Origin of the sequence: Rathayibacter sp. VKM Ac-2803, assembly GCF_009807175.1 — a bacterium.
In the GTDB taxonomy this organism is placed as follows: domain Bacteria; phylum Actinomycetota; class Actinomycetes; order Actinomycetales; family Microbacteriaceae; genus Rathayibacter.
The window spans coordinates 1,925,820-2,147,570 of sequence record NZ_WUCD01000001.1 but is presented as its reverse complement, the minus strand read 5'-3'; the positions used below and the strand labels follow the sequence as shown (position 1 = coordinate 2,147,570).

Below are 221,751 nucleotides of genomic sequence, written 5' to 3'. Positions count from 1 at the left end.
GCCCAGACGAGGTGGTAGGCCAGGCCCTCGGAGCCGGTCGCGAAGCCCTTGCGCCCGTCCAGCACCCACTCGTCGCCGTCGCGGCGGATCGTGGTGGCGGGCAGGCCCCCGCGCGCGGGGGCGCCCCACTCCGGCTCGGCCCGCACGGCGTTCAGCAGCACCGGGCGCTCGGCGGAGTCGGCGAGGACGGAGCGGTAGAGCTCCTCCGGCCAGGTCGCCCCGCGGTCCTGCGCGGCGTGCTGCAGCACGGTCATCGCCGAGATCAGCGCGACCGCCGGGTCGCCCTGGCCGAGCGCCCCGAAGATCCGCACGAGATCGACCGTCGAGGGCGGAGTGCCGCCGTAGCGGGAGCCGACCGCGACGGTGAGCAGCCCCGCCTCGTGCACGGCGCGGATCCCCTCCCACGGGAACTCGGCGGTGCGGTCGTAGTGCTCGGCGGTCTCGGCGAGACGGGCGGTCACCCGGGCCAGTGCCCGGTCGGACAGATCGGGGACGAGGCGGGCGGGGGCGTCGAGGAGCGTCACGCGATCGCTCCGACCAGCTCGGTGCTCTCGAGCGGAGGCTGCGCGACGATCTCGCCGCGGCGCCCGGTGGCCTCGCGGTGCGCGAGCTCCTCCCGGACGAGCGGGATCACGTAGCGCCCGTAGTCGACCGCGTCGTCGAGGTTGTCGTAGCCGCGGATCGAGATCAGGTCGGCGCCGAGGTCGACGTAGTCGAGGATCGCGGCGGCCACGGTCTCGGGCGTGCCGACGAGAGCGGTGGAGGCGCCCTGCGCGCCGGTCGCGGTCGCGGTCGGCGTCCAGAGGGCTCGGTCGTGCAGATCCTTGCGGCTCGCGATGTCGAGCAGACGCTGCGAACCGACGTTCGCGGGTCCCTTCGCGTCTGGGGTCTGCACCCACAGGCCCTTCTCGCCCTTGCGCGGGTTCGCGGCCGCGGCGGAGCGTCCCTGCAGGATGCCGAGGATCCGGTGCGCCTTCTCCCACGCCAGCTCCTCGGTCGGCGCGATGATCGGGCGGAAGGTCACCCACGTGCGCGGGGTGTCGGCGCGGCCGGCCGCGAGGGCGGCGTCGGCGATCCGGTCGATCTGCTGCTGCGTGTCGGCGAGCGGCTCTCCCCACAGCCCGAAGATGTCGGCGAGCGCGCCGCCCTGGCGGTAGGCCTCGTCGCTCGAGCCGCCGACCGAGACGGGGATGCTCCCGCGCACCGGCCGGACTCGCGAGACGAAGTCCTCGAAGCGGTAGTAGGTGCCCTCGTGATCGAAGGGCTCCGTGGCCGACCACACCCGGCGCAGGATCCGGATGTACTCCTCCTGGCGGGCGTAGCGCTCGAGCTTGCCGAGGCGGTCGCCCTCCCGCGCCTGCTCGTGGTCGTTCCCTCCGGCGATGAAGTGGACGACGGCGCGGCCGTTCGAGAGCTGGTCGAGCGTGGCGAGAGCCTTCGCGGCGACGGTCGGGTAGACCGTGTTCGGCCGCAGCGCCACGATCGGCTTCAGGTGCTCGGTGTACTGGGTGACCGCGGCGGCGATCGTGAAGGGGTCGTGCCCGGCCGAGCCGTAGGGCACGAGCGTGTAGTCGAAGCCGCCGTCCTCGAGGATGCGCGAGTACCGGCGCAGGTGGGCGACGTCGATGCTCGAGTCGGCGAGGCCGTTGACCTCGTTGGAGCGGTTGACGTTGATGGCGGAGATGAACTCGACGGCCATGAGGGTGGTCCTTTCGAAGGAGGCGCGCGGAGGCGCGGAGAAGTGCTCGCGGGCACGGCGGAGCGGCCCGGAGTGGGAGAGGGTCGACGGCGCTCATCGAGGAGCGCGGGTCGCGTGCGGCGGAGTCCGCCGCGTCAGCGCGGGCGACGCGGAGGCGTCAGCGCCGGGCCGTCAGCGAGAGGCCGGACAGGAACATCCGCGCACCGACGCGAAGGGGTTCCCGCCCACGAGCATTCGGCGCATCCGCACGGCGGCCGCTGCTCCGACGCGCACCACTCGGACCGCGCCGGAGGGCACGATCGAGGCGAGGGCACGCGGGGAGGTCATGTCATCGACGCTACGCGCGGTGCGCTCCCGGCGTCCAACGATGATTCCGGATGCGTTCCGATCGGCGAACCCGATCGTTGGTAAGAAATCGTCATGTTCACGCGGGCACCTCGCGGAGCGGCGTGCGGAAGCGCGCCGGGCCGAACAGCTCGGCCAGGCCGGCGAGCGCCGTGTCCTCGATATCGGGCGCGAGTCCGCGGCGCGAGACCAGGCGGAGGTTGACCGAGCCCAGGGCGGGCAGGTCGCGCCGCGCCTCGAGGCCGTCGGCGACACGGCCCTGGTGCGAGGTCGGCAGCGCCGCGACTCCGATCCCCGCTCTCGCCGCGGCGATCACCCCCTCGAGACTCGCGGACTCGGCGACGACCCGCACCTCGTGCCCGAACGCGCCGAGCTGCTGCAGCGCGCGCTGGCGCATGCCGCACGGCTCGGAGTAGGCGACGAGCGGGATCGGCGCACCCTCCGGCGCCTGCCAGCCGGGCGCCGCGTACCAGTCGAGCGGCAGCGTGGCCACCTGGCGGCCGGGCAGATCGCCGCCGACACCGAGGATGACCGCGAGGTCGACGACTCCGCGGGCCACCGCCTCCGCGAGCTGGGTGGAGCGATCGAGGGTGAAGGTGAGCGGCCGGTCGTCGAAGGCGCGGCGGAGCGTCTCGAGCAGCCGGGGCAGCAGCTGCTCGGCGGCCGGCTCGGTCAGTCCGAGGGCGAGCGGGTTCTCACTGGCGGCGTCGAGGGTCTCGAGGGCGTCGTCGTGCACCGCGAGGATGCGGCGCGCCTGCACGAGGAGGCGCTCGCCGGCCGGGGTGAAGCGGGCCCGGCGCCCCACCTTCTCGATGAAGGTGCGCTCGAGCCGGCGCTCCAGGGTGCGGACGTGCTGCGAGACCGTCGGCTGGCTGATGTGCAGCGCCACTGCCGCCCGCCCGAAGCCGCCGCAGTCGGCGATCGCCACGAGCGTGCGCAGGTGGACGATGTCGAGGGTCTCTGGCATCCCCCGACGGTACGCAGGTGCCCGGAGCGTCTCGACCGCCGCCGCAACACGCCGACATGTCGCGGGAGACGACGGAGCGGACGGAACCCCGGAAGGTCCCGTCCGCTCCCGAGGCCTCAGTGCGCGATCACCGGCTCCGCTCCGTTCGTGGGAGCGACCGCGTCCGACTTCCGGCGGAACAGCAGCACCGACAGCACCGCGCCGAGGGCGAAGAAGCCCGCGCCCCAGCCGTAGGCCACCGCGTAGCTCTGCACGGCCGCCTCCGCCGCCGTGGCCGCCGTGGCAGGTGTGTGCGAGGCGAGGTAGTCGGTCACCGCGGTCGCCGCGAGAGTGTTCAGCAGCGCGGTGCCGATCGATCCGCCGACCTGCTGGCTGGTGTTCACCATCGCCGAGGCGACTCCGGCGAAGCGCATGTCGACTCCGCGGGTCGCCGTCTGCATCGACCCGGGCATGATCGAGCCCATCGCGAAGCCGAGCACCATCAGCGCGGGCAGCACATCCGCCGCGTAGGCGCTGTCGAGGTCGAGGCGGGTGAGCAGCAGCATGCCGATCGCGCCGAGCACCATGCCGAACGGCACCATGATCTTCGGACCGAAGCGCGGCAGCAGGAGGTTCGTCGACAGCTGAGCGGCCAGCACCAGCATGCCGATCATCGGGAGGAAGGAGAGACCGGTCTGGATCGGCGAGTAGCCCAGCGACACCTGCAGGAAGTAGGTGACGAACAGGAAGATGCCGAACATCCCCGCTCCCGCGATCAGCACCGACAGGTAGGCGGCGCCCCGGTCGCGGTCGAGCACGATCTGAAGCGGCAGCAGCGGGTGCTCGGTCGTGCGCTGGCGGAGGACGAAGCCGACCAGCAGGACCACGGCCGCGGCGAGCGGCACCCAGGTCATCGGCGAGTCCCAGCCGTCGGTCTCGGCGTTGGCGAAGCCGAACACCAGGCCGAACAGCGCGGCCGAGACGAGGATCGTGCCGGGCACGTCGAGCTGGGGCCGGGGACCGGTGCGATCGATGGTCGGCACGAAGACGATCGCGCCGATCACGGCGACGACCGCGATGATCACGTTGATGTAGAGGTTCCAGCGCCAGTCGAAGCTCTCGGTGAGCACGCCGCCGAGGAGGAGGCCCACGGCGCCGCCGGCCCCGGCGATCGCGCCGAAGACGCCGAACGCGCGCGCCCGCTCCTTCGGGACGGTGAAGGTCGTGGTGAGGACCGCGAGCGCGGTGGGGGCGAGCAGGGCACCGAAGACGCCCTGCAGCGCGCGGGCCGCGATGAGCAACTCGAAGTTGGGCGCGGCGCCGCCCAGGGCGGAGGCGATGGCGAAGCCGATCAGCCCGATGATGAAGGTGCGCTTGCGGCCGAGGAGGTCGGAGAGGCGGCCGCCGAGCAGCAGGAGGCTGCCGAAGGCGAGGGAGTAGGCGGTGACCACCCACTGGCGGTCGCCGTCCGAGAAGCCGAGATCGGCCTGGGCGGCGGGGAGGGCGATGTTCACGACGGTCGAGTCGAGCACGACCATGAGCTGGGCGAGTCCGACGGCGACGAGCGTCCACCAGCGGCGGTTCGAGGGGGCCGGGGCCGCGGGGGCGGCGCTCACCGGCAGTGAGGAGGTCTGCGACATGGAGGCGACCATATACGAGACTCGAGAGTTTCGGAACTACTCGGTTCAGTAATCATCGTAGAATTCACGTGGCCGTCACACGGGCGGCCTCCGACCGACAGGAGACGCCGCGATGATGCCGCCCCCTCCCCCGACCATCGACTCCGGCGCCCCGGCCCGACCCGGCCGCCGCCGCGATCCGAGCCGCGACCTCGAGATCCTCACCGCGGCGCTCGACGTCCTGGCGGAGACGGGCTACGACGGCATGACGATCGACATGGTCGCCGCCCGGGCCCGCGCCGGCAAGGCCACGCTCTACCGCCGCTGGGACTCGAAGGCCGAGCTCGTGGTCGAGGCGCTCGCCTGCATGAAGGGCGCCGATCTGACCGAGGCGGCGCTCCCCGACACGGGGACGCTCCGCGGCGACCTCGTCGCGATGATCAAGCCCCGGACGATGGAGGACGCCGAGCGGAAGCTCCAGATCATGGCCGGAGTCGTCGCCATGATCTCGAAGGCGCCCGACCTCTCCGACGCGGTCCGGGCCGCGATCGTCGAGCCGCGCGCCCGGGCGAACAGCTTCCTCCTGCGCCGAGCGATCGCCCGCGGCGAGATCGCTCCGGACATCGACGTCGAGCTGATCGCACTCATCTCGCCGTCGATGGTCGCCTACCGGGTGCTCCTGCTGCGCGAGCCGATCGACCGCGACTACCTGGTGTCGCTGATCGACGAGATCGTGATGCCCGCGGTGGGGCTGCGCGGCGGGTCCTGAGAGCCGGTTCGCCGCCCCGGGAGACCGCTGCGTCGAGGCACGCCCGCAGAGTCTCCTAAAATCGGAGCCATGTCGAAAGTGTTGAGCAGTCTGCCCGTGGGCGAGCGTGTCGGAATCGCATTCTCGGGAGGCCTCGACACATCCGTCGCTGTCGCCTGGATGCGCGAGAAGGGTGCCGTCCCGTGCACCTACACGGCCGACATCGGCCAAGCCGATGAGCCCGACATCGAGAGCGTCCCCTCGCGCGCCGCACAGTACGGCGCCGAGATCTCACGCCTCGTCGACGCGAAGAGCGCGCTGGTCGAGGAGGGCCTCGTCGCCCTGCAGTGCGGCGCCTTCCACATCCGCTCGGGCGGCAAGACCTACTTCAACACCACCCCGCTCGGCCGCGCGGTCACCGGCACACTGCTGGTGCGCGCGATGCGCGAGGACGGCGTCGACATCTGGGGCGACGGCTCCACCTACAAGGGCAACGACATCGAGCGGTTCTACCGCTACGGCCTGCTCGCGAACCCGCGCCTGCGCATCTACAAGCCCTGGCTCGACGTGCAGTTCGTCAACGAGCTCGGCGGCCGCACCGAGATGTCCGAGTGGCTCGTCGCCCGAGGCTTCCCCTACCGCGACGCGACCGAGAAGGCCTACTCGACCGACGCCAACATCTGGGGCGCGACCCACGAGGCCAAGCGCCTCGAGGAGCTCTCGAGCGGCATGGAGCTCGTCGAGCCGATCATGGGAGTCGCCGCCTGGCGCGAGGACGTCGAGATCGCCGCCGAGACGGTGTCGGTCCGCTTCGAGGCCGGCCGCCCCGTCGCGATCAACGGCGTCGAGTACTCCGACCCGGTCGCCCTCGTCCTCGAGGCGAACACGATCGGCGGACGCCACGGCCTGGGCAACTCCGACCAGATCGAGAACCGCATCATCGAGGCCAAGAGCCGCGGCATCTACGAGGCGCCGGGCATGGCCCTTCTGCACCTGACCTACGAGCGCCTCCTCAACGCGATCCACAACGAGGACACGATCGCGCAGTACCACTCCGAGGGCCGCCGCCTCGGCCGCCTGATGTACGAGGGCCGCTGGCTCGACCCTCAGTCGCTGATGCTGCGCGAGTCGATCCAGCGCTGGGTCGGCTCGGCCGTCTCGGGCGAGGTCACCGTGCGCCTGCGCCGCGGAGACGACTACACGATCCTCGACACGTCGGGGCCGGCACTGAGCTACCACCCCGACAAGCTCTCGATGGAGCGCGTCGGCGACGCCGCCTTCGGCCCCGAGGACCGCATCGGGCAGCTCACCATGCGCAACCTCGACATCGCCGACTCGCGCTCGCGCCTCGAGCAGTACGCGGCCGCCGGACTCGTCGGCGGCCCGACCGCCGAGCTGGTCGGTCACCTCGAGATCGGCGAGGGCGAGGCGATCACCGAGGGCGGAGGCACCGCCGCGGCCGACGCGCTGGGCCGCGCGACCGACCTCGCGTCGGAGGGCGCGGCGTTCGACGCCGGCACCGACTGACACCCTGCACCACTGGAGCCCCCGTGCACGCCCTTCCTCTGGTCGGGTGTGCACGGGGGCTTCTGTCGTGCGCGCGGGCGTGCTGACGCACCTCCGGCTCGTGAGAACCGGTTCGGCTCGTCGAATCCGCTGATCGCCGCGAGCCGAACCCGTTCTCACGAGCCGAACCTCCGCGCCCGCAGACGTCCGGCTCGCAGAAACCGGTTCGGCTCGCCGAATTCGCCGCCTTGAGCGAGCCCAACGAGGTTTGACGAGCCGAACCTCCGCGCCAGCAGACCTCCGGCTCGCAGAAAGCCGTTCGGCTCGCAGGAATCGCCGAATTACGCGAGCCGAACGCGGTTTCACGAGCCGAAGGTGCGTCAGGAGGCGAGCGGCGCCCGAACCAGAGTCAGCGCCGCGTCCACCGTCGCCACCGACTGCACGGAGTCGACGCGAGCCAGCACCAGCGCCGCGACCAGCAGCGACACCAGCACGTCGGCCTGCTGCGCCAGTCGGTCGGCGGAGGCGCGGGGCCAGCGCGCCTCCGCCCCCGCCCGCATCGCGGCCAGCAGCTCGGCGCGGTAGTCGGCGATCACCTCGCGCACGGCCTCGTCGCGCGCGATCGGCGCCCCGGCGGCGTTCAGGAGGAGGCACCCGCTCCGCGCTGAGATCGACGCCGCGTCGGCGAGGGCGCCGCGCAGCCCCGCGAAGTAGGTCTCGAGCGCACCGGAGGCGACGACTCCCGTCACGAGCGGCGCCAGCCGAGGCCGCACCACCTCGTCGAGGTAGCTCTGCACCGCGACGTCGAACAGCCCGCGCTTGCTGCCGAACGCGTGGTACAGGCTCGAGCGGCCGACTCCCGTCGCCGACTCGAGCTCGGGGAGCGACGCCTCCTCGAAGCCGCGCTCCCAGAACACGGCGCGCGCGGCGCGGACGACCGCATCGGTCTCGAAGCTCTGCAGCCGGCCCATCGCGCCTCCCCGGTTGTGTAACGCTCGATCCAGTATATTGTGGAACAGCCGGTACACAAACAGCAGCCGGTCCACCACCAGGAGGCCCCGTGATCGTCATCGGACTCGTGCTCGCGGCGATCGCCGCCCTGCTGCACGTCTACATCTTCGTGCTCGAGTCGTTGCTCTGGACGACTCCGCGTGCCCGCTCGACCTTCGGCACGACTCCGGGCGAGGCCGAGGCCACTAAGGAGCTCGCGTTCAACCAGGGCTTCTACAACCTGTTCCTCGCGATCGTGACGATCATCGGAGTCGCAGCCCTCGCATCCGGGGCGACCGCCGTCGGTGCCGCACTGGTCTTCACCGGCACCGGCTCGATGGTCGGGGCCGCGCTGGTCCTCCTGCTCTCCTCCCCTGCGAAGCGCCGGGCCGCGCTGACCCAGATGACCCCGGGTCTGCTCGCGGCGATCGCCCTCGCGATCGGCCTCCTCGCCTCCTGACCCGCCACCCACCCCGAAAGGCCCCATGATCACCAGCACTCAGATCCAGCTCGTCCGCCGTCCCGACGGCTGGCCCGTCGCCGACGACTTCCGCACCGCCGAGGTCCACTACGACGAGCCCGCCGACGGCGAGATCCGCGTCGCGAACGAGTTCGTCTCGGTCGACCCCTACATGCGCGGCCGCATGAACGACGTGAAGAGCTACAGCCCGCCCTACGCTCTCGGCGAGACGATGACCGGCGGCGCGATCGGCCGGGTGACCGCCTCGGCCGTCCCCTCGATCCCGGTCGGCAGCGTCGTGCTGCACCAGCTCGGCTGGCGCGACATCGCGCAGGCGCCCGCGTCGCAGTTCCGGGTCGTCGACGAGATCCCGGGCGCTCCGCTGTCGCTCCGGCTCGGCGTCCTCGGCATGACCGGGCTCACCGCCTATGTCGGCCTCACCGCGATCGCGGGGATGAAGGAGGGCGACACCGTCTTCGTCTCGGGCGCCGCGGGAGCGGTCGGCTCGGCCGCCGGGCAGATCGCGCGCCTCCTGGGGGCCTCCCGCGTGATCGGATCCGCGGGCTCCGCGGAGAAGGTCGCGCTGCTCACCGAGAAGTACGGCTACGACTCCGCGTTCGACTACCACGCGGCTCCGGTGCGCGAGCAGCTCGCCGCGGCGGCACCCGACGGCATCGACGTCTACTTCGACAACGTCGGAGGCGACCACCTCGAGGCCGCGCTCGACGCGTTCCGCGACGGTGGGCGCGCGGCGCTCTGCGGCGCCATCGCCGGCTACAACAGCACCGACAGGCCGGCCGGCCCCGACAACATGTCGAACGTCATCACCCGCGGCCTCACCCTCCGCGGCTTCACGCTGGGCGGCTACCTCGACCACGCGCCCGAGTTCGACCGGCTGATGGCCGGCTGGTTCGCCGAGGGCCGGATCGCCTACGACGAGACGATCGTGGACGGCATCGAGAACGCGGTCGATGCGTTCCTCTCGATGATGCGCGGCGGCAACACCGGCAAGATGCTCGTCCGCCTCTAGCCGCGATGCGGGGAGCGCCCCGACATGCTGCTCGAGCCCGCAGCCCCGAAGGGGCGGATCGAGACCCACCAGCGTCGGAGAGCGGGTCTGCGGACCCTCTTCCGAAGCCTGTGGATCTCGATACGCCCGCTCCGCGGGCTGCGGGCTCGATCAGCAGGGCCAGCTCGCGCGTCTCCACACGAGCCGTCCCGGGATCAGCGCTTGACGGCGTCGATCTTCAGCATCTTGGCAATGACCGAGTCGAGCTCGGAGTCGTCGAAGATCTTCTTCCAGTCGTCCTTGATCAGCGCCTCGCGGCCGTAGCCCATCGCGATGTGGCACGCCTCCGAGAAGGGGTTCGAGCCGCGCAGGCCGTTGGTCAGCGCGATCCAGGTGTGGCCGTAGAGCATCGCGCGAGCGGCCTGGTAGGGCACACCGACGCCGTTCACGGTCTCGTCCAGCGCCTCCTTGAGGAACTCGCCGACCATGCAGGCGATGGTCTCGACCAGCGTCGGCTCGAGCACGGCGAGCTGCTTCACGGTGACCCAGTGCACCGCGATGACGGGCGCGTAGATCGTCGAGATGACGCCCTCGGCGATCGCGCGCACGTCGTCGTCCGCCTCCTCGAGGGCCGCGACGACCTCCTGCGGCGCCGCGATGCCGCCGAACGTGTCGGCCCACTCCTCCGGAGTGGTGCGCTCGAGGAACACCGACGGGTGGCACGGGTGCGCCACCGCGTAGTGGATGTCCTCGCGCTTCGCCAGCAGCCCCGCGTAGGCCGCGGCGGGGTCGAGCGTCAGGATGATCGCACCCGACTTCATCTGCGGGATGACGTCCTCCGAGACCGCGCCGAGCACGACATCGGGGACGGCGAGGATGACGACGTCGGCGTTCGCGACGGCGTCGGGCGTCGAGGTGATCTCGCGGCCGGCCTCGCGAGTGCGCTCCTGGCCGGCGGGCGAGGCCTCGGAGTAGAGGGCGGTGTAGGCGGACTTCTGCAGGTTGTTCGAGACCCGCATGCCCATCTTGCCGCCGGCGCCGATCACGGCGACGGTCAGGGCGGGGGCGGCGGTGCCCGAAAGGGTGGTGTCGGTCATGGGTTCCTTCTCCTCAGGTGGTCGAGAGTGCGAGTGGTCCACTCGGCTTCGAGCCGGGTGGTGACGAGTGCCTGCTCCGCGGCGAGAACGGTGTCCTGCCAGGGGAGCCAGAACTCGATGATCTGGTGGATGCCGCGGGCGTCGGGGTCGAGCAGCGCGAGCATGCCGTCGTAGTCGAGGCGGCCGTCGCCGAGCGCCGTGCCGGTGTACACGAATCCCACCCAGCCGGGGTTGCGGCTGAAGTCGAAGTCCTTGACGTGCCAGTTGGCGACGTAGGGGGCGCAGAGCTCGGTCACGTCGGCCGGCAGCTCGAGGTTCGCGACGGTGTTCGCGGGGTCGAGGCAGATGCGGATCCGCGGGTCATCGAGCGTCGCGATGACGTCGACCAGGGCGGCCGTGCTCACCTGCTCGTAGGTCTCGAGGGCCAGGGTCACCCCGGCCGCCTCGAGCTCCGGGGCGATCTCGCGGAGGCGGCGCAGCGTCTCCTCGCGGTCCGGCCGGTCCTCCCCCGACGTCCACATGCTGCGCAGCAGCGTCACGTCGAGAGCCGTCGCCAGGCGGAGGTAGCGCCGCAGGTGCTCGGGATCCGTGCCGCGGGTGCCGAGCTCGAGGGCGACGCCCTCGGCGGCGGCGAGCCCGCGCAGCGCTTCGAGGCGCTCGGCGTCGAAGTCCTCGATCACCGGGACGTCGCAGAGCTGCAGCAGCTCGACGCCGAGCGCGGCGGTCTCGCGCACCATGTCCTCGATGCCCAGCGGCTCGGGCACGCGGTCGGAGGAGCGCCAGAAGAACGCGTAGCTGCTCAGCCCGATCATGGCCTGGCCTCCGCGAGCGCGTGCGCCTCGTCGAGGATGCTGCGCACCGCCTCCGGGTCGTGCGCGAAGCGGCCGAGGAAGAGGCCGGGCACGCGCCCCTCGAGCGCGGTCAGCAGGCCGGGCCCGGCGCTGCCGCCGTAGATCACACGGCTGCCGGCGCGGCCCGGGAGCGCGGTGAGCGCCTCCTCGAGAGCCGTGACCACTCCCGCGATGAACGCCGGCTCGGCGGGCTCGGGAGCGCCGATCGCCCAGACCGGCTCGTAGGCCGCGAGCACCGGGCCGAGGGCTCCCGCCCCGTCGGCCGTCTCGAGCGCGGAGGTGATCTGCGCGAGCACGAGCGCGACCGCGTCCTCGACGCTCCCGCGCTCGGTCTCGCCGACGCAGAGCAGCGGCACGAGGTCGTTGCGGAACGCCGCGGCGACCTTGAGGCGGATCCGCTCCTCGTCGTCGCCGAAGAGAGCGCGGCGCTCCGCGTGGCCGATCTCGACCAGCCGGCAGCCGACCTCGCGCAGCTCGGCTCCGCTGACCTCGCCGGTGAACGCTCCCGCGTCCTCCCAGAACAGGTCCTGGGCGCCGAGGGCGATGCCCGCCTCGGCCGCGAGGGCGCTGACCGGCACGAGCGAGGGGAACGTCGGCACGACGAACAGCTCGACCGCGCCGGAGGTGATCGCCGGATGCGTCCGCGCCAGCTCGGCGACGGTGCGCGCCCAGTCGAGGGTGCGCGCGTGCCCGAAGTACATCTTCAGGCTCACGCCGATCGTGAAGGCGGGCGCCGGTCCCGCCGCCGTGGTCAGCACGACGAGGGCGATGCGGCGGCGGCGTCGACCGGATGGCCGGCCTCGTACGCCTCGATGACGCGGACCTTCTCGGCGGAGGCGCTCGAGGTGTCGAACTCGTAGCCCAGCCACTCCTTCGCGAGGCGGCGGGCGAGCTCGATGCCGACGACGCGCTGGCCCATGCAGAGCACCTGTGCGTCGTTCGAGAGGATCGAGCGCTCGACCGAGAACGAGTCGTGCGCCGTGACGGCGCGGATGCCCGCCACCTTGTTCGCGGCGATCGCGACTCCGAGCCCGGTGCCGCAGATCAGGATCGCGCGGTCGGCCTCGCCCCGCGCGACCATCTCGGCCGCCGCGATGGCGACGCTCGGGTAGGGCGTGTGCGACTCCGCATCGACCCCGACATCGACGACGCTCGCGACGCGGGAGTCCTTCTCGAGGTCGGCCTTGATGATCTGCTTGTAGTCGAAGCCGGCGTCGTCGGAGCCGACGACCAGGCGGAACGGTGCGCTCATGGGTGTTCTCCTCGTGCTGTCAGAAAGGGTTCGGTGTCGACGCTACGCGCCGGTTCGGGAGTCGTTCTCGGCCAGGACCGCGCCGACAGCGGTGACGATCAGCGCGAGCGAGTGGGCTCCGGCGTCCGGTGTCCCGAGGCTCTTCTCGGCGTGGGGGCGCGCGCGGCCCATCTTCGGCAGAAGCTGCGCGGTGGCGGCGGCGGCTCCGGTGCAGGCGAGGGCGGCGTCACGCCAGGCCTCCGCGAGCGGTGCACCGGCAGCGACCTGGGCACCGAGCACGTCGGCGAACGGCACGAGCGAGTCGACCATCGTCTTGTCCCCCGGAGTCGCGCCGAAGGCGAGGATCGCCGTGCGCGCCCCCTCGACCCCCGCGAGCACCGACTCCGCGGTGGGCCGCTCGGTGTCGCCGAGAGCCGCGCCGACGGCGTCGAGGGCCGCGCCCCAGAGGGCTCCGGAGGTGCCGCCGGCGCGGTCGGACCAGGCGTCGCCCGCGTGGGCGAGCACCGTGCCCGACCCCGCGCCCGCCTCGAGGGCCGAGCGGGCGGCGGCGACGGCCGCACGCACACCGCGCTGCATGCCGATGCCGTGATCGCCGTCTCCGGCGACCGCGTCGATCCGGCCGAGCTCGTCGGCGTTCTCGTCGATCACGCGCTCCGTCGCCTCGAGCGCGGCGAGCACGGTGGCAGCGGCCTCGCGGGAGTCAGCGGACGCCGCGCCGATCGCGACCGGGCCGGCCGACACCTCCGCCGACTCGTCGACCGACGCCGCGGCGCGCACGGCGCCCTTGCGGTAGGCGGGCGTCTCCGCCGGAGCCGCCCAGAGCCGCTCGAGCTCGTCGTCGACCCAGAAGAAGGTGAGCGAGACGCCCGCCATGTCGAAGCTCGTGACGAGCTCGCCGACCTCGGGCTCGAGCACCTCGATGCCGAGGGCGCGCAGGCGGCGCTCGACTCCGGAGTAGACGACGAACAGCTCCTCGTACTTGACCGAGCCGAGCCCGTTGAGGATCACCACGAGCCGGGCGCCCTCGAGCACCTCGATCCCCTCGGGCCGCTCGGCGAGCAGCGACTCGACCAGCAGCTCGGCGAGACCGTCGGCCGAGGGCACGTCGTCCTCGCGGATGCCGGGCTCGCCGTGGATGCCCATGCCGACCGCCATGCGGCCCTCCGGCACCTCGAAGAGCGGCTCGGCGGCGCCGGGCAGCGAGCAGCCCGAGAACGCGACGCCGAACGAGCGGGTGCGCTCGTTGGCGAGGGCGGCGATCCGCTCGACCTCGTCGAGCGACGCGCCCTCCTCGGCCGCGGCGCCGGCGACCTTGAAGACGGTGAGATCGCCCGCGATGCCACGGCGCTTGTGCTTCTCGTGCGGCGCGGCGCTCGAGATGTCGTCGGTCACCGTCACGGTGCGCACGTCGATCCCCTCGTCGCGGAGGCGCCGCTCGGCCGCGTCGAAGTGGAGCACGTCGCCCGCGTAGTTGCCGTAGCTCAGCAGCACACCGCCGCCGTGCTCGGCCGCCTTCGCGACCGAGTGCACCTGCTGGGCCGACGGCGAGGCGAACAGGTTCCCCATCGCCGCACCGTGGGCGAGTCCCTGCCCCACCAGCCCGCCGAAGGCCGGGTAGTGGCCGGAGCCGCCGCCGACCACCAGCGCGACCGAGCCGGGTGCGCTCACGGTCGAGCGTACCACGCCTCCCTGCACGCGCCGCACGAAGCGGCGGTTCGCGGCGACGAAGCCGTCGATCATCTCGTCGGCGAAGTCGGACGGGTCGTTGTAGAGCCGGGTCATGGGTTCAGTCCTGTTCGGTGCGGTGCAGTGTCGGCGGAGGGGACGGCGCTAGTGCGCGATGACCTCGACGGTGGGCGCGTCGAGCGGCGCGTCCTTGTACCGGCGGGCCAGCAGCGCCATCAGCACCGCCGAGAGCAGCAGGAAGAAGCCGACGATGAACATCGGCACCTCGTAGCCGCCGGTCGCGTCCCTCAGGGCACCGGTGATGTACGGGGCCGAGAAGCCGGCGAGGTTGCCGACGGTGTTGATGAGGGCGATGCCCGCGGCTGCCGCGGCGCCGGTGAGGAAGCGCGTCGGGAAGGTCCAGAAGTTGGGCAGCGCCGAGAAGACCGCCATCGCCGTGACGGTGATGACCGCGATGGTCGCGGCGGGCGAGCCGGCGAACAGGGCGAGCGGGATGCTCAGGCCGCCGGCGATCGCCGGGATGACGATGTGCCAGGTGCGGACCCCGCGGCGGGTGGCGTCGCGCGACCAGAGGTAGAGCGCGATGGCGGCGGGCACGTACGGGATCGCCGTGATCAGGCCCTTCTCCAAGATGCCGAAGGTCGTGCCGTACTGCTCCTGGAAGCCCTCGATGATCGTGGGGAGGAAGAAGGCCAGCGCGTAGAGGCCGTAGATGAAGCCGAAGTAGACGAAGCTCAGCATCCAGACGCGGCCGCTCTTGAACGCCGACGACATCTTGGGGTGCGTTGCGACGCCCTTGGTCTTGACGTCCTCCTCGCGCTGGAGCGCGGCGGTGAGCCAGACCTGCTCCTCGCGGGTCAGCCACTTGGCGTCGGAGGGCTTGTCCTTGAGGTAGAACCAGGCGATGAGGCCGACGATGATCGCCGGGATCGAGACGCCGAGGAACATGAACCGCCAGCCCTCGAGGCCGAAGATCCCGTCCTGCTCGATCAGGATGCCCGCGAGCGGGGCGCCGATGACCGTGGTGAGCGGCTGCGCCAGGTAGAAGAGCGCGAGGATCTTCGAGCGGTGCTTCGCCGGCACCCAGAGGCTGAGGAAGAGGATGGCGCCCGGGAAGAAGCCGGCCTCGGCGACTCCGAGCAGGAAGCGCAGGACGACGAGCTGCTCGAAGTTCTGCACCCAGGTGAACAGGAGCGCGACGATGCCCCAGCTGACCATGATGCGGGCGAGCCAGCGGCGGGCGCCGAAGCGGTGCAGCGCGAGGTTGCTCGGCACCTCCAGCAGGATGTAGCCGATGAAGAAGACGCCCGAGGCGAAGCCGAACTGAGCGGCCGAGAGGGCCAGGTCGGCCTCCATGCCGTTCGGCGCGGCGAAGCCGATGGCCGTGCGGTCGAGGTAGTTGATGAAGAACATCAGGGCGACGAACGGCACGAGGCGCACCGAGATCTTCCTGATCGTGCTCTTCTCGACGGCGGCGTCGGCGGTCGGCCGTCCGGTCTGAGGGGGAAGGTCCACGTCGATCTCCTGATCCGTGTCAACGACTGTGTTGGAGTCCCGGCGCGAATTCGGTGAAATTGGCTGACCGGTTGACCAATTACATGATGCTCCCTGCGCCGATCTCCTGTCAACCGGTTCGCGGCTCGCGTCGCTGCCGCCCGCCCGTGCCTGCGATTGCTAGCGTCGGAGCATGCCGGCGTACCCCGAAGACGATCCGTCCCTCGTGCGCCTCGAGCTGCAGACCCTGCCCCGCGGGACGGCGGTCGCCGAGGTCGCCAAGCAGCTCACCTCACTCCTCACCCGCGGCGATCTCGTGCCCGGGTCGCGACTGCCTCCCGAGCGCCAGCTCGCCGAGAGCCTCGGAGTCGGCCGGTCGGCCGTGCGGGAGGCGCTCGCCGCGCTCGAGATCCTCGGCATCGTCTCGGTGCGCCCCGGCTCGGGCACCTACCTCCGCGACAGCACCTCCGAGCTCCTGCCGACGACGCTGAGCTGGGGCCTCATGCTCTCGGCCGGCCGGACCGCCGAGCTCATCGAGGTGCGGAGCGGCCTCGAGATCCAGGCCGCCATGCTCGCCGCGATCCGGATCGACGACGAGGGTCTCGAGAAGCTGCGCGCGCACCTCGCCGCGATGGAGTCGCACCTCGACGACATCAGCGCGTTCGTCGACGCCGATGTGCGCTTCCACCTCCAGATCGCGCTCAGCGCCGGGAACGTCGTGCTGCGCGATCTGCTGCAGACGATCCGCTCGCTGCTGAGGCTGTGGGTCGAGCGTGCGCTGAGCAGCCCGGAGCAGGCCGTCGACGCGTTCACCGAGCACCGCGCGGTGCTCGAGGCGCTGGAGGCGGGCGACCCCGCCGCTGCCGCCCGCGCGATGGAGGCGCACATGAGCACCGCGTCCCGACGCCTGGCCGACACCGGGAGCTGACGCGCGGTGGCAGGATCGGGGCATGAGCACGATCCTGCGCCGCGTCACCGCCGCCGTCGCCGTCGCCGCCGTGACCGCCCTCCTCGTCACGGGCTGCGCGGGGCGGACGGACGTGGCGTCGTCGCGGACGCCGCTGCCGACTCCGACCGTCTCGGCGACGCCCTCCGCGACTCCGCAGTCGACCGTGACTCCGGGGCCGACCGCCGCACCGGAGCCCCCTGTCGCGCCGGAGCCGACGATCGCCCCCGAGCCCACCGTTGCACCGGAGCCGCCCGTCGCACCGGAGCCGCCCGCAGCGCCGGAGGTCGCGCGCTGCGTCGGCAGTGACCTGGTGCTCGAGTACCGCCCCGATCCCGAGGCCTCCGGTGCCGGCAGCAGCGCCTTCGACCTGGTCTTCACGAACGCCACCGCCGCGACCTGCACCCTCGCGGGGATCCCGGGCGTCTACGCGACCGACGCCGACGGCGTCCGCCTCGGAGCGGTCGCGGCCGCCACGGGACCGAACCCGTACGGACTCGTCCCCCTGGTCCCCGGCGGGCAGGCCGACGTCCGCGTGGCGTGGCACTCCCCCGGCGCTCACGGCTGCCCCACCGCGACCTCCGCGTACCTCGTGGCCGAGGTCGTCGACGCGGTGGACGCCGCCGTCCGCGCTCCCGCCTCGATCGAGGTCTGCACCGACGGCACCGTCTTCATGGAGGCGTCGACCTACACTCTGCTGGGCTGAGAGGCCGCGAGCACGATCCTGACCGCGTCTCCCGGCGCCAGGCGGATCGGGCCGGTGTCGTCGCCGGCGCCGCCCGCTCGTCGCCACCGGACGACTCCTGGCGCGGCGACCTCGACCGCCTCGCCCCCGAGGTTGCCGAGCAGGATGACGATCTCGTCCCCGCGGGCCGCGCCCAGTGCGGCGAGGCCCGATGCCTCGACGGCGAGGCGCGCGGCTCCTGTCAGCTCGGCGGCCCACTCGAGGACGCGGCCCGCGGGCGTCGGCCCGTCGTCGCCGGCGATCCCCCGCGGCCCCCACTGCTCGAAGAAGGCGAGGGAGTCGACGCCCTCCTGGGCGAGAGCGTCGAGACTCCCGACCACCCAGGCCGCGAGCGCCGGCGACAGCTGCCGCTCCTCGGTCGCGCCGGGGAGGCGGTGCGGGCCGTAGCCGGCCAGATCGATGTCGGAGTCGCCGGGGTCGAACGGCGAGGTCGAGACGGCGTTCATCCGCGAGCCCAGCGTGACCGGCCCGATGTGCAGGCGACGTCCGCCGGCGATCCGCGTCGCGTCGCGGACCACGGTGCGCTGCTGCTCGAGCGACTCGACGAGCTGGTGACCCGAGCGGTCGTGCATGAACGGGGTGAGGCTGAAGGCGAGCGGAGCGTCGACTCCGGCCAGCGCCTCCGCGCCCCGGTTCAGCTCGGTGAAGTGCGAGCGGACACCGCCGATCACCTCGGCACCGCGCTCGTCGGCGGCTCGCCGCGCCCGGTCGAGGAGCTCCGGCTCACTCCGGTGACCGACGGCCGCGAAGACCCCCAGGCGCGAGAACGCCGTGGCACCGAGCTCGTCGAGAACGGTGTCGACGTCGTCGACCGTCGCGGCCACGATCCGCAGATCGATCGGGCCGGGAGCGTCCTCGATCGCGCGGTGCAGTGCTCGCCGCCAGCCCGCCCACCGCGGGTCGATCTCGACCAGCAGGCCGAGGGCGGCGCGGTACGGCGAGCGCTCCGAGACGGGAGCGCTGGACGCGGCAGTGCGGATCTCGGGGAGCGGGTACGACTCCCCGCCGGTGCGCAGCGTCACGACCTCGGCGCTCTCGGGGGCCGGCTCCCGCCGGGGGGCGGTCGGCGGGGTGGCGGCGCAGGCGATCCGGACGCTCTGGCGCACGGTGTCGCCCGCGCCGACCGGCACGGGGAAGGGCAGATCGAGCGGAGTGGAGTAGGTCTTGAACGAGGAGTCGGTCCAGTTGCGCTGGTCCTCCATCTCGAACACGTCGCCCTCGAACGAGAGGTCGACCGGCAGGTCGCCCACGCGGAACGCGAGCCCCGCCAGGTCTCGCGCCGGCTGGTGCGGGGCGATCCGCTCGGGGAAGACCAGCGACTCGCGGGCGCCGTCGGGACGGCGGGCCTCGAACGGCGCGCCCGCTTCCCGGGGGGAGTGCAGGACGACCAGCCCGAGCCGGTTGCGGAGGAACGAGGAGGCCGCGACCGCCTCGAGGGAGATCGTCAGCGCCGCGTCCTCGACGCCGACCCGCAGAGTCCAGTGCACCCGCGCCGCCGCGTCCGAGCTCTCGCCCTCGATCAGCAGACCGCCGTCCGCCGCAACGGCGGAGGCCCGCGTCGTCGGCAGCGTGCCCCAGTCGCGGTCGCGGACCACGAAGCGGACGCCGCGGAGGATCAGCGCCGTGCCGTAGCGGAGGTCGTCGAGTCGACCGTCCGAAAGGCGGAAGGACCACTCGCCCGCGCGGATCAGCTGCTCGTCGCGCTCGGCGGGGAGCAGGAGGTCGACGGGGAGCGCGGGCTCCGTCGGCAGGATCCGGATCGCGACCATCCTCAGAGCGTCGTCATGCCGCCGTCGACGCGGAACAGGGCTCCGGTCGCGTAGCTCGACTCGTCGCTGGCGAGGTAGACCATGATCCCCTCGACGTCCTCCGCCGAGCCCGGGCGGCCGAGCGGGATGCGGGAGGTGATGGCGGCGCGGGCGGCGGCGTCTCCGGAGATCGCGGTGACGAGCGGAGTCTCGGTGTACCCGGGCACGACCGTGTTGACGCGGATCCCCTCGCCGGCGTACGCGGCGGCGACCGTGCGGGCGAGACCGTGGATGCCGGCCTTCGAGCTGCTGTAGGCGGTGAAGTCCTGGCCCTCGCCGTTGAGCCCGGTCGGGCTGCCGGTGAGGATGATCGAGCCGCCGCGTCCCCGGAGGGCGCGCACCGCGTGCTTCACCGTGAGGAAGGTGCCGGTGAGGTTGATGTCGAGGGTGCGGCGCCAGACGTCCAGCTCGAGGTCGGCGATCTTCGCGTCCTGCCCGAACAGCTGGACACCGGCGTTCGCGACGATCACGTCGGGGCTGCGGCCCTCGTCGCCGAGGCGGGCGAAGGCCTGCTCGACGCTCGACTCGTCCGAGATGTCGAGAGCGACGGCGATCGCCTCGGGGAACGCGGAGGCGGCGCTCTCGGCCGCGGCCAGGTCGCGATCGGAGAAGGCGACGCGGGCCCCCTCCCGAGCGAAGCGCTCGGCGACGGCTCTGCCGATGCCGGAGCCGGCTCCCGTGACGAGGGCGTTCTTGCCGATGAGGCGACCGGTCATGCGTTCTCTCCTTCGAGGTGCGTTCTGCTCCGATCATAGGAGTCCAACCGGTTGACCGCATCACTCGCATCCCCTCTGCGAGCGAGCACCACGCGGATCCCGGGCGCGCGACCCCTTGACCGGGGTCGGGCAGGGAGTCACGCTCGACTCGTCCCGCTCCCCCCAGTCTCCGGAGGTCACCATGAAGGTCGGCTCGCTCATTCTCCGTCTCGCCGTCGGCGGTCTCTTCGTCGGCCACGGCCTGCAGAAGCTCCGCGGCTCGTTCGGCGGCCCCGGTCTCGAGGGCACCCAGCAGATGATGGAGAGCCTCGAGATGCACCCGCCCCGGCGCAACGCGCTCGCCGCGGCCGTGACCGAGACGGCCGGCGGTGCGGCCCTCGCTCTCGGAGCAGCCACGCCGCTCGCCGCGGCGGGTCTGATCGCGACCATGGTCACCGCGGTCCGCAAGGTGCACTGGAGCAACGGCCTGTGGAACGCGGGCGGAGGCTGGGAGTTCAACGGCCTGCTGGTTGCCGCGTCGGCCGCGATCGTCGCCGACGGTCCGGGACCTCTCTCGTTCGACGGTCTCCTCGGGAAGAAGAAGTGGGGCGCGGGCTGGGCGCTCGTCGCCGTGGTCGCCGGAGCGGTCGCCTCGACGGCCGCGATCGAGGCCGGCCGCCGCGCCGCCGGCTCCTCCTCGCCCGACTCCGCCGCCTCGGTCGACTCTCCCGCGTCGACGGACTCCCCCACGTCGCCCGACTCGCCGACCTCGGCCGCCGACGGCACCGCCTGATCCCGCGCCGAGCGGCGCGGCCGCTACCGTCGGAGCATGAGTTCCGACCCCACCGCTGCCTGGCAGGACTCCGTCGACCGGCTGTGGCAGCACGATGATCCCGAGCACGTCCTCGCCCGGATGCGCGGCCTCGCTGCGGAGTTCCCGGGCTCCGACGGCTCCGCACACTTCGAGCTCGGCGGCGCCCTCGACAGCGCCGGGCACGAGGCGGAGGCGGCCGTGGAGTACGAGCGCGCCCTCGCGGCCGGGCTCGATGACGAGCGACGCGCGCGGCTGAGCATCCAGTACGCCTCCACCCTGCGGAATCTCGGTCGCGCCGAGGAGGCGGTGGAGCTCCTCAGCGCCTCGCCCTCGCATCCCGCGATCGGCGCGGCCCGGGAGGTGTTCCTCGCCCTCGCCCTGCACAGCGCGGGGCGCCCCGACGAGGCGCTGCGGATCGCGCTCGAAGCGCTCGTTCCCGCTCTTCCCCGCTATCAGCGCTCCGTCACCGCCTACGCCGCCGACCTCGCGCCGGAGGCGCCCCGACGCACTCGATGAACTGATCACGGGTGCTCGGAGGCGGCGACGAGCGACTCCGAGGCCGCGCCGACGACCCAGTCCGGCAGCGAACGGGACGCGAAGACCGTGCGGTAGAGCTGGGCCATCGAGTAGCCCGGATCGATCCGGAGCGCCGACTCCAGATGGACAGCCGCCAGTGACGCCACTCCGAGCGCCCACCAGCACCAGGCGAGGACCGTCAGCACCGGGGGTCGCGCCTCCCTCGGCGCGAGTGCGGCGAGGCGGGCGAGCGAGGCGGTCGCCCGCTCCACCCGGCGCCGATCCGGACCGGCGCCGGTCCCCATCATCAGGGCCGCCGACGCGAGGTCGTGCTCGTCGACGTCGCTCGCGGCGGTCTCGCGCTCGACGATCTCGTCCATCGACTCGCCGGTCGTCGCCTGCACGGCCTCGAGACGGTGCTGCAGGCGGCGCGACTGCTCTGCCGCCCCGCGCCCGAGCGCGATCTGGATGGTGATCCGGTCGCGCAGCGCCGGCGACTGCATCACGCGGATGATCCGCGCATCCTGCCCGGCCGTCGGCGGCGAGGCGAGCCAGCGCTCGACCATCGAGATCGCGTCGAGCGCCACTCCCGGCCCCCGGTCGAGGACCGCCGCGACGATCGCGCGGTCGGCCGCGGACACGTCGGGCAGCCCGGCGAGCGCCCGGACGTCGAGCGGATCCGGTGTCGCCGCCCTCGCGAGTATCCCTGCCTCGCTCCCCTCGAGCTCGGACAGCGGCCGCGGGCTCCGGCTCTCGGCCGGAATGGTGTACCGGCCCCAGCCGTCCGCCGCGACGCAGGCCACTCCGACGATCCCGAGATCGGTCCGCTCCAGCCGGCGGAGCACCGCCCGACCGAGATCGAGCAGAGGGATGCCGCGCGACTGCTCGAAGGTGCCGCTCGTGTAGACGACGGCCAGCGCGGCGTCGGCGTCCCGCACCGCCGCCATCAGTCCGGTGCAGCCCCGAGCCAGAGCCTGGATCTCGGATCGGCGCAGTCTGTCGGGCAGCGGGAGCCGGAACCCGCCGCCCGCCCGCCTTCCCAGGAACGGCACGACGACGAGGGAGTCCTCGGCTCTCATCCCGATCATCGAGGGGACGATGGCGAGCAGATCGGCGAACTCACGGGCGCGGAGCAGCTCCGGTTCGCGAGCGGGGGCGGTCGAGGGCGAGCGATCGGTTGCGGTCATGCGGCCACAGTCGTCGTTCCGCGCCGACCGCGGAGGCCGCACAGCCCGATCGGTGGAGAGGGGCCGTCAGGAGCGGCCTGGGGAGGACGGTCGCTGACCGTCGCCGGCGGACGCGACCGCCTCCCGCAGCCTCTCGAGCGCCGTCGCGACGACCGAGATCGTCTCGGGACTCCCCTCCAACCGGAACCCGACGTGCGCCGGGATCCAGACGAGTGCCGAGAGCAGGCCCTCGGACGTCTCGGCATCGATCGGCCATCTCGTCAGCCTCTCGCCCTCGGCGACCGCACCGGCCGACCACCTGCCGAGCAGGGCCGTCGCCTCACCGAGGGGCAGCGGCAGCAGGACGTCCAGGCGGAACTCGCCCCGCCCCGCCGTGTCCGCCACGGCGTCCGGGCCGATCCTCGCCTCGAAGCGGACGCGCGTCCCGGTCAGCCGGCGCGTCCTGTCCAGCCGGAAGGTCCGCCATCCCTCCCGGCGCAGGTCCCAGCCGATGAGCACCCAGGTGCGCCGGGTGGAGACCACGGCGTGCGGGTCCACGAGCCGATCCGACTCCGCGCCGTCCGCCGCGGTGTAGTGGAAGCGGATGCGCTCCTGGTCGCGACAGGCGAGCGCCAGCCGACCGAGCAGCTCCTGCGGAACCGCCGCCTCGCGCGGCAGCCGCCACCGCTGCAGGCGACTCACGGCGTTCACCCGCTCGCGCAGCGCCGACGGCAGCACCTGCTCGAACTTCGCCAGCGCGCTCAGCGTGGTCCGGGCGCCGTCCTCGAGCCCCTCGTCCGCCGCCAGGCGCAGCCCGACCGCGACGGTCACCGCCTCGTCGTCGGTGAGGAGGAGGGGCGGCACGCGCGTGCCGGCCTCGAGACGATAGCCGCCGGTGGCACCGCGGGCCGCCACGACCGCGTAGCCGAGCTCGCGGAGGCGCTCGACATCGCGCCGCAGGGTCCGTTCGGTGACCCAGGCGCGCCGCGAGCACCGGCCCGCTCCACTGCTGATGGGTCTGCAGCAGGTCGAGCAGCGCGAGAACGCGGGAGGTCGTCTGGGACATGCGGCGATTCTGCTACCGAATCAGGACAGGAAACGACCTGATCGGGCTCTAGCGTCGATCTCGCGACGGCCCGACCGGCCGCCGCCCCGCGAAGGAGCAGAGGAGAACCCCATGGACATGAAGCTCGAACTGATCCCCGTCCCGGTCACGGACGTCGACCGGGCGAAGGACTTCTACGTGAACACCATCGGCTTCATCGCCGACCACGACCACGTGGTGCACGAGGGCCTGCGCTTCGTGCAGCTCACCCCTCCCGGCTCGGCGTGCTCCATCGTCCTCGGCATCGGCATCACCGAGATGGAGCCGGGCTCGCAGAAGGGGCTGCAGATGGTCGTCGCGAGTGCAAAGGAGGCGCACGCAGAGCTCCGGGCGCGGGGCGCCGAGGTCTCCGAGATCGACTCGCAGCCCTGGGGCGAGTTCGTCTACTTCGCCGATCCCGACGGCAACACCTGGGCGCTCCAGCAGATCGTCCACCCGAGCTGACGATCCGGACGACCTCATCCTGAGACGATCGCCCCCTTCCTGACACTGTCAGAGTGAGGGCGAGAAGAGGTGGGGTCGTGACGACGGTGCAGGAGACGGATGCGGAGCTCGTGCGTCGTGCCGCCGCCGGCAGCGAGCTCGCCTTCCGGAGCCTCTACCGGGCCTACATCCGGCCGGTCTACTGGCTCGCGCACGGCGTTCTGCGCGATGCGGGCGAGGCCGAGGACATCGCGCAGGAGACCTTCGTCATCGCATGGAGCAAGCTCGGCGGGCTCGAGCTCGCGAGCGACTCCCTCCTCCCCTGGCTTGCGACGATCTGCCGATTCCAGGCGGCGAACCGGGTCCGCTCCCGTCGGCGTGATCGCGAGCAGACCGTCGAGGCCGACGACGACCTCGCGTCGCCGCACGACCTCGAGCAGCAGATGGTGACGACGGCGCTCACCGAGGCGATCCTGCGCGAGACCCAGGGGCTCGGCGAGCTCGACCGGGCGATCTTCCGGCTCTGCGCCACCGAGGGCCGCGGGTACGACGAGGCCGCCGCGACCCTCGGCGTCTCGCACGCCACCGTCCGCAACCGCCTGTCCCGGGTGCGCCGCCGCCTGCGCCTCGTGGTCGACGACTTCCGAGGAGCGGAGCAGCCGTGACCGACCCCATCACCCTCGCCCCCCTTGCCGACGAGAGGGTCTCCGCCCTCGAGGCCCGGGTCTTCCGCTCCATCGGCGCCTCCCGAACGGCTCGGGCGTCACGCCGTCGCCGAACGGCGACCCTCGGAGGCGCCGCCGCAGGCCTGCTCGTCCTCGCGGTGGTCATCGGTCCCCTGGTCGGCACCATCGGCACGGGCTCTTCCTCGAGCGCCGGATCCTCGGCCGCCGACGAGGCGCCGGCGTTCGCGGGTTCCGGCAACGAGTCGAACCCGCAGACGGCCCCCGACTCCCCGGAGTCGGCCGCAGGCGATGCATCGACGCGCGAGATCGTGTCGAGCGCCTCCGCCACCCTCGAGGTCGACTCCGTCAGCGACGCCCTCGACGCGCTCGGCAGCACCGCGACGGCCCTCGGCGGCTACGTCGAGAGCTCGACCACGTCCGCCCTCGAGGCGACGACCGACGCGATGGCCGTCGATCCGTACGTCTCCGCACCCGTGCCCGAGGGCTCGGGCGTGATCACGATCCGAGTCCCGGCCGACCGACTTGCCGAGGCGCGCGACTCCCTCACCGCCCTCGGCACCGTGACCGAGAGCTCGATCAGCCGCGCCGACGTCACGACGCAGGCCATCGATCTGCGCGCCCGCGTCGACTCGGCGCAGGCCTCCGTCGACCGGCTCACCGAGCTCATCGCCCAGGCCGGCAGCCTCCCCGATCTGCTCGCGGCCGAGTCCGCTCTCGCCGATCGCCAGGCCTCGCTCGAGTCCGCCCAGCAGCAGCTCACGGCCCTCGAGGGCCAGGTGTCCCTCGCCTCCCTCACGGTCACCGCTGTTCCGGAGTCGTCTCCCACCTCGGCGCAGCCGACGGGCTTCCTCGATGGTCTCCTCGCCGGCTGGAACGGCCTGATCGTCGCGGCGAACGGCGCTCTGGTCGGCATCGGCTTCCTCCTCCCCTGGCTCGCCGTCGGAGGAGTCGTCGCCCTGATCGTCGTCGCCGTCCGTCGGCGCCGAGGTCCGCCCGCGACGCACCGACCCGACAGCGCCGGAAGCGGGGACGGCGATGGGTGAGGACTCCGCCGCTGCGGCGATCGAGATCGAGGCGAGCCCGCAGGTCGTCTGGCAGGCGCTCGTCGACCGGGCCGCGTGGTGGCCCGAGCTCCGGTTCGAGCCCGTCGCAGGGTCACCCTTGCGCGAGACCTGGTCCGACGGTGGGGAGTCGTTCGAAGCGAACGGCCACGTCGTCGAGGCGGCGGCTCCTGAACGGCTCGAGTACGAGTGGAGGGAACCCGGCTGGAAGGGGCCGCTCACCGTCCGGATCCTGCTGTCGCGCAGCGTCCGCGGTACCCGAGTCGAGATCACCGAGGAGGGCTTCACCCGGATCGGCGTCTCCGGCGAGCTGCGGCACGCTCATGAGCGCGGCTGGCGGTACCACCTGGGCCGTCTTCGCGAGGCCTGCACTCCGCCACCGGTCGAGGCGCGGATGATCGTCGGTCCCTGACCCGCTGACGGGTCGTCACGAGGTCCGATCGCCGATCAGCTTCGCAGCACCTTCGCCATCGGCCTGCTCGTACGCAGTTCATCGATGAGCTTGTCGAGCCGGCGGATCTTCTGCATCAGCGGATCCTCCACCTCCTCCACGCGCACACCGCAGACCACGCCGGTCACCAGGTCGGTGTTCGGGTTCATGGTCGCCCGGGCGAAGAACTCCTCGAAGGTCGTGCCGTTCTCGAGGTGCCCCAGCAGCTCGGCGTCGGAGTAGCCGGTCAGCCACTCGATGACCGCGTCGACGTCGGCCTTCGTCCGCCCTCTGCGCTCGGCCTTCGCGACGTAGTGCGGATACACCGAGGCCACGCTGGTCGTGAAGATCCTGTGCATGCCCGCCAGGGTACGCGCGGGTCCGACGGGAGCACCACAGCCGGCCTGCCCGCGGGGGCACGGACCCGAGCCGTCGCGACGTCTGGCCGGAAAACGCGCCTCCGGGCGGCACCCTCGTACTCTCTCAGCGAAGGGGCGCCCGAGCCGACGTCGCACGCGACTCCGAGTCCGGAGTTCCGTCCCGGACATGACGAAGCCCCGATGAGAACGACGTCTCATCAGGGCTTTCTGTCGGGCTGACAGGATTTGAACCTGCGACCCCTTGACCCCCAGTCAAGTGCGCTACCAAGCTGCGCCACAGCCCGTGGCAGTCCGGGACGAGGCCCGGGCAACTCGACTACCCTAGCGGATCGCACCGCGGGAAGTGAAAACGAGAGCGGCACTCGGCGTTGCGTAGACTCGCCGGGGCGCCGAGTTCGACGCCGCGAGACCCCGGGAGGCAGCAGCAGTGGACGCACGGCAGAAGCGGTCGCAGGTGGCCCTGCACAGGGCCATCATCGACCTGGCTACTGCCACGGAGGTCTCGAGTCTGACGGTGTCGGACATCACCGATCGCGCCGGCGTGAACCGCTCGACGTTCTACGCGCACTCCGCCTCCGCCGCCGATCTCCTCTGCGCCGCCCTCCGCGGTGAGCTCGACGTCGTCCGGGACGAGTACCTCGCCACTCTCCGCGAGGGAGTCGCGACCGACGCGGCCATCCGGCGGGGGACGGCGGGGATCCTGGCGCACCTGGAGGCGCACCGCGATCTCTACCTGCGCGCCTTCGACTCCGCAGGGGGTGACTCGGGACTCCGGGCGATGCTCGCCCGTCACTTCCGCTCGTCGGTCATCGAAACACTCGCGACGGGCACACTCGAGCTGCCCGACGCCGATGGGCTCGGGGGGTTCCTGGCCGAGGGCACGGCGTCGTTCCTGGCCGCGGGATCGACCGGCCTGATGGAGGAGTGGCTCCGCCTTCCGGCGCCGCGCACGCCCGACAGCTACCTCGCCGCGTACCGCCGCCTGCTCCCGTCGTGGTGGCCCTTCGCCACCAGCGACTGAGACGCCTCCCCGGCGCTTCGACGCGCAACGAGCTCCGGCTCGCGGAGACACGTCCGGCTCGCAGAATCCGAGGATTCCTGCGAGCCGAACGCGGAACGACGAGCCGAAGCAGCCTGAGGCAGGACCTCAGCGCACCCGCTTCTCGCGGACGCGCATGTTGACGTTCACCGGCGACCCCTCGAACCCGTAGATCTCGCGGAGTCGGCGCTGGATGTAGCGGCGGTAGCCCGGGTCGAGGAACCCGGTCGTGAAGAGCACGAATGTCGGCGGACGCGACGACGCCTGCGTGCCGAACAGCACACGCGGCTGCTTGCCGCCGCGCAGCGGGTGCGGGTGCGCCGCCGTGAGCTCGGCGAGGAACGCGTTGAACTTGCCGGTCGGGATGCGGGTGTCCCACGACTCGAGGGCGAGCTCGAGGGCGGGAACCAGCTTCTCGAGGTGGCGGCCGGTCTTGGCCGAGATGTTGACGCGCGGCGCCCACGCCACGTGGTGGAGGTCCTTCTCGATCTCGCGCTCGAGGTAGCGGCGGCGCTCGTCGTCGAGGAGGTCCCACTTGTTGAAGGCGAGGACCAGGGCGCGGCCCGACTCGAGGACGAGGTCGATGATCCTGACGTCCTGCTCCGAGATCGGCTCCGATACGTCGATCACGACGACCGCGACCTCGGCCTTCTCGAGAGCGGTCGAGGTCCGCAGCGACGCGTAGAAGTCGGCGCCCTGCTGCAGGTGCACGCGGCGGCGGATGCCGGCGGTGTCGACGAAGCGCCACACCTTGCCGGCGATCTCGACCTGCTCGTCGACCGGGTCGCGGGTGGTGCCGGCGAGCTCGTTGACGACGACCCGCTCCTCACCCGCGGCCTTGTTCAGGAGGCTCGACTTGCCGACGTTCGGTCGGCCGAGGATCGCGACCCGGCGGGGCCCGCCGATCTCGCGCTTGGCGACGGCCGACTCGAGGGGCAGCTTCTTCAGCACCGTGTCGAGCAGATCCGCGACGCCGCGACCGTGCACGGCCGAGACGGGGTACGGCTCGCCGAGGCCGAGCGACCACAGTGAGGCGGCGTTCGGCTCCTGGCGCACGTCGTCGACCTTGTTGGCCGCGAGGAACACGGGCTTCTTCGTCTTGCGCAGCAGGCGAACGACGTGCTCGTCGGTCGCGGTCGCACCGACGTTGGCGTCGACCACGAAGATCACGGCGTCGGCCAGGTCGATCGCGATCTCGGCCTGCACCGCGACGGACGCGTCGATGCCGCGGGCGTCGGGCTCCCATCCGCCGGTGTCGACGATGGTGAAGGCGCGGTCGAGCCACTCGGCCTTGTACGAGACGCGGTCGCGCGTGACACCGGGGGTGTCCTCGACGACGGCCTCGCGGCGGCCGAGGATGCGGTTCACGAGCGCGGACTTGCCCACGTTCGGACGGCCGACGATCGCCACGACCGGCAGTGCCGGGAGGTAGATCACCTCGTCGGAGTCGCCGCTCGCGTACTCGAGGAGTGTCAGGTCCTCCTCGTCGAGGTCGTAGTCCTCGAGTCCGCTGCGCAGCGCCTGGGCGCGGGAGGCGGCGAGCTGCTCGTCGAGGTCGCCGAGGCGATCGACGAGATCGTCGTCCGGGAAGTTCAGCTCGTCGTCACCGACGTGAGTGTCCTGTGCCATGATCGGCCCTTGCTCTCGAAGTTCGGACCTCGGCGACGACCGCGTCGACGGTCTGCTCGAAGTCGAGATGAGTGGAGTCGAGAAGAGTGACTCCTTCTGCGGCGTTCATGAAGTCGACCACCTGGGAGTCGGCGCGGTCCCTCGACCGCAGTGCCAGACCCGTCGCCTCAGCGGATTCCGTGGTGACTTCGCGCGAACGCCTCGCCATCCTAGCCTCTTCGCTCGCGGTGAGGAGGATCCGCACGGGAGCGGTCGGCGCCACCACCGTGGTGATGTCGCGTCCCTCGACGATGATGCCCGCCTTGCGGGTCTCGCCGATGATGCGGCGGAAGAGCAGCGTGATCCTCCGTCGCACCTCCGGCACCTTCGCCACGGCCGACACCTGCGCGGTGACGCGCGGCTCGCGGATCGCCGCCGTCACCTCCGTCCGCCCCACCCAGACCGAGTAGGTCTCGGGATCGGTGCCGATCGAGTAGTCGAAGCCGTCGAGCGCGTCGACGATGGCGATCTCGTCCGAGAAGTCCAGCCCGATGTCGAGTCCGTGCCAGGCGAGCGCGCGATAGGCGGCGCCCGTGTCGAGGAACTCGAAGTCGAGCCGGCGCGCGGCCTCGCGCGAGACGCTCGACTTGCCGCTGCCGGCCGGTCCGTCGACGGCGACGACGGTCGCCTCGCCGAAGTCGGCCGACTCGTCGACCGCCGCGCGACGCGACTGCTCGACCGCGTCGCCGCCGTCCTCGGGAATGCTCTGCTGGGCGCGGCGGGCCGGGGTCATCCGGTTCAGTCCGCCGTCCTGCCTGTTCTGCTCGGTGCTCATACGCTCTCGGTGCTCATCTGCTCGGTGCTCATCAACTCGGCGCTCATCTGCTCGGCGCTCATCCACTGGGCGCGCCCGCTCAGCGCCCGCTCCGTCCTCGTCGGCCCGCCGCGCGCCCGCTCGGCGCTCATCCGGCGATCCGCCAGCCGCGCGCCGTCAGCTCGTCGGTCAGCGGGCCGACCGCCTCGGGCACCACCGAGATCTCGGCGAGTCCGACCCGGCGCCCCTCCGCGTGCTCGAGGCGCACGTCCTCGAGGTTCACGCCCGCCTCGCCGATCTCGACCAGGAGGCGCGCGAGGGTGCCGGGCAGATCGTCGATCAGCACGATCAGGGTCGCGAAGCGCTGGGCCTGCCCGTGCTTGCCCGGCAGCCGGGCGACTCCGGCGTTGCCCGCGGCGAGGTGCTCTGCGAGGAGGCGGCGAGTGCCGGGGGCGTCGAGCTCGCGCAGCGCGTCGGCCACCTCGGCCACGTCGTCGCGGAAGCTGTCGAGGACCGCCACGATGTGGTCGCGATTCGCTCCGAGGATCTGCACCCAGAGCTCGGGGGCGGACGCCGCGAGGCGGGTGACGTCGCGGACCCCCTGGCCGGCGAGCCGCAGGGCGTCGTCGGGTGCGTCGAGGAGGCGCTGCCCCAGCAGCGACGAGACGATCTGCGGCACGTGCGAGACGAGGCCGACCGAGAGGTCGTGCTGCTCCGGCTCCATCTCGACGATCGTCGCGCCCAGGTCGAGAGCCAGCGCCTCGACCCGCGCGAGGGCGTCCGGAGTCGTCTCGCCGTCGCGGCAGACCACCCACGGCCGCCCGACGAACAGGTCCCCGCGCGCGGCGACGGGGCCTCCGCGCTCGCGGCCGGCCATCGGGTGCGAGCCGATGTAGCGGACCAGGTCGACCCCGCGGGCCCGCAGCTCGCGCAGGGGCTGCATCTTCACGCTGGCGACGTCGGTGACGACAGCGGAGGGATGCGCGGCGAGCTCGCGCTCGACGACGCTCGCGACGACGTCGGGCGGCACGCAGACCACGACCAGCACGGGGTCGTCATCGTCGGAGGCGGCGCGGCCGGCGCCGTAGTCGATGGCGAGCGCGAGGCTCGCGGGCGAGGCGTCGTCGAGCACCACATCGACCCCGCGCGAGGCGAGGCCGAGGCCGATGGACGCGCCGAGGAGTCCCGAGCCGACCACGCGCACCGTCCCCGTCGTCCGCATCGCGGGCGGGGCGGGGTGCAGCAGCTCGTTCACCCCGACAGCCTACCGATCAGCCCGTCGCTGCTTGTCGCGACCGGTGCGGCGGGGGGACGCGTCCGGAGTCCGAGCTCCTGGGGAGGAGCGTCGACCGCGCTCGGCCGGCTCCGGAATCTCCGCCCCTAGCGTCGAGCGACGAGCGGGCTCGGGCGTCTCACCGCCCTGCCGCGAGATGGTAAGCAGCGCGCCCAGCTCGTCGCGGGTGAGGTCGCGCAGGTCTCCCGAGCGCAGCGTGCCGAGGTGCAACGGTCCGAACTGGCGTCGCACCAGCTCGATGACCGGGTGCCCCACCTCGGCCATCATGCGCCGGACGACGCGGTTGCGCCCCGAGTGCAGGGTGATCTCGACGAGCGAGGCGTTCGAGCGCCCCTCCGGCCGGCCGAGCAGTCGCGCCTTGTCGGCGACGACCGGCCCGTCGTCCAGCTCGATCCCCGCCGTCAGCGCGACGATCGTCTGCGGCAGCACCTGGCCGTGCACCTTCGCGATGTAGGTCTTGGTCACTCCGAACGACGGATGCGCGAGCACGTGCGCCAGCTCGCCGTCGTTGGTGAGCACCAGGAGCCCGGAGGTCTCGGCGTCGAGGCGGCCGACGTTGAACAGCCGCTCCTCGAAGTTCTGCGTGTAGGTCCGCAGGTCGGGGCGGCCGTTCTCGTCCGCCAGCGAGCTGACGACTCCGACCGGCTTGTTCAGCATCACGTAGCGGCGCGACGTGTCGAGCTGCACCGCGACTCCGTCGACCTCGATGAGATCGGTCGCGGGGTCGATGCGGCGGCCGAGCTCGTCCGCCACCTCGCCGTTCACGCGGATCCGCCGGGCGACGATCATGTCCTCGACGACGCGGCGGGAGGCGACCCCCGCCGCGGCGAGGACCTTCTGCAGTCGTTCGCCCTCAGTGCTAGGCGTGCTGCCCATCGAATCCGTCCCGTCCGTCGCTCAGAAGTGGTGAGATCTTCGGCAGCTCATCGAGCGACGTGAGGCCGAGGTGCACGAGCAGCTGCTCGGTGGTTCCGTAGAGGATCGCGCCCGTCTCCGGGTCGTTGCCGACCTCGGCGATGAGTCCGCGACCGAGGAGGGTGCGGGCCACGGAGTCGACGTTGACCGCGCGGATCTGTGCGACCTGCCCGCGCGAGATGGGCTGCTTGTAGGCGATCACCGCGAGGGTCTCGAGCGCCGCCTGCGACAGCTTCGTCGGGTTCTGGGTGAGCACGAAGTCCGAGACGACCGAGTCGTACTCGCGGCGGACGTAGACGCGCCAGCCGCCGCCGACCTCGCGCAGCTCGAAGCCGCGCCGGACGCCGCCGCCCTCGCCGTCGAAGTCGGCGGCGAGCCGCTCGATCGACTGGCGCACCACGGCGATCGGCCGCGACAGCGCGGTCGCGAGCGCGACGAGCGACTGCGGTTCGTCGGCGACCATGAGGATCGCCTCGATCGCCCGGTCGATCTCGAACGCCACGGTCCCGACGGAGGCGTCGGTCGGTCCAGCCGCAGAAGTCTCCACGGAGGCGGCGGTCTCAGCCGTCATAGTCGGCCCCCAGGTGGGCGAGGTTGGCATCCGACCACGACTCGGCGACCCACTGCAGCGTGAGCTCGCCGAGCGGCTCGGGCTGCTCGAAGGCGATGGCCGCATGCCGGTAGAGCTCGAGCACGGCGATGAAGCGCGCCACGATCACGCCCTTCTCCCCCGCGTCCGCGATGAGCTCGCGGAACGTCGCGGTCGTGCGCTCGCGGAGCATCCGGACGAGGTGGGCGGCCTGCTCGCGGATGCTGATCAGCGGCGCGTGCAGGTGGTCGAGCCCGACCGTCGGGATCTCCCGCGGGGCGAGCGCGAAGGCGGCGAGGGCCGCGAAGTCCTCGGCCGAGAGCGTCCAGACCAGCTCCGGCTTCTTCGCGCGGAACTCCTCCTCGAGCGGCACCTGGCGCACGTGCCGGGTCGTCTCGATCTCGATCCGACCGGCGAACCACGCCGAGACCTGCTTGAACGCGCGGTACTGCAGCAGGCGGGCGAAGAGCAGGTCGCGCGCCTCGAGCAGGGCCGCGTCCTCCGCGTCGACGAGCTCGCCCTGCGGCAGCAGTCCGGCGATCTTGAGGTCGAGGAGGGTCGCGGCGACCACCAGGAACTCCGACGCGCGATCGAGGCCCTCGAGCGTGTCGATGCCGTGCAGGTACGACAGGAACTCGTCGGTCACCGCGCTCAGCGCGATCTCGGTGATGTCGACCTGCTGCTTCGCGATCAGGCTCAGGAGCAGGTCGAAGGGGCCCTCGAAGTTGGTCAGCGCGACCCGGAACCCGCTGGGCGTCTCCGGCGCCTCGAGGACGACCTCAGGCGACCGCGCCACGCGAGATCAGCTCCCTGGCGAGCTTGCGGTACGCCTTGGCGGCGTTGTGCTCCGGCGCGAACTGCGTGATCGGAACACCCGAGACGCTCGCGTCCGGGAACTTGACCGTGCGTCCGATGACGGTCTCGAGGACGCTGTCGCCGAACGCGTGCACGACCCGGTCGAGGACCTCGCGCGAGTGCAGGGTCCGCGAGTCGTACATCGTCGGCAGGATGCCGTCCAGCTCGATCACCGGATTGAGGCGGTCGCGCACCTTGTCGATCGTCTCGACCAGCAGCGCCACCCCGCGCAGGGCGAAGAACTCGCACTCGAGCGGGATGAGCACGCCGTGGCTCGCGGTGAGCGCGTTCACGGTGAGCAGGCCGAGCGACGGCTGGCAGTCGATCAGGATGACGTCGTAGTCGGCGCTGACCTTGCGCAGCACGCGGGCGAGGATCTGCTCGCGCGCGACCTCGTTGACGAGGTGCACCTCGGCCGCCGACAGGTCGATGTTGGCCGGGATGATGTCGAGCCCGGGCACGTTCGTCGACTGGATCGCCTCGGCCGGGTCCTTCACCGTGCCGAGGAGGAGGTCGTAGATCGTGATCGCGTCGTAGGTCGCCACTCCGAGGCCGGCGGACAGCGCGCCCTGGGGGTCGAAGTCGATCGCCAGCACACGGCGGCCGTACTCCGCCAGCGTCGCGCCCAGGTTGATGGTCGTCGTGGTCTTGCCGACGCCGCCCTTCTGGTTGCAGAGCGAGATGATGCGCGCGGGCCCGTGACCGGTGAGCTCGACCGGCAGCGGGAAGTCGCGCAGGGGGCGGCCGGTCGGGCCGAGCGTCGGAGCTTCGAGACCGGTGAGCTCGGTCCTGTCGTCCGTGTTGCGTGTCACCTGCGTCGCCTCGCTTCCGTGTCGGCGTGCGCTCCCGCGCGGCCTGGATCGAGTGTACCGGCGCCCCTGCCGCTCCCCTGCCCGCCCCGCCGAGCCCCGCCCGCGCTGTCCTGCCACTGCCCGCGCCGGCGGCCGCCGCTCTGCATGCTGGTCGAGCAGCCCTCAGCGCCGCGCCCGCGGGTGCGCCGTCGTGTACACGTCGCGCAGGGAGTCCGCCGTCACCAGCGTGTAGATCTGCGTCGTCGCGACGGAGGCGTGCCCCAGCAGCTCCTGCACCACGCGCACATCGGCGCCGCCCGCGAGCAGGTGCGTGGCGAACGAGTGCCGGAAGGTGTGCGGCGAGATCTCGCGGTCGAGCCCGGCCTTCTCGGCGACCGCGCGGATCACGAGCCACGCGCTCTGGCGCGAGAGCCGGCTCCCCCGCACCCCGAGGAAGAGCGCCGGAGTCGCGTGGCCGCGCCGCGACAGCTCGGGTCGCGCGCGCACGAGGTAGTCGTCGACGGCCTCCCGCGCGTACCGGCCGAGCGGCACCATGCGCTGCTTCGAGCCCTTGCCGGTCAGTCGCACCACCTCGGCGTCGAACACATCGTCGACGTTCAGATCGACGGCCTCCGAGATGCGGGCGCCCGTGGCGTAGAGGAGCTCCAGCAGCGCCCGGTCGCGCAGGTCGGCGAGCTCCTCGCCGCGCGCCGCTTCGAGCAGCGTCGCCATCTGCTCGACCGTGATCGCCTTCGGAAGCGTCATCGGGAGCTTGGGCGGCACGACGTCGTGGGCCACGTCGTCGGCGACGAGCCCCTCCTCGAGCGCGAACCGGTGCAGCCCGCGCACGCTCGAGAGGATCCGTGCCCGCGACGATGCCGCGAGCGGCCTGTCGGTCCGCGCGGCGAGCCAGGAGGCGAAGGCGCCGACATCCGCGCGGCGCAGCGTCGCCAGATCCTCGACCCCCTGCTCCCCGAGCCAGCCCAGGTAGAGCTCGAGGTCGCGGCGGTAGGCGGCGATCGTGTGGGCCGACAGCCCGCGCTCGACGCTCGACTGCCGGAGGTAGGCGTCGGCCGTGGCCCGGGGGGTCACCCCCGGCGGGCGCGCGGGTGCCGCGTCCACGGCGAGGAGGCGTCGCCGAGTCCGGCCCAGCCGCGGGCGCGGAAGGCGTGGGCGGCGAGGACGGCGATCGTCAGCGACGGGTTCTGCACCCGGCGCGCCAGCACGGCGTCGACCGCCTCGTCCAGGTCGACCCAGCGCAGCTCCATGTCGGCCTCCTCCGCCTCGCGCTCGAAGACGGAGTCGGTGGCCGAGAGGTCGCGCGCCAGGTAGATGCGGATCGCCTCGTCGCTCCCGCCGGGCGAGGTCGCGAACTCCGCCAGCAGGTCCCAGCGCGAGGCCTGCAGATCCGTCTCCTCGGCCAGCTCGCGCTGCGCGGCGAGGAGGGCGTCCTCGCCCTCGATGTCGAGGAGCCCCGCGGGGATCTCCCACTCGCGCGCCCTGACCGGGTGGCGGTACTGCTTGATCAGCGCGACGCGGTCCTCGTCGTCCAACGCGAGGACGGCCACCGCGCCGGTGTGATCGAGGAACTCGCGGCGCAGCTCGCCGTCACCGTAGCGGAACGTCTCGGCGCGGACTCCCCAGACCATCCCGTCGAAGACGCGCTCGCTGGTGAGGATCTCGGGCTCGACGAGCTCGTCGACCAGCGGTTCACTCATCGGCGCCGGCCTCCGACGCCGGGAACAGGCGCGACGACTCCTGGCGCTCGAGCGCCGCCGTGACGAGACCGGTGAAGAGCGGGTGCGCGTTGTTGGGGCGCGAGCGCAGCTCCGGGTGCGCCTGCGTGCCGACGTAGTAGGGGTGCTTGTCGCGCGGCAGCTCGACGTACTCGACGAGGCTCCCGTCGGGCGACGTGCCCGAGAACCAGAGCCCGGCCTCGGCGATGCGGTCGCGGTAGCGGTTGTTGACCTCGTAGCGGTGGCGGTGGCGCTCGGCCGCCTCCGGGGCGCCGTAGACCTCGGCGACGATCGAGCCCTCGGCGAGAGCGGCCGTGTACAGGCCGAGCCGCATCGTGCCGCCCATGTCGCCGGCGGCGAGGATCTCGACCTGCTCCGCCATCGTCGCGATGACGGGGAACTCGGTGCCCGGGTCGAACTCCGACGAGGAGGCGCCCTCGAGGCCCGCCTCGTGGCGCGCGTACTCGATCACCATGCACTGCAGCCCGAGGCACAGACCCAGGGTGGGGACGCCGTTCTCGCGGGCGAACCGCAGCGCGCCGAGCTTGCCCTCGATGCCGCGGATGCCGAATCCGCCGGGGACGCAGATGCCGTCGACCTCCGACAGTGCCTTCGCCGCCGTCTCCGGGTCCTCGAGTCCGTCCGAGGCGATCCAGCGGATGGCGACCTTCGTCTGCTGGGCGAAGCCTCCGGCCCGCAGCGCCTCGGTCACCGAGAGGTAGGCGTCGGGCAGGTCGATGTACTTGCCGACCAGGCCGATGGTCACCTCGTGCTTGGGTTCGTGCACGGCCTCGAGCAGCTTCTTCCAGCCGTCCCAGACGACCTCGCCGGCCGGCAGTCCGAGCTGGTCGATGATGTAGGAGTCGAGGCCCTGCTCGTTGAGCATCTCGGGGATCTCGTAGATGGAGGCGACGTCCTTCGCGTTCACGACGGCCTGCTCGTCGACATCGCACATCAGCGCGATCTTGCGCTTGTTCGACTCCGAGACGGGGCGGTCGCTGCGCAGCACGAGGGCGTCGGGCTGGATGCCGATCGAGCGCAGGGCGGCGACCGAGTGCTGCGTCGGCTTGGTCTTCTGCTCGCCGGACGCGCCCATGAACGGCACGAGCGAGACGTGCACGAAGAACACGTTGCGGCGACCGAGCTCGTGGCGCACCTGGCGTGCCGACTCGATGAACGGCTGGCTCTCGATGTCGCCGACGGTGCCGCCGATCTCGGTGATGATCACGTCGGGCTGGGGGTCGTCCTCAGCCTGGAGGCGCATGCGGCGCTTGATCTCGTCGGTGATGTGCGGGATGACCTGCACGGTGTCGCCGAGGTACTCGCCGGCCCGCTCGCGCGCGATGACACGGGAGTAGATCTGCCCGGTCGTGACGTTCGCCGCCTGGTTGAGGTTGATGTCCAGGAACCGCTCGTAGTGGCCGATGTCGAGGTCGGTCTCGGCGCCGTCGTCGGTCACGAAGACCTCGCCGTGCTGGAACGGGTTCATCGTCCCGGGATCCACATTGAGGTACGGGTCGAGCTTCTGCATGACCACGCGGAGTCCGCGAGCGGTGAGCAGGTTGCCGAGGCTGGCGGCCGTGAGCCCCTTGCCGAGCGACGAGACGACGCCGCCGGTGACGAAGATGTGCTTCGTGACCTTCGCGCCGGGCCCGGAGGAACCGGCTCGAGAGGTCTCGGAGACGTCACGAGAAGAAGAGGAAGGGCCCGAGTTCGAAATGTACACCACGGGCTTCCACCCTAACAGCGAATCGCGAGCCGGTCGCCGGCCGCCTCCGAATCAGCGCCGCCGGCTCGTCTCGAGCAGCTCCCTGGCGTGGGCGAGGGCGTTCTCGGAGTCGGTCAGCCCGGAGAGCAGCCGGGCCATCTCGGACACCCGCTCCTCGGCCGCCAGCTGCGTCACCGCGCTCGAGGTGACGGAGCCGTCCGAGCCCTTCTCGACCCGGAGGTGATTGGTCGCGAACGCCGCGACCTGGGCGAGGTGGGTGACCACGATGACCTGCGACGTCTCGGCGAGGCGCGCGAGCCGCCGCCCGATCTCGATCGCCGCGGCACCGCCCACTCCGGCGTCGACCTCGTCGAAGACGAACGTCGGCACCCGATCGTTCGCCGCGACGACGACCTCGATGGCGAGCATCACGCGCGAGAGCTCGCCGCCCGAGGCGCCGCGCGCGAGCGGTCGGGGGGTCGCTCCGCTGTGCGGCTGCAGCAGCATCTCGACCACGTCGCGGCCGTGCACGGTGGGCTCGTTCGCGCTGGTCACCTGCACGCGGAGGTGCGCGTCGGCCATCGCGAGCGCGGTCAGCTCGTCGCTCACCCGCTCCCCCAGCTCGAGCGCCGCGGCCGTGCGCAGCTCGGTCACCCGATCGGCGAGGCGCTCCACGAGATCCGCGTCGGCGGCGGTGTCCGACTCGAGTGCGGCGATCCGCTCGTCGTCGCCGTCGAGCTCGAGCAGGCGCAGACCGGAGGAGTCGACCAGGGCGAGCACGTCGTCGAGCGTCGGGCCGTACGTGCGCGCCAGCGCCGAGAGCTCGGCCCGCCGGTTCTCGATCAGCTCGAGGTCGTGCGCCCCGTCGAGGTCGAGCTCGGCCAGGTAGGACGAGAGGCTGCCCGCGGCGTCGACGAGAAGGACGGAGGCCTCGTCGAGCGTCTGGACCACGGGGAGCAGGGCGGCATCGTGTTCGGCGGCGCGCTCGAGCACCCGGCGGGCGGCGTCGAGCAGTCCGACCGCGTCGCGGCCGTCGAGCTCCTCCGACGAGATCGCCTCGCGGGCCTCGCCGGCCGAGAGTCTCAGCTGCTCGATGCTGCCGAGGCGCTCCGATTGGGCCGCGAGCTCCGCGTCCTCGCCGCGCTGCGGGGCGACGACCTCGATCTCGGCCAGGGCGTTCCGGAGGCGCTCCGCCTCCCGGGCGCGCGCCTCGCGCGCCGTCGTCAGCTCGTCCAGTTCCTCGCGGTTGGCGCGCCAGCGCTCGAAGGCGCTCGCGTAGTCGCGGAGCGCCCCCGCCAGCTCCGGGCCGCCGAAGCGGTCGAGAGCGTCGCGCTGAGCAGCCGCCGAGCGGAGCCTGATCTGGTCGGACTGCCCGTGCACCACGACGAGCTGGTCCGCGAGCTCGCTCAGCACACTGACGGGAGCGCTCCGGCCGCCGACCACGGCCCGGCCGCGGCCCTCCGCCGATACGGATCGCGCCAGCAGCAGCTCCGGTCCGTCGAGGTCGCCTCCGGCGTCGCGCACGCGGTCGGCGACGGCACCGTCCTCGGGTACGAGCCAGCGGCCGGAGACCCAGGCCTGAGCGCTTCCCGCCCGGACGGCCGAGGCGTCCGAGCGTGCGCCGAGCACGAGGCCGAGCGCCGTCACGACCATCGTCTTGCCCGCACCGGTCTCGCCGGTCACGGCCGTGAAGCCGGGACCGAGCGGGAGGGTGGCCTCGGCGATGACGCCGAGATCGCGGATCTGCAGCTCTTCGAGCATGGGCTACTCCGTCTCGGCCGACCCCCGCCATCCGCGGATGGGGAGACCGAACTTGTGGACGAGGCGATCCGTGAACGGCGCGTCGTGCAGGCGGGCGAAGCGCACGGGCTCGGGCGACCGTCGGAAGACGACGCGAGCGCCCGGCGGGAGCTCGTACGTCCGCCGGCCGTCGGCCCAGAGCACGCCGACGCCATCGGTGCGCTCCTTCACCTCGACCGCGAGGCTGGAGTCCGGTCCGACGACGAGCGGACGAGCGAAGAGGGCGTGCGCGCTGAGCGGCACGAGGAGCATCGCCTCGAGCGTGGGCCACACCACGGGGCCGCCGCCGGAGAACGCGTAGGCGGTCGAGCCCGTCGGAGTCGACACGACGATCCCGTCGCAGCCGAAGCTCGAGAGCGGCCGGCCGTCGACGCCGACCATCACCTCGAGCATCCGCTCGCGGCTGCCCTTCTCGACGGTCGCCTCGTTGAGCGCCCAGGTCTCGTAGACGACGACGTCGTCGATCTTCACCCTGACCTGCAGGGCGAGCCGCTCCTCGACCCGGTAGTCGCCGTCGAGCGCCCGGGCGACGGCGTCGTCGAGATCGTCGCGCTCGCTCTCGGCGAGGAATCCGACGTGGCCGAGGTTCACCCCCAGCAGTGGAGCGGTACCGGAGCGGGCGATCTCCGCGGCACGCAGGATCGTCCCGTCACCGCCGAGGACGAAGACGAGCTCGACCGACGCGAGCTGGACGTCGACTCCCAGCACGGCGACGTCCGACAGGTCGGGAGACGCGGCGACGATGTCGTCCTTGTCACCTCCGCAGAGGACCGGATGCGCTCCGGAGTCCCGGAGTCGTCGCACGACGAGCACCGCCGCTTCGAGGGAGTCCGCCCGACCGGTGTGGGCGACGACGAGGATGTGGCGCTCGTCAGGAGGGGACTGCATCGAGAGGGTGTCCTTCGGTACTGGTCGACCGGGAGAGGTCGACGGCGGCGGACACGGTCGCGTCATCCGGTGGTGAGCGCGGTGACCGCGTCCCTCCATTCTGTCGGAATCGTTCCGCGGTCGCGGTGGAGGTGCGCGAGATACTCGTGATTCCCAGCGCTTCCCAGCAGCGGCGACGCGGCCAGCCCGACGACGCCCAGTCCCGTGTCCCAGGCCGACCAGAGCACATCCGACAGCGCTTCGCGTCGCAGCTCGGGATCGCGGACGATGCCCTCCTTGATCCCGGTCCGCCCCACTTCGAACTGCGGCTTGATCAGCACGACGAAGTCGGCGTCCGGGGCGACGGAGGAGACGATCGCCGGCAGGACCATCGTCAGGGAGATGAACGAGACGTCCGAGACCACCAGATCCGGCGGCACGGCCGTTCCGGAGGCGGCGGCGAGGGAGTCGGCCGTCAGATCGCGAGCGTTGAAGCCCTCGACCACATGCACGCGGTCGTCCGAGCGGATCCGCGGAGCGAGCTGCGCGTGACCGACGTCGAGCGCGATGACGGAGGCGGCGCCCCGCTCCAGGAGAACCTGCGAGAACCCACCGGTCGAGGCCCCGACGTCGAGCGCGTTCGCGCCGGCCACCCGGACGGTGGGGAAGCTCTCGAGCGCGCCGAGCAGCTTGTGAGCCGCTCGACTGACGTAGTGGTCGAGCCCGGCGACAGCGACCTCCTGCTCAGCGCGCACCCGGAGGGACGCCTTGAGGGCAGGGGAACCGTCGACCGTGACGAGGCCGTCCGCGATCAGTCGGGCCGCATGCGTCCTCGACCTCGCTATCCCGCGCTCAGCGAGAGCGGTGTCGAGACGCGCGTCATCGAGATCGGTCATCGCCTCGGGTCACTGCCCTCGAGGCGGGCGCGGAGCTGCTCGTGCAGTTCTCCATAGGCAGCAGCGCGTGTGACCAATGGCTGATCCTCGATGAGCTCGAGACGATCGACCATGCCGTCGATCGCCGGTTCCGTGGTCTCGCGCTCGTCGCTCATCGATCCTCATTCCCGAACGCCGCGGTTGCGACGTCTCCAGCCTCTCGCACTCGTCATCGAGCGCGTCGGCCGTCCGTCGATCTGACTGGTTAAACAGCGATGGCCACCCATTTCTGGGTGGCCATCGTGAATGGTGTCCGGCGGTGTCCTACTCTCCCACAGGGTCCCCCCTGCAGTACCATCGGCGCTGAGAGTCTTAGCTTCCGGGTTCGGAATGTGACCGGGCGTTTCCCTCTCGCTATGGCCGCCGTAACCCTGGCGACCGACCCGCTCAGTGAGCGGATGGTCAAATCTTTGGGTTACACGTCATGCGTGTATTCAGTTGTGTTCCGCACCTTGCAGTGCAGGGGTGCCCGTATTCTGGGAACCACAAAGTGGACGCAAGCAATCTCTGACCACTCCTACCAGCCTTTACAACGGTATGAGTGTAGTGATTATCAAGTTATCGGCTTATTAGTACCGGTCAGCTCCGACAGTCTTTAGTCCTGTCTTCCACATCCGGCCTATCAACCCAGTCGTCTGGCTGGGAGCCTCTCCCCCGAAGGGATGGAAATCTCATCTCGAAGCCGGCTTCCCGCTTAGATGCTTTCAGCGGTTATCCGTTCCGAACGTAGCTAATCAGCGGTGCTCCTGGCGGAACAACTGACACACCAGAGGTTCGTCCATCCCGGTCCTCTCGTACTAGGGATAGATCTTCTCAAATTTCCTGCGCGCGCAGCGGATAGGGACCGAACTGTCTCACGACGTTCTAAACCCAGCTCGCGTACCGCTTTAATGGGCGAACAGCCCAACCCTTGGGACCTACTCCAGCCCCAGGATGCGACGAGCCGACATCGAGGTGCCAAACCATGCCGTCGATATGGACTCTTGGGCAAGATCAGCCTGTTATCCCCGAGGTACCTTTTATCCGTTGAGCGACAGCGCTTCCACAAGCCACTGCCGGATCACTAGTCCCGACTTTCGTCCCTGCTCGACTTGTCAGTCTCACAGTCAAGCTCCCTTGTGCACTTACACTCGCCACCTGATTGCCAACCAGGTTGAGGGAACCTTTGGGCGCCTCCGTTACTCTTTAGGAGGCAACCGCCCCAGTTAAACTACCCATCAGGCACTGTCCCTGAACCCGATCAGGGCTCGAAGTTAGATATCCAGAGTGACCAGAGTGGTATTTCAACAATGACTCCACGAACACTGGCGTGCCCGCTTCAACGTCTCCCACCTATCCTACACAAGCCACACCGAACACCAATACCAAACTATAGTAAAGGTCACGGGGTCTTTCCGTCCTGCTGCGCGTAACGAGCATCTTTACTCGTAATGCAATTTCGCCGAGTTCGCGGTTGAGACAGCTGGGAAGTCGTTACGCCATTCGTGCAGGTCGGAACTTACCCGACAAGGAATTTCGCTACCTTAGGATGGTTATAGTTACCACCGCCGTTTACTGGGGCTTAAATTCTCAGCTTCGCCTTGCGGCTAACCGTTCCTCTTAACCTTCCAGCACCGGGCAGGCGTCAGTCCGTATACATCGTCTTGCGACTTAGCACGGACCTGTGTTTTTAGTAAACAGTCGCTTCCCACTGGTCTCTGCGGCCATCGAACGCTCCCGGAGCAAGTCCGTTCACGCCTCAGGCCCCCCTTCTCCCGAAGTTACGGGGGCATTTTGCCGAGTTCCTTAACCACGATTCTCTCGATCTCCTTAGTATTCTCTACCTGACCACCTGAGTCGGTTTGGGGTACGGGCGGCTAGAACCTCGCGTCGATGCTTTTCTTGGCAGCATAGGATCACCGATTTCGACTTGCGTCCACCCATCAGATCTCAGGCTATGTGAACGACGGATTTGCCTATCGTTCGCCCTACATCCTTAGACCGGGACAACCATCGCCCGGCTCGGCTACCTTCCTGCGTCACACCTGTTAATACGCTAAACGCACCAGCATGGGGTCGTACGCTAGGCCCAACGCTTCACCCCGAAGGGATCCATCAAAGGGATTCAGATACTTAGCACTACTGGATTGTCTTGGGCGGTTCTTCGCCGGTACGGGAATATCAACCCGTTGTCCATCGACTACGCCTGTCGGCCTCGCCTTAGGTCCCGACTTACCCAGGGAAGATTAGCTTGACCCTGGAACCCTTGGTCTTCCGGAGGACGGGTTTCTCACCCGTCTTTCGCTACTCATGCCTGCATTCTCACTCGTGTGGCGTCCACGGCTGGTTCACACCGCCGCTTCACTCGCCACACGACGCTCTCCTACCCATCAACACGGCTGGACCACGAAGGCCTACCATTAATGTCAATGCCACAACTTCGGTGGCGTGCTTGAGCCCCGTTACATTGTCGGCGCGGAATCACTTGACCAGTGAGCTATTACGCACTCTTTCAAGGGTGGCTGCTTCTAAGCCAACCTCCTGGTTGTCTGTGCAACTCCACATCCTTTCCCACTTAGCACGCGCTTAGGGACCTTAGTTGGTGGTCTGGGTTGTTTCCCTCTCGACTATGAAGCTTATCCCCCACAGTCTCACTGCTGCGCTCTCACTTACCGGCATTCGGAGTTTGGCTGACGTCAGTAAGCTTTTGGGCCCCATCGGCCATCCAGTAGCTCTACCTCCAGCAAGAAACACGCAACGCTGCACCTAAATGCATTTCGGAGAGAACCAGCTATCACGAAGTTTGATTGGCCTTTCACCCCTATCCACAGCTCATCCCCTCCATTTTCAACTGAAGTGGGTTCGGTCCTCCACGACGTCTTACCGTCGCTTCAACCTGGCCATGGATAGATCACTTCGCTTCGGGTCTAGACCCTGCGACTGAATCGCCCTATTCGGACTCGCTTTCGCTACGGCTGCCCCACTCGGGTTAACCTCGCCACAGAGCACTAACTCGCAGGCTCATTCTTCAAAAGGCACGCCGTCACCCCAACAAGGAGGCTCCGACGGTTTGTAAGCAAACGGTTTCAGGTACTATTTCACTCCCCTCCCGGGGTACTTTTCACCTTTCCCTCACGGTACTTGTCCGCTATCGGTCATCTGGGAGTATTTAGGCTTATCAGGTGGTCCTGACGGATTCACACGGGATTTCTCGGGCCCCGTGCTACTTGGGATACTCTTCACGCCATAACACCATTTCGACTACGGGGCTCGCACCCGCTCTGGCCAGGCATTCAAACCTGTTCGTCTATGATGCGCTGTAACGTTCCGTGCTCGGCAGAACACGACGAAAAGTCCCACAACCCCGACCATGCAACCCCTGCCGGGTATCACACATGGCTCGGTTTAGCCTCTTCCGCGTTCGCTCGCCACTACTAACGGAATCACTGTTGTTTTCTCTTCCTGTGGGTACTGAGATGTTTCACTTCCCCACGTTCCCTCTACCCGCCCTATATATTCAGGCGGGAGTCACCAGGTCACCACAAGGGGCCTGGCGGGGTTTCCCCATTCGGAAATCCTCGGATCACAGCTCGTTTATCAGCTCCCCGAGGCTTATCGCAGATTACGACGTCCTTCTTCGGCTCCAGATGCCAAGGCATTCACCGTTTGCTCTTATGAACTTGCTAATCACATGAGTTAAGAAACTACAACTCGAAAAGTTGCAGATCCAATGATTTGCATGACCGCAGCCCGAAAGCCGCGCCATACGAATCTTGTCGACCCGACACCTGCAAGGGTGACGGATCTAAGATGCTCGCGTCCACTGTGTAGTTCTCAAAATACGGGCGGTATCCCTCCCCCATGCACCCAGGCATGAGAAAAGGATCCAGAGGTTCGAGATCCGGCCCGCTCCCGAAGAAGCCAGCCGGCCCGGTCCCTCAGGACCCAACAGCGTGCATGTGCTCAACTCCACCCGACCATGCGTTCCCAACCCGAAGGCCGTACTGACACGAGACGAATCTCATCGAGCACCCAGTTCAATGTTCCACCCATGAGCTACCAGCGAAGACATTCGCTTCGATCTGGCGCCTGGAACCGACACGCCCCGGAGGGCGCCGTGTCCAGATGCTCCTTAGAAAGGAGGTGATCCAGCCGCACCTTCCGGTACGGCTACCTTGTTACGACTTAGTCCTAATCACCGATCCCACCTTCGACAGCTCCCTCCTTGCGGTTAGGCCACTGGCTTCGGGTGTTACCGACTTTCATGACTTGACGGGCGGTGTGTACAAGGCCCGGGAACGTATTCACCGCAGCGTTGCTGATCTGCGATTACTAGCGACTCCGACTTCATGAGGTCGAGTTGCAGACCTCAATCCGAACTGAGACCGGCTTTTTGGGATTCGCTCCACCTTACGGTATCGCAGCCCTTTGTACCGGCCATTGTAGCATGCGTGAAGCCCAAGACATAAGGGGCATGATGATTTGACGTCATCCCCACCTTCCTCCGAGTTGACCCCGGCAGTCTCCTATGAGTTCCCACCATGACGTGCTGGCAACATAGAACGAGGGTTGCGCTCGTTGCGGGACTTAACCCAACATCTCACGACACGAGCTGACGACAACCATGCACCACCTGTATACCGACCTTGCGGGGCAACCATTTCTGGAAGTTTCCGGTATATGTCAAGCCTTGGTAAGGTTCTTCGCGTTGCATCGAATTAATCCGCATGCTCCGCCGCTTGTGCGGGCCCCCGTCAATTCCTTTGAGTTTTAGCCTTGCGGCCGTACTCCCCAGGCGGGGAACTTAATGCGTTAGCTGCGACACGGAGACCGTGGAAAGGTCCCCACATCTAGTTCCCAACGTTTACGGCATGGACTACCAGGGTATCTAATCCTGTTCGCTCCCCATGCTTTCGCTCCTCAGCGTCAGTAACGGCCCAGAGAACTGCCTTCGCCATCGGTGTTCCTCCTGATATCTGCGCATTCCACCGCTACACCAGGAATTCCATTCTCCCCTACCGCACTCTAGTCTGCCCGTACCCACTGCAGGCCCGAGGTTGAGCCTCGGGTTTTCACAGCAGACGCGACAAACCGCCTACGAGCTCTTTACGCCCAATAATTCCGGACAACGCTTGCACCCTACGTATTACCGCGGCTGCTGGCACGTAGTTAGCCGGTGCTTTTTCTGCAGGTACCGTCAAACCGAAGTCCTTCTTCCCTACTAAAAGAGGTTTACAACCCGAAGGCCGTCATCCCCCACGCGGCGTTGCTGCATCAGGCTTTCGCCCATTGTGCAATATTCCCCACTGCTGCCTCCCGTAGGAGTCTGGGCCGTGTCTCAGTCCCAGTGTGGCCGGTCACCCTCTCAGGCCGGCTACCCGTCGTCGCCTTGGTGAGCCATTACCTCACCAACAAGCTGATAGGCCGCGAGTCCATCCTTGACCGAAAAACTTTCCACCCGCACCCGATGCCGGGGCAGGTCGTATCCGGTATTAGACGCCGTTTCCAGCGCTTATCCCAGAGTCAAGGGCAGGTTACTCACGTGTTACTCACCCGTTCGCCACTAATCCACCCAGCAAGCTGGGCATCATCGTTCGACTTGCATGTGTTAAGCACGCCGCCAGCGTTCGTCCTGAGCCAGGATCAAACTCTCCGTAAAAAAATTACGACCACCCACCCCGAAGAGCAGGCAATCAAGTTTGACCAAGGCAAATACGACATCATTGCTGACATCAATTTCCAAAGGAACCCAACCAATCAACCGAAACCACCCGAAGGCAGAAACAGAATCAATGGCCGAGGTTATATATTATTTGGCATTGAACATAGTGCACGCTGTTGAGTTCTCAAGAATCGGACACACCCCGCCTCCACGCCCAAAGAAAGCGCTTCACAACGAGAGTGATCGAATTGTGTTCCATCGGAGCCGAAGCTCTCGATTTGATTGTGGCTGCCATTCGGGTTACGCTTGTCAGAACCGAAGCTCTGCGCGCCGCCGTGGCAACTTGTATAACTTAGCACATCCGCTCGCCGTGTCAAATCGGCGACTCCGTGATGCTCAGCGTCACGACCCGGAGGTCGAAGCGCCGCATCGTGCGCCATGCAGTGCCTTGAAGGACCGTCTGCCGCACCGAAGCCCGGACCAGTGGTCCAGCGGAGGCTTTACATCGTACGCTCACGATCCGTTCCCATCAAGAGGCGAACCTCTAACAAGGTGTGGAGTGAGGGGATGGTCCCCGCTTGAGGTGGGCCAGCGGGTCTCGACGCTCTGCGTCCGACTCTCGCTCGCCGCTCCTTTGGGGTGACGAGGAGTTACATTACGTCGATGTTTCGCGGGCCTGCAAATCGCTCGCGGCCCGGGCGTGTCGCCCGGGGGCGCCTAGCGGACGAAGGCTCCCGCGAAGCTCTTCTTGCCCCGGCGAAGCACGGCGATGCCGTCGATCAGCGGGAGATCGCCGAGGACGAGCGAGTCCTCCGAGACCACGACGTTGTTCACCGAGAGCCCTCCCTGCGCGAGGGCGCGGCGGGCCTCCCCCAGGCTCGCGACGAGTCGCGTCTCGAGGAAGGCCTGCAGCACGGGTGCCGCGGGGTCGACCTCGACGGTCGCAACCGCCTCGAGCGCACCGCGGAGGATGACCGGATCGATGCCGACCAGCGAGCCGCGTCCGAAGAGCGCGGCCGACGCGTCGACCACCGCCTGCGTCACCTCGTCCCCGTGCACGAGAGACGTCACCTCCCAGGCGAGGGCACGCTGGGCCTCCCGCTTGAAGGGCGCATCGAGGCCGGCCTGCTCGAGCCGCTCGATCTCGACGCGGGGCAGGAAGGTGAAGACCTTGAGGCGGTCGATCGCATCGCGGTCGTCGGTGTTGAGCCAGAACTGGTAGAACGCGTACGGGCTCGTCAGCTCGGGATCGAGCCAGACGGCGTTGCCCTCGCTCTTGCCGAACTTGGTCCCGTCGCTGTTCATCACCAGGGGCGTGCCGATGGCGTGCACCGACACCCCCTCGGTGCGGTGGATCAGATCCGTCCCGCTGGTGAGGTTGCCCCACTGGTCGCTGCCACCCGTCTGCAGGACGCAGCCGTACTGGCGGTAGAGCTCGAGGTAGTCGAGCCCCTGCAGGATCTGGTAGCTGAACTCCGTGTAGCTGATGCCGGCGTCCGAATTCAGGCGCGCGCTGACCGCGTCCTTCTTGAGCATCGTGCCGACCCGGAAGTGCTTGCCGACCTCGCGCAGGAAGTCGATCGCCGAGAGCGGCGCCGTCCAGTCGAGGTTGTTCACCAGGCGCATCGGATTGTCGCCGTCGACCGCCAGGAACCGCGAGACCTGCGCCTGCAGCCGGGCCACCCAGTCGAGCACCGTCTCGCGCGGGGTCAGAGTGCGCTCCGCGGTGGGCCGGGGATCGCCGATCAGTCCGGTCGATCCGCCGACGAGGCCCAGCGGTCGGTGGCCGGCGAGCTGCAGCCGGCGCATCAGGATCAGCTGGACGAGATTGCCGAGGTGGAGGCTGGGCGCCGTCGGGTCGAATCCGCAGTAGTAGGTGATCGGCTCGCCCGCGAGCAGGTCGCGGAGTGCCGCGCGATCGGTGGAGACGTGGACGGAACCGCGCCACAGCAGCTCGTCCCAGACGGTCTCGAAGGACGCGTCCAGCGCGGGGGGCGTCGAGGATCCTCGGGGCGTCTCGTCGGTCACTCTCCGAGGGTACCGCGGAGTGCGCCGACTCCCCCACGAGAGTGAAGTCCACAGGCTTGATTGCGGCAGATCAAGTCTCGATACTTGATGCGGAGGTGCTCCATGTTCGTCATCACTGCCGACCAGCGCGACAGCCGCCACGACGACGACCGGGTCGATCGCGTGATCACCGGTCTGCTCGAGACGCAGCGCGACGCCTTCGTCCTGCCCCCCGAGCGGACGGCGGGCGACGAGTTCCAGTTCGTCCTCGATCGGGCCGACGCCGCCGTCGAGGTGGTGCTGGCCCTGCACCGGGAGGCGCACTGGAGCATCGGCCTGGGCGTCGGGCGGATCGAGCGCCCCCTCCCCGCGACGACCCGCGCCGCCCGCGGCGAGGCGTACTTCGCGGCGCGCCGGGCCGTCGAGGCCGCGAAGAACCGGCAGAGCAGGTTCTCGCTCGACCCCGACGCCCCGGCCGCCCCCTTCCCCTCGATCGCCGACGCCCAGGCGCTGCTGGACCCGCTGCTCCACCTGCGCGACTCGCGCACAGCCGCCGGCTGGCAGATCGTCGACCTCCTCGACTCCGGCCGCACGCAGAAGGAGGCCGCCGAGCACCTCGCCATCAGCCCCCAGGCCGTGAGCCTGCGGGTGCGCGCGGCCGACGCCCGGCTCGACGGACCCACCGCGGAGGCACTCGCCCGCCTGCTGACGGTGGTCGACCGTACGCTCGACCCCATCGACGAGAGGAACGAGCGATGACGGTGCTCCCCGCTTCCCTGACCAGCACAGTGGCGGCCACGGTGCAGTCCGTCTCCTGGACGGGCGTGGTGCTCGCCCTCGTCGCCGGGCTCGTCGGCGCGGTGCTCGCCGTCCGACTGCGCCGCCCCCCTCTCGCATGGATCAGCGTCGGAGCGACAACGGCGGCCTTCCTCCTCACCGGCCTCGCCGGCTCCTCGGCTCCGGTGCCGCTGGTGCTCGCCGTCGCCGCGCTCGCCTTCGCGATCGCCGTGATCGGGGGCGGCCCGGTCGTGCTGATGACGCTCGACCTCGCCACGACGGACTCCCGGAGCGGCACCCACGGCGGGATCATGATCGCGGGACCGCCCTCGCGCGCCTCCTCCGCCGCGGGGTCGCCGAGCGCGATCGGCCAGCCCATCGAGGTGCTGCGGGGCGGGACAACCATCGGCCTGCTCGAGCGGATCGCGACGGCCGGTGCTCTCATGAGCGGACTGCCCGAGGGCGTGGCGGTCGTCGTGGCGGTGAAGGGCGTCGGCCGCTTCAGCGAGCTCGCGTCACCCGAGGCGCGCGAGCGGTTCATCATCGGGACGCTGGCGAGCCTCGCCTGGTCGGCGGCGCTCGGGACGCTCGCCCGGATCTATCTCGCCGGCTGATCTCCGGCGGCGCGGCGGGGCACCGCGCGCCGGTACGGCGACACCGTCGGCTCCCCCTCCAGGTGGAACCGCCACGGGTACTCGGCACCGCCGCCCGCGCCGGACACCCCTGTCCGGACCGTGGAGACCACGGTGCCGAGGCGATCGGGAGGCAGCAGCTCGAAGGACCGCTCCATCGGATCCCCCGACTCGGCGAGCAGGACGCCGAGCGCCTTCGCGAATCGCGCGGGGCCCCGGGCCAGATCCCGCGCGGGAACGGCTCCACGGCGCTCGCGAGCGAGCTCCTCGCCCACGACGATCTCGCCCGCGCGCAGCAGCACCGCCGAGGCGGCACCCTCCGGAGCGCAGACGAGGTTGAGGCAGGTGTGCATCCCGTAGGTGAAGTAGGCGTACACCGTGCCGGGCGGCCCGAACATCGGCAGGGTGCGCTTCGTCGGTCCGCGGAAGCTGTGCGACCCCGGGTCGACGCCTGGGCCGAGGTAGGCCTCGACCTCGGTGAGGCGCACGCCGACCACTCCGTCCGCCGTCCGATGGAGCAGCGTGCAGCCCAGCAGATCGGGCGCGACCTCCAGCGCCGACAGCGACAGATCCGGCAGCGCTGCCTTCGACGAGGTCACGACGACGCGGACCGCACGCTAGAAGAAGCTCTGCCCGGAGACGACCGTGACGATGATCACGGCGAGGATGACGACCGCGGCCACGAGGACCAGCGTGCGCTGCTGCCAGGGCCGGAGCGGCGGACGGCCGTCGTCCTGGTCGTCGTCCCTGCGGAGCGTCATGCGCCGTCCCCCCGGAGTGCGGACCGGACCAGGCGGACGCGCTCGGTGAGCTGCGCGAGCTGCTCCGCCACGCGCGCCGGTGCGGTCCCGCCGACCCCGTCGCGACTGGCCACGGAGCCCTCGATGCTCAGCACGGAGCGGACGTCGGGGGTCAGCAGCGGCGATACGGCGGCGAGCGCCTCGTCGTCGAGCTCGTCGAGCCCCAGATCGCGCGACTCGGCCGCCTTGACCAGCTCGCCCGTGATCTCGTGGGCGTCGCGGAAGGGCACGTGCTTCTTCACGAGCCACTCCGCCACGTCGGTGGCGAGCGAGAAGCCCTCGGGCGCGAGCTCCGCCATCCGCTCGGTGTGGAAGGTCAGGGTCGCGATCATGCCGCTGAACGCGGGCAGCAGTACCTCGAGTGTCGTGACGGAGTCGAAGACGGGCTCCTTGTCCTCCTGCAGATCGCGGTTGTACGCGAGCGGGAGCGCCTTCAGCGTCGCGAGCAGACCGGTCAGGTTGCCGACGAGCCGCCCGGCCTTGCCGCGCGCGAGCTCGGCGATGTCGGGGTTCTTCTTCTGCGGCATGATCGAGGAACCGGTCGAGTAGCCGTCGTCCAGCGTGACGAAGCCGAACTCGCGCGTGTTCCACAGGATGATCTCCTCGGCGATGCGGGAGACGTCGATGCCGATCATCGCGGTGACGAAGGCGAACTCCGCGACCAGATCGCGGCTCGCGGTCCCGTCGATCGAGTTGGGCACGCTGGAGGCGAAGCCGAGCTCGCGCGCGACCGCCTCGGCGTCGAGACCCAGCGTCGAGCCCGCGAGCGCGCCCGACCCGTAGGGCGACACGTCGGCCCGCACCGCCCAGTCGCGGAGGCGCTCGAGGTCGCGCAGCAGCGCCCATGCGTGGGCGAGGAGGTGGTGCGCGAGCAGCACGGGCTGCGCGTGCTGGAGGTGCGTGCGGCCCGGCATGATCGCCGCCGGGTGCGCCGACGCCTGAGCGGCGACGGCGTCGATCAGCTGCACCACCAGCTCCGAGATCACCGCGGCGTGGTCGCGGAGGTACATCCGCACGAACGTGGCGATCTGGTCGTTGCGCGAGCGACCGGCGCGCAGCTTGCCGCCGAGCTCGGGGCCGGCCTCGAGCATCAGCCCGCGCTCGAGCGCGCCGTGCACGTCCTCGTCCGACTCCTCGGCGCGGAAGCTCCCGTCGACGACCGCGGTTCGGAGGCGCTCGAGCGCGTCGAGCATGCCGGTCAGCTCGGCCGAGTCGAGGTAGCCCGCGGCCGAGAGCGCACGGGCGTGAGCCCTCGATCCCGCGATGTCGTACTCGGCGAGCTGCCAGTCGAAGTGGGTCGACTTCGAGAGTGCCGCGAGCTCGGGCGACGGGCCGCCGGCGAACCGGCCGCCCCAGAGCGCGCCGGCCTCGCCCGAGCGGGCGGAGGGTCGTTCCGTCATGGTTCTCCTCGGTGTCTGCGGCCTCGGTGCGCGAGGACGCGGGTCTGCAGCCTCGAGTCCCGCCCGGTGAGAGGGCGCGGTGCCTCGTGATCGGCTGTCGAGTCTAGTGAGCGGCCTCGGTGCTGCCGGCCCGCTCCAGGAGCCAGACCAGCAGGGCCTTCTGCGCGTGCAGGCGGTTCTCGGCCTCGTCCCAGATCACGCTCTGCGGGCCGTCGATCACGTCGGCGGTCACCTCGTAGCCGCGATCGGCCGGCAGGCAGTGCAGGAAGAGCGCGTCCGGCTCGGCCGCCGCCATCGTGGCCGCATCGACCCGGTAGTCGCCGAAGGTCGCGACGCGCGCGGCCTTCTCCTCCTCCTTGCCCATCGACACCCAGGTGTCCGTGATCACGATGTCGGAGCCGGCGGCGCCCGCGGCGGGGTCGGTCGTCGTCGTCGCAGAGCCGCCGGTGGTCGCGGCGATGCGCTGGGCGTCGGCCAGCACGGCCGGATCGGGGGCGTAGGAGTCGGGCGAGACGATGCGGACGTGCATGCCCGCCGTCGCTCCCGCCAGCAGGTAGGAGTGCGCCATGTTGCTCGCGCCGTCGCCGAAGAAGGTCAGCGTCAGACCGGCCAGCCGACCGCGGTGCTCGCGGATGGTCAGGAGGTCGGCGAGCAGCTGGCAGGGGTGGAACTCGTCCGAGAGCGCGTTGACGACCGGGACGCGGGTCCCCTCCGCCATCTGCTCGAGACCCGACTGCGCGTAGGTGCGCCAGACGATCGCCGCGACCTGGCGCTCGAGGACGCGTGCCGTGTCGGAGGCGGTCTCCTTGCCCCCGAGCTGGCTGCTCGCCGTCGAGATGATCAAGGGGCTGCCGCCGAGGTCGGCGATGCCGACCGCGAAGGACACGCGGGTGCGGGTGGAGGACTTGTCGAAGATCACCGCGACGGTCTGGGGACCGGCGAGCGGCGTGCGCGCGAAGCGGTCGCGCTTGAGCTCGAGTGCGAGATCGAGGATCTCGGCCTGCTCGGCGGGGCTGATGTCGTCGTCGCGGAGGAAGTGGCGGGTCACGGGTGCTGGTCGCTTTCGATTCGGGGTGGTCGGTCGGGTCAGAGGCTCAGCGTGCGGAGCGCGCGGGCGAGGCGGGCGGCGAACTCGTCGACCTCGGCTTCCGAGACGATCAGCGGCGGCGCGAGGCGGATGCTCGAGTCGTTCGCCGCGTTCACGATGAGGCCCTCCTCGAGCGCGGCCGCGGCGAGGGCGCCGGCGACGGGCTCGGCGAGGGCGATGCCGAGCAGGAGCCCGGCGCCGCGGACGGAGTCGACGAGCGGCGAGCCGATCTCGAGGACGGCGCGCACGATCTGCTCACCGCGCTCACGGGCGTTCCGCACCAGGTCCGCCCGCTCGATCTCGCCGAGCACCGCTCCGGCGACCGCGGTCGCCAGCGGATTCCCGCCGAAGGTGCTGCCGTGCTGGCCCTTCTGGAACAGCGCGGACGCGGCGCCGAAGGTCACCAGCGCGCCGATCGGGAATCCTCCGCCGAGCCCCTTGGCCAGGGTCACGGCGTCGGGGACGATGCCGGAGCGCTGATAGGCGAACCAGCTGCCGGTGCGGCCGACGCCGGTCTGGATCTCGTCGACGATCAGGAGCACGCCGTGCTCGCGGGTGAGCTCGCGGGCCCGCTCGAGGAATCCGTCGGGCAGCGGGACGACCCCCGCCTCCCCCTGGATCGGCTCGACCACCAGCGCGGCGACCGAGTCGTCCACCGCCGCCTCGAGCGCCTCGAGCGTCGCGTCGATGTGCTCGACCCCGCCGGGCATCGGCTCGAAGGGCGCCCGCATCGCAGCCTTGCCCGTGAGTGCGAGCGCGCCCATCGTCCGCCCGTGGAAGGCGTTGTGCAGCGCGAGCACGCGGTGCCGTCCGCCGCCGGAGTTCAGGCGGGCGAGCTTGAACGCGGCCTCGTTGGCCTCGGTGCCCGAGTTGGCGAAGTAGACGCGACCGGTCTCGCCGGCGCCGGTCAGCCTCCGCAGGGTCTCGGCGAGCTCGATCTGCGGCGCGGTCGCGAAGTAGTTCGAGACATGCGCGAGGGCTCCGGCCTGGCGGCTGACCGCCTCGACGAAGACCGGGTGCGCGTGACCGAGGGAGTTGACGGCGATCCCGCCGAGGAAGTCGAGGTACTCACGCCCGTCGACGTCCCAGACGCGGCAGCCCACGCCGTGGTCGAGGACGGCGAGCGGGGGCGCGAAGGTCTGCATCATCGCGGAGGCGTAGCGCCCGCGCGCGGCGTCGGTCCGATTCGCGTCGGTGGTGGCGGGGTCGGTGTCGGTGGTCATCTGTCGAGCCTTTCGATCGGAGCGGTCCGGCCTCGTGGGCCGTCGGTGCGCCGCCCGGTGTCGGGTGGGCGCTCGGAGCCGGGGCCGCTGCGGATCAGCGGCCCGACATTCGCTCCCGGTTCGGGCTCGCGACGACCTCGGTGCCGATCCCCTCGGAGGTGAAGACCTCGAGGAGGATCGAGTGCGGCACGCGGCCGTCGATGATGGCGGCCTTGGGCACTCCGCCGAGCACCGCGTCGAGGCACGCGGTCATCTTGGGGATCATCCCCGACTCGAGCGAGGGCAGCAGGGCCGTCAGCTCGTCCGACGACAGGTGCGAGACGAGGGAGTCGCGGTTCGGCCAGTCGGAGTAGAGACCGGCGACATCGGTGAGGATGACGAGCTTCTCGGCGCCGAGGGCGACGGCGAGTGCCGCGGCGGCGGCATCCGCGTTGACGTTCAGCGACTGCGTCGGGTCGTCGGCGTCGGGCGCGATCGACGAGACCACCGGGATCCGGCCCGCCTCGAGCTGTGCGAGGACCGCGGCCGGATCGACCGCGACGACATCGCCCACCAGCCCCAGGTCGTGCTCGACCCCGTCGAGGACGACACCGCGCCGGCGGCCGACGAAGAGACCCGCGTCCTCTCCCGAGATCCCGGCGGAGAGCGGGCCGTGCTCGTTGATCCTGCGGACGATGTCGCGGCTGATGCTGCCCGTCAGCACCATCCGCACGACCTCCATGGCCTCGGGGCTCGTCACGCGGTAGCCGCCGCGGAACTCGCTGGCGATCCCGAGCCGGTCGAGCATCGTCGAGATCTGCGGACCACCGCCGTGCACGACGACGGGTCGGATCCCGGCGTAGCGCAGATAGACGATGTCCTGCGCGAAGGCGCGCTGGAGCTCCTCGGAGACCATCGCGTTGCCGCCGAACTTGATGACCATGGTGCGGCCGTGGAATCGCTGCAGCCACGGCAGGGCCTCGATCAGCGTCCCGGCCTTGACGGCGGCGGCCTCGCGGAGCGCCAGGCCCTCGGCCTCTGTGAGATTCTCGTCGGTCATCGGATCCTCAGCTCGAGTAGGCCGAGTTCTCGTGCACGTAGTCGTGCGTGAGGTCGTTGGTCCAGATCGTCGCGGTGGCGTCGCCGGCGTGCAGGTCGATGTCGACCGCCACCTTCCGCGGAGACAGGTCGACGAGGTCGCGGCTCTCGAAGGGCTCGCCGGCCCGGCAGACCTGGACGCCGTTCATCGCGACGTCGATCCCGTACGGGTCGAACTCGGCGTCGGTGGTGCCGACCGCCGCCAGCACCCGACCCCAGTTGGGGTCGTTGCCGAAGATGGCGGCCTTGAAGAGGTTGCTCCGCGAGACGGCCCGCGCGACCACGACGGCCTCGTCCTCGGAGGCCGCGTTCACGACGCGGATCGCGACGTCGTGAGCGGCACCCTCGGCGTCGGCCTGCAGCTGCAGGGTGAGGTCGCGGCAGACCTCGGTCAGGGCGGCGGTGAAGGCGTCGGCGTCGGGCGTCACTCCGCTCGCGCCGCTCGCGAGGAGGGCGACGGTGTCGTTCGTCGACATGCAGCCGTCGGAGTCGAGGCGGTCGAAGGTCACGCGCGTCGAGGCGCGGAGGGCGGCATCGAGCTCGGCGGGCTCGAGTGCGGCATCGGTCGTGATGACGACCAGCATCGTCGCGAGGCCCGGCGCGAGCATTCCGGCGCCCTTGGCCATGCCGCCGATGCTCCAGCCCTGCTCGGAGCGGACGGTCGCCTGCTTGGGGACCGTGTCGGTGGTCATGATCGCGCGCGCGGCGGCCTCGCCGTCGTCGATGCCGGTGGCGCCCGCGAGCGATGCGGCCGCCTCCGTCACTCCGCCCGTGAGCTTGCCGAGGTCGAGCTGATCGCCGATGAGGCCCGTCGAGCAGACCAGGACGTCGACCGCGGAGACGCCGAGCGCTCCGCCGACGGCCTCGGCCGTGCCGTGGGTGACCTGGAAGCCCTGGGCGCCCGTGTAGCAGTTGGCGCCTCCGGAGTTGAGGACGATCGCGGAGACGATGCCGTCGCGCATGACCTGCTCGCTCCACAGCACCGGGTTCGCCTTGCAGCGGTTGCTGGTGAACACCGCGGCCGCACTCTGGAGCGGACCGAGGTTGCGGACGAGCGCCAGGTCGCGCGCGCCCGTCGACTTGAGGCCCGCGACGACGCCCGCGGCCTCGAATCCTGCTGCTGCAGTGACGCTCACGGCGCGACTCCGTTCACACTGAGGCCGAGGGACTCGGGGAGGCCCAGGGCGATGTTGGTCGACTGGATCGCGGCACCCGCGGTGCCCTTGACGAGGTTGTCGATCGCGGTCACGACGACGACTCGGCGGGCGCGCTCGTCGACGGCCAGTCCGATCAGGGCCGTGTTCGCGCCGACGACGTCCGCCGTCCGCGGGAAGGACCCCGCCGGGAGCAGTTGGACGAAGGTCTCGTCGCCGTAGGCCGCCTCCCAGGCCGCCCGCACATCGGCCGCGGAGACCCCGGGCGCGAGGCGAGCGGTCGAGGTCGCGAGGATCCCCCGCGACATCGGCACGAGGACCGGGGTGAACGAGATCGAGACCGGGCCGGCGCCGGCGAGCGCGAGGTTCTGCCGGATCTCGGGGTTGTGGCGGTGACCGCCCCCCACTCCGTAGGCGTGCGCGGAGCCGAGCAGCTCGCTCGCGAGGAGGTCGGTGCGCAGGCTCTTGCCCGCACCCGACGGCCCGACGGCCAGCACCGAGACGAGATCGCCGGGCTCGATGACCCCGGCGTGGAGGCCCGGCGCGAGGCCGAGCGTGATCGCGGTGACGTTGCAGCCGGGCACGGCGATGCGCCGCGCGCCGGCCAGGGCGTCGCGCTGCTTGCGTCCGCCCCCGGCCAGGAGGAGCTCGGGGAGCCCGTACGGCCACGCGCCGGCGAACTCGCCGCCGTAGTAGTCGGCCCAGTCCTGCTCGTCGGTCAGCCGGTGGTCGGCACCGCAGTCGACGACGAGGACGTCGTCGGGCAGCGTCGCGGTGATGGCTCCGGATGCGCCGTGCGGCAGCGCGAGGAAGACGACGTCGTGCCCGGCGAGGTTCTCGGTCGTGGTGTCGACGAGGACGAGATCGCGGAGCGAGCGCAGGTGCGGCTGCACCGCGACCAGGGGCTGCCCGGCGTTGGAGTGCGCCGTCACCGTGCGCACCTCGAACTCGGGATGGTCGGCGAGCAGGCGCAGCAGCTCGCCGCCCGCGTACCCGCTCGCTCCGGCCACCGCCACGGAAAAAGTCATGCCCGAGAGCCTAGTCCGTGCGGGGGAACGGCTTCGCCGGGCATCACTCCCTCAGCTGCGCGCCGAACCGGTCGGCGGCCACCGCGACTCCGCCCTGCTTAGCCGCCGTCGCCTCCGTCGCGGTCAGCGTGCGGTCGGCGGCACGGAAGCGCAGCGCGAAGGTGAGCGACTTGGAGCCGGCCGGGACGCCGGCACCGCGGTAGTCGTCGACGAGGCGGATCGCCTCGAGCAGCTCCCCGGCCCCCTCCGCGACGGCCTCGGCGAGCGACGCGGCGGGCACCTCCGACGGCACGACCAGCGACAGGTCCTGCGTGGCCGCCGGGAGCGCGCCGACCGGTCGAGCGACGACGACACCGCCGGCGCGGGCGATGACGGGGTCGAGGTCGAGCTCGACGACGGCCACCCGCCGGGGCAGGTCGAGCTCTTCGGCGAGCGAGGGCAGGAGCTCGCCGGCGTGACCGATCACCGCGCCGTCGAGCACGATCTCGGCGGTGCGGCCGGGGTGCAGCGCGGCGTGCGCGCCCTGCCGCACGACGAGGTCGACGCCACTGGCCGTCGACACCTCGCGGACGACGTCGAGGGCGTCACGCCAATCGAAGTCGCGGGCGGCCACACCGGGCTGGCGCTCGACGGCGGCGCCGGTGAGCAGTGCCGCGACGTGCAGGGGCTGGGCGGGGATGCCGGCGTTCAGCTCGGCCTCCACCTCGGCCGAGGGTCGCACGGCGCCCCGGGGCAGCGCGCCCGAGCCGAACGGGCGGCCGGCCTCGGGGACGAAGACGGAGCCGAGCTCGTAGAGCGCGAGGTCGGTCAGTCCGCGCGAGCGGTTGCGAGCCGCGATCTGCACGAGCCCGGGCAGCAGCGTGAGACGCAGCTGCGCGGCGGTCGCGTCGAGCGGGTTGGCCAGGGTGATCTGCTCGCGGGGCTCGCCGTCGACCGACCCGAGGCGGTCGTTGACCGCGCGCGAGAGGAACGGGTACGAGAGCACCTCGGTGAGTCCGCTCGCGGCCAGGGTCTGGGCGACCGTCCGCCGCAGGCGCTGACCCGTAGTGAGACCGCGTCCTGGCGGCGCGACCGGCAGCACCGAGGGGATGCGGTCGTACCCGGTGATCCGGGCGACCTCCTCGGCCAGAGTCGACTTGTCGGTGAGGTCGGGGCGCCAGCTCGGCGGAGTGACGAGCAGGCCCGAGCCGCCGACGTCGACGGAGGCGCCGATCTCGACCAGCGAGCCGCGGATCTCCTCCGGCGTGTACTCGACGCCGACGAGGCGGGAGACGTAGCCGTCGGGCAGCTCGATGACGGCCGCGTCGCGAGGATCGACGATCGTCGAGCCGAGCTCGTCGGCGGTGCCGCCCGCCAGCTCGACCAGCAGCTGGACCGCGCGTGCCGCGGCGACGGCGGCGACCAGCGGATCGACTCCGCGCTCGAAGCGCTTGGACGCCTCGCTCGGCAGCTTGTGCCGGCGGGCGGTCCGCGCGATCGACACCGGGTCGAAGTTGGCGGCCTCGAGGAGGACGTCGGTCGTCGCAGAGCCGATCTCGGTGCGCGCGCCGCCCATTACGCCGGCGAGCCCGACGGCTCCGCCCGCGTCCGCGATGACGAGGTCTTCGGCGTGAAGGCGCCGGATCTGCCCGTCGAGCGTCTCGAGGGTCTCCCCCGGCTCGGCACGGCGCACGACGATGCCGCCCTGGAGGGCGTCGAGGTCGTAGCCGTGCAGCGGCTGGCCGAGCTCGAACATGACGTAGTTGGTGATGTCGACGATCAGCGAGATCGAGCGGACGCCGGCGAGGCGCAGGCGCGCGACCATCCAGGGCGGCGTCGGGCGGCTCGCGTCGACCCCTCGGACGACGCGGGTCACGAAGACGGAGGCGCCGTCACGACCGCGGATCGGCGCGTCGTCCTCGAGGGCGACCGGGAACACCGGCGCCGACTCGGAGCGCTCGGGCGCGGTGATCGCCAGCGCGGGATCGCGGAAGGAGGCGCCGGTCGCGTGGGCGTACTCGCGGGCGATGCCGCGGATCGAGAAGGCGTAGCCGCGGTCGGGGGTCACGTTGACCTCGACCGCCTCGTCGTCGAGCCCGAGGAGCGCGATGGCGTCGGTGCCCACCTCCGGGTCGATGCCGAGGCTCGCCAGACGGAGGATGCCGTCGTGGTCGTCGCCGAGACCCAGCTCGCGGCTCGACGCGATCATGCCGTCGGAGACGTGACCGTAGGTCTTCCGCGCCGAGATCGGGAACGGACCGGGGAGGACCGCACCGGGCAGCGACACGACGACCTTGTCCCCGGCCGTGAAGTTGTGCGCGCCGCAGACGATGCCGCGGACGTCGCCGCCGCCGTCGGCCGCGAGAGCTCCCTCCGGAGCCACGCGCACGGTGCACCAGTTGATCGTCTTGCCGTTCTTCTGCGGCTCGGGGACGAGATCGAGGACCTCGCCGACCACCACGGGGCCGGTCACCTCGAAGCGGTGGACGTCCTCCTCCTCGAGACCGACCGACACGAGCGCCGCGTGGACGGCCTCGGTCGTGACTCCCTGCTCGAGGTCGACGTACTCGCCCAGCCAGCTCAGCGGGATGCGCATCAGATCACCATTCCGTACTGCTTGCTGAAGCGGACATCGCCCTCGACCATGTCGCGCATGTCCTTCACGTCGTTGCGGAACATCAGGGTCCGCTCGATCCCCATGCCGAAGGCGAACCCGGAGAACTCCTCCGGGTCGATGCCGGCCGCGCGGAGCACGTTGGGGTTGACCATGCCGCAGCCGCCCCACTCGATCCAGCGCGCGCCGCCGACGAAGGTGGGGTGCCAGATGTCGAGCTCGGCGCTCGGCTCGGTGAAGGGGAAGTAGTTGGGGCGGAGCCGGATCCTCGCCTCGTCGCCGAACATGATCCTCGCGACGTGCTCGAGGGTTCCGCGCAGGTGCGCCATCGTGAGGCCGCGGTCGACGGCGAGCCCCTCGAACTGCGTGAAGACGGGGGTGTGCGTGGCGTCGAGCTCGTCGGTGCGGTAGACGCGTCCGGGCGCGATCACGTAGACCGGAGGCGTGCGCTCGAGCATCGAGCGGATCTGCACCGGGCTCGTGTGCGTGCGCAGCACGAGATGCGAGTCGACGGGGTCGACGAAGAAGGTGTCCTGCATCGCGCGGGCCGGGTGGTCCTCGTCGAAGTTCAGGGCGTCGAAGTTGAACCACTCGTTCTCGAGCTCGGGCCCCTCGGCGATCTCCCAGCCCATGCCGACGAAGACATCGGCGATCGACTCCTGGAGGAGCGAGAGCGGGTGGCGCGCCCCCTGGCGGACGAACGACGCCCCGGCGGTGACGTCGACGCGCTCGGCGTCGAGGGCGGCGGCCTCCTCGGCGGCGACGAGCTCGAGCTCGCGGGCGGAGTAGGCGTCGCCGACCTGCTTGCGGGCACCCCCGACGAGCTTGCCGGAGGCGGCCTTGGACTCGGGCGGGACCGAGCGCATCTGCGCGTTCAGCCGGGCGAGAGCGGAGCCCTCACCGAGGTGAGCGGCGCGGGCCGTCTTCAGGGCTGCGGAGTCGCCGGCCGCGCTGATCGCGGTGAGCGCCTCGGCGACCGCGGCCGAGACGGCCTCGTCGGTGATCGGGTTGCTGTCAGACACGATGAATGAGTCTAGATCGTCTCCATCGCCCGAGGGCGACGGCGACCGCAGTCGGCTCCCGGGGTGGTGCGTCGCGAAGAGCGGGTCGCGACCGGCTAGACCGGATCGCTGGCACGCGATCCGCCCGTTCGCCCTGAACTGCCAGTCGATGTGCAGATGCGCCGTGGGCACGGGTGATGGCCCGTGCGACTTTCCGGTGGTCACCGAAGGGGCCGCGTGCCAGCAGATCGCCGACCTGCGCGAGGCGAACGACCGGATCGCGTGTCAGCGATTCGGTCTAGCCGAACGCTCCCCGCTCTGTGGAACACATCACCTCGGAGAGCCGACCGCGGTCGGGATCGCCCTCGGGAGATCCCGACGAACGAGTTCAGTCCTGGGCGGCGATGAGGGCGGTGTTCGTGGTGGCGCGCGCCGCCGGGTGGCCCGTGCCACCGCGGCCGCTGCTCTTGGTCTTGACCTCGACCCACTTCGCGATGCCCGAGAGGATCAGGCAGATGCCGATGTAGATCGCGCCGATGACGATCGCGGCGGGGATGATCGGGCTGTCGAGGCTCGACTGGCTGCCGAGGTACTTCGCGTAGTAGAGGAGCTCGTTGTAGGTGATGATCGAGCCGAGCGCCGTGTCCTTGAGGGCGACGACGAGCTGCGCGATGATCACGGGCAGCATCGTCCGGATCGCCTGCGGGAACAGGATCAGGCGCATGACGCCGGCCTTCCGCAGCCCGATGGCGTAGCCCGCCTCCTTCTGACCGCGCGGGAGGGCCTCGATGCCCGCTCGGAAGATCTCGGAGAAGACGGAGCCGTTGTAGAGCGTCAGCGCGATGACGACCGCGAGGTACGGGGTGAGCTTGAGGCCGACGAACGGGAGCCCGTAGTACATCAGCATCATCAGGATGAGGACCGGGATCGCCCGGAACAGCTCGATGAAGAGCGTGACGGGGAAACTGATCCAGCGTCGGTCCGAGAGCCGGCCGACCGCGAGGACCAGGCCGAGGACGAGGCTCGCGACACCGGCCGCGGCGAACGCGCCGAGGGTCTGCCCCAGCGCGGCTCCGATGCTCTGCCACACCAGCGGGTACTGGAACGCCCGCCACTTCTCGGCCGAGAACTGCCCCGACTCGGCGAAACGCCAGAGGATGAAGGCGAAGATCGCGGCGACCAGCACGATCACGGCGGCGCCGATGATGCGGTTGCGGACGATCGCGCGAGGACCGGGGTTGTCGAAGAGGACGGAGCTCATCGGGCGACCCTCCACTTCTTCTCGAGCTGACGCTGGACGACCGAGAGCACGGAGACCAGCAGGACGAAGACGAGGGCGACCCAGAGCAGGACGATGAGGCTGTTCTCGCCGCGCTCGTTCAGCTCGCGGACGATGGTGCCCGACTCGGCGACCGAGAAGCCCGCCGCGACCGTGGTGTTCTTCAGCAGCGCGATCAGGACGCTCATCAGCGGCGGGATCACGGAGCGGAACGCCTGGGGCAGGACCACCTGGGTCATCGTCAGGCCGAAGTCGAGGCCGATCGCGCGGGCGGCCTCCGCCTGGCCGATCGGCACGGTGTTGATGCCCGAGCGGAGCACCTCGGCGACGTAGGTCGCGGTGTAGAGGCTGAGGGCGCAGATTGCCAGGTTGGTGTAGTCGACGTCGGGCAGACCCAGCTTGGGGTAGCCGAACGCGAAGAAGAACATCAGGAGCGTGAGGGGCGTGTTCCGGATGGTGTTGACGTAGACCGTCCCGACGGCCCGAGCGATCGGCACGGGCGAGACGCGCATCGCTCCCACGACCGTCCCGATGAGCAGGGCGAAGACGAGCGAGACGGCGAACAGCACGAGCGTGTTGCCGAAGGCGGGAACGTACACGTCGAGGTTGTTCAGCAGAACATCCATGCGGCGAGCCCTTTCATCGGGAGGTGGGAGGGAGAGGGTCCCGGGCGGCGGTGCGCGCCGCCCGGGGACCTCCTAGTAGGCGTCGACCGCGGGCTGCTCGACTTCGGTGCCGGACTCGCCGAGCGTCTCGTCGTAGATGGCGCTCCAGGTGTCGCCACCCTCGGTGAGCATGTCGTTGATGAAGCCGCGGAGGGCGTCGTCGTCCTTCGCGAGGCCGACTCCGTAGAGCTCGGTGCTGAAGGGCTCGCCGACGACCTTGAGCTCGTCGGGGCTCTGCGCGGCGTAGCCGATCAGGATCGCGCCGTCGGTGGTGACCGCGTCGACCTGGCCGTCGTTCAGGGCGTCGACGCACTGCGAGTAGGTGTCGAACTCCTCGGTGGGCACGTCGGGGTAGTTCGTGCGGATGTTCTGGATCGGGGTCGATCCGGTCGCCGAGCACACGGTGGTGTCGGCCGTGAGGTCGTCCGGACCCTCGATGGTGTCGTTGTCGGCCGCGACCAGGAGTTGCTGGCCGGTCTCGAAGTAGGGTCCTGCGAAGCCGACCTGCTCCTTGCGCTTGTCGGTGATCGAGTAGGTGCCGACGTAGTAGTCGATGTCGCCGTTCACGATCGACGCCTCGCGGTTGGCCGACGGGATCGCCTCGAAGGTGATCTCGTCCTCCGAGAAGCCGAGCGACGCGGCGATCCACTTCGCGATCTCGATGTCGAAGCCGGAGCGCTCACCGGTCGCGGCGTCGAGGTAGCCGAGACCCGGCTGGTCCTCCTTGACGCCGATGGTCACTCCCCCGGCGTCGGTCATCGTGTCGAAGGTGGGGCTGCCCTCGAGGGTCACGTCGGAGGCGACCTCGTAGGTCGCGGCCTCGCCGGACTCGGAGCCTGCTCCGGTGCCTCCGGAGTCGCCGGCGCAGCCTGCGAGGGTGAGGGCCGCGGCAGCGAGTCCTGCGGTCATGAACATGAGCTTGGTGCGCATGATCGTCCTTCCTGGGGTTCGGCCCGCCGGAGCGGGCGATGTCCTGCCGGCCCCGAGGGTTCCAGGGGCTGACGTGTCGGATGTTCGGGCGCGTGAGCTGATCCGCTAGTGCGTGATCAGCTTCGAGAGGAAGTCCTTGGCGCGGTCGGTGCGCGGGGCCGTGAAGAACGTCTCGGGATCGGTGTCCTCGAGGATCTCGCCGTCGGCCATGAAGACGACGCGGTCGGCGGCCTTGCGGGCGAAGCCCATCTCGTGGGTGACGACGATCATCGTCATGCCGTCCTTCGCGAGGCCGACCATGACGTCGAGGACCTCGTTGATCATCTCGGGGTCGAGCGCCGAGGTCGGCTCGTCGAAGAGCATCACCTTCGGCTTCATCGCGAGCGCCCGGGCGATCGCGACGCGCTGCTGCTGGCCACCCGAGAGCTGGGCGGGGCTCTTCGCCGCCTGGTGCCCGACGCCGACGCGGTCGAGCAGCGCCTGCGCTTCGGCCTCGGCCGCCTTGCGGGCGAGCTTGCGGACCCTGATCGGCCCGAGCGTGACGTTCTCGAGGATCGTCTTGTGCGCGAAGAGGTTGAAGGACTGGAAGACCATGCCCACGTCGGCACGGAGGGCGGCGAGGCCCTTGCCCTCCTCCGGCAGCTTCTGACCGTCGATCGAGATCGTGCCGCCCGAGATGGTCTCGAGGCGGTTGATCGTGCGGCAGAGCGTCGACTTGCCGGAGCCCGACGGTCCGAGGACCACGACGACCTCCCCGCGGTGCACGGTGAGATCGATGTCCTTCAGTGCCTGGAACTCGCCGTAGTGCTTCTGCACACCGTCGAGAACGACCAGGGGTTCACCGGCGGGAGCGGGCGTGCGCTGGGGAGCTGCTTCCATTCGGCCAGAGAATCACACGCGAATGGGCGGGTCAAATCATGAGCGTTTTCTTGATCAGAGAGTAACAACGCCGCTTTTCCCCCAGGCGGAACTCAGGCAGGGCGCCGTTTCACTCAGGAACGGAGGGCGAACGCGCTCTCGTACAGGCAGACGGAGGCGGCGGTCGCCAGATTCAGCGACTCGGCGGCTCCGTAGATCGGCACCGCGACGACGGCGTCCACCAGTTCGAGCGACTCGGCCTCGAGGCCGCGGGCCTCGTTGCCGAAGACCCACACCGTCGGCTGCGCGAGGTCGCCGCGGTCGCGGATCCCGAGCAGGTCCTCGCCCTTCACATCGGCGGCCACGGCGCGCAGCCCCGCCCCGCGCAGCCGCTGCAGCACGTCGGAGAGCTCGGCGTCGACCGCGACGGGCAGGTGGAAGAGCGATCCGGTCGTCGACCGCACCACCTTGGGATTGTAGAGATCGACGGAGCGGCCCGTGAGGACGACGGCGTCGGCGCCCGCGGCGTCGGCCGCCCGGATGATGGTGCCGAGATTGCCCGGGTCGCGGACCTCCTCGAGCACCGCGACCAGGCGCGGGCCGGAGGCGACGATGTCCTTCAGCGAGGTCGGGAACTGGCGGCAGACGCTGACGAAGCCCTGCGGAGTCACCGTGTCGGCCATCGAGTCGAGGACGTCCTCGGTGACGTACTCGATCTCGACGTCCGCCTCCTCGGCGGCCGCGACGATCTCGGGGTGGCGTTCGAGCGCCGTCGGAGTCGCGAACGACTCGACGAGGAGCTCGGGACGGTACTGCAGCGCCTCGGTGATGGCCTGCGGGCCCTCGAGGAGGAACAGCCCCGTCTCCTGCCGCGCCGGGCGCCGAGTGAGCTTGGCGACGGAGCGGACGCGGGGAGAACGAGGGTTGTCGAGCATGCGGCGAGCCTATCGGCGCGCGTCCCACCGCCCCGGTCGACACGTCGCGGAGACGACGAAGGGGGCCACGACCTCGGTCGTGACCCCCTTCGGGAAGCAGTGCTGACTACGCGGCGCGGGGAGCGGAGGTGTCGGCCGGCAGCGCGTTCTTCGCGGTCGCCACGAGGGCGGCGAAGGTCGCGGGCTCGGTGATCGCGAGGTCGGCGAGGATGCGGCGGTCGACCTGCACTCCGGCCAGGGCGAGGCCCTGGATGAAGCGGTTGTAGGTCAGGCCGTTCGCACGGGAGGCGGCGTTGATGCGCTGGATCCAGAGGCGGCGGAACTCGCCCTTGCGCGCACGACGGTCGCGGTACGAGTAGACGAGGGAGTGGGTGACCTGCTCCTTCGCCTTGCGGTACAGACGCGAACGCTGGCCGCGGTAGCCCTTCGCGCGCTCGAGGATGACGCGACGCTTCTTGTGGGCGTTGACCGCCCTCTTGACTCTTGCCATTTCTTTTTCTTCCTATCGATCCTGGTCGGTGAAGTTCTGTGCGGCGGTGTAGCGGACTACAGGCCGAGCAGCTTCTTGGCGACCTTCGCGTCCTGCGGGGCGAGGACCTGGTCCTGGTTGAGGCGGCGGGTGCGGACGCTGGACTTGGACTCCAGGTTGTGGCGCATGCCGGCCTGCTGCTTCATGAGCTTGCCGGAGCCGGTCACCTTGAAGCGCTTCTTGGCACCCGAGTGGGTCTTCATCTTGGGCATGTTCTCTCCTTGTCGACGTCACACCCGCACACGGCGGGGCGAAGCATGGGCCCCGCGAGCGGGGACGTGCACCGGCCCCGAGGCCGGGGCGGTGAAGTAGTGGGCAGTGCTAGACCGTCTCGGTCTCGGCCTCGGCCGATTCCTCGGGGGTGTTGGCCTCGCGACGAGCGGCGCGGACGGCGTTCGCCTCGGCCTTCGCCTCGGACTTGTTCTTCAGGGGGCCGATGACCATCACCATGTTGCGACCGTCGATGGTCGGTGTGGACTCGACCTGGCCGAACTCGGCCACGTCCTCCGCGAAGCGCTGCAGGAGTCGGACGCCCATCTCGGGGCGGGACTGCTCGCGGCCTCGGAAGAGGATCATCGCCTTGACCTTGTCGCCGGCCTTGAGGAAGCCCTCGGCGCGCTTGCGCTTGGTCTCGTAGTCGTGCTTGTCGATCTTCAGGCGGAACCGGACCTCCTTGAGGATCGTGTTCGCCTGGTTGCGACGGGCTTCCTTGAGCTTCTGAGCCTGCTCGTACTTGAACTTCCCGTAGTCCATGATCTTGGCGACGGGAGGCTTGGAGTTGGGAGCAACCTCGACCAGATCCAGGTCTGCATCCTGCGCGAGTCGCAGGGCGACCTCGATTTTCACGACGCCGACCTGTTCTCCGGCGGGACCGACGAGGCGGACCTCGGGGACGCGGATACGGTCGTTGGTACGGGGATCGCTGATTGCGTTTCTCCTCTGATCTCGGTGAGTTGCTGCTCTGCGGCCGGAGTGATCCGGCGCATCCCGAGAGAGGTGATTCCCTTGCGCGAGGTGCTGTAGACGCACATCGCTCGCACCCTTCGGCGCGGACTCGAGGCGGACCTCGAGCGCCGCAGCCCTGCCCCCGTTGCCGGAGGCGGAGTGCTTCAGACCCGGTAACCTAGTGAAGCGGTCAAGCGCGGGTGGGAGAATCTCCACTTTCGAACCGGGGACATGCCCCGGAGCCCGCATCACCATAGCAGACTCGCGGCCCGACCGACAGAGCGCTTCACGCCGCCACTTCGGCGCTCCCCGGATGCGGCATGCGCACCCCACCGAACGAAGGACCCATGGCTCAGCACGACGACGACTACGCACGCCGCTTCGGCGACGGAGACGACTCCGCCGATCTCGAGGCCGCGAGGGACATCGCCGAGGTCCCGGCCGTCGAGATCATCACCACGGCCGCGGTGCACCTGATGAGCGCCGCGGCGGTCAAGTGCGGGCTCGCCGACGAGCCCGGCGCCGAGATCGACCTCGACGAGGCGCGCAAGCTCATCAACGCCCTCGCCGGCCTGGTGACCGCCGGCGCGCCCGACATCAGCGACATGCACGCCCGCAGCCTGCGCGACGGACTCCGCACCCTGCAGCTCGCGTTCCGCGAGGCCTCGCCCATCCAGGACCCGATCGGCAAGGGGCCGGGCGAGAAGTGGACCGGCCCGGTCACCTGACGGCGGGGCGCTCCTGGGCGTCCGACGCCGCGAGCCGGAGCGACATCGAGTCGACGCGGGCCGCGACGGTCTCGTCCTCGGCCCAGCGCGCTCCGAGCCGCTCGACCAGGCCGTCGAGCGAGGGGCGGTCGAGTCCGGGGCGGACGCCGAGCACGACGATCAGCTCGGGGCCGGCGAGCAGCTGACGCGGATCCCCCGCCAGTGTCTCGAGCGAGGCGACGGCCTCCTCCGATGCCGCGCCCGTCCGCAGGGCGGCCAGGACACGGGGATCACCGAAGCTGGGATGCCACGGGGCGCCCTCGGCGATGGCCCACACGGCCGGTCGTCGCACCGCGAACTCGTACTCGGAGACGGGGTCGAGGACCATCAGCTCGGTCTTCTCGGCGACGGCGGCGAGGGCCGCCCGGCGGCCGTCGACCGGCACGGGCCTCGCCGAGGGATCCCAGCGGCGCATGGCGTCGACACTGCTGAAGACCGGCAGCACGCTGCGACCGTCGGGACCCGCGACCGTGACGATCGAGAGCTCCTGCGTCTTGTCGGCGCGGAGCCCGGCCACCCCCTCGGCCTCCTCGCCCAGGTGGGCGACCAGGGGGATGAGCAGGCGCGACTCGCGGAGCGCGTCGACCACGGTCTCAGGGCCGACGGCGCCGGAGGAGAAGCCCGCCAGGGCCCGCGCGAGGAGCTCGGGCGCGCTGCCGTCGTCGTCGCTCGCGGGGGCCGACTCGAAGTGCCGCCCCGCCCAGGGAGTCCCGGCCGAGTCGGTCAGGTGCGCGGGGAGCGCGCGTGAGTCACTCGGAAGCGACATCCAGCGCCTCCGCGAGCGTGAACGCGCCCGCGTACAGCGCCTTGCCGACGATGGCGCCCTCGAGGCCCTGGGGGACGAGATCGCGCAGGGCGGCGATGTCGTCGAGGTTCGAGATGCCTCCGGAGGCGATCACCGGCCGCCGGGTGCGCGCCATGACCTGCTCGAGCAGCTCGAGGTTCGGCCCCTGCAGGGTCCCGTCCTTCGTGACGTCGGTGACCACGTAGCGGGTGCAGCCCGCCTCCTCGAGGCGGTCGAGCACGTGCCAGAGGTCGCCGCCCTCCTTGGTCCAGCCGCGCGCCGCGAGCGTCGTGCCGCGCACGTCGAGACCGACCGCGATCTGGTCGCCGTACTGGCCGATGACGCTCGCCGCCCACTCGGGGTTCTCGAGCGCCGCCGTGCCGAGGTTGATGCGCTTCGCTCCGGCGCTCAGGGCCGACTCGAGGCTCCTGTCGTCGCGGATGCCGCCGGAGAGCTCGACGTTGACGCCCTTGACCTGGCGGATGACCTTCTTCATGATCCCGTGGTTGTCACCGCGACCGAAGGCCGCGTCCAGGTCGACCAGGTGGATCCACTCGGCGCCCTGGTCGGCCCAGTCGCGCGCGGCGTCGATGGGGTCGCCGTAGTTGGTCTCGGTGCCCGCCTCGCCCTGCGTCAGGCGGACGGCCTTGCCGCCGGCCACGTCGATCGCGGGGAGAAGGACCAGGCCCGGGGCCTTGGTGAACTCGCTCATCGTCATCCTCAGTCTCGGAGCCTCATTGCGGTCCTCCGCCAGGGGCGGCCGACCACCGGCCGATCCTAGTTCGTGCGGAGGCTGCCCAGCCAATTCGAGAGCAGTCGGAGCCCCGCGGCTCCCGACTTCTCGGGGTGGAACTGCGTCGCCGACAGCGGCCCGTTCTCGACGGCCGCGATGAAGGGCCCGCCGTGCTCGGCCCACGTCACGTGCGGGCGGGGGAACGGCGGGATGACGTCGAGCGACCACTCCCGCGCGCCGTAGGAGTGCACGAAGTAGAAGCGCTCGTCCTCGATGCCGTCGAACAGCACCGAGCCGGTCGGCGCAGAGACGGTGTTCCAGCCCATGTGCGGGACGACCTCGGCGGGGAGCAGATCGACGGTGCCCGGCCACTCGCCGAGACCCTCGCTCTCGACGCCGCGCTCGACACCGCGCTCGAAGAGCACCTGCATGCCCACGCAGATCCCGAGGACAGGGCGACCGCCGGAGAGTCGCTTGTCGATGATCTCGCCGCCGCGTGCCTTCGTGAGCGCGTCCATGACCGCGCTGAAAGCGCCCACTCCGGGGACGAGCAGGCCGTCGGCCTCGAGGGCGCGCTGCCGATCGGAGGTCAGCTCGACATCGGCGCCTGCGAGCTCGAGGGCCTTGACCGCCGAGTGCACGTTGCCCGAGCCGTAGTCGTAGACGACGACGGAGGGGCGCTCGCCGGTCACAGCGCGCCCTTGGTCGACGGGACTCCCGCGACCAGGGGGTCGAAGGCCTTCGCCTGGCGGAAGGCGCGCGCGAACGCCTTGAACTCGGCCTCGGCGATGTGGTGCGGGTCGCGCCCGCCGAGGACGGTGACGTGCACGGTCAGTCCGGCGTGGAAGGCGATCGCTTCGAAGACGTGCCGCACCATCGAGCCGGTGAAGTGCCCGCCGATCAGGTGCAGGGCGAAGCCCTCCGGCTCGCCGGTGTGCACGAGGTAGGGCCGACCGGAGATGTCGACGACAGCCTGGACGAGCGCCTCGTCGAGGGGCACGAGAGCGTCGCCGAAGCGCGAGATGCCCGCCTTGTCGCCCAGCGCCTGCCTGATCGCGGTTCCGAGCACGATGCCGATGTCCTCGGCCGTGTGGTGGATGTCGATCTCGATGTCGCCGGTGGCCCGAACGGTCAGGTCGGTGAGCGAGTGCTTCGCGAACGCCGTCAGCAGGTGGTCGAAGAAGGGGACGCCGGTCTCGAGGTCGGCGACGCCGGTGCCGTCGAGGTCGATCGACAGCTCGATGCTCGACTCGCTGGTGGCGCGGCTGAGGGAGGCGGTGCGCCGCGGTGCAGCGCTCGGAGAGGTCATGACACCAGTCTATTCGCGCCCGCCGACGGGCCGGCCGGGAGGCGGACGACCCTCAGGAGCCGTCGGTCACTCGTCGCCGGGAGCGTCGGACGCGACCACCTCGGCCATCGCGTCGAGGAACGCCGTCGTCTCGGCGGCCGTGCCCGCGCTCACCCGCAGGTGGTTCGGGATGCCGACGTCGCGGATCAGGACACCGCGTGCGAGGAGCGCCTCGAACGTCGCGCGCGGATCGCGCACTCCGCCGAACAGGACGAAGTTGCTGCCCGTCTCGTGCACGCGGAAGCCGAGGGCGCGGAGTCCCTCGACCATGCGATCGCGCTGCACGATGATGTCGCCGACCATCGCGAGCATCTCGTCGGAGTGGGCCAGCGCGGCGGTCGCCGCCGCCTGGGTGAGCGCGGAGAGGTGGTAGGGCAGCCGGACGAGACGCAGCGCGTCGATGACGGCGGGATCGGCGGCGAGGTAGCCGAGTCGGACGCCCGCGAAGGCGAACGCCTTGCTCATGGTGCGGGAGACGAGCAGGCGGGGGCGGCCGGGCAGCAGGCTCAGCGCGGTGGGGCCGCCGGCACCGCCGAACTCGGCGTAGGCCTCGTCGACCACGACGATTCCGTCGGTCGCGTCGTAGACGGCGGCGACGGTGTCCAGATCGAGCGGAGTACCGGTGGGGTTGTTCGGCGCGCAGAGGAAGACGATGTCGGGCCGCGCCAGACGCACCTGCTCGGCGGCGTGCGCGGCGCCGACGCGGAAATCGCTCTCGCGCGGGGCGGGGATCCACTCCATGCCGCTGCCGGAGGCGAGGATGGAGTACATCGAGTAGGTGGGTGCGAAGCCGAGGAGCGAGCGCCCCGGCCCGCCGAACGCCTGCAGCACGTGCTGGAGGACCTCGTTCGAGCCGTTCGCGGCCCAGACGTTCTCGGCGGTGAGACCGTGCCCCAGGTAGCCGGCGAGGGAGTCGCGGAGCTCCCGGAACTCGCGGTCCGGGTAGCGGTTCACAGTCCGAAGGGCGATGCCGACCCGTTCGATGATGTCGGCGACGACGTCGTCGGGGACGGGGTGGGTGTTCTCGTTGACGTTCAGTGCGACGGGCACGACGGCCTGGGGAGCACCGTACGGGTGCTTGCCACGGAGATCGTCGCGCAGGGGCAGGTCATCGAGAGTCGTCACCAGAAGATGCTAGCGGCGGCCTCGCCGGACCTGAGCGGCTCGGACCTGAGCGGCTCGGACCTGAGTGGCTCAGACCTGAGTGGCTCAGACCTGGAGCGGCTCAGCGGACGACGTCGTACTGGGACGGCACCGCGAGGCGCTGGCCGGGCTCGATGCCGGCGCTGGGGAGCTGGTTGAGCGAAAGGATGTCGTCGACCACGTCGCGGGGATCGGACTCGGGAGCGAGCTCCTCGGCGAGCGACCACAGGGACTCGCCCGCGCGGACGGTGACGTACTGGAACTCGACACCGGACTGATCCGCCGAGGCGACGGCTCCGCCGCCGTTCAGCCCGAACACGAAGGCACCCGCGACGATCGGCAGCGCTCCGAGAGTGGCGAGCACCGCCCGCCCGCGACGCGTGATGCGCAGGTGGGTGGTCGGAGACGAGACGACCTTCAGCGAGCGCGCGGAGTGCGGGCGCTGAGCCATCGACTCCTGCTCGGTCTCAAGAGAGTTCTGTGCGGTCATGGGATCGCTCCTTTCAGCAGGGACTCGGGGCGGACCTCGGCCGGGAGGCCGCCCCGAATCTCTGTTCCGAATATATCTTCGAACTTCGCGATGGGCAAGTGCCTGTCGCGTCGTATCCGTCTCGCGGCCGGTAAGGCATTGCCTCGCGACACACTCGAACGAATGTTTCGAACGAGGACTCACGGCGGATACAGTTTCGAGAGCCCGGAGGTAGTACAGCAGCGACCACCGACATTCGTCGTCGGATCGCAGCCGGGAGGGCGCGCACGCGGGGTGCGCGCCGAGAGAGGGAGCACCGTGAGCGACGCGCAGACGCCGAAGACCAAGCAGAGCGCGGGTCGCCGCCGAAAGAACCTGAGCGCCAAGCAGCTCGCGATCCTTGATGCGATCCAGCGCTCGGTCTCGAGCCGCGGCTACCCGCCGAGCATGCGCGAGATCGGCGACGCCGTCGGCCTCGCCTCGCTCTCGAGCGTGACGCACCAGCTCAACCAGCTCGAGCTGAGCGGCTACCTCCGTCGCGACCCCAACCGCCCCCGCGCGCTCGAGATCCTCATCGACGTCCCGAGCTCGACCGAGGACGACGGCTCGTTCGAGTCGACCGTGACCGTCGGCGACGCGGCGATGGTGCCGCTGGTCGGCCGGATCGCGGCGGGCGTGCCGATCACGGCCGATCAGCAGATCGACGAGGTGTTCCCGCTCCCCCGCCAGCTGGTGGGCAAGGGCGAGCTGTTCATGCTGAAGGTCGTCGGCGAGTCGATGATCGACGCCGCCATCTGCGACGGCGACTGGGTCGTCGTGCGGTCGCAGCGCACCGCCGAGAACGGCGAGATCGTCGCGGCGATGCTCGACGGCGAGGCGACCGTCAAGGTGCTCCGCCAGCGCGACGGCCACACCTGGCTGCTCCCCCGCAACTCCAACTTCGAGCCGATCCTGGGCGACGAGGCCGAGGTGCTCGGCAAGATCGTCGCGGTCCTGCGCTCCGTCTGACGCGGAGTGCACGACGAGGGGCGGACGGCGCAGATGCCGTCCGCCCCTCGTCGTTCCCGGGCTCTTAGACTCCGGCGCCCTCCACGAGCTCCTGTCGCGCGGCCGACGCCGCCGTCACCATCGCACGCAGCGACGAGACGGTCTCGTCGTAGCCGCGGGTCTTCAGCCCGCAGTCCGGGTTGATCCAGAGCTGGCGCGCCGGGATCGAGGACAGTGCCGTCCCGACCAGCTCCGCGAGCTCCGGCTCGCCTGGCACGCGCGGCGAGTGGATGTCGTAGACGCCCGGGCCGATCCCCCTCGCGAAGCCCGAGCGCTCGATGTCGCCCACGACCTCCATCCGCGACCGGGCCGCCTCGATGCTGGTCACATCGGCGTCGAGCCGGTCGATCGCGTCGATGACGACTCCGAACTCGGAGTAGCAGAGGTGCGTGTGGATCTGCGTCGCGATCGCCGCGCCCGCCGTCGCGAGCCGGAACGAGCCGACCGACCACTCGAGGTAGGCGGGCTGCTTCGCCCTCTCGAGCGGCAGCAGCTCGCGCAGCGCCGGCTCGTCGACCTGGACGATGCGGATGCCCGCCGCCTCGAGGTCGGTGATCTCGTCGCGCAGGCTCAGGGCGACCTGCTCGGCCGTCTCCTTCAGCGGCTGGTCGTCCCGGACGAACGACCACGCGAGGATCGTCACGGGCCCGGTCAGCATCCCCTTGACCGGCCGGTCCGTGAGCGACTGGGTGAAGCGCGACCAGTCGACCGTGATCGGGGCGGGCCGTGAGACGTCTCCCCAGAGCAGCGAGGGCCGCGTGCAGCGGCTGCCGTAGGACTGCACCCAGCCGTTCCGGGTCACGGCGAAGCCGTCCAGGTGCTCGGCGAAGTACTGCACCATGTCGTTGCGCTCGGGCTCGCCGTGCACGAGGACGTCGAGCCCGATCTCCTCCTGCAGGCGCACGACCCGCTCGATCTCGTCGCGCATGCGCTCGACGTACTGCGCCTCGGTGAGGTCGCCGCGACCGAGCGCGGCACGGGCGGTGCGGATGTCGCGGGTCTGCGGGAACGAGCCGATGGTCGTGGTGGGCAGCGGCGGCAGGGCGAGCGCCGCCTCCTGGGCCGCGAGGCGCTCGTCGTAGGGGGCGCGCCGGTAGTCGTCGGGCCGGAGCGCGGCCGCGCGGGCGCGCACGGCGCCGTCGCGCACGCCCGGAGCCTCGCGACGGTCCTCGAGCGCCGCGGCGGCCTCGGCGAGCTCGGTCGAGACCGCGTCGCGACCCTCCGTGAGCCCGCGGGCGAGCACCGCGACCTGCTGCACCTTCTGGTCGGCGAAGGCGAGCCAGGAGGCGAGGCGCGGGTCGAGATCGGGCTCGTCGGTCACATCGTGCGGCACGTGGAAGAGCGACGTCGACGTCGAGACCGCTACCCGGGCCGCGAAGGAGCGAAGCGCCTCCGCCGTCTCGAGGGCACCCGCGAGGTCGCCCCGCCAGACGTTGTGGCCGTCGACCACTCCGGCGACCAGCACCGTGTCCTCGAGCACCTCGGAGGGTGCGGACCCCTTCACGAGATCGATGCCGACCGCCTCCACCGGCGAGGCCGCGAGCACCGGGAGGGCGTCGCCGAGATCGCCGTACGGAGCGGCGACGAAGAGCGCCGGACGCTCCACCGAGCCGCCGAGAACGCGGTACGCCTCGGCCGTCGCCTCGAGGACCCGCGCGCGGTCGACCTCGATCGACTCGGAGACCAGCGCGGGCTCGTCGAGCTGCACCCACTCGGCCCCCGCCTCGCGGAGCTCCGAGAGGAGCTGCGCGTACACGGGCAGCAGGTCGGCGAGGCGAGAGAGCGGCTCGAATCCCTCGGGCGCCGAGTCGGACGCCTTGGCGAGCAGGAGGTACGTCACGGGTCCGACGAGGACGGGACGCGTCGTGAATCCGGCGGCGCGCGCCTCCGCCACCTCGCGCACCCGGCGGGAATCGGCGGCGGAGAACACGGTCTCGGGACCGATCTCGGGGACGAGGTAGTGGTAGTTGGAGTCGAACCACTTCGTCATCTCGAGCGGCGCACGATCGCCGTCGCCGCGGGCGAGGGTGAAGTACCCCGCGAGGTCGAGCGACCCGTCGACGACGAGGTCGGCGAAGCGCTCGGGAATCGCGCCGACCGCGACCGTGATGTCGAGCACCTGGTCGTAGAACGAGTGCGCCTCGGGGATCGAGGAGTCACTGCGGCCGAGGCCGAGGGCGACCAGACGCTCGCGCGTCGCGGTGCGGAGGACGGCCGCCGACTCCTCCAGCGCCGCCGCGTCGATCGATCCGGCCCAGAAGGACTCGATCGCCTTCTTGAGCTCGCGGCGCCGTCCGATGCGGGGATAGCCCAGGACGGTTCCGGTGGGGAAGACGGCTGCGGTCGTGCTCATGATGCTCTCTCCGTGGTGAGGGATGGTGACGGGTGCGGGCCCCCCGCGGGCGCGGGCTCCCGGGGCAGCAGGCCGCTCTCGGCGAGGACGGCGAGGGCCTCCTCGTGGCGGTTGAAGGCGTAGAGGTGGATCGCGGGCGCGCCGGCCTCGACGAGGGTCCTGACCATCGAGGCGGCGTGCGCGACGCCGATGCGGCGGCGGGCGTCGTCGTCGGGCTCGACGTCGAGGGCGATCGCGAGCTCCGCGGGGAGGTCCTCGCCGCTCAGCTCGAGCATCCGGCGCAGGCGCGCGGGGCTGGTGACCGGCATGACCCCGGGGATGATCGGCATCCGCACGCCGGCGGCCCGAGCGCGCTCGACGAAGCGGACGTAGTCGGCCGGGTGGAAGAACAGCTGCGTGATCGCGAACGACGCTCCCGCCGCCTCCTTCGCCAGCAGCGCGTCGATGTCCTGCGCGCGCGAGCGCGAGCGGGGGTGTCCGTTCGGGAACGCCGCGACCGCGACCTGCGCCCGGGGGCGCCCCGCGACGTCGACCCGCTGCGCGTTCGGCAGGCCGGGGACGGCGACGGCTCCGTACGGCTCGCGCTCGGCCTGCACGCGGTGGATCAGCTGGACGAGCTCGGCGGCGCTGCCGAGGTCGCCGAGGACATCGGCCCCCTCCGGACTGCCGACGGGAGGATCGCCCCGCAGCGCGAGGAAGCGGGTCACTCCGGCCTCGAGGAACTCGTGGACGAGCCGGCTCGCCTCGGCGTGCGTCGAGCCGACGCAGGTCAGGTGCGCCAGCGCCTCGATGGAGGTGCTCCGCCGGAGGTAGCGCAGGATCTCGAGCGAGGCGCGGCGCGAGGAGCCGCCCGCACCGTAGGTCACCGAGATGAAGGAGGGCCGGGCCGCGGCCAGGCGGTCGACCGTCCGCAGGAGCGCGGTGGTGCCGGCCTCGGTGCGCGGCGGGTAGATCTCGAAGGAGAAGGGGACGCTCGCCGGACAGTGGGGCTCCGGAGGCGACTCCGCACGACTCGTCGACACGATGCGGCCCTCCGTTCCTCCTCGCGGGAGCGGACCACTGGGACCCGGCTCCGAGCGCCGAGCGGCGCCACGCGGTCCACAGTAGGAACGCCCGAGGACCGCGTCGACTCGCGTGACGCGGTGTGAACGAGCGTGACGGAGTGTGTCGGAGCGCCCGGGAACGAGGAAGCGCCCGCGCCCGGATCTCCGGGTGCGGGCGCTCCGGTGCTGGGCCCCTAGGCCTCGAGGACCGCCGGCGGAGCAGCGAACTCGCCGAGCGAGCCCGCCAGCTCGGCGTGCACGAGCGCGCGCACGTGCGTGCCGCCCTCGACGTACTGCGTCGTCAGGATGCGTCCGCTGCGGTGCAGCTGCGAGACGACGTCCCCGCGGTCGTACGGGACGAGCAGGTCGATCTCGATCTCGGGCTCCGGCAGGATCTCGGCGATCCTCGCCTGCAGCTCGTCGATCCCCTCGCCGCTGCGCGCCGAGACGAAGACGGCGTCGGGAGCGAGTCCGCGCAGCACGAGGCGCGCCCCGTCGTCGACCAGGTCGGACTTGTTGAACGCGATGATCTCGGGGATCCCGCGCGCGCCGACCTCGCCGATGACGTCCCTGACGGTCGCGATCTGACCGGCCGGGTCGGGGTGCGAGGCGTCGACGACGTGCACGATGATGTCGGAGTCCGCGACCTCCTCGAGGGTGGAGCGGAACGCCTCGACCAGCTGGTGCGGGAGCGCCCGGACGAAGCCGACGGTGTCGGCCAGCGTGTAGAGGCGGCCGTCGGTCGTCTGAGACTTGCGGATCGTCGCGTCGAGCGTCGCGAAGAGCGAGTTCTCAACGAGCACGCCCGCGTGCGTCATCCGGTTCAGGAGGCTCGACTTGCCGGCGTTCGTGTAGCCCGCGATCGCGACCGACGGCACCGCGTTGCGCTTGCGATTGGCCCGCTTCGCCTCGCGCGCCGGCTTCATCGCGGTGATCTGCTTGCGCAGCCGCGCCATCCGCGTGTGGATGCGGCGTCGATCGAGCTCGATCTTGGTCTCACCCGGTCCGCGCGAGCCCATGCCGGCGCCGGAGCCCACCTGGCCACCGGCCTGGCGGGACATCGACTCGCCCCAGCCGCGGAGGCGGGGCAGCAGGTACTCGAGCTGGGCCAGCTCGACCTGCGCCTTGCCCTCCCGGCTGGTGGCGTGCTGGCTGAAGATGTCGAGGATGACCGCGGTGCGGTCGATCACCTTCACCTTGACGACGTCCTCGAGCGAGCGCCGCTGACTGGGTGCGAGCTCGGTGTCGGCGACGACGGTGTCGGCGCCGAGGGCTGCGACGAGGGAGGCGAGCTCCTCGGCCTTGCCCTTGCCCAGGTACGTGCTCGGGTCGGGGTGCGGGCGGCGCTGGAGCAGCCCGTCGAGGACGGTCGCGCCAGCGGTCTCGGCCAGCGCGGCGAGCTCGTGCAGGGAGTTCTCGGCGTCCTCGAGCGAGTTCTGCGAGTACACGCCGATGAGGACGACGTTCTCGAGGCGCAGCTGCCGGTACTCGACCTCGGAGACGTCCTCGAGCTCGGTGGACAGACCCGCGACCCGGCGGAGCGCCTGCCGGTCCTCGCGGTCGAACTGGTCGCCGTCGGAGTTCTCGCCTCCGTGGCCGCTCGTCTGCAGCGCCTGGGCGCCGCCCGAGACGAAGCGCGAGTATCCCGCCGAACGCGACTGCGCGTTCGCCAGGACCCGCGAGACGACATCCACGCCTTCGGTCGTGTCGGTCTCGTTCAGGTCTTCGATCATCCGGATAACACTAACTCCTAAGGTGTTGATAAGTTCTCTTCTCATGGCCGCCGAGCACTACTTCACGAGTACTCCCGACGGCGATCTCCGGCCCCGCCGGATAGCGGTCCGTCTGGCCGGTCGCGACCTCGAGGTCACCACCGCCGGCGGCGTCTTCAGCCCGGGTCACATCGACCTGGGCACCCGCGTCCTGCTGAACGCCGTGCCCGACGTCCCCGCCGAGGGCGATCTGCTCGATCTCGGCTGCGGCTGGGGGCCCGTCGCGCTCACGCTCGCCCTCGAGTCGCCCGCCGCCCGGGTGTGGGCGGTCGACGTCAACCAGCGGGCTCTCGAGCTCGTCCGGCGCAACAGCGCAGAACTCGGCCTCACCAACATCAACGCCGTTCTTCCCGACGATGTTCCCGAAGACGTGCGATTCCGGACCATCTGGTCGAACCCGCCCATCCGGGTCGGCAAGGACGAGCTGCACGCGCTGCTCGAGCGCTGGCTCCCGCGACTCGAGGACGACGCCGACGCCTGGCTCGTCGTGCAGCGCAACCTCGGTTCCGACTCGCTGCAGTCGTGGATGACGGAGGCGTTCGACGGCCGCCTGGAGGTCGAGCGGGTCTCCTCCGCGAAGGGCTTCCGAATCCTCCGGACGACGCGGCTCTGACCCGCCGCGCTCAGTCGATCCGGATCGTCCCGGTGAAGACGAGGTCGGCGGGGCCGGACAGGCCGACGTGCTCGCCCTCCTCGGTGGCGAACATCGTCACCCCGAGGGTCCCTCCGGGGACGTCGACCCGCCACGACTGAGGGGCGCGCGGGCCCGCCCAGTAGCGCACCGCGAGCGCGGCCGCTGCGGCACCGGTGCCGCAGCTCAAGGTCTCGCCGCTGCCGCGCTCGTGCACGCGCATCCGGATCCGGCCGATGCCGTCGTGGATCAGCGGTTCGCCCGGCACGACGAACTCGACATTGGCACCGTCGGCGGGCTCCGGCTCGAGCTGCGGGATGTAGCTGAGGTCGGCGGAGTCGAGCTCGTCGTCGTTGCTGAGGGCCACGACGACGTGCGGGTTGCCGAGGTCGATCCCGAGACCGGGTCGCGCGACCTTCAGCTCCTTGGCGCGCACCAGCGGCTCCCCGCCGGCGAGTTCCCAGCGCCCGAGGTCGACCTGGAAACCGGCACCGCTGCGGGTGACGTCGCGGACGCCCGCACGGGTGCCGATGGGGAGGGTGTCGCCCGGTTCGAGCTCGGCGAGGCCGGCCGCGAGGAGGAAGGCCGCGTAGACGCGGATCCCGTTGCCGCACATCTCGGCGATCGACCCGTCGGCGTTGCGGTAGTCCATGAACCACTCGGCCTCGGGCTCCTGCGCGAGGGCGGCGCCGCCCTCGGGGAGCGCTCGGGAGCGGACGGCGCGGATCACGCCGTCGGCGCCGACTCCGAAGTGGCGGTCGCAGATCATCGCGATCTGCGCGGGCGAGAGGTCCACCTCACCGTCAGGGTCGCTGAAGAGCACGAAGTCGTTCCCGGTGCCCTGGCCCTTGGTGAAGTGCAGCTCGATCGTCATGGCCGACAGCCTAGCGAGGGGCGGGTGGGGCGAGCTGAGCGGCGCGGAGCGCGAGCGGCAGCAGATCGGGTGCGTCGAACGGCAGCCGGTGCGCCTGCCCGTAGCGCCGGAACCAGCTGTTCTGCCGACGGGCGTACCGCCGGGTGAGCGACTGCGTGGAGGCGATCGCGTCCTCCTCGCTCATCGCGCCCGACCGCTGCGCGAGGGCCTGGGCGTAGCCGATGGCACGGCTGGCGGTGACGCCGCGCTCCAGACCGGCCGGGATCAGACGCTCGACCTCCTCGAGCATCCCGGCGGCCCACATCCGCTCGACGCGGCGATCGAGGCGCTCGACGAGCTCCTCCCGCGGCGTTTCGAGCATCAGGATCGACGCCGGGCGCCAGGACACCGGCTCGTCCGACATCAGCGCGCTGTGCGGAGACCCGGTCAGCTCGGTGATCTCGAGCGCGCGGACGATCCTGCGGACGTTGAAGGGCCCGATCCGGTCGGCGACCTCGGCATCGACGGCGCGCAGGCGGGCGAACAGAGCGGCCGCGCCCTCCCGCTCCGCCTCCTCCTCGAGCCCGCGGCGCACCTCCGGGTCGGTGCCGGCGAAGGTGAACTCGAAGATCACGCTCGAGACGTAGAGTCCTGAGCCGCCGACGAGGATCGGCGTCGCCCCTCGCGTGAGCACGTCGTCGATCGCTCGGCGGGCCTCCTGCTGGTAGCGGGCGACCGAGGCCTCCTCCGTCACATCCAGGGCGTCGAGGAGGTGGTGCCGCACGCCGCGACGGTCGGCGGGTGCGAGCTTCGCGGTGCCGATGTCCATCCCGCGGTAGAGCTGCATCGCATCGGCGTTGACGATCTCGGCCGCTCCCCCGGAGCCGCGGATCGCGTCCGCGAGGTCGAGGGAGAGCTCGGACTTGCCGGTGCCGGTCGCGCCGACGACGACGAGGAGGTCGGGACCGACCGCCTCAGCGCTCGCCATCGGCGGTGTCGTAGATCGGCGTGGTGAGCGTCGCGGTGCGAGCGCGGAGCGTCGGGAGACCGAGCGACACCCGCGGGGCGGCACCGGCGGCAGCGGGCGCTGTGGGGACGCCGCAGGACTCCGTCTGGGCGCGGTCCCACGCGTCGCCGGCACGGGTGCGCCGGACGCGGAGCGGTGCACCGTCGACGGAGTCGGCCAGCAGGTAGAACGGAGCCGCGCGGGTCACGCGCACGGAGACCACGTCGCCCGGGCGCGGCAGCTCCGAGCCCTCGGGGACGTCGAAGTGCACGAGCCGACTGTCTTCCGCGCGACCGCTCAATCGGTGAGTCTCGTTGTCGCGCCGACCCTCGCCGGTGGCGACGAGCACCTCGACGTCGCGGCCCACGACCGTGCGGTTCTCGCGCTCGCTGATCGCGTCCTGCAGAGCGGTCAGGCGCTCGTAGCGCTCCTGCACGATCGCCTTCGGCACCTGGTCGGGGAGGGTCGCGGCGGGAGTGCCCGGGCGGATCGAGTACTGGAAGGTGAAGGCGGAGGCGAAGCGGGCCTCCTCGACCACCCGCAGGGTCTCGGCGAAGTCCGCCTCGGTCTCGCCGGGGAAGCCGACGATGATGTCGGTGCTGATCGCCGCGTGCGGGATGCGCGCGCGGACCCGATCGAGGATGCCGAGGAAGCGATCCGACCGGTAGGAGCGCCGCATCGCCTTGAGGATCCGGTCCGACCCGGACTGCAGCGGCATGTGCAGCTGCGGCATGACGGTCGGAGTCTCGGCCATCGCGTCGATGACGTCGTCGGTGAAGGCGGCGGGGTGCGGGCTCGTGAAGCGGATCCGCTCGAGGCCGTCGATGGCACCCGCGGCCCGCAGCAGCTTCGAGAACGCCTGGCGGTCGCCGAACTCGACGCCGTAGGAGTTCACGTTCTGGCCGAGCAGCGTGGCCTCGATCGCCCCGTCGTCGACGAGGGCCTGGATCTCGGCGAGGATCTCGCCCGGGCGGCGGTCCTTCTCCTTGCCGCGGAGCGAGGGGACGATGCAGAACGTGCACGTGTTGTTGCAGCCGACCGAGATGGAGACCCAGCCGCTGTAGGTGGAGTCGCGCTTCGTCGGCAGCGTCGAGGGGAAGACGTCGAGCGACTCGAGGATCTCGAGCTGCGCCTCGTCGTTGTGCCGAGCCCGCTCGAGCAGGCTCGGCAGGGAGCCCATGTTGTGCGTCCCGAAGACGACGTCGACCCAGGGAGCGCGGTCGAGGATGACGTTCTTGTCCTTCTGCGCGAGGCAGCCGCCGACGGCGATCTGCATCCCCTCGTGGCGGCGCTTGACCGAGGCCAGGTGCCCGAGGTTGCCGTAGAGCTTGTTGTCGGCGTTCTCGCGGACGGCGCAGGTGTTGATGACGACCACGTCGGCCTCGGCGCCGTCGGCGGGCACGTAGCCCGCCGCCTCGAGCGAGCCGCTCAGCCGCTCCGAGTCGTGCACGTTCATCTGACAGCCGAACGTGCGGACCTCGTAGGTCCGCGGTCGGACCTCGGGGGCGGGAATCAGGCCGAGCGTGCTCATGGGTGGCGATTCTACGCGTCGGGATCCGCTCGCCCGCCTCAGCGGAAGCGGACGCTCGAGCCCGGACGGCGCACGGTCTCGCGCACCACGCGCTGGACAAGCGCTCCCCCGTAGCCCCGCCGGGCGAGGAACCCGGTCAGGCGCCGCTCGGCGACCTCATCGGACAGCGAGCGGAGGCTGGGCAGGCGCTTGCGAGCGAGCTCGAGTGCCGTGCGGTACTCGTCATCGCCGTCGAACTCGTCGAGAGCCGATGCGATGGCGTCGGGATCGAGCTTGCGCGCCCGCAGCTCCTGCTGGATCGAGGACCGGCCGAGCATCTTGCGCTCGCGGAGGGAGAGCACGAGCTGCTCCGCCATCCTGTAGTCGTCGAGGTAGCCGAAGCGCGTGAACCGCTCGATGATCTCGAGCGCGTCCTTCTCGGCGACGCCCTCGGTGTAAAGGCGGGCCTCGACCTCGGCGACCGAGAGGCTCTTCCGCGACAGTCCGCGGACGATGCGATCGGCGATCTGCTCGGGATCGGGCTCCTCGGGAGCGTCGACCTCGAGGTCGTCGCCCTCGACCGAGGCGTCGACTTCGAACCCCGAACGGCGCGCGACGTGCGCTGAGAGCTCGGCGATGCGCTCGACGCCGGGGGCACCGACCGGTGCCTCCGGGAGCCCCGCCGAGGAGGACTGCTCCTTCGGACCGTCCTGCTCGGCGGTGTCGTCCTTCACCCAGGGCAGGAAGGCCACGGGGCGGCCTCCTGGCCCCTCCGTGGCCTTCTCGCGCACGATCTACGCGCCCTTGCGCACGGGCTGCTTGGTCTCGATCGCGACCGGGGCCGCCTCGACCTTCGCGTTCGGATCGACGATCACGCCGAGCTTGATCAGGATGCGCTTCTCGATCTCGGCCGCGATGTCGGAGTTGTCGATGAGGAACTGGCGCGCCTTCTCCTTGCCCTGTCCGAGCTGGTCACCGTCGTAGGTGTACCAGGCGCCCGACTTGCGGACGATCTCGTGCTCGACGCCGAAGTCGATGAGGCTGCCCTCTCGCGAGATGCCGATGCCGTAGAGGATGTCGAACTCGGCCTGCTTGAAGGGCGGCGCCATCTTGTTCTTGACGACCTTGACGCGGGTGCGGTTTCCGACCGCGTCGGTGCCGTCCTTCAGGGTCTCGATGCGCCGGATGTCGAGGCGCACGGACGCGTAGAACTTGAGCGCCTTGCCGCCCGCGGTGGTCTCGGGGCTTCCGAAGAAGACGCCGATCTTCTCGCGGAGCTGGTTGATGAAGATCATCGTGGTGTTGGTGGTGTTGAGGCCACCGGTGAGCTTGCGGAGGGCCTGCGACATGAGGCGGGCCTGGAGGCCGACGTGGGAGTCGCCCATCTCGCCCTCGATCTCGGCGCGGGGCACGAGGGCTGCGACCGAGTCGATCACGATCAGGTCGATCGAGCCGGAGCGGACCAGCATGTCGGCGATCTCGAGCGCCTGCTCTCCGGTGTCGGGCTGCGAGACGAGGAGGGAGTCGATGTCGACGCCGAGCTTCTTGGCGTACTCGGGGTCGAGGGCGTGCTCGGCGTCGATGAACGCCGCGATGCCTCCGTTGCGCTGCGCGTTCGCGATCGCGTGCAGCGTCAGCGTGGTCTTGCCGGAGGACTCCGGGCCGTAGATCTCGACGATGCGCCCGCGCGGGAGCCCGCCGATGCCGAGCGCGACATCGAGCGCGATCGAACCGGTCTGGATCACCTCGACCGGGGCGCGGTCGTCGCTGCCGAGGCGCATGACGGCGCCCTTGCCGAACTGGCGGTCGATCTGGGCGAGTGCTGTCTCGAGGGACTTCTCGCGGTCTGAAGAACTGGGCATGGCCGTCTCGCTCTCGTGCTCGTGGTGGTATCGCCTACAGGCTGTCGCGTCGTGCCGGTGCTGGCCGATCGGTGACTCCGAGCGGTGCGCCGGCCGGATGCGACAAGGCGGTGAAGCAGGTCCGTTGACTTGTTCTCGACGGTACGCCCGACCTCCGACATCGGGGCCGAGCGAGAGCCCCTCGGTGGAGAGTGAGCGGCTTCTGCTTCTGTTGAGGAGCCTAGACCCGATCGAACACGGGTTCGAGGAACGTCTCGCGGCGTGTCGAACACGACTTCGCCGCCAGGGCGACCGGGGCGTTCGCCGGTCCGCTCAGCCGCGACGCTTCTTCGGGTCGATCCCGTGCCAGCGCGCCTCGGGCACGTCGTTGGCGCGGCAGAGCGCCTGCCAGACCTCGCGGGCCTCGGTGCCGTCCGCCAGCGCCCGCTCGGCCGTCCGCCCGTCGAGCTCGGTGAGCACGAGATCCGAGACGAGGACGCGGGCGTAGGCCGCGCCGAACTCGTCGTCGACCAGCTGACGGAACTCGCTCAATCGCATGCGACCACGCTAACGCCGGATCGTCCGGGAACGCCGCAGGGCGCCCGAGTCGAGACTCGGACGCCCTGGGTGGAACGGGGTGCGGTGGGAGGGACGGGAGGTGCGGCACCGCCTACTGGGCGATGAGGTCCGCGTCGAACCCGGCGACCATGTCGGCCGGGATGGTGTCGGGGATGGTGTCGATGCCCTCGATGACGGCCAGACGATCGCCGACCTCGCGCATGATCACCGAGATGGGGGTGTCGAGGGCGTCGGCGACCGAAGCGAGGATCTCTGACGAGGCCTCCTTCTGACCGCGTTCGACCTCGCTCAGGTAGCCGAGCGCAACGCTCGCCTTGCTCGCCACCTGACGGAGCGTGCGACCTTTCTGCAGGCGAAAGTCCCTGAGGACATCGCCGATCTCCTGACGAACTAGAACCACTGGACCCTCCTTCTCCACGTCAACCGCGACCTCGTCCGGCCCGAGCGACGAGAACGCACCACGAGGGAGCATTCTGATCGGAGGGGCTGAGTACGAAGGAACCGGATAGCTGTTCACTACCCGGTTCGTGTGTGTCGACTCTAATACCGGATGACTGGACTTTGCGTGTGAGCGACAGCAGATGTAACCGGGTCGAAACGCTGGGCATTCCGCGATCCGGCACGTATCGGGAAAGGGGACGAATTCACAGCTGGGCGGTCGTCACGAGCTCTCGAGCAGCCTCGAGCGCCGCCTCCACCGAGGCCGCTCTGATCTCGGCTCGGCCGCCGTTGAGCCGCAGTTCGAGGACGCGCTCGTCGTCGCCCAGGACCGCCGCGACGAAGACCGTTCCGACCGCTGCGCCGCCCTGCGGGTCGGGTCCCGCGACACCGGTCGTGGCCACCCCGACCGTCCGCACGCCCTCGGCGCCCAACCTCGACGCGACTCCGCGCGCCATCTGCAGAGCGACCTCCGGATGCACCGGTCCGTGCTCGGCCAGCAGGGTGTCGTCGACACCGAGGAGACGGTGCTTGAGATCGGTCGCGTAGCTCACGACCGCGCCGCGGTAGACCGCGGAGGCGCCGGGCACCTCGACGACGGCGGAGCTCAACGCACCTCCGGTCAGCGACTCGGCGATCGCGAGGCCGAGCCCGCGCTCCTCGAGCGCTCTGACCAGCGGTTCGGCGATCACGGGTGCTTGCGGGCGGCGCGGCTCTGACGCGCGGCATCGGCGAGGTAGTCGATCCCCGTCAGGACGGTGAGCGCGAGTGCCGCCGTCATCGTGATGCCGTTCAGCCAGTGCACCCACTCGCCGAGGACGAGCCAGAGCGGCAGCAGAGCGAGGGAGATCGCCACCGACTGCACGATCGTCTTGAGCTTGCCACCCCGGGACGCGGGGATCACCCGGTCGGACAGCACGGCCATCCGGAAGACGGTGATGCCGATCTCGCGCACGAGGATGACGATCGTGACCCACCAGGGCAGCTCGCCGAGCAGGGACAGCCCGACGAGAGCCGCCCCGGTGAGCACCTTGTCTGCTATCGGGTCGAGGAGCTTGCCCAGGTCGGTGACGAGTCCGCGGCTGCGCGCGATGTGCCCGTCGATCCCGTCGGTCGCAATGGCGACGATGAAGAGCAGTGCCGCCGCGATGCGCAGCCCCCCGTCCTCTCCCCCGTCGGCCAGCAGCAGCCAGAAGAAGAGCGGAGCCAGGAGGATCCGGACGACGGTGATCGCGTTCGGAAGGTTCCAGTTGCCGGAGCGCGCGGGGGCGCCGGCCGAGGGGGTGCTCATCGTGCTCCGTCGCTCGGGGGGAGGGGACTGTCGTCGTGTCGGGTCATGTCTCAGTCGCGACCGGTCAGGGCCCAGGCGTCGTCGCTGGAGCCCTCGTCGTCGTCGTGGTAGTCGGTCGCGACCGGACCGACCGGCTCGGCCAGCGGATCCTCGTAGGGGTCGGGGGCGACCGCGGAGGGGGCGGGGGTGGCGTCGACTCCGTCGCCGCCGCGCATCCGCTCGAGGACGCCGGGAAGCTGCTCGGCGGAGACCAGGACGTCGCGCGCCTTCGAGCCCTCGGAGGGACCGACGACCTCGCGCGACTCGAGCAGGTCCATCAGGCGCCCGGCCTTGGCGAAGCCGACACGGAGCTTCCGCTGCAGCATCGAGGTCGAGCCGAACTGCGTGCTCACGACCAGCTCGGCTGCGGCGATGAGCAGCTCGAGGTCGTCGCCGATGTCGGAGTCGACCTCCTTGCGCTGCGCCTGCACGGTGATGTCCTGGCGGTACTCGGGCTGCGCCTGGCGGGTGACGTGCTCGACCACCTTCGCGATCTCGTCCTCGCGGACCCACGCCCCCTGCACGCGCATCGGCTTGTTCGTGCCCATGGGGAGGAAGAGGCCGTCGCCCTGGCCGATGAGCTTGTCGGCTCCCGGCTGGTCGAGGATGACCCGCGAGTCGGTGACGCTCGTGACGGCGAACGCGAGACGGCTCGGCACGTTCGCCTTGATCAGTCCGGTGACGACGTCGACGCTCGGGCGCTGGGTCGCGAGGACGAGGTGGATCCCCGAGGCGCGCGCCAGCTGCGTGATGCGGACGATCGAGTCCTCGACGTCGCGCGGGGCGATCATCATCAGGTCGGCCAGCTCGTCGACCACGACCAGGAGGTAGGGGTAGGGCTTCAGTACGCGGTTGCTGCCCGCGGGGAGCTTCAGGTCTCCGCCGCGGACGGCGGCGTTGAAGTCGTCGATGTGACGGAAGCCGAACGACGCGAGGTCGTCGTAGCGCATGTCCATCTCCTTCACGACCCACTGCAGCGCCTCGGCCGCCTTCTTGGGGTTCGTGATGATGGGCGTGATCAGGTGCGGGACGCCGGCGTAGATCGTCAGCTCGACCCGCTTGGGGTCGATCAGGACCATCCGGACGTCCTGCGGCCGCGCCCGCATCAGCAGGCTCGTGATCATCGAGTTCACGAAGCTCGACTTGCCCGAGCCCGTGGAGCCGGCGACGAGGAGGTGCGGCATCTTGGCGAGGTTCGCGACGACGTAGCCGCCCTCGACGTCCTTGCCGACGCCGATCGTCATCGGGTGCGTGGACGACGTCGACGCGGCGGAGCGCAGCACGTCGCCGAGCGAGACGATCTCGCGATCCGTGTTGGGGATCTCGACGCCGATCGCGCTCTTGCCCGGGATGGGCGAGAGGATGCGGACCTCGTTGCTCGCTACCGCGTAGGAGAGGTTCTTGCTGAGCGCGGTGACCCGCTCGACCTTCACGCCCGGGCCGAGCTCGATCTCGTAGCGCGTGACCGTCGGCCCCCGGGAGAAGCCGGTGACGGTCGCGTCGACGTTGAACTGCTGGAGGACCTCGGTGATCGCGCGGACCATCTCGTCGTTGGCAGCGGAACGCGCCTTCGAGGGCGTGCCGGTGGACAGCGCCGCCGCGGACGGCAGGCGGTAGGGCGCGTCGTCCTCGAAGGAGGAGTCGAACTCGGCGGTGGGGTCGGCGTCGGCCGGCAGCGGGGCGATCGGCCCGGTCTCGATGACGGGCGGCACGGGAACGGCCGGGGCGACGTCGAGGCCGTCGAGGTCTATGACGCTCGTCGCGTCGTCGTCGACGACTCCGGACAGGGGCCGGGTTCCGCCGTCCTTCTCGAACCGGGCGAGCGCGGCCTCGGCGCTCTCCGCCTCGGAGAGGACCTCGGTCGCGTAGGAGCGCGTCGGCGGGTCGGCCGGCTCGTCGCGCTCCTCGAGCGCGGTGTCGAAGCCCTTGGCGCGACCCCGGGGGCCCTTCGGCGTCTCGATGACCTCGGTGAGGGAGTCGATCGGCAGCTCGGTCTGCACCGTCGGCTCGTCCTCGCGACCGGAGTCGGTGCGACGCCACCAGGGCAGCTCACCGCCGTCCTCCTGCTCGTCGGACTCCTCCGCCTCGGCCTTGGCCTTCGCCTTCGCCTCGGCCTTCTCGGCCTTCAGCCGGGCGCGCTCCTCGTCGTCGAGGACGGGCGTGCCGAAGAGGTAGGAGTAGAGCTCGCGGAAGCGGGCTCCGACGCGGTTCGGCGGGGTCTTGGTGATGATGAACAGCGAGAGCAGGATCACGGCGGAGAGCAGGATCGTCGCTCCGGTCACCGTCGCGATGGCGACGAGCGGCGCGCCGACCAGCCAGCCGAGCACGCCGCCGGCGGCGGCCATCTGCTCGATGCCGACGCCCGGGGCGGGAGCGCCGAGGTGCGCGTGGCAGATTCCGGCCGAGGCGACGAGGAGGAACGTGAGCCCCACTCCGATGCGGCCGTTGTCGTCGACGGAGCTGGGGTGCCGGAAGAGCCAGAGGGCGAAGAGCAGCAGCACGACGGGGAGGACGTAGGCCACCCGGCCGAAGAGGGCGCCGAAGGTCCAGGCGTCGAGGATCGTGGCCACGGGATCGGTGGCCAGGAACCACTCGACGACCGCGCCCGCGAGGGCGAGCAGGACGAGCAGGAAGGGGACGCCGTCACGGCGCTCCTCCTTCGCGAGCCGCTCGGGGCCGAGGGCGCGGGCGGCGCCGCCGACCACGTGCGCCAGGGTCATCCAGAGGCGGACGAGGATGTTGGTGCGCGGCGCCGTGTCGAACGCGACGGTGGCCTTCTCGGCGGCACCCCGTCCCGAGCCCCGGCCGGAACGCGGAGCGCCGGAGCGCGCGGGCGCACTCCCCCGCCCACGGGAGGTCGTCTTGGTGCTCGTCGCCATGAGGCCACCGTACCCGTCGGCCCCGACAACGCCGCGGACCCGCGCCGTGGCCCGCGTCAGCGGAGCAGGGCGACCATGGTCTCGGCGTCGCCGCGATCGGCGACCACGGTGAAGCCCTCGCTGATGTAGAGGCGGCGGGCGAAGTTGTCCCGCGAGACGTTCAGCGAGATCCGCGCGTATCCGGCGGCACGGGCGTCGGACATCGCCGCTCGGACGAGTGCGCGACCGATCCCCTGGGCCCGGTACACCGGCCGGACGCCCAGCGTCAGCTCGGGCACGCCCGCCGCGATGAACCCCTTGCCCGGCACCGCCGAGGTGAACAGCCGCGTCCAGCAGGCGCCGATCCGCTCGCCGTCGGCCGTCGCCGCCACGGAGCCGAGGTCGCCCGCGCGGGGCCAGCCGGCGATGTAGCGACGGGTCGCCTCCTCGGCCAGGACGTCGACCCTGGTGCGCGAGGAGCCGCCGGTCCAGTTCGCCGCCTCGACGAGCATGTCGGCGAGGAACGGGGCGTCGTCCGGGCGGGCCGGCCGGATCGAGTAGTCCACGCGGGCCTCCGGAGACAGGGGTCGGACGACGGTCCCCCGCGTTCAGTGTGCCCGGTCGCGCCGCGATCGGCCAGACGAGCGCGGCGGAGTCAGGCTTCGATGACCAGCGGGACGATCATCGGCCGGCGTCGATAGCTGGTGTTGACCCAGCGGCCGACGACGCGGCGCACGCTCTGCGAGAGGGCGTGCGGGTCGCTCACGCCGCTCTGGACCGCCTCCTCGAGGGCCTTCGCGATGCGCGGCTTGACCTCGTCGAAGACCCGGTCGTCCTCGGCGAAACCCTTCGCGTGGATCTCGGGCCCGACGACGATGCGACCGGTGCCGGCCTCGACCACCACGATGATCGAGATGAAGCCCTCCTCGCCGAGGATCCGGCGGTCCTTGAGGTCGGCGTCGGTGATCTCGCCGACCGAGGAGCCGTCGACGTAGACGAAGCCCAGATCGAGCCGGCCGACGACCTGCACCGTCCCGTCGACCAGGTCGATCACGGTGCCGTCCTCGGCGATGATCGTGTTCTCCTCGGGGATGCCCGTGTCCCGCGCGAGCCTCGCGTTCGCGACGAGGTGGCGGTACTCGCCGTGCACGGGCATCACGTGGCGGGGCTTGAGGATGTTGTAGCAGTAGATCAGCTCGCCCGCGGCGGCGTGTCCCGAGACGTGCACCTTCGCGTTGCCCTTGTGCACGACGGTCGCGCCGAGCTTCGTCAGGCCGTTGATCACGCGGTAGACGGCGTTCTCGTTGCCCGGGATGAGGCTCGAGGCGAGGATGACGGTGTCGCCCTCCCCCGGCTCGATCTGGTGGTCGCGGTTGGCCATCCGGCTGAGGACCGCCATCGGCTCGCCCTGCGACCCCGTCGACATGTAGACGATCCTGTCCTCGGGGATGTCGCCGGCCCTCTTGACGTCGATCAGCACGCCCTGCGGCACCTTCAGGTAGCCCAGGTCGGCCGCGATCCTCATGTTGCGGACCATCGAGCGCCCGAGGAGGGCGACGCGTCGGCCGTTGGCGTGGGCGGCGTCGAGGACCTGCTGCACGCGGTGCACGTGGCTGGAGAAGCTCGCGACGATCACGCGCCGCGTCGCCTTGGCGATGACCGCCTCGATGACGGGGCCGATGTCGCGCTCGTTCGGCGTGAATCCGGGCACGTCGGCGTTGGTCGAGTCGACCATGAAGAGGTCGATGCCCTCCTCGCCCAGGCGGGCGAAGGCGCGGAGGTCGGTGATCCGGCCGTCCAGCGGGAGCTGGTCCATCTTGAAGTCGCCGGTGTGCAGCACCGAGCCGGCGTCGGTGATGATCGCGACGGCGAGCGCATCGGGGATGGAGTGGTTGACGGCCACGAACTCGAGCTCGAAGGGCCCGAGGTTCTCGATGTCCCCCTCCTTCACGGTGAGCGTGTACGGCGTGATCCGGTGCTCCCTGAGCTTCGCCTCGACCAGGGCGAGGGTCAGCGTCGAGCCGATCAGCGGGATGTCGCGCTTGAGCCGGAGGAGGTAGGGGACGGCTCCGATGTGGTCCTCGTGCCCGTGCGTCAGCACCACTCCGACGATGTCGTCGAGGCGGTCCTCGATAGGCCCGAAGTCGGGGAGGATCAGGTCGACCCCCGGCTGGTTCTCCTCGGGGAAGAGCACTCCGCAGTCGACCACGAGGATCTTGCCGTCGATCTCGAAGACCGTCATGTTGCGGCCGATCTCGCCGAGACCGCCGAGCGGAATGATGCGCAGGGTGCCGGCCGCGAGCGCCGGGGGGATGATCACGGGACCGGGCATGCGTGCTTCTCCTGTTCGACGGGGGTGCCGCGCGAGCGGCGTCAGCGCGTGGTGCCGGCGACCTTCGGGAGGGCGCCGCCGGCCGCAGCGTTCCGGTCGGGCCGGAAGTTGCGGAAGTCGACGCCGGGGATGTCGCGGACGAGGCCGAGCTCGTCCTCGATGAGCGCCGCCTCCGACTCCTCGGGGCCGACGAGCGGGAGCCGGACGCGGGGCGAGGAGATGCGGCCGAGGCCGTGCAGGATGTACTTCGCCGCGACCGTTCCGGGGACGTGGGTCATCACGGCGCGCACGAGCGGCTCGAGCTGCTGGTGCGCGAGGGTCGCGGCGTGCAGGTCTCCCGCGTTCACGGCGTCGACGATCGTGCGGTACGGAGAGGCGGCGATGTTCGCCGTCACGCCGATGAGCCCGGTGGCGCCGATGGCGAGCTCGGGCAGGACGTTGGCGTCGTCTCCGCAGAAGTACATCAGGTCGGTCTGGTTGAGGACGCGGCTCACCTCCGCGAGGTCGCCCTTGGCATCCTTCACGGCGAGGATGTTGGGGTGCTTCGCCGCACGGAGGATCGTCTCGTAGCGGATCGGGACACCGGTGCGACCAGGGATGTCGTAGAGGATCACGGGCAGGTCGGTCGCGTCGGCGATCATCCGGAAGTGCGTGAGGATGCCGGCCTGCGTGGGCTTGTTGTAGTACGGCGTGACGATCATGTTGCCGTCGGCGCCGGCCTTCTCGCTCTGGCGCGCGAGCTGCATGGCGTGCGCGGTCTCGTTCGAGCCGCCTCCGGTGATGATCTTCGCGCGGCCTCCCGCGACCGCCTTGCCGACCTCGACGAGACGGATCTTCTCGGGGTCGGTGAGCGTGCTGGTCTCGCCCGTGGTCCCGGTGACGACGATGCCGTCGGCGCCGGCCTTTACGCAGTCGTCGATGTGCTTCTCGACGCCGGGCCAGTCGACCTCGCCGTCGGCGGTGAACGGGGTGACCAGGGCGACCAGGACCTGGCCGAAAGGATTCTCCGGAGTTGACACGAGCATCAGGGTATCGGGTCGGGCGGTCGCAGCCGGAGTCGATCCGGTGGAGGGGCGGAGGCTACGGGGCGACGCGGCCGTTCGCGGTGAAGGCCGCGGCCGTCAGGGGCATCAGCTCCTCGAAGTGCCGCTCCATCTGCTCGGCGGCCATCTCGATCTCGCGCTGCGGGAAGGAGGGGAAGGTCGAGTCCTCGCGCTTGGTGCGCAGCGACAGGAAGTTCATCAGCGAGCGGGCGTTCAGCGTCACGTACATCGACGAGTAGATGTTGAGCGGCAGCACGATGCGGGCGACCTCGCGGGCGACGCCGGCGTCGAGCATCCGCTGGTAGGCCTCGAAGGCCTGGATGCTGGCACGGCGCGCCTCGGCGACGACGAGCTCGGTCTGCTCCGGGGTGCCGGGCTCGAAGGAGTAGGCGCCGGGCTTGCCGACCTGGACGAGGTTGCGCTCGGGGCCGGGCACGTAGAAGACGGGGCGGAGCTCGCGGTAGCGGCCCGACTCCTCGTTGTAGGAGGCGATGCGGTGCCGCATGAACTCGCGGAACACGAAGATCGGCGCCTGCACGTAGAAGGTCATCGAGTTGTGCTCGAACGGGGAGCCGTGGCGGTCGCGCATCAGGTAGTTGATGAGGCCGCGGTCGCGCTTGCGCTGCTTCTCGGCGTCGGCGTCCTCGTCGTCGAGGGCGGCGGCGAGGGTCTGCTCGCCCTGCGTCGAGACACGGGCCGCGAAGAGGACGTCGGAGTCGTGCGCGCTCGATCTGATGAGCTCGACGACGACATCGGAGCGGAAGGTGAACTCGCCGTCGGGGGCGTTCTGCTCGGTCACGGCTTCGACCCTAGAGCACCCCTCGACGTCTCGCGGCGTCATGAACGGGTGTGCGGCCGCGGCACGGCCTAGCGTCGAGTCGTGGATCCTCTCGTCGTCGCCGCTGCCCTCGCGGCGCTCGTCGCCCTCGCGACGGCCCTCGGCCTCGCCCATCGGCGCGCGTCGGGGCGGGCCCGATCGACGACGGGCGTCGAGCGGATCGATCCCTCCGGCCTCGTCGACGGTGCGGTGCTCGGAGGTGTCGCGACCGTCGTGCAGTTCTCGACCGAGTTCTGCACCCGCTGCCCCGCCGTGCACCGGATGCTCGCCGACATCAGCAGGCAGCGACCAGGGGTCGTGCACCTCGACGTCGACCTCACGCACCGCGCCGACCTGGCCGACCGCTTCCACGTGCGGCAGACCCCCACCCTCCTGGTGCTCGACGCCGACGGAGTCCCCCGCACCCGCATCGGCGGCGCGCCCACCCGTGCCGTCGTCCTCGACGAGCTCGACCGACTGGAGACCGCACGATGAGCAGCAGCACCCCGCCTCGGGGCCACGTCGATCCGCGCGGCCCGCGCTTCGCCGCCTCCGTCACCGCTCTCCTGCTCCTCGTGACGGTCGGGCTCGGCCTCGGTGCCCCGGCCACCGGCGACATCGCAGCGCGACTCGCGCAGCCGGGCTTCCTCCTGCTGCTCGTGCTCGCCGCGCTGTTCGCCTGGTCGGTGGCACGGGGCGTCGGCTCCGGACCGTGGGCCGTCGTCTTCCGTCGTCTCGTGCGGCCGCGGCTCGCGCCTCCCGAGGAGTGGGAGGACGCCCGGCCGCCGCGCTTCGCTCAGCTCATCGGGCTGCTCGTCACGGGCGCCGGAGTGGTGCTGCACCTCGCCGGAGTGCCCGGTGCCGCGCCGATCGCGGCCGCCGTCGCCTTCGTCGCCGCGTTCCTCAACGCCACGTTCGGGCTCTGCCTCGGCTGCGAGCTGTACCTCCTCCTGGTGCGCGCGCGAGTGATCGGGCGCTCGGCCGGCTCCCGGGCGTGACGTCCTAGGCTGGACCCGCCTCGCGGGCCGCCCGCGACGAGCCTCAGGAGGCATCATGAGCGACTCATCCGCACGGCACTCCGACCACGACGGAGCCGGTGCGACCGCCGGATCCGCTCGGCGGTCCGCCCGCTCGACCGACCAGCGCCACCCGGTGCTGCCGGACGCCGAGGCGCGCGTCGAGCCCGTGACGCCTCCCCGCCGGCTCCGCGTCCTGATCTCGGGGGCGAGCGGCATGATCGGCTCCGAGCTCACCGGGCAGCTCCGCGCGGACGGGCACGAGATCTTCCGTCTGGTGCGGCACGCGCCGACGAGCCCGGACGAGTTCCACTGGGCGCCCACCTCGCACATGCTCGATTTCAGCGTCCTCGACCGGGTCGACGCGGTGATCAACCTCTCGGGCGCCTCGATCAGCCGGCTGCCGTGGACCTCGTCGTACAAGCGCGAGATCCTCGACTCGCGCGTGCAGGCGACGCAGACCATCACCGACGCGATGCGGATGGCGACCACTCCCCCGACGATCCTGCTCAACGCCTCCGCGGTCGGCTACTACGGCGACCGGCCGGGCGAGCAGCTCACCGAGGAGTCGTCCCGCGGCGACGGATTCCTCGCCGATGTCGTCGAGCGCTGGGAGCAGGCGGCTCATCTCGCGCCGGAGAGCACCCGCGTGGTCACCTTCCGCACGGGTCTGGTCCTCGGGATGGGAGGGGCGCTCAAGCCGCTCCTGCCGCTCACCCGCTTCGGTCTGGCCGGCCCGCTCGGCAGCGGCGACCAGGCGTGGCCGTGGATCAGCCTGTACGACGAGGCCGCGGCGATCCGCCACCTCCTGACCTCGTCGCTCTCGGGCCCGGTCAACCTCGCGGGCCCGACGCCGGCGACGGCGAACGACGTCATGCGCACCCTCGCCGAGCAGCTGCACCGCCCGTTCAAGCTGGCGGTGCCCGAGAAGATCATCGAGCTCGCCCTGCGCGACGCCGGGCACGAGCTGCTGCTCTCGAGCCAGCAGCTGGTCCCCCAGCGACTGCTCGACGACGGCTTCGTCTTCCGCCACCGGACCGTCGCCGAGGCGCTGGGCTGGGTGCTGAACTGACCCTCGATCAGTTGGGTGCGTCGTGCTCGAGGGCGATCGAGCGGCGGATCGCACCTCGAGCGCGCTTGCGGTCGCCGCTCGCGTCGTAGGCGAGACCGAGGCGGTACCAGGCGCGCCAGCTCTCGGGATCGGCGTCGACCTCCTGGGCGTAGCGCGGGAAGAGCGCGTCGGCCTCCTCGCGCACCGGGCGCCCGCTCTCCCGGGAGTCGACGACCTCCTTCGGCAGCGCGTCCTCCTGCTCGAGTCGCCGCGCGAGGCGCTCGGCGCGGATGCCGAAGAGCAGCTCGCGGACGAGGCCCCACACCCCGATCCCTCCGAGGATCAGCAGACCCACGCCCATCACGATGCCCGGCACCGTGCCGGCCGCGAACGCGACGACCGAGTACTGCAGGCAGACGAAGAGGTAGAGCGCCAGCAGCACGGCCATCAGGCCGACGCCGATGCGGCTCCTCACGGGGTGCTCGTCACGGCGGCGGCCTGGCCGGACGGGACGTCGTCGACCACCGGCGGCTCGTCGGGAACGCGCTCCGCCAGCGGCGCGGCATCGAACGCCGCGCGGAGGTCGAGCAGCGCGTCGAGCCCCACCACGACTCCGGAGGCGGTCGCGGTGGCGTGGAGGGCACGCAGGATCCCGGCCTCGTAGGACGCCTGCGACGAGGTGTCGTGACGGATGGTGAGAGTCTCGCCCGTGCCGCCGAAGACCACCTCCTGACGCGCCTCGACGCCGGGCAGGCGGAGGCTGTGCACCGGGATGCTCGCGACCTGCTGCCCTCTGGCGCGCTGGTCGGTGTGCGGCGCCTCGACCGGGCCGCGCTCGCCACGGGCCCGGAGGATGAGCTCGGCTGTGCGCACGGCCGTGCCGGAGGGCGAGTCGACCTTGCGCGCGCCGTGGGTCTCGATGATCTCGGTCGCGTCGAAGAACTGCGCGGCCACGGTCGCCAGCGCCGTCGCGACGACCGAGCCGAGCGAGAAGTTGGGGATGATGACGACCCCGGCGTCCGGCTGCGCCTCGACGGTGCGGCGGAGGGTCGCGATCCGGTCGCCCGTCCAGCCCGAGGTCCCCACGAGCACCTTGCGGCCGTTCGCCACCGCGAGATCGACGATGCCCTGGCTGACGGCCGGCACGGTCATGTCGACGACGACATCGGCCGCGAGCATCTCGCGCGGGTCGCTCCGGGAGCCCAGGCGCGCGACGAGCTCGAACTCGTCGGAGGCCTCGATGAGGGAGCAGGTGAGGGAGCCGAGCTTGCCGGACGCGCCGACCACGGCGACGGAGGTCATCACTCCTCCAGCCTAACGATCAGCGGTCGAGGAGGCGGCGGAGCGAGACCACGGGGGCACCGGAGAGCGGATGGGGGAAGGGCTCCCCCGCCTCGCTCCAGCCCGCCGAGGCGTAGAGAGCGCGGGCGCCCGTGTTGTCGAGGAGGACGTGGAGGACGGCCTCGTCCGCGACCTCCGCCGCGTCGCGCTCGGCCGCGGCGAGCAGCCTCCGTGCGAGACCTCTGCCCTGGGCCGACGGCCGGACCGCGAGCAGCGAGAGGTAGGCGGCGTGCGGCGGATCGTCGGCGAAGCCGCTCCCGGGCACCGACACCAGGACGAAGCCGTCGACCGAGCCCTCGCCCTCGGCGACGACGAACGAGACCCGAGGGGCGGCGAGCTTCGCGCGGGCGCGCTGCTCGATCCCGGAGGCGGGGACGCTTCCGTCGCGGGCCTCGAGCGACTCGAGCCACACGCGCACGCAGGCATCGACGTCGTGATCGTCACCGGTGCGGAGCAGCGTGGTCATCGGTCCACGCTAGGGCCTGTCGAACACGATCCCGCGTGCTCCGCTCGGCCTGATCGCACGATCTGCGGCGTCGCGGATCTCGTCCCATGCCCCGCGTGGACCTTCGATCCGCTCCTTGCAGCTCGCACGATCAGACCGTGCTCGCGACGGCGGTCTCGTGTTCGACAGGCCCTAGTACGGCTGCGCCTCCGGCAGACCGGTGCGCAGCTCGACGGGGAGGTGCGCCAGGTCGTTGTGCACGACGAGCACCGGGGGCTTCCGCGAGCGGACGCGGATGATCGTCAGGCCGCAGTTCGCCTGGTTGACGCCCAGCCAGCGCCAGTCGGGAGCGTCGAAGACGTGGCGGACGAACCAGCCGATGACGAAGTTGTGCGTGATCAGGAGGTCGTGGCGGTCCTCGCGGGACGGCGCGAGGAACTCGGCCACCGCGTCCTGCATCTGCGCGTGCCCCGCCTCGATCTCGGCCGCGGTGACGCTCCCGAAGAACGGCTCGAACGAGCGCGGCATGTCGGGGGTCGGGCCGGACGGGATGCAGTCGAACAGGAGCGACGAGGGCTCGATCGCGAGCCCGGGGAGGACGGCACGGAAGCGCGCGGCGGTCTCCTCCGCCCGGCGCAGCGGCGAGTGCCAGGCGCCGGTGAACGGCACGCCGCCGAGGCGCTCGGCGATCAGCCGGGCCTGACGCTCACCCCTCGCCGAGAGGGGGCCGTCGGGCAGCCCGTGCTCGGCGTCCTGCTGCTCACCGTGGCGGACGAGGTAGATGTAGTGGGACACGAGGTCCTCCTTGATGCGGCGCGACGGTGCGCGGTCAGCGGTCGTGCGATCCGGTCAGACCGCGGAAGCGCTCTCGACCTCGGCGATGCCGGCGAACGTCGAGTCGTCGACCGCGCCGACGGCCGAGATCGACGACGGCCCCCTCGCCAAGTCTGCCGCGAGTGCCTGGACGTCGTCCGCACCGACGAGGGCGAGGCGGCGCAGGCTCTCGTCGAGGTCGACGAACTCGCCGAACGTGAGCTCGGCGCGGCCGAGGCGGGACATGCGCGTGTCCGAGTCCTCGAGGGCGAGGGCGGCGGCTCCCGAGAGCTGGCCCCGCGCCCGGCGCAGCTCGTCGGCGGTGACGCCGTGCTCGGCCAGACGCGAGAACTCGGTGAGCAGGAGCTCGGCGACCGTGCCGGCCTTCGCCGGCGTGCAGGCCGCGTAGAGGCCGAAGATCCCGGCGTCGGAGTAGGACGGGGCGAAGGAGTAGACCGAGTAGGCGAGCCCGCGCTTCTCGCGCACCTCCTGGAACAGGCGGGACGACATCCCGCCGCCGAGGATCGAGTTGAGGACCCCCATCGTCATCCGGCGCTCGTCGGCCGCGGCGAGGCCCGGGAAGCCGATCAGCAGGTTCGCCTGCTCGGTCGGCCGGTGCACGAGGGAGAGCGGCGTGCCGCGCGTGAAGGCGGCGGACCCTCCGACCCGGCGGGCGACCGGGGACGCGGGCGTCTCGAGGTCCCAGCCGTCGGAGGCGAGCACGCGGGTCAGCAGCGCGACGAGCACGTCGTGGTCGACCGCTCCCGCGACCGTCACGACCAGGTCGTTCGGGCGGTAGGCCGCGCGGTAGTGCGCCCAGACCGCATCGCGGGTCGCCCCGCCGATGGTCTCGGCGCTGCCGCCGATCGGGCGACCGAGCGGGTGGTCGCCGAAGACGGCCTCGAACAGGCGCTCGCTCGCCGCATCCGCGGGATCGTCGTCGGCCATGGCGAGCTCTTCGAGGATGACGCCGCGCTCTGTCTCGAACTCGACGGGATCGAGGAGGCTGGACGTCACCATGTCGGCGATGACCTCGACGGCCATCGGGAGGTCGCGGTCCTGGATCTTGGCGTAGTAGCAGGTGTACTCCTTGGCTGTGAGCGCGTTGTGCTCCCCGCCGACGGAGTCGAACGCGACGGCGATGTCGAGCGCCGTGCGCGTCTTCGTGCCCTTGAAAAGCAGGTGCTCGAGGAAGTGGGTCGAGCCGAAGTTCGACGGCGTGGCGGGTGAGCCGTCGACGCCCGGCCGGGCGGGGGCCTCATCGCGGGAGCCCGCTGCCACCCAGAAGCCGACGGTCGCGCTGCGGGCACCGGGCATCGCCTCGCTGAGGATGCGGACGCCGCTCGGGAGGACCGACCGGCGGACCAGGGAGCCGCCGGCTGCTCCGATGGTCGTCTCCGGCTGTTCGAGAGGGAGTGCCACGCCGTTGCTCATCCGACCCAGCGTAGGCCACGCCGGGAGGGTGCCGGGCGGTGTCGCGGGAGAAGCGGTCGCGTCAGCGGCCCGCGCGCTCGAGGGCGGCGAGGTGGCCGTCGTCGAGGTCGAGCGAGACCGCCCGGACGAATGCGTCCACCTCGGTGGCACTCCGGGGATCGACGGTCGCCGCGACGAGGCGGGGACGCGCGAGGAGCCAGGCGAGGGCGACGGCGGCCGGTGCCGCGGACAGCTCGACGCCGATCGCGTCGAGCGTGGCCAGCACGCGGCGGCCTCGACGGCCGGCGTGCGCCGCGGCGCGGTGGCCGTCGGGGAGCCGGCTGAGCTCCCGGCGGGTACGGGCGACCCCGCGGAGGAACCCGTGCGCGAGCGGCGCGGTCGAGACGAGCGACAGACCCTGGCCGGCCGCGACCAGGCCGACGTCGCCCTCCGCCTCGTCGCGCTCGAGCAGGCTGTAGCCGACCTCGACGGCGGCGAAGCGGGGCAGGCCGTGACCGGCCAGCACGCGGGCCTCGAAGAGCTCCTCGGCGGCGAAGCCGGAGGCGATGACCGAGCGCGCCATGCCGCGCGCCAGCAGGACCTCTAAAGCGGCGAGCAGCTCGTCGAGTCTGCCGGCGCCGTCCGGACGCACGGCGAGGACGTCGAGACGGTCGGTGCGGAGGCGGCGGAGGGACTCCTCGACCCGGCTCACCAGGGCGCGCGGCGAGGCGACGGAGCCGGCGGGGGCGCCGAAGCGCCCGATCAGCAGGAGCCGGTCGCGGTCGCGGCGGCCGGAGAGCCAGGCTCCGACGGCCGACTCGCCCTCGGTCGAGCCGGCGGCGTCGGTCGCCACGAGGGCGTTGCCGCCCCAGGCCGCGTAGCGCTCGAGAAGGGCCCGGGCACCGCCGTCGACGCTCGCGCGCCCGACCGCGGCCGCGTCGAGGACGAGGGGGAAGAGGGCCTGGGTGGTCTCGCCGAGCGGGCGGCGGTGGGTGTGCGCGACGACCGGTCGGTCGATCGCGGTGCGCTCTGCGCCGGCCCTGACCCTCGGCACGACACCACTCTTCCCGCGGAGCTCGGGTGCCCGCCACGATCGAGAGTAGTGGAGCGCGACGGTCCTGCCCCGGCGTCGCCGGAGACGATTAACCCGATCGTTACACGCTCGCCTCCTCGTCCGTCGACGTCGGAGCGGCGGCCCCCGCAGTGTCGGTCGTCACGGCTAGATTCGCCCTCATGGAGCCCCTCACCCCGACCCCGCCCTGGTGGACCAGCGCCGTCGTCTACCAGATCTACCCCCGCTCGTTCGCCGACTCGAACGGCGACGGCATCGGCGACCTCGGCGGCATCCGCGCGCGGCTCGGGCACCTCGCCGATCTCGGCGTGGACGTGGTCTGGCTGTCGCCGATCTACCCCTCGCCGCAGCACGACAACGGCTACGACATCTCCGACTACCAGGACATCGATCCGCTGTTCGGCTCGCTCGCCGAGTTCGACCTGCTGCTGGCCGAGGCGCACGGGCGCGGCATCCGGATCATGATGGACCTCGTCGTCAACCACACGAGCGACGAGCACGCGTGGTTCGTCGAGTCGCGCTCCTCGCAGGAGGATGCGAAGCGCGACTGGTACTGGTGGCGGCGCGGGCGCGTCGCCGTCGAGGAGGGCCGCGAGCTCGACGCCGCGGCCGAGGCCCGGCTCGACGTCGCGGAGCCCAACGGCTGGCGCTCGTACTTCTCCGGCCCCGCCTGGACCCTCGACCCGGAGACCGACGAGTACTTCCTGCACCTCTTCGCGGTGCAGCAGCCCGACCTCAACTGGGAGAACCCCGAGGTGCGCCGCGCGGTGCACGCGATGATGACCTGGTGGCTCGACCGCGGGGTCGACGGCTTCCGGATGGACGTCATCAACCTCGTCTCGAAGGACCTCGAGCAGGTCGACGGCGACGCCGGCGGCTCCGGGATCGTCGGCGGGGTCGGGCCCCGGCTGCACGAGTTCCTCCAGGAGATGCACCGGGAGGTGTTCGCCGGCCGCGAGGGCGCCGTCCTGACCGTCGGCGAGATGCCGGGCGTCACCCTCGAGGAGGCGGCGCTCGTCACCGATCCCGCGCGCCGCGAGCTCGACATGGTCTTCCAGTTCGAGCACGTCGGCATCGACCACGGCGTCGACAAGTTCCACCCGGTCCCGCTCGACCTGGTCGCGCTGAAGGCCAACCTCGCGCGCTGGCAGGACGGCCTCGCCGAGAAGGGCTGGAACAGCCTCTACCTGAACAACCACGACCAGCCCCGGGTCGTGTCGCGCTTCGGCGACGACGGCGAGTGGCGCTACGAGTCGGCGACGCTCTGGGCGACGCTCCTGCACCTGCAGCGCGGCACGCCGTACATCTACCAGGGCGAGGAGATCGGCATGACCAACGTGCCGTTCTCGGGGATCGACGACTTCCGCGACGTCGAGTCGCTGAACTACTACGCGGAGGCGGTCGAGGACCGCGGCGAGGCTCCGGAGGCGGTGCTCGCCGGTCTCCGGGCGCAGAGCCGCGACAACGCCCGCACCCCGGTGCAGTGGGACTCGGGGCCGCAGGCGGGCTTCACGACCGGCGAGCCCTGGATCCCGGTCAACCCGAACCACGTCGAGGTCAACGTCGAGACCGACCGGGCGGCCGAGCGGTCGGTCTTCGAGCACTACCGCGCGCTGATCGCCCTGCGCCACGACGACGAGACGGTGCAGCTCGGCCGCTTCGGGCTGCTCGAGGCGGAGCATCCGCGGCTGTTCGCCTTCACCCGCACCGGCCCCGACGAGCTGCTCGTCGTCGGCAATGTGTCGGGCGAGCCGCTCGAGGTCGCGCTGCTCGAGGAGTGGGCGGGCGCCGAGACGGTGCTCGGCAACGTCCGGGGAGCGACGGGGTCGACTCTCGGTCCGTGGGAGGCGCGGATCCTCCGACGCTGACGCGCGGCGGGGGCCGTCAGGCCGAGGCGCGGTCGAGCTGCGCGATGTCGCTCCGGGTGAGCGGCACCGCCGCCGCACCGAAGAGCGACTCGAGCTCGGCGGCCCCGCGCGCGCGGACGACGGCGGCCGCCACCTCCTGGTGCGAGAGCACCCATGCGAGGGCGATGGTGCCCGGGTTGGTGCCGTGCACCTCCGCCACCTCGTCGAGGACGCCGAGGACGCGGTTGCCGTGCCGGCCGATGTAGTCGAGCGCCGCCTCGAACATCACCGACTCGGGCTCGTCGGAGCGGCTGCGGAACCTGCCCGTCAGGTAACCGCTCGCGAGCGGGAGGCGCGCGAGCGTCGCGAGGCCCTGGCGCTCGACCTCGGGGGCCACATCGCTCTCGTAGGCGCCGCGCTCCATCAGGTTGTACTCGGCGATGACGACCGCGAACGCAGGCAGGCCGAGCGTCTGCGCGGCCTCATCGGCCGCGGCGAGAGCGGCACCGCTGAAGTGGGCGGCGCCGATCGCGCCGACCGTGCCGTCGGCGAGGAACGGGGCGACCGCGGCGAGGCTCTCCTCGATCGGCACCTCGGGGTCCTCGCTGTCGAAGGACAGCAGGTCGATCCGCGTGCCGAGGCGCTCGAGGCAGCCCTGCACAGCCGAGGTCACATCGGCGGCGGCGAGCCCCGGAGCGTCGGGATGGCGGCCGACCTTGGTGGCGACCAGCATCCGGTCGCGCGTGCCGCTCGACTCGAGCCAGCGGCCGATCATGTACTCGCTGCGACCGGTGGCGTAGTGGTCGGCGGTCGAGATCAGCGTGCCGCCGAGAGCGGCGAAGGAGTCGAGCGCCTCCGTCGTGTCGTCGATGGCGGCGGCCCAGCCGAAGACGGAGCCGTCGAGGGCGAGCGGATGCACCGGGAGGCCGGTGCGGCCCAGGGTGCGGAACGGAGGAGGCGTCTCCAGCTCGGTGGCCAGGGGCGTCGGGTCGGTCACGGTGTCCTCCGGTCGGGGCGGTGCGACGGCGCAGTCCGGCCACCGTACCCCATGGTGGGGAACGACGGACGCCCGCCCCACCGGAGTGGGACGGGCGTCCGTCGTTCGCGCGAGAGGGATCAGCTCTCGACGGGCTCCTCGACGGCGACGACGAGCGCCTCCGCCTCCTCGGCCACGACGGGCGCGAGGGAGAGCTTGCCGCGGTCGTCGATCTTGGTGATCTGGACGAGCAGCTTCTGGCCCACACCGAGGACGTCCTCGACGTTCTCGACGCGCTTGCCACCGGCGAGCTTGCGGACCTCGCTGATGTGCAGCAGTCCGTCCTTGCCGGGCAGGAGCGAGACGAACGCGCCGAACGTCGCGAGCTTGACGACGGTTCCGAGGAACTGCTCGCCGACCTCGGGGTTCGTCGGGTTCGCGATGGCGTTGACCTGGGCGCGAGCGGCCTCGGCCGACGGTCCGTCGACGGCGCCGATGTAGACGGTGCCGTCCTCCTCGATGGAGATGTCGGCGCCGGTCTCGTCCTGGATCGCGTTGATCGTCTTGCCCTTGGGGCCGATCAGCTCGCCGATCTTGTCGACGGGGATCTGGACCGAGATCACGCGGGGCGCGGTCGGGGCCATCTCGTCGGGCTGGTCGATGGCCGCCGTGAGCACCGCGAGGATCGTGGTGCGGGCGTCCTTGGCCTGCTTCAGCGCGGCGTCGAGGACCGACGACGGGATGCCGTCGAGCTTCGTGTCGAGCTGGATGGCCGTGACGAACTCTGACGTGCCGGCGACCTTGAAGTCCATGTCGCCCAGCGCGTCCTCGGCGCCGAGGATGTCGGTCAGCGCCGCGTAGCGGGTCTGACCGTCGACCACGTCGGAGACGAGGCCCATCGCGATGCCCGCGACCGGGGCGCGCAGCGGGACACCGGCGTTGAGGAGCGAGAGGGTGGACGCGCAGACGGAGCCCATCGAGGTGGAGCCGTTGGAGCTGAGCGCCTCGGACACCTGACGGATCGCGTAGGGGAACTCCTCGCGGCTCGGCAGCACCGGCACGAGCGCACGCTCGGCGAGGAAGCCGTGCCCGATCTCGCGACGCTTCGGCGACCCGACGCGACCGGTCTCACCGGTCGAGTAGGGCGGGAAGTTGTAGTGGTGCAGGTAGCGCTTCTTCGTGACGGGCGACAGCGAGTCGATCTGCTGCTCCATCTTGAGCATGTTCAGCGTGGTGACACCCAGGATCTGGGTCTCTCCGCGCTGGAAGATCGCCGAGCCGTGGACGCGGGGGATGACCTGCACCTCGGCGTCGAGCGGACGGATGTCGGCCAGGCCGCGGCCGTCGATGCGCACGCCGTCGCGGAGGATGCGGCCGCGGACGACCACCTTCGTGACGGACTTGTACGCGCCGGACACCTGCGAGTAGGCCTCGGCGGAGAGCTGACCGGACGCGATGCGCTCGGCGATCTGCTCCTTGACCTTCGCCTTGAGAGCGTCGTCGGCGTCCTGACGCTCGACCTTGTCGGCGATCTGGTAGACGCGGACGAGCTCGTCGTAGCTGAGCTCGGCGACGTTGTCGTAGGTCTCCTGCGTGTAGGGCAGGAAGACCGGGTAGTCGCGGACGGGCTTGGCGGTGGAGGCGGCCAGCTCGGCCTGCGCCTCGACGAGAGCGCGGAGGAAGGGCTTCGAGGCCTCGAGGCCCTCGGCGACGACGGCCTCGTTGGGCTTGGTCGCACCCGCCTTGATGAGGTTCCAGGAGGACTCGGTGGCCTCGGCCTCCACCATCATGATGGCGACGTCGGAGGAGCCGTCCTCGTTGGTGACGACGCGGCCCGCGACGGTGAGGTCGAAGACGGCGTTCTCGAGCTGCGAGGCCTTGGGGAAGGCGACCCACTGGTCGTTGCCCGAGCCGTCGGACATGAGCGCGAGGCGCACACCGGCGACGGGGCCCGAGAAGGGCAGACCCGAGATCTGGGTCGAGGCGCTCGCGGCGTTGATCGCGAGAGCGTCGTAGAACTCGTCGGGAGCGATGCTCAGGACGGTGATGACGATCTGGACCTCGTTGCGCAGGCCCTCGACGAACGAGGGGCGCAGCGGCCGGTCGATCAGACGGCAGACCAGGATCGCCTCGGTGGAGGGGCGGCCCTCGCGACGGAAGAACGAGCCGGGGATCTTGCCGGCGGCGTAGGAGCGCTCCTCGACGTCGACGGTCAGCGGGAAGAAGTCGAAGTTGTCCTTCGGGTTCTTCGACGCCGACGTGGCCGAGAGGAGCATGGTGTCCTCGTCGAGGTACGCGGCGACGGCTCCCTGGGCCTGCTGCGCGAGGCGGCCGGTCTCGAAGCGGACGGTGCGGGTGCCGTACGAGCCGTTGTCGAGAACGGCTTCGGCGAATGTGATTTCAGGACCTTCCAAGAGGTCTGTCTCCTTAACGTCTGCAGCGGCACCCCTCTGGGCGCCGGCGTTCGTCGGAGCAGCGTTCCGATCAGGAATCGAGACGATCCCGTGGCAGGGCTTCGCGCCGTGCCGTCGTGGGGAGGGCGTTCGTGCTGGCCACCAGTAGAAAAGCTCCGGGTCTGCCTGTGCCTGTGTGCACTCTGCCGAGCGGCAGAACGCCGCTTCTGCGACGTCGATCCGGGACTCCACCACCGAGGACCAGCTTCCTGCCGGCCTGCTCCGTGGTTCGAACCCGGCTGCAGCCGGCGGCCGCTTTCGGATTCGGAACCGGTTCATGCTATCAGCACGGGTGCCCCGCGGCCAGGATCCGCGGGTCAGCCGCGGGTCTCGTGCATCAGGAGCTGCACGCGGAGCGCCCCCTTGGCCTTCACGATGCGGGCCGGGACCCGAGGCTGCTTGCCCGCCTCCGACAGTCGCGCCAGCGCCGCGTCGACCACGTTCTCGAGCCCGCGCGGCACGTAGCCGACGAGGTCGGACGGGCGCTGGTTCGCGAAGAGCCGCACCGGCATCGGGGCGTCGGTGCGCTCCTCCTCGGCCGAGCGCCGCGGGATGATCGCCGTGACCTCCTCCTCGCCGAACGAGAGGATCCGGGCGAGCTCCTCCTGGTGCGGGAGGGAGTCGGCGATGCCGAGCAGGGTCTCGCCGCGCCGCGACTTGGGGAGGAGCTCGTAGTCGTAGTCGTCGAGCTTTCCCGACCCGCGGTCGTTCGCCGGCAGAGGGTTGCCGGCGTCACCGCGGCGATGAGAGAAGAGCTTCATCCCCCCATTGTGGAGCGCGGGGCGGGCGTCTGCGACCCGGCGAGGACTCACTCGGCCGAGCGGCGCATCCGCACGATCGCCGCGAGCACCAGGACGAGCACGACGGCCACGAAGCCGAGCAGCACCGGCACCGAGGGCAGCAGGGCGAGGGCGGCTCCGATCAGGAGGACCGGCACGGCGAGCCCGAGGTACGCGGCGAGGAACATCGCCGCCAGCACCTCTCCGCGCGTCTCGTCGGAGGCGAGCGAGCCCGCGACGCCGAGCGACAGGCGGAAGAGCAGGCCGACTCCGGCGCCGGCGACGACGCCGCCGATGATGAAGGCGGGCAGCGAGACCACGACGGCGCCGACGGCGACGAGCACCAGGCCGAGCGTCAGTGCCGCGGCGGAGAGGGTCAGGGCGCGCCGGGAGGAGAGCCGGGTGGACGCCAGCTGCGCGACGGCTCCCGCCGCGAAGACTCCGAACGACACGGCACCCGCCTCGAGGTGCGAGGTCTCGCCGAAGCGCCCCGCGAGGAAGGTGGGGGCGAGAGAGGTGAAGAGCCCGAACACGGCGAACCCGGCGAAGGCGCCGACCGCGGCCGAGAGGAACGTGCCGCGGGACGCCTCCGGCACCGCGAGCCGCTGCGGGCGGTAGGCGGGCAGGATCTCGCGCCGCTCGACCGTCTCGGGGACGAGCGCCACGGCGAGGCCGAGCACGACGAGCACGACGAGGAACACCTCGTAGGGCACGACCAGGGGGCGGTCGACGGTGACCGCGAAGACTCCTCCGACGAGCGGGCCGAGGGCGAGGCCGCCCATGTTGACGAGGGTCGAGACGGCGCGGGAGGTTCCGGGACCCTCCTCGGGGCGGGCGATCGCGCGGAGCTCGGAGAGGTGCGCGGTCGCCGTGGCGGTGAGGGCTCCGACGCCGAGGCCCGTCAGGAGGCGGGCGACGATGAGCCCGGGCACCTCGGGCCAGAGCAGGAAGACGGCGCTCGCGAGCACCTCGACGAGGATCGACGCCAGCAGGATCCGGCGGCGGCCGAGCCAGTCGCTGACGTGGCCGGCCAGGAAGAGGCTGGCCACGACTCCGACCGCGTAGGCGGCGAAGACGACCGTGACGACGAAGGCGGGGAAGCCGTCGCGCTGCTGGTAGATCGCGTAGAGCGGCGTCGGCACGGTCGAGAAGGCCATGACGGCGAGGAACGCGACCGCGATGACCCAGAAGCCGTGGCGGTGCGGGAGCTCGGGGCGGCGGGACGGGGCGACGCCGTCGGTGGAGGCGGCTGACACGGAGGCGGTGGGCACTGAGGTGGTGCGGTCTGAGGTGGTGCGGTCTGAGGTGGGCACGGCATCAGGATGCTCCCCCTCGTCATCCACGTCCAACGGATGATCTCGGTCGCATTGATCGGGAAAGCAGGATAATGCGGGGATGGACGACCGACAGCTCGCCGCCTTCGTGGCCGTCGCGGAGGAACTGAACTTCACCCGCGCCGCCGCCCGCCTCTTCGTGGTCCAGTCGACCCTGTCGGCGAGCATCCGCGCGCTCGAACTGGAGCTCGGGGCCCCGCTGTTCACCCGGTCGACGCGCCGGGTCGCGCTCACGGCCGTGGGCGAGGCGCTGCTCCCGGCCGCCCGCTCGGCCATCGACGGACTCGATCTCATGCGCTCGCTGGCGGCGGAGGATGCGGCGGGCCTGCGAGGGCGCGTCAGGGTGGGCACCTTCTCGGCGCTCGACCTGGTCGATCTGCCCGGCGTGCTCGGCGTCTTCCGCCGTCGTCATCCGCTCGTCGACCTGCTGCTGCGGACGTCGACCACTGGGTCGACCGGTCTCGCCGAGGACCTGCGGCGGGGACGCCTCGACGTCGCGCTGCTCGCGCTCCCGGCGGACGATCTGACGGATCTCGCGGTCACCACGGTCGTGCGCAGCGACTACGTGCTGCTGGTCGAGAGCTCGGGCCCGCTCGCCGGCGCAGCGCGGCCGACTCCCGAGGACCTCGACGGGCTCGCCTTCGTGGACACGCCGGCCGGGTTCGGCAACCGCGTCGCCGTCGATCGCGCCTTCCGTGCCGCGGGAGCCTCGCGCCGGGTCGCCACCGAGGTGGCTGATCTGCCGGCCATCCCCCGCTTCGTGCAGGCCGGACTCGGGCCGGCGATCGTGCCGCGGGCCGGGATCGCTCCGCTCGAGGGCGTGACGGCGATCTCGCTCGACTGGCGGGAGCTCGAGTGGGAGCTGTCGGTGTGCACGGCCCCGCGCCCGTCGGCCGCCGTCCAGGCGCTCGTCGCCCTCCTCGAGGAGCGCCGAGCCGCCTGACTCAGCCCTCGAGGAGAGGGCCGCGGACGATCGAGTCGCCGGAGTGCGCCGGATCGCCGTCGAGCGGCTCCTCGGACACGTCGACGAGCGAGTACTCCGAGAGGTCGACGTCGGCCGGCACGGTGAAGCGCCCGTCGGTGCCGTCGAGCACGCCGAGGCCGACGAGTCCGGAGGCGTCGGGGGCGATCAGCCAGACCTCTCGGTAGGCCTCCGCTCCCCCGTCGGCGTCGAGGTGGACGACGAGCTGACGCTCGCCGTCCGCATCCTCGAGCTCGGCGGTGCCGCTCGCGCCCTGCCAGCCGGGGAAGGCGAGGAGATCGGCGCGGGCGACCACCACGGCCGGGTCGGGGCGCGAACCCTGCCACCAGGCGCCTCCCACGACGCCGACGACGAGCGCAGCCGCGGCGGCGACCGCGATGCCCACGAGGCGGCTGGGCTGGCGCTCGGGACGGTGCCGTCCCGTCGGGAGGCGGGTGACCGGTGCGAGCGCGACCGGCTGCTCGCCGGCCAGCGCGAGCTCGTCGCTGATGCGCTCCCAGACGGCCGCGGGCGGCGTCTCGAGGGCGTAGGTGCGGCTCGCCCTGCCGAGGTCGGCGGCGTGGCCGAGCTCGACGAGCTGCTGCGCGCACTCGGGGCAGTCGCGCAGGTGCGCGTCGACGTCGGCGGTCGAGCCCTCGCCGAGGGCGAGCAGGGCGAGCTCATCGGGGTCGAGATGGGTCATGTGCTGCTCACCTCCAGACGGGAGCGGAGTCGATCGAGACTGCGGCGGATGTGGCTCTTGACGGTGCCGAGCGGGAGCCCGGTGCGCTCGGCGATCTCGGTGTGGGTGAGGTCGTCGTAGAAGGCGAGGCTCATCACGCGGCGCGGCACCGGATCGAGGCGGGCGAGCTCGTCGGCCACCAGGACCTTCGCCTCCAGGTCGACCGGAGACTCGCCCTCGTCCCTCGGCGCGACGGCCACCAGCGCCTGAGTGAGCCGCCGCTGGCGCGATCGGCTCTCGTGGGCGTCGGCGATGCGGTTCCGCGCGATCCCGACCAGCCAGGCGCCGAGCGCCGCCCGTCCGGGGTCGAAGTTCCCGCGCCCGGTCCAGGCCGAGACGAACACCCGCTGGACCACGTCCTCCGCCTCCCCTCGATCGCCGAGGGAGCGGAGGGCGAGCGTGAAGACGAGGGGCGACCAGCGCGAGTAGGCCTCGGACAGTGCCGGCTCCTCCCCCGCGACGAAGCGCAGCCCGAGGCGGTGCAAGACGGCACGCTCGTCCTCGGCCCCGTCGAAGGGCTCGCTCTGCTCGGCGTCGGTCAGGGGGATCCTCCTGGTGGGAATGCGGCGCCGTGCCGGAGCGGCGGGCGGCGCTGCGACGATCGCTCCGTTCATCGTACGGGGCGGCGTCTCGGGGGCGGGGTCATGGTGCGGGCTCGGCCGTCACCACGACGTTGCTGAGGTAGTGGCGGGTGTCGTAGTCGAAGTCGCCACCGCAGGTGATCAGGACCAGGCGGGGCGGGCCGTCCCGGACGAAGACCGTCGAGAGGTCGACGCTCTCCTTCTCTGTCGTCTCGACGGTGGAGACGATGAAGGTCCGTTCCGTGCCGTCCGGCGCCGTGAGGCGGATCGTCTGCCCGGGCTGGGCCTTCTTGATCTCGGCGAACGGGCCGAGGCCGTAGGTGAGGGAGTCGACGTGCGCGGCGACGACGATGGTGCCGTCCGGCTCGTCGAGGCCGGCTCCGAAGCGGTACCAGCCGGCGATGCCGGTGTCGGGGACGAGCTCCATGCTGCCGTCCTCGACCACCCCCACCGGCTCGAGGGGCATGTCGACCGGGAGTCCGTCGACGGCGATCCTGGTCGGCGCGGTGACCGTCGGCGCGGGGGTGGCCCCGAGTCGTGCGTCACCGATGGGGATGGAGGGCAGTGCTGCGGGGCTGCTGGTCTCGGAGGGGATCGTGGTCGGCGTCGGCTGCTCGGTCGACACGCTCGCGTCAGGGGCGGGCACGACCCCGGCCGCCTGTGCCGAGCATCCGCCGAGACCGGCGCCGACCACGATCACGCCGAGCACGGCGAGGGTGCGGAGGCGGAGGGGGGTCGACCTCATCGCGTTCTCCTCGCTCGTGATCGGCGGGCCGACTCGTCAGCGCTCGCGCGCCGCCGGTCGGCAGTAGGGGGCCCGGTCGCCGATCCCGAGGGACCTGCGACCGGGAACGGGTCAGCGACCCGCGGTGGCCTTCCGACGTCCGAGGACTGTCGCACCGGCGAGGGCGAGGGCTGCGAACGCCGCGGCGCCCCACCAGCCGGCCGCCGCGTCGGGGCGGTTGTCGGCCGCGAGTCCGGCCTCACCGGCGGGGACGCCGGACGGGGTCGAGTGCAGGCCGTCGATGGTCTGCGTCGCGAGGGCGAGGTTGCCCTTCTCGAGGCTGCCCCAGGCGTAGACGATCGTGTTGACGCCCTCCTGGACCTGGACGTCGGCCGGGCCGATCACCGGAGCGGTGGTGCCGGTCGCCGCGACGACGGTCGAGATCGTCGCCGGAGCGAGGTTCAGGATGCCCTCGTTCGGGTTCGTCACGTTCGTCAGCACGGGGGTGCCGCCGGCGAGGATGTCGACCGCGGGGGCCGCGGCGATGTGACGGACGGTGAGGCGGCCCTCGCCCGCGGCGGTCGCCGAGATGTCGTTCGGGAACAGCGTCGCCGTCGGGGTGTTGTCCGGCTTGAGGTGCGCGGCGACGGTGTAGCTCTTGCCGGCCTCCAGCGCGAGGTCGACCGGGCCGATGACCGGCGCGCTCGCGTCGGCGGCGTCGGCCGCGGTGATCGCGACGGTGTAGGTGCCGGTCGGCAGGTCCAGCGGGCCGGCGAGCGATCCGGGCGTGAAGTCGTCGAGCGTCAGTGCTCCGTTGACGTACACGTCGACCGGGGTGTCCGGGACCGCGTGGAGGACGTAGAGGTCGGCCGAGTCGGCGTCGGCGGCGTTCGCGGGAGCGGCGGCGAGGCCGACGACCGCGAGGGTGCCGACGCAGGCGCCGGTCAGCAGGCGGCGGGAGAAGCGGGAGGTGGTCACGGTGTTCCTCTTTCACAGTGGGACCCGCAGGCGGGTCGGTGGGTACTGGAGAAGGGCCTTCACGGACTACTTCCGGCCGAGTGGCTCCGGCGGATGCACGGATCCGGAGAAATCTCGAAGTTTCTCGTCATGGGCCCGCCACGACCCCTCGTCAGGGGACGTCCGCCGGGCTAGCCTCCGAGCAGAGGGAGTCCCGGATGGTGCGACGAGGCACGACGGAGCCGGTGATCCGAGCGGGATCGCGGCGGAGTCGACCGCGTGCGGAGCCGGGAACCCGCCGGCGTCTGGTCGGCGCGGCTGCCGCCTCCGCCGTCGCTGTCGCCGCCGTCGCCGCGCTGGCGCTCGGCCTCGGCACGCTGGTGCCGCCGGCCCCGCGCCCGGCCGCCGTCGCCGGCGCCCCCAGCCAGTGCGGCGACGCCCGCGAGCTGCTCGACGCCGGCTCGGTGCTCGACCGCGGATCGGACGCCGTGGCCGGGCACCTGATCGCCTGCGTCGACGAGGACCACCGACGGCTCACCGTGCACAACCGCACCTCCGTCGTCTGGGCGCTGAGCGATCCGTCGGTCCGCGGGGTGGTGAGCCAGACCGGGGGCGTCACGGGCCTGCTCAACTCCTACGCGTCGCGCTCGGGACGAGGGCTCCTCCTCGCGCCCGGCGCCTCCGCCGCGATCTCGGCCGGGCCGGGGCGGCTCGAGCCGCAGCCCGACGTCGACGGGACCCGGCTCTTCCTCGCGCTGACGGCCGTCGTGGAGGCGCAGGATCTCGCGGCCTCGTCCGGTCCCGTCCGCGCGCCGCGCAGCGTCGTGCGCACAGCGGCGCTGACCTGCGCGCTGGCCCTCGTCGCCTCGAGCGAGGGCTGGGAGGTCACCTCGGGAGCGGAGGCTGCGGCGGCCGGTCCCGAGTGCTCGGCCGCGTGGCGGGACGCGGAGGCGACGGCGCTCTCGGACGGCTGGCTGCTGCCGGCGCTCGGCGACGCGCTCGCGAGACCGGAGCGGCGGGCCGCCGATGCGGCTGCGGCGCGGGCCGCGGCCGACTGGTTCGCGGTGTCCAGCGCGTTCTCGTGGGGCGGCGTCGACCGGCCGGAGCGGCTGCCCTGATCGCGGGCACGGACACACGGAACGGGCCGCCCCCCGCGAGGAGGACGGCCCGAACGGGTAAGAAGTTCGCGGTGTCATCGAGACCGCGCGCTGCTCCGAAGGGAACTAGCGGCGCAGGCCGAGACGCTCGATCAGCGAGCGGTAGCGGTTGATGTCCACATCCGACAGGTAGCCGAGGAGTCGACGACGCTGACCCACGAGCAGCAGCAGACCACGACGCGAGTGGTGGTCGTGCTTGTGCTCCTTGAGGTGCTCGGTGAGGTCCTTGATCCGACGGGTCAGGACGGCGACCTGCACCTCGGGGGATCCGGTGTCACCGGGGTGGGTCGCGTACTCTTCGATGATCGCCTTCTTGACGTCTCCTTCGAGTGCCATAGATGGATCCCCTTTCTCTCGTTGCGCGGTGCCCTGCGCCTGATGCGTGGGCTCTCTTGATCCGCGGCCGTTGAACGGCAACTTCACGACCTTACCAGAGCGGGCGCCCGAGGCGGGGCTCCGATGCGGGATCGACTCCGCCGGGCCGGCTCAGGAGCCGGTGGCCCGGTTCCAGAGCTCGACGAGCCACGGCGAGACGAGCAGCTCCCAGTAGACGACCACCAGGACGTTGAGGACGACGCCGATCCAGCCCGCCACCGCCGGCCGGCCCTCGCGGCGCCTCGCGCGGATCGAGGACGCTCCCAGCAGGACGCCCGCCAGGAGCAGGGCGTGCACGACGGCCGTGTAGAGGACGCCGACGAGAAGATCGGAGACGGCCTGATCGCCCGGGAACGCGCCGAGCGAGATCAGGGCGTACCAGACGAAGAACGAGATCGGGACGACGATCAGCGCGATCGCGATCGACGCGAGCGCCGGGCCGTGGCGGCGCCACGCGGTCGACGCTCGGCCACCGGAGGCGGTGGACGCGGCGCGGGCCGGGCGGCGTGCGGACGCCGGAGCGGCGGCGCGCGCCGTCCTGCGGGTGGGGGCGGCTCCGGCGGTTCGCGCGGACGCCGCCCGACGTCCGGGCGCGCCGTCGGGTGACGTGCTCATGCCCATCACCCTAGAGGGTCCGCCTCCGAGCACCCCGCTCTGCGCCCGGGCGGGCACGGAGCGAGCACAATGGAGCGAGTGACCCCGCCCCCGCCAGCGCCCCGGCGCAGCCACGTCATCGACGTCTCCCCGCTCCGCGAGTCCCCGGCCTTCGCCCGGCTCTGGGCCGGCAACGTGATCTCGGGCATCGGCGGGCAGATGACGATCGTCGCCGTGGGCCTGCACATCTACGAGCTCACCGGATCCACGCTCGCCGTCGCGATGGTCGGCGTCGTCGCCCTCGTCCCCACGGTGCTCGCCGGCCTCTACGGCGGGATGCTCGCGGACGCCTTCGACCGCCGGCTGGTGCTGCTGATCTCGGCGATCGTCGCGTGGGGGTCGACCGCGGGCATCGCAGCGCTGGCGTGGCTGGGCGCCGAGTCGCCTCCGTCGCTCTACCTGCTGACCGCGCTGAACGCGGTCGCGACCACAGTCATCGTCGCGACGCGGATGACGCTCGCGCCCCGGCTGCTGCGGAGCGACCTGGTGCCCGCCGCGGCGGCCCTCGGTGGCATCGCCAGCGGAGTCGAGGTGACGGTCGGGCCGGCGCTCGCGGGCGTGCTCGTCGCGTCCTCCGGCTTCGCGGTGACGTACACGATCGACGTCGTGCTGTTCCTCGCAGCGTTCCTGGGCATCGCCGGACTGCCGTCGCTGGTGCCGGAGGGCGAGCGGCAGCGACCGGGGCTCGAGTCGCTCCGCTTCGGGATGCACTTCCTCCGGGGGGCGCCGAACATCCGGATGTCGTTCGTGGTCGACATCGTCGCCATGACCTTCGGCCAGCCGCGTGTCGTGTTCCCGGCGGCGGCGGCGCTCCTGCTCGGCGGAGGCGCGGTGACGGTGGGCGTGCTCACCGCGGCGTTCGCGATCGGCGCGCTGCTGAGCGGGGTCTTCTCGGGACGGCTGACGGGAGTGCGCCGGCAGGGACTCGCGATCGGGCGCTCGATCCAGGTCTACGGAGGCTTCATCGTCGCGTTCGGCGCGGTGCTGCTGGTGGCGGCACTCGTCGAGCACGACGCCTCCGCGCCGAACCTGCCGCTCGTGATCGCCGCCTCCGTGGCCCTCGCCGGCGCGGGCGCGGCCGACAACGTGAGCTCGATCTTCCGGCAGACGATGCTGCAGACCGCGGTGCCCGACAACATGCGGGGGCGGCTGCAGGGGGTCTTCATCGTGGTCGTGACCGGAGGACCGCGGGTGGGCGACCTCTACACGGGGCTGCTGGCGTCGCTCGCGCTGCTCTGGCTGCCGCCGCTCGCCGGCGGGCTCGCGATCATCGCGATCCTCGGCGTAGTGCTGCGGACGCGGAGGGCGTTCCGCGAGTACGACGCCCTGCATCCGGTGGCGTGACGGCGCCCCGCCCGCTGGTCGAGCAGCCCCGCAGGGGCGTATCGAGACCGACCACCATCAGCAGGGGCGGCTTCTGCCCCGGCCTTCTGACGGACATGGATCTCGATACGCCCGCTGCGCGGGCTACTCGATCAGCGAGGGGGGAGGGACCGCGGGCGGAAGAGCCCTCTACCGAGAAGACCCGTCGGCGTCAGCACGCACGCTGTCCCGGCCCGGGGTCACTCGCCGGAGTAGGCGCCGGCGCCGTTGCCGTCGGTGAGGTTCTCGGAGACGGCTCCGCTGTCGTCGTCGCGGCCCTCGACGCGCACCGGTCGGTAGACGTGGAAGCCCTCGTCGTCGGGCTCGAGCTCCCAGACGACCTCGACGTCCTCGCCGTCGATGTCGGCGAGGCGGGTGAGCGTGGGCTGGGGAGCGCCGTCGATGTACTCGAGGCGGATGCTCTCCTGCTCCGCGCCGCTGTCGAGGATGGCCGTGTACGTGGTGGTGTCCATGCCTCCGACGCTAGACACGGGAGCGGCGGCCCCGCCACCCCTTGCCCTGCCGGACGGCGGGCGTAGCGTCGAGCGCATGACCGACACCGAGATCACCCCCGCCGGCTCCGACGACATCGCTCAGATCGCCGAGATCGTGAAGAGCGCGAAGATCGGACTCCTCACCACCGTGAACGCGACAGGACAGCTCGTCAGCCGCCCGCTCGCCGCCCAGGACACCGACTTCGACGGAGACCTGTGGTTCTTCACCCAGGACCCGTCGCCCAAGGTCGACGACATCCGCGCCAACCCGAGCGTGAACGTGGCCTTCGAGTCGAAGAAGGGCTATCTCTCGGTCGCGGGCTCGGCGACCGTCGTGCACGACACGGCGAAGATCGACGAGCTGTGGTCGCCCTCGGTGTCGGCGTGGTTCCCGGAGGGCAAGGAGGACCCGACCATCGCGCTGCTCCGCGTCTCCGCCGAGACCGTCGAGCTCTGGACGACCGACGATGCTCGCCCCGTCGTGCTCTTCAAGGTGATCGCGGCCGCCGTCACCGGCGGACAGCCCGACATCGGCGACAACCGCACCGTCTCGTTCGAGTGACCCGCTGACCCGCTCCGCGAGAGGGGTCAGGGGCCGCCGAAGCGCTCGGTGCGGACGCGCTCGGGCGCGTGGCCCTGGGCGACGAGAGCCGTCGCGACGGCCTCGACGAACGCGGTGGGTCCGCAGACGTAGACCGTCGGGTGCAGTGAGGGCGGCAGCGTCGCCTCCGCGAGCAGCTCCGGAGTCACGCGGCCGGCGGGCCTGGTCGCACCGGGCGGGGCGACGCGCGTGTAGACCGTGTCGGTGACGACTCCGCCGTGCTCGGGAGGCGTCTCGGCCAGGGTCTGCAGGGCATCCCGGTAGTAGGCGAAGACGGGCGAGCGCACGGAGTAGAGCAGCCGCATCGCGGCACCGCTGCCGGCCCGGTGGTGCTCGCGGGCCATCGCCATCAGGGGTGCGATCCCGCTGCCGCCGGCGATCAGCTGCACCGGCTCGATCTGATCGGTGCGCCAGACGAACCAGCCGCCGATCGGGCCCCTCACCTCGAGCCGGTCCCCGGGCTCCAGGCCGTCGACCAGGTAGGGCGAGACCTCGCCGTCGTCGAGCCGCTCGACCGAGAGCTCGACGAGCTCGCCGTCGGAGGGCGCGCTGACCGAGTAGGACCGGCTCGCCTGGTAGCCTTCGGGAGCGGTCAGGCGCACGTCGAGGTGCTGGCCTGCGAGGTGCCCGGGCCAGCCGGGCACGCGCAGCGTCAGGAGGCGCGAGGTCGGGGTGAGCGGGGCGACCGACTCGGTCAACGCCTCCGTCCACATCACCAGTAGCGCTCCTCCTTCCAGGGGTCGCCGTGCATGTGGTAGCCGTTCTGCTCCCAGAACCCGGGCTGGTCGCCGGGCATCAGCCGGAGCGTCCTGACCCACTTCGCGCTCTTCCAGAAGTAGAGGTGCGGCACGAGCAGCCGGGCGGGGCCGCCGTGCTCGGGGGCCAGCGGGGCGCCCTCGAACTCGGTGACGACCCACGCCTTGCCGCCCCGGATCTCGGCGAGCGGCAGGTTGGTGGTGTAGCCGCCGAAGCTCTCGGCCATGACGAAGCCCGCCTCGCTCTCGATGCCGTCGAGGAGGGTGTCGACCGAGACGCCGCGCCAGCTCGTGCCGAGCTTGGACCAGCGGGTGACGCAGTGGATGTCGGTGTGCACGTCCTCGTGCGGCAGGGCGTCGAACTCGGCGCGCGTCCAGCGGCGCTGCCCGTCGGGGCCCGCGTCGATCGAGAAGGCCCACTCGTGGATGTTCGGCGTCGGACCGATCGAGAGGACGGGGAAGCCGTTCTCGAGGTACTGGCCCGGCGGGATGTCGGGATTCTGCTCGCGCTTGCCGAAGAATCCCCGCGTGATGATGCCCATGCTCGCCCTCGTGGTCCTCGGGGCACGCCCCGGATCGATGGAAACCGCTCGTCGTTCGCCAGGCTATCGCGCGCGGACGGCGCGGAGCGCTACTCCCTCCGCCCTGTCTCCGCGAGCCCGGGACGGTGTCGGAGGTCGGTGCGAGGATCGGGGCATGAGACGAACAGTCGTGCCGCCGTACCTCCTCGTCCGCATCGCCCGCCTCGACGATCCCGCGTTCGCGCGGGCCGCCAGGGCGGCGAGCCGCTCGCTCGAGCAGGACGAGCCGTTCCGCCGCGTCCGGCCGGGTGAGCCGGCTCCCGGCCCCACGCCCGGGCGGGGCGCTCCCGGCCCGACGGCGACGGCGACCCCGTCGCCTCGGCAGCGGGTCCAGGCGCTCCAGCGCACCATCTCGGACGCGAGGACGACCGAGACCCTGCCCGGCGAGGTCGTCCGGCGCGAGGGCACGGCGGCGACGGGCGATCCCGCTGTCGACGAGGCGTACGACGGGCTGGGCGCGATGTTCGCGTTCCTCCAGGAGGCGTACGGCCGCGACTCCATCGACGACGCCTGGCTGCCGCTGGACGCGACCGTGCACTACGGCGACGACTACGACAACGCCTTCTGGGACGGCTCCCGGATGGTCTTCGGCGACGGCGACGGCCAGGTGTTCCGCCGGTTCACCGTCTCGCCGAGCGTCATCGGCCACGAGCTCGCGCACGGCATCACCGAGTACACGGCCAACCTCGTCTACCGCGGGCAGTCGGGTGCGCTCAACGAGTCGATCTCGGACGTCTTCGGAGCGCTGCTCGAGCAGTTCGGCGCGGGGCAGAACGCGGAGGAGGCGACCTGGCTGATCGGCGAGGGCCTCTTCACCGACGAGGTCGAGGGCGCCGCCCTGCGCTCGATGATCGCTCCGGGCACCGCCTACGACGACGACGTGCTCGGCACCGACCCGCAGCCCGGCTCGATGGCCGACTACGTCGACACCGAGGACGACAACGGCGGGGTGCACATCAACTCCGGCATCCCCAACCGGGCCTTCGCCGTCGCCGCCACGACGCTGGGCGGCAGGGCGTGGGAGCGGGCGGGGCAGGTCTGGTACGACGTGCTCACCGGCGGCGTCCTCACCGCGACCGCCGACTTCCCGGCGTTCGCCGCGCTCACCGTCCGGGCGGCCGCCGCGCGCTTCGGCGCGGGTTCCGACGTCGAGCGGGCGGTCCGCACCGGCTGGTCGACGGTGGGCGTCGAGCTGCCGGCGGCCTGATCCCGCGACACCCCGGCCGCACGCGAGCCGGGCGGGTACCATCGCGCGCATGGACGTGATCGTGTCGCGCAGCGGCGGCTTCGCCGGGCTGCGCCGGGTGTGGCGGGTGGACGTCACCGAGCAGCCGGACGAGCGGGCCTGGCTCGAGCTGCTGGACTCGCTGCCCTGGGACGACTCCCGCGCGCCGCGGGGAGCGTCCAGCGGCCGTCCCGACCGCTTCGTCTACGAGATCAGGGTGCAGACGCACCGGGTCCGCCTCGGCGAGACCGAGCTCGACGGCGCGTGGCGCGAGCTCGTCGACCGCGTGAAGAAGGCGCAGCCCCGATAGCTCGGGACTGCGCCTTCTCGCGTGCTGCTGACGGCTACTTCGTGCCGAGCAGGTCGATCACGAAGATCAGGGTCTTGCCCGACAGCGGGTGTCCGCCGCCGGCGGGGCCGTAGGCGAGGGCGGGCGGGCAGACCAGCTTGCGGCGGCCGCCGACCTTCATGCCGGGGATGCCCTGCTGCCACGCCTTGATCAGGTTGTTCAGGGGGAAGTTGATCGACTGGTTGCGGCTCCAGGAGGAGTCGAACTCCTCGCCGGTGTCGTACTCGACGCCGAGGTAGTGCACGTCGACGGTCGAGCCGGGCTGGGCCTCGGCGCCGTCGCCGATGACGAGGTCCTCGACCACGAGGGTGTCGGGGGCCGGGCCGTCGGGGGCGTCGAGTTCGGGCTTGGTCAGGTTCTCACTGCTCATGGTCGTCAATCCTAGAGCGCGGCGTCGGGGAGTCGCCCGGGAGCCGCACGCGGTCACTCGACGAGGGTCAGCCGCTGGGTGGGGCGCGTCATCGCGACGTAGAGCGCCGCGGCACCGCGCTCACCCGCCGCCGCGATCAGGCGCGGGCGGGCGATGACGACGGAGTCGAACTCGAGCCCCTTCGCCTCGGTCGTCGAGAGGATCGCCACCGGGCGGTCGAGCCCGCGCGAACCCCGGCCGACCTCGCGGCCGAGCTCCTCCTCCGCCCGCACCGCGATCGCGTCGAGGTCGGCGTCGGGGGCGATGATCGCGAGCGTGCCGTCGGTGCTGATCGCCCTGTCCTCGCGGACGGCGGCGAGAACGCGGTCGGCGAGCGGCGCGTCGCCGCGGTCGCGGACGGTGCGGACCGGCCACTCCGTCGAGCGCACGGAGCGGCTCGGGGTGACCTCGAGTCCGTTCTCGCGGGCGGTGCGCTCGGCGAGCGCCACGATCTGCGCGGGGGTGCGGTAGTTGACCGTGAGCTCCTCGAGGCGCCAGGCCGGCGCCTCCCCCGGGCGGCCCTGACGGCCGAACGCGTCGCGGAGCGCGTCGTCCCAGCTCGACGCGGCGGAGGCGCCGGACGCCTGGGCGACGTCGCCCACGATCGTGAACGAGCGCATCGGGCAGCGGCGGATCAGCACGCGCCACTGCATCGGCGAGAGCTCCTGCGCCTCGTCGACGACCACGTGGCCGTAGGCCCAGGAGCGGTCGGCGGCGGCGCGCTCGGAGGTGGTGCCGAGGCTGGTGCGCTCGGCGAAACCCGCGGCGAGGTCCTTCGCGTTGACGAGGCCCTCGACGCCCATGTTGCGGATCGCCGCCTCGGCGTTCTCGACATCGCGGCGGCGCTGCTCCTTCTCGGCCTTCCTCTGCGCGTCGGCGTGGTCGTCGTAGGAGCCGAGCAGCTCGGCGGCCTCGTCGAGCAGCGGGACGTCGGAGACGGTGAACGGCGCATCGCGGGGGCGGCGCAGCAGGGCGCGCTGGGCCGGGGTCCAGCGCGGGGTGAGCGTCGCGAACCAGTTCGGCCGGGCGTACAGATCCTGCAGGAGCTTCTCGGGGGTCAGCGGGATCCACGCGGTGTTGAGCGCGATGCGGACGTCGTCGGCCGTCCGGACGTCCTCGCGGAGGACGGCCTCGTCGGCCTCGTCGACCGTGTTGCCGTGGCTGCGCAGCTGGTCGGCGAGCTGGCGGGTCAGCTGCGAGAGCATCGCCTTGACGAAGGTGACGCGCGCCTCGTTGTGCGGCTTGCGGGAGTCGCGGGCCCGCGTGATCGCGCGCTCGACGTCGTGCGGCTCGAGGCGCAGCTTCTCGCCGTTCACCTCGAGGATCTGCGTCTCGGCGGGGACGACCTGCCGGGAGCGGACGGCGCGCTTGAGCAGCTCCGCCATCCGCGCCGAGCCCTTCACCCGGGCGACGAGCGGCTCGTCCTCCTCGACGAGGTCGAGCCCGGGGAAGAGCTGACCGAGGGTCGAGAGGACGACACCGGTCTCGCCGAGCGAGGGCAGCACGGCCTCGATGTAGCGCAGGAACGAGCGGGACGGGCCGACGACCAGCACGCCCTGCGAGGCGATCCGCTCGCGGTAGGAGTAGAGCAGGTAGGCGGCGCGGTGCAGCGCCACCGCGGTCTTGCCGGTTCCGGGGCCGCCCTGCACGACGAGCACGCCCCGCAGGTCGGAGCGGATGATGCGGTCCTGCTCGCTCTGGATGGTGGCCACGATGTCGTGCATCCGGCCGGTCCGCTCGGCGCCGAGCGCGGCCATCAGAGCGCCCTCGCCCTGGAGCGCCGTTCCCTCGCGCAGGAGCTCCTCGTCGAACACCTCGTCCTCGAAGCGGAGCACCTCGCGGCCGCGGGTCGTCAGGTGACGACGGGCGCGGGTGCCCATCGGCTGCGCGGCGGTCGCCTGGTAGAAGGCGGCCGACTGCGGGGCGCGCCAGTCGAGCAGGAGCGCGTCCTGCTCCTCGTCGCGCAGCCCGATGCGGCCGATGTAGCGGTGCTCGGTCTCGCTGTCCGCCAGGGTCAGCCGACCGAAGGCGAGGCGGTCGTCGGCGCCGGTGAGCATCCGGAGCCGGTCCTCGTAGAGGCGCGCGAAGGCGTCGCGCTCGGAGCGGCTCTGGTGGTTGCCTCCGACGCTCTCGATGCGGACGCTGTCGAGCGCGGCCCGCGCCTCCGCGATCAGCTCGTCGAGGCGGGCGTAGAGCGCGGCCACGTAGTCGCGCTCACGCGTCAGCTCGGACTCGAGGACGGTGTCGGAGTCTGCCATCGTGCGCCTTTCCCGTGCATCGCCGTCGCGGACCGGAGGCGGGATGCGCTCCGGGGGCCGCAAGAAAACAGGCGGTCCAGTCTACCGAGCGCGCGGAGCCGGACTCCCCCGCAGCGCTCGCGCTCGGCGAACATCCGGGGGCTCTTGCGGATCGGACCGCGCGGGTGCATCATCGACCCCAAGAAGAGCTCGACGCCCCGTCAGAGCAGCCGGCTGCGCCGCTGCCGCAGGGCGTCGAGCTCTTTAACGCCCGGCTGCGACTGCGCTGACGGCGCGGGCTCCGAGCGTGCCGGCTGCGCCGTCCCAGGTCGCCACGGCGCCCGGCTGCGACAATGGAGTCCTGAGACGGATCCGCCCGCCGTCCCGCCCGTCCGGCCGACGCCGGCCACGTCCCCGGGAGCCGACCAGATGACTCCGACCCCGCCGACGCGCACGAGCCGCGCCAGACGGCTCCGCTCGGTGAGGGTCCGGATCCTCGGCGCGATCCTCGTGGTCAGCGCACTCGGCCTGGTGGTGTCGGGCGGCACGTCGTTCCTGCTCCAGCGCGACCGGATCCTCGCCTCCGTCGACGAGGAGCTGCGGCAGCAGGTCGAGAGCGTGCGGACGATCGTCGAGTCCTCGGCGGCGACGTCGAGCGAGGTGCAGGAGGGCGCTCCCCTGACCGCCGCGCCGACCGACGGCTCGGGCTTCAACGACATCGACGCCCTGCTGCGCACGGTGCTCGGGCAGGCGCTCCCGCGCCTCGACGGCAGCACCGTCGGACTCGTCGACGGCGTCGCCCGCTGGGAGCCGCAGCCGTTCGCCCTGAGCTTCCTGCTCGACGACGACGACGAGTTCCTCGCTCGGGTCTCGGGCGAGACGGCGGGCGGGGCGACGGTGCTCGGCTCCGCCGAGACGCCGGACGGGTCGCTCCGCTACGCGGCGGTGCCGGTGCGCGTCGACGGCGACACCGCCTCCGGGGTGTTCGTCACCGCCATCGACGTCGATGCGCGGCTCTCCGACCTGGCCGACGTCTCCCGGAGCTACGCGGCGATCGCGGTCGTCGCCCTCGCTGCCATCGGGCTGGTCGGCTGGTTCGTCGCCGGGCGGCTCCTCAGCCCCATCCGCGAGCTGCGCCGCACCGCCTCGCGCATCACCGCGACCGACCTGGGCGAGCGCATCCCCGTGGCCGGCGACGACGACGTCTCGGACCTCACCCGCACCGTCAACGACATGATCGGGCGGCTGGAGGGCTCGTTCGAATCGCAGCGGCGCCTGCTGGCCGACGTCCGGCACGAGCTCGGCACCCCGATCACGATCGTGCGGGGCCACCTCGAGCTCGTCGATCCCCACGACCCCCACGACATCGAGTCGACGCGCACGATCGCGCTCGACGAGCTCGACCGGATGAGCCACCTCATCGACGACATCGCCGAGCTCTCGGAGGCGGAGCGCGCCGACCAGTTCTCGCCGCAGCCGACGAGCATCGCCGAGCTCACCCACCGGGTGCTCGCCAAGGTGTCGGTGATCCCGGGACACCGGTGGCGGGCCGGCCCGGTCGCCGACGTCGAGCTCGGCGTCGACGCCCGGCGGATCACCCAGGCCTGGCTGCAGCTCGCCGACAACGCCGCGAAGTACAGCCCCGACGGCTCCTCCGTCGTCGTGGGCAGCGAGCGGCGCGGAGGCCGCGTCGAGCTCTTCGTCAGCGACGAGGGGCCGGGCATCCCCGCGGCGGCGCGCGAGCGGATCTTCGAGCGCTTCGGCAGGGTCGACGACGGCCGCGGGATCCGGGGCTCGGGTCTCGGGCTCGCGATCGTCTCGGCGATCGCCCGGGCGCACGACGGGTCGGTCGAGCTCGACAGCGTCCCCGGGCGCGGGACGCGCTTCGCGCTCTCGCTCCCCCTCGCCCCGGACCCCTCGCGCACGCCGCGCACCGCAGACGACCGGAAGGACCTCCCCGAGTGAGCACGATCCTGATCGCCGAGGACGAGGAGCGCATCGCCGCCTTCGTCGAGAAGGGCCTGCGTGCGGCCGGCTACACGACCACTCGGGCGGAGCGCGGCGACGACGCGCTCGCGTACCTCCGCAGCGGCGGGTTCGACCTGGTGCTGCTCGACGTCGGCCTCCCCGGGATGGACGGATTCGCGGTCCTGCGCGCCCTGAGGGCCGAGGGGGTGACGCTGCCGGTGATCATGCTGACGGCGCGCAGCTCGGTCGCCGACACCGTCGAGGGCCTGGACCTCGGCGCCAACGACTACCTCGCGAAGCCGTTCCGCTTCGACGAGCTGCTGGCGCGGATCCGGGTGCGGCTGCGCGAGGCCGCGGCCACCGCCTCCGGCCCCGCGGACGACGGCGTGCTCGTGCACGGCGGGGTCTCGCTCGATCTGCGCTCCCGGCGCGCGCGGATCGGCGAGGCGGCGATCGATCTGTCGGCCCGCGAGTTCGCGCTCGCCGAGGAGTTCCTCCGCCACCCCGAGCAGGTGCTCAGCCGCGAGCAGCTGCTCAGCCGGGTGTGGGGGTACGACTTCGATCCCGGCTCGAACGTGGTGGACGTCTACGTGCGCTACCTGCGCGGCAAGATCGGCGCCGAGCGGATCGAGACCGTGCGCGGGATGGGCTACCGGCTGATCGGCTGACGCCCGGCTGGCCCCGGGTCAGTCGTCGGTGTCGTCGTCGACGTCGTCGTCCGGGTCGTCGGTGTCCTCGTCGTCGCCGTCGTCGTCCGCGTCGGGCGCGGGCACGGGGACGACCGGCACCGGCGCGACACCGCCCGGAGAGGCCTGCCCGCCGCCCGGCTGCGCGGCGGGGGTGTCCGCGGGAGCGGGGGTCGCCGCAGGATCCGGCACGGTGCTCGGCTCGACCGGCGCGACCGGGGTCCCGGTGCCGGACGGCGCGCGGCTCGGACCGATCACCGGGGTGGAGCCGATCTCAGTGACCTGCTCGGTCTGCCGCATCGAGTCGGCGACGGCCGCGACTCCGCCCGCCACGGCCGCGATGCAGAGGGCCGCGCCGAGAGCGAGGAGGAGTGGGCCCCGTCGGGACATGCGCGACTCCTGACGTGATTCGTCTCTCGAACCGCCGAGGAGGCGGGAGAACGGGTTTCCTGTAGATCTTCTCATGGAGCGAGGATCCTCTCGAGGATCGGAGGGAGGGAGCGGCGGGCGAGTGCGCGCCACGGTGGCCGGAAGAGGTAGAGGCAGGCCAGCCGCAGCCGGGCCGCGGTCTCGTACAGGGCGAGTCGCTCCGGTGCCGCCCCCGCGCGCTCGGCGGCGAGGTCGACGACGCCGATCGCCACCGCGGAGGCGGCGGGCGGGAGCAGGCCCTGGGCGACCCGGAGCCCCAGGTGCGCCCGCAGGTTGCCGAGGTCGAGCGCGGCCTCGGCCTGCGCGGCGGTGTCGAGGTCGAGCAGGGCGAGCGCGCCCTCGGAGGCGAGGAGCTGCTTGTCGTGCAGGTCGCGGTGCGCGAGCACGAGGGGCTGCGCGGGCTCGTCGACGAGGCGGGCGGAGACCCGCTCCGCCGCGGCGACCAGCCTCGTCGCGATGTCGGCCGGGAGCAGCCGCGCAGCGTGGCCCGCCCAGAGCGAGACCACCGCGGCCTCCGCCTCCGGCGCGTGCACCGGCAGCGCGGGGTCGGCGGGCGGCAGGGCGTCCCAGCCCTGGGCCCACCGCGCCCAGACCGTCGCCCACTGGGCGGGAGTGGTCCGCGGGTCGGAGCCGAGGTCGAGGACGGTGCGGCCGGGCAGCGCGGCGAAGCGGACGACCCCGGCGGGGCCGCTCGCGGTGCGCTCGACGGCGGGGAGGGAGAAACCGTCGCCGAAGCCGCGCGCGAGCTCGTGCGCGGCCAGCACCGCGGGAGCGGCGGAGGGGCGCAGGACTTTGAGGAAGCCGCCTCCGTCGTCGGTGCGCACGACGGCACGGCGCCCCGGGCGGTGCACGATGACCGCGCCCTCGCGGCGAGCGGCCTCGAGGGCGGGCAGACGGGCGTCGACTCCACTCGGGAGCAGCCGCAGCCCGCCCGAGGGGCTCCACCGACCGCCGCGGACGCCCGCCGCCCCCTCCGCCGCCGCCTCGACGTCGGTGCCGTCGGCGCCGGGCCAGGCCCGGGTGACCTGCCAGCGGACGCCGCCGTCGACGACCTCGGCGGGCACCCCGCTCAGCACGGGAGCACCGTCTCGGCGCGGGCGAGCTCGGCCTCGACGCGCTCGCGCCAGTCGGGCGTGGCCGTGCGGAACGGCTCGACCGCGCGGAGCAGGATGGCGCCGGCGGTGCGGCGCCGGAGCACCCCGTCGTCGATCGACCCGCCGGCGTGCCGGTACGCCTCGATCAGCGCATCACCGAGCCGGGATCCCCCGGGCTCGGCGGCCAGGAAGCTGCCGAGGTCGCGCTCGGGCTCGTCGCGGCGGACCCGGTCGAAGTCGATGATCCGCACGCCGTCGCCGACGAGCACCTGATCGGCCGAGAAGTCACCGTGGACGACCGTCGATCGGCCGGTCGAGCGGCTCACGGCCCCCGCGAGGCGCTCGAGACGCGGGCCGAGCTCCGGCGCGAGAGCGGCGAGCGCCGCGGCGGCCGCCCCGATCTCGTCGGCGGTACCGGAGGGCACCGGGACGTCGGCCACCGCGTGCAGGCGGGCGAGCGCGGCTCCGGCGACCGCGGCGGACGCCTCCGCGCCCCGAGCCGGCCGGGTGAGATCACCGTCGCCCCACCAGAGGGTCGACGACGCACCGCGGAGGAGGGACACGGGTGCCGGCACCGGCAGGCCCCGCGCCGCGAGCGCCGTCTGCACCCGGAGGACGCCCTCGGCAGCGTCGGCGCTCTCGCGCGGGACGATCTTCACGACCCGGCCTCCCTCGGCGAGCACGAGCCGGCGGTGCGGGTTGTGCCGGAGGATGCGGCCGGTCGCGAGCAGAGCCGGCTCGCGCTCGAGGATTCGGCGCAGGGTCGGCGCGAGCGCGCGGTCGGCGAGCACCGGGCCGGTGAGCGCGCCGAGCGCCGGCAGCTCGCGGAGCTCGGCGCCGACGCCCGCGGCGCGCTGCCGGGTCTTCGCCTGCTTCGCCGGGTCGGCCCAGGCCGCGATCCAGCCGTGGCCCTCAGCGCTCTCGAAGGCGACGACGATCTCGGTGCCCGGCTTCCAGCGGCGGCGCGTCACGCGCACGGGGTGCCCGAGCGCGTCGGCGAGGCGGTCGGGGTGGAGCAGGGCGCCGAGACCGGGGAGTGCGGGATCGCGCAGAGCGAGCGCGGCCACGGCGGCGTCGGTGCGGGGGGTCGGGGTCGCGGTGCCGATCATGCCGGGACCTCCGCGGTCGCATCCGGAGTCTGCGCCCGGCGGAACCAGGCGGCGACGCGGGAGTCGCGGGCCAGCAGCTCCTCCGGCGATCCGTCCTCGACGATGCGGCCGCCCTCGAGCCAGAGGAGCCGGTCGGCGCCGATCACGGAGGCGGGGTCGTGGGTGATCGAGAGCGTGGTGCGCCCCCGGGTCAGCTCGGTGATCGACTGCGCGACCTGGGCGCGCGCCTCCGGGTCGAGGCCGGTCGTCGCCTCGTCGAGCACGACGATCGGAGCATCGCGCAGCAGGGCCCGCGCGATCGCGATCCGCTGCCGCTGGCCACCCGAGAGCGTGCCGCCGCGCTCGCCGAGCACCGTGTCGTAGCCGTCGGGCAGCGACCGGACGAAGGCGTCGGCGTCGGCGCGGCGTCCCGCCTCCTCGACCTCCTCGTCGCTCGCGTCGAGGCGGCCGTACCGGATGTTCTCGCGCACCGAGGTCGCGAACAGCACCGAGTCCTGGAGCAGCACCGAGACGTTCGACCGCAGGCTCGCGAGCGTCGCGTCGCGCAGATCGGTGCCGTCGATCGTGATCCGGCCGCCCTCGGGGTCGGCGGCGCGCACCAGGAGTCCCATCAGCGTCGACTTGCCCGCCCCGGAGGCGCCCAGGAGGCAGACGTTCTCTCCCCCGCGGATCGAGAGCGTGAGATCGCTGAAGAGCGGCCTGCCGTAGCCGTCGGCGACGTGGATCGACTCGAAGTCGATCGCTCCGCCGGCGGGGCGGAGCGCTCGCGCGCCGGGACGGTCGCGGACCTCGATCTCCTCGTCGAGCAGATCGGCCACGCGCTCGCCGGACGCGGCGGCCCGGGCGATGCGGCCCGTGTACTTGGCGAGGTCCTTGAGCGGGCGCATGGCGATCTTGAGGTACATCGTGAAGACGACGAGATCTCCCGGCGTCATCTGCCCCTCGAGGACCCGCCAGCCGCCGGCGGCGAGCACGATCGCCGTCGCCGCGCCGACGATGACGTCCGTGCGACGCTCGAGCGCGGCGGCGAGGCGGCGCGCCTTGACGCCCTGGTGCAGGGCCGTGGCGTTGCCGCGGTCGAAGGCGCCGCCCACCTCCTTCTCGAGTCCGTAGGCCTGCACGACGCGGATCGCGCCGAGGGTCTGCGCGGCGGTGTCGGCGAGCGCCCCCTCGCCCTTGCGGGTGGTGCGCGAGGCGCTGGTGATCGAGGCGGTGCTGCGGCGGGAGGAGACGAGGTACGCCACCGCCGCGCCCACCACGACCAGGGTGAGCAGAGGATCGAGCCAGAGCATCACCACGGTCAGCACGACCAGGGTGATGACGTTGCCGACCAGCGGCAGCCCCGCGGTGACCGCCACCTCCTGGAGACGGCCGATGTCGCCGACGAGGCGCTGGACGGTGTCGCCCGCCGACGAGACCGTGTGGTAGCGGAGAGACAGCGCCTGCACATGGGCGAAGACGCGCGCGCGGAGCGAGGTCGCCACCCGCGAGCCGACCAGGGCGAAGGCGATGGTGCTGAGGTAGGCGGTGATGGCGCGCAGACCGACCAGGCCGAGCAGGATCGCTCCGCACGCGACGAGGAGGCCGATGGTCGCCGGCGGGGTGCCGGCGTTGGCGCCCGCTGTCGCACCGAGGCTCGCGCTGACGCTGTCGATCACGATCTTGAGCGGCCAGGGCTCGAGGACCCGCAGGACGACCTCGGCGAGGAGCGCGAGGAGGCCGCCCAGCATCAGGAGGCGGTGCTCGCGGAGATGGGGACGGACGATCGCGAGGCTGCGGCGCAGGGCGCCGGGGTCGGGAGTCGTGCGGGCGCTCATGCGGCGGACTCCGATCGAGCGGGGACGGCGTCGAGGATGCGCCCGAGCACGCGGGTCCAGTCGTGCTCGGCGACCGCCGTGGCGCGGGCCGCCGCGGACATCCGGCGCCGGAGCGCGGGATCGGCGGCGAGGGAGCGGAGCGCCTCGGCGAGCGCCGACGCGTCGTGGGGGTCGACCAGGAGACCGGTCTCACCGTGCCGGACGATCCGGGGCACCTGGCCGACGCGGGAGGCGACGACGGGCAGACCGGCCGCGAGGTACTCGTACACCTTGAGCGGCGAGAAGTAGTCGTCTCCCGCTCCGTAGGGGGCGACTCCGATGTCGATCCGCGCGAGCTGCCGCGGCATGTCCTCCGGGTCGATCGCGCCGGTGAACTCGACGTCGAGGCCGAGCCGGAGCGCCTGCTCGCGCAGGGCGGCACCCTCCGGACCGTCGCCGACGACGACGAGGCGGACGACGCCGCGCTCGAGCCGTGCGGCGGCGTCGAGGAGAGTGCCGACACCGTGCCAGGGCTTGAGCGTGCCGACGAAGCCGACGGTCGGGACCGCCTCGCTGCGCGCCGGTCCCGGCACGATGCGCGTCGTGTTCACTCCGTTCGGGACGAGCAGCGGCGCGGAGGCGCCGTGCGCCCGCGCCCAGCGCGCGACGGGAGCGGAGACGCACGCCACCACCGCGGCCGAGGACAGCAGGGCGCGCGTGGACTCCCGGGCGCCCTGCTCGTCCACGAGGATCCGGTGCTCGCGCTGCTCCTCGATCAGCGGCGAGTTGACCTCGACGACGGCCGGGACTCCGAGGGCCCGCGAGACGACCGCCGACGCGCGGCTGAACAGCGAGTAGCGCTCGTAGACGAGATCGCAGCCGTCGAGGACGACGGCCTCGGCGAGGTGCACCGCCGACTCGGCGACGGCGCGCTCGCGCTCGGCCGGATCCTGCACCCGCGTGCGGTGCTCGAGGACGGGGACGTCCGCGAGGTCGACCGGAACGGACCCTCCCCGGCGGGCGCAGTAGACCCGCACCTCCTGCCCGCGGGCGCGGACGGCGCGCAGGATCTCCTGCACGTGGACCGAGGACCCCTTGCTGCCGAAGACCGGGACCCCGGGGTCGGCGCAGACGAAGGCGACGCGCATCACGCCACCTCCGCCAGGATCGGCGCCGCGGAGCGGGTCAGCTCGCCGAGCCGCCGGGCCTGCGCACGCGAGTCGAACTCCCGCTCGATGAGCGCGCGGGCGCGGCGGGCGATCCCCTCGACGTCGAAGGCGGGGTCGGCGACCCGGTGCAGAGCGCGCGCCAGGTCGTCGACGCGGCCCGGGCGGCAGAGCAGCCCGGTGTCGCCGTCTCGGACGACCTCGGGGATGCCGGTGACCGCGGTCGAGATGCACGGCACTCCCGCGGCCATCGCCTCCAGCAGCACCGTCGGGAGTCCGTCGGCGTTGCCGTCGGCGCCGACGACGCACGGGGCGACGAAGACGTCGGAGCGGCGCAGCAGCTCGGCGATCTCGTTCTGCGGGCGCGGGCCGAGCAGTCGCACGCGGTCCTTTAGTCCGGCGGCGCGGATCCGCTCGGCGAGGGGCCCGGCGAGCTCCCCGCCGCCTGCGATGTCGACCTGGACGGCGCTCCCGCCTGCCGTGAGCACCGCGACGGCGTCGATCAGGACCTCGAAGCCCTTCTTCTCGACGAGGCGGCCGACCGCGGCGACGCGCAGCACCTGGGCCCTGGCAGGACGCGCGCCGAAGTCGAAGCGCTCGAGCTCGAGCCCGTTGTAGACGCGGTGGACGCGGTGCGCGACCCGGGGGAAGCGCTCCTCGAGGTGGCGGACGTTGTAGTCGCTGACCGTCACCGCGAAACAGGCGTCGGCGAGCTTGCGCTCGAGGTCGGCGTCGACGACGGACTCGTGGAAGAGGTCCTTGGCGTGCGCCGTGAACGAGTACGGCACTCCCGAGAGCAGCGAAGCCAGGCGGGCGACGGTCGTCGCGCTCGAGGCGAAGTGCGCGTGCAGGTGCGTGACGCCCTCGGCCTCGAGCGCCGCGGCCAGCCGGACGGCCTGCGCCGCGTCCTCCGGGCCGGCCTGCAGCAACTCGTCGAGGTGACGGCCGACCGAGGCGGTGAGACCGGGCGAGGTCGCGGCCGTGCGGAGCGCCTGCCAGAGCGCGGACGCCTTGACCGGCTTCTCGAGGTAGCGGACGGGAGCCTGCACGCGGGCGAGCTCGGGGTGGAAGCGCGGGTCGTCGGGGGCGCGGAGCGAGAAGATCACCAGATCCTCCCCTGCGGCCTCCCGGGCGAGGATCTCGGAGACGACGAAGGTCTCGGAGAAGCGCGGGTACACCTTGAGGACGTAGGCGGTGCGGGCGGGGGTCTCAGACGGCACGGTCGGCCTCCTTCTGTGCGGTGCCGCGGGCGGCGGCGATGAGATCGGCGGCGAGCGGGCCGACGGCGGAGAGTCCGTCGAGGTCGATCCCCGCCCTCAGGACGGTGCTGCCGACACTGCGGGCGAACCAGTCGCCGAGGCGCTCGGGGGTGACGGCGCCCTCCTCGAGCACCTGGACCGCTCCGCGGCGCTCGAGGGCCTCGGCGCGCAGCCGCTGCTCCTGCCGCCTGCTCGAGCGGGGGACGACGAGCGAGGGAGCCGTGGTGCTCATGACCTCGCACACGGTGTTGTAGCCGCCCATGCTCACCACGGCCGAGGCGCGGCGGAGCAGCGCGAGCGCGTCCGGGACGGAGCGGACGACCGTGGTGGAGGGGCCGGCGGCGGCTCGGATCGCCCTGCGGTGCTCGGCGGGCATCTGCGGCCCGGTGACGACGACGTGGCGGAACCCGGCCGGCACCGCCGCGCGGACGGCGGCCTCGGCGATGGCGCGCCCGTCGGAGCCGCCGCCGACCGTGGTCAGCACGAACGGCTCCTCGGCGACGGAGTGACCGGAGCCGAGGCGGCCGTTCGCGAGGAAGCCGGTGTGGGTGACCAGGTCGCGCAGCCCCTCCGGGATCTCGCCGGTGGCGACGGGGTCGTGCACGCTCGGATCGCCGTAGACCCAGACCGCGTCGAAGAGCTCGCGGACGGCTGAGGCCCCTCCCACCGCCTTCCACTCCGCCCGCGTCGCGGAGCGGCGGTCGAGGACGTCGCGGAGGCCGAGCACGACGACGGCCGAGGGGTCGGCCGCGCGCAGCGCTCGGAGCGCCGGCTCGAGCTCGCCGTGCACCCCGAAGGGATGGCGGTCGACGATCACGAGGTCGGGTGCGAAGGCGGCGAGCGAGGCGCCGACGACTCCCCCGCGCAGATCGGTGAGGGTGCGGAGCTCGAGGTCGAGGTGGCGCGGGCGGTAGCCGTCCTCGCCAGTGGTCACGCCCGGCAGGGCGAGCCAGTCCCAGCCGGGAGGCGCCTCGAAGGCCGTCGCCGAGGACTGGCCCGTGATGAGCATCCCCGTCACCTCCTCGCCGAGCAGCTCGGGCAGCGCCGTGTTCAGAGCGTGTGCGAGGGCGACGTTGCGGCGCACGTGCCCGAGCCCTACGGAGTCGTGCGAGTACAGGGCGATGCGGATGACCATGAGCGTTCCCCTCGGCGGCGGACGCGGCCCGGAGGCGGCGGCGGGTCCTCGACCCGTGATCCGAGACTCCCGGGGCGCCGTAAGCCCGGTGTGAGACGAGGATGAGAGGGATCTCATCTGCAGGGCCGAGCAGATGAGGAAGGGATCGACGCTCTCGCGCGTTGCAGGAGGCATGTCGTCGACGAGCAGCATCACCGCCCCCTCCCGAGCCTCGATGGACCTGACCGAGTCGGCCCGCGCCGGCTGGGAGGCGTGGCTGATGCGCCGCGCCGCCCGCGTCACCGGTCCCCGCGGCGACCTCGCCCTCGTCGAGACCCGCTGGCTCGCCGCCGGCGAGAGCGTCGACGACGAGGCCGCGCTCGCGGGCCACGGCCCGACGGCCACCCTCACGCGGATGCGCCGCCCGAGCCTCGAGACCGGCGAAGAGGAGTACGGCTACCGCGTCTGGGACGCGGCCTCGGAGGCGATCCGCGCCTTCGACACGATCGAGACGTTCCCCTTCGATGCGGCCTGGGTGCTCGAGGCGTGGTTCGAGCCGGTGGACGAGGAGCGCACGATCCCGTTCGAGCACCTGCGCGACAACGGGGCGACCCGCGACCTCGTGGTGCCCGGCGACATCACCTTCTCGCTGGTCGACGACGGCCGGGCGCGGGAGTACACGGTCGCGGCCTTCGACGACGGCGGCTCGCTGCTGGTCCCGTTCGGCGACCCGACCAATCGGAGCGACGACCCCGAGCTGAGCAGCTACCCTGTCGGGCGCTTCCTCGTCGTGCAGCGCCTCGACGGCGCCGCCGACGCCGGGACGCCCGGCCCCGTGCTGCTCGACTTCAACCGGGCCTACATCCCGCCGTGCGGCTTCTCACCGCACTACAACTGCCCGCTCCCGCCCGCGCAGAACCGCCTCGCGGTGCCGGTGACCGCCGGCGAGCGCCGGGTGCGCACCGCCGCAGCGGCCTGATGCCGCGGCCCGTGCGTCTCGGCCGCCGCGGCAGCTTCTGGGTCTCGACCCTGGTGCTGGCGCTGTGCCTGTGGTCGAGCGGCTCCCCCTCGGTGCTCTACCCGAGCTACGCGGCGGAGTGGGGCCTCTCGCCGGTCGTCATCACGACGGTCTTCGGCGCCTACCCGGTCGTGCTGCTGCTCGCGCTGCTCGTGGTCGGCGACCTCTCGGACGTGATCGGCCGTCGGCGCACGATGCTGATCGGCATCGCCCTGATCTCGGCCTCGGCGCTCGCGTTCTCGCTCGCGGACGGCGTCGCGCTGCTCTACGTCGGCCGGAGCCTGCAGGGTCTCGGCACGGCGCTGGCGCTGGGGGCGGCGAGCGCCTCCCTCGTCGACAACAACGTCTCGGAGAACCCGCGGCTCCCGTCGTCGCTGACGACAGTCTCGACGGCCGCCGGCCTCGCACTCTCGCTGCTGCTCTCGGGAGCGCTCGCGCAGTACGCGCCCCTCCCCCTCCGGCTCAGCTTCTGGGTGCTCGCCGTGGTCGGCCTCGCGACCCTCGCGCTGCTCGCCCTGAGCCGTGACGACCGACCCCCGGCGGCGCGGCCGTGGCGCCCGCGACTCCCCCACGTGCCGTCGGGGCTGCGGATGGCGTACGCCTCCGCGACCCTCGCTGTGACCGTGGCGTACGCCGTGGGCGCGCTGGTGCTCTCGCTCGGCGCCGTGATGGTGCGCGAGCTGACGGGCACCACGGATCTGCTCGTCACCGGATCGGTCCTCGCCCTCTCGGCCCTCGTCATCGGTGCCACCGCGCTCGCGATCCAGCGGGTCCCCGCGCACGTCGCCGTCATCGCCGGCGCGCTGGTCGCCGTCGTCTCGCTCGGGCTGCTGGAGTGGACGGCCGCGAGCGGGTCCCTCCCCCTGTTCTTCGCGTTCGCCGTCGTCAGCGGCGTCGGCTACTCGCTGAGCTTCTCGGGCGGTCTCGCGCTGGTCGGCCGGGCCGCGCCCGCCGAGCACCGCGGCTCGATGATCTCGGCCGTGTACCTCCTGAGCTACCTCGGCCAGGCGATCACCGCGGTCGTCGCGGGGGCACTGGCGACCGCGCTCGGTCTCGAGGCCTCGATCGACCTGGTCGCACCCGCGGTGGCGGCCGTCTGCCTCGCCGCCGCGATCGTGGCGCTGGTCGACCTGCGCCGGCGCTCGGCGCTCCTCGTCAGCGCGTGAGCGCCGCCCGACGGGCCACGAGCTCGTCGAGCAGGACCTGTTCGTCGACGGCCGCCGCCCGGCCGCCGCGACCGACGATCGTGTGCTGGCGGAGGTGCGCGAGGCGCGTCGCCGTGCGGATGAACCCGGTCATCGCCCGGGGCCGGTCGCTGCCCGCGGTGCGCGCCCAGCGCAGCGCGGTGCGGCGCCCCTCCGCGGTGCCGATCATGCGGACCTCGGCCGGCGAGAGCCAGCCCGCGGCCGCGTAGTCGCCCAGGCGCTCGAGGGTGACCGCCCGCTCGCGTCGGCGCAGCAGCACCACGACGACCACCGCGACGACGAAGAGCGGCACCTGGACCACTCCGTAGAACCCGAACCAGTCGGAGACGAGGAACGAGGAGCCGTTCCAGAGCGCGTGAAGGAAGGCGGCGAGCGTCAGGCCGAGCAGGACGATCGGCACGGCCGCGGCTCCGCGCCGACGCACGGCGAAACCGAGCGCAGCGCCGGTGCAGGCGGTGAACAGCACGTGGGCGAAGGGCGAGAGCACACCGCGGAGGAAGAACGTCACGGCGAGCGAGCCCAGGCCGCCCTCGACCAGCGCACTGCCGAAGTAGAGGATGTTCTCGACGAAGGCGAAGCCCGAGGCGACGACCGCCGCGTAGACGATGCCGTCGACCGGGCCGTCGAACGTTCGGCGCCAGATCAGCAGGACCAGCAGCACACCGAGGCCCTTGGCCGTCTCCTCGACGAGCGGCGCCTGGATGACGGCGCCGACGAAGTCCGAGTCGCTGGGCTGCGATCCGGAGGCGTACACCGCGATCTGCACGCCGAGGTCGACCAGCAGCGCGATCGCCACCGAGCCGGCGGCGCCCCAGAGGAACGCGAACCACAGGCCGAGCGGAGCCTCCGGCTCCCAGCGGTCGACCCAGCGCACCCCGGCGAGCACGACGGCGAGCGGCACGAGCGCGATCACGGCGCAGACGGCGGCGGCGCTCGCGCCGAGGCCGAGGACGACGTAGGCGAGGACGATCAGCAGCAGGATCCCGAGCAGCGCGACGCCGATGGCGCCGAGCACGGTCGGCACGACGGAGGGGCGGGCGGGCGGGGCCGGCGGCGGATAGGCGCTCATGGGGTCCGAGAGTAGGGCACCGGCGCGGTCCGGCCGCCGTGCTTGACAGCGGCGCGCGTGCAGAACCGAGGGTCAGGGCGGCCGTGGGGGCTCCACCGCCGCCGTGAGCGACTCCCGACCTCGGTTCTGAACGCGCAGCACCCGCGTCGGGCGCGGTCCGTGTCCGATTCCCGCGATCGGAGCCGCCTCGCGCGTGACAGGCTCGAGGCATGCCCGCCGATCCGCTCTTCGAGGAGCGCTACCGCGCCGTCGCCTCGCGCGACTCCCGCTTCGACGGCCGCTTCATCACCGGCGTGCACTCGACCGGGATCTACTGCCGGCCGAGCTGCCCCGCGACGACGCCGCGGCCCGGGAACGTGCGCTTCTACCCCACGGCGGCCGCCGCGCACGAGGCGGGGCTCCGGGCCTGCAAGCGCTGCCTGCCCGATGCCACCCCCGGCTCCCCGGAGTGGAACCTCCGCGACGACACCGCGGCCCGGGCGATGCGCCTCATCGCCGACGGGGTCGTCGACCGCGAGGGCGTCGAGGGCCTCGCCGCCCGGCTCGGCTACGGAGCGCGGCACCTCGGCCGCATCCTCCGGGAGGAGCTGGGCGCGCCTCCGCTCGCCCTGGCCCGCGCGCAGCGGGCGCAGACCGCCCGGCTGCTGCTGACCGGGACCGAGCTCCCGGTCTCGGACGTCGCCTTCGCGGCGGGATTCACGAGCATCCGGCAGTTCAACGCGACGCTCGCCGAGGTGTACGAGCGCACGCCCAGCGCCCTGCGCGCGAGTGCCCGCGCCGATCGCTCCGAGACCGAGGCGCGGGCGGGCGCGACGACGCTCCGGCTCCGGCTCCCGGTGCGCGCGCCGTTCGACGCGGGCGTGCTGGCCTTCCTCGGCGACCGCGCGGTGGCGGGGCTCGAGGAGGCGTCACCCGGCGTCTACTCGCGCGCCCTCGCGCTCCCCGGCGGTCCTGCCGTCGCGAGGCTGGAGCGGGACGGCGACGTCGTGCGGTGCACCGCCACCCTCGCCTCGCTCGCCGATGCAGGCCCGCTGGTCGCCCGCGTGCGCCGGCTGCTCGATCTCGACGCCGACTCCCGGGCGATCGACGAGGCGCTCTCGGCCGACCCCGCGCTCGCGCCGCTGGTCGCCGCGGCCCCGGGGATCCGGCTCCCGGGCTCGGTGGACGCCGACGAGACCCTCGTGCGCACGCTGCTCGGTCAGCAGGTGTCGGTCGCCGCCGCGCGCACCGCGCTGGGCCGCCTCGTCGAGGCCCTCGGCGACGAGCTGCCGGCCGAGATCGCGACGGGCTCGATCACCCGCTCGTTCCCCTCCGCCGCCGTGATCGCCGACCGCGGGGCGGAGGTGCTGCGCGGGCCCGCGCGACGGATCGACACGGTCCTGCGCGTCTGCGCTCTGCTCGCCGAGGGCGCTCTCCGGCTGGACGCGGGCGGGAGCCGGGACGAGCTCTCGGAGCAGCTGCTCGCGGTGCCGGGGATCGGGCCGTGGACCGCCGGCTACGTCGCCATGCGGGTCACCGGCGATCCGGACGTCCTGCTCACCGGCGACCTCGCGCTGCGGGCCGGGGCGTCGGCGATCGGGCTGCCGTCCGAGGCGCGGGCGCTGGCGGAGCGGGGCCACGGCTGGGCGCCGTGGCGCAGCTACGCCGGCATGCACCTCTGGCGCGCGGCCCTCACTGCTCGGGCGGGATGATCGGGATCGCCGCGGTCATCGCCTCGATCCCGGAGAGGCGAGCGGGCGAGATCAGCCGCAGCACCTCCTCGCGCGACATGAGGCCGGCCTCGACGACGAGGTCGGCGACGTTGCGGCCGGTCGCCAGCGCCGCCTTGGCGATGGCGGCGGAGGCGGTGTAGCCGATGCTCGGGGTCAGCGCGGTCACGACTCCGACGGAGGAGGCGACCATCGCCTCGAGGCGGTCCTCGTTGGCCGTGATCCCGTCGATGCAGTTGATGCGGAGGGTCAGGCAGGCCTGGGTCATCCAGGTGATGCTCTGCAGGAGCGAGTGCGCGATCACCGGCTCGAAGGCGTTGAGCTGCAGCTGCCCGGCCTCGGCCGCCATGGTGACGGTGACGTCGGCGCCGGCCACCGAGTACGCGACCTGGTTGACCACCTCCGGGATCACCGGGTTCACCTTGCCCGGCATGATGCTCGAGCCCGCCTGGCGGGGCGGCAGGTTGATCTCGCCGAAGCCCGCCTGCGGGCCGGAGGAGAGCAGCCGCAGGTCGTTGCAGATCTTGGAGAGCTTGATCGCGGAGCGCTTGAGGGCGCTCGAGAACGACATGAACACTCCGGTGTCGCTGGTGGCCTCGACGAGGTCCTGCGCCATCTCGAGGTCGAGATCGGTGATCTCGTTGAGGTGGCGCACCGCGGCGGCGCCGTACCGCGGATCCGCGGTGATGCCGGTGCCGATCGCGGTCGCGCCGATGTTGACCTCGGCGAGCAGCCAGATCGTCTCGGAGAGGCGGGCGTGATCCTCGCCGAGCGTGGTGGCGAAGCCGTGGAACTCCTGCCCCAGCGTCATCGGCACCGCGTCCTGCAGCTGGGTGCGGCCGATCTTGAGCACGTGGCCGAACTCGACCGCCTTGTGCGAGAACGACTGCCGGAGCAGGGCGAGCTCGTCGAGGAGGCGCCGGAGCGACCAGGTCATCGCGATCTTGATCGCCGTCGGGTAGACGTCGTTGGTCGACTGGCTGCGGTTGACGTCGTCGAGCGGGTGCAGGAATGCGTAGTCGCCCCGGGGGCGGCCGGCGATCTCGAGGGCGACGTTCGCGACGACCTCGTTGGCGTTCATGTTCGTCGAGGTGCCGGCTCCGCCCTGGATCACGCCGACCACGAACTGGTCGTGGAACTCGCCGTCGATGATGCGGCGGCAGGCGGCCTCGATGAGCCCGGCCTTGTCTCGCGAGAGGCTGCCGATCTCGGTGTTGGCCCGCGCGGCGGCGAGCTTGACCGTGGCGAGCGCCCTGACCAGGTCGGGGTAGATCGAGATCGGGCGCTTCGAGATCGGGAAGTTGTCGAGGGCGCGGGCGGTGTGGATGCCCCAGTACGCGTCGGCGGGGATCTCGAGCGAGCCCAGGGAGTCGGTCTCGGTGCGGACGGCGGGGGCGGGCTCCGCGGGGGTGCCCGGTGCGGTGGTGGTCAGGTCGCGTCCTTCCGGCTGGTCGTCGGGGAGGGTGCTCGTGGCGAGGGTCACGTCAGCTCCGTTGCTGTCGTCGTGCGGCCCCGGGAGTGCAGGGGGTCCGCGAACTGCTCCTGCCAGCCTACGCCGCGGGTCGGGACGGGCTCAGGCCAGGCCACCTGCGGCCGACTGGGATGGTCCGAGCCTCCTGCGGCGGAGTGGACTGCTGAGTGCCGCGCAGGACGGGCCTGTCGAGGGCCACTCTCGAGGGAACGGCCGGAAGTGGCCGCTTTCTCGATTCGATCGGACTCCTCATGCTCGTCCTCCTGCTCCTCCTCGCCGTGCTCGGCGCCGCCGCACTCCTCCTCGTCGTGCGCGCGGTCGTCAGCGACGGGTACCGGCCCGTCGCGTTCGACCCGCAGCACGACAGCCGCGGCGGCGGCGCCTGAGGACCTACTCCACGCGGTCCGGCTCCGGGATGCTCGGGGCGGCGTGCAGTCCGCCGCTCAGGGCGTACTCCTCCTCGGGCGAGAGCACGAGGCGCTTGCGGCCCCAGACGGCGAAGCCGATCAGGATGATCACGTAGACGACGACGATCGCGATGATCGCGGGCTGGAACACCTCGTTCAGCAGGAAGCCGAAGAAGATCAGCACGTTGATAAGGGCGGCGATGATCGCGCCCGGCAGGCCCCACGGGCTCTTGTACGGGCGGACCGCGTTCGGGAATCGCCGGCGCAGCAGCACGAACGACACCATCTGCAGGAAGTAGGCGACGACCGCTCCCCAGACCGCGATGTTGAGGACGATGGCGCCCGCGACGGCACCCGCTCCGTCGGGCGAGACGCGCCCGAGCAGGTCGACGACCACCAGCGCGACGAACCCGATCGCTGCACCCACCGTCAGCGCGATCCACGGAGTCTGACGCTTGCCGGTCAGCGAGAACACCCGCGGGTAGTAGCCGGCCCGCGAGAGCGAGTACATGTTGCGGCCGTAGGCGAACATGATGCCCTGGAGCGAGGCGAGCAGTCCGACGAGCGCGAACAGGGCGAGCACCGCGGCTGCTCCGTCGCCGACCATCGCGCGGAAGCCGTCGAGCAGCGGCTCGGCCGAGACGCCCATGTCCTCGGAGCCGATCAGCGCCGTGTTGAGGAACAGCACGAGCAGGCCGGTGACGATCAGGGTGCCGCGGGCCCAGAATCCGGCGCGCGGGATGTCGCGGACCGGGTCGTGCGCCTCCTCGGCCGCGAGCGGCAGTTCCTCGATGCCGAGGAAGAACCACATCGCGAAGGGCAGCGCGAACAGGATCGGGATCACGCCGTGCGGGAGGAACTCGGTCTGGCCCTCGTCGGGAGCGATGTTCCAGAGGCTCGACCAGTCGAGCGCGGGCGAGAGGAGGGCCATCACCGAGAAGGCCAGCAGGATCGCGATCGAGACGATCGAGACGACGATGGCGAAGCGGAACGAGATCGCCGCGCCCGCCGAGTTCAGGGCGACGAAGACGATGTAGAGGACGAGCCACCAGATACACATCGCGCCCGAGAGGTCGAAGCCGAGCAGCTCGCTCGTCACTCCGTTCGCGTACTGGGCCGAGAAGAAGACGACCACGGCGGTCGTCGCGACGTACTCGATCGTCTCGGCGAGGCCGGTGACGAGACCGCCCCACGGGCCCATGGCCGACCGGGCGAATGAGTAGGCGCCTCCGGTGTGCGGCATCGCGGCCGACATCTCGCCGATCGAGAAGATGAGGCCGTAGTACATCACCACCAGGATCGCGAAGGCGATCAGCATCCCGCCGAAGCCGGCGAAGTCGATGCCGAAGTTCCAGCCCGAGAAGTCGCCCGAGATGACCGCGGCGACCGCGAGACCCCAGAGGCCCCAGACGCCGGCCGAGCGGCGGAGGGTGCGCTTCTCGAAGTAGCCCTCCTCGGCCTTGCGGTAGCTCACGCCGGCGGTGCTCGTCACGTTGGCGGAGTCGGGGCTCTTCGTTCGGGCCTTCGACGGGGACTGCGGGGCGTCGGACTGCTGGGTCATCGGGTCTCCTCGGGTCGTCGCGACCGAGCATAGGGACCTCAATGGACGCTGTGAAGGCCAATGGTGTTTCGGCGAGGTAAAACCCTCGCCAGACGGCGACCTGGTCGCTGACGACACGATCCCTCGCCCACGCCGCCCTGTGGTCTAATGGTCCCCGATCCGACCATGCGCCTCCTCTCGGCCGACCGGCGGAGCCAGCACCCGGAGGCAGACGATGAGCACAGCCGGCACCCCGCAGACCGCGACGAAGCGGGGAATGCTCACGCTCGAGCGGCTCGACGAGCTCATCGCCGCGGGCGAGATCGACACCGTCATCGTCGCCTTCACCGACATGCAGGGGCGCCTGGTCGGCAAGCGCATCTCGGCGCGGCTGTTCCAGGACGAGGTCGCCGAGCACGGCGCCGAGTGCTGCAACTACCTCCTCGCGGTCGACGTCGAGATGAACACCGTCGCCGGCTACGCCATCTCGAGCTGGGAGCGCGGGTACGGCGACATGGCGATGGTCCCCGACCTCTCGACCCTCCGGCTCGCACCCTGGCTGCCCGGCACCGCGATGGTGACCGCCGACCTGACCTGGCTCGACGAGGCGCCGGTCGGCGAGGCGCCGCGGCAGATCCTCCGGGCCCAGCTCGACCGCCTCGCCGAGCGCGGGCTCGAGGCGCTCGTCGCGACCGAGCTCGAGTTCATCGTCTTCGACGACTCCTACCGCGAGGCGTTCAAGAAGGGCTACCGCGAGCTGACCCCGGCGAGCGACTACAACATCGACTACGCGCTGCTCGCGTCGACCCGCATGGAGCCGCTGATGCGCGACATCCGAGTCTCGATGGAGGGCGCCGGCCTCTACTGCGAGGGCATCAAGGGCGAGTGCAACTTCGGCCAGCAGGAGATCGGCTTCAAGTACGACACCGCGATGGTGACCTGCGACAACCACTCGATCTACAAGTCGGGGGCCAAGGAGATCGCCGACAAGCACGGCAAGAGCCTGACCTTCATGGCCAAGTTCAACGAGCGCGAGGGCAACTCCTGCCACATCCACCTCTCGCTGCGCGGCACCGACGGCACGCCGGTGTTCGCCGACGCGGAGGGGGAGCACGGCATGTCGGCGATGTTCCGCCACTACCTGGCGGGGCAGCTCGCAGCGATGCGCGAGTTCACGCTCTTCTTCGCCCCGAACATCAACTCGTACAAGCGCTACGTCGACGGCTCCTTCGCGCCGACCGCGGTCGCCTGGGGTCTCGACAACCGCACGTGCTCGCTCCGCGTGGTCGGCCACGGCCCGGGGATGCGCGTCGAGAACCGCGTGCCGGGAGGCGACGTCAACCAGTACCTGGCCGTCGCAGCCCTGATCGCGGCAGGCCTGCACGGGATCGAGAACGAGCTGGAGCTCGAGGAGGTCTGCACCGGCAACGCCTACACGTCGGGTGCGCCGCGGGTCCCCACGACGCTCCGCGAGGCCGCGGACCTGTTCGAGCACTCCGCCCTCGCGCGGGCGGCCTTCGGCGACGAGGTCGTCGACCACTACGTCAACAACGCGCGGGTCGAGCTCGCGGCGTACGACGCGGCGGTGACCGACTGGGAGAGGGTGCGCGGCTTTGAACGCCTCTGACTACTCCGGCGCCCCGGTCGCGCCGCGGCCGATCATCGGGCTCACCACCTACCGCGAGCGAGCGGTGTCGGGAGTGTGGGACGTCGAGGCGTCCTTCCTCCCCGCGAACTACATCGACTCGGTGACGAGAGCGGGCGGCGTGGCGCTGCTGCTGCCTCCTCAGCCCGCCTCGGCCGAGACGGCGCGCGCCGTCGTGGACCGGCTCGACGGGCTCATCGTCTGCGGCGGCAAGGACATCGACCCCGCTCGCTACGGACAGGAGCCGCACCCCGAGACGGACGCGCCCCGCCCCGAGCGCGACGCCTGGGAGGACCTGCTGGTGAGCGCCGCCCTCGAGAGCGACGTGCCGTTCCTCGGCATCTGCCGCGGCGCCCAGCTGCTGAACGTCAGCCTCGGCGGCACGCTGCACCAGCACCTGCCCGATCTGGTCGGCGACCGCCGCTACCAGGCGGGCGGCGGCGTCTTCTCGCACGTCGACGTCGCGGTCGAGCCGGAGTCGCGGCTGCGCGGGCTCCTCGGCGAGGACTCGGTGCGCGCGCAGGTCTACCACCACCAGGCGGTCGACCGGGTGGCCGACGGCCTCGAGGTGGCGGCGCGCACGGCCGACGGCACGATCGAGGCGCTCGAGGTGCCCGGGCGGCGCTTCGCCCTCGGTGTCCAGTGGCACCCGGAGGAGGACGCCTCGGACGCCCGCCTCTTCACCGGTCTCGTCGCGGCGGCACTCGCCCACCGCGCGACCCCCAGCGCGGAAGCGACACACGCATGAGCACGCAGTCCCTCGTCGACCCCTCGACCGGAGCCGCCTTCGACGAGATCGCGCTCGTCGATCTGGGCGGCGTCGACGCCGCCATCGCCCGCGCCGACGTCGCCCAGCGCGCCTGGGCCGCCCTGGCCCCCGTCGACCGGGCCCGCGCCCTCCGCCGCTTCGCCGCCTCCGTCGACGGCGCGATCGAGGAGCTGGCCGCGCTCGAGACCCGCAACTCCGGCCACCCGATCACCCAGTCCCGCTGGGAGGCGGGGCACGTGCGCGACGTGCTCGAGTACGCCTCCGCCGCCCCCGAGCGGCTGCTGGGCGCGCAGATCCCGGTCGCCGGCGGACTCGATGTGACCGTGCACGAGCCGCTCGGCGTGGTCGGCATCATCACGCCGTGGAACTTCCCGATGACGATCGCGTCGTGGGGCTTCGCGCCGGCGCTCGCCGCGGGCAACGCCGTCGTGCTGAAGCCGGCCGAGTGGACTCCGCTGACCAGCCTCCGCCTGGCCGAGCTGGCGCTCGAGTCGGGGCTGCCGGAGGGGCTCTTCCAGGTGCTGCCCGGCCGGGGCGACGTCGTCGGCGAGCGCTTCGTGACGCATCCGCTGGTGCGCAAGGTGGTCTTCACCGGATCGACGCGCGTCGGCAAGAGGGTCATGGCGGGCTGCGCCGAGCAGGTCAAGCGGGTCACGCTCGAGCTCGGCGGCAAGAGCGCGAACATCGTCTTCGCCGACTCCGACCTCGAGCGGGCGGCGGCCACGGCCCCCTACGGCGTCTTCGAGAACGCCGGGCAGGACTGCTGCGCGCGCAGCCGCATCCTCGTCGAGCGCAGCGTCCTCGACCGCTTCCTCGAGCTGCTCGAGCCCGCGGTGCAGGGCGTCGTCGTCGGCGATCCGCGCGAGGAGGCGACCGAGATGGGTCCGCTGGTCTCGGCCGCCCACCACGAGCGGGTCGCGTCGTTCGTTCCGGAGGGGGCGCCCGTGGCGTTCCGCGGCTCGGCCCCGATCGGGGCGGGGTTCTGGTTCCCGCCGACGGTGCTGCTTCCCTCGAGCAGCGACGCCGTATGGCGCGAGGAGGTCTTCGGGCCCGTCGTCTCGGTGCTGCCGTTCGAGGACGAGGCCGACGCGGTCCGCCTCGCGAACGACTCCGACTACGGCCTCTCGGGATCGATCTGGACCCGCGACCTCGGGCGGGCGCTGCGGATGTCGCGGGCGGTCGAGAGCGGCAACCTCTCGGTCAACTCGCACTCGTCGGTGCGGTACTCCACGCCCTTCGGCGGCTTCAAGCAGTCGGGCCTCGGGCGCGAGCTCGGGCCGGACGCGGCGCTGGGCTTCACCGAGACCAAGAACATCTTCTTCGCGGCCGACTGAGGCCGCGACTCCTCCCACCATCCCCCGCACTGCCTCCTCTGCACCGACCCCGAAAGGCCGACCATGGCGATCCCTCCTCTCGACACCACCCCGCTCGACCTGGGGCAGCGCCTCGCCGGCAAGGTCGCGGTCGTCACCGGCGGCGCGAGCGGGATCGGCCTCGCCACCGCGACGCGCTTCGTCCGCGAGGGCGCCCGCGTGGTCATCGCCGATGTCGACCAGGCTCGCGGCACCGAGGTGGCCGAGGCGCTCGGCGGGCTGTTCGTGAAGGTCGACGTGACGAGCGAGGCCGAGGTCGACGCGCTCTTCCAGGCCGCCGTCGACGCCTACGGCTCGGTCGACATCGCCTTCAACAACGCCGGGATCTCGCCCCCCGACGACGACTCGATCGAGATCACAGAGCTGCCCGCGTGGGAGCGGGTGCAGGACGTCAACCTCAAGTCGGTCTACCTGTGCTGCCGGGCGGCGCTGCGGCACATGACGCGGCAGGGCAGCGGATCGATCATCAACACCGCGTCCTTCGTGGCGGTGCTCGGCTCGGCCACCTCGCAGATCAGCTACACGGCCTCGAAGGGCGGCGTGCTGGCGATGAGCCGCGAGCTCGGCGTGCAGTTCGCCCGGCAGGGCATCCGCGTCAACGCGCTCTGCCCGGGGCCGGTGAACACGCCGCTGCTGCAGGAGCTGTTCGCTGCGGATCCCGTGCGGGCGCAGCGCCGACTCGTGCACATCCCGGTCGGCCGGTTCGCCGAGCCGGAGGAGCTCGCCGCGGCGGTCGCGTTCCTCGCCAGCGACGACGCCTCCTTCATCACCGGGTCGACGTTCCTCGTCGACGGCGGTATCTCGTCGGCGTACGTGACTCCGGAGTGATCGGCGTGGCCGGCGGGGGTGACGAGGCCGCGGCCCCTGGCGCGAGCGCCGAGGAGGCGGTCCTGCGCCCCGTGCGCACCGGCAACTCGTTCGAGGAGACCGTGCAGCGCCTGATGCAGACCGTGAAGCTCGGGCTGGTCGCGCCGGGCGAGCGGCTGCCCGCCGAGCGCGAGCTCGCCGCGCGACTGGGCGTGGGTCGCGACACGGTGCGCGACGCGATCTCGTCGCTGGCCGACGCCGGCTACCTCAGCGTCCGGCGCGGCCGCTACGGCGGCACCTTCGTCGCCGACGAGTTGCCTCAGGCGGAGGTGCCGGGGCGCCGCGGCTTCGACCGGGCCGAGATCGACGACGTGGTCGGGCTGCGCGAGATCCTCGAGGTCGGCGCCGCGCGGCTCGCGGCGGCGGCCGATCTGACGGCGGCCGATCGCGGCCGGCTCTTCGAGGCGCTCGCCGACGTGGAGGCGGCGAGCCCCGAGGACTACCGGCGGCTCGACTCCCGCCTGCACCTCGCCGTGGCGGAGCTGGCGGGCGTCCCGTCGCTCCTGCCGCTCGTCGCCGAGAGCCGGATGCGGGTCAACGAGCTGCTGGACGACATCCCGCTGCTGCCGCGCAACATCGCCCACGCCGATGAGCAGCACCGGGCCCTCGTGACGGCCATCCTGACGGGGCGGGCCGACGAGGCGGCGCGGCTGATGTCGGAGCACGTGCAGGCCTCGGCCGCGCTGCTGCGCGCCTTCCTGGCCTGAATCGCCCGGCTCAGCTGTAGTCGGTGCCGGTCGCGATCGCGACGAACGGGATCAGGAGCCCGAAGAACGCGATCCCGACGATCAGGAGGGCGACGAAGCCGATCATCAGGGCGTTGAGCACGATGCCCCAGATGGCGAGCGTGCGGCCCGCGGGCTCGCGCCGCAGACCCAGGATGCCGAAGACGAGGCCGGCGACCGGCGCGATCACGGTGAGGCCGAAGAAGACCGACGTGACACCGAGGATGAGGCTCGTCAGCGAGAACGGCGACGAGGGGGCCGCCGTCGCGACGGCGGGGGCGGGCGGTGTGCCGTAGGGCGCCTCCGGGTGCGGAGCGCGGAGGCTCTGCTGCTCGGGGTCCGGCGTGCGCTGCGGCTGCGGCTCCGTGAGGACGGCTGTCGTGCCGAGGTTCTCGGTGGGCCGCTGGTCGGCCGGAGTCGTGTCGGCGTCGGTGGTCATGGGGATGCTCCTTCTCTCGCTGTGCCGGCGTGGTCGTTCCGGCGATGCCTCCACGCTACGGAGGCGGAGGCGTGGCACCCATCCGGGGAACCCCCGGAACGGTGGGGCCAGCCCCCGTGTCCCCCAGGGGGCGGGTGCGAGACTGGTGGGGCCGGCGCGTCGCCGGACGGGGCGCGAGGAGGCGACGGCGGATGGACGACGACGAGACCCGGTTCCGCACGCGCGATGCCCGGGGCGCCCGCGCCGTCTGGCTCGCCGGTCTCGCGGCGCTGGCCGGCTTCGTGATCCTCTCGCCCGTCATCTCGCTCATCGCGACCGTGATGACGTGGGGGGCGAAGCGGCGGACCGGCCCGCTGAGCGATCGCAACGGCGTCGTCGCCGTGAACTGGCAGCTCACCTATCTCGCCCTGCAGCTCATGCTCGTCCCGCTGCACCTCGCGCTCGTGTCGGTGCGCGACACGCTCGGCGCCGACTGGCCCCTGCTCACCATCGCCGCGATCCTCCTCCTCGCCGTGCTCAACATCGTGCTCTGCCTCGTGCTCGGCATCCGCTCCGGGCGAGGCAGACCAGTGCGTCTGTTCCTCGCAGTCCCGTTCGTGCGCTCCTCCCGCCCGGCGCGCTGACCGCCTCCCGCGGGATGGCAGGGTGGTGGGGTGATCGAGTTCCCCTCCCCCGTGTTCGTCGTGGCCGATGACGGAGTGAGGATCGCCACCTACGCGGTGGGCGACGAGGGGGCGCTGACTGTGCTCGCGGTGCACGGCTTCGCCTCCCACGCGGTGCTGAACTGGGAGACCTCGGGGTGGCTCCGGACTCTGGTCCGCGCCGGATACCGCGTCGTCGCCCTCGACCAGCGCGGGCACGGCGCGAGCGAGAAGCCGCACCGCGCCGACGCCTACGGAGTCGACGTGATGGTGGGCGACATCGTGCGCGTCCTCGACTCCTACGACCTGGTCGAACCGCACTACCTCGGCTACTCGCTCGGCGCGCGGATGGGCTGGATCCTCGGGCTGCGGCACCCCGAGCGCCTCGCGACGCTGAGTCTCGGCGGGCTCACCGTCGGCGAGCCGCTGCGGCACTTCGACGCCGACGCGGCGCGGGCGCGAGCGGCCGACGGCGGCGAGATCGACGACCGCTTCACCCGCGCGTTCATCGGCATGGCCGAGGGCGTGGCGGGCAACGACCTCGCGGCGCTGGTCGCGGTCGCCGACGGGGTGCGCGGCGGGGCGCATCCGGAGCTCGGGACGCACCCGGAGCTGCCCATGCTGCTGGTCACCGGCGACGCCGACCCGATCGCGCCCGGAGGCGAGCGGCTGGCCGCGGAGGCGGGAGCGCGCTTCGTCAGCGTCCCGGGCCGCGACCACACGAGCACGGTGCCGGCGCGCGGGTTCAAGGAGGCGGTGCTCGCGTTCCTCGCGGAGCACGCCTGACGCCGCGCGGGGGTGCGATGTGCAGGCGCTCGTCGGATGTGCAGGAGGCGCGCCGAGCCGCGCGGCGTAGCATCGCGGCATGCTTGCGATCCGCGTCGAACAGCCCGGTCCCGACTCCCGCCTCGTGCTCGAGGAGGTGCCCACTCCGTCGCCCGGGCCGGGTGAGGTGCTGATCCGCGTCGCGGCGGCCGGAGTCAACCGTGCCGACCTCTCGCAGCGCGCGGGCGCCTACCCGCCGCCGCCCGGCGCCTCCCCCGTGCTCGGCATGGAGGTCTCGGGCGCCGTCGTCGGGCTCGGACCCGGCACGACGTCGGCCGCCGAGGGCGACGAGGTCTGCGCGCTGCTGCCGGGCGGCGGGTACGCCGAGTACGCGGTGGTCGACGCGGGACTCCTCCTCCCGGTCCCCGCCGGCGTCGGGCTCGTCTCGGCGGCGGCACTGCCGGAGGCGACCGCGACGGTCTGGTCGAACCTGGTGATGGTCGCCGGGCTCCGGGCGGGCGAGACGGTCCTCGTCCACGGCGGGGGCAGCGGCATCGGGACGGCCGCGATCCAGATCGCCGTCGCGATCGGCGCCCGGGTCGCGGTGACGGCCGGCAGCGCGCGCAAGCTCGACGCCTGCCGTGCGCTGGGCGCCGACATCCTGATCGACTACCGCGAGGAGGACTTCGTCGGGCGCCTCGCCGAGGCGACCGGCGGCCGTGGCGCCGATGTGATCCTCGACCCGGTCGGCGGCGACTACCTCGCCCGCGATGTCGAGGCTCTCGCGCTCGGCGGCCGGATCGTCTTCATCGGCAACCAGTCGGGGGCGGCCGGCTCGCTCGACATCGGCGGCCTGATGCGCCGCCGCGCGGCCGTGCACGCCACGACCCTCCGCGCCCGCCCGCTCGAGGAGCGGCGGGCCATCATCGCCCAGGTCCGCGAGAAGGTGTGGCCGCTGGTCGCCGACGGAACCGTGCGGCCGGTGATCGACGAGGTCGTGCCGCTCGCCGAGGCGGAGCGCGCGCACGAGCGGATGCGCGCCTCCAGCCACATCGGCAAGCTGCTGCTGACGCCCTAGCGGCTCAGACGCCCTGGCGCTCAGACCCTCGAGGCGGCTCAGACCGCCGAGCGGAGCAGCCCGAGCGAGCGGTTGATCCCGTCCACGTCGACCGCCGCGGGATCGAACGAGGCGCCGGGTGCGAGACCCAGCGCCTCGAGCGCCTCCGCATGGTCGGGAGAGGAGGCGTCGGTCGCGGCGCGGACCGTGTCGGCCCAGGCGACGGGGCCGCCGGGCGCATCGATCGGAGCAGCGCCCCGCGCGCCCGTGCATCGCGGCAGCGCGGCGCGCAGCGGCGAGACCGACTCGAGGCGGATGACGTGGCGCCACTCGTCCTCGAGGTCGTAGACGTAGAACAGCTCGTCGCCGACTCCGTCGAGAACCTCGGCGAGGGCGACCTGCGACTCGTCGACGAGGTCCGGGCCGAGCTCCTCGGCGTCGGCGGGCGAGCCGATCGGCGCGCCCTCCTCGTCGGGCACGCCGACGCTGAAGAAGTGCGGCTGCGCGTCGGTCCAGCCGAGCGACAGCTGCAGCGCGAGATGCAGATCGCGCAGCGACGACTCCGACGACAGCTCGAGCCGGCGCCAGACGGCCGGCTTGGTTCCGAGCAGGGCGACCTTGAGGGCGAAGACGGAGGCGGTGTCCTCCGTCGCCTCGTCGAGGATCTCGAGGCGGGTCGCGTCGGTCTCGCCCAGCAGCACGATGCTCGCCCGCACGACCGAGGCGATGCCCGGCTTCAGCGCGTCGGGGACCACGTAGCCGAACTCGGGCTCGTGCAGCAGCAGACCGAGCTCGGCGGTGTCGTCGAGCATCCGCTCGGCCGCGCCGACCATCCGCTCGCGCTCGTCGAGCGCCTCGTCGAGGGCGACGTCGAGGTCCGCGGCGAGCTCGTCGACCAGCTCGCCGACGACGAGACCCGGGTGGATCTCGGCCTGGCAGGCGACCGCGATGCGCACGAGGACAGCGTCGGTCGTCGTGATCGCGCGCTCGCGGGGCGAGAAGGCGCCGTTCTCGGTGTCGGAGGCGGCGAGCGCCTCCTGCGCGCTGCGGATCCACTGGCCGAGGAAGCGGGCCAGGTAGGCGATCCGCTCGGCCCACGCCTCGAGAGGCTCGGAGCTGCGCCAGAGCGGGGCGGACTCGCCGAGGGCGGCCTGCGCTCCGTCGGCCTCGAGCACGGCGGAGGCGACCAGCGCGTCCCACCAGGCCGAGACGGGGATGCGGACGGCGTCGTCGCTCGGGGTCGAGCCGGCGGAGGCGATGCCCGCCTCGACGACGATCTCTCGCGCGGCGCGCTCGGTCACCGTGGCGTCGTCGCTCGCCGCGAGGTGCTCGACGACGACATCCGCGGCGTGGACGACGGCCGTCGCGCGGACGGCGGCGAGCATCTGCTCGGCGGGGACCTCGTCGAGCTCGAGCAGATCGTCGAGGACGGCCTCGACGAAGGAGCCGGCGAGGTCGAGGACCTCGTCGAGCACCGCCTGGCACTCGTCGAGCTCCTCGTCGGTGCCGGTCCAGAGGTCCTCGTCGGTGAGGAAGTCGAGGAAGTGCTCGACCACCTCGGCGACGGTGAAGAGCGTGTCGTCGAGATCGGCCTCGCTCTCCTCGCCCGAGAGATCGGCCTCGATCTGGTCGAAGACGGCCTCGAGGAGCTGGGCGTCGGGCTGAGCGAAGGAGCCGCGCGGACGCAGGTCGCGGGTCATCGCGAACAGGTCGGTCAGCACCTCGACGGCCTCGTCGACCTCGAGGTGCTCGTGCAGCACGGCGACATCGGCGAGGTGCGAGCGGTACCAGCTGCGGAACCGCACCATCAGCGCCGTCTCGGCGGTGCGCCCGCCTCCCTGGCCCCCTGAACCGCCGGACTTGCCGCCGCCGGATCGTCCCTGATTGCGCTTCTTGCCCATCGTTCCTCCGCGACCGCTCCACTCTCGACGAAGCAATCCAGCTTAGAGGTTGCGAGGGTCCGGGAGAGGCCCGATCAGTCGACCGTGGAGGTCACCGTGTCGAGCACGAGGCGCGCGGCGATCGGGCCCGCGTTCATGAAGAACGGATCGAGCTCGACCTCGACGGCCGTGCCCGCGGCGACGGCCTCGAGCGTCGGCCAGAGCGTCGCCTCCTCGATCAGCGCGAGACCGTCGCCTTGACCGGCGTAGAAGATCCAGTCGGCGTCGGCCAGCTCGAGCTGCTCGGCACTGATCTCCTGCGAGGTGTCGTCGAACCGCTGCGACTCGGGGCGGGCGAGACCGAGATCCTCGGCGAGGCCGCCGGTGAAGGAGGGGACGCCCATGATCCGCGTCCGGTCACCGGTCGACTGCAGGAACGAGACGGTCGGCGCCTCGTCGGGGAGGGTCGCGGCGAAGGCGTCCGCGTCGTCGTGCAGGCCGTCGAGCACCGCCTGGGCGTCGCCCTCGCGGCCGAGCGCGTCGGCGGTGAGGAGGAGGTCGCTCTTCCAGTTCACTCCGTTGCCGAGCGTCACGACGGTGGGCGCGATCGCGCTGAGCGACGCGTAGAGGTCGGCGCCGCGGACCGAGTTGATCAGGATCAGATCGGGGTCGGCCTGCGCGATGGCCTCGACGTCGGGCTCGGTCCGCTCGCCGATGTCGGCGATCGCCGCGGGGTCCTCGACCCGGTCGGCGAGGTACTCGGGCACGAGACCGCTGTTCTCGGCGCGCGTCGCGGCGACGGGGACGATGTCGAGCGAGAGGAGCGCGTCGAGCTGGCCGGTCGAGACGACGGCGATCCGCGTCGGCGCTCTGTCGATCACGGTCTCTCCGGCGTAGTGGGCGACGGTGCGCGGGAACACGCCGTCCTCCTCCGGGGCTCCCATCCCCTCGGCCATGACGCGCGACACGGTCCACTCGCCCGTCGAGCCGGCCTCGGCGTCGGGCGGTGTCGAGGAGCCGGAGGCGCTGCCGGAGCACCCGGCGAGCGCCACCACGGCGGCAGTGGCGAGGGCGGCGAGACCCGTGCGGCGGAGGGAGGGACGGAGGAGGCGGGAAGTCACGTTCACGAGGTAAGGATAGCCTTAGCTAATGCACGTCTCGACCGCACAGGCCCCGACGCCCGCCGCGGCGCCCCGGAGGAGGGCCCGCCGCACCGCCGCCGTCGCACTCGTCCTCGCGGTGCTGCTGGCCGCCTCCGTCGTCGCGAGCCTCGCCGTCGGATCGCGCCCGGTGCCGGTGCCCGCCGCCCTCGACGCGCTTCTGCACGGCGGAACGAGCGCAGACGCGCTGATCGTGCGCGACCTGCGCCTCCCCCGCACGGCGACCGGCCTGCTCGTCGGCGCGGCGCTCGGAGCAGCCGGCCTGCTGATGCAGGCGGTCACGCGGAACCGCCTCGCCGACCCTGGCCTGCTCGGCGTCAACGCGGGCGCCTCCGCTGCGGTGGTCGTCGCCATCGCGTTCTTCGGCGTGGGCACCGCGGGCGGCTACGTCTGGTTCGCCTTCGCCGGCGCAGCGGCGGCCGCGGTGCTGGTGCACCTGGTCGGAGGCGGCGACGGGCGGGATCCGATCGGCACCGTCCTCGCGGGGGTGGCCCTCAGCGCCTGCCTCGGCGCGCTGATCGGGATCGTCACCCTCCTCGACGAGGAGACGTTCGAGTCGTACCGGTTCTGGGTCGTCGGATCTCTCGAGCGGCGGGAGCTCGACACCGCGACCGCCCTGTCGCCCTTCGTGCTCCTCGGTCTCGCTGTCGCGGCGATCGTCGTGCCGGCCCTCAATCAGCTCGCGCTCGGACACGACACCGCGCGGGCGCTCGGCGTGCGGCCCGCCGTCGTGATCCTCGGGGCGGGCGCCGCGATCACCCTGCTCTGCGGGGCGGCGACCGCAGCGGCGGGGCCGCTGGCGTTCGTCGGGCTCCTGGTGGCGCATCTGGTGCTGAGCGTCAGCGGGCCGGATCTGCGCGTCGGCCTGCCGCTGGCCGTGCTGGGCGGCGCGCTGGTCGTGGTGGCGAGCGATGTGCTCGGCCGGATCCTCGCGGCGCCGGCCGAGCTCGAGGTGGGCATCGTCACCGCGCTGGTGGGGGCGCCGCTGCTCTTCCACCTGGCGACGCGGGGCCCGCGGAGGAGCCGATGACGCGCCCGCGCACGGTCCTCGCGGTCGTCGTCGCGGTGATCGCCCTCGCCGCTGCGGCCGGGATCGTCGGAGGGTCGTACGAGACGTCCCTCGGCGACGTCCGCGACGCCCTGCTCGGCACGGCGTCGCCGCGCACCTCGGCCATCGTGATCGACCTGCGCCTCCCCCGGGTGATCGCCGGGGTGCTCGTCGGCGCGGCACTCGGTCTCGCGGGCGCCGTCTTCCAGACGCTGTCGCGCAATCCGCTGGGGAGCCCCGACATCGTCGGCTTCAGCGCCGGATCGGCGTCGGGAGCGCTGGTCTGCCTCGTGCTGCTCACGCCGCCGGCGAACCCCGCGCTCGGCGCCTGGGCCGGCGGCGTCGGCGCGCTGCTGATCGTGCTGTTCCTGACCCGCGGCGCCGGGCTGGCGAGCGAGCGGACGATCCTCGCGGGGATCGCCCTGGCCGCACTCCTCTCGGCCGTCAACGAGTACCTCCTGACCCGCGCACCCACCGAGGTGGCGCGCGGGGCGACGCTGTGGCTGTTCGGGTCGCTGTCGGCCACCTCGTGGGCCGACGTCGCCCTGCTCGCGAGCGCCGGGGGCCTCCTCGCGGTGCTCCTCGCCTCGCAGCGCGGCGCCCTGCGCGTGCTCGAGCTGGGCGACGAGGTGGCGACGGGCCTCGGCGTGCCGCTGCGCCGCACCCGCCTGCTCCTCCTCCTGCTCGCCGCGGGCCTCACCGGCACCGCCACCGCGGTCAGCGGACCGATCGGCTTCGTCGCCCTCGCGGCCCCGCAGCTGGCCCGGCGCGCCACCCGCTCGGCGGGCATCCCGCTGGCGGCCTCGATGGCGATCGGCGCGGCGCTGCTGCTCGCCTCCGACGTGCTCGCACAGCGGCTGCTCGCCCCGCTGCAGCTGCCGGTCGGGCTGGTCACCGGGGCTGTCGGCGGGGCGTACCTGTTCTGGCTGGTGGCGCGGGGGCGGAGGCGTCGGTGAACGCGTCGCGCGGCACCACGAGCAGCAGCAGGACGGCCGCGACGAGGGCGGTGCCGGCGCAGACCGCCCAGACCGTGACGTAGCCCGCGAAGGGGCTGACCGTCGCGGTCGAGGCGCCCTGCACGAGGGCGAGGCCGAAGACCGCGGAGGCGATCGCTCCGCCCACGGTCTTGACCGAGTTGGTCAGGCCGGTCGCGACTCCGGTCTGCGAGGCGGGCGCCGCGGCGGCCGCGGCGGCGGGCAGGGCGGCCACGAGGGCTCCGGAGCCGAGTCCGACGACGACCATGCAGGCCGTCACGCTCGCGTAGGCGGCGTTCAGCGGGATCAGCAGGAGGAAGCCGGCGGCGACCAGGACCGAGGCGCCCACCAGGGTCCGGCGCGGCGAGACGGCGCGGGCCATCGGCGGGAAGAGCAGCGCGCCGACGATCATCGCGATCAGGTAGACGCCGATGATGAGAGAGGTCGTGAAGCCGGTCGTGCCGAGCCCGTAGCCGTGCACGGCCGGGTCGGTGCGCGCGAAGGTCGAGAGCGGGGCCTGAGCGCCGAGTACACTCACTCCGAAGAGCCCGGCGGTGAGGAAGACCGGGCCGAGCGCCGGCGAGCGGAACATCCGCACGTCGATCAGCGGCTCCTCCTGCCGCAGCTCGTACCGGGCGAAGACCGCGAGCAGCCCGACCCCGGCGGCGAGAAGCAGATACGGCACCGGGCTCGCGGCGCCGAGGATGCGGAGCAGCCCCAGGCCGCCGAGAGCTCCGACGAGGCCCGCCGAGACGAGGGCCAGCCCACCGCCGTCGAAGCGCCCGCCGGCCGGATCGGGCGACTCCTGCACGCCGATCAGCACCACGACGAAGCACAGCACGACCAGCAGGGCCGGCACCAGCAGCACGACCGTCAGCGGCAGCGTCCCGACGAGCGCGCCGCCCAGCAGCGCGCCCGTGATCGCGCCGAGCTCGAGCGCACCGACCAGGAGGCCCGCGGCGGCGGCGGTCACGGCCGCACGGTTCGCGAGGCTCCTCGATCGCGACCAGATCAGCGCGATCTGCAGGGGCAGCCACACGACGTAGAAGCCCTGCAGCGCCCACGCGACGAGGAACGGCGCGAAGGAGCCGGTGAACGGCAGCGCGAGGGAGGCGAGAGCCGTCAGCGCGGTCGACCAGAGCAGCATCCGCCTGTGGCCGAGCATGTCGCCGAGCCGCGCGAACGCCGGCACGACGAGAGCGGCGAGCAGCAGCTGGGCGCCCTCGAACCAGTTGACGTCGGCGTCGCGGATGTCGAGACTCCGGGCGATGTCGGTCAGCATCGGCGTGTACCAGCCCTGCAGCACGCCGCTGGTGAACTCGACCACGACGAGGACGCCGACGACCGAGGCGAGAGTCCGCGCGGTGACGCGCTCCCGTGTCACGCGGTCAGCCCCGCGAGCAGCGCCCGGTGGAAGACCTCGCCGCGCTCGAGGGCGAGGACGTCCACGCGCTCGTCGACGCCGTGGATGCCCGCGCGCTGCTCCCTCGACATCACGAGCGGTGCGAAGCGGTAGACGGCGGGCGCATGCCGATGGAAGTGCCGGGAGTCGGTGGCGGCGTTGATCACGTACGGGACGACCGCCGCTCCGGGATGCGACACGGCGAGCGCCGCTCGGATCGCGGTGAACGGCGCTCCGTCGGTGGGCGACTGCGGCGACGGGTCCTCGCCCGCGACGACCTCGACGGCCACCTCGCGGTCGCGCACCCGGCGGCGCACGCGCTCCATGGCGCTCTGCACGGTCTCCCCCGGCGCGAGTCGCAGGTTGAGCGTCACGGTCGCCTCCGACGCGAGGACGTTGTCGGCCGTTCCCCCGGAGAGCATCGTCGGGGCGAGGGTCGTGCGCACGAGCGCCGCCGCCTCCCCGCCGAGGCGCGCGAGCACCGGGGCGGCGAGGTGCGGACGACGGCCGAGAGCGCGGTAGACGGCGCCCGCACGTCCCGGTGCCCGGGTCGCGAGGAGCGCGAACGACGATGCGAGCGCCTCCGGGACCCTCGCGGGGAAGGTCGACGGCGTCAGCCGGGTCACGGCCCGCGCGAGCCGCCCGATCGCCGTCAGCGACGGCGGAGCGGAGGCGTGCCCGCCCGAGCCGCGCACCGTGAGCCGCAGGGTGAGCACGCCCTTCTCGCCGACCCCGATCATCGCCACCGCCCCGACGACTCCCGGCAGCGGCGCCTCGACGACCGCGCTGCCCTCGTCGAGCACGAGCCAGGGAGTGACGCCGCGCTCGCGCAGGGTCTCCGCGGTCGCCTGCGCCGCCGCCCCGCGCACCTCCTCGTCGCCGCCGAACGACAGCAGGACGTCGCGGGCCGGGACGAAGCCCGCCGCGAGCAGGTTCTCGACCGCCTCCACCACGACCACGAGCGGGCCCTTGTCGTCGAGCGCTCCCCTGCCCCAGACGGCCCCATCGGCGATCGCCCCCTCGAACGGCGGATGCGTCCACGCGGCGGCGTCCTCGGCCGGTACGACGTCGAAGTGGGCCATCAGCACGAGCGGGGGTGCGTCGGAGTCGCGACCCGCCCAGCGGTAGAGCAGCCCGCGGTCGGTGATCCGCTCGAGGGAGAGGTGCTCGTGGAGCAGCGGGTAGAGCTCGCGGAGGACGTGGACGAACTCGTCGGCGCCGGTCAGCTCGGCCGAGACGGTCCGCACCCGGAGGAGCCGCGAGAGGCGCTCGGCGATGCCGTGGCGCGGGGTGGCGTCGTTCACTCGAGTCCTCGATCCGTCGGGGCGTGCGCCCATCGTGGCGCATCGGACGGGCTTGACAGGGGGTCTCGGCGGCCGCGCCGACGCCGGCTTCGCAATCCAGGAGACCGCGGGTCGTACTCCCCCGGTGTCGCTCACCTTCGTCGAGACTTGCACCGTCGACATCACCGTGGTGTGGGGCGGTACCACGACGGTGCGCCTGCCCGAGCGGAGGCGTCGACGACGGGGGGGGGGGGGAACTGGAACCTCGGCGCTGGAGCGGGCGGGCCGGGGAGCGGCATCCCGACGTCGGCTCCGACGTCCGGTCCGACGTCGGCGCCGAGCCCGGGTCCGTCATCGCCCTCGACGCCGACGCAAGTCCCCCCGGTCGAGCCGCGGTGATGTCCCGCTCCTCCGTGTTTCGAGCGTGAGAAATCTCGCAGCAATCGTGCCCTCGGGGTTGCGCCGCGGCTCCGCTCTCGCTGGAGTATCCGGATGACCGAAACGACGGACACCGCAGCAACGGCCCCCTCGAAGGGCGGAGGATCGCTCAAGAAGGTCATCACCGGCCCCCTCCTCTTCGCCTTCATCGTCGGCGATACGCTCGGCGCCGGCATCTACACGCTGGTCGGCACGATGGCGAACGACGTCGGAGGCGTCATCTGGCTGCCGCTGCTGATCGCGCTGGTCATCGCGCTGCTCACCGCCGGCACCTACGCCGAGCTGATCACCAAGTACCCGCACGCCGGCGGCGCCGCTCGCTACGCCGACCGCGCCTTCGGCAAGCCCTACCTGTCGTTCCTCGTCGGCTTCCTGATGATGGCATCCGGGATCACGACCGCCGCCTCGCTGGCCAACGCGTTCGCCGGCGACTACCTCGGCGCGCTGCTCGACGTGCCGCCCGCTCCCACCGCGATCGTCTTCATCCTGCTGCTGACGCTGATCAACCTGCGCGGAGTGAAGGAGTCGCTGACCGCGAACCTCGTCGCCTCGGTCATCGAGGTGAGCGGCCTCGTCATCGTGATCGTCTGCGCCGCGATCTTCTTCGGCGGCGGCAACGGCGACCCGTCGCGCATCTTCGAGTTCAACCCCGACGTCGCGCCGCTGCAGGGCGCGTTCGCCGCCTCGATCGTCGCCTTCTTCTCGTTCCTCGGCTTCGAGGCCGCCGCGAACATGGCCGAGGAGGTGCGGAACCCGTCGAAGGTCTACCCGCGCGCCCTGTTCGCCGCCCTGTTCACGGCCGCCGTGGTCTACCTCCTGATCGCGCTCGGCGCCGTCATCGTGCTGCCCATCGAGGAGCTCGCGGCGTCGACCGGCCCGCTGCTCGACGTCGTCTCGGCGAGCGGAGTGGCGGTGCCCGAATGGCTGTTCGGCCTCATCGCGCTCGTCGCCATCGCGAACGGCGCCCTGCTGTTCATGGTGATGGCCAGCCGCGTCGGCTTCGGCCTCGCCTCCTCCGGACTCATGCCGAGCGCCCTCGCGCGCGTGCTGCCGAACCGCGGCACCCCATGGGTCTCGATCCTCGCGGTCGGCGTCGCCACCGCCGTGCTGAGCCTGGTCGGAGACGTCGGAACGCTCGCCGAGACCACCGTGCTGCTGCTCCTGCTCGTCTTCATCTCGGCGAACGTCTCGGTGCTCGTGCTCAAGAAGGACAAGGTCGACCACGAGCACTTCTCGGTCCCGCGGGTGGTGCCGGTGCTGGCGATCATCGCGAGCATCGTGCTGCTGACCCAGCAGACCGGCGAGGTCTGGCTCGGCTCGCTCGCGTACGTCGTCGTCGGCACTGTGCTGTTCCTGGCGACGCGCTACGGCAAGAAGGCCCACGCCGAGCGCTCGTGACGATCGATCGGTCACAGACGGACCGTGCGACTCGCGTGGACGGGCCGTCTGTGACGGATGGACCTGTCGCGGCGCCTGATGGCGGACCTGCGTGGAGCGTGCGAGCGTGGTGGGGTGACCGTCTCGCTCTCGCCCCTGTCCGCCTCCGCTCTCGCCGTCTGGATGCGGACGCAGCGCGCCGCCTACATCGCCGATCGGATCCGCGCGGGCGATGACGAGTCCGCGGCGACTCGCAACGCCGACGTCTCCTACGAGAAGTACTTCCCCGAGGGAGTCCCGGCGCCCGGGCACGACGTCCTCACGATCCTCGACGGCGACCGGCCCGTGGGCACGATCTGGCTGGGCCCGCACCCCAGCGACCTCGAGGGCGTCTTCTGGGTGTGGGACGTCCAGGTCGACGCCCCCGAGCGCGGGCGCGGCCTCGGTCGCGCGGCGATGCTGCTGGCGGAGGAGCACGTGTCCTCTCGCGGAGGCCGCGCTCTCGCGCTGAACGTCTTCGGCTTCAACACGACCGCGCGGGGCCTCTACGAGTCGCTCGGCTACGAGACGACGGCCGTGCAGATGCGCAAGGAGCTCGGGTGAGGGAGCGCGAGCCGACTCAGGGCAGGAGGTCGATCATGTTCGGGCGCGCCTTCATGGCGTGGATGACGAGCTCGTTGCCGCTGTCGAAGATCAGAACGACCGTCTCCAGGAGGCGACCTCTCGAATCGAACCCGAGACGCAACTGACGCGCTGGTGATTCGTCGTCGAGATCCTCGATCCACAGCGCGAATGTCGCCGCCCGCGTCGCATCGACAGCAGCTATCCCGTGCTTCAGCGCAGACGGGTGAACATTCATGCAGCCGCGATCGCGTCCCGGATGACGTCGGACCGGCTCTTCTGCTCACGCGCGGCGCGCTTGTCGAGGGCGGCGAGCTCCTCGGCAGTGAGCCGGACGGTGACGACCTGAGACGCCTCCGCGCCGCGACCCGGACGACCTCGCCCGCGCTTCTTGAGGGCGTCGACGTCGAAGCCCCTCTCGGCCTCCGCCGCCCAGGCTGCGATCTGCTCCTCGGTCACGGGGACGCCGTTGATGGTCTCTTCACCACTCATGGCTTCATCGTAATACGGAATCTGAGGCGCGGGTCGAGGCGATCACGGAGGGCATCCGTGAACGCCCCGACCCGGTCGCCGGGGAGGCCTCCGGTCGTCAGCTCGTCGAGGGGATGACGGTGGGGTCGGCGGGCTCCGGCGCCGCGGAGGCCGCTGCCACGCCGCGGCCGAAGGCCTGGCCCTGCAGGATCGCTCCGAGATCGACTCCGGTCGCCGACTTGACGCTGTCGAACGTGGCCGCGAGGCTCGCCGCCTGCTCCCGGGCGATGTGGGTGCCCGCGGTGTCGCCTCCGATCAGCGTGACGGTGCCGACGTTCTGGTAGCCCTTCGCGAACTCGGCCATCAGCGACGGGAGCTGCCCGATGAGCTCGCGACCCAGGATCGCCTCCTGGTTCTCGCGGAGCGCCTCCGCCTCGGCCTGGATCGCGGCCGCGCTCGCCTCGCCCTTGGCCCGGATGGCCTCCGCCTCGGCGGTGGCGTTCGCACGCAGGGCCTCGGCCTCGGCGCCGGCCTTGGCGCGCAGTGCGTGGGCCTCGGCTTCTGCGCGTGCACTCAGGGCTGCCGCCTCGGCTGCGGCCGACGCCTGACGCGCCTCTGCCTGGCGCTGGACGGCATAGGCCTCGGCGTCGGACACCTGCTGCGCGACCTGGCGGTCGGTCGAGGCCTTCTTCTCGCGCCCGTAGGCGTCGGCGTCGGCCTCGGTCTGGCGACGGTACTTCTCAGCATCGGCGACGCGCTTGACGTCGGCGTCGAGCTCGGCCTGCCGGTTCTCGGCGCGCTGGACGAGGACGGCCTGCTCGCGCTCGGCGCGGGCCAGGTTCTCGGCCTGCTCGGCCTCGGCGTTCGCCCGCCCGACCTCGGACTTGGCGGCGGCGGTGTTCTTGTCGTAGGCGGTCTGCTCGATCAGGTTCGCCTCGTCGGTGGCGAGCTGACGGGCCTTCACTTCGCGGGCCGCGTTGATCCGGGCGACGTCGGCCTCGCGCCGGACGCGCTCGATCTCCTGCGCGCCGAGCGCCTCGATATAGCCGTTGCGATCGGTGACGCCCTGGATGGCGAAGGAGTCGAGGACGAGGCCCTGGGCGAGCAGGTCGCCCTTGATGCCCTCGGCGATCTCGTCGCCGAGCTTCTGCCGGTCCTGCATGACCTCCTCGACGCTGAGCTTCGCGACGACGCCGCGGAGGGCGCCCTCCAGCTGCTCCGTCGTGAAGACGTCGATCGACTGGTCCTGCGAGGCGAAGCGCTCGGCGGCAGCGCGCACCTGGTCGGCCGTGGAGCCGATCTTGACGAGGGCGACGCCGGCGAGGTGGATCGTCACGCCGTTCTTGGTCTGCGCGACCGGCTCCATCTTGATCTGGCGCGAGCGCAGCGAGATGCGGTCGGAGCGCTGCGTCAGCTTGTTGACGAACGCGCCACCACCGGTGATGACGGTCATGTTAGACGTCAGCCCGTCATCGCCCTTCTGCTTCTTACCGACGATCACGATCGCCTCGTCGGCCTGCGGCACCTGGTACCAGGCCCGGAAGATGAAGAAGCCGATGACGGCGAGCAGCAGCACGACGCCGACCGCGATGCCGGCGATGACGATCCAGAGCAGATCAGATTGCATGGACGAGATTCCCCCTTGCTCCGAACCCGCGGGAGGCGGGTTCCTGAGTGATGTACAGGTTCATCGTGGCATGGCTCGCCGCGGGGCGGCGGGGAGGGCGGCCGACATCGGCCGGAGCGCCTGGGTGCTCGAGCCGAAGCGGAATCGTCCGGTCGTCCTGACCGGGAACGCCGAACGGTTCGAAGGCGGGTGCGCTGTAGGTTGGCGTCCATGCCCGATGACGACGTCCTCGACGCTCTCCGCGAGTTCGTGCGGGAGCGCGACTGGTCGCAGTTCCACACTCCTGAGAACCTCGCGAAGAGCATCAGCATCGAGTCCGGCGAACTGCTCGAGTGCTTCCAGTGGGGCGAGGGCGACCTCCCCGCGGCGGTGGAAGAGCTCGCGGACGTGCTGACCTACTGCCTCCTGCTCGCCGACCGCCTCGGAGTCGACGCGGACGAGATCGTCCTCGCGAAACTCCGCACGACGCGGGAGAAGTACCCCGTCGACAAGGCACGGGGTCGGAGCGAGAAGTATGACCGGCTTTAGCCTCGAGCGCCTGCCCTTCGACTCCGACCAGGTCCGGGTCTGGGGAGCCGCCGACCCGCGGCACCGCAACTGGCCCGTCGTCTACGTCCTCGACAGCGCGACGGAGGTCTACGTCGGCGAGTCCCTCAACGCCGAGGGACGGCTGCGCCAGCACCTGGACTCTCCTGAGAAGAGTCGGCTGGAGCGCGTGCGGGTCGTCCTCGACGACACCTTCAACAAGTCCGCCTGCCTCGACCTCGAGTCGTTCCTCCTGCGGATGCTGTCGGGCGAGGGCCGGTTGACGGTCCTGAACCACAACGCGGGGATCACCGACGCCGACTACTTCGACCGCGAGTCCTATCGTCGGACGTTCGACGAGGTCTTCGAGGTCCTGCGCACCGAGGAGCATCTCTTCCAGCGGACGCTTCCGGAGATCGTCAACAGCGATCTCTTCAAGCTGTCGCCGTTCAAAGCGCTCAACCACGACCAGGCCATCGCCGTCGAGGACATCCTCGAGGGCTTGTTCGCGGATCTGGAGTCCGGGCAGCCGAGCACGGTCGTCGTGCAGGGAGACCCGGGGACTGGCAAGACCGTCGTCGCGATCTACCTGCTGAAACTCCTGCAGGACATCCGCCGGCACGATCCGGAGGAGCCGCTGGACAGCGACTCCGTCTTCAGCGACTTCTTCACCCCCGGTCACGCGGAGCTGCTGTCGACGCTCCGCGTCGGACTCATGGTGCCGCAGCAGTCGCTGCGCGGCTCGATCGCACGGGTCTTCACGCTGACGCCGGGCTTGAGCAAGCACCTCGTGCTCACGCCTTTCGATGTCGGGCAGAGCGAGGAGCCCTTCGACCTCCTCCTGGTCGACGAGGCCCACCGTCTGAGTCAGCGGGCGAATCAGCCGTCCGGCCCCTTGAACAAGAAGTTCGCCGACATCAACCGGGCACTGTTCGGACAGGACTCCCTCGAGTACACGCAACTCGACTGGATCCGCGCCCGCAGCAAGCACACGATCCTGATGCTCGACACGGCGCAGACCGTCCGACCGATGGACCTCCCTGCTGCCGTCACAGGGCGCCTCCTCGCGGAGGCGTCGGCGAGTGGTCGCGTGTACCCCCTCCGCTCGCAGATGCGCATCGCGGCGGACAAGGACTACGTCGGGTACGTGCGCGCGACGCTGTCCGACGCCCCGCCCGAGCACCGCGAGGACTTCGGCTCCTACGACCTGCGCTTCTTCGAGGACCTCGCCGAGCTGCGCAGGGAGCTGCTGCTCCGAGAGCAGGAGCACGGCCTCGCGCGACTCGTCGCCGGGTACGCCTGGAAGTGGATCACCCGGAAGCAGAAGGACGCCTTCGACATCGAGATCGACGGCCTGGCGCTGCGCTGGAATCGGACCCAGCGCGACTGGATCAACTCCCCCGGGGCGATCGACGAGGTCGGCTCGATCCACACCGTGCAGGGCTACGACCTCAACTACGCCGGAGTCGTGATCGGACGCGACCTGCGCTACGACCCTGTCCGTCACCGCATCGTCTTCGACCGCGCGAACTACCACGACAAGAAGGGGCGCGAGAACAACCCGAAGCTCGGCATCACGTACACCGACGAGGATCTTCTCGCCTACGTCCGCAACATCTACACGGTGCTGCTGACGCGCGGGATCCGCGGTACCTACGTGTACGTCTGCGACGGACCATTGCGAGAGTATCTCTCGCGCTACTTCTGATCGGGCCACGGCGGTCCTGGCGACCGATGCCACCAGCATTTGGCTATTCCGATGATCGCCGGCATCCGCCCGCCGCTGACGCTCGACCCACGCCGCCTCGAGCCGTTCCGACATCCCGTCGCCCGTCGATGCACGCCAGCCCGAATCGGACCCGCGACCTCACCGGCCGGCGACGACGACGGCCCACGGCGAGGCCTCCTCGGCGGCGAGAGACCCGAGTGCGGCACTGGGGACTGCCTCGAGTCTCACTTCGTCGCGTTCGGGTGATGGGTGTGCACCTGCTCGAGGTACACGACCTGCTCGCTCACGAAGAACCAGATCCGGGCATCGCCGTGCTGGGTCGGCTTGTGCTGCCAGCGGTCGTGGGTGCTGCCGGCGCGGGTCACCGTCGCCAGTTCGCCCCTCAGGCGGTAGTTCGTCGGAGTCGTCTGCGTCGGCGTGCGGACGAAAAAGTCCCAGGCGTCGGCCAGTGCGTTCCGTGACGTCGCGCGCAGATCGGTCCAGCCCTTCTGCGCCTGCACCGAGGCGAAGCGGATCTCGTACTCGTTCTTCTTGAGCGGCCGATCGACCCGGTCGTTCCTCGCCACGCTCAGGGTCGTTCGACGACGACGCCGTTGCCCTCGAGCCAGTCGACCCGAGTCGTGCCGAGCCCGGCGGCGAGAGCCGTCGCCGTCTCCCTCCAGGAGATCGTCTCGGCGACCGCGAGGTGAGCCTGACCCGTGGCGAAGGATGCCCGCGCCGCCGCGAGGAGCTGGGTGGCGCACGACTCCCTGTCCTCCGTGGTGAGGGCGAGCATCCACGGGAAGACGTGCGCCATCCGGTCGCCGAGGCTGCCCCGGTCGTCCGTCGAGACGGCGATCAGCTGTGCGGCGAGTTCGAGGAGCTGCTCGCGCGACTCCGCCTCGCGCTTGGACATCAGCACGAGGTCGTCGCCGTCTCGGCGAGTGACATCGATCGGATGCTCATCGGCGGCGGCGAAGACCTCGCGGGGATTCCGACTCAACTCGGACGACTGGAAGGAGCGGGCGGGCTTGGTGGCGACCATCGTCTCAGCGTAGTTCAGAATACGTTCTGAATGCGGTGCCGGCGCGAACGACTCTGCGATCAGACACCTCTTCGACCCGATCGGTTCTGAGCACGCCACGTCCGCACCGCAGACGCGACAGCGACTCGGTGGCGATCGGCTCGGCTCCTCAGGCCGGTCAGCGCTCCGCCGCCTCGCACTCGCCCGTGCCGGCGGCGCGGTTCACGCAGACGCGCGCAGTCTCGCCCGCGAGACGCCGGGCGGCCGGCATCAGGCTCTCGAGATCGGCATCGCTCGGGTCCCCCGCGACGGTCACGGTCACCGACCGATCCGAGCCGACCACAGACGCGATCCGGGGGTCTGCGAGCAGCACCGCGGCGGCCTCGACATCGGCGCTCAGGGCCGGCGGCGCGGACCTGACGTCGAGAGTGAGCGAACCCGCGCTCCGCACGGTGACCGAGACGGTCGAGAACACCCCCGACTCCGGTCGTCCCGACACCGCCGAGGCGACGAGGCGGGCCTCGTCCACCGAGTCCACGGCGAACACTGCGCGATCGTCGTCCGTCCAGACGGAGCCGACGGCGGCAGACGGCTCCGCGGGCAGCGCGGCGAGCAGAGCGCGGACGGGATCGCCGGTGGCACCGGCGCCGAGGGCGACGCGAGGGCTCGAGAACACCACGACCAGATCCTCCGGAGCCTCTGCTGCGGCGAGCGCGGCCGGCGCGAGCGAGTCCTCGCCCGCCAGCGACACCTCGAGACGGCCCGGCTCGGCCCGGAAGGCCGTCGCGGCCACAGCGCCCGAGACGGCCGTCCACATGCGCTCGGCGTCGTCCAGCCAGGGTCCCGGGACTCCGCGGACGAGCGTCGCGCGATCCCGGCTCTGCACTGTGACGTACGGCGCCGCAGCCTCGCCGAGCACCCGGGGAGCGTCCTCCGCCAGCGTGAACGCCGCGACGGCGTCCGCCTCCGCGCTGAGGATGAGGCTCGCACCCGACACCCGGTCGTCGTCGTCAGCGGGCGTCAGCGCGACCGACGCCACCCGGTCGTCGTCGCGCAGCTCGATCGCGGCCACCGTCGTCCTGGCGGCCAGATCGGAGTCCCGGGAGACGGGCAGCGTGAGGTCCTTCGCGACGACCACGATGCGCACCTTGTCCGCCGGGCGCGCGGCCGCGAAGGCGCTCAGCCGGTCGACCAGGGCCAGCAGGTCCGGGTCGGAGACGTCGTCGCGCACGGACACCTCGGCGCTCACGCCGCCCGTGAACGGCATGTTGTCGACCGTCGAGAGCTCCAGGTCCGCGACGGCCTCGTCGCCACCGAAGCTGCGGGAGAAGTCGCTCCGCGGGGAGTCGAGGGCGCATCCGGTCAGGAGCAGGGCTGCGATCGCGACGAGACCCGTGAGAGCGTTCCGCCGCCGTCGCACGCTCACCATCGGATCAGCGTAACGAGCCGCGAAGACCGCTCACGGAACGGGCGGGCTTGTTGACAGCCGGGCCACCCCGTGCGAAGTGGAGGAGAAGTGCTGGGGTACCTGGACTCGAACCAAGAACAACTGAACCAGAATCAGCCGTGTTGCCAATTACACCATACCCCAATGATCATCCCGGGATGAGCCGGGAGACCAGGCGGCGGCCGGAACGAGTTCCAGCGCCGAGAGACGACAGTACCCTACGGGCGCACGCTGCTCAAATCGGGGATCGCGAGGTGCTCCGCCTCCGGGGCGGCCTCGCCGAGGCGGGCCCGCACGAGGTCGCGGTTGAGGGCCGACGCGACCTGGGCGCCGGAGCCGGCGGCGACGATCAGCTGCTGCGGGCCGGGGGCGGTCACCTCGCCCGCGGCGTAGAGCCCGGGCACCGAGGTGCGGCCGCCGGCGTCGACGCGGAGGAAGCCCTCGGCGTCACGCTCGGGACCTGCGGCGTCGAGGTAGTCGAGCATCGGCACCCAGACGGGACGGACGAACGCGCCGGAGCGCGGAACCACGTCTCCGTCGGCCAGGGCGACGCCGGTCATCCGGGCTCGCTCCCCCACCAGGTCGACCACCGGGCGGCGCTCGACGCGCACGCCGATCGAGCCGAGCAGGGACTCGTCGGCGTCGCTGACCACTCCGATGCCGTTGGTGAAGACGATCAGATCGGTCGACCACTGCGAGAGCAGCATGGCGCGCTCGGCGAGGTCGTCGGTCTCGCCGATCAGGGCGAGCGGCTCGTCGGCCTTCTCGAAGCCGTCGCACTCCATGCAGCTGTGCACGGCGGTGCCGTAGTAGGCGCGCACGCTCGGCAGCGACGGCAGCCGCTCGGTGAGGCCGCCGGCCACCACGACGGCGGTCGCGATCACGCGGCGGTCGGCCGAGCCGCGGACGCCCCGGGCGGAGACCACGAACTCGCCTCCCGAGCGCTCGACCGAGGTGACCAGGCAGTTGTGCACCTCGGCGGCGTCGTAGCGGTCGAACTCCTCGCGGCCGAGGCGACGCAGCTCGAGCGGCGAGATGCCGTCGCGCGTGATGAAGCCGTGCGAGTGCAGCGTCGCCGCGTTGCGAGGGCGATTCGCGTCGAGCAGCAGCACGCTGCGCCGCGCGCGCACGAGGTTGAGCGACGCCGAGAGCCCCGCGGGGCCCGCGCCGATCACGACGACGTCGTACCGGCCTCCCACTGCCTCGCCCATGGTCAGGCGAGCCGGGAGGAGAGACGCACGAGGCGGGCGATCGACTCGGCCTTGCCGAGGATCTCCATCGACTCGAACAGCGGAGGCGACACCCGGCGGCCCGAGATCGCCGTGCGCAGCGGGCCGTAGGCGATGCGCGGCTTGAGCCCGAGCCCCTCGATGAGGGCCGACGCGAGCGCCTCCTGCACCGACGCGGTCAGCCACTCCCCCTCCGGCACGAGCTCGAGGGCGCCGACGGAGGCGGCGAGCACCTCTCCGGCGTTCGCGGGCAGACCCTTCAGCGCGTCCTCGTCGTACTCGAGCGCGTCGGCGGTGGTGAACAGGAAGCCGAGCATGCCGGGAGCCTCGCCCAGCAGTCCGATGCGCTCCTGCACCAGCGGTGCCGCGGCGTCGAGCACGCCGCGCTGCTCGGCGGTGGGCTCGCCGGCGAGGACTCCCGCGGCGATCAGGTAGGGCACCGTCCGCTCGGTGAAGTCGTCGACGGCGAGGAGGCGGATGTGGTCGCCGTTGATCGACTCCGCCTTCTTGAGGTCGAAGCGGGCCGGGTTGGGGTTCACGTCGGCGACGTCGAACGCGGCGATCATCTCGTCGATCGAGAACACGTCGCGGTCGTGCGTCAGAGACCAGCCGAGCAGCGCCAGGTAGTTGACCAGGCCCTCGGGGATGAAGCCGCGGTCGCGGTGGTGGAACAGGTTCGAGGACGGGTCGCGCTTCGAGAGCTTCTTGTTCCCGTCGCCCATCACGTAGGGGAGGTGGCCGAAGCGCGGCACGAAGGTGGTCACTCCGATGTCGATGAGCGCGTGGTACAGCGCGATCTGCCGGGCGGTGGAGGGCAGGATGTCCTCGCCGCGGAGAACGTGCGTGATCTGCATCATCGCGTCGTCGACCGGGTTCACGAGCGTGTAGAGCGGCTGGCCGTTGGGGCGCACGACGACGAAGTCGCTGAACGACCCGGCGGGGAACGTGATCGGGCCGCGGACCAGGTCGTCGAACGACAGGTCGGCGTCGGGGACGCGGAGGCGGAGCGCGGGCTGCCGGCCCTCGGCGCGGAAGGCCGTGCGCTGCTCCTCGGTGAGGCCGCGATCGAAGTTGTCGTAGCCGTGCTGCTTCGCGCGGCCGGCCGCCTCGTTGCGGGCGTCGATCTCCTCGGCGCTGGAGTAGCTCTCGTAGAGGTGGCCCGAGGCGAGGAGGCGCTCGATCACGTCGAGGTAGACGTCGCTGCGCTCGGACTGGCGGTACGGGCCGTGCGGGCCGCCGACCCCGACGCCCTCGTCCCAGTCGAGCTTCAGCCAGCGCAGAGCGTCGAGGATCTGCTCGACGCTCTCCTCGCTGTCGCGCGCGGCGTCGGTGTCCTCGATGCGGAACACGAACGTGCCTCCGGTGTGCCGCGCAAAGGCCCAGTTGAACAGGGCGGTGCGGATGAGGCCGACGTGCGGCGTCCCGGTGGGCGACGGGCAGAACCGGACGCGGACGTCGCTGCCGGTCGCGGTGGTGAACGGGTGCGCGTCGGGTGCGCGATCCAGGGGGGAAGTGAGCTCAGACATACGGGTCCGATTCTATCCGCGTCGAGCCGCCCGGCGCCCCGGGCGGGGCCTGCGACCCGGCCGGCGGCCCGAGGGCGTCTTGAACACGATCCCGCGTGCTCCGCTCGGCCCGATCGTGCTCGCGACGGCGGTCTCGTGTTCACCACGCCCTAGCGCGAAGCAGTGCTCGGCGTCAATGGACTGCCTTTCGGGCAGGAGCAGTGGTGCTCTGGGCCGAGAGCTTCTCCTCGCGGTGTGAGGACCGCCGACCACGACCTCAGACCTCCGAAAGAGACCCCCGAAAGGCGCCCGCATGAGCCTGACCGATCTCGCTGCCGAGCGCCGTCTCGATGCTCGCCCGGCTGCGCTCTCGGAGTCGGCCCGGGAGGAGAAGGACGCCCGCACCCTCTCGCTGTTCCGCCGGGCCGCCGCAGTCGAGCAGGCGGAGGCCGACCGCATCCGGGAGCGCATCGTGCTCGACCATCTGGGCCTGGCCGAGGCCATGGCCCGCCGCATCTCGCGCGGAAGCGGGCAGACATCGGGATCGCAGGCCGGCGGCGACTGGTCGGACCTGCGCCAGGTCGCCTACGTCGGTCTGGTCAAGGCCTCGCAGCGCTTCACGCCCGACCGCGGCGACAGCTTCGCCGCCTTCGCGGTGCCGACCATCACCGGGGAGCTCAAGCGCCACCTCCGCGACCTGGGCTGGATGATCCGCCCGCCCCGGACCGTGCAGGAGCTGCACCGCCGCGCGAACGTGGTCGCCGAGGAGCTGGCGCAGGAGCTCGGCCGCCACCCGTCCGACGACGAGGTCGCCCGGCGGCTCGGGGTCGAGGTGAGCGAGGTGACCGACGCGCGCTCGGCCGGGCATCCCCTCTCGCTCGACGAGACGGTCGGCGAGGCCGGGGTTCGCCTGGCGGAGACGCTCGGCGGCGACGACGAGCGGTTGTCCGCGATCGAGCGCCGGCACGGCCTGGCCGAGGCGCTCGGGCTGCTCGAGGAGGGCCAGCAGGAGCTGCTGCGGATGCGCTTCGTCGACGAGATGACCCAGCAGCAGATCGCGGACGAGCTGGGCACGACGCAGATGCAGGTCTCGCGCCTGCAGCGCCGCACCCTCGCTCAGCTCGCCGAGACGCTCGGCGCTCCGGAGCGCGAGCGCCGGGCCCGCGTCACTCCCGTGCGCTCGACCGAGACCCTGCGGACCGCCTGAGGTGCGCCTCGGCACGCGAGGGCAGCGACGCCAGGGCGGCGAGCACGTCCTCGACCTGCACGGCGAGCAGGGCCGGGTCGGGCTCGGCCGAGAAGACGTCGCCGCGGCGGAGCGAGGCGTCGGTCAGCACCACGTGCGGGCCCGAGACGGGCGGACCCCAGGCCTCGGGCGGCGCCGGTCCGAAGATCACCACCGAGGGGATCCCGTAGGCGGAGGCGAGGTGCGCGGCACCGGTGTCGACCGTCACGACGACCTCGGCGGCGGCGACCACCGCGGCGAACTCCGTCAGGTCGATCGCTCCGGCGAGCACCTCGCCGACGCCGGCGCGCTCGGCGATGCGGCGCGCGCGGTCGCGCTCGTTCGCGCCTCCGGTGTAGACGACGCGGTGGCCCTGGCGGGCGAGCTCCTGCGCGACCGCGGCGAAGCGCTCCTCCGGCCACTCGCGCGAGCCGTAGAAGGCGCCGATGTGCACCACGGCGGCACCGGCGACCGGGGCGGGCGCCTCCGGGACGGCGATCGCGACCTCCTCGGGATCGGCAGCGAGGCCGATCGAGTTCACCAGGCGGGCCCAGCGGGCGCGCTCGAGCTCGCCGTCGATCCAGAGCGGCCGCGGGTCGTGGGGACCGGCGTCGGGATCGAGTGCGGGGACGCGGAACTCGAGGGTGCGCTGCGGGACGAGCGCGGTGAGCGCGTCGCGCGACTCCGGGCCGTTGCCGTGGAGGTTGACCGCCATGTCGATGCGGTGCGGCGCGACCGGCAGCGGGTCGTCGAGACCCCGCAGCGTCGGGACCAGCGCGTCGAGGCCCTCGACGAGATCGACGATCGGCTCGAGCCAGGGGGTCGTGGCGAGGATCAGCCGGTGCTCGGGGAAGCCTCGGCGAAGCGCTCGCAGCGCCGGGACGGCGACGAGGAGGTCGCCCAGCTTGAGCGCCCGCAGCGCGAGGATCTCGGGGGTTCCGTCGGGATCGGTGAGAGCGCGCACGGCGCCTCCTTCCTGTCGCGGGTCCCGTACCCCACCCGCGCCGCCTCAGACGCGCGGCGCCCGACGCGGCCGACGCGCCCGACGGGGAGCAGTTCTCCTCCCTCCGGTTTACGACCCTACGGAGAGGGGTACGAGGAGAAGGTGAACGCCTCCCTGAGCACCTCCCCCGGCCGACGCCGCCCGGCGCCGCCGCTGCGCGGGATCCTCTTCGATCGCGACGCGACCCTCGTGGTCGACGTGCCGTACAACGGCGACGCCTCGAAGGTCGAGCCGATGCCGACCGCGCTCGACGCGGTGGCGCGCGCTCGGGAGGCGGGGCTGGCCCTCGGAGTCGTCACCAATCAGTCGGGCATCGCCCGCGGCATCATCGACCGCGCGCAGGCCGACGCCGTGAACGCGCGGGTCGACGAGCTCTTCGGCGGCTTCGACGTCTGGATGCTCTGCCCGCACGGACCCGAGGACGGCTGCGACTGCCGGAAGCCCGCCCCCGGGATGGTGCTCGGCGCAGCCGACGCGCTCGGTCTGCCGGCCGACTCCCTCGCCGTGATCGGCGACATCGGCGCCGACGTCGGGGCCGCTGTCGCCGCGGGAGCCCGCGGAGTGATCGTGCCGACTCCGATCACCCTCGCCGACGAGGTGGCCGCCGCACCGCTGCGCGCGGCGACCCTCCTCGAGGCGGTCGAGCTGCTGCTCGCCATGCAGCCGGACGGGGAGTCGGAGTGACGCGCCGCGTGCTCGTCGCCCGCCTCGACAGCGCCGGCGACGTCCTGCTCTGCGGTCCCGCCGTCCGCGCGATCGCGGCGGACGCCGAGGTGCTGCTGCTGTGCGGCCCGCAGGGTGCGCCCGCCGGCGCCCTGCTGCCCGGCCCCGCCTCGGTGCGCACCTGGTCGTGCCCGTGGATCGGCGACGCCTCCAGGCCGGTCGACGCCGCCCTGGTCGAGGAGCTCACCGCGATCGTGCGGGAGTTCTCGCCCGACGAGGCCGTGATCCTCACCTCGTTCCACCAGTCGCCGCTGCCGCTCGCCCTGCTGCTGCGCCTGGCAGGCGTCGCCCGCATCTCGGGCGCCTCCGTCGACTTCGCCGGTGCGCTGCTCGACGTGCGCCTCGTGCCGGGCGAGACGCTCGAGGAGGACCAGCCGGAGCCGGAGCGCGCCCTCGCCATCGCCGCGGCGGCCGGGTTCGCCCTGCCCGCCGGTGACGACGGACGCCTCCGAGTGCGCCGCGAGGGTCGCCTCCCCGCGCAGCTCGACGGAGTCGGGCCCTACGTGGTCGTGCACCCCGGAGCGGCCGTGCCCGCCCGCGCGTGGCCCGCGGAGAACGCGGCGAGCGCCGTCGAGCTCCTCGCGGACGCGGGCTGGACGGTCGCCGTCACCGGAGGCCCGGGCGAGCGCGCGCTGACCGCCCGGGTCGCGGGAAATCGCGGCATCGACCTGGGCGGGGCCACCGACTTCGCGGGCGCCGCCGAGGTGCTCGCGGGAGCCTCCGTCGTGATCTGCGGCAACACCGGCCCCGCGCACCTCGCCGCGGCGGTCGGCACTCCGGTGGTCAGCCTCTTCGCGCCCGTCGTCCCCGCGGTGCGCTGGGCGCCCTACGGCGTGCCCGTCGCGCTGCTCGGCGACCAGCACGCGGCGTGCGCGGGCTCGCGCGCGCGCGTCTGCCCCGTGCCCGGCCATCCCTGCCTGGCGGGGGTGAGCGCCGAGGAGGCGGTCGCCGCCGCCCTGCGACTGACGACGACGGAGGCGATGGCATGAGGATCCTGCTCTGGCACGTGCACGGCGGCTGGGCGGACGCCTTCGTCCGCGGCGACCACCAGTACCTGCTCCCGACGACGCCCGAGCGCGACGGCTGGGGCCTCGGCACCGGCGGACGCGACTGGCCGAACGCGATCGAGATCGCCCCCGACGATCTGCGCGACGCCGAGGTCGACGCCGTGCTGCTGCAGCGACCGGAGGAGCTCGCCGAGGCCGAGCGCCTGCTCGGCCGGCGGATCGGCCTCGACCTGCCCGCCGTCTACGTCGAGCACAACACGCCGCGGGGCGAGGTGCCCGACAACCGGCACCCGTTCGCCGACAGCGACGACCTCCTCCTGGTGCACGTCACGCACTTCAACGCGCTGATGTGGGAGACCGGATCGACGACCACCGCGGTGATCGAGCACGGCATCCACGATCCCGGCGCGCTCTACACGGGCGAGCTGCCGCACTTCGGCGTCGCCGTCAACGAGCCCGTCCGCCGCGGGCGGGTGGCGGGGACGGACCTGCTGCCGCGGTTCGCCCGGATCGCCCCGCTCGACGTCTTCGGCATGAAGACCGAGGCGCTGCGCGGGCTGCCGGGGCTCGCCGAGGTGAACGTGATGGGCGACGTGCGCACCGAGGCGATGCACGCCGCGCTCGCCCGCCGGCGCGTCTACCTGCATCCGTTCCGCTGGACCTCGCTCGGCCTCGCGCTGCTCGAGGCGATGCATCTCGGCATGCCCGTGGTCGCGCTCGACGTCACGGAGGCCGGCCGCGCCGTCCCGCCCGAGGCCGGCGCGATCTCGAACGATCTCGACGCGCTGGCGACCGCCGCCCGCGCGCTGATCGCCGACCCCGAGCGGGCGATGGCCGCCGGGGCGGTGGCGCGCGAGGTCGCCCTCGAGCGCTACGGGCTCGGCCGGTTCCACCGCGACTGGGACACCGTGCTCGCCGATCTCCCCCGCCGCACCCCGACCCCGCAAGGGAGCACCCGATGACGCCGCTCACGATCGCGATGGTGTCCGAGCACGCCAGCCCGCTGGCCACGCTCGGCGGTGTCGACGCGGGCGGGCAGAACGTGCACGTCGCGGCACTCGCCGAGGCGCTCGCCCGCCGCGGCCACCGCGTGGTGGTCTACACCCGCCGAGACGACCCGTCCCTCCCCCGCCGCGTCCCCTTCACCGCCGGAGTCGAGGTCGTGCACATCGACGCGGGCCCGGCGCGCCGCGTGCCGAAGGACGACCTGCTGCCGTTCATGGCCGACTTCGCCGTCGACCTGGCGGCGGACTGGATCCAGGAGCGGCCCGACCTCGTGCACAGCCACTTCTGGATGTCGGGCGTCGCCGCCCTCGACGCCTCCGAGCGGGTGGCAACCGCCACCGGCCGCCGCGTCCCCGTGCTGCACACCTTCCACGCCCTCGGAGTCGTCAAGCGCCGCCAGCAGGGCGCGCAGGACACGAGCCCGGCCGAGCGCGAGTGGCTCGAGCCGGGAGTCGGCCGCCGGGCGGACGGCATCATCGCCACCTGCTCCGACGAGGTGGCCGAGCTGACCGCCCTCGGCGTGCCCGCCGCGGGCGTCTCGATCGTCCCGTGCGGAGTCGACATCGAGCGCTTCACCCCCGACGGACCCGTCGCGCCCCGCACCGAGCGCACACGGCTGATGAGCATCGGCCGTCTCGTGCCGCGCAAGGGCATGGGGCACGCGATCGAGGCCCTCGCCCTGCTCGTCGCCGGCGGCCGAGACGCCGAGCTCGTCATCGTCGGCGGCTCCGGCTCGGGGGACGCGCTCGCCGCCGACCCCGAGTACCGGCGGCTGCACGCGGTGGCCGAGAGCCTCGGAGTCGCCGACCGGGTCGCCCTGGTCGGTCAGCTCTCGCAGACCGAGATGCCGGCGATGCTCCGCTCGGCCGACATCGTGGTCTGCGCTCCCTGGTACGAGCCGTTCGGCATCACCCCGCTCGAGGCGATGGCGTGCGGAGTGCCGGTCGTCGCCTCCGCAGTCGGCGGTCTCATCGACACGGTCGTCGACGGCGTGACCGGTGTGCACGCGCCGCCGCGGGACCCCGAGGCGCTCGCCTCCGCCCTCGCCGCTCTGATCGACGAGCCCGCTCTCGCCCGCGCGTACGGCGCCGCGGGTCGCGAGCGCGTCGCCTCGCGCTACTCCTGGGACCGCGTCGCCGCGGACACCGAGCACGCCTACCTCTCGACACTCGCCGGCGCCGAACCGCTCCTCACCGGCGCCCCCTCACTCCCCCTCCCCCGGAAGGCGGCACGATGACCCTCGACACCGTTCTCGACACCCCGACGGACGCCGCCCGGCGCCTCGTCGACGACCACGTCGCCCGCGCCCTCGACGTCGTCGCGCAGCTGGAGCGCCACTCCGAGCGCATCGCGGCCTGGGGCATCGACCTGGCCGACCGCCTGCACTCGGGGGCGCGACTGCTCGCCGCCGGCAACGGCGGATCGGCCGCCGAGGCCCAGCACCTCACGGCCGAGCTCGTCGGCCGCTTCGACGGCGACCGCATTCCCTTCTCGGCGATCTCGCTGCACGCGGAGTCGTCGAGCCTCACGGCGATCGGCAACGACTACGGCTTCGACCACGTCTTCGCGCGTCAGGTCACCGCGCACGCCCGCGCCGGCGACGTGGTCGTGCTGCTCTCGACGAGCGGCCGCAGCGCCAATCTGCTGCACGCGGCCGAGGCGGCGCGCGCCGCGGGGGCCCGCACCTGGGCGCTGACCGGCGACGGGCCCAACCCGCTGACCGACGCCTGCGACGAGTCGATCGCGCTCGAGGGGCACGGCTCGAACGTGCAGGAGGCGCAGCTCGTGCTGGTGCACGCGCTCTGCCGGGCCTTCGAGCACCGGATCCGCGCCCGCACCGAGGCCGCCGCGTGAGCGCGCGCCTGCGCCTCGCCGTCGTCGGCGACGTGATGCTCGACGTCGACCTCTCGGGGCCGGCCGAGCGCCTCAGCCCGGACGCGCCGGTGCCCGTCATCGACGTCTCGACGCGCAGTGTCCGGGCGGGAGGCGCCGGCCTCGTCGCGAGGATGCTCGCGCGAGACGGCCACGACGTCACGCTGGTGACCGCGCTGTCCGACGACGCCGATGTCGCCGAGCTGCGCGCCGAGCTGCACGGCATCCGCGTCGTCGCCGGCGCATCCGGCGCCCCGACCCCCGTCAAGACGCGGGTCGCCGCCTCCGGTCACGCCGTCGTGCGCCTCGACCGCGGCTGCGAGCGCCCTGGGATCCCATCGGTGACGGAGGAGATGCTCGCCGCGCTCTCGGGAGTCGACGCGGTCGTCGTCGCCGACTACGGCCGACGCCTCACCGAGGACGCGGCGCTCCGCCGTGCCCTCGACGCGCTCGACGTGCCGCTGGTCTGGGATCCGCACCCGCGCGGATCGACGCCGGTCGCCGGGGCGACGCTCGTGACTCCGAACCTCGCCGAGGCGACCGCGTTCTCGGGCGCCACGGGCCGCGGAGTGACGCTGGCCGAGTCGGCCGCGACCACCCTGCTCGAGCGCTGGGGCTGCGGCGCGGTCGCCGTGACGATGGGGTCGGGCGGGGCTCTCGTGCGCTCGCGCGGCGCCGGAGTGCCGGTCGTCGTGCCGGCGACTCCCGTGCCGCCCACCGACCCCTGCGGCGCGGGCGACCGGTTCGCCGCCTCCGCCGCCGTCGCCCTCGCGGGCGGTGCGACCGCCTCGGCCGCCGTCGCCGCGGCCGTCGAGGAGGCGGGGGCCTACCTGCTCGCGGGCGGCGTCTCCTCCCTCGCAGCGCCCGCCGACGCCGCCCCCCTGCACGGCGGCGGCGTCGACGCGCTCCGGGTCGCCGAGGCGGTGCGCGCCTCGGGCGGCACGGTCGTCGCGACCGGCGGCTGCTTCGACCTGCTGCACGCGGGGCACGCCAGGACCCTCGCCGCCGCGCGCTCGCTCGGCGACTGCCTGATCGTCTGCCTCAACTCCGACGACTCGGTGCGGCGCCTGAAGGGCGAGCTCCGGCCGATCATCCCGCAGGACGACCGGGTCGACCTGCTGCTCGCGCTGGGCTGCGTCGACGCGGTGATCGTCTTCGGCGAGGACACCCCCGACGAGGCGCTGCGCCGCATCCGCCCCGATGTCTGGGTGAAGGGCGGCGACTACTCCGCCGAGTCCCTGCCCGAGACCGCGACCGTCGCCGAATGGGGCGGCCGGGTCCTCACCGTGCCCTACCACCCGGGCCGCTCGACCACTCATCTCGCCGCCGCGCTCGCCCGCGTCGGCTGAACCAGCCCCCTCGAAAGGACACCCATGAGCACCACTCCCACCCCCATCGGCCGCGTTCTGATCACCGGAGGAGCGTCGGGCCTCGGCGCCGCCGTCGCCGCCGCCGTGACGGCCGCCGGCGGGACCCCGATCATCCTCGACCGCGACGTGTCGTCGCTCGGCGAGGGCGTCGCCGCCTACCAGGTCGACGTCGCGAAGACCCGCGAGGCCGAGAAGGCGGTCGTCGAGATCGCCCGCGAGCACGGCGGACTCGACGCCGTCGTCACCGCGGCCGGCATCGACCGCTGCGGCCGTCTCGTCGACGTCGACCCCGAGGAGTGGGAGCGGGTCATCTCGGTGAACCTGCTCGGCACCGCGGCGGTCGTCCGGGCGGCGCTGCCGTTCCTGACCGAGACCCACGGGCGCGTCGTGACCGTCGCCTCCTCCCTCGCGATCAAGGCCGTCTCGGACGCGACCGCCTACTGCGCGTCGAAGTTCGGCGTGCTCGGCTTCACCCGCGCGCTCGCGGCCGAGACCAAGGGCGAGATCGGCGTGACCACGCTGATCCCCTCCGGCATGAAGACGCGCTTCTTCGACGACCGCGACGCGCAGTACAAGCCCGGCCCCGACGCCCTGCTCAACGACCCCGAGAACGTGGCGAACGCCGTCATGTTCATCCTCGGCCAGCCGCAGGGCTGCGAGGTCCGCGAGCTCGTGATCACGCACGAGGAGGAGCCGTCCTGGCCGTGATCCGCTGACGGAGCACTCCGGAACGCCCCCTCCGTGCGCCTCGCGCACCGAGGGGGCGTTCCGTGGTTCAGCGGGTCGCGGCGAGCACTCCCCGCACGTCCTCGAGCACCCGGTCGACCGGCACGTCGTCGACGAAGCTCAGCTCGTGCTCGCAGCGCGGAGCCGTCCAGCCCACCTGGGTGACGTCGATGCCGCAGACCGGGCAGCGCGTGGTCCAGCTCAGCTGCACCCGGTGGCGCTGCCGGCCGAGCGGCTGCGCGTTGATCGCGTTGCCCACCCAGAAGATCCCGACCGTCGGCGCGCCGACCGCCGCCGCGAGGTGCCGGGGTCCGCTGTCGTTGCCGAGCACGACGTCGGCGAGCGAGAGCAGCGGAGCGAGGTCGGGCAGCCCGACCGCGCCGGCCCACGACTCGGCGCCGGGCGCTCCCGCCACGATCTCCTCGGCAGCCGGCGCATCGGAGGCGTCGCCCACCACGAGCACGCGGGCCCCGTCGGCCAGCAGCGCCCGCGCCACCTCGCCGAAGGAGGCGCTCGGCCAGCGGCGGCGCACATCCGTCGCGCCCGGGTGGATCAGCACGAGCGGGCCGCCCGCGGGCAGCGCGGCGGCGAGCCGGTCGCGCCGCTCCGGATCGACGTGCAGGAACGGCTCGAGCCTGACCGCCGCTGCCCCCGCGAGGCCGACGACCTCGAGCGCGCGCAGCATCTCGTGCTGGTAGTAGACGTAGGGGATCGTGCGCTCGAGCTCCGCCGCGTCGTCGGTGCGCGTCCCGATCGTGTGCCGCGCGCCGAGCCGCTGCAGGAACGGGTTCGAGAACCGCCCGCCCCCGTGCAACTGCACCGCGAGGTCGAACCGCCGGGCCCGCATCCGCGCCGTGAAGTCCTCGACGATCTGCGGATCCTCGCCCTGGCCGTCGCGCACGCCCTGTGCGACCGGGAGGATCTCGACGTCCGCGACGGGCGAGTCGACCCCCTCGAGCAGCACGCGGTGCGCGGGCGTGCCCAGCATCGTGATCTCGGCTCCGGGGTACGCGGCAGCGAGGGCGTCGACCGCCGGCAGCGCGAACAGCAGGTCGCCCAGTCCACCGCCGCGCAGCACGGCGATCCTCTCGACTCCGTCGAAGCGGTCACGGAGGGGGGCGATGGCGACCACGGGGGGTTCCTCTCGGTGGGCGGAGGCGCGGTGCGGCGGCTCCGGGGCGGTGTGCACTCCCCCTACCCCGTCGAGGTGGTTCCGAAACCGAGCGGCGACGTCCGGGCCGCTACTTCTCCGCGGATCGGATCACTCCCCCTGCGGTCACGACGCGGTGGCCGCCCGCTCCAGCTGCTGCACCCGGGTGCGCGAGACGCCGAAGGCGGCCGCCGCGGCATCGAGCGAGTACTTGTCGGCGCGGGCGATCGCCACTGCACGCCGGCGAGCGGAGGCGGAGCGCTCCTGCGCCTCACGGGACTCCCGCTCTGCAGCCTCGGCTTCGCGCCACAGCTCCTCCGCTTCGGGAGTGATGTGCACGGTGACGGCGACGGCCACATCCTCCTCCGGGACACCGAGGAAGAGCGCCGCGACCTCGACCGCCACCGCGGAGACCTCGCCGACGCTGCGGGCCTGCCCGACGGTGTCGAGCTCGAGGATCGTGACGAGCCACCAGCGGCCGTCACGGACCGCAGTCGCGGTGAAGTGGTGCTGTGCCATGCGGAACTCCTATCGCCATTCCCGAGGGACCTCGGGAAGCTTCCTCGCGAGCTGTCGGACGACTCCGGCCGACACCTCGCCGTGGCGCACGAGGGACTCCTTCACCGATTCGTCCGGGAGGCCCCACAGTTCGTGGCTTCCCTTCCCCTGCCGCAGCAGGATCCAGCCGTGTGAGCGGAGGACCCTCACGACGTCACGGTACTTCTGCGGCTTCGGCATCAGGCTAGTACAGCCCCTCTGTACAAGTACAGGCAAGGGGGACTGTACTTCTGCGCGCGACGGAGCTGTCCCGGTCGCGCTGGTCCCTCGCCAGCATCGTCTGTCTAGCCGCCCGACCCCGGGGTACCGGGACAGAACACGCGTCCGCGACCCCGCAGGACGCCTCCGACCGAGAGGTGACCGTGACCATCGACACCGCACCCCCCAGCGCTCCCACTGCCCTCGCCACCGAGGCCGTCGCCCGCGCCCGCGCCGCCCTCCCCGCCTGGGCCGCCACCGCGCCCGCCGAGCGGGGCTCCCTGCTGCGCGCCGCCGCCCACCGCGTCGCCGCCCGCGAGGAGGAGCTCGCCGCGCTCAACACCGATGAGACCGGCAAGCCCGCAGGCGACGCCCTCGGCGGTGTCCGCGCCGGAGTCGACACGCTCCTCCAGTACGCCGAGCTCGGCCCCCTGCACCGCGGCAAGTCCCTGCGCGGAGGCGCCCTCAACGTCGACCTCGCCCTGCCGCACCCGCGCGGCGTGGTCCTCGCGCTCACCCCGTGGAACGACCCCGTCGCCGTCGCCGCCGGCATGCTCGGCGCCGCGATCGTCTCGGGCGACGTCGTGATCCACAAGCCGAGCGAGCGGAGCCCCGGCACCGGAGCGCTCTTCACCAGAATCCTCGCCGAGGCCCTCCCCGACGGCGTGCTCACCCTCGTCGAGGGCGACGGCGCCGTGGGCGACGCTCTCGCCCGCACCGAGGGCGTCGACGTCCTCGCCCACGTCGGCTCGACCGCCACCGGTCGCGCCCTCGCAGGGGTCGCCGCCGTCACCGGCGCGCACGTGATCCTCGAGAACGGCGGCAACGACGCGCTCGTCGTCGACTCCGACGTCGACCCGGTCTGGGCCGCGGAGCAGGCCGCCCTGGGCGCCTTCGCGAACGCCGGCCAGATCTGCACCTCCGTCGAGCGGATCTACGTGCACCGCGCCGTCGCCGAGGCGTTCACCGCCGCGCTCGTCGCCGAGGCCGACCGCTGGAGCGCCGGCCCCCTCCCCCGCCTCGTCGACGCCCGGATGCGCGACGCCGTGCACGAGCACGTGACCGAGGCGCTCGAGGCGGGAGCCCGGGCCCTCACCGGCGGCGCTCCCGGCGACGGCACCTTCTACCCCGCCACCGTCCTCGTCGACTGCACCGACGAGATGCTCGTGATGACCGAGGAGACCTTCGGCCCCGTCGCGCCGATCCTCGTCGTCGACGACTTCGACGAGGCGCTCGCCCGCGCCGCCGCGAGCCCCTACGGCCTCGCCGCCACCGTCCTCACCGCCGACATGGGGCACGCCCACCGCGCCGCGGCGACCCTCCCGGTCGGCACGGTCAAGATCAACGGCGTCTTCGGAGGCGCGCCCGGCGGCAGCGCGCAGCCCCGCGGCACCAGCGGCTCCGGCTTCGGCTACGGCCCCGAGCTGCTCGACGAGATGACCACCACGACGGTCGTGCACTTCGGCCTCCCGGTCCTCCCCGGCGCCGGCCGATGAGCCTCGAGGGCTCGGCCCTGCAGCGCGCGAGCGCCCTCGTCGCCCAGGTCCGCGAGCGGCCGCCGGTCGTCGTGGTCCTCGGTGACCTCATCCTCGACTCGTGGTGGCTCGGCGAGACCGAGCGGGTGACGCGCGAGGCTCCCGCCCCCGTCCTCCGCCTCGAGGACGTGGTCGACGTCGCGGGAGGAGCGGCCAACACCGCGGCCAACCTGTGCGCCCTGGGCGCTGAGGTGCGCACGGTCGGAGTCGCGGGCCGCGATCCCGAGGGCGACCGCCTCCTCGCCGCCCTCGAGCGCGCCGGCCTCGACACGACCGCGATCATCCGGAGCGATGTCGCCACGACCATCAAGACCCGTGTGGTCGGCGGCGACAGCGTGATGCTGCGCGTCGACTCGGGGCCTCACCGCCCGGGCGACGCGGTGCTCGACGAGCTCGCCCGAGCGGCAGTGCAGGCCGCCGACGGCGCCGACGCCGTCCTCGTCTGCGACTACGGCTCGGGCGTGCTCCGCGGGGCCGTCGAGCGGATGCTCGCCGCCGGCCGCCCCGACCTGCTCGTGATCGACGCGCACGACCTCGCCGCGTGGCAGTTCGCGCACCCTGATCTCGTCACGCCGAACGCGAAGGAGGCCGAGCTCCTCCTGGGCGCGCCGCTCGGCCGCGGCACCGCGCGCGCCGCCGCCGTGCAGGCGCACGCCGACGAGCTGCGCGACCGCTCCGGCGCCCGCCACGTCGTCGTCACGCTCGACCGCGACGGATCCGCCGCCCTCGACGCCGACGGCACCCTGACCCGCACCTTCGCGCAGCCCGCCGAGGAGAAGCAGGCCTCGGGCGCCGGCGACACCTTCGCCGCGACCGCGACCCTCGCCCTCGCCGCCGGTCGCTCCCTCGCCACCGCGGTCGACCTGGCACAGGCCGCCGCCGACGTCGTCGTGCAGCGCCCCGGCACCTCCGTCTGCAGCGCCGACGACCTGCTCGCCTCTCTCGCGGCCCCCGCGGCGACCGTCCTCGACGAGGACAGGCTGGTCGAGGTGCTGGCCGAGGAGTCGCGCCGCGGCCGCCGTGTCGTCTTCACCAACGGCTGCTTCGACGTGCTGCACCGCGGCCACACCGCCTACCTGCGCCAGGCGCGCGAGCTGGGCGACGTGCTGGTCGTCGCGGTCAACGACGACGACTCGGTGCGCCGGCTGAAGGGCGAGGGCCGCCCGATCAACGGCGAGGGCGACCGAGCGGGAGTCATCGCCGAGCTCGGCTGCGTCGACTACGTCACGCTCTTCAGCGGCGACACCCCCATCCCCCTGCTCGAGCGCGTCCAGCCGCACGTCTACGTGAAAGGCGGCGACTACGCCCCCGACATGCTCGCGGAGGCGGTGGTCGTCCGCGCGTACGGCGGCACCGTCACCACGGTCGGCTACGTCTCCGAGCACTCCACCACCGAGATGGTGCACCGCATCCGCTCGAGTGCCCCGACCCGCCCCTCCTGACACCACCGACGAAAGGACGCCACCATGGCCACGCCCAACCCCATCCAGATCCAGAAGTACCTCGCGGGGATCGACTACCCCGCGTCGAAGGACACCATCGTCGAGACCGCCGAGAAGGAGGGTGCCGAGGGCGACGTCCTCGACGCCCTGCGCGCCATCCCGGACGGCGACTACGAGAAGCCCACCGACGTCAGCTCGGCCGTCTCGAAGGTCTGACCCTCACAACTAAGGCTGAACCGCTCGATCTCTCGAATCCTCCAGAGAACGAGCGGTTCAGCCTTATCTGTGCGGCGACCGCCGCCGACACTCAGGCCGAGGCGCCCTCGCGCAGCACCCCGGACTCGAGCGCCGCGAACGACAGCACCTTGTAGCCCTCCGACTCGAAGAAGATCGTCGCCCGGTCGGCCTCGACGCTCATGACCGTGCCGGCGCCCCACTCGCGGTGCTCCACCGCCTCGTCGACAGAGAGCGGAGCATCCGCCCGCGCGCTCTCGACCGCGACCTCGAGCGCCGCCTCGCGCCGCTCGCAGCCGTCGCAGTTGCCGCACCACTCCGCGCCGTCGACCCCGAAGTAGTCCAGCAGCACCCGGCGCCGGCAGTGCGTCGTCTCGGCGTAGGCCCGCATCATCGACAGCCGCGACTCGGCGATGCGTTCGCGCGACGCGAGCGCCTCCTTGACGGACCAGACCACCTCGTCGGCGCTCGCCTCGCGCAGGGCGTGCAGCCCCTCGCCGGCGTCGACCAGGTCGGCGTCCGCGAGGTCGTTCACGATCCGCGAGACGGTCCTCGCGGGCTTCCCCAGCGCCTCCGCCAGCGCCGTGATGGTCACGCCCGGCTCGCTCATGACCGCCGCCCAGACCACGCGCAGCGCGGCCTTGTCGACCGACCGCTTGGCGAAGAAGCGGCGCAGCCCCAGGTCCTCCGCGCGGTAGTGCAGCGCCCCGGTCGCGGGCTCGCCGTCGCGACCCGCCCGGCCGATCTCCTGGTAGTAGGCGTCGAGCGACTCGGTCGTCGTCGCGTGCAGCACGAAGCGCACGTCGGCGCGGTCGATGCCCATGCCGAACGCCGAGGTCGCGACGACCACGTCGAGCTCGCCCTGCCGCCACTGTTCGTGCACGACCTTGCGCTCCGACACCTTGAGCCCGGCGTGGTAGGCCGCCACCCGGCGGCCCTCGGCCGCGATCTCGGCCGCGTAGGTCTCGGTCTCCTTGCGCGTCGCCACATAGACGAGGCCGGGAGCGGTCCAGCTCCGCGCCTCCTCGACGACCGCCGCGCGCTTCTCGTTCTCGCTCTCGTGGCGGTGCACGACGAGCCGGATCTCGGGCCGGTCGACCCCGTGCACCTGCACCTCGGGGTCCTGCATCCGGAGGCGCTCGATGATCTCATCGCGCACGGGGCCGGAGGCGGTGGCCGTCATCGCGAGCACCGGCGGATCCCCCAGCTCGCGCCGGACGTCGGCGAGGCGCAGGTAGTCGGGGCGGAAGTCGTGGCCCCACGAGGAGACGCAGTGCGCCTCGTCGACGACGAGCAGTGACACTCCGGCCTTCGCGAGACGTGCGACGTTCTCCTCCTTCGCCAGCTGCTCGGGAGCGAGCAGGACGTAGAGCGGTCCACCCTCGTCGATGCGCTCCCAGGCGCGGGCGACGGCGGCGGAGCCGAGGGAGGAGTTGACGGCGACGGCGGGGGGCGCGGCGGGCGCCGCCTCGATCGAGGCCAGCTGGTCGGCCTGCAGCGCGACCAGCGGAGAGACGACGAGGACGACGCCTCCGCGCTCGGCCCCGGCGATCTGGTACACGGCGGACTTGCCGCCTCCGGTCGCGAGGACGAGCAGAGTGTCGCGCCCCGAGGCGGCCGATTCGATGGCCTCCCGCTGCCCCGGCAGCAGCGAGGACCAGCCGAAGTCCTCTCGGGCGATGCGGGCGATGGGATCGGAGGCGGAACGGGTCGTGCGGGTCGAGCTCATGCTTCGACGCTACGACTCCACCGCCGGGCGCGACTCCGCTTGACAGGTCCCCCGAGCGCGGGGCAGGCGCGCCGCCCGCCCTCGCTTCCGGAGGCACCTCCGGCTCGCAGAAACACGTTCGGCTCGCAGGACTCGAGGATTCCGACGAGCCGAACGCGTTCACACGAGCCGAAGCTCGCCCGCAGCCTCAGCCGCGGACGATCACCGGGTTGAACAGCGTGCCGATGCCCTCGATGTCGATCGCGACCGTGTCGCCGTTCGCGATCGGCCCGACTCCGGCCGGCGTGCCCGTCAGGATGATGTCGCCCGGCAGCAGCGTGAACACCCGTGACACGTACGCGACGATCTCGGGCACCCCGTGGATCATGTCGCCGGTGTTGCCCGACTGCACCCGCCGCCCGTTGACGCGCGTCTCGAGTGCGCTCTCGTTCCAGACTAGCTCGGTCTCGATCACCGGCCCGATCGGGCAGAACGTGTCGTAGCCCTTCGCCCGCGCCCACTGCCCGTCCGACTTCTGCAGGTCGCGCGCGGTCACGTCGTTCGCGATCGTGTAGCCGAAGACGACCTCCTCGAAGTCCTCCGCGCGCACGTTCCGCGCCACGGCTCCGATCACGATCGCCAGCTCGCCCTCGTACTCGACCTGCTGGCTGTCCGGGGGCAGCACGATCGCCTCGTCCGGACCGATCACCGAGGTGTTGGGCTTGAGGAAGATCAGCGGCTCGGCCGGGGCGTCGCCGCCCATCTCGGCCGCGTGGTCGGAGTAGTTCTTGCCGATGCCGACCACCTTCGAGCGCGGGATGACCGGCGCGAGCAGCTTCGCCTCCGACAGGGGGATGCGCTCGCCCGTCGTGTCGAACCCGGCGAACATCGGGTCGCCCGCGAGCACCACCAGCTCGTCCTCGTCGACGATCCCGAAGAAGATGGCGCCGCCGTTGTCCCCGGAGCGCTGCGTGGCGAATCGTGCGATCTTCATGCGTCCAACCTCGTCATCCAACCGTGTGTGTCCTCACGACGTCCGTACTGGATGTCGGTCAGCTCCTCGCGCAGCGACATCGTCAGCTCGCCGGCCGGCGCGCCCTCGTGGCCCACCGAGAAGCCGTCACCCTTGAGCTCGGCGATCGGAGTGATGACCGCCGCGGTCCCGCAGGCGAACACCTCGACCACATCGCCCGAGGCCACGCCGTCGCGCCACTCGTCGATCGTGACGCGGCGGCGCTCCACCCGGTGCCCGCGGTCCTCGGCGAGCTGCAGCACGCTGTCGCGCGTGATCCCCTCGAGGATCGAGTCCGACTCCGGGGTGACGAGCGTGCCGTCCTTCTTCACGAGCACGACGTTCATCCCGCCGAGCTCCTCGATGTAGCGCGACTCCTGGGAGTCGAGGAAGAGCACCTGCGCGCAGCCGTGCTCGTACGCCTCCTGCTGGGGCAGCAGCGACGAGGCGTAGTTGCCGCCGGTCTTCGCCGCTCCCGTGCCGCCCTTGCCCGCGCGGGCGTAGGAGGTGGACAGCCAGATCGACACCGGGGCGACGCCTCCCGAGAAGTAGGCGCCCGCGGGGCTCGCGATCACGTAGTAGGCGACCTTCTCGGCCGCGCGCACACCGAGGAACGCCTCCTTCGCGAACATGAACGGCCGCAGGTACAGGCTCGTCTCGGGCTCCGACGGCACCCAGTCGCCGTCGACGGCGATGAGCTGGCGCAGGGACTCGACGAAGAGCTCGGTGGGCAGCTCGGGCAGCGCGAGGCGGCGGGCCGAGCGCTGCAGCCGCGCGGCGTTCGCCGTCGGGCGGAACGTCCAGATCGAGCCGTCGGCGTGGCGGTACGCCTTCATGCCCTCGAAGATCTCCTGCGCGTAGTGCAGCACCGACGCGGCGGGGTCGAGCGCGATCGGTCCGTAGGCCTGCACGCGGGGGCGGTGCCAGCCGCCGGTGCGGGTCCAGCAGAGGTCGACCATGTGGTCGGTGAAGTGCACGCCGAAGCCGGGTGCCCGGAGGATGTGCGCGCGCTCCTCGGCGGAGCGCGGCGCCGGGTTGGGGGTCACCGCGAAGGCGAGGTCCTGCGCGAGCGGGAGGGGGATGGTCATGGTGGGTTCTTCCTGAGGGATGGTCAGCGGAGGCGGGAGACGACCGAGTCGCCGATCGCGGAGGTCGAGCGCGCGGTGCCGTCGCGCGACTCGATGTCGGCGGTCACGGCCGCCGTCACGCGAGCGGCCTCGTCAGCGAGGCCCAGGTGGTCGAGCAGCAGGGCGACCGAGAGGATCGCGGCCGTGGGGTCGGCGAGCTGCTTCCCGGCGATGTCGGGCGCGGATCCGTGGACCGGCTCGAACATGCTGGGGAACGCGCCATCGGGGTTGATGTTGCCCGAGGCGGCGAGGCCGATGCCGCCGCTGATCGCGCCGGCCAGATCGGTCAGGATGTCGCCGAAGAGGTTGTCGGTGACGATGACGTCGAACCTAGCAGGGTCGGTCACGAGGAAGATCGTCGCCGCGTCCACGTGGAGGTAGTCGACGGCCACGTCCTCGTAGGTGGCCCCCACCTCATCGACCAGCCGCTTCCACAGCGAGCCGGCGAAGACGAGCACGTTGGTCTTGTGCACGAGCGTGAGCTTCGAGCGCCGCTTGCGCGCCAGCTCGAAGGCGTGGCGCACGACCCGCTCGACCCCGAAGGCCGTGTTGACCGAGACCTCGTTGGCGATCTCGTGCGGCGTGCCCCGGCGGATCGCTCCGCCGTTGCCGACGTAGGGACCCTCCGTGCCCTCGCGCACGACGACGAAGTCGACCTCGCCGGGCGCCGACAGCGGCGACGGCACGCCCTGGTAGAGGCGCGTCGGCCGCAGATTCACGTAGTGGTCGAGCGCGAAGCGGAGGCGCAGCAGCAGCCCGCGCTCGATGTTCGCGTTCGCGAGGCGCGGGTCTCCTGGCACGCCGCCGACGGCTCCGAGCAGGATCGCGTCGTGCGCGGCGATCGAGGCGAGGTCCTCGTCGGTGAGCACGTCGCCCGTCTCGAGGTACCGGCCGGCGCCGAGCGAGAACGGGGTCTTCTCGATCACCAGGTCGGAGGCGGCGGTGACGGCGTCGAGGACCTTCACGGCCTCAGTGATCACCTCCGGCCCGATCCCGTCTCCGGGGATGACGGCGAGCTTCACGGTGCGGGGCATGGGGATCCTCAGGCGTGCGGGGACAGGGACGCCCCCAGCGTACTCTCGGCCGCGAGCCTCAGCTCCGGCGGAGCCGCCACGCCGCCAGCGCGCCGGCGAGCAGCACGAGGCCGACGCCGATCCAGGCCGAGGCGCCCACGCCCGCGTCGAACGCGGCGCCGGCCGAGGCCAGCAGGCTCGCGGCGGAGTCGGCCGGCAGCTCGCCCGCGACGGAGACCGCTCCGCCGAGGGTCTCCCCCGCGCGCTGCACCTGCCCGGCGTCGAGTCCCTCGGGGAGCACGACGCCGCTCCGGTAGGCGGCCGTCAGCACGGTGCCGAGCGTCGCGGTGCCGAGCACGGCGCCGAGCTCGTAGGCCGTCTCCGACACAGCGGAGGCGGCACCGGCCTTGTCCGCCGGCGCGTTCGCGAGGACCAGCTCGTTCGAGACGGTCTCGGCCGCCCCGATCCCGAGGCCGAGGAACGCGAACGCCACGGCGACGGTGAGGGCGGAGGCGCCGCCCGGCACGTCGCTGCCGAGCGCGAGCAGCGCGTAGCCGACCGCCGAGATCACGAGGCCGGCCGGAACCACGATGCGCGGGGAGATCCTCCGCGCGACCGGCACGACGCCGAGCCCCGCCACGATCATGACCGCGAGTCCGGGCACCAGCACGAGGCCCGCCTCCAGCGGCGAGAGCCCCACCACGAGCTGCAGGTGCTGCGAGACGAAGAACAGCCCGCCGACCAGCGCGACGACGCCCAGCAGGTTGACCAGGATCGCCGCGCTGAACGAGCCACGGCGGAAGAGCGAGAGATCGAGCATCGGCACCGTGCGGCGCTGCTGGCGACGCACGAAGAGCACGCCGCTCGTCACGCCGACCACCAGCGAGACGATCGCGACCGCGTCGATGCCGTGCTCGGCCGCCGACTTGACCGCGTAGACGATCGGAGCCATCGTCGCGAGCGACAGGAGGATGCTGACGACGTCGACGGGGCCGGGCTGCGGGTCGCGCGACTCCGGGACGAGGATCGGCGCGAGCACGACGAGCGGCAGCAGCACGGGCACCGCGAGCAGGAACACCGAGCCCCAGGCGTGGTTCTCGAGCAGGATCCCGCCGACGAGAGGTCCGACCGCGGAGCCGACCGCGAACCCGGTCGCCCAGATCGCGATCGCGAGGCGCCGCTGGTCGCGGTTCGGGAAGAGGCTCCGGAGCAGCGACAGCGTCGACGGCATCAGGGTCGCCCCGAAGAGGCCGAGCGCGGCACGGGCGGCGATCAGCGCGCCGGCCGTCGGCGCGAAGGCCGCGGCGACCGAGACGACGGCGAAGCCGATCGCGCCGATGACGAGGAGCTTGCGCCGTCCGACCCGGTCGCCGAGGCTGCCCATCGCGACCAGGAGTCCCGCGAGCACCAGCGGGTACGCGTCCACGATCCAGAGCAGCTCGGTGCCCGAGGGGCCGAGGTCCTCCGAGATCGAGGGCAGCGCGAAGTTGAGGACGGTGTTGTCGACCGAGACCAGCAGCACCGGCAGCATCAGCACCGCGAGCGCGAGCCAGGCGCGACGACCGACCCGATCGGTGGCGGGCTCGGAGGCGGGGAGGCGGACGGCGACGGGGGCGGTGCGGGCGGACACGGGGGTGCTTCCTTTCGAGGGGGGACTCGGAGGAGTATACCGTCCAGCCGGTACAGTAGTCGAGGGCCTGGAACGAGGCTCTCCGTAGAATGGACGCCATGCCCGCCGCCCCCGCTCGCGACCGCGTCCTCGACGCGTTCGAGGCTCTCCTGATCGAGCAGGGCGAGCGCGCGGCCACCCTCGACGCCACCGCCCGCACCGCCGGCGTCTCGAAGGGCGGACTGCTCTACCACTTCCCCTCGAAGGACGCCCTGGTCGACGGCCTCGTCGAGCGCCTCGACGAGCGTCTCGCCGAGGACATCGACCGCATCCGCACGTCGGACGAGGGCGTCGTCCCCTATCTGATCCGCACCTCGTTCGCCGCCGACACCCCCTTCGACCGCACGATCCTCGCGGTGTCCCGCATCGCGCAGGGTCACGACGAGCGCGCCAGCGCCGGCCTCGCCCGCATCCACGACAGCTGGAACGCCGTCGTCACCGACGCCGTCGGCGACCCCCTGATCGCCCGCGCGATCGTCCTGATGAGCGACGGCCTCTACTACAACTCGGCCCTGCTCCCCACCGGCGACGGCCCCCGCGGCCAGGTCGAGGACGTCCTCGCGGTCATCGACCGCCTCCTCCGGAAGTAGCCGCTTTCCGCGCCGGACGAGCAGCCACTCCCTCCGTGCCGGTCGAGTAGCCCCGCAGGGGCGTATCGAGCGGCGAAGCCGAGTTGCGTCTCGGTGGGGTGGGAAAAGTTGTCGCCCGTCGCCCTTCATGCTGGTCGAGTAGCCCCGCAGGGGCGTATCGAGACCCACCAGCGTCAGCAGTTCAGGCTTCTGACCTGGACTTCTGACGCGAGTGGATCTCGATACGCCGCATTCCGCGGCTACTCGATCAGCAAGGGCGGGGCCACACACGTGGGGTGACTTTTCCTAGGAGACCCACCAGCGTCAGCAGCTGAGGCCGTCGATCCGCCCTGCTGACGCTGGTGGATCTCAATATGCCCGCTCCGAGGGCTGCGGGCTCGATCCGCGAGGCGAGGCAGGCAGGGATACCAGTGCACCCGCGCGAGCCCGCCTCCTAGAGCTGCACGACCCCGTCGATCAGCGTCGCCGTCGCCCCGCCGATCCAGACGTCCTCGCCCACGCGCTCGACGCGCACGCGCCCGGCGCGCCCGAGCGCCGCGCCCTGCGCCGCGACGTACCGCTCCGGAGCGAGCCCCGCGCCGATCAGCCACTGCGCGATCCCCGCGTTGAGGCTCCCCGTCACCGGATCCTCGAGCACCCCGGCGTCGGGGATGAACGCCCGCACCTCGACCGCGCACTCGGCGCCGTCCGCGTACGGCCCGACCACGCCGAGCGGCAGCCCCGAGAGCACCGCCTGGTCCGGCGCCAGCTCGAGCACCCGCTCCGCCGACGCCAGCCGCACCGCGAGCCAGCCCGGTCCGTTGTCGACCCACTCGTGCCCGAGGATCTCGGAGCGCGGGATCCGCAGCGCCGCGGCCGCGCGCTCCACCGTCGCCTCGTCGGCCGGCCCCGAGCGGAGCCGCGGGGGCGCCGCGAACGCGATGCCCGCCTCCGTCACGCGCAGCCGCACCAGCCCGGCCGCGCACTCCTGCACGAGCACGCCCTCCTCGCGCGGCACTCCCCCGGCCGCGAGCCACGCGTGCGCGCTCCCGAGCGTCGGGTGCCCCGCGAACGGCAGCTCCCGGCCGGGCGTGAAGATCCGGAGGCGGTAGTCGGCCTCCGGCACGGTCGGCGCCAGCAGGAACGTCGTCTCCGACAGGTTCGTCCAGCGGGCGAACGCCGCCATGTCGGCGTCCGACACCCCGTCCCCGTCGACGACGACCGCGACCGGATTGCCGCGGAACGCCTCCGCGGCGAACACGTCGACCTGCGCGAACCTCCGCGAGACCACGGCGCCTCCTACTGCTCGGTGATGTCGATCTCCTGCATCAGGTCGGCGTCGATCGCGACGCGGACCTTCTCGAGCAGGCCGTCGGGAGCGGGCGAGTCGATCGTGATCACCGAGAGGGCTCTGCCGCCCGCCTCGGTGCGCGCGACCTGCATGCCCGCGATGTTGACGGAGGCGTCGCCGAACTCGCGGCCGTACACCGCGACGATCCCGGGCCGGTCGATGTAGCTCATCACGACGTGGTGCTTCGCGAGCGGGACCTCGACGTCGTAGCCGTTGATCGACACGAGCTTCTCGACCTGCTTGGTGCCCGTCAGCGTGCCCGAGACCGAGATCTGCGAGCCGTCCGAGAGGGCGCCGCGCAGGGTGATCACGTTGCGGTACTCGTCCGAGACCGAGTCGGTGATCAGGCGAACCTCGATGCCGCGCTGCTCGGCGAGCACCGGTGCGTTCACGTACGACACCGACTCCGACACCACGTTGGTGAAGACGCCCTTGAGCGCCGCGAGCTTGAGCACCTTGACGTCGTAGCCGGCGAGCTCGCCGTGCACCTCGACGTCGATCGACGTGACGGGAGAGTCGGCGAGGCCCGCGAAGACCTGGCCGAGCTTCTCGACCAGCGGGATGCCGGGGCGGACGTACTCGTCGATCACGCCGCCGGCGACGTTGACCGCGTCGGGCACGAGCTCGCCCGAGAGCGCCAGGCGCACCGACTTGGCCACCGAGACGCCCGCCTTCTCCTGGGCCTCGTCTGTCGACGCGCCGAGGTGAGGCGTGACGACGACGTTCTCGAGGGCCAGCAGCGGCGAGCCGGTCGGCGGCTCCTTCACGAACACGTCGAGGCCGGCGCCGGCGATGGTCTTCGCGACGAGCGCGCGGTGCAGCGCGTCCTCGTCGATGAGCCCGCCGCGGGCGACGTTGACGATGAACGCGGTCGGCTTCATCAGCGCGAGCTGCTCATCCGAGATCATCCCGGTCGTCTCGGCCGTCTTGGGCATGTGGATCGTGATGAAGTCGCTCTGCGCGAGCAGCTCCTCGAGCGGGAGGAGGGTCACGCCCAGCTGCTGCGCGCGGGCGCTCGTCACGTAGGGGTCGTAGGCGACCACGTTCACGCCGAACGCCTGCAGGCGCGCGGTGATCAGTGCGCCGATGCGACCGAGGCCGATGATGCCGACCGTCTTCTCGTAGAGCTCGACGCCGGTGTACTTCGAGCGCTTCCACAGGCCCTGGGCGAGGGCGCTGTGCGCGGCCGGGATGTGGCGCGCGAGGCTCAGGATGTGCCCGACGGTCAGCTCGGCGGCCGAGATGATGTTGGAGGTCGGCGCGTTCACGACCATGACGCCCGCGGTGGTGGCCGCCGCGATGTCGACGTTGTCGAGCCCGACGCCCGCGCGGGCGATGACCTTGAGCGACGGAGCCGCCGCGATCGCCTCGGCGTCGACCTGCGTCGCGGAGCGCACCAGGATCGCGTCGGCCTCGCCGAGCGCCTCGAGCAGCGCCGGGCGGTCGGTGCCGTCCACGGAGCGCACGTCGAAGTCGGGACCGAGGGCGTCCACGGTGGCGGGCGAGAGTTCTTCGGCGATCAGGACGACCGGCTTTGTCACGGGAGGCGCTTCCTTCGGAGAGGGGACGGAGCAGGCTCGGGCACGGGTGTCCCGCGAGCCCCCGCCATGGTAGCGGAGGGCCGCCGAGCGGCCCGGCCGTGTGACGCCGCGCTCAGCCGAGGCTGACGAGGCTCTCGAAGCCGAGGATCAGCTGCACGTCGAGCGAGAGCGCCGCCGAGAGGCAGAGCGCGGCGGCGAGGAGCCCCGTCCGGGCGAGCAGCCCCCGCCGGCGGCCGAGCGCGACGGCGGCGGCGAAGCACAGCACCGGCAGCACGAGGCCGAGGACGAGCACCGTCCAGCCCGTCGGGTTGAGGTCGGTGCCGAGCGTGGCCGCGTAGGTGCGGAGCCCGACGAGGTTGCCGATCGCCTCCCACACGTCCCACGCGAAGAAGAGCGCGAACCCCAGGGCGATCAGCACGGAGGCGGCGAGCCGGCGTCCGCGCCGGTCGCCCCGTCCGTCGCCCAGCACGGCCTTCGTCGGCAGTGGGTCCGTCATGCTCACGCCCCCTTCAGGAACGGCAGCGGTGCGAGCAGCACCAGGCCGGCCACGAGCCAGAGGACGCGCGTGCGCACCCGGGAGTCGCGCGTGCCGAGCAGCACCGCCGCGAACCAGGTCGCGGGCGCGGCGACGGCGAGCCACAGGCCGAGACCGTAGAGCGCCCCGCCGAGCGCGTCGCCCGAGAAGGAGGCGGCGATCGTGCCGTTCTGCCGCGTCGCCGTGATCATCCAGCCGATCGTGTACAGGAGGTAGAGCCCCGCGGTCACGCCGGTCGCCACGAGCAGCACCGAGGAGGCGGCGGCCGCCTCGACCTCCGAGGTCGCGTCGTCCACGTCCTCGTCGTCGTCCAGGAGCTCCTCGGGGAGATCCTCCCCCGAGTCGCCGGGCCGGGCGGCACGCACTGCCGGCGCCGAGCGCACGGCGCGCGGAGCGGCTCCCGCCAGCGTCGGGTCCGTGCCCTCGCCCGCCCAGCTCAGGGCGTCGTCGTCGCCGTCGTCCGCGCTGTCGCCCACCGGCCTGTCCTCGATCACCGCAACACCCTAGCCGCGAGCGCCCCGCAGGAACCTCGGAGCGGGCCGACACCGACCCGACACCCGGCGGACACCGCCCGTCCTCGCGCACGCGCGAGACTCCCCGGATGACGGAGCGCGAGAGTGCGGACACCGCGCGCCGATTCGTCGCGATCGGCGACTCCTTCACCGAGGGCGTCGGCGACCCGCACGCGCGACTGCCCAACGGAGTCCGGGGCTGGGCCGATCGCGTCGCCGACCGTCTGGCCCGCGCCGAGCCGGGCTGGGAGTACGCGAACCTCGCGATCCGCTCGAAACGGCTCGGGCAGATCAGGGCCGAGCAGCTGCCCAGCGCCCTCGAGCTGCGGCCGACCCTGGTGACGCTCTACGCGGGCGGCAACGACATCCTCGACCTCAAGACCGACATGCGGGTGCTCGTCGACGACTACGAGTGCCTGGTCGACGCGCTCGCGACGACCGGCGCCTCCCTCGTGCTCTTCACCGGCTTCGACATCCCCGGCCTGCCGGCCCCGCGGATGTTCGTGCGCCGCAACCGCGTCTACAACGCGGCCGTCCGCCGCATCGCCCGCGAGCGCGGCGCGACCCTCGTCGACTACTGGCGCATGCAGGCGTTCCGCGAGCCGATGATGTGGTCGCCCGACCGGATGCACCTCTCCAAGCGCGGTCACCGCTTCCTGGCGGCGCGCGTCCTCGAGATCCTCGGCGTCCCGCACACCATCTCGGCCGGCCCGTGGGAGCCGCCCGAGCCGCTCACCCCGACCGAGTGGCTCCGCGACCAGCACCGCTGGACGGCCGACTGGCTGCTCCCCCTCGTCGGCCGCAAGATCCGCCGCGTGACCCTCGGCGACCACCTCGCCCCGCGCTGGCCCGACCCCGTCGTCGTGCCCCCGAAGGGCGGCCTCCGCCGCCTCGCCCGCGACCTCGGCTACTGAACGCAGAAGAGGGAACCCCGGTCCGGGGCTCCCTCTTCGATGCAGTGCGTGACTAGCGCGCGACGCTGCCGTCGGTGTAGTCCTCGTCGGTCTGCTTCCAGGCGAAGAGCTTGCGCAGCTCGCGGCCGGTCTCCTCGATCGGGTGCTTCTCGCCCTTGGCGCGGAGCTCCTGGAACTCGGGGGCTCCGGCGTCCTGGTCGGCGATGAAGCGCTTCGCGAAGGCACCGCTCTGGATGTCGCCGAGCACCGCCTGCATGTTCTCCTTGACGCGGGGGTCGATGACGCGGGGGCCCGAGACGTAGTCGCCGTACTCCGCCGTGTCCGAGACGGACCAGCGCTGCTTGGCGATGCCGCCCTCCCACATGAGGTCGACGATCAGCTTGAGCTCGTGGAGCACCTCGAAGTAGGCGATCTCGGGCTGGTAGCCCGCCTCGACGAGGGTCTCGAAGCCGTACTGGACGAGCTGCGAGGTGCCGCCGCAGAGCACGGCCTGCTCACCGAACAGGTCGGTCTCGGTCTCCTCGGTGAAGGTCGTCTTGATGACGCCCGCGCGGGTGCCTCCGATGGCCTTCGCGTACGACTTCGCGGTCTCCCAGGCGGTGCCCGTCGCGTCGTTCTCGACGGCGATGATGTCCGGGATGCCGCGGCCGGCGACGAACTCGCGGCGCACGGTGTGGCCGGGGGCCTTCGGCGCGATCAGGATCACGTCGACGCCCGCGGGCGCCTCGATGTAGCCGAAGCGGATGTTGAAGCCGTGCGCGAACGCGAGGGTCTTGCCCTCGGTCAGCTTGTCCGCGATCTGCTCGCTGTAGATGGCGCGCTGGTGCTGGTCGGGCGCGAGGATCATGATCAGGTCGGCCCAGTCGGCGGCGTCGGCGACGCTCTTGACCTCGAAGCCGTCGTCCTCGGCCTTGGCGGTCGACTTCGACCCCTCCTTGAGCGCGATGACGACCTGGACGCCCGAGTCGCGGAGGTTCTGGGCGTGCGCGTGTCCCTGCGAGCCGTAGCCGACGATCGCGACCTTCTTCGACTGGATGATGGAGAGGTCGGCGTCGGCGTCGTAGATGAGCTCAGTCACGTGGTGAGTCCTTTTCTGTCGTGGGCAGTTCTGAAGAGGTGCGGTGGTCAGTTCTTGAAGACGCGCTCGGTGATCGACTTCGAGCCGCGCCCGATGGCGAGCAGGCCCGACTGCGCGATCTCCTTGATGCCGTAGGGCTCGATCACGCGGAGGAAGGCGTTCGTCTTCCCCGAGTCGCCCGTGACCTCGATGACGAGCGCGTCGGTCGCGACGTCCACCACGCGGGCGCGGAAGAGGTTCACGGCCTCGAGCACCTGCGAGCGGGTGACGTTGTCGACGCGCACCTTCACGAGCAGGTGCTCCCGGTGCACCGACTGGTCGGGGTCGAGCTCGACGATCTTGATGACGTTGACCAGCTTGTTGAGCTGCTTCGTCACCTGCTCGAGCGGCAGGTCCTCGACGTCGACGGCGACTGTGATGCGCGAGAGGCCGTCGAGCTCGGTCGGTCCGACCGCGAGGGATTCGATGTTGAAGCCGCGGCGGGCGAAGAGCCCCGCGACACGGGTGAGCAGTCCCGGCTTGTCTTCGACGAGCAGGGAGAGGACGTGGTGGGTCATGCGGTCTACTCCTCGTCGTCCCAGGTCGGGCTGTGGTCCCTGGCGTACTGGACGTAGCTGTTCGAGACGCCCTGCGGGACCATCGGCCACACCATGGAGTCGCGGCTGACGACGAAGTCGATGACGACGGGCCGGTCGTTCGTGGCGATCGCGAGGCGGATGGCGTCGTCGATCTCCTCCGGCTTGGTGACCCGGATCCCGAGCGCGCCGTAGGCCTCCGCGAGCTTCACGAAGTCGGGGACGCGGACGGTGTCGTGCCCGGTGTTCAGGTCGGTGTTCGAGTAGCGGCCCTCGTAGAACAGGGTCTGCCACTGGCGCACCATGCCGAGCGAGGAGTTGTTGATCACCGCGACCTTGATCGGGATGTCGTTGATGGTGCAGGTGGCGAGCTCCTGGTTGGTCATCTGGAAGCAGCCGTCGCCGTCGATCGCCCACACCGTGCGGTCGGGCTCGCCGACCTTCGCGCCCATGGCCGCGGGCACCGAGTAGCCCATGGTGCCGGCGCCGCCGGAGTTGAGCCACGAGTTGGGGCGCTCGTACTGGATGAACTGCGCCGCCCACATCTGGTGCTGGCCGACTCCCGAGGCGAAGACTCCCTCGGGGCCGGTGATCTCGCCGATGCGCTTGATCACGTACTGCGGCGAGAGCAGCCCGTCGACGGGCTCCGTGTAGCCGAGCGGGAACTCCTCCTGGAGTCCCTTGAGGTAGCTCCACCACTCGCCCGTGTCGGGCCGGCCGGTGTCGATCGCCCGCGTGAACGCGTCGGTGAGGTCGGGCAGGACGTCCTTGAGATCGCCCACGATGGGCACGTCGGCCGTGCGGATCTTCGAGATCTCGGCGGGGTCGATGTCGACGTGCACGACCTTGGCCTTGGGCGCGAAGAGCGCCGCCTTGCCGGTCACGCGGTCGTCGAAGCGCGAGCCGAGCGCGAGGATCAGGTCGGCCTCCTGCAGCGCGAGGACCGCGGGGACCGTGCCGTGCATCCCGGGCATGCCCAGGTGCTGCTCGTGCGAGTCGGGGAACGCACCGCGCGCCATGAGCGTGGTGACGACCGGGGCGCCCGACGCCTCGGCGAAGGCCTTCAGCTCGGCCGCCGCGCGGGCGCGGATGATGCCGCCGCCGACGTAGAGCACGGGCTTCTTCGACTCGGCCAGCAGCTGCGCCGCGGCCTGGATCTGCTTGCCGTGCGCCTTGGTGACGGGGCGGTAGCCGGGGAGGTCGATCTTCGGCGGCCAGAGGAACGGCGCCTCGTTCTGCTGCGCGTCCTTCGTGATGTCGACGAGCACCGGGCCGGGGCGGCCGGTCGTCGCGATCAGGGCGGCGGAGGCGAGCGCCTGCGGGATGTCCTCGGGCTTGGTCACCAGGATGGAGTGCTTGGTGATCGGCATCGTGATGCCGACGATGTCCGCCTCCTGGAACGCGTCGGTGCCCATCAGCGTCGAGAACACCTGACCGGTGATCGCGAGCATCGGGACCGAGTCCATGTAGGCGTCCGCGATCGCGGTGACGAGGTTGGTCGCTCCGGGGCCCGACGTCGCGATGCAGACGCCGAGCTTGCCGGTCGCCGAGGCGTAGCCCTCGGCCGCGTGGCCGGCGCCCTGCTCGTGGCGGACCAGGATGTGGCGGATCTTGGACGAGTCCATCAGCGGGTCGTACACCGGGAGGATCGCGCCGCCGGGCAGGCCGAAGACGTCCTCGATCCCGAGCATCTCGAGCGAGCGGACGACCGCCTGCGCACCGGTGAGGACCTCGGTCGCGGGGACCAATCCTGGGGTCGCGGCGGGGCGGGGTGGCTGGGGCGTCGGTGCGGCGTGCACGGCGGACGGGTCCGGTGTCATGCGGGTGTCGATTCCTTCGAAACGGTGTTCCGCCGGAGCATCGGGCGGGGTGCGGGATGCGGCGGCGAGGAGGCGCGAATGCGCGGGTCGGCCAGTGCTGCCGGGGAGGACGGCACTGCCGGGGAACGGCTACCCGGTGGTGGCGCCGACGGCCGCCGAGCGGACGAGCTTGGCGTACTTGGCGAGGACACCGCGGGTGTAGCGCGGAGGGAGGGGCGCCCAGCCTTCTCGGCGGGCGGCGAGCTCGGAGTCGTCGACGAGTAGGTCGATCGAGCGAGCGGCGATGTCGACCCGAATCGGGTCGCCGTCGCGCACGAATGCGATGGGACCTGCGTCCACCGATTCGGGAGCTATGTGGCCGATGCACAGGCCGGTTGTGCCGCCTGAGAATCGTCCGTCGGTCAAGAGTAGTACATCCTTCCCGAGCCCCGCGCCCTTGATGGCGGCCGTGATGGCGAGCATCTCGCGCATCCCGGGGCCGCCCTTCGGGCCCTCGTAGCGGATCACGACCACGTCGCCGTGCTTGATCCGCCCCTCGGTGAGCGCGTCCATGGCCGCGCGCTCGCGCTCGAAGACCCGGGCGGGGCCCTCGAAGACCGAGGCGTCGAAGCCCGCCGTCTTGACGACCGCGCCCTCCGGGGCGAGCGAGCCCTTGAGCACCGTCAGCCCGCCGGTCGCGTGGATCGGGTTGTCGAGTGTGCGGATGACCTCTCCGTCGAGCGGCGCGATGTCCATCTCGGCGAGGTTCTCGGCGACCGTCTTCCCGGTCACCGTGAGGCAGTCGCCGTGCAGCAGACCCGCGTCGAGAAGCGCCTTCATGACCGCGGGGACTCCGCCGTGGCGATCGACGTCGTTCATGACGTACTTGCCGAACGGCTTGAGGTCGCCGATGTGCGGGATGGTGTCGCCGATGCGGTTGAAGTCGTCGATCGTGAGGTCGACCTCGGCCTCGTTGGCGATCGCGAGCAGGTGCAGGATGACGTTGGTGGAGCCTCCGAACGCCATGGCGACGGCGATCGCGTTCTCGAACGCCTCCTTGGTGAGGATGTCGCGCGCGGTGGTGCCGTTGCGGAGCAGCTCGACGACGGCCTCCCCCGACTTGCGGGCGAAGTAGTCGCGGCGGCGGTCGGCCGCGGCCGGCGAGGCCGATCCGGGCAGGCTCATGCCGAGCGCCTCGGCGACGCTCGCCATCGTGTTCGCGGTGTACATGCCTCCGCACGAGCCCTCGCCCGGGGCGAACGCGCACTCGATGCGCTTGGCGTCCTCCTCGGACATGATCCCGGCCTTGACGGCCCCGACCGCCTCGAAGGAGTCGATGATCGTGATGTCCTTCTCGGTGCCGTCCGAGAGCTTGACCCAGCCCGGAGCGATCGAGCCGGCGTAGACGAAGACGGCGGCGAGGTCGAGTCGAGCGGCCGCCATCAGCATTCCCGGGAGCGACTTGTCGCAGCCGGCGAGCATGACGGTGCCGTCGAGGCGCTCGGCCATCATCACGGTCTCGACGGAGTCGGCGATGACCTCGCGAGAGACGAGCGAGAAGTGCATGCCCTCGTGGCCCATCGAGATGCCGTCCGAGACCGAGACGGTGCCGAACTGCAGCGGGTACCCGCCGCCCGAGTGCACGCCCTCCTTGGCGCTGCGCGCGAGGCGCTCGAGCGAGAGGTTGCAGGGGGTGATCTCGTTCCACGAGGACGCGATACCGATCTGGGGCTTCTCCCAGTCGTCGTCGCCCATTCCGACGGCCCGCAGCATCCCGCGCGACGTCGTGGCCTCGATGCCGTCCGTGACGGTGCGCGAACGAGGCTTCCAATCGATTTCCGGCATGTGACGAGGCTACCGCCTCGCGCGCGCTCCTCCGGCTCTCCGGAGGCGGTGTCGATCGGTCGCAGACGCATCGTCGCAGTCCGGGACACGGGGCGTTCGTGACGGATCGGTACCGCGCGAGCACGGCGGCTCTCGATCGGTGCGTGCGTTCTCAGCGAAACCCGCGACGATCGCACCTCCGGCTCAGGAACCCGCCGCACAGTGATGTTCATGACCAGGCCTCGTGGTGTCCTCGTTCCGCTCGTCCGCACCGTCGTCGTCCTCGCCGCGGTCCCGCTGCTCGCGGGGTGCCGGGCCACCTCGGCCGGCGCGACGGACCCGTCCCCGACTCCGCCGTCCGCCGCGAGCGGCCGGGACGAGGGCGGCTCGACGGTCGACCGCAGTGACTCCGCGACCGAGGAGGCGAACCTGGCCGCCGTGCTCAGTCTCTACACGGAGGCGTTCCCCGATCCCGGGTCCTCGGAGGCTGCGGCGACGGCCGAGCGGGTCGTCGCCGCCGATGCGGTCGCGCACGGCTCAGGTCGGCAGGCGGGGCCGGGCGGACTCCTCGCAGAGTTCACCGCCGACCGCGGCCGGGTCCCGGGAGCGCAGGCGGTCGTCAAGCGCACCGCCGCCGACGGTGAGCTCGTCGCCGTGCACTACCAGGTGGCGTCCGATCCTGCCGACGAGCGGACCGGCGAGGCGGCGGTCGACCTGTTCCGCCTGGAGGGCGGCACGGTCGTCGAGCGCTGGTCCTTCGACCAGCCGATCGCGACCGGCACTCCGGCCAGCGGCAATACCAACACGATGTTCAGCGACCTCTACGACCCTCCGGCACCGGCGGTCGCTCCATCGGAGACGGAGGAGGAGAGCAACCGCGTGCTCGCCGTGAACGCCTACGACACGCTCTTCCGCGACCAGGACGTCTCGATCCTCGACACGGCGTTCGACCCCGCCTACCTCCAGCACAACCCGGTCGCTCCGAACGGGACGGAGGCCTTGAAGTCGCTCTTCTCGGGGTCGGCGACGTTCCCGCCGCAGGAGTCGGTCGTCTCCCTCGGCGACGGCGACCTGGTCTGGACCTTCTCGCAGAGCGTGAGAGCGGAGCCGGGCGACCCCGTCCTGGCGGCGGACGTCTTCCGAGTCGACGACGGCCTCATCCGCGAGCACTGGGACGTGGTGCCGGCGGCCGGCTGAGTCCGGAGCGAGGCCCGCTAGTCGGTCGCCGAGCGGAACTCCGCCAGCAGCGACAGCGCGTGCGCGACCTGCTCGGGGCCGCGGACGCGGTAGCCGGCCGAGGTCGTGCCCTCGCCGCTCTTGATGCCGACGTCGCCGGTGCGCATGACGGCGAAGGCGTCCTCGTCGGTCACGTCGTCGCCCGCGTAGAGCACGGCCGTCGCGCCGGTGTAGCGGCGGAGGTGCTCGACGGCCTCGCCCTTCGTGGTGGAGCGGACCGAGAACTCGAGGACGTTCTTGCCCTCGCGGACGTGGACGCCCTCGACCTCGGCGCGCGCCTCCGAAAGGGCGACGACGTGGGCGACCCGGCTGTGCCGGTCGGTGGCGAGGCGGGTGTGCAGGGCGAAGCCGGCGGGCTTGTCCTCGATCCAGACGTTGTCGATGCCGCGGGCGATGCCCTTCAGCACGTCCTCGAGCACGTCGACCCTGGCCTGCTCGGAGGGGTCCAGGCGCACGGCGTCCTCGTCGGGGTCGAGACGGATCTCGACGCCGTGCGAGCCGACGAGGAGGGCCTCGTCGGGGAGCTGCGCGACCTCCTCGAGGCTCTCGAGCGCGCGTCCCGAGACGAGGGCGACGCGGGTTCCGGGCAGGGCGAGCAGGCGGAGCACGGCCTCGCGCGCCTCGGGGAGGGCGCGGGCGTGCGCGGGCTCGTCGACCTCGGGTGCCAGCGTGCCGTCGAAGTCGAGGGCGACGAGGAGCCGCTCGGTGGCGGCGAGCTCGCGCAGGGCGACCACGAGACGGTCCGGGACGCCGGGCTGGTGCGGCACACCGGGCACGGGGATCACGGTGCTCATCGCGCGTCCTCCGCCTCGCGGGCGACCGCGGCGAGGCCGTACGCGGCGTCCTGGTCGTGCTCGGCCTCCTGGCCGAGCGGCGCCTCCTGGCCCCTCGCGGCCGGACGCACGTCGAGCTGCTGACCCTCGGCGTGCTCGGCCAGCGCGGCGAGGAAGCTGGCGGACCAGCGCGCGACGTCGTTCTCGAGGACGCGGCGGCGCAGCGCCCGCATCCGCCGGGTGCGCTCGACCTTCGGCATCCGAGCCGCCGCCTCGATCGCGTCCTTGAGACCCGAGATGTCGTGCGGGTTGACCTGCACGGCCTGCTTGAGCTCGTCGGCGGCGCCGGTGAACTCGCTCAGCACGAGCACGCCGTCGTTGTCGAAGCGGGAGGCGACGTACTCCTTGGCGACGAGGTTCATGCCGTCGCGCAGGGCCGTCACGAGCATGACGTCGGCGGCGAGGTAGAGGGCGACCATCTCCTCCCGCGGGTAGCCGTGGTGCAGGTAGCTGATCGCCGGATTGCCGATGGTGCCGTAGTCGCCGTTGATGCGGCCGACCTGCAGCTCGATGTCGTCGCGGAGCTGCTTGTAGGTCTCGACGCGCTCGCGGCTCGGGCTGGCGACCTGCACGAGGACGGCGTCGTCGGTGCTGAGCCGCCCGTCGGCCAGCAGCTCGCCGAAGGCCTTCAGACGGTGGCCGATGCCCTTGGTGTAGTCGAGGCGGTCGACGCCGAGCATGACCGTCTGCGGGTCGCCCAGGTCGTGGCGGATCTGCCGCGCGCGCTCCTGGATCTCGGGGCTGCGCGCCATCTCCTCGAAGGAGGCGGCGTCGATCGAGATCGGGAAGTGCCTGGCGACCACCGGCCGCACGCTCGCCCCTCGGCGGGAGCGGTTGACGCGGCGGGTGCCGCTCACCGCCTCCTCCTCGACCGGGACCTCGACCACGGTGCTGCGGGTGTCGTAGCCGAGCAGCCGGCGGACCGCGCGGAGGAAGCTGCCCGCGTCGCCCTGGCGCTGGAAGCCGATGACGTCGGCCCCGAGCAGCCCCTCGACGATCTGCTTGCGCCACGGGAGCTGCGCGAAGATGCCGTAGGGCGGGAACGGGATGTGGTTGAAGAAGCCGATCGTCACGTCGGGCCGGAGCTCGCGGAGCATCTTCGGCACGAGCTGCAGCTGGTAGTCCTGCACCCAGACGACTCCGCCGTCCTCGGTCACCGCGGCGGCCGCCTCGGCGAAGCGGCGGTTGACGCGGACGTAGGCGTCCCACCAGTCGCGGTGGTAGGTGGGCGGTGCGATCACGTCGTGGTAGAGCGGCCAGAGCGTGTCGTTCGAGAAGCCCTCGTAGTAGTCCTCGAGCTCCTGGGCGCTGAGGGCGACGGGCACGATCTGCACCCCGTCGTTCTCGAAGGGCGCGACCTCCTCGTCGGCGACTCCTGGCCAGCCGACCCAGGCGCCGGCGTTGGCGTGCATCACCGGCTCGAGCGCGGTGACCAGGCCACCGGGCGAGGTCTTCCACGAGGCCGTCCCGTCCTCGGCGACCACGCGGTCGACGGGGAGGCGGTTGGAGACCACGACGAACGCGTTGCGGGGTGCCGCGGCGTTCTCGAGAGGGTCGGAGGCAGTGTTCGGAAGAATGGTGTTCCCCATCGTCGGTCGAGCCGTCTCTTACGGGCCGAGGCTAGCAGCCCCTCCCGGACGACTGCCGGGTATCAGGCCTGCGTGAGAGCGAGCGCGAGCACCGCTCCGCCGACGGTCGGGACGACCGCGACGAGGCCGAGCAGCGCGTACTGGCGCCACGAGATGCTGACGCCCAGGGCGGTCAGGCGCTGGTGCCAGAGCAGCGTCGCGAGGGACGCCCACGGAGTGATCAGCGGCCCGGCGTTCACGCCGATCAGCAGCGCGACGAGGCGCACCGGATCCGACGCGACCGGCTCGAGGGCGAGGTAGGCGGGCAGGTTGTCGACCAGGTTCGCCGCGACCGCTCCCGAGCCCGCCAGCCGGAGCAGATCGCCGACTCCGCTCCCCTCGCCGGCCACCACGGCGAGCGCCGTCCCGAGTCCGAGCTGGTGCGCCGCCTCCATCGCGATGAAGAGGCCGGAGGCGAAGACGACCAGCTGCCAGGGCAGGAGCGACCAGCGCAGCGCCCCGCGCCGGCGCACCGCGAAGAGCACCACGAGGGCGAGGGCGGCCACCGCCGCGGGGATCCACACCTCGAGCCCCGAGACGAGCGCGGGCAGCAGCAGGGCGACGACGACTCCCGCGCCGAGGAGGAGGACGCGGTCCTCGACCGGGGTGCGGACGCCCGCCACGTAGCGGCCCGCCAGCTCGCGGCGGTAGCGGACGGCCAGGATCAGCACGGGCACCGCGGCGGCGACGAGCGCGGGCAGGGCGGTCAGGGCGGCGAACGCGAGCGGGCCGTCGACGCCGAGCCGTCGCTCCGCGAGCAGGTTCGTCAGGTTGGAGACGGGCAGCAGGAGCGAGGCGCAGTTCGCCAGCCACACCGTCGCCATCGCGAAGGGCAGCGGAGAGACCTTCACGTGCGCCGCGAGCAGCACCACCACCGGTGTGAGCAGCACCGCCGTGGTGTCGAGAGAGAGGAACACCGTGCTGACGATCGCCATCGCCACCACCAGGAGCCACAGCCCCGCTGTGCGACCGCGCCCCCAGACCGCGGCGCGCTCGGCGACCACGGTGAAGACCCCCGCCTCCGAGGCCAGCTCGGCCACGACCGTCACGGCGACGACGAACGCGAGGATGGGAGCCGTGCGCTCCACCAGCTCGCCCAGCGCGTCCAGCTGGAGGACGCCCGTGACGACGGCGACGCCTCCGAGCACGAGGAGCACCGCCCCGATCACCGCCGTGCGCATGACGTACCCGTTCCTCTCGGCGCCGACCGTCGTCGGTGGCGGTCCACCGTAGCGGGCCGAACCACCGTGCGGTGTCAACCGTCCCTGAGAGCCCGATCAGCCCGCTAGCGTCGTCATGAACACGGGAGGCAATCGATGCGCAAGTTCATCCTCAACTCGAGCGTCATCAGCGCGATGGTCGGCGGCTGGTCCATTCTCCAGACGACCCGCAAGGGTCCGCGCGACTGGCGTCTGGCTCTGCAGTGGGTCAGCTGGGCGATCGCCGTCGCGGTCGCACTCGGCTCGGTCTCGTACGACTCCAAGGAGCTCGCGAAGGAGTCGAAGGGCAAGAAGCGCGACCGCTGAGCGGCCGCTCCCCCGCCCCCTGACGCGCCGCGTGCCGCGGCCGCGGCGTGTCAGCCCGGCTCGTCCCCGTGACCCGGCGACACTGGTGTCCATACCGCCAGGTGCACGGGAAACGGGGTTCGTCATGAGGTTTCATCTGAGGCGCCGCCAGCCGGCCCCCGAGGTCGTCGCGGCTCCCGCGCTCACGCAGGACGAGCTCTTCGCCGTCGTGCACGAGCGCCTCGCGGCGTTCGTCGGAGCCGAGGGCGCCTGGGTCGTCACCCGTCGCAGCCACGACGACCGGGATCCGATCTTCCACGGCATGCTCGCGCGCTCGCTCGCACACGAGCTCTCCTCCGCGATCCAGGCGCAGCAGCTCCGCGCCGGCGTGGAGGCCACCTCGAGCCCGATCACCGAGGCGATCCCCGTGATGACCGCGTCGACTCCCCCGGTGACCGCGACCGAGCCCGCGGCCCTGACCTGGGACCCGCAGCCGATCGCCGTCTGGGCCGATCCGGCGCAGTCCGAGCGCGCCGACGCCCCGGCCGCCGCCGACTCCGCCCGCTGAGCCCGCCGTCGCCGGGTCACGCGTCTTCAGTAGCAGGACGGCGTCCCGCCGCCAGCATGCTGATCGAGTAGCCCGCGCCGCGGGCGTATCGAGATCCACGTCCTTCAGACGGTGAGGGCAGACGCCTCATCGGCTGAAGCTGGTGGGTCTCGATACGCCCCTGCGGGGCTGCGGGCTCGACCAGCATGCTGGCAGCGGGCGCCGCTCCTGCGGGCAGTGCCGGGCGGCGACGTCGCCGGTCAGACGGTCGGCCAGGCCTCGGGGCCGCGGCTGCCGGCGGCGTAGTCGTCGAGGGGCACGGCGTCCGAGCGCCACGCGTCGATCGCGGGCTGCACGATCCGCCAGCACTCCTCGGCCGCGTCGCCGCGGACCGAGAGCGACGGGTCGTCGTCGAGGATCCCCGAGATGACCTCGCCGTAGGCGAGCAGCTCGCCGGCACCGAAGGTCGCGTCGAGCGAGGCGCGCTCGAGCGAGTAGGGATCACCCGGGCCGTTGATGTTCAGCTCGAGCGACATCTGGTCGGGAGCCAGGAACAGCCGCAGCACCGAGGGCTCCTCGGTGCCGTGGAAGCCCGCCGGCAGGTGCGGCACGGGCTTGAAGCGGATGACCACCTCGCGGCGGCGCTCCCCCAGCGCCTTGCCCGAGCGCAGCGTGAACGGCACGCCCGACCAGCGCCAGGTGTCGATCTCGACGGTCAGCTCGGCGAGGGTCTCGGTGCCCCGCTCGGGGTCGACGCCCTGCTCGTCGACGTAGGCGGGCAGCTCCCGGCCGTCGATCGTGCCCGCGGTGTAGCGGGCCCGGCGCGAGCTCTCCGCGGGGTCGTCCCCGAGGAGGCGAGTCGCCCGCAGCACGATCCCCTTCGCGTCGCGGAGGTCGGCCGCGTCGAGCGTCGACGGCGGCTCCATCGCCACGACGGCGAGCACCTGCAGGAGGTGGCTCTGGATCATGTCGATCATCGCACCGGCGCCGTCGTAGTAGCCGGCGCGCCCCTCCAGGCCGAGCTGCTCGTCGTAGACGATGGCGACGCTCTCGATGTGCTCGGACGACCAGAGCGGCTCGAGGATGCGGTTGGCGAAGCGCAGCCCCAGCATGTTCATCACCGTCGCGCGCCCGAGGAAGTGGTCGACGCGGTGGATGCGGTCCTCGGGGACCAGGGCCGCGAGCCGCTCGTTGAGCGCGCGGGCGCCGGCCTCGTCGGTGCCGAACGGCTTCTCGAGAGCGAGCACGGTCCCCTCCGGCAGCTCGTGCTCTGCCAGCGCGTCGCACGCCTTCGCGGCGATCGCCGGAGGCAGCGCGAAGTAGACGGCGACGGGGCCGTCGCAGCTCGCGAGCAGGTCGGCGAGCGCCTCCGCATCGGTGACGTCGATCTGCTGGTAGCGGGTGCCCGCGACGAGCTGGTCGATACCGGTGCCGGTCGACTCCTCGGTGCCGAACGACGCGGAGACCACCTCGTGCCAGTGCTCCTGGGTCCAGTCCTCTCGACCGGCGCCGACCAGCTGGAGGCGGCGCTCGGGCTCGCGGGTGAGCAGCTGCCCCACAGCGGGCAGCAGGAGGCGGGAGGACAGGTCCCCCGTCGCGCCGAGGATGAGCAGCGTGGAGACCGATTGAGGCATGCGGCTCACCCTAGAGGGCTCTCGCAGCGCGTCTCTCGGCCTTGACTGGGAGACCACGGTGTCCGCCCGACATGCAGGCGCGTCCTGAGAGGATCAGCCCATGGTCTCCCCGATCGAGGACTACGCCGTCCTCTCCGACTGCCGCACCGCCGCCCTCGTCTCCCGCGACGGCGGGATCGACTGGCTCTGCCTCCCCCGCTTCGACTCCGCCTCGATCTTCGGTGCGCTGCTGGGCGGCGACGACCAGGGCCGCTGGTCGCTGCGTCCGCTCGAGGCCGATGCCACCGTCGAGCGCCACTACCTGGGCGAGACGCTCGCGCTGGTCACGCGCTGGACCACCTCCACCGGAGTCGTCGAGGTGCTCGACGTGATGCCGCTGCGCGACGAGCGCGCCGAACTGGTCCGGCGCGTCCGGGGCGTCTCGGGCACGGTGCGGATGCGCCAGGAGCTGCGCATCCGCTTCGACTACGCGCGGACGCTGCCGTGGGTGCGCCAGGAGGGCACGGACGAGGATCCGCTGCTCGTCGCGGTCGCCGGCCCCGACGCGGTCGTGGTGCGCGGCATGCGCCTGACGGCCACCGACCATGTGCACTCCGCCGAGTTCGACGTGGCCGCGGGCGAGACGGTCGACCTCTCGATGGCCTGGTTCCCGTCGCATCGCCGGGCCCCCAAGCGGCTCGACGTCGACAGCGCCCTCGAGCGCACGATCTCGTGGTGGAGCACGTGGGCGGAGTCGATCCGCTACGACGGACCGCACCGCGAGGCCGTCGTCCGCTCGCTGCTCACCCTCCGCGCCCTGACCGACGACGAGACCGGCGGCATCGTCGCGGCGGCGACCACCTCGCTCCCCGAGCAGTTCGGCGGGAGCCGCAACTGGGACTACCGCTACGTGTGGCTCCGCGACGCCTCGCTGACGCTGCAGGCGCTGCTCGCGCACGGCTTCGAGCAGGAGGCCGAGAAGTGGCGCGCGTGGCTGCTGCGCGCGGTCGCGGGCGCCCCCGAGGACGTGCAGATCATGTACGGGCTCGCCGGCGAGCGCGATCTGCTCGAGCGCACCATGCCGAGCCTGGCCGGCTACGACGGCGCCTCGCCGGTGCGGATCGGCAACGCGGCGGTCGATCAGTACCAGGCCGACGTCATCGGCGAGGTCATGGTCGCGCTGCACGAGGCGCGGCTCGCGGGGGTCGACGAGACCGAGTTCTCCTGGCCCCTGCAGCGGGCGCTGCTCGGCTACGTCGAGGACAACTGGCAGCGGCCCGACAACGGCATCTGGGAGATCCGGGGCGAGCCCCGGCACTTCACCCACTCGCGGGTGATGATCTGGGCGGCGCTGGATCGAGGCGTCCGCGCCGTCCGCGAGTGCGGGCTCGAGGGTTCCCTCGAGACGTGGGAGGCGCTGCGCGATCGGGTGCGGGCCGAGATCGAGGCGCAGGGCTTCGACGCCGACCGCGGCCACTTCGTGCAGTCGTACGGATCGAGCGAGGTCGACGCGTCGCTCCTGGTCCTGCCCATGGTCGGCTTCGTCGAGGCCGACGATCCGCGGATGCTCGGCACCGTCGCCGAGCTCGAGCGGGTCCTGCTGCAGGACGGGCTGCTGCACCGCTACCGCACCGAGTCGTCGGTCGACGGACTCGCCGGCGGCGAGCATCCGTTCGTCGCGTGCTCGTTCTGGCTCGTGCGGCAGTACGCGTACTCGGGCCGGATCGACGACGCCCAGGCCCTGATGACGCGGCTGGTCGGGCTCTGCAACGACGTCGGGCTGCTCTCGGAGGAGTACGACGTCGAGCAGTGCCGGCACGCGGGCAACACCCCGCAGGCGCTCTCGCACCTGGCGCTGGTGCAGGCGGCCGACGCGATCGCGGCGAACCGATGAGCGCGCGTCGCCGGCGCCGGCCCCTCCGCCTCGTCCTGCTGATCGTGGGCGGGCTCCTGGCGGTCGCGGTGCTGGGCTTCCTGACCTGGTCGTCGATCGTGATGGGCCCCGACGAGGAGGCGCTCGCGGGCGTCCGCACGGACGCCGGCGTCAGCGTCGAGCGCACCCCCTCGGCGATCGTGATGACGCCGACCGCCGCCTCCTCCAGCAGCGATCTGGCCGGGACGGGTCTCGTCTTCGTCCCGGGCGCCAAGGTCGACGCGCAGTCGTACGAGGCCACACTCGCCCCGCTCGTCGACGAGGGCGCGACGGTGGTGATCACCCGTCCGATCCTCAACCTCGCGTTCTTCGACCTGCGCTCGCTCGAGAGCTTCACGCAGCAGGCCGACTGCGTCGACCGCTGGCTCGTCGGCGGGCACTCGCTCGGCGGCGTCAAGGCGTGCCAGTGGGCCGAGGATCCCGAGGTGGCGGGGCTCGTGCTCTTCGGGAGCTACTGCGCGAACGACCTCTCCGAGTCCGGGCTCCCCGCCCTGAGCGTCAGCGGCTCGGAGGACGGCCTGAGCACCCCCGCGAAGGTCGACGCCGCCCGCGACCAGCTCCCGGCCGACGCCGACCTGGTCGAGATCGACGGGGCGAACCACGCCGACTTCGGCTGGTACGGCCCGCAGCCCGGCGACGGCACGGCGACGATCAGCCACGAGGAGGCGGACCGCGCGATCACCGACGCCGTCACGGAGTTCCTCGCCGGCCTCGCTTGACCTCGAGTGCACTCGAGGTCGTAGGTTGACGCCGTGTCCACCAGCCGAACCGCTCCCGAGCGGACCGATGACAGCGCGCTCTCGATCTCGGAGGTCGCCGCCGTCACCGGTCTCACCGTGCACACGCTGCGGTACTACGAGCAGGCGGGGCTCATGCTCGACGCGATCGAGCGCGCCTCGTCCCGTCACCGCCGCTACCGCCCCGCGGACATCGGCTGGGTCGACTTCCTGACCAGGCTGCGCTCGACGGGGATGCCGATCGCGCGCATCCGCGAGTACGCGGAGCTGGTCAGGATCGGACAGGACAGCGAACCCGAGCGCCTCGCGCTCCTCCAGGCGCACCGCGCCGACGTGGAGGCGCAGCTCGCCCGGACGCACGCCAGCCTCGTCGCGATCGACATCAAGATCGCCGCATACCAGGAGAGGACCACCGCCCCATGAAGACCATCACCCTCGGATCCGGCCCCGCCGCCCTCCACGTCTCGCGCCTCGGCCTCGGCGCCATGGGCATGTCGGCCTTCTACACCGGAGCCGGCACCGACGACGCTGAGTCGATCCGCACGATCCACCGCGCCCTCGACCTCGGCGTCACCTTCGTCGACACCGCCGAGATCTACGGCCCCTACACGAACGAGGAGCTGGTCGGCCGCGCGCTGGCCGACCGCCGCGACGAGGTGGTGCTGGCCAGCAAGTTCGGCATGATGCTCCACCGCACCACGGGCGAGCGCGGTCTCGACGGCTCGCCCGAGAACCTCCGGCTCGCGGTCGAGGGGTCCCTCCGCCGCCTCGGCACCGACCGGATCGACCTCTACTACCAGCACCGGATGGACCCGGGCGTTCCGGTCGAGGACACGGCGGGCGCCTTCGCCGAGCTGATCCAGGAGGGCAAGATCCTGGCCTACGGCCTGTCGGAGGCGGCACCCGCGACGATCCGCCGCGCGCACGCCGTCCACCCGGTCACCGCCCTGCAGTCGGAGTACTCGCTCTGGACCCGCGACCCCGAGGCCGAGGTGCTCCCGGTGCTGCGCGAGCTCGGCATCGGCTTCGTGCCCTACTCCCCGCTGGGCCGCGGCTTCCTCACCGGCGCGATCCGCTCGGTCGACTCACTCGGGGCGGACGACTTCCGGCGCGACAACCCGCGCTTCGCAGGCGGCGCGCTCGAGGCGAACCTCCGGATCGTGGAGGAGGTCGACCGGGTGGCCGCCGAGGCGGACGCGACCCCCGCCCAGGTGGCCCTCGCCTGGCTGCTCGCCCAGGGCGACGACATCGCCCCGATCCCCGGCACCAAGCGGGTGTCGCGGATCGAGGAGAACGCCGCGGCCGACGCGCTCGAGCTCACCGACGAGCAGCTCGCCGCGCTCGGTGCGGTCGAGGCGCCGGTCGGCGACAGGTACGCCGACATGTCGTCCATCGGGCGCTGAGCGGCCGGGCCGATCGGCCTGCGCTACTCCTTCTTCGGAGTGTCGCGCAGGTCGATCAGGCCCGTGAACAGGGCGCCGCGCTCGTCCGATGCGCGGTCGCCCGAGAACAGGTTGTCGGGCGACGAGTGGGCGTGCGTGCGGGGCGCGACACCGCCGGCGCTCCGCTCCTCCGCCTGCTGCATCTCGACGCGCTGGCGCGGGAGGGCGACGGGGTCGCTCTCGTGCAGCCAGGTGACGAGCCGCTCGCGGACGTAGCAGCGCAGGTCGAACAGCGTGGGCGCGTCCTTGGCGGTCACGAGCACGCGGATGCGGACGTACCCGCCGACGGCGTCCGTCACCTGCAGCACGCTCACGCGCTGGTCCCAGAGGTCGGTCTCCTCGAGGATCCGGTGCAGCTCCTCCCGCATTTCGTCGGGCCGCACGCGCCAGTCGAGGTCGAGCTCGACGGCGCCGAGCAGCTCGGATCCGGTGCGGGTCCAGTTCTGGAACGGCTGGGTGGTGAAGTAGTTGGTCGGCAGCACGAGGCGGCGGTCGTCCCACAGGTGCACGACGACGTAGGTCAGCGTGATCTCCTCGATCCGCCCCCACTCGCCCTCGACGATCACGACGTCGTCGAGGCGGATCGCGTCGCTGAAGGCGAGCTGCATCCCCGCGAAGATGTTGGTCAGGCTCGACTGCACAGCGAGGCCGGCCACGATCGAGAGCACACCGGCCGAGGCGAGCACGCTCGCTCCCGCGGTCCGCGCCTCGGGGAAGGTCAGGAGAGAGGCTCCGAGCGCGACCACGACGACGGCGGCGACGGCCACCCGCCGGATGATCGTCATCTGCGTGCGGAGGCGTCGAGCGCGCCGGTTGTCGGCGGTGTCGGTGCGGTAGCGCTCGGCGCCGAGATCCTCGAGGAAGACGAAGAGCGCCCCGACGAGCCACGCCGCCGCTCCGATCGTCGCGATCTGGAAGATCCGGTCGACCAGACCCGGCCAGACCTCGCCCGACACGGTCGCGGCGAGCGCCACCCAGACGGCGATCGTGATCAGGAGCACCCGGAAAGGGATCCGCACGCGGCGGATGAGCAGGCGCGCCCAGGTCTTGCGCTTGCCGATCGAGCGGACGACGAGCGCCACCAGAGCGGTGACGACGACGGCGACGACGACGGCGATGACCACGGCCAGCGCGATCGTGCCGATCTCGGAGAGGACGTCTTCGGGCATGAGTGCCTTTCGTTCGGCGTGGCCTGCGTGGGGGTGCCTGCAGAGAGGCGATCCGGAGCTCGACGCTGAACGACGAAACGCCCGACTCGGCGATGATGCCGGGGCGAGCGTTTCGGAGGGTGCACCCCCTCGGACTTGAACCGAGAACCCACTGATTAAGAGTCAGTTGCTCTGCCGATTGAGCTAGAGGTGCGTTCGGACCGGCGAACAGTGCATGCCGAACCGAGGGATAACACTAGGTGACTCCCGCGCGGTTCGTCAAATCGACGGGCCGGCGGCGGTGCCGGGGTCCTCGAGAGCCCCGCCGGTATCGTGGAGCCCGTGACTCTCGACGACGACCTCCGCCTCGCCCTCCGTCTCGCCGACGCCGCCGACGCGATCTCCCGCGAGAGGTTCCGTGCTCTCGACCTCGTCGTCACCACCAAGCCCGACCACACGCCCGTGACCGACGCCGACCGCGCGGTCGAGGAGGCGATCCGCGGGCTGCTCGACGCCGAGCGCCCCGACGACTCGATCCTCGGCGAGGAGTTCGGCACCTCGGGCGGCGATCCCCGGCGGCAGTGGATCCTCGATCCGATCGACGGCACCGCCCACTTCCTGCGCGGCGTGCCGATCTGGGCGACGCTGATCTCCCTCGCCGTCGACGGGGTGCCGGTGGTCGGAGTCGTCTCCTCCCCCGCGCTCGGCAAGCGCTGGTGGGCGGCGACGGGATCGGGCGCGTGGGTGCTCGACGGCGCGGAGCCGCGTCGCATCCGCGTCTCGCAGGTCGCCGATCTCGCCGACGCGACCTTCAGCTACAACAGCATCCAGCAGTGGGACGGAGCCGGCCGCCTCGAGCAGCTCCTCGAACTCGCCCGCTCGGTCTTCCGCGATCGCGCGTACGGCGATGCCTGGGCCTACATGCTCGTCGCCGAGGGCCTCATCGACGGCGCGGGCGAGTTCGACGTGAAGCCCTACGACCTGGCGGCGCTCGTGCCGATCGTCGAGGAGGCGGGCGGCCGGTTCACCTCCGTCGACGGCGAGCCGGGGCCGTGGCACGGCAGCGCCCTCGCGACCAACGGCGTCCTGCACGACACCGTGCTCCGCATCGCGGCGCGCCGATGAGGCGGCGCACCGGCGCGCTGATCGCGGTGGCGCTCGCGCTGCCCCTCGCGGGCTGCTCCTCCGTGGTCGGCTCCGGCGCTCCGGAGGCGGTGCGCGACGAGGGCGGAGTGGTGGTGACCGCGGGCGTCGGCGACGCGTTCTCGGTCCGCAAGGGCGACTGCCTGCTCGAGCCCGACGACGATCGCGTCGCCGACGTCGACCTCGTCCCCTGCGCGGACGTGCACGACCTCGAGGTCTTCCACGCCTTCGCGCAGCCCGGCGCCGACTACACCAGCAGGAACACGCTCCTCGCCCAGGCCGAGGCCGCCTGCGAGCCCGAGTTCCCGCCCACCATCGGGATCGCCTACGGCGACTCCGCCCTCGAGTACCGCAGCTTCGTCCCCTCCGAGGTCAGCTGGCGCCACGGCGACCGCACCGTCTTCTGCGCGGTGTTCGACCCGACCACCGGACCCGCCGCGGGCAGCCTCTTCGGGGCCGCCCGCTGATCACACTCTTCGCGGGACGCTCTCGAGTCCAGCGCTGCTGAGAGGCGAACGACTTCTGCGGGGCTAGGACTGCGGCGCGAGCACGGAGAACCTTGCTCGCTAGGATCGGCCGAGAACACACCGCTGCAAGGGAGCTGCATGCCGGATAGCCCTCTTTTCTTCCTCCGTGAGAAGGCGACCCTCGACGCGCTCGATGCACTGTCCTCCGCGGACGAACTCGTGCTCTACTGCGGCGCGGGGGTCAGTATCGACCGGACCGGTCTCTCCTGGACGCGACTGCTGCAGCAGGTGTTCGAGGAAGCGGCTCGCCATGGACGGCCCCATCGGGAGCGTCAGCTCAAGGCGATCGACTTTCTCTTGTCACATCTCAGCGAAGAGGAGCAGCGCGCGTCGGTCATCACCGAGTACTTCACGGAGGGCAAGCCGGAGGTCGCGAACGACCTGCTGACGAGCATCCTGCAGCGGGTCCTCTACGAGGACAACGGATGGAGCGAGGGCTCTCTCCTCGCGAACCTGGCTCGGCTCGCGCTGGTCGCCTCCCAGCGACTGCGCAAGGTGACGGTCATCACGACGAACTACGACGTTTACCTCGAAGAGGAGTTCTCCACAGCCGTCAAGGAGATCGCCGCGCGCGGTGGCGACGAGATCCCTGGACTCGAGAGGCTGGTCTCCCCGGAACAGCCTTCGGACGATGAGTGGACAGTGCAGGAGATGATCGCTCCGATCGGTACCGAGGCGATGGTGAGGATCGTCTACCTCCATGGACGGGTAGCCCGTCCCGGCCAACCCACGGAGGGCACGATCGTGCTCGACGAGTTCAGCTACGCCCGCTCCCACGCAGCCGTCACGCGAGTGCTGCGCGAGTACCTGACCGACAGCGCCATGCTCGCGGCAGGCGCCAGCGTCACGGATGCGCCGCTCGTCCAAGCGCTCGCCCTCACCAAGACGGCCGATTCCATCACACGGCGCTTCGCCCTGATTCCCTCAGCAGCAGCACTCGACCCGAGCACGTACAACACCGGCTATGTCGCCGTCGGAGGTGTCGAGAAGGAGCTGACGCAGAAAGACGTCGACGAGATGGTCGGCGGTCGCGGCGCGCACCTCGGAATACACCTGTTGCACCCGCTCAGTCATGCGCAGACAGCTCAGTTCGTCAAGGAACTCGACCTGGCGATCCGCTTGCATCGAAGTCCGTCCACCCGCCGATATCGCGACGTGTCCACCGGCATCAGCTACGAGGCACGCCTCGCGTCGTGGATCGACGAGTGGGGGACCAACTCGCCGACGCCGCACGCGGCGTACGAGACGCTGGTTCGGGCGCTTCACGACGACATCTCCGTGATCCTCGGCGGAACTGCCGTCGAGAACCAGTCTCTGCGCCTGGAGACGTGGGTTCGGATCAACCCGACCGCCCGAAACCGCACTCTCACTCTCTACGCCAATTCCACCGGTCCCCTCCATGACCAGCACATCCTGCGCCGGGAAGAGGTTCGCGCGGACGCACCGAATGCGTCGATCAGCACCTTCCTGCAGGGCCGTCCGCAGCTGCTTGCGCTCGACGAGCTGGGCCTCCGGGAGAACGATGCCTCACGATGGAAGACCTTCTTCTGCGTTCCGCTCTCGCTGCTGATCGAGCGAGCAGTCGACGGTGCTCCTTACGCCGCGTCAGTCCCGACGGGCGTGATCACGCTGGCCGGCCTTGAGGATGCCCACCTGATGGACCGCTTCCATGGGCTCTCCCTCGACGACATCGATCGACTGAAGGAGGCGATGACAGCAGCTGGAACGCAGGTGCTCCGACCTCGACCGTAAAAGCGGCCGCGACTCGAGCGAGAGGGGACCTACGCCGGACGCCTGATCTGGTCGGACATGCTCGCGCTCACGTAGTAGCCGAGCTCCCGCTCATGCTCACGATCGTTTACCGCCGCTGCACGCGCTGCGACCTCGGCCAGCTTGCGCTCTCGTACCGTCAGTGCACCCGACTCACGCGTCGCCGTTTCCGCCATCGTCGCTCCCTCAGTCACCGACAGCCCATCACCGACGGGCCCACTCGATCTCCTAGAGAGTGTAGACGGCGGCGCCGACATTCCGGGGACGTGGCAAGGCCCGACACCGTCAGTCCTCGGGCGAAGGCGAGAAGCAGACGCCCGCGGGCACGCCGGAACGCCGAAGAGGCCGCCCTGCTGGACGGCCTCTTCGGCGGAGCTCGAGGTGTGCGACGACGACCGGTGGTGGAGATGGGGGGAATCGAACCCCCGTCCATCGCTGTGATTCTGCGCCTTCTACGGGTGTAGCCGATGAGAGCGTTCTGCTCGGCCCCGACCGTTACCATCGGCGCATCGGTCGACGGGCCCAGCCCGAGTGCAAGTCCCGCGTCGCCCTCAGGCGTAACGACGCAGCAAGTCCTCTAGATGACGCCAGGATCCGGGGCGAGGACGCACCCACGGGCTGACGGACTATCTACTCTGGCTTAGGCAGCGAGAGCGAAGTCGGTGCGCTTCTGTTCGGCACCTGTGTTTTCCAGAGATCGTTAACGAGATAACCCTGGATCCTCGACCCGCTTCTCGCAGTTTCGCAGGCAATGTCGAAACCGATCATCCCCGCGAGCACTCCTGTGGAGTGGGTCGTCGTCGCACACTGTTGAGTTACAAGGATTCAGTCTACCCCGCCTCGCGAGCGCTCACGCGGCGGCGGCGCAGATCGAGCAGCCCGAGCACGAGCGCCAGCGCGATCAGCCCCAGCGTCACGAAGTAGCCGTTGCGGAAGGCGTCGTGGTAGCGGTCGAGCCCCTCCGCCATCCCCTGCTCGCTCGCCAGCGTCGCGAAGAAGACCGCCGAGGCGCAGGCGGTGCCGACCGCCGTCCCCACGCGCTGACCGAGCTGTCCGACCGAGCCGGCGACGCCGCCCTGCGCGGGAGAGATCTCGGCCAGGGTGAGGGTCTGGTTCGGCGAGACGACGAATCCGCCGCCCGCTCCCGCGACCAGCATCGCCGCTCCCATGCCGTACGCCGCGGTCTCGGCCGGCAGCAGCTCGGCGGCGAGCAGCACGAGGGTGAAGCCGATGACGACCAGCACGATGCCGAGCACGACCAGCGCCCGGCCGTAGGTCTGCACGAGCTTGCCGCCGTACCAGGCCGTCACCGCCGAGGTCAGGGCGAACGGGATGCTCACCATGCCCGCGAAGACGGGTGCCAGCCCGAGCCCCTGCTGCAGGAACAGCGTCGTCAGCAGGAAGGTCGCCGGGATGGCGGCGAAGTACGACGTGGCGACGAGGATCCCGTTGCGGTACGAGCTGGTGCGGAAGATCCGGAAGTCGATCACCGGAGTCCGCCCGAGACCCGCGTAGTGCGCCTCCCACTTCACGAAGGCGAAGGCCGCTGCGGCCGCCAGGAGCAGCCAGAACCACCGGAACGGCGAGTCGGAGGAGCTCCCCGTCGTCAGGAGGAACGGGAGCATGAAGGCGAAGATCGCGACCGCGAGCAGCAGCAGGCCGACGGGGTCGAGGGAGGTGTCGCCGTCCGGCTTCCGGTGCGTGCGCGGCAGGAGCCGCCAGGCGAAGGCGAGCGCGACCACTCCGAGCGGGATGTTCATCCAGAACAGGAGGCGCCAGCCGTCCTCGTCGCCGCCGATCGCGATGAGGAGCCCGCCGAGCGTCGGCCCGAAGGCGGTCGACAGGCCGATCACCGCGCCGAACACGCCGAACGCCCGAGCCCGCTCCGCGCCGGTGAACATCTGCTGCACCAGCCCGAGCACCTGCGGCATCTGGATGCCGGCCGCGACGCCCTGGAGGAACCGCGCCACGACGAGGATCTCGATGCTGGGCGCGATCGCGCAGAGCAGGCTCGTCACCGTGAAGGCGGTGAGCCCGATCAGGAAGAGCAGGCGCCGGGAGCGCAGGTCGCCGAGGCGGCCGGCCGGCACGAGGGCGAGACCGAAGGCGAGCGCGTAGCCGGCCACGATGAGCTGCAGCTGGCTCGCGTCGGCCGACAGCGCCTTCTCGATCGAGGGCAGGCCCACGTTGACCTTCGAGAGGTCGAGGATGGTGATCGCCGCGACCGCCACGCTGATGGCGAAGGCGCGCCAGCGGATCTTCTCGTCGGCGGGACTGAGGGCGTTCTCGGAGGCGGTCACGGGCTCCAGTGTCGCAAACCCGCAGACGTCGCGCAGACGGTTGCGCCGGAGCGCCTAGTCGCCGAGGCGGCGACGCGTCGACATCGCGCGGTCGGCCTCGCGACGGTCCTGGCGCTCCCGGAGCACCTGGCGCTTGTCGTAGTCCTTCTTGCCCTTGGCCACCGCGAGCTCGACCTTGGCCTTGCCGTCGCTGAAGTAGAGCGAGAGCGGGATCAGCGTGTACCCGCCCTCCTTCACCTTGTTGTGGATCTTGAGGATCTGCGCCTTGTGCAGCAGCAGCTTGCGCTTGCGCCGGGGCGGATGGTTCGTCCAGGTGCCGTGCGCCCACTCGTTGATGTGCACCGCGTCGAGCCAGGCCTCACCGCCGTCGACGAAGGCGTAGCCGTCGACGAGCGACGCACGGCCGGCCCGGAGCGACTTGACCTCGGTGCCCGAGAGCACGAGACCCGCCTCGTAGGTGTCCTCGATGAGGTAGTCGTGGCGCGCCTTGCGGTTGGTCGCGACGACCTTCTGACCCTGTTCCCTGGGCACGGCGGCTCCTCTCCGAGAGCGACGATGGGCTGCCCCGATCGAGGCAGCCCATCAGTATACGGCCGTGCGGAGCGGTCAGACCCGGAGATACCTGGCGATCGCCACGTTCGCCGAGATCGCGGCCAGGACGATGCCCACCACCACCAGGATCGGGAGGACGATCAGCGCGTCGTCCAGCCCCACGAACGAGGTCAGCGGGATGCGGTACGCCAGGAACCCCTGCACGAAGAACTGCACGATCGCGATGACCGCGACTCCCGCGAGGATCGATCCGAGCAGCGCCGCGAACACGCCCTCGAGGATGAACGGGGTCTGGATGAAGCGGTTCGACGCCCCCACGAGCCGCATGATGCCCAGCTCCCTGCGTCTCGAGAAGGCCGACAAGCGGATCGTCGTCGCGATCAGCAGCACCGCCGCCACCAGCATCAGCACCGCGATGCCGATCGCCGTGTAGCTCGCCGCGTTCAGGATCGAGAAGATCTGGTCGAGGTACTGCCGCTGGTCGGTGACGCTCTCGACCCCCGAGACGCTCGAGAGGCTCTCGACGATCACGTCCGACTGCGTCGGGTCCTTGAGGTTGATCCAGAAGGTCTGGTTGAGCAGGTCCGGAGTGACGTACTCGGCGACCGGGTTGCCGGCGAACTGCTGCTGGAAGTTCGCGTAGGCCTGGTCGTGGTCCTCGAAGTAGGACTCGTCGATGTAGGGCGCGAGGGTGGCGCCGTCGAGCTGCGCCTCGACCGAGTCGATCTGCTCCTGGGTCGCGTCGCTGCCGCTGCAGTTCGAGCCCCCGGAGGTGGCGGTGCACATGTAGACGGCGACCTGCGCCTTGTCGTACCAGAAGTTCTTCATCTGGCCGATCTGCATCTGCAGCAGGATCGCGGTGCCGACGAAGGTGAGCGAGATGAAGGTCACCAGGATGACGGAGACGACCATCGAGACGTTGCGTCGGAGGCCGCTCGAGACCTCCGACCAGATCAGTGCGAATCTCACTTGACGGGTCCTACGTTCTGCTGGTCGTCCCCGGTCTCGTCGCCGTCCTCCCGCGCGGCGCGCAGGCCCAGGCGGGCCGCGAGCGACTCCTCCGGGAGCGCGCCGGTGTCGGCGGGGAGGTAGATCGGGCCGGTCTGGCTCGCGAGCTCGACGACGCGCGGTG

215 protein-coding genes, 3 tRNA genes, 3 rRNA genes and 1 other RNA gene (2 of these 222 running past the window's edge) are annotated in these 221,751 nt (G+C 71.8%); 72 read left to right on the top strand and 150 right to left on the bottom strand.

The annotated features are described in order from the left end of the window. From GRS96_RS09995 to GRS96_RS09980, 4 genes are all read right to left on the bottom strand, one after another. Nucleotides 1-524: the 5' end (the start) of an acyl-CoA dehydrogenase family protein gene (locus GRS96_RS09995; RefSeq protein ID WP_159988397.1), read on the bottom strand. 649 nt of this gene lie to the left of the window's left edge; only the first 524 of its 1,173 coding nucleotides appear in the window; it begins with the start codon at nt 522-524; the stop codon falls past the left edge of the window. Next, entirely contained in the window at nt 521-1,699 is a 1,179-nt protein-coding gene (locus GRS96_RS09990) for an LLM class flavin-dependent oxidoreductase (protein WP_159857054.1), read from the bottom strand. The genes GRS96_RS09995 and GRS96_RS09990 overlap by 4 nt, the downstream gene beginning before the upstream one ends. Nucleotides 1,700-2,123: 424 nt before the next feature. Further along, nucleotides 2,124-3,011 carry a LysR family transcriptional regulator gene (locus tag GRS96_RS09985; protein WP_159988396.1) on the bottom strand — a complete coding sequence of 296 codons (888 nt, stop codon included), beginning with the start codon at nt 3,009-3,011 and terminating at the stop codon, nt 2,124-2,126. A 116-nt stretch (nt 3,012-3,127) separates the two neighbouring features. Next, the gene (locus GRS96_RS09980) at nt 3,128-4,630 is read right to left on the bottom strand and encodes an MFS transporter (protein WP_159988395.1); all 1,503 of its coding nucleotides are present in this window, start codon (nt 4,628-4,630) and stop codon (nt 3,128-3,130) included. Between the two features lie 112 nt (nt 4,631-4,742). Between GRS96_RS09980 and GRS96_RS09975 the strand changes: the two genes are divergently transcribed. Together GRS96_RS09975 and argG are read left to right on the top strand one after the other, a co-directional pair. Then, nucleotides 4,743-5,378 carry a TetR/AcrR family transcriptional regulator gene (locus GRS96_RS09975; RefSeq protein WP_159988394.1) on the top strand — a complete coding sequence of 212 codons (636 nt, stop codon included), beginning with the start codon at nt 4,743-4,745 and terminating at the stop codon, nt 5,376-5,378. Nucleotides 5,379-5,447: 69 nt separating this feature from the next. Beyond that, entirely contained in the window at nt 5,448-6,884 is a 1,437-nt protein-coding gene (gene argG, locus GRS96_RS09970) for an argininosuccinate synthase (RefSeq protein WP_159857050.1), read from the top strand. Between the two features lie 359 nt (nt 6,885-7,243). On the opposite strand, the gene GRS96_RS09965 is transcribed toward argG, so the two are convergent. Continuing rightward, nucleotides 7,244-7,834, bottom strand: coding sequence for a TetR/AcrR family transcriptional regulator (locus GRS96_RS09965; RefSeq protein WP_159988393.1), 591 nt, complete (start codon nt 7,832-7,834; stop codon nt 7,244-7,246). Nucleotides 7,835-7,923: 89 nt separating this feature from the next. On the opposite strand from GRS96_RS09965, the gene GRS96_RS09960 reads away from it, so the two are divergent. Together GRS96_RS09960 and GRS96_RS09955 are read left to right on the top strand one after the other, a co-directional pair. Next, nucleotides 7,924-8,313: a DUF1304 domain-containing protein gene (locus GRS96_RS09960; RefSeq protein ID WP_159988392.1), complete on the top strand. Its 390-nt coding sequence runs from the start codon at nt 7,924-7,926 to the stop codon at nt 8,311-8,313. 25 nt (nt 8,314-8,338) lie between these two features. Then, nucleotides 8,339-9,343 (top strand): NADP-dependent oxidoreductase, encoded by a 1,005-nt coding sequence (locus tag GRS96_RS09955; RefSeq protein WP_159988391.1) that lies wholly within the window; start codon nt 8,339-8,341, stop codon nt 9,341-9,343. A 194-nt stretch (nt 9,344-9,537) separates the two neighbouring features. Here the strand turns inward: GRS96_RS09955 and GRS96_RS09950 are convergent, their stop codons facing one another. Genes GRS96_RS09950 through GRS96_RS09925 form a run of 6 tightly spaced genes read right to left on the bottom strand, consistent with a single transcriptional unit; the run spans nt 9,538 to nt 15,621 of the window. Continuing rightward, complete coding sequence (locus tag GRS96_RS09950; protein WP_159988390.1) at nt 9,538-10,419, bottom strand: phosphogluconate dehydrogenase C-terminal domain-containing protein; 882 nt, start codon at nt 10,417-10,419, stop codon at nt 9,538-9,540. After that, entirely contained in the window at nt 10,416-11,231 is an 816-nt protein-coding gene (locus GRS96_RS09945; protein WP_159988389.1) for a sugar phosphate isomerase/epimerase family protein, read from the bottom strand. Before GRS96_RS09945 ends, GRS96_RS09950 begins: the two co-directional genes overlap by 4 nt. Further along, nucleotides 11,228-12,028, bottom strand: a complete 801-nt coding sequence (locus GRS96_RS09940; protein WP_236553608.1) for a triose-phosphate isomerase family protein — start codon at nt 12,026-12,028, stop codon at nt 11,228-11,230. The genes GRS96_RS09945 and GRS96_RS09940 overlap by 4 nt, the downstream gene beginning before the upstream one ends. Then, nucleotides 12,022-12,522, bottom strand: coding sequence for a ribose-5-phosphate isomerase (locus GRS96_RS09935; protein ID WP_159988388.1), 501 nt, complete (start codon nt 12,520-12,522; stop codon nt 12,022-12,024). The genes GRS96_RS09940 and GRS96_RS09935 overlap by 7 nt, the downstream gene beginning before the upstream one ends. Before the next feature lie 42 nt (nt 12,523-12,564). Next, a complete protein-coding gene (locus GRS96_RS09930; RefSeq protein ID WP_159988387.1) occupies nt 12,565-14,304 on the bottom strand; it encodes a dihydroxyacetone kinase family protein in 1,740 nt (579 codons plus the stop codon). Nucleotides 14,305-14,352: 48 nt separating this feature from the next. Further along, on the bottom strand, nt 14,353-15,621 hold the full coding sequence (locus GRS96_RS09925; protein WP_442966634.1) for an MFS transporter: 1,269 nt from the start codon (nt 15,619-15,621) through the stop codon (nt 14,353-14,355). A gap of 274 nt (nt 15,622-15,895) precedes the next feature. On the opposite strand from GRS96_RS09925, the gene GRS96_RS09920 reads away from it, so the two are divergent. After that, the gene (locus GRS96_RS09920; RefSeq protein WP_159988385.1) at nt 15,896-16,630 is read left to right on the top strand and encodes a FadR/GntR family transcriptional regulator; all 735 of its coding nucleotides are present in this window, start codon (nt 15,896-15,898) and stop codon (nt 16,628-16,630) included. Between the two features lie 22 nt (nt 16,631-16,652). After that, nucleotides 16,653-17,354: a DUF4232 domain-containing protein gene (locus GRS96_RS09915; RefSeq protein ID WP_159857031.1), complete on the top strand. Its 702-nt coding sequence runs from the start codon at nt 16,653-16,655 to the stop codon at nt 17,352-17,354. On the opposite strand, the gene GRS96_RS09910 is transcribed toward GRS96_RS09915, so the two are convergent. Both GRS96_RS09910 and GRS96_RS09905 read right to left on the bottom strand, forming a co-directional pair. Beyond that, on the bottom strand, nt 17,336-19,162 hold the full coding sequence (locus GRS96_RS09910; RefSeq protein ID WP_159988384.1) for a hypothetical protein: 1,827 nt from the start codon (nt 19,160-19,162) through the stop codon (nt 17,336-17,338). The two genes, GRS96_RS09915 and GRS96_RS09910, sit on opposite strands and share 19 nt — an antisense overlap. Nucleotides 19,163-19,164: 2 nt before the next feature. Continuing rightward, a complete protein-coding gene (locus GRS96_RS09905; RefSeq protein ID WP_159988383.1) occupies nt 19,165-19,917 on the bottom strand; it encodes an SDR family NAD(P)-dependent oxidoreductase in 753 nt (250 codons plus the stop codon). A 181-nt stretch (nt 19,918-20,098) separates the two neighbouring features. Between GRS96_RS09905 and GRS96_RS09900 the strand changes: the two genes are divergently transcribed. Both GRS96_RS09900 and GRS96_RS09895 read left to right on the top strand, forming a co-directional pair. Next, entirely contained in the window at nt 20,099-20,689 is a 591-nt protein-coding gene (locus GRS96_RS09900) for a DoxX family protein (RefSeq protein WP_159988382.1), read from the top strand. Between the two features lie 36 nt (nt 20,690-20,725). Then, nucleotides 20,726-21,226: a tetratricopeptide repeat protein gene (locus tag GRS96_RS09895; RefSeq protein ID WP_236553607.1), complete on the top strand. Its 501-nt coding sequence runs from the start codon at nt 20,726-20,728 to the stop codon at nt 21,224-21,226. A gap of 5 nt (nt 21,227-21,231) precedes the next feature. On the opposite strand, the gene GRS96_RS09890 is transcribed toward GRS96_RS09895, so the two are convergent. Further along, nucleotides 21,232-22,413, bottom strand: a complete 1,182-nt coding sequence (locus GRS96_RS09890; protein WP_159988381.1) for a DUF4192 family protein — start codon at nt 22,411-22,413, stop codon at nt 21,232-21,234. 66 nt (nt 22,414-22,479) lie between these two features. Further along, nucleotides 22,480-23,307: a helix-turn-helix transcriptional regulator gene (locus GRS96_RS09885; protein WP_236553606.1), complete on the bottom strand. Its 828-nt coding sequence runs from the start codon at nt 23,305-23,307 to the stop codon at nt 22,480-22,482. Between the two features lie 262 nt (nt 23,308-23,569). On the opposite strand from GRS96_RS09885, the gene GRS96_RS09880 reads away from it, so the two are divergent. The 4 genes from GRS96_RS09880 (at nt 23,570) to GRS96_RS09865 (ending at nt 26,079) form a co-directional block, all read left to right on the top strand. Beyond that, entirely contained in the window at nt 23,570-23,941 is a 372-nt protein-coding gene (locus GRS96_RS09880; RefSeq protein ID WP_159857017.1) for a VOC family protein, read from the top strand. A 77-nt stretch (nt 23,942-24,018) separates the two neighbouring features. Continuing rightward, nucleotides 24,019-24,585: an RNA polymerase sigma factor gene (locus tag GRS96_RS09875; RefSeq protein WP_159988380.1), complete on the top strand. Its 567-nt coding sequence runs from the start codon at nt 24,019-24,021 to the stop codon at nt 24,583-24,585. After that, on the top strand, nt 24,582-25,649 hold the full coding sequence (locus tag GRS96_RS09870; protein ID WP_159988379.1) for a DUF4349 domain-containing protein: 1,068 nt from the start codon (nt 24,582-24,584) through the stop codon (nt 25,647-25,649). Before GRS96_RS09875 ends, GRS96_RS09870 begins: the two co-directional genes overlap by 4 nt. Then, a complete protein-coding gene (locus GRS96_RS09865; protein WP_159988378.1) occupies nt 25,642-26,079 on the top strand; it encodes an SRPBCC family protein in 438 nt (145 codons plus the stop codon). The genes GRS96_RS09870 and GRS96_RS09865 overlap by 8 nt, the downstream gene beginning before the upstream one ends. Nucleotides 26,080-26,114: 35 nt before the next feature. On the opposite strand, the gene GRS96_RS09860 is transcribed toward GRS96_RS09865, so the two are convergent. After that, nucleotides 26,115-26,456 carry a DUF2200 domain-containing protein gene (locus GRS96_RS09860; RefSeq protein WP_159857011.1) on the bottom strand — a complete coding sequence of 114 codons (342 nt, stop codon included), beginning with the start codon at nt 26,454-26,456 and terminating at the stop codon, nt 26,115-26,117. A 231-nt stretch (nt 26,457-26,687) separates the two neighbouring features. Continuing rightward, nucleotides 26,688-26,761, bottom strand: a tRNA-Pro gene (locus tag GRS96_RS09855). Between the two features lie 230 nt (nt 26,762-26,991). On the opposite strand from GRS96_RS09855, the gene GRS96_RS09850 reads away from it, so the two are divergent. Further along, nucleotides 26,992-27,498 (top strand): TetR/AcrR family transcriptional regulator, encoded by a 507-nt coding sequence (locus GRS96_RS09850; RefSeq protein ID WP_159988377.1) that lies wholly within the window; start codon nt 26,992-26,994, stop codon nt 27,496-27,498. Between the two features lie 126 nt (nt 27,499-27,624). Here the strand turns inward: GRS96_RS09850 and der are convergent, their stop codons facing one another. The 19 genes from der to tyrS form a co-directional block, all read right to left on the bottom strand. Next, nucleotides 27,625-29,145 carry a ribosome biogenesis GTPase Der gene (gene der / locus GRS96_RS09845; RefSeq protein WP_159988376.1) on the bottom strand — a complete coding sequence of 507 codons (1,521 nt, stop codon included), beginning with the start codon at nt 29,143-29,145 and terminating at the stop codon, nt 27,625-27,627. Then, nucleotides 29,120-29,959 carry a (d)CMP kinase gene (cmk, locus tag GRS96_RS09840; protein WP_235022015.1) on the bottom strand — a complete coding sequence of 280 codons (840 nt, stop codon included), beginning with the start codon at nt 29,957-29,959 and terminating at the stop codon, nt 29,120-29,122. The genes der and cmk overlap by 26 nt, the downstream gene beginning before the upstream one ends. Continuing rightward, nucleotides 29,956-30,090: a hypothetical protein gene (locus GRS96_RS20800; protein ID WP_268817147.1), complete on the bottom strand. Its 135-nt coding sequence runs from the start codon at nt 30,088-30,090 to the stop codon at nt 29,956-29,958. Before GRS96_RS20800 ends, cmk begins: the two co-directional genes overlap by 4 nt. Next, entirely contained in the window at nt 30,087-31,160 is a 1,074-nt protein-coding gene (locus GRS96_RS09835) for a prephenate dehydrogenase (RefSeq protein ID WP_159989299.1), read from the bottom strand. Before GRS96_RS09835 ends, GRS96_RS20800 begins: the two co-directional genes overlap by 4 nt. 42 nt (nt 31,161-31,202) lie before the next feature. Continuing rightward, nucleotides 31,203-32,108, bottom strand: a complete 906-nt coding sequence (locus tag GRS96_RS09830) for a pseudouridine synthase (RefSeq protein ID WP_159988375.1) — start codon at nt 32,106-32,108, stop codon at nt 31,203-31,205. Continuing rightward, nucleotides 32,092-32,718, bottom strand: a complete 627-nt coding sequence (gene scpB, locus GRS96_RS09825) for an SMC-Scp complex subunit ScpB (RefSeq protein WP_159857003.1) — start codon at nt 32,716-32,718, stop codon at nt 32,092-32,094. The genes GRS96_RS09830 and scpB overlap by 17 nt, the downstream gene beginning before the upstream one ends. Next, a complete protein-coding gene (locus GRS96_RS09820; protein WP_159857001.1) occupies nt 32,708-33,532 on the bottom strand; it encodes a segregation and condensation protein A in 825 nt (274 codons plus the stop codon). Before GRS96_RS09820 ends, scpB begins: the two co-directional genes overlap by 11 nt. After that, nucleotides 33,516-34,403, bottom strand: coding sequence for a ParA family protein (locus tag GRS96_RS09815; RefSeq protein WP_159856999.1), 888 nt, complete (start codon nt 34,401-34,403; stop codon nt 33,516-33,518). Before GRS96_RS09815 ends, GRS96_RS09820 begins: the two co-directional genes overlap by 17 nt. A gap of 162 nt (nt 34,404-34,565) precedes the next feature. Beyond that, a complete protein-coding gene (gene xerD / locus GRS96_RS09810; protein WP_204162070.1) occupies nt 34,566-35,504 on the bottom strand; it encodes a site-specific tyrosine recombinase XerD in 939 nt (312 codons plus the stop codon). Next, a complete protein-coding gene (locus tag GRS96_RS09805) occupies nt 35,471-36,100 on the bottom strand; it encodes an NUDIX domain-containing protein (protein ID WP_159988374.1) in 630 nt (209 codons plus the stop codon). Before GRS96_RS09805 ends, xerD begins: the two co-directional genes overlap by 34 nt. Next, nucleotides 36,093-37,745 (bottom strand): CTP synthase, encoded by a 1,653-nt coding sequence (locus GRS96_RS09800; RefSeq protein ID WP_235022028.1) that lies wholly within the window; start codon nt 37,743-37,745, stop codon nt 36,093-36,095. The genes GRS96_RS09805 and GRS96_RS09800 overlap by 8 nt, the downstream gene beginning before the upstream one ends. 153 nt (nt 37,746-37,898) lie before the next feature. After that, nucleotides 37,899-39,587 carry a DNA repair protein RecN gene (gene recN, locus GRS96_RS09795; protein WP_159988373.1) on the bottom strand — a complete coding sequence of 563 codons (1,689 nt, stop codon included), beginning with the start codon at nt 39,585-39,587 and terminating at the stop codon, nt 37,899-37,901. 3 nt (nt 39,588-39,590) lie between these two features. Next, the gene (locus GRS96_RS09790; protein WP_159988372.1) at nt 39,591-40,514 is read right to left on the bottom strand and encodes an NAD kinase; all 924 of its coding nucleotides are present in this window, start codon (nt 40,512-40,514) and stop codon (nt 39,591-39,593) included. A gap of 62 nt (nt 40,515-40,576) precedes the next feature. After that, nucleotides 40,577-41,389, bottom strand: a complete 813-nt coding sequence (locus GRS96_RS09785) for a TlyA family RNA methyltransferase (protein ID WP_159856989.1) — start codon at nt 41,387-41,389, stop codon at nt 40,577-40,579. Then, entirely contained in the window at nt 41,386-41,544 is a 159-nt protein-coding gene (locus GRS96_RS20485) for a hypothetical protein (RefSeq protein WP_204162069.1), read from the bottom strand. Before GRS96_RS20485 ends, GRS96_RS09785 begins: the two co-directional genes overlap by 4 nt. Nucleotides 41,545-41,679: 135 nt before the next feature. Next, nucleotides 41,680-41,796: ribosomal RNA gene (gene rrf, locus GRS96_RS09780) — 5S ribosomal RNA — on the bottom strand. Between the two features lie 181 nt (nt 41,797-41,977). Next, nucleotides 41,978-45,093: ribosomal RNA gene (locus tag GRS96_RS09775) — 23S ribosomal RNA — on the bottom strand. 450 nt (nt 45,094-45,543) lie between these two features. Then, nucleotides 45,544-47,066: ribosomal RNA gene (locus GRS96_RS09770) — 16S ribosomal RNA — on the bottom strand. Together the 16S, 23S and 5S rRNA genes form the textbook arrangement of a ribosomal RNA operon. Before the next feature lie 720 nt (nt 47,067-47,786). Continuing rightward, the gene (gene tyrS, locus GRS96_RS20660; protein WP_159988371.1) at nt 47,787-49,097 is read right to left on the bottom strand and encodes a tyrosine--tRNA ligase; all 1,311 of its coding nucleotides are present in this window, start codon (nt 49,095-49,097) and stop codon (nt 47,787-47,789) included. A 102-nt stretch (nt 49,098-49,199) separates the two neighbouring features. Between tyrS and GRS96_RS20655 the strand changes: the two genes are divergently transcribed. Next, nucleotides 49,200-49,835: a DNA-binding protein gene (locus GRS96_RS20655; protein WP_159857962.1), complete on the top strand. Its 636-nt coding sequence runs from the start codon at nt 49,200-49,202 to the stop codon at nt 49,833-49,835. Continuing rightward, on the top strand, nt 49,832-50,467 hold the full coding sequence (locus GRS96_RS09755; RefSeq protein WP_236553605.1) for a hypothetical protein: 636 nt from the start codon (nt 49,832-49,834) through the stop codon (nt 50,465-50,467). Before GRS96_RS20655 ends, GRS96_RS09755 begins: the two co-directional genes overlap by 4 nt. Here the strand turns inward: GRS96_RS09755 and GRS96_RS09750 are convergent. The 18 genes from GRS96_RS09750 to infC all read right to left on the bottom strand — a co-directional run bounded on the left by GRS96_RS09750 (nt 50,452) and on the right by infC (nt 67,971). Then, complete coding sequence (locus tag GRS96_RS09750; protein WP_204162067.1) at nt 50,452-51,084, bottom strand: DNA-3-methyladenine glycosylase; 633 nt, start codon at nt 51,082-51,084, stop codon at nt 50,452-50,454. The genes GRS96_RS09755 and GRS96_RS09750 overlap by 16 nt on opposite strands. Before the next feature lie 18 nt (nt 51,085-51,102). Continuing rightward, complete coding sequence (locus tag GRS96_RS09745) at nt 51,103-51,246, bottom strand: hypothetical protein (RefSeq protein ID WP_159857964.1); 144 nt, start codon at nt 51,244-51,246, stop codon at nt 51,103-51,105. After that, nucleotides 51,243-52,685, bottom strand: coding sequence for an argininosuccinate lyase (gene argH / locus GRS96_RS09740; protein WP_159988370.1), 1,443 nt, complete (start codon nt 52,683-52,685; stop codon nt 51,243-51,245). The genes GRS96_RS09745 and argH overlap by 4 nt, the downstream gene beginning before the upstream one ends. 103 nt (nt 52,686-52,788) lie before the next feature. Beyond that, a complete protein-coding gene (argF, locus tag GRS96_RS09735; RefSeq protein WP_159857968.1) occupies nt 52,789-53,733 on the bottom strand; it encodes an ornithine carbamoyltransferase in 945 nt (314 codons plus the stop codon). A gap of 38 nt (nt 53,734-53,771) precedes the next feature. Further along, a complete protein-coding gene (locus tag GRS96_RS09730; protein ID WP_159857970.1) occupies nt 53,772-54,995 on the bottom strand; it encodes an acetylornithine transaminase in 1,224 nt (407 codons plus the stop codon). A gap of 94 nt (nt 54,996-55,089) precedes the next feature. Continuing rightward, nucleotides 55,090-56,034 carry an acetylglutamate kinase gene (gene argB, locus GRS96_RS09725; RefSeq protein ID WP_159857972.1) on the bottom strand — a complete coding sequence of 315 codons (945 nt, stop codon included), beginning with the start codon at nt 56,032-56,034 and terminating at the stop codon, nt 55,090-55,092. A gap of 7 nt (nt 56,035-56,041) precedes the next feature. Beyond that, a complete protein-coding gene (gene argJ / locus GRS96_RS09720; RefSeq protein WP_159857974.1) occupies nt 56,042-57,208 on the bottom strand; it encodes a bifunctional glutamate N-acetyltransferase/amino-acid acetyltransferase ArgJ in 1,167 nt (388 codons plus the stop codon). After that, nucleotides 57,205-58,254 (bottom strand): N-acetyl-gamma-glutamyl-phosphate reductase, encoded by a 1,050-nt coding sequence (argC, locus tag GRS96_RS09715; RefSeq protein WP_159988369.1) that lies wholly within the window; start codon nt 58,252-58,254, stop codon nt 57,205-57,207. The genes argJ and argC overlap by 4 nt, the downstream gene beginning before the upstream one ends. A gap of 43 nt (nt 58,255-58,297) precedes the next feature. Then, a complete protein-coding gene (pheT, locus tag GRS96_RS09710; RefSeq protein WP_159857978.1) occupies nt 58,298-60,829 on the bottom strand; it encodes a phenylalanine--tRNA ligase subunit beta in 2,532 nt (843 codons plus the stop codon). Then, a complete protein-coding gene (pheS, locus tag GRS96_RS09705) occupies nt 60,829-61,869 on the bottom strand; it encodes a phenylalanine--tRNA ligase subunit alpha (RefSeq protein ID WP_159857980.1) in 1,041 nt (346 codons plus the stop codon). The genes pheT and pheS overlap by 1 nt, the downstream gene beginning before the upstream one ends. A gap of 367 nt (nt 61,870-62,236) precedes the next feature. Further along, on the bottom strand, nt 62,237-63,109 hold the full coding sequence (locus GRS96_RS09700) for an amino acid ABC transporter permease (protein ID WP_159988368.1): 873 nt from the start codon (nt 63,107-63,109) through the stop codon (nt 62,237-62,239). Continuing rightward, entirely contained in the window at nt 63,106-63,753 is a 648-nt protein-coding gene (locus GRS96_RS09695; protein WP_159857984.1) for an amino acid ABC transporter permease, read from the bottom strand. The genes GRS96_RS09700 and GRS96_RS09695 overlap by 4 nt, the downstream gene beginning before the upstream one ends. A 72-nt stretch (nt 63,754-63,825) precedes the next feature. Further along, nucleotides 63,826-64,722, bottom strand: coding sequence for a glutamate ABC transporter substrate-binding protein (locus GRS96_RS09690; RefSeq protein ID WP_159857986.1), 897 nt, complete (start codon nt 64,720-64,722; stop codon nt 63,826-63,828). Nucleotides 64,723-64,827: 105 nt separating this feature from the next. Further along, the gene (locus tag GRS96_RS09685) at nt 64,828-65,601 is read right to left on the bottom strand and encodes an amino acid ABC transporter ATP-binding protein (protein ID WP_159857989.1); all 774 of its coding nucleotides are present in this window, start codon (nt 65,599-65,601) and stop codon (nt 64,828-64,830) included. Between the two features lie 113 nt (nt 65,602-65,714). Continuing rightward, the gene (locus tag GRS96_RS09680) at nt 65,715-66,515 is read right to left on the bottom strand and encodes a TrmH family RNA methyltransferase (RefSeq protein WP_159857991.1); all 801 of its coding nucleotides are present in this window, start codon (nt 66,513-66,515) and stop codon (nt 65,715-65,717) included. A gap of 106 nt (nt 66,516-66,621) precedes the next feature. Next, entirely contained in the window at nt 66,622-67,005 is a 384-nt protein-coding gene (rplT, locus tag GRS96_RS09675) for a 50S ribosomal protein L20 (RefSeq protein ID WP_159857993.1), read from the bottom strand. A gap of 56 nt (nt 67,006-67,061) precedes the next feature. Then, nucleotides 67,062-67,256, bottom strand: coding sequence for a 50S ribosomal protein L35 (gene rpmI / locus GRS96_RS09670; protein WP_056042364.1), 195 nt, complete (start codon nt 67,254-67,256; stop codon nt 67,062-67,064). A gap of 109 nt (nt 67,257-67,365) precedes the next feature. Beyond that, the gene (gene infC / locus GRS96_RS09665; RefSeq protein WP_159858151.1) at nt 67,366-67,971 is read right to left on the bottom strand and encodes a translation initiation factor IF-3; all 606 of its coding nucleotides are present in this window, start codon (nt 67,969-67,971) and stop codon (nt 67,366-67,368) included. Nucleotides 67,972-68,336: 365 nt separating this feature from the next. Here infC and GRS96_RS09660 point away from each other — a divergent pair, with 365 nt between their 5' ends. Further along, nucleotides 68,337-68,717, top strand: coding sequence for a DUF1844 domain-containing protein (locus tag GRS96_RS09660; protein WP_159857995.1), 381 nt, complete (start codon nt 68,337-68,339; stop codon nt 68,715-68,717). Here the strand turns inward: GRS96_RS09660 and GRS96_RS09655 are convergent. From GRS96_RS09655 to GRS96_RS09635, 5 genes are all read right to left on the bottom strand, one after another. Next, nucleotides 68,710-69,522 (bottom strand): SseB family protein, encoded by an 813-nt coding sequence (locus GRS96_RS09655; protein ID WP_159988367.1) that lies wholly within the window; start codon nt 69,520-69,522, stop codon nt 68,710-68,712. The genes GRS96_RS09660 and GRS96_RS09655 overlap by 8 nt on opposite strands. Beyond that, nucleotides 69,506-70,252 carry a bifunctional 1-(5-phosphoribosyl)-5-((5-phosphoribosylamino)methylideneamino)imidazole-4-carboxamide isomerase/phosphoribosylanthranilate isomerase PriA gene (priA, locus tag GRS96_RS09650; RefSeq protein ID WP_159857999.1) on the bottom strand — a complete coding sequence of 249 codons (747 nt, stop codon included), beginning with the start codon at nt 70,250-70,252 and terminating at the stop codon, nt 69,506-69,508. The genes GRS96_RS09655 and priA overlap by 17 nt, the downstream gene beginning before the upstream one ends. Before the next feature lie 65 nt (nt 70,253-70,317). Further along, a complete protein-coding gene (gene hisH, locus GRS96_RS09645; RefSeq protein WP_159858001.1) occupies nt 70,318-70,965 on the bottom strand; it encodes an imidazole glycerol phosphate synthase subunit HisH in 648 nt (215 codons plus the stop codon). Continuing rightward, the gene (gene hisB, locus GRS96_RS09640; protein ID WP_159858003.1) at nt 70,962-71,582 is read right to left on the bottom strand and encodes an imidazoleglycerol-phosphate dehydratase HisB; all 621 of its coding nucleotides are present in this window, start codon (nt 71,580-71,582) and stop codon (nt 70,962-70,964) included. The genes hisH and hisB overlap by 4 nt, the downstream gene beginning before the upstream one ends. A 66-nt stretch (nt 71,583-71,648) precedes the next feature. Next, complete coding sequence (locus tag GRS96_RS09635; RefSeq protein ID WP_204162066.1) at nt 71,649-72,746, bottom strand: histidinol-phosphate transaminase; 1,098 nt, start codon at nt 72,744-72,746, stop codon at nt 71,649-71,651. Between the two features lie 6 nt (nt 72,747-72,752). On the opposite strand from GRS96_RS09635, the gene GRS96_RS20915 reads away from it, so the two are divergent. After that, nucleotides 72,753-72,923, top strand: a complete 171-nt coding sequence (locus tag GRS96_RS20915) for a pentapeptide repeat-containing protein (protein ID WP_442966633.1) — start codon at nt 72,753-72,755, stop codon at nt 72,921-72,923. On the opposite strand, the gene GRS96_RS09625 is transcribed toward GRS96_RS20915, so the two are convergent. Continuing rightward, nucleotides 72,847-73,254: a LysM peptidoglycan-binding domain-containing protein gene (locus GRS96_RS09625; RefSeq protein ID WP_235022058.1), complete on the bottom strand. Its 408-nt coding sequence runs from the start codon at nt 73,252-73,254 to the stop codon at nt 72,847-72,849. The genes GRS96_RS20915 and GRS96_RS09625 overlap by 77 nt on opposite strands. A 297-nt stretch (nt 73,255-73,551) precedes the next feature. On the opposite strand from GRS96_RS09625, the gene lexA reads away from it, so the two are divergent. After that, nucleotides 73,552-74,241, top strand: coding sequence for a transcriptional repressor LexA (lexA, locus tag GRS96_RS09620; protein ID WP_235022059.1), 690 nt, complete (start codon nt 73,552-73,554; stop codon nt 74,239-74,241). A gap of 64 nt (nt 74,242-74,305) precedes the next feature. Here lexA and metE read toward each other — a convergent pair whose 3' ends face one another. From metE to hflX, 3 genes are all read right to left on the bottom strand, one after another. Further along, nucleotides 74,306-76,633, bottom strand: a complete 2,328-nt coding sequence (metE, locus tag GRS96_RS09615; RefSeq protein ID WP_159988365.1) for a 5-methyltetrahydropteroyltriglutamate--homocysteine S-methyltransferase — start codon at nt 76,631-76,633, stop codon at nt 74,306-74,308. Then, nucleotides 76,630-77,655, bottom strand: coding sequence for a methylenetetrahydrofolate reductase (locus GRS96_RS09610; RefSeq protein ID WP_159988364.1), 1,026 nt, complete (start codon nt 77,653-77,655; stop codon nt 76,630-76,632). The genes metE and GRS96_RS09610 overlap by 4 nt, the downstream gene beginning before the upstream one ends. A 215-nt stretch (nt 77,656-77,870) precedes the next feature. Then, on the bottom strand, nt 77,871-79,409 hold the full coding sequence (hflX, locus tag GRS96_RS09605; RefSeq protein WP_159858011.1) for a GTPase HflX: 1,539 nt from the start codon (nt 79,407-79,409) through the stop codon (nt 77,871-77,873). A 43-nt stretch (nt 79,410-79,452) separates the two neighbouring features. Here hflX and GRS96_RS09600 point away from each other — a divergent pair, with 43 nt between their 5' ends. Next, complete coding sequence (locus GRS96_RS09600) at nt 79,453-80,061, top strand: class I SAM-dependent methyltransferase (RefSeq protein WP_159858013.1); 609 nt, start codon at nt 79,453-79,455, stop codon at nt 80,059-80,061. 10 nt (nt 80,062-80,071) lie between these two features. Here the strand turns inward: GRS96_RS09600 and dapF are convergent, their stop codons facing one another. The 14 genes from dapF to thyX form a co-directional block, all read right to left on the bottom strand. Next, on the bottom strand, nt 80,072-80,953 hold the full coding sequence (gene dapF, locus GRS96_RS09595) for a diaminopimelate epimerase (protein WP_159988363.1): 882 nt from the start codon (nt 80,951-80,953) through the stop codon (nt 80,072-80,074). 10 nt (nt 80,954-80,963) lie between these two features. Next, complete coding sequence (gene miaA / locus GRS96_RS09590; protein WP_159988362.1) at nt 80,964-81,920, bottom strand: tRNA (adenosine(37)-N6)-dimethylallyltransferase MiaA; 957 nt, start codon at nt 81,918-81,920, stop codon at nt 80,964-80,966. Then, the gene (miaB, locus tag GRS96_RS09585) at nt 81,907-83,469 is read right to left on the bottom strand and encodes a tRNA (N6-isopentenyl adenosine(37)-C2)-methylthiotransferase MiaB (protein WP_159988361.1); all 1,563 of its coding nucleotides are present in this window, start codon (nt 83,467-83,469) and stop codon (nt 81,907-81,909) included. The genes miaA and miaB overlap by 14 nt, the downstream gene beginning before the upstream one ends. Nucleotides 83,470-83,507: 38 nt before the next feature. Then, complete coding sequence (locus tag GRS96_RS09580; RefSeq protein ID WP_159988360.1) at nt 83,508-84,200, bottom strand: regulatory protein RecX; 693 nt, start codon at nt 84,198-84,200, stop codon at nt 83,508-83,510. 42 nt (nt 84,201-84,242) lie between these two features. Continuing rightward, a complete protein-coding gene (gene recA / locus GRS96_RS09575) occupies nt 84,243-85,310 on the bottom strand; it encodes a recombinase RecA (RefSeq protein WP_159858023.1) in 1,068 nt (355 codons plus the stop codon). Nucleotides 85,311-85,622: 312 nt separating this feature from the next. Beyond that, nucleotides 85,623-85,847, bottom strand: a complete 225-nt coding sequence (locus GRS96_RS09570; RefSeq protein WP_159988359.1) for a DUF3046 domain-containing protein — start codon at nt 85,845-85,847, stop codon at nt 85,623-85,625. A gap of 112 nt (nt 85,848-85,959) precedes the next feature. After that, entirely contained in the window at nt 85,960-86,268 is a 309-nt protein-coding gene (locus GRS96_RS09565; RefSeq protein ID WP_056042334.1) for a helix-turn-helix domain-containing protein, read from the bottom strand. Between the two features lie 244 nt (nt 86,269-86,512). Next, complete coding sequence (locus GRS96_RS09560) at nt 86,513-86,998, bottom strand: CinA family protein (RefSeq protein ID WP_235022060.1); 486 nt, start codon at nt 86,996-86,998, stop codon at nt 86,513-86,515. Next, on the bottom strand, nt 86,995-87,597 hold the full coding sequence (pgsA, locus tag GRS96_RS09555) for a CDP-diacylglycerol--glycerol-3-phosphate 3-phosphatidyltransferase (protein WP_159988358.1): 603 nt from the start codon (nt 87,595-87,597) through the stop codon (nt 86,995-86,997). Before pgsA ends, GRS96_RS09560 begins: the two co-directional genes overlap by 4 nt. A 50-nt stretch (nt 87,598-87,647) precedes the next feature. Beyond that, nucleotides 87,648-90,515 (bottom strand): FtsK/SpoIIIE family DNA translocase, encoded by a 2,868-nt coding sequence (locus tag GRS96_RS09550; protein WP_159988357.1) that lies wholly within the window; start codon nt 90,513-90,515, stop codon nt 87,648-87,650. Between the two features lie 56 nt (nt 90,516-90,571). Continuing rightward, the gene (locus GRS96_RS09545) at nt 90,572-91,060 is read right to left on the bottom strand and encodes a GNAT family N-acetyltransferase (RefSeq protein WP_235022061.1); all 489 of its coding nucleotides are present in this window, start codon (nt 91,058-91,060) and stop codon (nt 90,572-90,574) included. An 89-nt stretch (nt 91,061-91,149) separates the two neighbouring features. After that, complete coding sequence (locus GRS96_RS09540; protein WP_159988356.1) at nt 91,150-92,826, bottom strand: ribonuclease J; 1,677 nt, start codon at nt 92,824-92,826, stop codon at nt 91,150-91,152. A gap of 41 nt (nt 92,827-92,867) precedes the next feature. Next, nucleotides 92,868-93,851, bottom strand: coding sequence for a 4-hydroxy-tetrahydrodipicolinate synthase (gene dapA / locus GRS96_RS09535; RefSeq protein WP_442966613.1), 984 nt, complete (start codon nt 93,849-93,851; stop codon nt 92,868-92,870). A 55-nt stretch (nt 93,852-93,906) separates the two neighbouring features. Next, nucleotides 93,907-94,668 (bottom strand): FAD-dependent thymidylate synthase, encoded by a 762-nt coding sequence (thyX, locus tag GRS96_RS09530; RefSeq protein ID WP_235022062.1) that lies wholly within the window; start codon nt 94,666-94,668, stop codon nt 93,907-93,909. 81 nt (nt 94,669-94,749) lie between these two features. Between thyX and GRS96_RS09525 the strand changes: the two genes are divergently transcribed. From GRS96_RS09525 to GRS96_RS09515, 3 genes are read left to right on the top strand one after another with little or no spacing between them, the layout of a single operon-like run. Next, nucleotides 94,750-95,181 (top strand): thioredoxin family protein, encoded by a 432-nt coding sequence (locus GRS96_RS09525; RefSeq protein ID WP_159988354.1) that lies wholly within the window; start codon nt 94,750-94,752, stop codon nt 95,179-95,181. Then, a complete protein-coding gene (locus GRS96_RS09520) occupies nt 95,178-95,684 on the top strand; it encodes a DUF4395 domain-containing protein (RefSeq protein WP_159988353.1) in 507 nt (168 codons plus the stop codon). Before GRS96_RS09525 ends, GRS96_RS09520 begins: the two co-directional genes overlap by 4 nt. Nucleotides 95,685-95,739: 55 nt before the next feature. Then, nucleotides 95,740-96,774: a TIGR01777 family oxidoreductase gene (locus GRS96_RS09515; RefSeq protein ID WP_159858047.1), complete on the top strand. Its 1,035-nt coding sequence runs from the start codon at nt 95,740-95,742 to the stop codon at nt 96,772-96,774. 7 nt (nt 96,775-96,781) lie between these two features. Here the strand turns inward: GRS96_RS09515 and GRS96_RS09510 are convergent, their stop codons facing one another. The 6 genes from GRS96_RS09510 to GRS96_RS09485 form a co-directional block, all read right to left on the bottom strand. After that, complete coding sequence (locus tag GRS96_RS09510; RefSeq protein WP_159988352.1) at nt 96,782-97,228, bottom strand: hypothetical protein; 447 nt, start codon at nt 97,226-97,228, stop codon at nt 96,782-96,784. Further along, entirely contained in the window at nt 97,225-98,058 is an 834-nt protein-coding gene (dapB, locus tag GRS96_RS09505; RefSeq protein ID WP_159858051.1) for a 4-hydroxy-tetrahydrodipicolinate reductase, read from the bottom strand. Before dapB ends, GRS96_RS09510 begins: the two co-directional genes overlap by 4 nt. Before the next feature lie 16 nt (nt 98,059-98,074). Then, nucleotides 98,075-98,560, bottom strand: coding sequence for a GNAT family N-acetyltransferase (locus GRS96_RS09500; RefSeq protein WP_159858053.1), 486 nt, complete (start codon nt 98,558-98,560; stop codon nt 98,075-98,077). Nucleotides 98,561-98,731: 171 nt separating this feature from the next. After that, nucleotides 98,732-99,334 (bottom strand): histidine phosphatase family protein, encoded by a 603-nt coding sequence (locus GRS96_RS09495; RefSeq protein WP_159858055.1) that lies wholly within the window; start codon nt 99,332-99,334, stop codon nt 98,732-98,734. 54 nt (nt 99,335-99,388) lie between these two features. Further along, nucleotides 99,389-100,786, bottom strand: a complete 1,398-nt coding sequence (locus tag GRS96_RS09490; protein WP_159858057.1) for a M16 family metallopeptidase — start codon at nt 100,784-100,786, stop codon at nt 99,389-99,391. Between the two features lie 61 nt (nt 100,787-100,847). Next, nucleotides 100,848-101,819, bottom strand: a complete 972-nt coding sequence (locus tag GRS96_RS09485; protein ID WP_159988351.1) for an aldo/keto reductase — start codon at nt 101,817-101,819, stop codon at nt 100,848-100,850. Between the two features lie 179 nt (nt 101,820-101,998). Between GRS96_RS09485 and GRS96_RS09480 the strand changes: the two genes are divergently transcribed. Beyond that, complete coding sequence (locus GRS96_RS09480; RefSeq protein ID WP_159988350.1) at nt 101,999-103,705, top strand: glycoside hydrolase family 13 protein; 1,707 nt, start codon at nt 101,999-102,001, stop codon at nt 103,703-103,705. A gap of 16 nt (nt 103,706-103,721) precedes the next feature. Here the strand turns inward: GRS96_RS09480 and GRS96_RS09475 are convergent, their stop codons facing one another. From GRS96_RS09475 to GRS96_RS09460, 4 genes are all read right to left on the bottom strand, one after another. Further along, nucleotides 103,722-104,681 (bottom strand): aldo/keto reductase, encoded by a 960-nt coding sequence (locus GRS96_RS09475; protein WP_159988349.1) that lies wholly within the window; start codon nt 104,679-104,681, stop codon nt 103,722-103,724. Between the two features lie 119 nt (nt 104,682-104,800). Continuing rightward, complete coding sequence (locus tag GRS96_RS09470) at nt 104,801-107,074, bottom strand: polyribonucleotide nucleotidyltransferase (RefSeq protein ID WP_159858064.1); 2,274 nt, start codon at nt 107,072-107,074, stop codon at nt 104,801-104,803. 356 nt (nt 107,075-107,430) lie between these two features. Then, the gene (locus GRS96_RS09465; RefSeq protein ID WP_159858066.1) at nt 107,431-107,874 is read right to left on the bottom strand and encodes a hypothetical protein; all 444 of its coding nucleotides are present in this window, start codon (nt 107,872-107,874) and stop codon (nt 107,431-107,433) included. Nucleotides 107,875-107,921: 47 nt separating this feature from the next. Further along, nucleotides 107,922-109,205 (bottom strand): MFS transporter, encoded by a 1,284-nt coding sequence (locus GRS96_RS09460; protein WP_235022063.1) that lies wholly within the window; start codon nt 109,203-109,205, stop codon nt 107,922-107,924. Between the two features lie 82 nt (nt 109,206-109,287). Between GRS96_RS09460 and GRS96_RS09455 the strand changes: the two genes are divergently transcribed. Then, entirely contained in the window at nt 109,288-110,169 is an 882-nt protein-coding gene (locus tag GRS96_RS09455; protein ID WP_159988347.1) for a LysR family transcriptional regulator, read from the top strand. Between the two features lies 1 nt (nt 110,170). Here the strand turns inward: GRS96_RS09455 and GRS96_RS09450 are convergent, their stop codons facing one another. The 4 genes from GRS96_RS09450 to GRS96_RS09435 all read right to left on the bottom strand — a co-directional run bounded on the left by GRS96_RS09450 (nt 110,171) and on the right by GRS96_RS09435 (nt 113,212). Further along, nucleotides 110,171-110,890: an anti-sigma factor gene (locus GRS96_RS09450; protein ID WP_159988346.1), complete on the bottom strand. Its 720-nt coding sequence runs from the start codon at nt 110,888-110,890 to the stop codon at nt 110,171-110,173. After that, a complete protein-coding gene (locus GRS96_RS09445) occupies nt 110,887-111,543 on the bottom strand; it encodes an RNA polymerase sigma factor (RefSeq protein WP_159988345.1) in 657 nt (218 codons plus the stop codon). Before GRS96_RS09445 ends, GRS96_RS09450 begins: the two co-directional genes overlap by 4 nt. A 28-nt stretch (nt 111,544-111,571) precedes the next feature. Further along, a complete protein-coding gene (locus tag GRS96_RS09440) occupies nt 111,572-112,255 on the bottom strand; it encodes a class F sortase (RefSeq protein ID WP_159988344.1) in 684 nt (227 codons plus the stop codon). 111 nt (nt 112,256-112,366) lie between these two features. Next, a complete protein-coding gene (locus GRS96_RS09435; protein ID WP_235022064.1) occupies nt 112,367-113,212 on the bottom strand; it encodes a DUF4397 domain-containing protein in 846 nt (281 codons plus the stop codon). A gap of 197 nt (nt 113,213-113,409) precedes the next feature. On the opposite strand from GRS96_RS09435, the gene GRS96_RS09430 reads away from it, so the two are divergent. Next, entirely contained in the window at nt 113,410-114,309 is a 900-nt protein-coding gene (locus tag GRS96_RS09430) for a hypothetical protein (RefSeq protein ID WP_159988343.1), read from the top strand. A 105-nt stretch (nt 114,310-114,414) separates the two neighbouring features. Here the strand turns inward: GRS96_RS09430 and rpsO are convergent, their stop codons facing one another. Together rpsO and GRS96_RS09420 are read right to left on the bottom strand one after the other, a co-directional pair. After that, nucleotides 114,415-114,684, bottom strand: coding sequence for a 30S ribosomal protein S15 (rpsO, locus tag GRS96_RS09425; protein ID WP_159858080.1), 270 nt, complete (start codon nt 114,682-114,684; stop codon nt 114,415-114,417). Nucleotides 114,685-114,834: 150 nt separating this feature from the next. Further along, entirely contained in the window at nt 114,835-115,338 is a 504-nt protein-coding gene (locus GRS96_RS09420) for a hypothetical protein (protein ID WP_159858082.1), read from the bottom strand. Nucleotides 115,339-115,407: 69 nt separating this feature from the next. Between GRS96_RS09420 and GRS96_RS09415 the strand changes: the two genes are divergently transcribed. Continuing rightward, nucleotides 115,408-116,721, top strand: coding sequence for an MFS transporter (locus GRS96_RS09415; protein WP_159988342.1), 1,314 nt, complete (start codon nt 115,408-115,410; stop codon nt 116,719-116,721). A 218-nt stretch (nt 116,722-116,939) separates the two neighbouring features. On the opposite strand, the gene GRS96_RS09410 is transcribed toward GRS96_RS09415, so the two are convergent. Next, nucleotides 116,940-117,212 (bottom strand): hypothetical protein, encoded by a 273-nt coding sequence (locus tag GRS96_RS09410; RefSeq protein WP_159858086.1) that lies wholly within the window; start codon nt 117,210-117,212, stop codon nt 116,940-116,942. A 76-nt stretch (nt 117,213-117,288) separates the two neighbouring features. Between GRS96_RS09410 and GRS96_RS09405 the strand changes: the two genes are divergently transcribed. Then, nucleotides 117,289-117,795, top strand: a complete 507-nt coding sequence (locus GRS96_RS09405) for a pyridoxamine 5'-phosphate oxidase family protein (protein WP_159858088.1) — start codon at nt 117,289-117,291, stop codon at nt 117,793-117,795. Nucleotides 117,796-117,821: 26 nt separating this feature from the next. On the opposite strand, the gene GRS96_RS09400 is transcribed toward GRS96_RS09405, so the two are convergent. Continuing rightward, nucleotides 117,822-118,547: a ferredoxin reductase gene (locus GRS96_RS09400; protein WP_159989292.1), complete on the bottom strand. Its 726-nt coding sequence runs from the start codon at nt 118,545-118,547 to the stop codon at nt 117,822-117,824. Further along, nucleotides 118,547-119,131 carry a molybdopterin-dependent oxidoreductase gene (locus GRS96_RS09395; RefSeq protein WP_159858090.1) on the bottom strand — a complete coding sequence of 195 codons (585 nt, stop codon included), beginning with the start codon at nt 119,129-119,131 and terminating at the stop codon, nt 118,547-118,549. The genes GRS96_RS09400 and GRS96_RS09395 overlap by 1 nt, the downstream gene beginning before the upstream one ends. Nucleotides 119,132-119,285: 154 nt before the next feature. On the opposite strand from GRS96_RS09395, the gene GRS96_RS09390 reads away from it, so the two are divergent. Beyond that, the gene (locus tag GRS96_RS09390; RefSeq protein ID WP_159988341.1) at nt 119,286-120,377 is read left to right on the top strand and encodes a M4 family metallopeptidase; all 1,092 of its coding nucleotides are present in this window, start codon (nt 119,286-119,288) and stop codon (nt 120,375-120,377) included. 49 nt (nt 120,378-120,426) lie between these two features. Continuing rightward, a complete protein-coding gene (locus tag GRS96_RS09385; protein WP_159858093.1) occupies nt 120,427-120,705 on the top strand; it encodes a protealysin inhibitor emfourin in 279 nt (92 codons plus the stop codon). Nucleotides 120,706-120,739: 34 nt separating this feature from the next. Here the strand turns inward: GRS96_RS09385 and GRS96_RS09380 are convergent, their stop codons facing one another. Together GRS96_RS09380 and GRS96_RS09375 are read right to left on the bottom strand one after the other, a co-directional pair. Further along, the gene (locus tag GRS96_RS09380; protein ID WP_159858095.1) at nt 120,740-121,114 is read right to left on the bottom strand and encodes an FKBP-type peptidyl-prolyl cis-trans isomerase; all 375 of its coding nucleotides are present in this window, start codon (nt 121,112-121,114) and stop codon (nt 120,740-120,742) included. Nucleotides 121,115-121,167: 53 nt separating this feature from the next. Next, the gene (locus tag GRS96_RS09375) at nt 121,168-123,411 is read right to left on the bottom strand and encodes a HelD family protein (RefSeq protein ID WP_159988340.1); all 2,244 of its coding nucleotides are present in this window, start codon (nt 123,409-123,411) and stop codon (nt 121,168-121,170) included. A gap of 408 nt (nt 123,412-123,819) precedes the next feature. Between GRS96_RS09375 and GRS96_RS09370 the strand changes: the two genes are divergently transcribed. Next, nucleotides 123,820-125,355, top strand: coding sequence for a sensor histidine kinase (locus GRS96_RS09370; RefSeq protein ID WP_159988339.1), 1,536 nt, complete (start codon nt 123,820-123,822; stop codon nt 125,353-125,355). After that, entirely contained in the window at nt 125,352-126,026 is a 675-nt protein-coding gene (locus GRS96_RS09365) for a response regulator transcription factor (RefSeq protein ID WP_159858101.1), read from the top strand. Before GRS96_RS09370 ends, GRS96_RS09365 begins: the two co-directional genes overlap by 4 nt. Before the next feature lie 18 nt (nt 126,027-126,044). On the opposite strand, the gene GRS96_RS09360 is transcribed toward GRS96_RS09365, so the two are convergent. From GRS96_RS09360 to GRS96_RS09330, 7 genes are all read right to left on the bottom strand, one after another. Further along, complete coding sequence (locus GRS96_RS09360) at nt 126,045-126,434, bottom strand: hypothetical protein (protein ID WP_159858103.1); 390 nt, start codon at nt 126,432-126,434, stop codon at nt 126,045-126,047. A 71-nt stretch (nt 126,435-126,505) separates the two neighbouring features. Then, on the bottom strand, nt 126,506-127,549 hold the full coding sequence (locus tag GRS96_RS09355) for a hypothetical protein (protein ID WP_159988338.1): 1,044 nt from the start codon (nt 127,547-127,549) through the stop codon (nt 126,506-126,508). Then, nucleotides 127,543-128,676 (bottom strand): phosphotransferase family protein, encoded by a 1,134-nt coding sequence (locus GRS96_RS09350; RefSeq protein ID WP_159988337.1) that lies wholly within the window; start codon nt 128,674-128,676, stop codon nt 127,543-127,545. The genes GRS96_RS09355 and GRS96_RS09350 overlap by 7 nt, the downstream gene beginning before the upstream one ends. Continuing rightward, complete coding sequence (locus tag GRS96_RS09345) at nt 128,673-130,493, bottom strand: ABC transporter ATP-binding protein (RefSeq protein ID WP_159988336.1); 1,821 nt, start codon at nt 130,491-130,493, stop codon at nt 128,673-128,675. Before GRS96_RS09345 ends, GRS96_RS09350 begins: the two co-directional genes overlap by 4 nt. Next, nucleotides 130,490-131,620, bottom strand: coding sequence for a glycosyltransferase family 4 protein (locus GRS96_RS09340; protein ID WP_159988335.1), 1,131 nt, complete (start codon nt 131,618-131,620; stop codon nt 130,490-130,492). The genes GRS96_RS09345 and GRS96_RS09340 overlap by 4 nt, the downstream gene beginning before the upstream one ends. Next, a complete protein-coding gene (locus GRS96_RS09335; protein ID WP_159988334.1) occupies nt 131,620-132,858 on the bottom strand; it encodes a glycosyltransferase family 4 protein in 1,239 nt (412 codons plus the stop codon). Before GRS96_RS09335 ends, GRS96_RS09340 begins: the two co-directional genes overlap by 1 nt. After that, nucleotides 132,848-134,032: a glycosyltransferase family protein gene (locus GRS96_RS09330; RefSeq protein ID WP_159988333.1), complete on the bottom strand. Its 1,185-nt coding sequence runs from the start codon at nt 134,030-134,032 to the stop codon at nt 132,848-132,850. The genes GRS96_RS09335 and GRS96_RS09330 overlap by 11 nt, the downstream gene beginning before the upstream one ends. 172 nt (nt 134,033-134,204) lie before the next feature. Between GRS96_RS09330 and GRS96_RS09325 the strand changes: the two genes are divergently transcribed. Both GRS96_RS09325 and GRS96_RS09320 read left to right on the top strand, forming a co-directional pair. Then, nucleotides 134,205-134,990 carry a DUF1684 domain-containing protein gene (locus GRS96_RS09325; protein ID WP_159988332.1) on the top strand — a complete coding sequence of 262 codons (786 nt, stop codon included), beginning with the start codon at nt 134,205-134,207 and terminating at the stop codon, nt 134,988-134,990. Then, nucleotides 134,990-136,195, top strand: coding sequence for an MFS transporter (locus GRS96_RS09320; protein ID WP_159858117.1), 1,206 nt, complete (start codon nt 134,990-134,992; stop codon nt 136,193-136,195). Before GRS96_RS09325 ends, GRS96_RS09320 begins: the two co-directional genes overlap by 1 nt. Here GRS96_RS09320 and GRS96_RS09315 read toward each other — a convergent pair. Continuing rightward, nucleotides 136,185-137,303, bottom strand: a complete 1,119-nt coding sequence (locus tag GRS96_RS09315; RefSeq protein ID WP_236553604.1) for a PrsW family intramembrane metalloprotease — start codon at nt 137,301-137,303, stop codon at nt 136,185-136,187. The two genes, GRS96_RS09320 and GRS96_RS09315, sit on opposite strands and share 11 nt — an antisense overlap. Before the next feature lie 209 nt (nt 137,304-137,512). On the opposite strand from GRS96_RS09315, the gene GRS96_RS09310 reads away from it, so the two are divergent. Further along, on the top strand, nt 137,513-138,994 hold the full coding sequence (locus GRS96_RS09310; RefSeq protein WP_159988331.1) for a DNA-3-methyladenine glycosylase 2 family protein: 1,482 nt from the start codon (nt 137,513-137,515) through the stop codon (nt 138,992-138,994). Here the strand turns inward: GRS96_RS09310 and GRS96_RS09305 are convergent. Further along, a complete protein-coding gene (locus GRS96_RS09305; protein WP_159989290.1) occupies nt 138,975-140,444 on the bottom strand; it encodes an aspartate ammonia-lyase in 1,470 nt (489 codons plus the stop codon). The two genes, GRS96_RS09310 and GRS96_RS09305, sit on opposite strands and share 20 nt — an antisense overlap. Nucleotides 140,445-140,734: 290 nt before the next feature. Between GRS96_RS09305 and GRS96_RS20795 the strand changes: the two genes are divergently transcribed. Beyond that, nucleotides 140,735-140,869 carry a hypothetical protein gene (locus GRS96_RS20795; protein WP_268817153.1) on the top strand — a complete coding sequence of 45 codons (135 nt, stop codon included), beginning with the start codon at nt 140,735-140,737 and terminating at the stop codon, nt 140,867-140,869. A gap of 4 nt (nt 140,870-140,873) precedes the next feature. On the opposite strand, the gene GRS96_RS09300 is transcribed toward GRS96_RS20795, so the two are convergent. Beyond that, the gene (locus GRS96_RS09300) at nt 140,874-142,451 is read right to left on the bottom strand and encodes an amino acid permease (protein WP_159988330.1); all 1,578 of its coding nucleotides are present in this window, start codon (nt 142,449-142,451) and stop codon (nt 140,874-140,876) included. Nucleotides 142,452-142,665: 214 nt separating this feature from the next. Between GRS96_RS09300 and GRS96_RS09295 the strand changes: the two genes are divergently transcribed. The 5 genes from GRS96_RS09295 to GRS96_RS09275 all read left to right on the top strand — a co-directional run bounded on the left by GRS96_RS09295 (nt 142,666) and on the right by GRS96_RS09275 (nt 147,791). Next, on the top strand, nt 142,666-144,057 hold the full coding sequence (locus GRS96_RS09295; protein ID WP_328612393.1) for a glutamine synthetase family protein: 1,392 nt from the start codon (nt 142,666-142,668) through the stop codon (nt 144,055-144,057). Beyond that, nucleotides 144,044-144,823, top strand: a complete 780-nt coding sequence (locus GRS96_RS09290) for a gamma-glutamyl-gamma-aminobutyrate hydrolase family protein (protein ID WP_204162064.1) — start codon at nt 144,044-144,046, stop codon at nt 144,821-144,823. Before GRS96_RS09295 ends, GRS96_RS09290 begins: the two co-directional genes overlap by 14 nt. After that, the gene (locus GRS96_RS09285; protein ID WP_159988329.1) at nt 144,820-146,178 is read left to right on the top strand and encodes an aldehyde dehydrogenase family protein; all 1,359 of its coding nucleotides are present in this window, start codon (nt 144,820-144,822) and stop codon (nt 146,176-146,178) included. Before GRS96_RS09290 ends, GRS96_RS09285 begins: the two co-directional genes overlap by 4 nt. A 63-nt stretch (nt 146,179-146,241) precedes the next feature. Next, on the top strand, nt 146,242-147,045 hold the full coding sequence (locus tag GRS96_RS09280) for a 3-oxoacyl-ACP reductase (protein ID WP_159858125.1): 804 nt from the start codon (nt 146,242-146,244) through the stop codon (nt 147,043-147,045). Nucleotides 147,046-147,050: 5 nt separating this feature from the next. Next, complete coding sequence (locus GRS96_RS09275) at nt 147,051-147,791, top strand: FadR/GntR family transcriptional regulator (RefSeq protein WP_235022069.1); 741 nt, start codon at nt 147,051-147,053, stop codon at nt 147,789-147,791. Between the two features lie 10 nt (nt 147,792-147,801). Here GRS96_RS09275 and GRS96_RS20650 read toward each other — a convergent pair whose 3' ends face one another. Continuing rightward, nucleotides 147,802-148,248: a DUF4190 domain-containing protein gene (locus GRS96_RS20650; RefSeq protein WP_236553603.1), complete on the bottom strand. Its 447-nt coding sequence runs from the start codon at nt 148,246-148,248 to the stop codon at nt 147,802-147,804. Between the two features lie 191 nt (nt 148,249-148,439). Here GRS96_RS20650 and GRS96_RS09265 point away from each other — a divergent pair, with 191 nt between their 5' ends. From GRS96_RS09265 to GRS96_RS09255, 3 genes are all read left to right on the top strand, one after another. Continuing rightward, complete coding sequence (locus tag GRS96_RS09265) at nt 148,440-148,871, top strand: DUF4870 domain-containing protein (RefSeq protein ID WP_159988328.1); 432 nt, start codon at nt 148,440-148,442, stop codon at nt 148,869-148,871. Between the two features lie 30 nt (nt 148,872-148,901). Further along, nucleotides 148,902-149,675, top strand: coding sequence for an alpha/beta fold hydrolase (locus tag GRS96_RS09260; protein ID WP_159858129.1), 774 nt, complete (start codon nt 148,902-148,904; stop codon nt 149,673-149,675). 79 nt (nt 149,676-149,754) lie between these two features. After that, nucleotides 149,755-150,732, top strand: coding sequence for an NAD(P)H-quinone oxidoreductase (locus GRS96_RS09255; protein WP_159988327.1), 978 nt, complete (start codon nt 149,755-149,757; stop codon nt 150,730-150,732). Nucleotides 150,733-150,770: 38 nt separating this feature from the next. On the opposite strand, the gene GRS96_RS09250 is transcribed toward GRS96_RS09255, so the two are convergent. Both GRS96_RS09250 and GRS96_RS09245 read right to left on the bottom strand, forming a co-directional pair. Next, on the bottom strand, nt 150,771-152,612 hold the full coding sequence (locus tag GRS96_RS09250) for a plasmid pRiA4b ORF-3 family protein (protein WP_159858133.1): 1,842 nt from the start codon (nt 152,610-152,612) through the stop codon (nt 150,771-150,773). A 74-nt stretch (nt 152,613-152,686) separates the two neighbouring features. Continuing rightward, nucleotides 152,687-153,718, bottom strand: coding sequence for an ABC transporter substrate-binding protein (locus tag GRS96_RS09245; protein ID WP_236553602.1), 1,032 nt, complete (start codon nt 153,716-153,718; stop codon nt 152,687-152,689). Between the two features lie 22 nt (nt 153,719-153,740). On the opposite strand from GRS96_RS09245, the gene GRS96_RS09240 reads away from it, so the two are divergent. Together GRS96_RS09240 and GRS96_RS09235 are read left to right on the top strand one after the other, a co-directional pair. Further along, on the top strand, nt 153,741-154,781 hold the full coding sequence (locus GRS96_RS09240) for a FecCD family ABC transporter permease (RefSeq protein WP_159988326.1): 1,041 nt from the start codon (nt 153,741-153,743) through the stop codon (nt 154,779-154,781). Next, complete coding sequence (locus GRS96_RS09235) at nt 154,778-155,755, top strand: FecCD family ABC transporter permease (RefSeq protein ID WP_159988325.1); 978 nt, start codon at nt 154,778-154,780, stop codon at nt 155,753-155,755. Before GRS96_RS09240 ends, GRS96_RS09235 begins: the two co-directional genes overlap by 4 nt. Here the strand turns inward: GRS96_RS09235 and GRS96_RS20645 are convergent. Both GRS96_RS20645 and GRS96_RS20640 read right to left on the bottom strand, forming a co-directional pair. Next, a complete protein-coding gene (locus GRS96_RS20645) occupies nt 155,691-157,157 on the bottom strand; it encodes an MFS transporter (RefSeq protein ID WP_159988324.1) in 1,467 nt (488 codons plus the stop codon). The two genes, GRS96_RS09235 and GRS96_RS20645, sit on opposite strands and share 65 nt — an antisense overlap. Next, on the bottom strand, nt 157,154-158,479 hold the full coding sequence (locus GRS96_RS20640) for a M20/M25/M40 family metallo-hydrolase (RefSeq protein ID WP_235022072.1): 1,326 nt from the start codon (nt 158,477-158,479) through the stop codon (nt 157,154-157,156). Before GRS96_RS20640 ends, GRS96_RS20645 begins: the two co-directional genes overlap by 4 nt. A 471-nt stretch (nt 158,480-158,950) precedes the next feature. Between GRS96_RS20640 and GRS96_RS09220 the strand changes: the two genes are divergently transcribed. Then, nucleotides 158,951-160,294, top strand: a complete 1,344-nt coding sequence (locus tag GRS96_RS09220) for an APC family permease (RefSeq protein ID WP_159858145.1) — start codon at nt 158,951-158,953, stop codon at nt 160,292-160,294. 114 nt (nt 160,295-160,408) lie between these two features. Then, on the top strand, nt 160,409-160,876 hold the full coding sequence (locus GRS96_RS09215; RefSeq protein WP_235022103.1) for a GNAT family N-acetyltransferase: 468 nt from the start codon (nt 160,409-160,411) through the stop codon (nt 160,874-160,876). Nucleotides 160,877-160,892: 16 nt separating this feature from the next. On the opposite strand, the gene GRS96_RS09210 is transcribed toward GRS96_RS09215, so the two are convergent. From GRS96_RS09210 to GRS96_RS09200, 3 genes are all read right to left on the bottom strand, one after another. After that, nucleotides 160,893-161,132 carry a toxin gene (locus GRS96_RS09210; RefSeq protein ID WP_159988323.1) on the bottom strand — a complete coding sequence of 80 codons (240 nt, stop codon included), beginning with the start codon at nt 161,130-161,132 and terminating at the stop codon, nt 160,893-160,895. Then, complete coding sequence (locus tag GRS96_RS09205) at nt 161,129-161,386, bottom strand: ribbon-helix-helix domain-containing protein (protein WP_159859052.1); 258 nt, start codon at nt 161,384-161,386, stop codon at nt 161,129-161,131. Before GRS96_RS09205 ends, GRS96_RS09210 begins: the two co-directional genes overlap by 4 nt. A 97-nt stretch (nt 161,387-161,483) precedes the next feature. Further along, a complete protein-coding gene (locus tag GRS96_RS09200) occupies nt 161,484-162,992 on the bottom strand; it encodes an SPFH domain-containing protein (RefSeq protein ID WP_159859049.1) in 1,509 nt (502 codons plus the stop codon). Between the two features lie 210 nt (nt 162,993-163,202). Between GRS96_RS09200 and GRS96_RS09195 the strand changes: the two genes are divergently transcribed. Next, nucleotides 163,203-163,520 carry a nucleotide pyrophosphohydrolase gene (locus tag GRS96_RS09195; protein WP_159859046.1) on the top strand — a complete coding sequence of 106 codons (318 nt, stop codon included), beginning with the start codon at nt 163,203-163,205 and terminating at the stop codon, nt 163,518-163,520. Next, nucleotides 163,507-165,225 carry a DUF2075 domain-containing protein gene (locus GRS96_RS09190; RefSeq protein ID WP_159988322.1) on the top strand — a complete coding sequence of 573 codons (1,719 nt, stop codon included), beginning with the start codon at nt 163,507-163,509 and terminating at the stop codon, nt 165,223-165,225. The genes GRS96_RS09195 and GRS96_RS09190 overlap by 14 nt, the downstream gene beginning before the upstream one ends. 245 nt (nt 165,226-165,470) lie before the next feature. Here GRS96_RS09190 and GRS96_RS09185 read toward each other — a convergent pair whose 3' ends face one another. The 6 genes from GRS96_RS09185 to gltX form a co-directional block, all read right to left on the bottom strand. Beyond that, entirely contained in the window at nt 165,471-165,812 is a 342-nt protein-coding gene (locus GRS96_RS09185) for a hypothetical protein (protein WP_159988321.1), read from the bottom strand. Nucleotides 165,813-165,814: 2 nt separating this feature from the next. Then, on the bottom strand, nt 165,815-166,270 hold the full coding sequence (locus GRS96_RS09180) for a prevent-host-death protein (protein ID WP_159859004.1): 456 nt from the start codon (nt 166,268-166,270) through the stop codon (nt 165,815-165,817). Nucleotides 166,271-166,427: 157 nt separating this feature from the next. Then, nucleotides 166,428-167,678, bottom strand: coding sequence for a hypothetical protein (locus GRS96_RS09175; protein WP_159988320.1), 1,251 nt, complete (start codon nt 167,676-167,678; stop codon nt 166,428-166,430). Between the two features lie 90 nt (nt 167,679-167,768). Next, a tRNA-Gln gene (locus GRS96_RS09170) sits at nt 167,769-167,840 on the bottom strand. A 74-nt stretch (nt 167,841-167,914) separates the two neighbouring features. Beyond that, nucleotides 167,915-168,907 (bottom strand): NAD(P)/FAD-dependent oxidoreductase, encoded by a 993-nt coding sequence (locus GRS96_RS09165; RefSeq protein WP_159858998.1) that lies wholly within the window; start codon nt 168,905-168,907, stop codon nt 167,915-167,917. Nucleotides 168,908-168,909: 2 nt separating this feature from the next. Then, nucleotides 168,910-170,451, bottom strand: a complete 1,542-nt coding sequence (gltX, locus tag GRS96_RS09160) for a glutamate--tRNA ligase (protein WP_159988319.1) — start codon at nt 170,449-170,451, stop codon at nt 168,910-168,912. A gap of 292 nt (nt 170,452-170,743) precedes the next feature. On the opposite strand from gltX, the gene GRS96_RS09155 reads away from it, so the two are divergent. After that, nucleotides 170,744-171,637 (top strand): sigma-70 family RNA polymerase sigma factor, encoded by an 894-nt coding sequence (locus tag GRS96_RS09155; protein WP_159988318.1) that lies wholly within the window; start codon nt 170,744-170,746, stop codon nt 171,635-171,637. On the opposite strand, the gene GRS96_RS09150 is transcribed toward GRS96_RS09155, so the two are convergent. Further along, a complete protein-coding gene (locus GRS96_RS09150; RefSeq protein ID WP_159988317.1) occupies nt 171,597-172,619 on the bottom strand; it encodes a glycosyltransferase family 9 protein in 1,023 nt (340 codons plus the stop codon). The genes GRS96_RS09155 and GRS96_RS09150 overlap by 41 nt on opposite strands. Before the next feature lie 141 nt (nt 172,620-172,760). Between GRS96_RS09150 and GRS96_RS09145 the strand changes: the two genes are divergently transcribed. Genes GRS96_RS09145 through GRS96_RS09115 form a run of 7 tightly spaced genes read left to right on the top strand, consistent with a single transcriptional unit; the run spans nt 172,761 to nt 179,343 of the window. Next, nucleotides 172,761-173,342, top strand: coding sequence for a D-glycero-alpha-D-manno-heptose-1,7-bisphosphate 7-phosphatase (locus GRS96_RS09145; RefSeq protein WP_235022102.1), 582 nt, complete (start codon nt 172,761-172,763; stop codon nt 173,340-173,342). Next, on the top strand, nt 173,339-174,370 hold the full coding sequence (locus GRS96_RS09140) for a glycosyltransferase family 9 protein (RefSeq protein ID WP_204162063.1): 1,032 nt from the start codon (nt 173,339-173,341) through the stop codon (nt 174,368-174,370). Before GRS96_RS09145 ends, GRS96_RS09140 begins: the two co-directional genes overlap by 4 nt. Continuing rightward, nucleotides 174,367-175,350, top strand: coding sequence for a glycosyltransferase (locus GRS96_RS09135; protein ID WP_159988316.1), 984 nt, complete (start codon nt 174,367-174,369; stop codon nt 175,348-175,350). Before GRS96_RS09140 ends, GRS96_RS09135 begins: the two co-directional genes overlap by 4 nt. After that, nucleotides 175,347-176,630, top strand: coding sequence for a glycosyltransferase (locus tag GRS96_RS09130; protein ID WP_159988315.1), 1,284 nt, complete (start codon nt 175,347-175,349; stop codon nt 176,628-176,630). The genes GRS96_RS09135 and GRS96_RS09130 overlap by 4 nt, the downstream gene beginning before the upstream one ends. Then, a complete protein-coding gene (locus tag GRS96_RS09125; RefSeq protein WP_159858981.1) occupies nt 176,627-177,247 on the top strand; it encodes a D-sedoheptulose-7-phosphate isomerase in 621 nt (206 codons plus the stop codon). The genes GRS96_RS09130 and GRS96_RS09125 overlap by 4 nt, the downstream gene beginning before the upstream one ends. Nucleotides 177,248-177,255: 8 nt before the next feature. Further along, the gene (locus GRS96_RS09120) at nt 177,256-178,614 is read left to right on the top strand and encodes a PfkB family carbohydrate kinase (RefSeq protein ID WP_159989282.1); all 1,359 of its coding nucleotides are present in this window, start codon (nt 177,256-177,258) and stop codon (nt 178,612-178,614) included. Between the two features lie 24 nt (nt 178,615-178,638). Then, on the top strand, nt 178,639-179,343 hold the full coding sequence (locus GRS96_RS09115) for an SDR family oxidoreductase (RefSeq protein WP_159988314.1): 705 nt from the start codon (nt 178,639-178,641) through the stop codon (nt 179,341-179,343). Nucleotides 179,344-179,410: 67 nt separating this feature from the next. On the opposite strand, the gene GRS96_RS09110 is transcribed toward GRS96_RS09115, so the two are convergent. The 3 genes from GRS96_RS09110 to GRS96_RS09100 all read right to left on the bottom strand — a co-directional run bounded on the left by GRS96_RS09110 (nt 179,411) and on the right by GRS96_RS09100 (nt 181,249). Further along, nucleotides 179,411-180,493: a glycosyltransferase family 9 protein gene (locus tag GRS96_RS09110; protein WP_159988313.1), complete on the bottom strand. Its 1,083-nt coding sequence runs from the start codon at nt 180,491-180,493 to the stop codon at nt 179,411-179,413. A gap of 144 nt (nt 180,494-180,637) precedes the next feature. Next, nucleotides 180,638-181,030: an XRE family transcriptional regulator gene (locus GRS96_RS09105; RefSeq protein WP_159988312.1), complete on the bottom strand. Its 393-nt coding sequence runs from the start codon at nt 181,028-181,030 to the stop codon at nt 180,638-180,640. A 9-nt stretch (nt 181,031-181,039) separates the two neighbouring features. Further along, on the bottom strand, nt 181,040-181,249 hold the full coding sequence (locus tag GRS96_RS09100; protein WP_159988311.1) for a type II toxin-antitoxin system HicA family toxin: 210 nt from the start codon (nt 181,247-181,249) through the stop codon (nt 181,040-181,042). Nucleotides 181,250-181,425: 176 nt separating this feature from the next. Between GRS96_RS09100 and GRS96_RS09095 the strand changes: the two genes are divergently transcribed. From GRS96_RS09095 to GRS96_RS09085, 3 genes are read left to right on the top strand one after another with little or no spacing between them, the layout of a single operon-like run. Continuing rightward, entirely contained in the window at nt 181,426-182,763 is a 1,338-nt protein-coding gene (locus tag GRS96_RS09095; protein WP_159988310.1) for an aldehyde dehydrogenase family protein, read from the top strand. Then, nucleotides 182,760-184,244 (top strand): D-glycero-beta-D-manno-heptose 1-phosphate adenylyltransferase, encoded by a 1,485-nt coding sequence (gene rfaE2 / locus GRS96_RS09090; protein ID WP_159988309.1) that lies wholly within the window; start codon nt 182,760-182,762, stop codon nt 184,242-184,244. The genes GRS96_RS09095 and rfaE2 overlap by 4 nt, the downstream gene beginning before the upstream one ends. A 24-nt stretch (nt 184,245-184,268) precedes the next feature. Beyond that, on the top strand, nt 184,269-184,460 hold the full coding sequence (locus tag GRS96_RS09085) for a DUF2795 domain-containing protein (protein ID WP_159988308.1): 192 nt from the start codon (nt 184,269-184,271) through the stop codon (nt 184,458-184,460). A 91-nt stretch (nt 184,461-184,551) separates the two neighbouring features. On the opposite strand, the gene GRS96_RS09080 is transcribed toward GRS96_RS09085, so the two are convergent. The 5 genes from GRS96_RS09080 to GRS96_RS09060 form a co-directional block, all read right to left on the bottom strand. Next, complete coding sequence (locus tag GRS96_RS09080) at nt 184,552-186,207, bottom strand: RecQ family ATP-dependent DNA helicase (RefSeq protein WP_159988307.1); 1,656 nt, start codon at nt 186,205-186,207, stop codon at nt 184,552-184,554. Between the two features lie 187 nt (nt 186,208-186,394). Continuing rightward, entirely contained in the window at nt 186,395-187,180 is a 786-nt protein-coding gene (locus GRS96_RS09075; protein ID WP_159858954.1) for a fumarylacetoacetate hydrolase family protein, read from the bottom strand. Continuing rightward, on the bottom strand, nt 187,177-188,286 hold the full coding sequence (locus GRS96_RS09070) for a branched-chain amino acid aminotransferase (protein WP_159988306.1): 1,110 nt from the start codon (nt 188,284-188,286) through the stop codon (nt 187,177-187,179). Before GRS96_RS09070 ends, GRS96_RS09075 begins: the two co-directional genes overlap by 4 nt. A gap of 23 nt (nt 188,287-188,309) precedes the next feature. Further along, the gene (locus tag GRS96_RS09065; protein ID WP_159988305.1) at nt 188,310-189,359 is read right to left on the bottom strand and encodes a 3-isopropylmalate dehydrogenase; all 1,050 of its coding nucleotides are present in this window, start codon (nt 189,357-189,359) and stop codon (nt 188,310-188,312) included. A 58-nt stretch (nt 189,360-189,417) separates the two neighbouring features. Further along, the gene (locus GRS96_RS09060; RefSeq protein ID WP_236553600.1) at nt 189,418-190,968 is read right to left on the bottom strand and encodes an MFS transporter; all 1,551 of its coding nucleotides are present in this window, start codon (nt 190,966-190,968) and stop codon (nt 189,418-189,420) included. Nucleotides 190,969-191,066: 98 nt separating this feature from the next. On the opposite strand from GRS96_RS09060, the gene GRS96_RS09055 reads away from it, so the two are divergent. Beyond that, the gene (locus tag GRS96_RS09055) at nt 191,067-191,597 is read left to right on the top strand and encodes a TetR/AcrR family transcriptional regulator (protein ID WP_159858945.1); all 531 of its coding nucleotides are present in this window, start codon (nt 191,067-191,069) and stop codon (nt 191,595-191,597) included. A 433-nt stretch (nt 191,598-192,030) separates the two neighbouring features. Here the strand turns inward: GRS96_RS09055 and GRS96_RS09050 are convergent, their stop codons facing one another. From GRS96_RS09050 to GRS96_RS09035, 4 genes are all read right to left on the bottom strand, one after another. Beyond that, nucleotides 192,031-192,867, bottom strand: coding sequence for a PhzF family phenazine biosynthesis protein (locus tag GRS96_RS09050; RefSeq protein WP_159988304.1), 837 nt, complete (start codon nt 192,865-192,867; stop codon nt 192,031-192,033). Nucleotides 192,868-192,875: 8 nt separating this feature from the next. Beyond that, complete coding sequence (gene serA, locus GRS96_RS09045; RefSeq protein ID WP_159858939.1) at nt 192,876-194,468, bottom strand: phosphoglycerate dehydrogenase; 1,593 nt, start codon at nt 194,466-194,468, stop codon at nt 192,876-192,878. Between the two features lie 112 nt (nt 194,469-194,580). Further along, nucleotides 194,581-194,964: a hypothetical protein gene (locus GRS96_RS09040; protein WP_159858936.1), complete on the bottom strand. Its 384-nt coding sequence runs from the start codon at nt 194,962-194,964 to the stop codon at nt 194,581-194,583. A gap of 2 nt (nt 194,965-194,966) precedes the next feature. Next, entirely contained in the window at nt 194,967-195,497 is a 531-nt protein-coding gene (locus GRS96_RS09035) for a hypothetical protein (protein WP_159988303.1), read from the bottom strand. A gap of 107 nt (nt 195,498-195,604) precedes the next feature. Here GRS96_RS09035 and GRS96_RS09030 point away from each other — a divergent pair, with 107 nt between their 5' ends. Continuing rightward, a complete protein-coding gene (locus GRS96_RS09030) occupies nt 195,605-196,429 on the top strand; it encodes an SGNH/GDSL hydrolase family protein (RefSeq protein WP_159988302.1) in 825 nt (274 codons plus the stop codon). Nucleotides 196,430-196,481: 52 nt separating this feature from the next. On the opposite strand, the gene ilvC is transcribed toward GRS96_RS09030, so the two are convergent. From ilvC to ilvD, 4 genes are all read right to left on the bottom strand, one after another. Next, on the bottom strand, nt 196,482-197,507 hold the full coding sequence (gene ilvC, locus GRS96_RS09025; protein WP_159858927.1) for a ketol-acid reductoisomerase: 1,026 nt from the start codon (nt 197,505-197,507) through the stop codon (nt 196,482-196,484). Between the two features lie 47 nt (nt 197,508-197,554). After that, on the bottom strand, nt 197,555-198,064 hold the full coding sequence (ilvN, locus tag GRS96_RS09020; RefSeq protein WP_055793566.1) for an acetolactate synthase small subunit: 510 nt from the start codon (nt 198,062-198,064) through the stop codon (nt 197,555-197,557). 5 nt (nt 198,065-198,069) lie between these two features. Beyond that, nucleotides 198,070-199,902 (bottom strand): acetolactate synthase large subunit, encoded by a 1,833-nt coding sequence (locus GRS96_RS09015; RefSeq protein WP_159988301.1) that lies wholly within the window; start codon nt 199,900-199,902, stop codon nt 198,070-198,072. A 129-nt stretch (nt 199,903-200,031) separates the two neighbouring features. Continuing rightward, the gene (ilvD, locus tag GRS96_RS09010) at nt 200,032-201,726 is read right to left on the bottom strand and encodes a dihydroxy-acid dehydratase (RefSeq protein ID WP_159858921.1); all 1,695 of its coding nucleotides are present in this window, start codon (nt 201,724-201,726) and stop codon (nt 200,032-200,034) included. 210 nt (nt 201,727-201,936) lie between these two features. Here ilvD and GRS96_RS09005 point away from each other — a divergent pair, with 210 nt between their 5' ends. Beyond that, nucleotides 201,937-202,902, top strand: coding sequence for a nuclear transport factor 2 family protein (locus tag GRS96_RS09005; protein WP_204162062.1), 966 nt, complete (start codon nt 201,937-201,939; stop codon nt 202,900-202,902). A gap of 17 nt (nt 202,903-202,919) precedes the next feature. Here the strand turns inward: GRS96_RS09005 and otsB are convergent, their stop codons facing one another. From otsB to GRS96_RS08990, 3 genes are all read right to left on the bottom strand, one after another. Next, nucleotides 202,920-203,735 (bottom strand): trehalose-phosphatase, encoded by an 816-nt coding sequence (gene otsB / locus GRS96_RS09000; RefSeq protein WP_159988299.1) that lies wholly within the window; start codon nt 203,733-203,735, stop codon nt 202,920-202,922. Then, entirely contained in the window at nt 203,732-205,363 is a 1,632-nt protein-coding gene (locus GRS96_RS08995) for an alpha,alpha-trehalose-phosphate synthase (UDP-forming) (protein WP_159858912.1), read from the bottom strand. The genes otsB and GRS96_RS08995 overlap by 4 nt, the downstream gene beginning before the upstream one ends. A 62-nt stretch (nt 205,364-205,425) precedes the next feature. Continuing rightward, nucleotides 205,426-206,583, bottom strand: coding sequence for an SLC13 family permease (locus GRS96_RS08990; RefSeq protein WP_159988298.1), 1,158 nt, complete (start codon nt 206,581-206,583; stop codon nt 205,426-205,428). A gap of 135 nt (nt 206,584-206,718) precedes the next feature. Here GRS96_RS08990 and GRS96_RS08985 point away from each other — a divergent pair, with 135 nt between their 5' ends. Continuing rightward, nucleotides 206,719-206,928, top strand: coding sequence for a hypothetical protein (locus tag GRS96_RS08985; protein WP_056042160.1), 210 nt, complete (start codon nt 206,719-206,721; stop codon nt 206,926-206,928). Between the two features lie 124 nt (nt 206,929-207,052). Continuing rightward, nucleotides 207,053-207,475 carry a hypothetical protein gene (locus GRS96_RS08980; RefSeq protein WP_159988297.1) on the top strand — a complete coding sequence of 141 codons (423 nt, stop codon included), beginning with the start codon at nt 207,053-207,055 and terminating at the stop codon, nt 207,473-207,475. A 239-nt stretch (nt 207,476-207,714) separates the two neighbouring features. Here GRS96_RS08980 and GRS96_RS08975 read toward each other — a convergent pair whose 3' ends face one another. Then, nucleotides 207,715-209,088 carry a glucose-6-phosphate dehydrogenase gene (locus tag GRS96_RS08975; protein ID WP_204162061.1) on the bottom strand — a complete coding sequence of 458 codons (1,374 nt, stop codon included), beginning with the start codon at nt 209,086-209,088 and terminating at the stop codon, nt 207,715-207,717. 100 nt (nt 209,089-209,188) lie between these two features. Here GRS96_RS08975 and GRS96_RS08970 point away from each other — a divergent pair, with 100 nt between their 5' ends. Genes GRS96_RS08970 through GRS96_RS08955 form a run of 4 tightly spaced genes read left to right on the top strand, consistent with a single transcriptional unit; the run spans nt 209,189 to nt 213,140 of the window. After that, a complete protein-coding gene (locus tag GRS96_RS08970) occupies nt 209,189-210,961 on the top strand; it encodes a glycoside hydrolase family 15 protein (protein WP_159988296.1) in 1,773 nt (590 codons plus the stop codon). Then, on the top strand, nt 210,958-211,719 hold the full coding sequence (locus GRS96_RS08965; protein ID WP_159988295.1) for an alpha/beta hydrolase: 762 nt from the start codon (nt 210,958-210,960) through the stop codon (nt 211,717-211,719). The genes GRS96_RS08970 and GRS96_RS08965 overlap by 4 nt, the downstream gene beginning before the upstream one ends. A gap of 33 nt (nt 211,720-211,752) precedes the next feature. Then, nucleotides 211,753-212,160: a MerR family transcriptional regulator gene (locus tag GRS96_RS08960; protein ID WP_159988294.1), complete on the top strand. Its 408-nt coding sequence runs from the start codon at nt 211,753-211,755 to the stop codon at nt 212,158-212,160. Further along, nucleotides 212,157-213,140 (top strand): aldo/keto reductase, encoded by a 984-nt coding sequence (locus tag GRS96_RS08955; RefSeq protein ID WP_159988293.1) that lies wholly within the window; start codon nt 212,157-212,159, stop codon nt 213,138-213,140. Before GRS96_RS08960 ends, GRS96_RS08955 begins: the two co-directional genes overlap by 4 nt. Before the next feature lie 23 nt (nt 213,141-213,163). Here GRS96_RS08955 and GRS96_RS08950 read toward each other — a convergent pair whose 3' ends face one another. Together GRS96_RS08950 and GRS96_RS08945 are read right to left on the bottom strand one after the other, a co-directional pair. Continuing rightward, a complete protein-coding gene (locus GRS96_RS08950) occupies nt 213,164-214,348 on the bottom strand; it encodes a mechanosensitive ion channel family protein (RefSeq protein ID WP_159988292.1) in 1,185 nt (394 codons plus the stop codon). Between the two features lie 120 nt (nt 214,349-214,468). Continuing rightward, nucleotides 214,469-214,541: transfer RNA gene (locus tag GRS96_RS08945), tRNA-Lys, on the bottom strand. 128 nt (nt 214,542-214,669) lie between these two features. Between GRS96_RS08945 and hisN the strand changes: the two genes are divergently transcribed. The 3 genes from hisN to GRS96_RS08930 all read left to right on the top strand — a co-directional run bounded on the left by hisN (nt 214,670) and on the right by GRS96_RS08930 (nt 217,749). Next, complete coding sequence (gene hisN / locus GRS96_RS08940) at nt 214,670-215,452, top strand: histidinol-phosphatase (RefSeq protein WP_442966612.1); 783 nt, start codon at nt 214,670-214,672, stop codon at nt 215,450-215,452. Further along, nucleotides 215,449-215,937, top strand: coding sequence for a septum formation family protein (locus GRS96_RS08935; RefSeq protein WP_159858882.1), 489 nt, complete (start codon nt 215,449-215,451; stop codon nt 215,935-215,937). Before hisN ends, GRS96_RS08935 begins: the two co-directional genes overlap by 4 nt. Before the next feature lie 138 nt (nt 215,938-216,075). Continuing rightward, a complete protein-coding gene (locus tag GRS96_RS08930) occupies nt 216,076-217,749 on the top strand; it encodes an SIR2 family protein (RefSeq protein ID WP_159988290.1) in 1,674 nt (557 codons plus the stop codon). Between the two features lie 417 nt (nt 217,750-218,166). Here GRS96_RS08930 and ssrA read toward each other — a convergent pair. The 5 genes from ssrA to ftsE form a co-directional block, all read right to left on the bottom strand. Continuing rightward, nucleotides 218,167-218,539: a transfer-messenger RNA gene (gene ssrA, locus GRS96_RS08925) on the bottom strand. Between the two features lie 58 nt (nt 218,540-218,597). Then, nucleotides 218,598-220,067 carry an MFS transporter gene (locus GRS96_RS08920; RefSeq protein ID WP_235022098.1) on the bottom strand — a complete coding sequence of 490 codons (1,470 nt, stop codon included), beginning with the start codon at nt 220,065-220,067 and terminating at the stop codon, nt 218,598-218,600. Between the two features lie 54 nt (nt 220,068-220,121). Further along, nucleotides 220,122-220,598: an SsrA-binding protein SmpB gene (gene smpB / locus GRS96_RS08915; protein WP_159858852.1), complete on the bottom strand. Its 477-nt coding sequence runs from the start codon at nt 220,596-220,598 to the stop codon at nt 220,122-220,124. Nucleotides 220,599-220,673: 75 nt separating this feature from the next. Beyond that, a complete protein-coding gene (ftsX, locus tag GRS96_RS08910; protein WP_159988289.1) occupies nt 220,674-221,588 on the bottom strand; it encodes a permease-like cell division protein FtsX in 915 nt (304 codons plus the stop codon). Continuing rightward, nucleotides 221,585-221,751, bottom strand: partial view of a cell division ATP-binding protein FtsE gene (gene ftsE / locus GRS96_RS08905; protein ID WP_159858823.1) — the final stretch only. It continues 1,006 nt past the right edge of the window; only the last 167 of its 1,173 coding nucleotides appear in the window; the start codon falls outside the window, past its right edge; the stop codon is at nt 221,585-221,587. Before ftsE ends, ftsX begins: the two co-directional genes overlap by 4 nt.

Excerpts from the sequence above, each read along its gene's own strand:
- GRS96_RS09240 (WP_159988326.1), top strand. The coding sequence starts at position 153,741 with ATGCACGTCTCGACCGCACAGGCCCCGACGCCCGCCGCGGCGCCCCGG.
- GRS96_RS09125 (WP_159858981.1), top strand. The coding sequence starts at position 176,627 with ATGACCCTCGACACCGTTCTCGACACCCCGACGGACGCCGCCCGGCGC.
- cmk (WP_235022015.1), bottom strand. The coding sequence starts at position 29,959 with ATGAGCACCGAGCAGAACAGGCAGGACGGCGGACTGAACCGGATGACC.
- GRS96_RS09015 (WP_159988301.1), bottom strand. The coding sequence starts at position 199,902 with ATGACACCGGACCCGTCCGCCGTGCACGCCGCACCGACGCCCCAGCCA.
- GRS96_RS09340 (WP_159988335.1), bottom strand. The coding sequence starts at position 131,620 with ATGCGCGTCGCCTTCGTCTGCGCCGACCCCGGGGTCCCGGTCTTCGGC.
- GRS96_RS09540 (WP_159988356.1), bottom strand. The coding sequence starts at position 92,826 with ATGCCCGGTCCCGTGATCATCCCCCCGGCGCTCGCGGCCGGCACCCTG.
- GRS96_RS09655 (WP_159988367.1), bottom strand. The coding sequence starts at position 69,522 with ATGTCGCTTCCGAGTGACTCACGCGCGCTCCCCGCGCACCTGACCGAC.
- scpB (WP_159857003.1), bottom strand. The coding sequence starts at position 32,718 with ATGACGGCTGAGACCGCCGCCTCCGTGGAGACTTCTGCGGCTGGACCG.
- GRS96_RS09515 (WP_159858047.1), top strand. The coding sequence starts at position 95,740 with ATGAGCGACTCATCCGCACGGCACTCCGACCACGACGGAGCCGGTGCG.
- GRS96_RS09210 (WP_159988323.1), bottom strand. The coding sequence starts at position 161,132 with ATGAATGTTCACCCGTCTGCGCTGAAGCACGGGATAGCTGCTGTCGAT.
- GRS96_RS09130 (WP_159988315.1), top strand. The coding sequence starts at position 175,347 with ATGACGCCGCTCACGATCGCGATGGTGTCCGAGCACGCCAGCCCGCTG.
- GRS96_RS09915 (WP_159857031.1), top strand. The coding sequence starts at position 16,653 with ATGAGCACGATCCTGCGCCGCGTCACCGCCGCCGTCGCCGTCGCCGCC.
- recN (WP_159988373.1), bottom strand. The coding sequence starts at position 39,587 with ATGCTCGAAGAGCTGCAGATCCGCGATCTCGGCGTCATCGCCGAGGCC.
- hflX (WP_159858011.1), bottom strand. The coding sequence starts at position 79,409 with ATGATCGAAGACCTGAACGAGACCGACACGACCGAAGGCGTGGATGTC.
- GRS96_RS09685 (WP_159857989.1), bottom strand. The coding sequence starts at position 65,601 with ATGGAAGCAGCTCCCCAGCGCACGCCCGCTCCCGCCGGTGAACCCCTG.
- GRS96_RS09180 (WP_159859004.1), bottom strand. The coding sequence starts at position 166,270 with ATGGTCGCCACCAAGCCCGCCCGCTCCTTCCAGTCGTCCGAGTTGAGT.
- GRS96_RS09570 (WP_159988359.1), bottom strand. The coding sequence starts at position 85,847 with ATGCGATTGAGCGAGTTCCGTCAGCTGGTCGACGACGAGTTCGGCGCG.
- GRS96_RS09600 (WP_159858013.1), top strand. The coding sequence starts at position 79,453 with ATGGCCGCCGAGCACTACTTCACGAGTACTCCCGACGGCGATCTCCGG.
- GRS96_RS09040 (WP_159858936.1), bottom strand. The coding sequence starts at position 194,964 with ATGACGGACCCACTGCCGACGAAGGCCGTGCTGGGCGACGGACGGGGC.
- GRS96_RS09790 (WP_159988372.1), bottom strand. The coding sequence starts at position 40,514 with ATGCAGTCCCCTCCTGACGAGCGCCACATCCTCGTCGTCGCCCACACC.
- GRS96_RS09065 (WP_159988305.1), bottom strand. The coding sequence starts at position 189,359 with ATGCCCCGCACCGTGAAGCTCGCCGTCATCCCCGGAGACGGGATCGGG.
- GRS96_RS09955 (WP_159988391.1), top strand. The coding sequence starts at position 8,339 with ATGATCACCAGCACTCAGATCCAGCTCGTCCGCCGTCCCGACGGCTGG.
- GRS96_RS09235 (WP_159988325.1), top strand. The coding sequence starts at position 154,778 with ATGACGCGCCCGCGCACGGTCCTCGCGGTCGTCGTCGCGGTGATCGCC.
- rpmI (WP_056042364.1), bottom strand. The coding sequence starts at position 67,256 with ATGCCCAAGATGAAGACCCACTCGGGTGCCAAGAAGCGCTTCAAGGTG.
- GRS96_RS09205 (WP_159859052.1), bottom strand. The coding sequence starts at position 161,386 with ATGAGTGGTGAAGAGACCATCAACGGCGTCCCCGTGACCGAGGAGCAG.
- GRS96_RS09165 (WP_159858998.1), bottom strand. The coding sequence starts at position 168,907 with ATGGGCGAGGCAGTGGGAGGCCGGTACGACGTCGTCGTGATCGGCGCG.
- GRS96_RS09450 (WP_159988346.1), bottom strand. The coding sequence starts at position 110,890 with ATGACCCATCTCGACCCCGATGAGCTCGCCCTGCTCGCCCTCGGCGAG.
- GRS96_RS09280 (WP_159858125.1), top strand. The coding sequence starts at position 146,242 with ATGGCGATCCCTCCTCTCGACACCACCCCGCTCGACCTGGGGCAGCGC.
- GRS96_RS09935 (WP_159988388.1), bottom strand. The coding sequence starts at position 12,522 with ATGAGCGCACCGTTCCGCCTGGTCGTCGGCTCCGACGACGCCGGCTTC.
- GRS96_RS08955 (WP_159988293.1), top strand. The coding sequence starts at position 212,157 with ATGAAGACCATCACCCTCGGATCCGGCCCCGCCGCCCTCCACGTCTCG.
- GRS96_RS20800 (WP_268817147.1), bottom strand. The coding sequence starts at position 30,090 with ATGAGCGCCGAGCGGGCGCGCGGCGGGCCGACGAGGACGGAGCGGGCG.
- GRS96_RS09520 (WP_159988353.1), top strand. The coding sequence starts at position 95,178 with ATGAGCAGCAGCACCCCGCCTCGGGGCCACGTCGATCCGCGCGGCCCG.
- GRS96_RS09925 (WP_442966634.1), bottom strand. The coding sequence starts at position 15,621 with ATGTTCTTCATCAACTACCTCGACCGCACGGCCATCGGCTTCGCCGCG.
- rpsO (WP_159858080.1), bottom strand. The coding sequence starts at position 114,684 with ATGGCACTCGAAGGAGACGTCAAGAAGGCGATCATCGAAGAGTACGCG.
- rplT (WP_159857993.1), bottom strand. The coding sequence starts at position 67,005 with ATGGCAAGAGTCAAGAGGGCGGTCAACGCCCACAAGAAGCGTCGCGTC.
- GRS96_RS09945 (WP_159988389.1), bottom strand. The coding sequence starts at position 11,231 with ATGATCGGGCTGAGCAGCTACGCGTTCTTCTGGCGCTCCTCCGACCGC.
- GRS96_RS09930 (WP_159988387.1), bottom strand. The coding sequence starts at position 14,304 with ATGACCCGGCTCTACAACGACCCGTCCGACTTCGCCGACGAGATGATC.
- GRS96_RS09405 (WP_159858088.1), top strand. The coding sequence starts at position 117,289 with ATGACCGACACCGAGATCACCCCCGCCGGCTCCGACGACATCGCTCAG.
- GRS96_RS09695 (WP_159857984.1), bottom strand. The coding sequence starts at position 63,753 with ATGGATGTTCTGCTGAACAACCTCGACGTGTACGTTCCCGCCTTCGGC.
- GRS96_RS20915 (WP_442966633.1), top strand. The coding sequence starts at position 72,753 with ATGCTAGCGGCGGCCTCGCCGGACCTGAGCGGCTCGGACCTGAGCGGC.
- GRS96_RS09895 (WP_236553607.1), top strand. The coding sequence starts at position 20,726 with ATGAGTTCCGACCCCACCGCTGCCTGGCAGGACTCCGTCGACCGGCTG.
- ilvD (WP_159858921.1), bottom strand. The coding sequence starts at position 201,726 with ATGCCGGAAATCGATTGGAAGCCTCGTTCGCGCACCGTCACGGACGGC.
- pgsA (WP_159988358.1), bottom strand. The coding sequence starts at position 87,597 with ATGAGCACCCCCTCGGCCGGCGCCCCCGCGCGCTCCGGCAACTGGAAC.
- priA (WP_159857999.1), bottom strand. The coding sequence starts at position 70,252 with ATGAGCGAGTTCACCAAGGCCCCGGGCCTGGTCCTTCTCCCCGCGATC.
- GRS96_RS09965 (WP_159988393.1), bottom strand. The coding sequence starts at position 7,834 with ATGGGCCGGCTGCAGAGCTTCGAGACCGATGCGGTCGTCCGCGCCGCG.
- GRS96_RS08935 (WP_159858882.1), top strand. The coding sequence starts at position 215,449 with ATGAGGCGGCGCACCGGCGCGCTGATCGCGGTGGCGCTCGCGCTGCCC.
- GRS96_RS09890 (WP_159988381.1), bottom strand. The coding sequence starts at position 22,413 with ATGACCGCAACCGATCGCTCGCCCTCGACCGCCCCCGCTCGCGAACCG.
- GRS96_RS09255 (WP_159988327.1), top strand. The coding sequence starts at position 149,755 with ATGCTTGCGATCCGCGTCGAACAGCCCGGTCCCGACTCCCGCCTCGTG.
- GRS96_RS09910 (WP_159988384.1), bottom strand. The coding sequence starts at position 19,162 with ATGGTCGCGATCCGGATCCTGCCGACGGAGCCCGCGCTCCCCGTCGAC.
- metE (WP_159988365.1), bottom strand. The coding sequence starts at position 76,633 with ATGAGCACGACCGCAGCCGTCTTCCCCACCGGAACCGTCCTGGGCTAT.
- GRS96_RS09865 (WP_159988378.1), top strand. The coding sequence starts at position 25,642 with ATGGGTGAGGACTCCGCCGCTGCGGCGATCGAGATCGAGGCGAGCCCG.
- GRS96_RS09700 (WP_159988368.1), bottom strand. The coding sequence starts at position 63,109 with ATGAGCTCCGTCCTCTTCGACAACCCCGGTCCTCGCGCGATCGTCCGC.
- GRS96_RS09660 (WP_159857995.1), top strand. The coding sequence starts at position 68,337 with ATGGCTCAGCACGACGACGACTACGCACGCCGCTTCGGCGACGGAGAC.
- GRS96_RS09500 (WP_159858053.1), bottom strand. The coding sequence starts at position 98,560 with ATGACCACGCTGCTCCGCACCGGTGACGATCACGACGTCGATGCCTGC.
- GRS96_RS09390 (WP_159988341.1), top strand. The coding sequence starts at position 119,286 with ATGAGACGAACAGTCGTGCCGCCGTACCTCCTCGTCCGCATCGCCCGC.
- GRS96_RS09465 (WP_159858066.1), bottom strand. The coding sequence starts at position 107,874 with ATGAAGCTCTTCTCTCATCGCCGCGGTGACGCCGGCAACCCTCTGCCG.
- GRS96_RS08930 (WP_159988290.1), top strand. The coding sequence starts at position 216,076 with ATGCCGGATAGCCCTCTTTTCTTCCTCCGTGAGAAGGCGACCCTCGAC.
- GRS96_RS09030 (WP_159988302.1), top strand. The coding sequence starts at position 195,605 with ATGACGGAGCGCGAGAGTGCGGACACCGCGCGCCGATTCGTCGCGATC.
- GRS96_RS09250 (WP_159858133.1), bottom strand. The coding sequence starts at position 152,612 with ATGGGCAAGAAGCGCAATCAGGGACGATCCGGCGGCGGCAAGTCCGGC.
- GRS96_RS08970 (WP_159988296.1), top strand. The coding sequence starts at position 209,189 with ATGGTCTCCCCGATCGAGGACTACGCCGTCCTCTCCGACTGCCGCACC.
- argH (WP_159988370.1), bottom strand. The coding sequence starts at position 52,685 with ATGACGGAACGACCCTCCGCCCGCTCGGGCGAGGCCGGCGCGCTCTGG.
- GRS96_RS09155 (WP_159988318.1), top strand. The coding sequence starts at position 170,744 with ATGAGCCTGACCGATCTCGCTGCCGAGCGCCGTCTCGATGCTCGCCCG.
- GRS96_RS09785 (WP_159856989.1), bottom strand. The coding sequence starts at position 41,389 with ATGACCGATCTCGATGACGCGCGTCTCGACACCGCTCTCGCTGAGCGC.
- GRS96_RS09400 (WP_159989292.1), bottom strand. The coding sequence starts at position 118,547 with ATGTGGACGGAGGCGTTGACCGAGTCGGTCGCCCCGCTCACCCCGACC.
- GRS96_RS09190 (WP_159988322.1), top strand. The coding sequence starts at position 163,507 with ATGACCGGCTTTAGCCTCGAGCGCCTGCCCTTCGACTCCGACCAGGTC.
- miaB (WP_159988361.1), bottom strand. The coding sequence starts at position 83,469 with ATGAGCACGCTCGGCCTGATTCCCGCCCCCGAGGTCCGACCGCGGACC.
- GRS96_RS09345 (WP_159988336.1), bottom strand. The coding sequence starts at position 130,493 with ATGAGCGCCCGCACGACTCCCGACCCCGGCGCCCTGCGCCGCAGCCTC.
- GRS96_RS09330 (WP_159988333.1), bottom strand. The coding sequence starts at position 134,032 with ATGGTCATCCGCATCGCCCTGTACTCGCACGACTCCGTAGGGCTCGGG.
- GRS96_RS09075 (WP_159858954.1), bottom strand. The coding sequence starts at position 187,180 with ATGAAGATCGCACGATTCGCCACGCAGCGCTCCGGGGACAACGGCGGC.
- GRS96_RS09135 (WP_159988316.1), top strand. The coding sequence starts at position 174,367 with ATGAGGATCCTGCTCTGGCACGTGCACGGCGGCTGGGCGGACGCCTTC.
- GRS96_RS09265 (WP_159988328.1), top strand. The coding sequence starts at position 148,440 with ATGGACGACGACGAGACCCGGTTCCGCACGCGCGATGCCCGGGGCGCC.
- GRS96_RS08990 (WP_159988298.1), bottom strand. The coding sequence starts at position 206,583 with ATGCGCACGGCGGTGATCGGGGCGGTGCTCCTCGTGCTCGGAGGCGTC.
- argB (WP_159857972.1), bottom strand. The coding sequence starts at position 56,034 with ATGACCGACGAGAATCTCACAGAGGCCGAGGGCCTGGCGCTCCGCGAG.
- GRS96_RS09980 (WP_159988395.1), bottom strand. The coding sequence starts at position 4,630 with ATGTCGCAGACCTCCTCACTGCCGGTGAGCGCCGCCCCCGCGGCCCCG.
- GRS96_RS09420 (WP_159858082.1), bottom strand. The coding sequence starts at position 115,338 with ATGAGCACGTCACCCGACGGCGCGCCCGGACGTCGGGCGGCGTCCGCG.
- argG (WP_159857050.1), top strand. The coding sequence starts at position 5,448 with ATGTCGAAAGTGTTGAGCAGTCTGCCCGTGGGCGAGCGTGTCGGAATC.
- GRS96_RS09835 (WP_159989299.1), bottom strand. The coding sequence starts at position 31,160 with ATGCGGACGACGGGGACGGTGCGCGTGGTCGGCTCGGGACTCCTCGGC.
- dapF (WP_159988363.1), bottom strand. The coding sequence starts at position 80,953 with ATGACGATCGAGCTGCACTTCACCAAGGGCCAGGGCACCGGGAACGAC.
- dapA (WP_442966613.1), bottom strand. The coding sequence starts at position 93,851 with ATGCTCGTGTCAACTCCGGAGAATCCTTTCGGCCAGGTCCTGGTCGCC.
- GRS96_RS09755 (WP_236553605.1), top strand. The coding sequence starts at position 49,832 with ATGACGGTGCTCCCCGCTTCCCTGACCAGCACAGTGGCGGCCACGGTG.
- GRS96_RS09360 (WP_159858103.1), bottom strand. The coding sequence starts at position 126,434 with ATGTCCCGACGGGGCCCACTCCTCCTCGCTCTCGGCGCGGCCCTCTGC.
- GRS96_RS09395 (WP_159858090.1), bottom strand. The coding sequence starts at position 119,131 with ATGGGCATCATCACGCGGGGATTCTTCGGCAAGCGCGAGCAGAATCCC.
- GRS96_RS08980 (WP_159988297.1), top strand. The coding sequence starts at position 207,053 with ATGAGGTTTCATCTGAGGCGCCGCCAGCCGGCCCCCGAGGTCGTCGCG.
- GRS96_RS09295 (WP_328612393.1), top strand. The coding sequence starts at position 142,666 with ATGAGCACAGCCGGCACCCCGCAGACCGCGACGAAGCGGGGAATGCTC.
- GRS96_RS09380 (WP_159858095.1), bottom strand. The coding sequence starts at position 121,114 with ATGAGCAGTGAGAACCTGACCAAGCCCGAACTCGACGCCCCCGACGGC.
- GRS96_RS09690 (WP_159857986.1), bottom strand. The coding sequence starts at position 64,722 with ATGCGCACCAAGCTCATGTTCATGACCGCAGGACTCGCTGCCGCGGCC.
- GRS96_RS08985 (WP_056042160.1), top strand. The coding sequence starts at position 206,719 with ATGCGCAAGTTCATCCTCAACTCGAGCGTCATCAGCGCGATGGTCGGC.
- GRS96_RS09410 (WP_159858086.1), bottom strand. The coding sequence starts at position 117,212 with ATGGACACCACCACGTACACGGCCATCCTCGACAGCGGCGCGGAGCAG.
- hisB (WP_159858003.1), bottom strand. The coding sequence starts at position 71,582 with ATGACCTCTCCGAGCGCTGCACCGCGGCGCACCGCCTCCCTCAGCCGC.
- GRS96_RS09350 (WP_159988337.1), bottom strand. The coding sequence starts at position 128,676 with ATGATCGGCACCGCGACCCCGACCCCCCGCACCGACGCCGCCGTGGCC.
- GRS96_RS09430 (WP_159988343.1), top strand. The coding sequence starts at position 113,410 with ATGGTGCGACGAGGCACGACGGAGCCGGTGATCCGAGCGGGATCGCGG.
- GRS96_RS09105 (WP_159988312.1), bottom strand. The coding sequence starts at position 181,030 with ATGGCACAGCACCACTTCACCGCGACTGCGGTCCGTGACGGCCGCTGG.
- GRS96_RS09085 (WP_159988308.1), top strand. The coding sequence starts at position 184,269 with ATGGCCACGCCCAACCCCATCCAGATCCAGAAGTACCTCGCGGGGATC.
- GRS96_RS09830 (WP_159988375.1), bottom strand. The coding sequence starts at position 32,108 with ATGGGCAGCACGCCTAGCACTGAGGGCGAACGACTGCAGAAGGTCCTC.
- GRS96_RS09300 (WP_159988330.1), bottom strand. The coding sequence starts at position 142,451 with ATGACCCAGCAGTCCGACGCCCCGCAGTCCCCGTCGAAGGCCCGAACG.
- GRS96_RS09805 (WP_159988374.1), bottom strand. The coding sequence starts at position 36,100 with ATGAGTGAACCGCTGGTCGACGAGCTCGTCGAGCCCGAGATCCTCACC.
- GRS96_RS20795 (WP_268817153.1), top strand. The coding sequence starts at position 140,735 with ATGCTCGTCCTCCTGCTCCTCCTCGCCGTGCTCGGCGCCGCCGCACTC.
- GRS96_RS09385 (WP_159858093.1), top strand. The coding sequence starts at position 120,427 with ATGGACGTGATCGTGTCGCGCAGCGGCGGCTTCGCCGGGCTGCGCCGG.
- GRS96_RS20650 (WP_236553603.1), bottom strand. The coding sequence starts at position 148,248 with ATGACCACCGACGCCGACACGACTCCGGCCGACCAGCGGCCCACCGAG.
- GRS96_RS09195 (WP_159859046.1), top strand. The coding sequence starts at position 163,203 with ATGCCCGATGACGACGTCCTCGACGCTCTCCGCGAGTTCGTGCGGGAG.
- GRS96_RS09005 (WP_204162062.1), top strand. The coding sequence starts at position 201,937 with ATGACCAGGCCTCGTGGTGTCCTCGTTCCGCTCGTCCGCACCGTCGTC.
- GRS96_RS09220 (WP_159858145.1), top strand. The coding sequence starts at position 158,951 with ATGACCGAAACGACGGACACCGCAGCAACGGCCCCCTCGAAGGGCGGA.
- GRS96_RS09175 (WP_159988320.1), bottom strand. The coding sequence starts at position 167,678 with ATGGTGAGCGTGCGACGGCGGCGGAACGCTCTCACGGGTCTCGTCGCG.
- GRS96_RS09100 (WP_159988311.1), bottom strand. The coding sequence starts at position 181,249 with ATGCCGAAGCCGCAGAAGTACCGTGACGTCGTGAGGGTCCTCCGCTCA.
- GRS96_RS09860 (WP_159857011.1), bottom strand. The coding sequence starts at position 26,456 with ATGCACAGGATCTTCACGACCAGCGTGGCCTCGGTGTATCCGCACTAC.
- GRS96_RS09200 (WP_159859049.1), bottom strand. The coding sequence starts at position 162,992 with ATGCAATCTGATCTGCTCTGGATCGTCATCGCCGGCATCGCGGTCGGC.
- GRS96_RS09445 (WP_159988345.1), bottom strand. The coding sequence starts at position 111,543 with ATGAACGGAGCGATCGTCGCAGCGCCGCCCGCCGCTCCGGCACGGCGC.
- GRS96_RS20655 (WP_159857962.1), top strand. The coding sequence starts at position 49,200 with ATGTTCGTCATCACTGCCGACCAGCGCGACAGCCGCCACGACGACGAC.
- GRS96_RS09070 (WP_159988306.1), bottom strand. The coding sequence starts at position 188,286 with ATGACCATCCCCCTCCCGCTCGCGCAGGACCTCGCCTTCGCGGTGACC.
- GRS96_RS09920 (WP_159988385.1), top strand. The coding sequence starts at position 15,896 with ATGCCGGCGTACCCCGAAGACGATCCGTCCCTCGTGCGCCTCGAGCTG.
- pheT (WP_159857978.1), bottom strand. The coding sequence starts at position 60,829 with ATGCGCATCCCGCTGAGCTGGCTGGGCGAGTACGTCGACCTCGAGCAG.
- GRS96_RS08950 (WP_159988292.1), bottom strand. The coding sequence starts at position 214,348 with ATGCCCGAAGACGTCCTCTCCGAGATCGGCACGATCGCGCTGGCCGTG.
- GRS96_RS09375 (WP_159988340.1), bottom strand. The coding sequence starts at position 123,411 with ATGGCAGACTCCGACACCGTCCTCGAGTCCGAGCTGACGCGTGAGCGC.
- argC (WP_159988369.1), bottom strand. The coding sequence starts at position 58,254 with ATGACTTTTTCCGTGGCGGTGGCCGGAGCGAGCGGGTACGCGGGCGGC.
- GRS96_RS09975 (WP_159988394.1), top strand. The coding sequence starts at position 4,743 with ATGATGCCGCCCCCTCCCCCGACCATCGACTCCGGCGCCCCGGCCCGA.
- GRS96_RS08995 (WP_159858912.1), bottom strand. The coding sequence starts at position 205,363 with ATGGGGAACACCATTCTTCCGAACACTGCCTCCGACCCTCTCGAGAAC.
- GRS96_RS09310 (WP_159988331.1), top strand. The coding sequence starts at position 137,513 with ATGCCCGCCGATCCGCTCTTCGAGGAGCGCTACCGCGCCGTCGCCTCG.
- ilvN (WP_055793566.1), bottom strand. The coding sequence starts at position 198,064 with ATGACCCACCACGTCCTCTCCCTGCTCGTCGAAGACAAGCCGGGACTG.
- GRS96_RS09880 (WP_159857017.1), top strand. The coding sequence starts at position 23,570 with ATGGACATGAAGCTCGAACTGATCCCCGTCCCGGTCACGGACGTCGAC.
- GRS96_RS09440 (WP_159988344.1), bottom strand. The coding sequence starts at position 112,255 with ATGAGGTCGACCCCCCTCCGCCTCCGCACCCTCGCCGTGCTCGGCGTG.
- GRS96_RS20485 (WP_204162069.1), bottom strand. The coding sequence starts at position 41,544 with ATGAGCGACGAGCGCGAGACCACGGAACCGGCGATCGACGGCATGGTC.
- GRS96_RS09905 (WP_159988383.1), bottom strand. The coding sequence starts at position 19,917 with ATGACCGGTCGCCTCATCGGCAAGAACGCCCTCGTCACGGGAGCCGGC.
- GRS96_RS09455 (WP_159988347.1), top strand. The coding sequence starts at position 109,288 with ATGGACGACCGACAGCTCGCCGCCTTCGTGGCCGTCGCGGAGGAACTG.
- GRS96_RS09985 (WP_159988396.1), bottom strand. The coding sequence starts at position 3,011 with ATGCCAGAGACCCTCGACATCGTCCACCTGCGCACGCTCGTGGCGATC.
- GRS96_RS09415 (WP_159988342.1), top strand. The coding sequence starts at position 115,408 with ATGGAGCGAGTGACCCCGCCCCCGCCAGCGCCCCGGCGCAGCCACGTC.
- der (WP_159988376.1), bottom strand. The coding sequence starts at position 29,145 with ATGGCACAGGACACTCACGTCGGTGACGACGAGCTGAACTTCCCGGAC.
- GRS96_RS09315 (WP_236553604.1), bottom strand. The coding sequence starts at position 137,303 with ATGAGCGCCTATCCGCCGCCGGCCCCGCCCGCCCGCCCCTCCGTCGTG.
- GRS96_RS09055 (WP_159858945.1), top strand. The coding sequence starts at position 191,067 with ATGCCCGCCGCCCCCGCTCGCGACCGCGTCCTCGACGCGTTCGAGGCT.
- GRS96_RS09680 (WP_159857991.1), bottom strand. The coding sequence starts at position 66,515 with ATGCTCGACAACCCTCGTTCTCCCCGCGTCCGCTCCGTCGCCAAGCTC.
- GRS96_RS09115 (WP_159988314.1), top strand. The coding sequence starts at position 178,639 with ATGAGCACCACTCCCACCCCCATCGGCCGCGTTCTGATCACCGGAGGA.
- GRS96_RS08975 (WP_204162061.1), bottom strand. The coding sequence starts at position 209,088 with ATGCCTCAATCGGTCTCCACGCTGCTCATCCTCGGCGCGACGGGGGAC.
- GRS96_RS09625 (WP_235022058.1), bottom strand. The coding sequence starts at position 73,254 with ATGACCGCACAGAACTCTCTTGAGACCGAGCAGGAGTCGATGGCTCAG.
- GRS96_RS09325 (WP_159988332.1), top strand. The coding sequence starts at position 134,205 with ATGTCGTCGACGAGCAGCATCACCGCCCCCTCCCGAGCCTCGATGGAC.
- GRS96_RS09480 (WP_159988350.1), top strand. The coding sequence starts at position 101,999 with ATGGAGCCCCTCACCCCGACCCCGCCCTGGTGGACCAGCGCCGTCGTC.
- GRS96_RS09550 (WP_159988357.1), bottom strand. The coding sequence starts at position 90,515 with ATGGCGACGAGCACCAAGACGACCTCCCGTGGGCGGGGGAGTGCGCCC.
- GRS96_RS09950 (WP_159988390.1), bottom strand. The coding sequence starts at position 10,419 with ATGACCGACACCACCCTTTCGGGCACCGCCGCCCCCGCCCTGACCGTC.
- gltX (WP_159988319.1), bottom strand. The coding sequence starts at position 170,451 with ATGTCTGAGCTCACTTCCCCCCTGGATCGCGCACCCGACGCGCACCCG.
- miaA (WP_159988362.1), bottom strand. The coding sequence starts at position 81,920 with ATGGCGAGCGCTGAGGCGGTCGGTCCCGACCTCCTCGTCGTCGTCGGC.
- GRS96_RS09990 (WP_159857054.1), bottom strand. The coding sequence starts at position 1,699 with ATGGCCGTCGAGTTCATCTCCGCCATCAACGTCAACCGCTCCAACGAG.
- GRS96_RS08965 (WP_159988295.1), top strand. The coding sequence starts at position 210,958 with ATGAGCGCGCGTCGCCGGCGCCGGCCCCTCCGCCTCGTCCTGCTGATC.
- GRS96_RS09370 (WP_159988339.1), top strand. The coding sequence starts at position 123,820 with ATGACTCCGACCCCGCCGACGCGCACGAGCCGCGCCAGACGGCTCCGC.
- GRS96_RS09730 (WP_159857970.1), bottom strand. The coding sequence starts at position 54,995 with ATGACCACCGACACCGACCCCGCCACCACCGACGCGAATCGGACCGAC.
- GRS96_RS09745 (WP_159857964.1), bottom strand. The coding sequence starts at position 51,246 with ATGACGCTCCGCAGGGACGACGACCAGGACGACGGCCGTCCGCCGCTC.
- GRS96_RS09285 (WP_159988329.1), top strand. The coding sequence starts at position 144,820 with ATGAGCACGCAGTCCCTCGTCGACCCCTCGACCGGAGCCGCCTTCGAC.
- rfaE2 (WP_159988309.1), top strand. The coding sequence starts at position 182,760 with ATGAGCCTCGAGGGCTCGGCCCTGCAGCGCGCGAGCGCCCTCGTCGCC.
- GRS96_RS09490 (WP_159858057.1), bottom strand. The coding sequence starts at position 100,786 with ATGAGCAACGGCGTGGCACTCCCTCTCGAACAGCCGGAGACGACCATC.
- GRS96_RS09900 (WP_159988382.1), top strand. The coding sequence starts at position 20,099 with ATGAAGGTCGGCTCGCTCATTCTCCGTCTCGCCGTCGGCGGTCTCTTC.
- GRS96_RS09080 (WP_159988307.1), bottom strand. The coding sequence starts at position 186,207 with ATGAGCTCGACCCGCACGACCCGTTCCGCCTCCGATCCCATCGCCCGC.
- otsB (WP_159988299.1), bottom strand. The coding sequence starts at position 203,735 with ATGAGCACCGTGATCCCCGTGCCCGGTGTGCCGCACCAGCCCGGCGTC.
- recA (WP_159858023.1), bottom strand. The coding sequence starts at position 85,310 with ATGCCCAGTTCTTCAGACCGCGAGAAGTCCCTCGAGACAGCACTCGCC.
- GRS96_RS09320 (WP_159858117.1), top strand. The coding sequence starts at position 134,990 with ATGCCGCGGCCCGTGCGTCTCGGCCGCCGCGGCAGCTTCTGGGTCTCG.